This window comes from Aeromonas sp. 130281 (genome assembly GCF_056642115.1).
The window spans coordinates 1-230,686 of record NZ_JBWVQS010000001.1 but is presented as its reverse complement, the minus strand read 5'-3'; the positions used below and the strand labels follow the sequence as shown (position 1 = coordinate 230,686).

Below are 230,686 nucleotides of genomic sequence, written 5' to 3'. Positions count from 1 at the left end.
TACTCCGCGAGGGGTTCTATCATGCCGCTCTTGAACTTGTCGAGCGCCTCTTTCTCGTTGGCTGCGTCGATATAATCCCCCACCACCTCGAAGCCCTGCTCCAGCAGCTGTGACTTTTCAGGCAAGAATGAGGGGGACGACATCAGCAAGAAGGTGACGCTGGCGGGATCCTGTCCCTGACGGAAGAACTGGTATTTGCTCATAGGGCCTCTGGGAGTGAACTGTGCCCCCGCATTATCCATGGGGGCCTTGGCGCCGAACAGGCCCCATTTGCGGCACCCAAAGGGGCCTCCATTCAGGTCGGCTTCAGTCAGCCTCTTGGCGGTTTCTCCTTGCCAAACAGCCTGGGAGCATGGAGCAACATGGTTCTGAAGAGGCCTATGGTGCCGGGGCCACCATAGGGGCGGCTGGGATCGGCCATGTTGAGCTGATGGGATTCGGCCGCCGCGCGGGCATCTGGGGCCAGTATGGGTTCGCCTATGACCTCGAACCCCTGTGCCAGCAGGGTGGCCTTGTCTGCCAGGAAGCTGGCCGACGCCATGTCGAGCAAGGTGAAGGCGGCGGGCGCCTCCGGGGTGGAGAAAACCTGAAATTTGTTCATCGCGCCTGGGGAGATGAGGGTGGTGCGCCATTATCGCCGCCAGCCCTGGGATGAGCGACTCCCTGTTCAGGGGGACCGCCAGCCTGGGTATCCCAGATCCTGTCAGGGGTACAGCGTCCTTGACGCGCCCTGACAGTGGCAACTCCCGCGAAGAGGGCGCCAGCGCACGAAAAACGGGCCCCAGAGGGCCCGTTTTGTCGAGATGAGTTCAACGATTACTTGGTGTGGCGCTCATAAAGCCGCTGTACCACATCCTTCAAACCCAAGCCTTCGTTTTGCAGCAAGACGGTCAGGTGATAGAGCTGGGTCAACATGGATTCGTTGTTCACTTGGTGTGGCGCTCATAAAGCCGCTGCACCACATCCTTCAAACCCAAGCCTTCGTTTTGCAGCAGCACCGTCAGGTGATAGAGCAGATCGGCGGATTCGTTGATGAGCTCCTCCCTGTCTTTCGCCATGGCGGCCAGGGCCACTTCCACCCCCTCTTCACCCACCTTCTGGGCGATGCGCTTGGTGCCCTTGCCATAGAGGCTGGCGGTGTAGCTGGTGGCGGGGTCTGCCCCCTTGCGTGATGCCAGGATCTGCTCGAGCTCGGCGAGAAAACCGAGCGGCGGCAGCGGGTGGCCGTCGAAGCAGGAGGGATTGCCCAGATGGCAGGTCGGGCCCACCGGGTCGGCGGCGATCAGCAGGGAGTCCTGATCGCAGTCGGTGGTGATGGCGACCAGTTTGAGCACATGACCCGAGCTCTCGCCCTTGGTCCAGAGGCGCTGCTTGCTGCGGCTGAAGAAGGTGACCTGGCCGGTGGCTTCAGTCTTTTCCAGCGCCTCGCGGGTCATGAAGCCCTGCATCAGCACTTCGCCGCTTAGCGAATGCTGGACGATGGCGGGGATCATGCCGTCACACTTGTCCCAGTCCAGGCGCTCGGCCAGGGGCAATGCATTGTCTACTGCTTGATTATTCACGGATGGCGACTCCTTCGTTTTTCAGCCAGCGTTTCAATTCAGGAATGGGGATAAGGCCCTTGTGGAACACGGACGCCGCCAGGGCGCCGTCCACGTCGGCCAGGGTGAAGGCATCGCGAAAGTGTTCCATGGCACCGGCGCCGCCGGAGGCAATCAGCGGCACCTTGCAGACGGCCCGCACCAGTTTGAGCTGCTCGAGATCATAGCCCTGGCGCATGCCGTCCTGGTTCATCACGTTCAGCACGATTTCGCCGGCGCCGCGCTTTTGCACCTCCTTGACCCACTCCAGGGTGGTCCAGCTGGTGGTGCGGGTGCGGCTCTCGTCGCCGGTGAACTGTTTGACCTGATACTGGCCGCTTGGGGCATCGAAGTAGGAGTCGATGCCCACCACCACGCACTGCACGCCGAAACGCTCCGCCAGCCGGGTGATCAGGGTGGGATCGGCCAGGGCCGGGGAGTTGATGGATACCTTGTCGGCTCCGAACTCCAGGATCTGGCGGGCATCCTCGACGCTCTTGATGCCGCCGGCGACGCAGAAGGGGATGTCGATGACCTCGGCCACCCGGCTCACCCAGCTCTTGTCCACCACCCGGGCGTCGCTCGAGGCGGTGATGTCATAGAACACCAGCTCGTCGGCACCCTCGGCGGCGTAGCGGCGGGCGAGATCGACGATGCCGCCCATCACCTCGTGGTTGCGAAACTGCACGCCCTTGACCACAACGCCATCTTTGACGTCGAGGCAGGGGATAATACGCTTTGACAACATGCTCATTGCTCCATGTAAAGCACAGTTAAAAAATCATCGTTCTGCCGGTGACGCAGGATCAGGCGGCGGACGGAAAAGCGGTTGGCATGCTTTCACTGCTGGATCCTGAGCGGGAAACGGCGCCCTCATCGGGCGGCGCAGCCCCGGGGGAGCCAACACTATATGCATGACTTTATTCAGTGATTCAACCCTTTGTCTCCCTTCGGCTGGCCCGGGGACGGCGAAGCGCCATCGGGGAGAGGGGGCATGACCTCAGTGGGGGGCTCATCTGCTTGCGCGCATTGGTGCAAGGTGAGCAGGGCGCCGTCAAAGTCAAAGCTCTTCAACTGCCTGGCCAGGGTCTCGCTGCGGGGCCCGAGCATGAGCCGCAGGGGGGCGGCATACTGCTCGAACAGCGGGATCACGGCGGTGTCGCTTTGCAGCAGCAAGGCCTCCATCTGCTGGCGCAGATCCCGTTGCCACTGGCTGCCAAGGGGGATGAGCTGCGGCGCCTGGGCGGACACCTCTTCCCCCAGCCGGTCGTGCAAGGCCGCCAGCTCCCCGGCAATGACCGTCATCAGGGCGGTCGGCTCGGGGCCATCCCCCGCGAGCGTCTGCTCCAGCAGCAGGCATTGGCGCGCGAGTTCCACCATGCCAAGGGTGCTCGCGACCCCGCGCAGGGTGTGAACCAGCCGGGTGGCGCTCGTGCTATCCCCCGTTTGCAGATGGTGGTGGAGCAGGACCATGTCCTGGCCATGCTCGTTGGCGAAGTGGCGCAGCAAGGCAAGGTATTTGTCCTGCTTGCCCTGCAGTGCCGCCAACCCCTGCTGCAGATCCAGCCCGGGGACGCCCTGCAGGCGGGCGAGGGGGCCTGCCTGGGGGTCGCGGGACAGATCCTGCTCACCGGGCTCCACCACGGGCTCCACCATTCCCTTGTTCGGCAGCCAGCGCTGCAGCGCCTCAAACAGCTTGGCGGGGGTGACGGGCTTGGCGATGAAGTCGTTCATGCCGGCGGATTCACAGGCCTTCCTGTCCTCCTCGAAGGCGCTCGCCGTCAGGGCGAGGATGGGAAGCCGCGCCAGGCCGGGCAGGGCGCGGATGGCGCGGGTGGCGTCGTAGCCATCCATCACCGGCATCTGTATGTCCATCAGGATGAGATCGTAGGTATGCTGGCGGACAAGGGCCAGCGCCTCCTGGCCATTGACGGCGGTCTCGATGACGAGGCCGCTGTTGCAAAGCAGCTCCAGCACCACCTCCCGGTTGATGGCATTGTCCTCCACCAGCAGCACCCGGGCAGTGTGGGGGAAGAGGGTCTGCGCCAGGCTCTGCTCTGGCGGGAGCGGGTGCGGCGCCTCCCCCTGACCCGCCGAGAGGGCGGCGGTGAACCAGAAGCAGCTCCCCTGGCCGAGGGTGCTGTTGACGCCGGCCTCCCCCCCCATCAGGGTGGCGAGCCGGCTGGTGATCGCAAGCCCGAGGCCAGTGCCGCCGTATTTGCGGGTGGTGGAGACGTCGGCCTGCTCGAAGGCCTGGAACAGCTTCTCGCACTGCTCCGGGCTGATGCCGATACCGGTGTCTTCCACCTCGAAGCGCAGCAGGTAGCCGTCGGCAAGCGGACGGGCCATCCGTACCCGCAGGGTGACCGCACCTTGCTCGGTAAACTTGATGGCGTTGGCGGCGTAGTTGAGCAGCGCCTGGCGCAGGCGGGTGATGTCGCCATGGACCCAGGTGGGCGAGTCTCCCATGTCGACCATGAGGGAGAGGCCCTTGGCGCGGGCCTGCTCGCTCATCAGGGCGCTGACATTGTCCAGCATGGCGGTGAGGGAGAAGTCGCTCTGCTCCAGCGCCATCTTGCCCGCATCTATCTTGGAGAGATCCAGGATGTCATTGATGATGGTGAGCAGGTGCTGGGCGGCATTGTCGATCTTCTCCAGCCGCTCGTGCTGGGTGCTGTCCGGGGTGTCGCGCTTGAGCAGATAGGTGAGCCCCAGGATGGCGTTCATGGGAGTGCGGATCTCGTGGCTCATGTTGGCCAGGAAGGCGCTCTTGGCGCGGTTGGCACTCTCGGCGCGCTGGTGGGCCTGGGCCAGTTGCAGAGTGCGTTCATCGACCATCTCCTCCAGGTGGTAACGGTACTGATCCAGCTCCTCGCCGAGCTGTTTCTTCTCGGTGATGTCGGCCTGTACCGCCACATAGTGGGTCACCAGCCCGTTCTCCTGGCGAATGGGGGAGATGGCCGCCAGCACCTGATAGTGTGAGCCGTCCTTGCGCCGGTTGACGAACTCGCCGTGCCAGCGCTGGCCACGCTTGATGGCATCCCACAGGGCGACATAGGTGGCTCTGGGGGTGAGGCCGGAGCGCAGCAGGGAGGGGGTCTGGCCGATGACCTCCTCCTGCTGGTAGCCGCTGATGGTCAGGAAGGCCGCGTTGACATATTCGATGCGGGCACGAGTGTCCGTGATGAAGACGCCATCCGGGCTCTGCTCCAGTGCCAGGGAGAGCTGCCTCAGCTGTTGCTCGGCCTGCTTGCGCTCCGTGATGTCAAGATGGATGCCGAGCAGACGCAGGGGGCGCTGCCAGGCATCCCGATAGACGCTGCCCTTGCTCACCAGCCAGCATAGGTCGCCGTTTGGCAGCAGGATCCTGAACTCGATTTCGAAGGGCTTGTCGCTGACCGAGAGCTCGGCCAGCAGGGCGTCGATACGGGGTTTGTCGTCCGGGTGCAGGCAGGCCTGCCAGGCGTTAAAGGTGGTAAGTTGCCCGGCGTCGCGGCCATAGAGGCGGGCGCATTCCGGGGAGAAGAAGAGGTGATCATTGACCATGTCCCACTCCCAGATCCCGACGTGGGCGCCCTCCTGGGCCATCAGCAGCCGTTGCTCGCTCTCGCGCAGGGCACTGCTGATGGACTCGGCCCGGACCCGGGCACTGATGGCATCGTCCATCAGGTTCAGTGCCGCCAGGCGGGCGCGGCGCTGGGTATCGAGCGCCGCCTGCTGATTGTGCAGCAACTGCTGCTCGGCCAGCTTGCGCTCCGTGATGTCCTGCACAGTGCCATAGAGCTCGACCACATGGCCGTCCCCGTCCCGCAAGGCAGCCCCACGGGCGATGACCCAGACCGGGTGCCCCTGCTCGTTGATGACGCCGGCATCACATTCGTAGGGTTGCCCATCGTGCAGGCAGCGCTCGACGGCCTGGGCCATGGTGTGCCACCCCTCCTGGGTGAAGTACTTTTTCACCTCGGGATAGACGGCAGGGGGGAGGGCGGGATCACGGCCATAAATGCGGTAGATCTCCGGTGACCAGAAGTGGTTGCCGTCGCTGACACGCCAGCGCCAGTTGCCGATCTTGGCCAGCCGCTGGGATTCCCGCAGGATCCCCTCGTTGCGGCGCAGGGCCTCCTCCGTCTCCTTGTTCTGCTGATTGTCCTCGATGATGGAGATGAAGTAGTCGGGCTCCCCCTCGCTATCCCTGACCAGGGCCACCGTCAGTGTCGTCCAGATGGCCTCGCCCCCCTTGTGCAGATAGCGCTTCTCCAGGGTGTAGTGGGGCAGCTCGCCCGCCAGCATCCGATCGACGTAGTGCTGATCGATGAAGAGATCGTCCGGGTGGGTGATCTGCTGGAAGCTCATGCCCATGAGCTCATCGGCGCGGTAGCCCAGCATGTCGCATAGCCGCCGGTTGACCCGCAGCCAACCGCCATCGGGGGCGACCAGGGCGATGCCGACCGCCGCCTGCTCGAAGGTGGCCTGGAAGCGGTTCTCGCTCTGTTGCAGGCGGGACTGGGTGTTCATCAGCTCCTGCCAGCGCTGGATCTCCCGGGCGCGGGAGCTGTGGATGGCGGCGCTGAGGAGGCTGACGAGCACGCCGTTGGCAACCAAGAGCCCCCACTGCACCAGATCCTGGCCGGCCGCCACGGTCAGCTCATGGATCGGGGGCAGCAGGAAGTAGGTGGTGACCAGGGCACTGATCAGGGTGCAGAGCAGGCCTGGCAGCAAGCCTCCCAGCAGGGCGCAGAGGATGATGGGCAGCATGAAGAGCACCAGCAACGGCCGCTCGCCAAAGGCGATGGGCAGCTGGACCCGGATCTGCAACATCAGGACGGGCAGCAGCAGGGCCAGCAGGCAGACGCCCCAGCGCTGGGTGGCTGGGCGGACATGCCACAGTTGCGGTCGGTGCATCATGGGTGATCCTCCGGCGGCATGGGGGCCTGGGGGTAGGGCGGCGGCAGCCCGAGCTGGTGTGAGAGCGCATTGATCTGGTGCTTGAGGGTCAGCATGGCGAGCTCCCTGTCCACCATCACCTTGTTGAAACGCTCCAGCTCCTCGTTTTGCTGGCGCAGCTCCATGGCCTGGCGGGTCAGGGCCTGCTCGACCTGCTCCCGCTCGGTGACATCGAGCAAGAGCCCGAGCACGGCGGGCTGGCCGCGATAGTCGACGCGCCGCCCGTACAGCTCCACTTCCAGAGGCTGGTTGTCGTGGTGCAAGGCGCTGAAGCGGGCATGGATGTCGCTACCCTCCTGCTCGCATTGCTGCACCAGCTCGGCCACCCGGTCGCTGTCCTTCGGGCTTGCCAGGGCGTGCAGGGGGCCGACGCCGAGCAGGACGCCGGGGGAGTCGTAGCCAAACAGGTGGGCAAAACAGGGGTTGATGTAGCAGAGCCTGCCCTGCTGGATGATGTAGATGCCGGCGAGGGATTGCTCCACCAGGGCGCGAAACAGTCCCTCCCGTTCTCGCAAATCAGCCTCGGTACGCTTGAAGTCCGTGATGTCGCGGGAGATGCCGAAGATGCCGATCACCTCCCCCTCGTTGTCCTGCAGCGGCCCCTTGGTGGCGAGGAACACCCGATCGCCACCTGGCAGGGTCAGGTACTCCTCCTCGGTTTGCACCCGGTTGTTCTCGATCACCCGGCGGCCTGCCTCCATCAGCATCCGGGCCTGATCGGGGGGGAAGATGGCCAGGTCATCCTGACCCAGCATCTCGGCGGCGGGTCTGCCCACGAACTGGCTGGCGGCGCGGTTGAACAGTATGTATTTGCCCTCCCTGTCCTTGGCGAAGATGGCATCTTCCGAGCTGTCGGCGATGGCGGAGAGCAGTTGTAACGCCTGCAGCCGCTGCGCCTGGGAGTGGCGCACCTGCTCTGCCATCAGCAGTCGGGTGTGCTGGCGCAGCAAGATGATGCCGGCATTGGTGACGAAGAGCACCAGCAGGGCGATGAGGCCAATCCAGATGCTCTCCTTGAAGCTGGCCTGGTTGAGCTCGGCCTTGTCTATCTTGGTCAGCAGGTACCAATCCGTGTCCGCAACCGGATAGACGACGCCAAAGGCCGCGATGTCGCGATAATCCATGCCGGACAGCACCCTTGACCTTCGCTGCCCGCCGTCCAGTCGCAGATACTGGGCCGCCAGCAGGGTGTCGTGATGAAGTGGAAGGTGCAGGCGCAGGGCCGAGTCGGGGCGATAGCGCGGGTCGTTCAGATACTGCACCTGATCTGCACGCTGGCGAAACAGCGTGGCTTCCCCGCTGCTGTCGGGAGTGGGCCAGGGTTTGAGGATCTGGTTTATCCAGTGACTGCCGCTTATCTGCAGCACCATGACCGGGGCCGGCCCCGCCGCCTTGGTCAGGGGGGCCAGGAAGTCGAGCCTGGGTTGGCCTCGCTCATCCAGATAGGGGCCGACCCTGAGCACCTTGCCCGGCTCCACCCGGGTCAGGGCATCGCGCAGGGTGGCATTCATGGTGCCGGCCCCCGGGGTCTGCCACAGGGCCTGGCCGGCGGGGTCGAAGAGGGCCGCGCCATCGAATCCCCGCCCCGAGATGAATTCGACCAGTCGCGTCAGTTGCTGCGCCTGCTCATCGGAGGGTCTCTGAGGCTCGGCGGGAGAGAGCGCCCCGTCGCGGGAGTTGCCGACGATCTGGCGCAGATCCTGCTCCCGGTTGCCCAGCCACTCGGTGATGCGCCTGCTCTTGAGATCGGCGATGGTCTCGAGGCGTGCCACCTCCTTGTCCCGGGTCAGGCCGATGTTCTGGGCGATGGCCATGGCGGTCAGGGCCAGAATGATACCGTTGAGCAGCAGGATGGGGAGCCACTGACGCCCGGTGAGGCGGGGGCTGGCGGTGGTCTGATTGATGCGACGGCGCAGCATGGCATAGAGCATGAGCGCGGTAATGAGGATAAACAGCCACCCCTTGATGGTGCTGGCCAGGGCGAACTGGGCCGGGGTGTGGAAGAGCCACTCCACCGCCTTGTCCGAGAGCAGGATCCACAGGCTCGCCACCGCGGCATAGGTGAGCACCACGTTGAGCACGTGGGCCCGGGTCAGGGGAGGCTGTTCAGCCATGGATTGCCTCGGCGACATCCTGGTAACGCTCGGCGATGAGGACGAACTGCTCGAAATGGCTGTCGAAGGCTGCCACCACGTCCGGGTCAAAGTGTTGACCGCTGCCGGAGAGGATCAGGGCACGGGCCTCGTCATAGGACATGGCCGGTTTGTAGACCCGGGCGCTGATGAGGGCGTCAAACACATCCGCCAGCGCCATCAACCTGGCCGAGAGGGGAATGGCGTCGCCGCACAGGCCGTCCGGGTAGCCGCTGCCGTCCCACTTCTCGTGGTGCCAGTGGGCTATCTCCTTGGCCAGGGTGAGGAAGGCCAATGGCTGCTCCATATCTCGCTCGGCCTCTTCGATGGCGTCGCTGCCGAGCTTGGCGTGGGTGCGCATGATCTGCCACTCCTCCGGGGTCAGCTTGCCCGGTTTGAGCAGGATATGATCGGGAATGCCAACCTTGCCGATGTCGTGCAGGGGGGCGGAGCGGCTCAGCAGATCGATGTAACCCGGCGACAGGGTCCCGGCAAAGCGGGGGTGACCGGCAAGGGCACTCGCCAGCAACCGCACGTAGCCCTGGGTGCGCAGGATATGATTGCCGGTCTCGGGATCGCGGATCTCTGCCAGATGGGCCAGCGCCCGGATGGAGACCTGCTGGATCAGATCGTTTTCGGCCATCCGGCGAGCGACCTCGGCCTCCAGGGCCGCATTCTGATCGTGCAGACCATCCCGGGCCTGCTTGGCTTCCAGCTGGGTGCGTACCCGCGCCTGGACGATGACGGGCTTGATGGGCTTGGTGATGTAGTCGGCGGCCCCGAGGGAGAGGCCCTGCTCTTCGCTCTGGGGATCGGCGAGGGCGGTGAGCAGTACCACTGGGATGCGGTGGGTGTCGGGGTTGGTGCGAAGCTGCTTGAGTACCTCGTAGCCGTCCATGCCGGGCATCATCACATCCAGCAGAATGAGATCGGGTTTCGTCTTGCCACTGGCGATGCGCAGGCACTTCTCCCCGCTCTGGGCGGCGAGCACCCGGTAGCTGGGTGAGAGCAGCTCGGTCAGCACCATCAGGTTCTCGGGAGAGTCATCGACGATGAGGATGGTGGCACAGTGAGATGTGAACATAAGCCTTCCGTGACATTATCTCGATGAGTCCGAGTATAGAGCCAATTGCTGCCAGATTATAAGGGCTTACCGCTATGCCCTCAGAAGATAGAGGTGCCTGTTCCGGCGCTGATGGCCGGACAGGCACCTTGGGGAGCAGCGGGTGATCCCGTGGTCACTCACTCCAGCAGGCGATGGCCTGCTGCACGTCGAACTTGCCCTCCAGCAGTGCGCGGCCGAGGATGACCCCCTTGACGCCGGTGTCCTTGAGCGCCTCTATGTCCGCCAGGCCGCCGATGCCGCCGGAGGCCTGAAACGCCACGCTGGGGTAGCGGGCACAGAGATCCCGGTAGAGTTCGACGTTGCTGCCCGAGAGCGTCCCGTCCCGGCTGATGTCGGTGCAGAGCACGTGCTTGAGCCCGGCGGAGAGGAAGCGCTCGATCAGCGCCTCCAGGCTCACACCGCTGTTCTCCTGCCAGCCTGCCACCGCGATCTGGCGATTCCCCTCTGCATCGATATTGACATCCAGCGCCAGCACGATGCGCTCGGGGCCATATTTCTCCATCCAGCTAGCCACCAGATCCGGGGACTTGACGGCAGTGGAGCCGACCACCACCCGGTTGGCACCGGCGGCCAGCAGATCCGCCACATCCTGCTCGCTGCGCACGCCGCCGCCCACCTGCACCGGCGCCCTGGTGGCCGCCAGCAGGGTGGTGATGAGGGCGAGCTGGCGCGCTTTTGCATCCTTGGCGCCGTCCAGATCCACCAGGTGCAGTTGCTCTGCTCCCTGGGCGACATAGTCGTCGAAGCGGGCCTGGGGGCTGCTGCTGTATGCGGTCTTCTGGCCGTAGTCCCCCTGATAGAGTCGGACTACCTGACCATTGATGAGGTCGATTGCGGGAATGATCATCCTTGTTACAGCTCCAGAAAGTTTTGCAGTAAACGGGCACCGGCTGCGCCGGATCGCTCCGGGTGGAATTGGGCGCCGAAGAAGTTGTCGCGCCCCACGATGGCGGTGAAGGGCTGGCCATAGTCGCAGGTTGCCAGCGTCGCGTCGGTCACCTCAAGGGCGTAGGAGTGGACGAAATAGAAGTAGCTGCCGCTTTGGATCCCCTTGAGCAGGGGATGGGTCTCATCGTGCTCTATCTGGTTCCAGCCCATGTGGGGCAGGCGCAGATCGCCCACCTCCATCAGCCGGATCCTGCCAGGCACTATGCCGAGGCAGTCGATGAGCCGCCCTTCGCCGCCATCGGTGCTCATGTTCTCCTCGGAGGCCTGTGCCAGCATCTGCATGCCGAGGCAAAAGCCCAGCAGGGGCTGCCTGGCGGCGCGAATAAGCGGCACCAGGTTGCGCTCGTTGAGATTCTTCATGGCGGCCACGGCAGTACCCACCCCGGGCAGGATCAGCTTGTCTGCCCCCTCGATATCGGCCGCCTTGCTGGAAACCAGCGGCTGCACGCCGAGACGCTCGAACGCCATGCGCACCGAGGCGAGGTTCGCACAGCCCGTGTCGATGATGACCAGCTTCTGCTTGCTCACATCCATCACAGCACCCCCTTGCTGGAGGGGAGGTCACTCCCTTCCACCCGGATGGCCTGGCGCAGGGCGCGGCCAAAGCCCTTGAACAGCGCTTCCACCTGGTGGTGGGTGTTGCCGCTGCCGACCTTCATCTGCAATGTGATGGCCATGGCGTCCGAGAGGGAGCGGAAGAAGTGGGGCACCATCTCGGTGGCCATCTCGCCCACGCTGTCGCGGCCAAAGCCGCTCGGGCAGTCGAACACGAAGTAGGGGCGGCCGCTCAAATCCAGCGCCGTGGCCACGTCCAGCTCGGTCAGGGAGGGAGCCTGGGCACTGTCGTTCGTGCCTTCAACCAGGCGAGGGCGACCGTCGATCACCGCCTGCACCTCGTCCATCGCCAGCACGAAGCCGAAGCGGCCGATGCCGCGCTTGTTGCCAAGGGCCTGGCGCAGAGCCTGACCGAGAGCCAGCCCGACGTCTTCCACCGTGTGGTGATCGTCGATGTGCAGATCGCCGCTGACCTTCAGCTTGAGGCGAAAGCCCGCGTGGGTGGCTATCTGATCCAGCATGTGATCGAAGAAGCCGATGCCGGTGGCAATCTGGTTGCCGCCGCTCTTGTCCAGGTCCACCGCCACCTGGATGCGGGTCTCCTTGGTGTAGCGCTCCACCTCGGCCACGCGCCCCTTGGAGAGCAGCTGATCACGGATGGCGAGCCAGTCGTGATCCTGCGGGTGGTAGCGAATGCCGCGAATGCCCATGTTCTCGGCGAGTTGCAGGTCGGTCTGGCGGTCGCCAATGACGAAGGAGTTGGCAAAGTCGATGCGACCGGACGCGAGGTACTCCTTCACCAGGCCGAGGTGGGGCTTGCGGCAGCTGCAGCCGTCGGTGGGGAAGTGGGGGCAGATCAGCACCTGCTCCCAGTTCACTCCTTGGGATTCAAAGAGGTGCATCATCAGATCGTGAGGGGGCTGGAAGTTCTCCAGCGGCAGGCTGGCGGTCCCCAGCCCATCCTGGTTGGTCACCATCACCAGCACGTAACCGGCGGCCTGCAGCTCGCGCAGCACCGGGATCACCATGGGCTCGAAGCGCAGCTTGGCGAGGCTGTCCACCTGCTTGTCGGTCACCGGCTCCTCTATCAGAGTGCCGTCACGGTCGATAAACAAAAAAGGGGTCTTCATCTGGCTACTTCCTTATACGCTGGCGGCAGACGGGTTGCTGGCTGAGGGGGTGCTGTTCGATAGATCGCGCAGCACGGTGAGGACGGCGTCCATCTCCCCCTGATAGCCGATGGTGATGCGGATGCTGTTGTCCAGGCCCGGCTTGCTGGAAAAATCACGCAAGATGATGCCGGCGGCCTTCATGGCGGCAAAGACGGCGGCACCATCGGTGAAGCGCACCAGCACGAAGTTGCCCTTGTCCTCGAACACCTCTTTCACGCAGGCAAGCCGCAGCAGCTCGGCCTTGATGAGGGCCTTCTGCTTGTTGAGCTCCTGCACCCGCTCCTGCATCAGCGCCAGCCCCATGGGGGAGAGGGCCTGGGCCGCAATCTGGGCGATGGGCTCGGGGATGGGGTAGGGAGCTATCACCTTGGCCAGCATGGCGATGAGCTCCGGGTCCCCTAAGGTGAAGCCGCAGCGGATCCCCGCCAGGGCAAAGGCCTTGGAGAGGGTGCGGGTCACCACCAGATTGGGGTACTGGGCCAGCAGATCCACCACTGAACTTTCCGGGCAGAACTCGATATAGGCTTCGTCGACCACCACGATGGCGCGCTCCCGGGCCTTCTCCAGCAGGGCGATGAGCCCCTTGCGGCCCACCAGATCCCCGGTGGGGTTGTTGGGGGAGCAGAGGAACACCAGTTTCACGTCGGAGAGACGATCCGCGATGGCGGGCCAGTCCGGCTGACGGCTGGCGGTGAGCGGCTGCTCGACGATGCCGACGCCGCAGGTCTCGGCGCTGATGGCGTACATGCCGTAGGTGGGGGGACAGATGAGGATCTGATCCTCCCCCGCCTCGCAGAAGGTGCGGATCAGCAGCTCGATGGCCTCGTCGGCGCCGCGGCTCACCAACACCTGATCTGGATTGACCCCGGCGTAGGCGGCGTAGCCGCTCACCACCTCGGCCGGCTGGCACTCGGGGTAGCGGTTGAGACGGTTGCCCTCGATGGTGAAGGGGTAGGCCAGGGGCGCCTCGTTGGCGTTGAGCCAGACGTGACCCTGACCGCCGATGCGACGGGCGGATTGATAGGGGGTGAGGGCCCGCACCACGCGGCGAGCCAGATTGGCGATGCTCATGACAAATCCTTCTGCTGCTGGTCTGAAAGTGCGTTCAATCCGAGGGTGACGGCATTATTGATGAGGGCATGGCGCCCTCTCGGTGCGGTGATCGTCATGTCCGCTCCTCTTGCAGTGCATTCAATCTCAGCGTCACGGCATTCTTGTGGGCATCTAGCCCTTCCGCATCGGCGATACGCTGGACTATGGGGCCAAGGCCCCGGATCCCCTCGATGCTCAGCTCCTGCACAGTGTAGCGACGCTGGTAATCCGCGAGCCCGAGGCTCGAGCAGGTGCGGGCATAGCCGTAGGTGGGCAGGGTGTGGTTGGTGCCGCTGGCGTAATCCCCGACCGACTCCGGGGTCCATGCCCCAAGGAAGATAGATCCGGCGTTCTCGAGTTTATCCAGCAGATCGCGGGGGGCGCGGGTCTGCACGATGAGGTGCTCCGGCGCGTAGGCGTTGGAGATGGCGCAGGCCTCGTCCAGATTGTCGCAGAGGATCACCAGACTGCTGCCGAGTGCCTGGGCGGCGATATCCCGGCGGCTGAGCTTGGCCAGCTGGCTTTTTATTTCACCTGCGATGGCATCGGCCAAGAGCGGTGAGGTGGTCACCAGCACCACCTGGCTGTCGGGGCCGTGCTCGGCCTGGGAGAGCAGATCCGCGGCCACGAAGGCGGGGCTCGCGCTCTCGTCGGCAATCACCAGCACCTCGGAGGGGCCGGCGGGCATGTCGATGGCGGCGCCGCGCCAGTCGCGAGAGACCTGGCCCTTGGCTTCGGTCACATAGGCGTTGCCCGGGCCGAAGATCTTGTCCACCTTGGGAATGCTCTGGGTGCCGTAGGCCATGGCGGCGATGGCCTGGGCGCCGCCGATGGCGAACACCTTCTCGACGCCACAGGCGCGGGCGGCAAACAGTATCTCGTCGCTGGCCGGCGACGGGGTGCAGAGCACCACCTCACGGCAACCGGCGATGGCGGCTGGAATGGCCAGCATCATCACGGTGGAGGGGAGCGGCGCGCTGCCCCCCGGCACATAGAGGCCGACCCGGCTGATGGGCTGGGTGCGCAGTTCGCACACCACCCCGGGTTGGGTCTCTACTCGTACCACGGGCTGCACCTGGGCGGCGTGGAAGGTGCGAATGTTGGCAATCGCCGCCTCGATGGCGTTTTTGATGCCGTCATCCAGCCGCGCGCAGGCAGCCTCGATTTCGTCCTCGCTGACGCGCAGCTGCTCACGGGGGGCGCGCTCGAAGCGCAGGCCGAGTTCCCGCAGGGCGTCGTCGCCCCGGCTGCGCACCGCGCCGATGATCTCCTTGACCACGGCACCTATGTCCACCTCGTCATTGAGGGCGGGCCGGGTCAGCACGTCGGCCTGCTGGGCGGGGGAGAGGGTCTTCCAGATCAGGGTCTGCATGATGTCCCTTCCTTATTCCATCATTTTTTCGATGGGCAGCACCAGAATGGAGCTGGCGCCGAGGGCCTTGAGCTGCTCCATGGTCTCCCAGAACAGGGTCTCGCTGGAGACGACGTGCAGGGCCACCTGGTTGGTGTCACCGGCCAGCTGCATGATGGTGGGGCGCTCGGCGCCGGGCAGCAGATCGGTGATGGCATCGAGCTTGTCTTTCGGAGCGTGCAGCATGATGTACTTGCTCTCGCGAGCCTGCTGCATCCCCTGGATGCGGGGCAACAGCTTGTCGATGAGCTTCTGCTTGGCCTCATTCAAGGGGTTGGGAGCCTGCACCAGCACCGCCTTGGAGCGGTAGATCACCTCCACCTCTTTGAGGCCGTTGGCCTCCAGGGTCGCGCCGGTGGAGACCAGGTCGCAGATGGCGTCGGCCAGACCTGCGCGCGGCGCCACTTCCACCGAGCCGCCCAGCATCACGCTCTTGAAGCCGAGACCCTTCTCGTCGAAGAAGCGCTTGAGCAGCCCGGGGTAGGAGGTGGCGATGCGCTTGCCCGCCAGACTTTGCGGCCCTGTGTAGGTGACGTCTTCCGGCACCGCCAGGGAGAGGCGGCAGCCACCGAAGTCGAGCTGCTTGAGGGTTTTCACCTCGAAGGGCAGACCCTGTGAGGCGCGAATAAGCTGCACCTCTTCCAGCACGTTTTCGCCTATGATGCCAAGGTCGACCACCCCTTCCATCACCAGCCCCGGGATATCGTCATCGCGCACCCGCAGTATGTCGATGGGCATGTTCTCAACGTGGGCGATGAGGCGCTGTTCCCGTAAGTTAATTTTGAGGCCGCAGCTCTTGAACAGAGCCTGGGAGTCCTGGCTCAGGCGACCGGACTTTTGCATGGCGATGCGCAGACGTTGTGTTTCCATTGCTCGATTTCCTTCTAGTCAAAAACGAAAAAACCCTCGGAAGTGTGTGCTTCCGAGGGTTCATGAATCTTGCGGTCCTTTTGGAAGTCACCAGTTAAGTGTCTTCCAGCAGTCAACCTCCTGAAAGACTAGTCGGGATGATGATGGTGATGATGAGTCTTCAGGGTGGTGAACTTCATGTAATCAATCCTTTACAAATAAGATGTCGTAGTTGACGCCTGATTTAAACTACCTGCCTTGACAGAAAATGCAACCTGAAATTGTGATTTGCCCGATTAAAGTGGAGAAAACGGTTTTCTGGTCGATAACTAATCAAGATAGCCTGAGGAGTGATCACCATGCCCAGCCAGGACCTGTTATTCCCCATCTTGCCGCGCGCGCCGTCGACCCCGAGCCCCGACGACATCAAGCGGGAGGTGACCCAGATCAGCCAGAAGCATCAGCTGCGCAAGATTGGCACTGACAACGGCGGCGGCGCCCAGCAGCACCAGCAGGGGTATCCTCCGGCCAGGCGTGATCAACCAAAGGCGCAGGAAGATGATCACAAGCCGGATCCGGACCATCAGATCGATCTCTTCGTCTGAACGCATTATCAGTCCCGCTTTCGCCGCGCTTTTGGCATAATGGCCGCTTTTGCGCGGGACGCTCCTTTGACCATCCAGACCCTGTTCAAGCCAGATGGCCCTCTGGCCAGCCACATTGACGGCTTCAAGGCCCGTGCGCCGCAACTGGAGATGGCCGAAGCGGTGGCGCGCGCCATCAAGAGCGGCGGCCGCCTGCTGGTGGAGGCGGGCACTGGCACCGGCAAGACTTACGCCTACCTGGTGCCGGCGCTGGAATCCGGCAAGCGGGTGGTGATAAGCACTGGCTCCAAGAATCTGCAGGAGCAGCTCTTCTACCGGGATCTCCCCACCATCACGGGGGCGCTCTCCTACACCCCGCCGGTGGCCCTGCTCAAGGGGCGCAGCAACTACCTGTGCATCGAGCGGATGAACCGCCTCCTGAGCGAATCCCACCTGCAAAAGCCCGAGATCCTCAGCGATCTGGTCAAGGTGAAGTCCTGGTCCACCGCCACCGACAACGGCGATGTGGGAGACATTCCGGGGCTGCAGGAGAACGCCGAGATCCTCGCCCACGTCACCAGCACCAATGACAACTGCCTCGGTCGCGACTGCCCCTATTACGACGACTGCCATCTGGTGGTGGCCCGGCGCCGGGCCATGGACGCCCAGGTGGTGGTGATCAATCATCACCTCTTCTTCGCCGATATGGCGGTGAAAGACACCGGATTTGGCGAGCTGGTGCCCGAAGCGCAAGTCTATGTGTTCGATGAGGCGCATCAGCTGCCGGAGATCGCCACCAACTATTTCGGCAAGTCGGTGGGCAGCCGCACCATCCTGGATCTGGCGCAGGACATCCAGCTCGCCTATCGCGCCGAGGCCCACGACATGGGACAGCTTGGCAAGGCGGCGGACAGGCTCTCCATCGCGAGCCAGGACTTGCGCCTCGCCTTCGGGATAGACGGGGGGCGCGGCAATACCCGAGATCTCCTGCGCCAGCCGCTCTGGGGCCAGGCCCTGGCCCGTCTCAACGACGCCATCGGGCTCTGCTACGAGGTGCTGAAACTCGCGCTCGGGCGCGGCGAGCAGCTGGATCACGCCTTCGAGCGAGTCTGCGAGTTGCGCACCCGCCTCGGTGAGGTGCTGGCGGTCAACCAGACAGGTTTCTCCTACTGGTATGACTGCTCCCGGCTGCACTTCTCCCTCAATCTCACCCCGCTGTCGGTGGCCGAGCGTTTCGGTGCCGAGGTGCAAAAGCCCGAGGTGGCCTGGATCTTTACCTCCGCCACCCTGACGGTGGACAACCGTTTCGATCACTTCAAGGTGGAGCTGGGGCTGGCGGGCAGCGCCGAGCTTATCCTCGACAGCCCGTTCGACTACGCCGAGCAGGCACGGCTCTGTGTGCCGCGCTATCTGCCGGAGCCCAACGCCTTCGGGCGCGGCGAGCAGCTGGCCACTCTGATGATCCCCCTCATCAACAAGACGCCGGGAGGCTGCTTCTTCCTCTGCACCAGCCATCAGGTGATGCGCCAGGTGGCCGAGGTGCTGCGCCGGGAGATCGGCCGCACCGTGCTGTTGCAGGGGGAGGACAACAAGCAGCGGCTGCTCAAGACCTTCGTGGAGAACGGGCGCGCCGTGCTGGTGGCCACCAGCAGTTTCTGGGAGGGGATAGACGTGCGAGGGGCGGCATTGTCCTGTGTTATCATCGACAAGCTGCCGTTTGCGAGCCCGGACGACCCGCTGCTCAAGGCGCGGGTGGATGACTGCAAGCTCAAGGGGGGCGATCCCTTCGCCGAGCTGCAACTGCCCAAGGCGGTGATTGCCCTGAAACAGGGGGTGGGGCGGCTCATTCGTGATCGCAGTGATCACGGCGTGCTGGTCATCTGTGATCCGCGCATGGTCAACAAGCCCTATGGCGCCACCTTCATCAAGAGTCTACCCGCCATCCCTCGTACCCGGGAGCTCGGGTCCCTGGGGCGTTTCTTTGACCGGGGCGACTGAGTCTGCCGGTTAATTCCCAGGGCGGGGGAGCTGGCGAGCCTGGGACGCTGTGTCGAGCGGGATGCTCGGGCCTGGGCCGCGTACCCGGCGCGCTCTGCATTGGACCTCAAATGCTGGCGGGTGGCTAGCGATTGACGGATTTGCCATGTTAAGAAAACGGGTGAGCACTGCTCGCTTGCACGTTATGTAATTGACTGATTTTATAGAGATTGTAACCCATGACCGAGTTGAAGATCCTGGCCGTTGATACCGCCACCGAAGCCTGCTCCGCCGCCCTGCTGGTGGGCGACAAGCTGTTCTCCCGTTGGGAAGAGGCGCCGCGGGATCACACCCAAAAAATCCTGCCCATGGTTCAGGCTGTGTTAGACGAGGCCGGGCTATCGTTGGCTGAGCTCGACGCCATCGCCTTCGGGTGCGGGCCTGGCTCTTTTACCGGCGTGCGCATCGGGATCAGCGTGGCCCAGGGGCTCGCCTTTGGCGCCGGCGTGCCGCTCATCGGCATCTCGACCCTGGCTGCCATGGCCCAGGGGGCTTATCGTCTGGAGGGGGCAACGCGGGTGCTGACCGCCATCGATGCGCGGATGAACGAGGTCTATTTTGGCCACTACGAGCTGCTTGATGGCCGCATGCAGCTGGTGGGGGAGGAAGTGGTGAGCGATCCCGCCGCGCTGATTGACGCGCGCGGCAAGCTGGCGGGCAGCCTGAGCTGCGTCGGGACCGGCTTTGAAACCTATGGCGAGACGCTCAATGCGTTGGCCGACGAGCTGGCGGTGAGCCAGGTGCGTTTCCCGGCAGCGGTCGACATGCTGCCCCTGGCACGCAGTGCCTGGCTGGCGGGGGAGGCGGTGGCTGTGGAGCAAGCAACCCCTGTCTATCTGCGCGACAAGGTGACCTGGAAGAAACTGCCGGGTCGCGAGTGACATCCAACGGCGAGCCGCGACTCGACGCCAGTGTGTGAAGGTGGGCGTCGCGGACAAGGAGAGGCAAATGATGAAACGTGTGATCATGCTGGGCCTGACGGGGCTGCTGCTCGGCGGCTGCAGCACTGTGCCCAAGGAGCTGGCCTATGAGCCGGAAAGCCAGCTGGTGGCCTATCAACCTGCCCTGCAGGGGATGGAGGGCAAGCCTGCGCGCTGGAGCGGCGTCATCTCGGCGGTGCACAACGAGCAGGATCAGAGCGTCATCGAGGTGGTCTACCTGCCGCTCAAAGCCAACGGCGTACCGACCCAGACGGAGCAGAGCCCGGGGCGTTTTCTGGCCGTCATGAAGGGGTTTGTGGATCCGACGCTCTATGCCAAGGGGCGCAGCCTGACGGTGCTCGGCACCCTGGACAAGCCGGTGGACAGCCAGATAGGCAATCACAAGTATCGCTTCTCCGTGCTCAAGGTCACCGCCAGCAAGCTGTGGCCGCCGGTGAAGGAGGTGGAGATCCGCTACATGGACCCCTACTTCTACGACCCCTTCTATGATCCCTTCTGGCCAAGACGCCACTACTCCCGCTGGTGATCATGGAAGAGCGCTTCCTCACTCTGGCCGATGGACGGCGCATCGCCCTGCTGGATAACGGCCGGCAGGGCAAGCCCCTGATCATTGCCCTGCACGGCTGGCTCGACAACGGCGCCAGCTTCCTGCCCCTTGCCCCCCATCTCGCTGAGTGCCACCTCGTCTGCGTCGATCTGCCGGGTCACGGCCATTCGGATCACAAACCGACCCCCTATGTCTTCGTCGACTGGCTCGACGATCTGCACCAGATTGTCCAGGCTGCGGGCTGGCAGCGTTTCACCCTGCTCGGCCATTCGCTGGGGGCCCTGATCGCCAGCGCCTATGCCGGGGTCTTCCCCGAGCAGATAGTGCGGCTCATCCTGCTGGAGGGGCTGGGACCGCTCAGCCAACCCGATGAGGAGGTGCCTGCCCAGTTGCGGCGGGCCATCCTCAATCGCAGCCGCACTCGCGAGCGAGCGTCCGGTGGTTTTGTCTCCCTCGACGAGGCGGTGGCGGCCCGCTGCAAGGTGGCTGACATCTCCCCGGCGGCGGCGCGCCTTATCTGCGAGCGCCAGCTGGAGGCGCGGGAAGGGCGCTGGCATTGGCGCAGCGATCCCCGTCTGCGGGATCTCTCGCCCATGCGCATGAGCGAGGGTCAGGCCCAGGCGCTGATCCGGGCCATCGCCTGCCCTGTGCTCTTCATCCGGGGCGAGCAGGGGTTCCAGAGTCTGCTGGCGCAGTGGCAACTGCGGGGGCCGGCCTTTGGCCAGATTGAAATGGTACAGGTGGCGGGAAATCATCACTTCCATATGGAAAATTCGGCAAAAACCGCCGTTTATATCGAAAACTTCTGTCAGATCCGGTAGGATCGCCGGCTTTGAATCATGTCAGGTTTGCTTTCTCCCTCACACTTCTCGTTGTTAATTTGCTGTTAATCGATGTTGCCTTATGTAACTATGTGCGGCATTAGAGCTGTAGCTTAAAACAACTGATTGAAATGGATGTGACAGGGACGGAGGCAACACAGTGAGCGCACAGGTGCTAGTTATGCAGGAGAAGTTCGTGGAAAGAGTCTGGCTGAAGCGTTATCCAGAAGGGGTGCCCGCCGAGATCAATCCAGACCAATACGGCTCCCTGGTCGAGATGTTTGAAGAGTCGGTCGCCCAGTTTGCCGACCAGCCCGCCTTCGTCAACATGGGGCAGACCATTACCTACCGCCGGCTGGAAGAGCAGTCCCGTGCCTTTGCCGCCTACCTGCAAAACGAGCTCAAGCTCGGCAAGGGCGACAGGGTGGCGGTGATGATGCCGAACCTGCTGCAATACCCCATCGCCGTGTTCGGCATACTGCGGGCCGGCATGACGGTGGTCAACGTCAACCCCCTCTATACCCCGCGCGAGCTGGAGCATCAGCTGAAAGACTCCGGCGCCAAGGCCATCGTCATCGTCTCCAACTTCGCCCATACCCTGGAGAAGGTGGTCTACGACACCCCGGTCAAGCACGTGATCCTGACCCGCATGGGGGACAACCTCGGCCTGGCCAAGGGCACCCTGGTCAACTTCGTGGTCAAGTACGTCAAGAAGCTGGTGCCCAAATACAACCTCCCGCACGCCAGCACCATGCGCCAGGCCCTGGCCAAGGGGCGCTACCTGCAGTACATCAAGCCGGAGATCAGCAACCAGGACATCGCCTTCCTGCAATACACAGGCGGCACCACGGGCCTCTCCAAGGGGGCCATGCTGACTCACCGCAACATGATTGCGAACGTGGAGCAGTGCCTCGGTGTCTATGGTCCCGTGCTGGAGCGGGGCAAGGAGTTCGTGGTCACGGCGCTGCCGCTCTACCACGTCTTCGCCCTGACGGTGAACTGCCTGCTGTTCATGCGCCTGGGTGGCTACAACCTGCTCATCAGCAATCCCCGCGACATCCCGGGCTTTGTCAAAGAGATCAAGAAGTACCCCTTCACCTGCATCACAGGGGTCAACACCCTGTTCAACGCCCTGGTCAACAACGGCGAGTTCCAGGGCATGGACTTCTCCCGCCTCAAGCTCACCATAGGGGGCGGCATGGCGGTGCAGCGGGCAGTGGCCGAGCAGTGGAAGACGCTGACCCGGACCCCGCTGCTGGAAGGCTATGGCCTGACCGAGTGTTCACCCCTGGTGAGCGTCTGCCCCTACGATCTGGTGGATTACAACGGCTCCATCGGTCTGCCGGTCTGCTCCACCGAGATCCGGCTGGTGGATGACAAGGGGTTGGTTATCACCGAGCTGGGCGCCCCCGGCGAGATGCAGGTGCGTGGCCCCCAGGTGATGACGGGCTACTGGCAGCGTCCCGAGGCGACCGCCGAGGTGATGCAGGATGGCTGGCTCTGCACCGGCGACATCGCCGTGTGCGACCAGCAGGGCTTCTTCAAGATCGTCGATCGCAAGAAGGACATGATCCTGGTCTCCGGCTTCAACGTCTATCCGAACGAGATTGAAGACGTGGTGGCGCTCCATCCCAAGGTGCTGGAAGTGGCTGCCGTCGGCGTGCCTAACCCGGTTTCCGGCGAGCTGGTGAAAATCTTCGTGGTCAAGAAAGATGCAAAGCTGACAGAGGACGAGATAATTGCCCACTGCCGTAAACATCTGACTGCCTATAAGGTGCCGAAACTGGTAGAATTTCGCGACGAACTTCCCAAGACCAATGTGGGCAAGATCCTGCGGCGCGTGCTGCGCGACGAGGAGATTGCCAAGCAGTAACCGGCATGCACTGCTCTGCAGTCAAGCGCTGTCGTTATGCAAAACCGTGGGTCATGCCACGGTTTTTTCTTTCTGGGTCCCGACCAACGTGCAGGCAAAGATGCAATATCAACTCATTTCACAGCAAGCCGAACTGGAGCAGTATCTCGCTTCCCTGGCCGACGTTCCCCTGGCCATAGATACCGAATTCGTTCGCACCCGTACCTACTATCCCCAGCTCGGTCTGTTCCAGATCTATGACGGCGAACGCCTCGCCCTGCTGGATCCCCTGACCCTGGATCTCTCCGGCCTGTGGCAGCGACTCGGCCGGGCAGGGCAGATCGCCATACTGCACGCCTCCGGTGAAGATCTGGAGCTCATCCAGCATCAGGCGGGCCACCTGCCCAACCAGATGCACGACACCCAGCTCGCGACGGCATTTCTGGGGTACGGCGTCTCGGTGGGCTTCGGCGCCCTGGTCAACGAGTTCCTCGGGGTGACCCTGGAAAAGGATCAGGCCCGCACCGACTGGCTGGCCCGTCCCCTGACCGCGCGCCAGCTCGAGTACGCGGCGGCGGATGTCTTCTACCTGATGCCCCTCTACGAGAAGGTGATGGCCAGGCTGCATGAAAGCGGCAAGTTTGCCTGGTTCGAGCAGGAGTGCCAGAACCACTCCGCCCGCAAGACCCAGGGCAGCGATCCCCGTCAGGCCTACCTCGAGATCATCAACGCCTGGCAACTGGGTCGGCGCGAACTGGCCATCTTGCGTGAGCTCGCCGCCTGGCGTCAGCAAGAGGCGGTGCGCCGGGATCTGGCCCTGAACTTCGTGGTCAAGGAGCTGCACCTGTTCAAGGTGGCGGAGCGCCGACCCACTTCATTGCGGGATCTCAACGAGCTGGGGCTGGCCCCCATCGAGATCAAGATCCACGGCAAGCGGATGCTGGATATAGTGGCAGCCGCCCAGCAGAGCGCTCCTGACAGCTGGCCAGAGCCCATTCGCCGGCTGGTGGACTTTCCCCAGTACAAGGCCGAGCTCAAGCGCATCAAGGCCATGGTGGAAGAGAAGGCCAAGGCCAGCAACATCCCGCCGGAGCTGGTGGCCAGCAAGAAGATCATCCACCAGTACTTCACCTGGAGCTGGCGGATGAGCGCCGAGGAGCGGGCACGCGCCGACAAGCCCATGCTGCTGCAAGGCTGGCGTCATGAGCTGGTGGGGCATCTGCTGGCCCAGTAACCTGGGCATCCCGACGTCGTGAGTCGGAAGGCCATATCCGGCATGGAGAGGTGAAAAGGGGAGTCAATGACTTCCCTTTTTTGCGTCTGTTGCAGTTCGGCCACCCGGGCGGACAGGCATGAGCACCCCTGGCGCCGGGTTTGTCCCGGGGATCGGGCGGGCAAGGGAAACGGGGAGGGGAGTCACAGATAAAATGGCGGGCACAAAGGGTGCCCCCATCAGAGTTCGTGGGCGTGGAATCCCTTGCGATAGCGGGCTTCGCAGCGCGGGCAGCGTTGCAGGCTGGGATCCTGATCCAGCTGGTCGATGGCGAGCGGCTCCTCGCAATCGGAGCAGAGGCCATAGAGACCCAGCTCCATCTGGCAGAGCGCCGCGTCGAGGCGTTTCAGCCGTGCCACGCTCGACTCCACCTTGGGCAAGTCGAGGCGACTGGTCAGATCCACCAGTTGATCCCGCTCGCAGCTTCCCACTTTTTGGGCCCAGTCGTCACGACGACAGGCCTTGAGCTGAGCAATCAGCGCTTCTCTCGTTTGCGCCCAATCGGTCAGCAGGCGCTCACGCCATTCGGCCAACCGGGCTTGCGTCACTTCACACACAACAGCCCCCAAAGACGAGTGATAAAACTCGGTCAGTATAGGGAAATCCGCGGTTTATCAAGATGACATGAGTCAAGTTAACCGTGCTTTGACGGGTTTTTCCGTCAGGTGTCGCGGCTTTCCGGTGATCACGTAGAGCACTCCCACCACCAGGCAGACGACGCCCACCAGGGTGCTCATGGTCGGCATGATCCCGCGCAGCATGAAGGCGTAGAGCAGCCCCGCCAGGGTCTCGAACACGATGAGCGGTCCCACCAGCACGGTCGGCAGGCGCTGGCTCGCCTCGTTCCAGCACAGGGTGCCGAGCCAGGAGCAAAAGAGCCCTACCGCCCCCATCAGCAGCACGAAGCGCAGGGGCGTCGGCCCGAAGGGCAGGGGAAAGTCCGGTGCGCTCAGGGCGAGATGGCCGAGACTGCCGAGGTAGGCAATGAGCGCCACCGGCAGGGTTACCAGTCCCTGGGCGGTGGCCCAGACGATCGGGCTGCGGCCCGGGTGCTCGCGTAGCCAGCGGGCGTTGCGCAAGGGATACCAGGTCCAGCACAGCACGGCGGCCGCCGCCAGGGCGAGCCCGAACAGCTGCTCGGTGCGCGCCTCTGCCTGCCAGGTCAACTCGGCGTGGTTGACCAGATAGAGGCCGGCTCCCATCAGCAGCAGGGCCGGGTAGAGGCGGGCGCGGGAGAGGCGGCCGTCCCGTGCGCCATAGAGGCAGTTGGCGGCCAGGGCCGTCACCACTGGCAGGGTGCCGATGATCATGGCCGCCAGCGGCGAGCCGATGCGCAAGATGGCCCCCGACAGGCAAAAGTAGTAGATGAGGTTCCCCACCAGGGTGAGGGCGAGTGCCTCGCGCCAATCGCTGGCCGAGAGGGCCGCCAGGCGTTTGCGGGCCTGCCAGGCGAACGGCAGCACGATGAGGCCGAAGGCGAGGTAGCGGCCGCTGGCGAGCAGGGCGGGGGGATAGCCGTCCACCAGCAGGGGGGCGACGAAGATGAGCCCCCACATCAGGCCGGCCAGCAGGGCAAACAAGACTCCGAGCAACATTTTCTATTTCCGGTGGAGAAGAAGGAGGCCAGCCTAGCAGGCGGGGAAGGGCGGCGTATTGAACCAGATTGCGCTTTAGCGGCCGGCCTGCACCTGTTTCTGGTAGCGCACCGGGGTGGTGCCATAGCGGCGCAGGAAGGCGCGGTTGAGGTGTGACTGATCGGCCAGACCACAGGCGGCGGCGACCTCGGCGGCGGGTAGGCCGGCGGCCAGCCACCCCTTGGCGCGCTGCAGGCGGATGGCCATCAGCATCTGCTGGGGGGTGACGTGAAAGCGGGCCTTGAAGCTGCGCTGGAAGTGGTAGGGGCTGAGGTTCACCGCCCCGGCCAGCTCGGTCAGGGTGATGGGGCGGGCGAAGTACGCCTGCATATAGTCGATGGCGCGGCCCAGAGGATGGGTTGCTTCACGCGGGGCCGCCAGGGCCCGGGCGTGGGGGCGCAGGGTGTCGCACACGCTCAGCAGCAGGCCGTCGGCGGCGAGCTCGCTGTCACAGTGCCAGAGGGCGTCCAGGGTCGCTTGCAGGACGGGGGCGGCGTGCGGGTCGCTTCGCACTGCCTCGGCGAAATACCAGCCGCGCTCGCCGCTGATGGCCTCGAGCCGATCGGCGGGCAGGTAGAGCATGCGATAGCGCCACCCCTGCTCGCAGGCAGCCTCGCCCGTGTGCAGCTCATCGGGGTTCATCAACACCAGGCTGCCGGGGCCCGCCAGGAGCTGGCTGCCACGATAGCGAAAACGCTCGGCGCCACACTCGATGACACCGAGGCCAAACCCCTCGTGGCTATGGGGATCGAAGGTGTGGTGCTGGATGTGGGCGCGGTAGAGCTCGGTCGCAGGCTGGCCAGGCAGGGCGCGAAAATCGGCCCTGTCGTGCTGATGGGTAAATGTGACCGGTACTCCCTGCATCCTGACCTCCTGTCATTGAGCCTTCATCATAGGGCGCCGCGGGGCGGCGGCCAAGACTAGGCCCGTGCGGCGCACTCGCGCTCGAGGGCTGTCCGGATCTCGTCTGCGGTCTTGATGGTGCGGATGCGGCGAAACAGCTCATCGGCCTGGGGGTATTCCCGCACTATGTAGGAGAACCACTGCTTGATGCGGCTGGGGTAGTAGTCGGCCTTGTCGCTCGCCAGATCCTGCTCGGTATAGGCCACCATCAGCTGCAGCACCTCGGCCCAGCTCATGTGGGCACAGCCGGTTTTCATCACGTTGGCCAGGTTGGGCAGGGAGATGGCGCCGCGGCCCACCATGAGGGCGTCGCAGCCGGAGACCCCGGCGCAGGCGAGGGCATCCTTGTGATCCCAGATCTCGCCATTGGCGGTCACCGGAATGGGCAGGGCGCGGCGGATGAGATCCACGTATTCCCAGTGCGCCGGCGCCTTGTAGCCTTCCCGCTTGGTGCGGGCATGAACGGCCAGTTCATTGGCACCCCCCTGATAGACCGCCTGGGCGTTGTCCATGTAGAGCGCCTTGTCGTCGTACCCCAGGCGGATCTTGGCGCTCACCGGCAGGTGGGCAGGGACGGCTTCGCGCACCGCCTTGACGATGCGATAGACGGTCTCTGGCTCCTTGAGCAGCACGGCCCCCCCCTTGCTCTTGTTGACCGTGGGGGCGGGGCAGCCGAAGTTGAGATCGACCCCGGGGGAGCCCAGCTCGATGGCGCGCACCGCATTCTCTGCCAGCCATTCGGGGTGCTGGCCCAGCAGCTGCACCCGCACCGGGGTGCCGGCACGGGTCTTGCCATCCTGCTTGAGTTCGGGGCAGAGGCGATGGAACACCTTGGCGGGCAGCAGCTGATCGACGACCCGGATGAACTCGCTGACACAGAGGTCGTAATCGTTGACGGAGGTGAGTACCTCCCGCATCAGGTGATCCAGCACCCCCTGCATGGGGGCCAAAATAACGCGCATAGCTGCTTCCGAAGACAAGGGGAGAAAAAAGAGCGCAGATTGTAGTGGCAATGGCTGGCGTTGTCAGCCGTCTGCCCACTCGATGAGCCTAATCGACTGCCGCTGCATGGGCCGGACTGTCAGCTTCCGGGCCAACTCTGTTAGGCTAAAGGCAGAGATGCATTCAGAGGAGTACCCATGAAACGCTGGTGTCTGATGGCCCTGGGCTGGCTCGCCTTCGCCACCGGGATAGTCGGGATAGTCCTGCCCCTGCTGCCGACCACCCCCTTCATGTTGCTGGCGGCGGCCCTCTTTGCCCGCTCGTCGCCCCGTTTTCACCGCTGGCTGCTGGCGCACCCCTGGTTCGGGCCCCCCATCCATGACTGGCAGTTGTATCGCGGCATTCGGCGCCATGCCAGACGCCGTGCCATCGTCTTCATCCTGCTCTCCTTCTCGGTGTCGCTGCTGGTGGTGCCGCTGCCCTGGGTGAGGCTGCTGCTGGTTGTCATAATGGTGATCCTGCTCACCTGGTTAATGCGTCTGCCGGTGCTGGAGCCGGTTGCAATGGAGAAGTGAAATCCCTAAGCTATTGCGGCAATAATGCTATGGAGTCGGCCTGTCATTTTTTGCATGACGGGCCTTTTTATTGCCCGCTGGCGGGCAGTGCAAGAGACGCCACGCCTGGGCTCAAAAATAAGCGGTCAAATAATGAATCCGGATACCCTGAAGTTTATCGAAGCGAGCATCAAGACCATTCCCGACTATCCGAAGCCGGGCATCCTGTTTCGCGACATCACCAGCCTGATCGAGAATGCCGAGGCCTTCAAGGCCACCATCGATCTGCTGGCCGAGCATTATCGTGATCAAGGGATCACCAAGATAGTCGGCACCGAGGCCCGCGGTTTCATCTTCGGCGCCCCTGTGGCCTTCGCCATGGGACTGGGCTTCGTGCCGGTTCGCAAGCCGGGCAAGCTGCCCCGCGCCATCATCGAAGAGTCCTATGCCCTCGAGTACGGCACCGACACCCTGCAACTGCACACCGACGCTATAGTGCCCGGTGACAAGGTGCTGGTGGTGGACGATCTGCTGGCCACCGGCGGCACCGTCGATGCCACCGTCAAGCTCATTCGCCGCGCCGGCGGTGAAGTCGCCGATGCGGCCTTCATCATCTCCCTGCCGTCCCTCGGCGGTGATGCCCGCCTGACCGCCGCTGGCGTCAAGGTGGTCTCGCTGGTCGAGCTCGCGGGCGAGTAAGGCCCCTGGCAGGCGGGCCTCGTCAACCCGCCAATGCCCCGAACCGGTGCCTGAACGGGCACCGGTTTGAAAATCAAGCGATCCCTCCCAAGGCGGCCGATAGCCCATACAGCCCGCCCTCCATTTGTGTTAGCATCCTGCCTCAATGCCTCGTTTTCCAGCATCGAGATCTATGAGCTATCAGGTTCTGGCGCGTAAATGGCGCCCCCATACGTTTGAACAAGTGGTTGGCCAGCAACATGTGCTGACCGCCTTGACCAATGCCCTGGATCAGGGACGGCTGCATCATGCCTACCTGCTGAGCGGCACCCGCGGGGTCGGCAAGACCACCATCGCCCGCATCCTGGCCAAGAGCCTCAACTGCGAGCAGGGGATCAGCAGCCACCCGTGCGGCGTATGCGACACCTGCCGCGAGATCGATCAGGGCAACTTCGTCGATCTGCTGGAGATCGATGCGGCGTCCCGCACCAAGGTGGAAGACACCCGGGAGCTGCTCGACAACGTGCAGTACCGCCCGGCCCGCGGCCGCTTCAAGGTGTACCTCATCGATGAGGTGCACATGCTGTCGCGTCACAGCTTCAATGCGCTGCTCAAAACCCTGGAAGAGCCGCCTCCCTATGTGAAGTTCCTGCTGGCCACCACGGATCCGCAGAAGCTGCCCATCACCATCTTGTCCCGCTGCCTGCAGTTCCACTTGAAGAGCCTGGATCAGACCCAGATCGCCAGGCAGCTCGAATGGGTGCTGGATCAGGAAGGTCAGCCGTTCGAGCCCCGCGCCCTGCTGGCCCTGGCCAAGGCCGCCGACGGCAGCATGCGCGATGCCCTTAGCCTCACCGATCAGGCGCTGGCCCACGGCAACGGCAGCGTGCGGCTGGAGAGCGTGCTGACCATGCTGGGCACCCTCGACCATCACCACCTGCATCAGTTGCTGGAGGCTGTGCTGCGTCAGGACGCCCCGGCCACCATGGCCAAGATCACCGAAATCGCCACCCTGGGACCGGACTTCGATCAGCTCCACGCCGAGCTGGAAGCCTTGCTCCATCGCGTCGCCATGGCCCAGTTGCTGCCGGCCAGCGTGCAGGAGCAGGGGGCGGATGCCGATGCCTTGCTGCAGCTGGCGGGAGCCATGAGCCCGGAAGAGGTGCAGCTCTGCTACCAGATAGTGCTGGGGGGACGCAAGGATTTGCCCTGGGCGCCCGATGGCCGCACCGCGCTGGAGATGACCTGCCTGCGGATGCTGGCGTTCTCGCCGCGCCGCGAGGCGGTGCACCCCGCCAATCTGAGTGCCTTGCCCGTGTCCATGGGCGCACTGCCCGAGGCGGGGAGGGAGGCCGTATCGGCCCTGCCGGGAAAGCCGTCAGGGGCTGAGCCAGCCCCGCATCAGGCCGCAACGGCGGCCAGCATTGCCGCGCCCGCAGCCCTGGCGCCGACAGCGCCGCTCTTGGCGGTTCAGGCAGACGAACCGGCTGCCGACGACGATGAGGCGAGCGAAGCCCTCTTCGCCGAGCAGCAAGAGCTGCTGCAAGCCGCCCAGCGGATGGGGTTCGAGGCGCAGCCGATGCAGCCTGAGCCCGAGATCGGTGGCGCCCCCCGGACTCAGGAAGCGCAGCCCCCTGAACCCGAGCAGCCGGTTGCCTCCCATGAGGCTGCCCGGTCGACAGCAGCTCCTGCCATAGCCTCTGAACCCGAGGCGGCCCCCTCGGCGGCCCCCTCGGCGGCCTCCAGCATGCAGAGCCTGCTGGGCAAGCGCAATCTGCTGCGCAGCCGGCTGCGGGGGGATGCCGGGGCGGCGACCGTCTCTGCCTCTCCCAGGGCGACGCCGAGCAAACCGGCTGCGCCCCTGGCCACGGCCGCCGTGCAACCTGTGGCGCCAGCACCCTCTGCGCCTGCCAGGCAGGCCGCCGCGGCGCCCGCCTATGCCGGGCCCATGACGGGCTATGAGGATCTGTCGCCCCTCGAGGCCTATGACGACAGCAGCAGCGATTACGAGGAATATCTGAGTCAGGGCTTTGGCGACGGGCCGGCCAGTGCCCCCGTAGCGCAGAGGGCCAATCCCGCCTCGGATGACCTGCCCCCCTGGGATCTGGACGGCGCACCCACCAGGGCTGCCGCTGCTGCCGTCGCCGCTGTACCGGCAACGCCGGTTGCGACGCCTCTTTCTGTGCCCGAAAATGCTGTGCCCGAAAACGCGCAGCCCACGACCGCCCAGGTGATGGAGACCATCGACTGGGATGAACTGGAGAGTGACGCCCAGCCGGCGGAGGGGGAGGAGATCGCTCGCCTGATCCCCTCTTCCCTGCTGGTCAATTGCGGCGACGCTTGGGCCGAACTCATCGCCCGCACCGGGGTCGGTGGCCGGTTGCGTCAGCTCGCCATCAACTCTGTGATGACCCGGCAAGGGGAGCTGGTGTCCCTGGTGCTCAAGCCGGAGCAGCGCCATTTGGTCAGCGACAGAGCCCTGGCCGATCTGGCCGGGATCATAGGCCCGGAGTTCGGACAGGCGGTGCGTGTCGAGGTAACCCTGGGCACGGATCCGGCGCGGGAGACGCCGCTCGAGATCGAGCATCGCCTCTATCTGGGGGTGCGTGAGCAGGTGAGCCGGGATCTGGCGGACGATCCCAACGTGCAGTTCCTGCAGCAGCGCTTCGGCGCCGTGCTCCATCCCGAGAGCATCGAGCCCCTGAGCCGCTGAGCGCTATGAGTTAAATCCCATGCCGGGACCCGAGTCCCGGTTGAAAAATCTTTTGGCTGCCCCCATATCCGGGGTAGAACAAGCCCACAGCCCGGCGCTGGATGCCGGATTTCAAGACGAGAGACGACCTATGTTTGGTAAAGGTGGAATGGGTAACCTGATGAAACAGGCCCAACAGATGCAAGAGCGCATGCAGAAGATGCAAGAGCAGCTGGCTCAGATGGAAGTCGTCGGCGAAGCCGGCGCTGGCATGGTCAAGGTCACCATGGCCGGCAGCCACAGCGTGCGCCGTATCGAGATAGATCCCAGCCTGATGGAAGATGACAAGGAGATGCTGGAAGATCTGGTCGCCGCCGCCGTCAACGACGCCGTGCGCCGGGTGGAAGAGCAGAACAAGAGCAAGATGGGCGAGCTGACCGGTGGCATGCAACTGCCCCCGGGCTTCAAGATGCCCTTCTAAGGGCTGAACGCCTTTCACATCTGGATGCCATGTCCATGGCGATGACGCAGCTGACAGGGTGCCTGCCCTGTCAGCTGCGTTTTGTTTTTTCCGTCTCCCGGTTTCCCGGGGAGTATTACTTGCTGCTCTGGACTGTGGTGTAGCTGTTGATCAGATTGCGATAGTCGGGGATGTGGTTGGCGAACAGGGTGCCCAGGCCCTCCACGTCATTGCGCCAGTCGCGGTGCAGTTCACAGGCGGCCCCAAACCAGGTCATCAGCTGCGCCCCGGCGGATGACATCCGATCCCAGGCCGAGTGGCGGGTTACCTCATTGAAGGTCCCCGAGGCATCTGTGATGACAAACACCTCGTACCCTTCCTCGAGGGCGGAGAGGGCCGGGAAGGCCACGCACACCTCGGTGACGATGCCGGCGATGATCAGCTGCTTCTTGCCGGTGGCCTTGACCGCCTTGACGAACTCCTCGTTATCCCAGGCGTTGATCTGCCCGGGGCGGGCAATATAGGGGGCATCCGGGAAGCTCTCCTTGAGCTCCGTCATCAGTGGGCCGTTGGGCCCGTTTTCGAAACTGGTGGTCAGTATGGTCGGCAGCTCGAAATACTTGGCCAGCGCGGCCAGCGCCAGGACGTTGTTGCGAAACTTGTCCGGTTCGATGTCCCGTACCAGGGAAGAGAGGCCGGCCTGGTGATCCACCAGCAGCACGGCAGCCTTGCTCTTGTCGAGTTTGACGTAGGGCTTGTTCATGACTTTTCTCCAGATTGATGGCTAAGCGTTAACGTTGGGAATCCAGCACTTCGTTGTGTTGCACCACGGCTTGTGCCTTGCCGTAGCTCTCGATCAGCAATTGATAAGCGGGGAAGATCTTCGTATAGATGGCGGCCCACTCCATCGCATCTGCCCGGTTCCAGCTGCCTTGCAGCTCGGAAGCCACCGCCGCAGTGTCCATGGGGACCACGCCCGCCTGAACCACTCGAGCCAGGGTGATCTCCTGGGCCATCTTGGAGTAGGTGCCCGAGGCATCGACGACCGCAAACACCTGATAGCCCGCGTTGACGGCGCTGATGGCAGGGAAGGCCATGCAGACGCTGGTGATGGTGCCAGCGATGATCAGCTGCTGCTTGCCGGTGGCCTTCACCGCCGCGACGAAATCGGGATTGTCCCAGGCGTTGATCTCGCCCTTGCGCGCCACATACTGTGCGTGCGGCGCATTTTCGTGGATCTCCGGTATCAGCGGGCCATTCGGCCCTTGCGGGACAGATGCCGTGGTGATCACCGGAATATTGGCCAGTGTCGCCATCCTGGCGAGGGCGGCCGCGCGCTGGCGCAGTTCCGGCATCGGCATGTCCCCCACTGTCTGGAACAAGCCGCTCTGATGGTCGATAAGCAGCATGGCAACGTCATCTGGGTTGAGGACGGGTCTGGCGCCGCCGAAATTGGCTGGATTGCTCATGATAGTCTCCATTTGTTGGGGCTGAGGTTCAGCGTCCGATCTGGCCAAAACGGCCACTGTTGTAGTCATTGATGGCCTGCACAATCTCTTCCTGGGTGTTCATCACGAAGGGACCGTGGCCGACGATGGGTTCATCGAGGGGGGCGCCATTGAGCAGCAGCAGCGTGGTCTCCTCCTCGACCTCGATCACCAGTTTGCTGCCACGGCGCTCCATGACGGCCAGCTCGGCGGTGCGGACCGCGTGGCGGTTGCCGAGGCGAATGGCGCCTTTGAGCACAAAGAGGGCCGTGGTGTGCCCTGGTGGCAGTTCCAGCGTCACCTGATGATGGGCCTTCAGGCGCATGTCCCAGACGTTCATCGGGGTGAAGGTGCGGGCGGGGCCGCGGGTATCGCCGAGCTGCCCGGCAATGATGCGAGCCTCTCCTGCGCCCTCTGGCAGTGCCACGCGAGGGATCTCGTTGGCGGTGATGCCCTGGTAGCCAGGAGCCGCCATCTTCTCTTTGGCGGGCAAGTTCACCCACAGCTGCACCATTTCGAAGGCGCCGCCCGTTTGGGCAAAGGCCGGGCTGTGGTACTCCTCGTGGATAAGGCCGGATGCGGCCGTCATCCATTGCACGTCACCCGGGCCTATGGTGCCGCCGCCCCCCGAGGAGTCCCTGTGGGAGACGCCCCCTTCATAGACGATGGTCACCGTCTCGAACCCGCGATGAGGGTGCTGGCCGACGCCAAGCTGATGGGAGGTGGCCGGGAAATTGGCCGGGCCTGCGTAGTCCATCAGCAGGAAGGGGGACATTTCCTCCGCGATATCCTGGTAGGAGAAGATGCTTCTCACGGGGAAGCCATCTCCGACCCAGTGCCTCTCGTTGCTGCGCTTGATAAATGCCAGTTCTTTCATCTCAATGCCTCCGTTGAATCAATGGACACAGTGTAGAAAGTCGCCATTTACCGGACTAGATGGTTAAATAAGAAAACACTTTCTAATGAGTTGGAAAATGGACTTCAATCAGGTCGTCGTATTCGTCAAGGTGGTGCAAGCCGGCAGCTTCAGCGCGGCGTCGCGTCTGCTGGGGTTGCCGACCTCCACCGTCAGTCATCGGGTGGCCATGCTGGAGAAGCGTCTGGGCGTCACCCTATTGCAGCGAACCACCCGTCGGTTGCACCTGACCGATGCCGGGCAGATCTATTTCGACCACGCCTCGGCCGGCTTGGTGCATGTGCTTGATGCCGAGGCGGCGGTGACCGAAGCGCGGGAGGAGCCCTGCGGGCTGCTGCGGATCACGGCTCCCGTGGACATCGGCAACCAGATCCTGTCGTCCATCCTGGGTCAGATGCGCAGCAAGTGGCCAAAGGTCGACGTGGAGCTGGTGTTGATGAACAGCTACGTGGATCTGGTCGCGGAGGGCGTCGATGTGGCCATTCGTACCGGCCCTCTCAAGGACTCGACGCTGATCGCCAAGCAGGTGGGCATTGCGTGCTGGGCCCTGTTTGCGAGCCCCGATTACCTCGCCAGCGCCGGGATGCCAGATGCACCGCAGGCGCTGCGGCATCATGCCTGCCTGCAGTTCACGCCACTGGGCAAGGAGGCCTGGGTACTCCACGACGGGGTCGCCAACAGTGTGACCGTCTCTCTGGCCCGGCAGACACTGATCAACGATGTCGGCCTGATCATGACTATGGTGCAGGCCGGCGGTGGGGTGGCACTGTTACCCTCCTACCTGTGTCGCCAGGCCTGCGAGGAGGGGAGGCTGGTGCCTGTCCTGCCCGAATGGCATGGCAAGGCGGATCCCATCCATCTCGTCTATCCCAGGCAGCGCTTCATGCCCCCCAGATTGCGCGCCTTCGTGGATCTTGCCACGCTGACCCTGCGACAATGGCTCGAATGACAGGTCGCCGATGTGGTGACGGCTGCCAGCCCGCACAAAGAAACAAAGCGCCTGATGGCGCTTTGTTTCTTGATATGACGTCAACCTAGCTGAGCCAGCCTGCCGCCATGGCCAGTCGGCCGCACAGGACCGCCAGCAGGATGCCAAGCAGGGTGCGCAGCAGCCAAATCACCACCAGCTGCCCCAGGCTCACCGGGATCTTGGTGGCCAGGATGCAGGGGATGGAGGCGGAGAAGAAGAGCACTGAACTCACCGAGACCACGGCGGTCACATAGCGCACCAGCAGATCCGCATCCTTGAGCAGAATGGCGGGCAGGAACATCTCAGCGAGCCCCGCCGAGAGAGCTCTTGCTGTCTCCAGCGGCTCCCCCAGATCCAGCAGCCAGGTGAGGGGCCACAGCAGCCAGCCCAGCAGATCGAACAGCGGCGTGTGTTGGGCCAGCAGCAGCCCCAGCAGGCCGACGGACAAGATGGTGGGCACCACGGCGGCGGCCATGTAGAGGCCATCTTTGAGGTTGTCCTGCAACTGCCGCAGCACGGGATCCGCCTGGCTGGACTGGGTGAGCCCGGAGGCGAGCGCCGCTTGCCAGCGGCTCATGCCTGCCGGCAGCGGCTCGTCGGTTTCGCCCTGGTGCGCCATGGTGCTGATGGGGGGGACCCGGGCCAGGATGGCGGTGATGACGAAGGTGATCACCAGGGTGGACCAGAAGTAGAAGTTCCAGTGCCCCATCAGGTTGAGGGTCTTGGCCACAATGATCATGAAGGCGGCGGAGACGGTGGAGAAGCCGGTGGCGATGATGACGGCTTCCCGTACCGTGTACTTGCCCGCGAGGAAGACCCGGTTGGTGATGAGCAGGCCCACCGAGTAGCTGCCGACGAAGGAGGCGACCGCATCGATGGCGGAGTGGCCCGGCGTGCGCCAGAGAGGGCGCATCACCGGCTGCATCAGCACGCCGATGAGCTCCAGCAGGCCGAAGCCGAGCAGGAAGGTGAGGGCCATGGCGCCTATGGGCACGATGAGCCCCACCGACATGGCCAGCTTGTCAAAGAGGAAGGGCAGGCGATCCGGCGTCATCAGCCAGGCGGGGCCCCAGCCTGCCACATACATGATGGCCAGCCCCAGCCCGAGCAGCTTGAACAGGCTCAGCACCCTGTCGATGGGGCGGGCGCGCCAGCGACCATCCAGCAGCGGGCTGATGGCGCCATAGGCGATCAGCAGCAGGATGAGCCCCAGGGCGAGCGGGCGTTGCGCCATCAGGAAGCCCGCCAGGTGATCCACCAGTATGGTGCTGCGCCCCGCGAGCTCGAAGGGCACGAAAAAGATGGCGATGCCGAGCACACTGGTCAGCAGCAGTTTGATACCAGCCCCTGAGCGGGCAGGGGCGGCAAGTGCGTGTTCAGGTTCCATTTCCTCTCCTTGTGATCCACATGGTTCAACTCCCTTGATGACTACAATTGTATATACAATATCGGTGAGAGCCCAAAATGGAAACAATAAATACACCAAAAAGCAACATTTGATGAGGATGGAATCCGTATGAGGCTTTTCTATGGGAGAGGGCGATGGCGGCACCCTGGGCAGCTCTCTGGCCGTGACAGAGCGGCCGCGTAGGGAGAGTCATGGCAAGAGAGGCGAGGTGGCAGGAAGGGCAGAGCGGGTAAATAAAGCTTTTCCATAACGACCAAAAAAGCGGAAAACCTGAGCCCGGATTTAAACATTTTCACGGCCCTCATCGAGGGAGGCTTTCTTATAACTATTTATGAAATGGTCATAAAGCCTTTGTTCATTTGACTACTTTTCGAGTATCCCATTGCGGAGTAAGATGCCACTTCAATAAAAATAAGAATTAGGAGTTCGGGTGTGAAGGCATTAGAGAAAGAAAGGATATCGCCCTATATCAGCCAGTTATACGAGTGCGGTATTAATGATTCTGACATTAAGTTGGTGGTGGACCAATTTCGCGCCGACCTGTCCGGCAGTTCATCCCTGTTTTTATTGCGGGATGATGACAAGAGCGACGGAATAAAGCTCTTCTCCAGCGGTCTGACCGAGGCCCAGCAGCAATTTTATGTGCAACACCATCGCCAGGATGTGTGGTTCAATCATTATCTGGACAAGGGCTGCCAGGGGATCGTCAGTGCCAATACCATCTCCAGCTCGGTGGGGCTGCTGGCCAGCTTCGGTGCCCAGTTTGCGGCGGGCGGCGTCTGCCGGGTGAAGGGGCGGGGTCTCAGTACCCTGTGCAGTTACCGCGGCGCCACCCAGGATGACTTCAGCAGCCGGGATCTTACCTCGTTGACAGAGATCTATTCTGGTCTGGCCGCCTGGAGCCAGCATTATTGGAACCTGCTGGCCCTGGAAACCCAGAACTATCAGCTGCAGCAACTGGTGAAAAACCATAATAAACCCAGCGCCATCATAGATGACAAGGGGCATATTCATTATTCCAATGTGGCGTTCAACCGCATCGCCGATGAAAACGTCGAGCTGCGGGCGGTCAATGGTATTTTCTCTTTGCAAAATAAGGAGCAGCAACGCCAGCTCAAGGAGACCTTGAATGGTTTTGCCTATTTGCTGCCGGGCGCCAGCGCCTATATGTCCATTCCCCGCCAGTCCAACCTCAGGCCCCTGCTGATCCAGTGCACCCTGATGAGCGGCCTCAGCCGCTTCGAGCGTTACGTGGAAGTGGTATTGCGCGATCCCGAGCACTCCTTCAACCCGGACATAGAGGCGCTGGCCAGCCTCTATCCCCTCACCATTGGCGAGAAGGAGCTGCTGGTGCTGATGAGCAAGGGCTACAGCAGCAACGACATCGCCGAACTGCGCGGCGTCAAGGTGGAAACCGTGCGTTCCACCCTCAAGGGGGTGTTCAAGAAGACCGATTGCCACAGCCAGAACGAGCTGCTGCTGTTGCTGCAATCCATCTCCTGATAGGCACCAGCTATGCTTGGAGTGAGCCGGACATAGTGCCCGGCTCGTGCCTCCCGTCGGGAGGCCTGTCGGGGGAAGCGTCATGGAATCACTCAAGGCAAGGGATTATATGCAGACCAAGCCCATCACGTTCAGCGCGGACATGATGGTGCAAAATGCGGTCACCAAGTTTCTCAACAGTCATCAGCTCGGCGGCCCCGTGGTGGACAGCCTGGGGCACCTGATTGGCTGGGTGTCCGAGCAGGATTGCATTGCCGTCATGTTGAAAGAGGCCTATCACTGCGAACAGGTGGCCCAGGTCAAGGATGTGATGCGCAAGGAGGTGCTGGCCGTGGGGCCGGACACCAGCATCCTGGATCTGGCGGAGATGATGATGGGCCAGAAGCCGAAGATCTATCCCGTGGTGGAGGAGGGTCGCCTGCTCGGGGTGATCAGCCGCCACAACGTGATGCAGGCCATTCACGCCCAGCTTGGTACCTGCTTCGTGCATCAGGCCAGGGTCTGATCCGGTTTCGCCGGATCATCGGGAGCAGGCCGGGTGCCTGCTCTTTTTATTGCCCGCCGCGGCTTTGAACCTGGCAGGTGCCGCTTTAAGGCTTGCACCGCCCCCGCTCGCTCTTTAGGATCGCTCCCAGCTAATCGATATGGCCCCTCTGGGCACTTATTTAAGGAATTCCTACCTTGTCTCTCTCTATCGAGGCGCTGCGCCGCCGTCTCTCTGCCTGCATGAACCTCGACGCCCGCCGCCTCTCCAGCCGTCTGCACGGGGTCAAGAAGCTGCCGGAAGGCAAACAAGCCGCCGTGCTGGAGACCATAGCCGCGGATCTGGATGTTGCCGAGGGGCGTTACCAGTCCCGTCTGGCGGGCGTGCCCAGGGTCACCTATCCGGACAACCTGCCGGTCAGCCAGAAGCAGGCGGAGATCGCCAAGGCCATCAGTGAACATCAGGTGGTGATCATCGCGGGCGAAACCGGCTCGGGCAAGACCACCCAGATCCCCAAGATTTGCCTCTCGCTCGGGCGCGGGGTCAAGGGTTATATAGGCCACACCCAGCCGCGGCGTCTCGCGGCCCGCACGGTCGCCGCCCGTATTGCGGAAGAGATGGAGTCCGAACTTGGCCACTACGTGGGCTACAAGGTGCGCTTTACCGATCAGGTGAGCGAGCAGACCCACATCAAGCTGATGACAGACGGTATCCTGCTGGCGGAGATCCAGCACGACCGCATGCTCACCCAGTACGACACCATCATCATCGACGAGGCCCACGAACGCAGCCTCAACATCGACTTCATCCTGGGCTACTTGAAGCAGTTGCTGCCAAAGCGCCCGGATCTCAAGGTGATCATCACCTCGGCCACTATCGATCCCCAGCGCTTCTCTCGTCATTTCAACCAGGCGCCCATCATCGAAGTCTCAGGGCGCACCTACCCGGTGGAGGTGCGCTATCGCCCGCTGTTTGCTGATAAAAAAAGCGGCGACAAGAGCGAGGGGTTGGAGGAGCGCGACGAGCTGCAGGGGATCTTCGATGCGGTGGAGGAGCTGGCCCAGGAGGGGCTGGGGGACATCCTCATCTTCATGAACGGCGAGCGGGAAATTCGCGATACCGCTGATGCCCTGCGCAAGCTCAATCTGCGGGACACCGAGGTGTTGCCGCTCTACGCCCGCCTCTCCAACGCCGAGCAGAACAAGGTGTTCCAGCAACACGCCGGGCGGCGTATCGTGCTGGCCACCAACGTGGCGGAGACCTCGCTGACGGTGCCGGGCATTCGCTACGTCATCGATCCGGGTACTGCCCGCATCAGCCGCTACTCCTGGCGCACCAAGGTGCAGCGCCTGCCTATCGAGCCGGTCTCCCAGGCCAGCGCCAACCAGCGTAAGGGTCGTTGCGGCCGGGTAGCGGACGGTATCTGTATCCGCCTCTACTCCGAGGAGGATTTCAACAGCCGTCCAGCCTTCACCGACCCCGAGATCCTTCGCACCAACCTGGCCTCCGTCATCCTGCAGATGCTGGCGCTCGGCCTTGGCAACATGGAGGCCTTCCCCTTCGTCGAGCCGCCGGAGTCGCGTCATATCAAGGATGGTCTGACCCTCTTGAAAGAGCTGGAGGCAGTCAAGGAGCTGCCCGGCACCCGGGAGCAGGAACCCAGGTTGCAGCTGACCGAGACCGGTCGTCAGCTGTCGCGCATTCCGCTCGATCCGCGGCTCGCCAAGATGGTGATCACGGCGGCGCAAACCGGCTGTCTGAGCGAGGTGATGGTGATCACCTCGGGCCTCAGCATCCAGGATCCCCGCGAGCGGCCCATGGAGAAGAAGCAGGCCGCCGACGAGCAGCACAGGCGCTTCGAGGACAAGGATTCCGACTTCCTCGCCTTCGTCAATCTGTGGAACTACCTGAAAGAGCAGCAGGATCTGCTGGGCAGCAACCCGTTCCGCCGCATGTGCCAGAAGGAGTTTCTCTCCTACCTGCGGGTACGCGAGTGGCAGGACATTCACTTCCAGTTGCGCCAGACGGTGAAAGAGCTTGGTTTTAAAGCCAACCATGAACCGGCGGATTTCAAGACGGTGCACTGCACCCTGCTGACCGGCCTTTTGAGCCATATCGGCAACAAGGATCTGGAGAAGCCCGAGTTCCTCGGCGCCCGCAACGGGCGCTTCCACCTGTTCCCGGCCTCGGGTCTGTTCAAGAAGCCGCCCAAGTGGGTGATGGCCGCAGAATTGGTGGAGACCTCCCGACTCTACGCCCGCATCAACGCCAAGATTGAACCCGAGTGGGTGGAGCCGCTGGCGGCGCACCTCATCAAGCTGCACCACAGCGATCCCCACTGGTCGAAGAAAAACGGCGCCGTCATGGCCAAGGAGAAGGTGACCCTCTACGGCCTGACCCTGGTTGCCGAGCGCACCATCAACTTCAGCCGCATCGATCCGGCCCAGTGCCGCGAGCTCTTCATTCGCCGCGCTCTGGTGGAGGGGGATTTCGAGACCCGCCATCGCTTCTTTGGCGAGAACCGCAAGCTCCTGGCCGAGGTGGAGGCGCTGGAGCACAAGTCGCGCCGTCGCGACATCCTGGTGGATGATGAGGACTTGTTCCGCTTCTACGACGCCCGCCTGCCGGAAGAGGTGATCTCCGCTCGCCACTTTGACAAGTGGTGGAAGGAGGCGCAAAAGCAGGATCCCGAGCGGCTCAACTTCGAGAAAGAGATGCTGATGAAGGGGGATGCCGCCCACATCAGCGATCTCGACTACCCCAACTTCTGGCAACAGGGGCGCCTCAAGCTCAAGCTGACCTACCAGTTCGAGCCGGGGGAGGCGGCGGACGGTGTGACGCTGCATATTCCGCTGCCGCTCTTGAATCAGGTAGAGGTGAAGGGGTTCGAGTGGCTGATCCCGGGGCTGCGTCATGAGTTGCTGGTCGCCCTCATCAAGTCGATGCCAAAGCCGATGCGCAAGAACTTCGTGCCGGCGCCGAACTACGCCGATGCGCTGCTCGCCACCCTCAATCCCGAGCAGGGGCCGCTGCTGGACGAGATGGAGCGTCAACTTCGCCGCATGACAGGTGTCACAGTGCCCCGGGAAGCCTGGGACTGGGCATCGGTGCCCGATCACCTGAAACTCACCTTCCGGGTGGTGGACGACAAGCACAAGCCCATCGCCGAGGGCAAGGATCTGGAGGCGCTGAAAGAGTCGCTGCGCGGCAAGGTGCAGGAGACCCTCTCTCAGGTGGCGGATGATGATATCGAACAGTCGGGTCTGACCCTCTGGAGCTTTGGCGAGTTGCCGAAGGAGTACAGCCAGAAGCGCAGCGGCTTCGAGGTGAAGGCCTACCCGACTCTGGTGGATCAGAAAGATTCGGTCGCCATCCAGCTGGTGGAGAGCCCGGTGGCCCAGCAGCAGCTGATGTGGGCGGGTCAGCGCCGGCTGGTGCTGCTCAACGTGCCGTCCCCCATCAAGTATCTGCAGGAGAAGTTGCCGAACAAGGCCAAGCTCGGACTCTATTTCAACCCGTTTGGCAAGGTGGCGGAGTTGATTGACGACTGCATCGCCTGTGGTTGTGACAAGCTCATCGAGCAGCACGGCGGGCTGGCCTGGGATGAGGCCGGTTTCGAGGCGCTCAAGGAGTACGTCCGCGCCGAGCTCAACGATGCGGTGGTGGAGGTGGCCAAGCAAGTGGAAGCCATACTGACCCTCTCCCATGAGATCAAGAAGCGGCTCAAGGGCAAGATGCAGCTCGACACCGCCTTTGCCATGTCCGACATCCAGCAGCAGCTCGGCAACCTTATCCACAAGGGGTTCGTGACCGAGACTGGCTGGCAGCGGCTGCCTGACTTGCTGCGCTACCTGCGCGCCATCGAGCGGCGTCTGGAGAAGCTGGCCATCGATCCCAACCGGGACAGGGTCCATATGCTCAAGGTGCAGAGTGTCGAGAGCGACTACAAGGCGCTGCTCGCCAAGATCCCGAAATCCCAGCCGATCCCCCCCGAGGTGGCCAATATCCGCTGGATGATAGAGGAGCTGCGAGTCTCCTTCTTCGCCCAGCAACTGGGGACACCGTACCCCATCTCGGATAAACGGGTGCAGAGCGCCATAGCCCAGTGCTAAGCTGCTATCTATCTGTTTTATTAGATAGAATGAAAACAGACCGGGTTTGAAGGGAAGGGAGGCCGTCATATGCTGGGGATCTGGTTGGGGGTTGCGCTGGTCAACATCAGCGGCTATCAGCCCATTGCGGAGCAAACCTGGGTGCAGCTCAACCCGGAGTACTACCCGGTGCACAGGGCCGTGCCTCCCATCTTCGTGGCCTGGCGGGGCAACCAGTTCCCGCCGCTCGAACAAAAGAAGAAGAACGGCCACTGGCAGATCCTGTTTCCCGCCCGTCTGGTGCCCCCCTTCGATCTGTTCGAAGGGGAGGCCCAGCTCTCCAAGGCCTATCTGGCCAGGCTCAAGCGCATCGATGAGATGGCCTATGGCATGGCTCCCCATTCGGCCGTGCAGCCCGTCGCCAGTGGCTCTCTCGCCCCTGAGGATCAGGGAGGGGCGGCCTTTATCGCCGAGTTCTCCTTGCCGGGTTCGAATGCGGGGAGGGGGCGGATGCCCCAGAGCGAGCCGCTGCTGGCCAACCTGATGGGGCGGGCTGCGCCCATCCCCCTGGGGGCTTCCGCTCAGAGCGGTGCCGTGCAGCTCGCCACCCTCGGCCAGGGAGCCGAGGGAACCACGTTGACCCTGTCCGCGACCGCGGCGGGAGGGGCATCGCGAGTCTGTCACCAGGTGGCGGCGGGGGAGACGCTCTGGCGCATCGCCAGCCAGCTTCAGGCACAGGTGGGCAGCGGGACTGATACCTACAGCTATCTGCTGGCGCTGGTGGAGGAGAATCGCCCCGGGATGGGCAAGGGAATCAGGGTACAGACGGGCCAGCGCCTCTACTGCCCCAAGGCCGAGACCCTGGCCCAGTTTGACGCCATGAGCCCGGCCCAGCGCCAGCAGCAGTTTGCTCGTCTGGAGCAGGGGCGCTGAGGCGCGTTCGGATAAGATCCGATGCCGCTGTGGGGAGGCGCGAATGGCGAGTCGTGCGTCCCTTGTATCCACCCCGGGCCCATGCTAGTATTCGCGCTCGTTTTGCGAGGTGCTGACCGGTCGCAGTCAACACCATATATTCATCTTAAAAGAGATAACCACTATGTCTTTCGTATTCCAAGCTGAAGTCCGTTCTGACCTGGGGAAAGGTGCGAGCCGCCGCCTGCGTCATGCTGACCAAGTTCCTGCCATCGTTTACGGTGCAGGCAAAGAAGCTGTGTCCGTTACCCTGGACCACAAAAAGCTGATCCTGGCCCAAGAGAAGCCGGAGTTCTACTCCTCCGAGCTGACCCTGGTCATCAACGGTGAAGAAGTCAAAGTGAACGTGAAGGCTATCCAGCGTCACCCGGTTCGCTACAAGCTGGTTCACCTGGATTTCGTTCGCGTCTAATCGACAACGAACTTTCCTGTAAAGAGGCCACCCAATCGGGTGGCCTCTTTGTTTTTACAGCATTTTTACCCACAAAAATAAAATACTCAAACAGCACTATTGGTCTTTACTTGAAGGCATGATTGACAGCAGGACACCCGTTGTGGTGCTCTGATGTCCACAAGGTACTCGGGCAAGTCCACTTTTTTGGGGTGATGTTGACCGTTATGAAGGGAATCGTACGGGCATATTTCCTGCTGTTTTCACCTATCCTGCTGTTGGTCCTGGCGGGGGGCTATCTGCTGGGCAATGCACTGATCGAGCGCGAGCTCTACCGTGTTCGCAGCGATGAGAGCACCTTCCTGGCGCTCGCCAGTGGCCGCCTTGACGACGAGCTGGCGGTGCCGCTGCGCCATGTGCGCAGCATCTCGGAAGAACCCATCCTGCTCGAGGCGGCGGGCCGCAATGACAGTGACACCATGGCCGTCCAGTTCACCATCCTGATGCACCGCAATCCCGACTATGCCCAGGTGCGTTGGCTGGCCCCGGATGGCATGGAGCGGGTACGCATCGATCGTCAGGGCCAGCGCCTGCAGCGTGTGGCGGACGACCAGCTGCAGAACAAGGGGGAGCGTTACTATTTTCGTGACGCTATGGCGCTGCCCTGGGAGCGAGTCTACGTCTCCCCGCTCGATCTCAACGTTGAACACGGGGTGATAGATCGCCCCTTCAACCCCATGATCCGCATTGCCAAGCGCCTGCGCCTGGGGGGACGAGATCTTGGCTTGCTGCTTATCAACGTGCAGGCCGCCCGCATGCTCAAGGAGTTTGCCAACAGCAGCGGCAAGGCGGCGGATCACACCATGCTGTTCAACCAGGACGGTTATTGGCTGCGCAGCCCGGACCCGTCCCAGGAGTGGGGCTTCATGCTCGAGCGCCCGGATCTCACCCTGAAGCACGCTTCCCCCAAGGCCTGGCAGGCGTTCTGGGACACATCGAGCGGCCAGATGGAGTCTGCCGACGGACTGTGGAGCTGGTCCACCCTGTACCCGGCGCAGAATCACGATCAGCTGATCTGGAAAGCCGCTTCCCTGGTGCCGCGCAGCGAGCTGCTGGCCATTCGCACTCACATCTGGGGGATCATCTCGGCCACCTGCGCCATGCTGCTGCTGCTGTTCGGTGCCGGGGTGGCCGCCCTGGTGCGCAGCCAGCATCGGGAGCAGCTGGCGCAGCAGGAGGCGGCCAGGCTGGCGCAGGTCAAAGGGGATTTCATCGCCAACATGAGCCACGAGATCCGTACCCCCATGAACGCCATCATGGGGCTGACCTACCTACTCGAGCAGGGGAGGCTCGACGATGGCCAGCATGCCCTGGTGCGCAAGATCCACCAGGCCGGGCAGGCGCTGCTCGGGATCATCAACGACATCCTCGATTTTTCCAAGATTGAGTCGGGCCGGCTCGAGCTTGAGCGGGTGCCATTCAGCCTGGAAGAGGTGCTCGATCACGTGGCGGCCATCATGTCCACCTGCGTTGGCGACAAGCACCTCGAACTGGTGGTGAGCAGTGCCCCCGAGCAGGTTTCCCATCTGATTGGGGACGCCCTGCGCCTCGAGCAGGTGCTGCTCAACCTGACCGGCAATGCCATCAAGTTTACCGAGCGCGGGGAGGTGGAGGTCAAGGTCGAGCTGGAAGCCGAGCAAGACGGCATGGCCACCTTGCTGTTTCGGGTGCGCGACACCGGGATCGGTATTCCGCCCGAGCAGCAGGCGAACATCTTCAATGCCTTCTCCCAGGCAGACTCCTCCACCAGCCGCCGTTTCGGGGGCACCGGGCTTGGCCTGACCATCAGTCGCCGTCTGGTGAACCTGATGGGGGGGGAGATCGGCGTCACCAGCGAACTGGGCAAGGGGAGCGAGTTCTGGTTCCGCGTCCGGCTGGAGCAGGTGGAGCGGCCCGAGGCCTTGAACGAGCGTCTGCAGCACATCTCGCTGCTCATCGCCGACGACAATCAGGTGACCCGCGACGCCCTGTCGATGACGGTGGGCTCTCTCGGTTGGCAGTCACGGGTGGTGGAGTCCGGTGAGCAGGCGCTGCACCACCTGTTGCACCAGGGTGAGCGCTTCGACGTGATCCTGCTCGACTGGATCATGCCGGGCATGGACGGGCTCGAGACCTGCCTGGCCATTCGCCGTGCCTTCGAACGGCAGGAGCGTTCACCCATCATCATCATGGCGACCGCCTATTCCCAGGATGAGCTGATGCACAGCCCCGGCTCGGAGCAGGTGGATCTGGTGCTGCACAAGCCGGTCACCGGCTCCAGCCTCTACAACGCGGTGGCACGCCTCATCCACGAGAAGCGCGAGCACGTGGAGCCGCTGGAGAGCGGTCAGCGCCGTCTGCGCCTGCCGGGTGTACAGGTACTGCTGGTCGATGACAGCGACATCAACCTGGAGGTGGCGACCCGCCTGCTGCAACGGGAGGGGGCCGAGGTGATCACCGCCATCGACGGGGAGCGGGCCCTGGCTTGTCTCGCCGATCCGGCGCGGCGCATCGATCTGGTGCTCATGGACGTGCAGATGCCGGTGATGGATGGCTACGAGGCGACCCGTCGCCTGCGCCAGCTGCCGGGGCGGGAGGAGACTCCCGTGCTGGCTCTCACCGCCGGAGTGTTCAAGGATCAGCGCGAGGCGGCGCTGGCCAGTGGCATGAACGATTTCATCGCCAAGCCGCTCGATGTGGAGCAGCTCATCGCGACCCTGTTGCGCTATCTCCCGGACATCGTGCTGCCGCTCGCCGTGAGCGACGAGCCACTCGCCCGGGAGCCGGTGGCCGGAATTGATATCGATACCGGACTTCGCAACTGGGGCGAAGCCTCGGTCTATCTCAAGTACCTGCGCCGTTTTCGCGATGACTACATGACGGTCGGCACCGTGTTGCCGGACTACATCGCCCAGCACGAGACCGATGCGGCCGCGAGCCTGACACACAAGATAAAGGGGGTGGCGGGCAGCCTGTCGCTCACCGATGTGGCGCGCATCAGCGCCGAGTTGAACGAGGCCATCGAGCAGGGGGGCGACACCAGTCAGCTCATGGCTCCCTTCCTCGAGGCGCTGGAGCGGGCACAACTCTCCATCGACACCTATGCCGGGCGCGAGCCGGGCGCCGTCAGCTCCCCGTTGGCCCAGGGGGAGGCGCGGGAGGTGTGCTTGCACGCCCTGCATCAGGCCCTGGTGAGCGAGGATCTGGATCTGATTGAGCCGGCGCTGAGCCAGGCCAGGAGTTACCTGCCTGGCGAGCTGGTGAGCGAGATAAGTGCGGCCCTGGAGCTGTTCGATATCCCGTTCGCCACCCGCAAGCTGGAGGATTATCTGGAGGATCGGGAGGAGCCTGCACCATGAATCGACCGAGAGTGCTGATCATCGACGACGAGCCGAGCAACCTCGGGCTGCTGCGGCAAATCCTCAAGGAGGAGTACAACCTCTTCTTTGCCAAGGGGGGTGAGGAGGGACTGGCTGCCGTGGGGCGCCACGAGCCAGCCCTGATCCTGCTTGACGTGCGCATGCCCGACATGGATGGCTACGAGGTGTGCCGTCGGCTCAAGGCCGATCCGGCCCACGCCGGCATCCCGGTGCTGTTCATCACGGCGAGCGACAACGCAGACAGCGAGAGCCAGGGGTTCGAGGCGGGCGGGGTGGATTACATCTACAAGCCGGTCTGCCCGAGCACGGTACGCGCCCGGGTGCGCAACCACCTCTCCCTGGTGCGTCTCGATCAGCTCGAGCGCAGCTATCGCACCGCCATCGTGATGTTGAGCGAGGCGGGTCACTACAACGACACCGACACCGGGGTACATATCTGGCGCATGGCCGCCTATGCCCGAGCCCTGGCCGACGCGCTTGGCTGGAGCCCGGAGCAGTCGGATCTGCTGGAGCTGGCGGCCCCCATGCACGACATGGGCAAGATTGGTATTCCCGATCACATCCTCAAGAAGCCCGGTCCCCTCAGCGAGGAGGAGTGGGTCATCATGCGCAGTCACCCGCGCATCGGTTACGAGATCCTGAAGCGCTCCGACGCGCCCATCTTTCGTATGGCGGCGGACATTGCCCTGCATCACCACGAGAAATGGGACGGCTCGGGGTACCCCGCTGGCGAGAGCGGCGAGGAGATCCCCGAGGCATCGCGGATCGTGGCCATTGCCGATGTGTTTGACGCCCTGAGCGTGCGTCGCCCTTACAAGGAGCCCTGGCCACTGGACAGGGTGCTGGCCACCATGCGCGATGGCGCCGGCCAGCACTTCGATCCCCGGCTGCTCGCCTGTTTTCTCGAGATCATGCCGGAGATCTTGCGCCTCAAGAGCCAGTGGGACACCCGCGAGGAGCGGGGGGATTACCAGATAGGCTGTGTCAGGTAGGGATTGCTGACCCGCTCGCGGCCCAGGGTGGAGCTGGGGCCGTGACCGGGCACGAAGACGATGTCATCCCCAAGGGGCAGCAGGGTCTCGGTGATCGACCTAATCAGGGTTGCGTGATCGCCACGGGGAAAGTCGGTGCGGCCTATGCTGCCGGCAAAGAGCACGTCTCCCACCCAGGCGAGTCGCTCGGCCTGGCTGAGCAGCACTATGTGCCCAGGTGTGTGGCCCGGGCAGAAATAGACCTCCAGCTCGCACCGCCCCACCTGCACCTTGTCGCCTTGCTCAAGCCAGCCATCCGGTGTAAAGGCCGGAGCATGGGCAAAGCCGAACATCTGGCTCTGCTGGGGCAGCATGTCGAGCCAGAAGGCATCCTCCCTGTGGGGCCCCGTGATGGCCACGCCGGTTTTCTCGCGAAGCTCGGCGGCCGCCCCCACGTGATCCAGATGCCCGTGGGTCAGCAGTATATGGGTCAGGGTCAGCCCCCGCCTGGCGATGGCCGCCAGCAGCTTCTGTGCCTCGCCACCGGGGTCAATCAGCGCCGCCTGATGGGTCTCGTCACACCAGATGAGGGAACAGTTCTGGGCGAAAGGGGTGACCGGGATCACCTCGAACTTCAACATGTGGGACTCTCCTGATGGGTCTGACGGGCGTGCTGCTCGGCGAAGTAGGCGAGGCAGGCCTGCTTGTCACCGCGAAACTGGATCCGCTCGCGCTTGTTGTTCAGCTGATAAAGGTACATGGGGTCATAGTATCGGGTCAGCAGCAGGCGGATCCAGGCGAGGTGCAGCGCCGTATCTCCCGTGCTGGCCTGCTCCTTGAGGGCGGCCTGCATCAAGCCATCCAGCTCCCGGTGATCCTTGTCCCCGAGGCGGCGTTTGAGCCGGGCAAGGGCATCGGTCAGGTAGCCGGCAAACAGCGGCCAGCCCGCCTCGCCGCCGTGCATCTCCAGATAGCGTTGCCAGAGATCCTGCACGTAATCCACCCGGATCTGCTCGGCGCGCTCCTCCTGGGGCACCTCTACCACCACCAGCGGGGCCTGGCACATGGCCTCATAGAGGTTGAGAGGCAGGGCGCAGCGACCGATGAGGCGGCTCTCGTCTTCCACCACGAAGGCATGTTCGCCCCTGTGCCGGCGCTTGAGCAGCTCTATGGCCAGCCGGTTCTCGAAGTTGATGTTGCTGGGCTGGCCCCCCGGCAACTGACCAAAGGAGGATCCCCTGTGGTGGGCGTGTCCTTCCAGATCCACCGACTGGGCAATGTCGGCCAGCATGTGGGTCTTGCCTGAGCCTGTCATGCCTGTCAGCACGTGCCAGTGGCACTGGGCGCTGGCGCTCTCCTGGGTATCGATGAGAAAGCGGCGCAGCTCCTTGTAGCCGCCGGCCACCCGCGGGCGGGTGACCCCGGCCTCATGCAGCCACTGCTGCACCGTCTGGGAGCGCAGGCCGCCGCGAAAACAGTAGAGCAGGGCATCGGGCTGCTGGCGCAACTGCGCCAGCCAGCCTTCGATACGGGCGGCGCGCACGGCGCCCCCCACCAGCTTGTGGCCGAGTTCGATGGCCGCCGCCTGACCCTGCTGCTTGTAACAGGTGCCCACCTGGGCGCGTTCGTCATCCGTCATCAGCGGCAGACTGACGGCGTTGGGGAAGGCCCCTTCCTGGAATTCGACGGGGGCGCGCAGATCGATGAGGTGCACATCATCCAGGAAGATGCGCGCCAGGTTCGTTTCGAGCGGCAGCTCACTCATCGCGCAGCCCCCTGAGAGATCAGAACCGTCCGGGCAACAAATCGCAGGGCACTCATTGGATGACCTCGATAAAGCGCGCGCCATCGCGTGCCTGCAAGCGGCCAATGGGGGAGAGGCTTAGCCCGGCCTGCTCGGCAATGGCGAGGAATTCGGCCTCGGTTTCCTGACCGACGGCCACCAGCAGGCCGCCGCTGGTCTGGGGATCGCACAGTATGTTGCGGGTGCGATCATCCATGGCATCGAGCTTGTGACCATAGGAGTCGTGGTTGCGCAGGGTGCCGCCCGGCACGCAGCCCTCATTCAGGTAGTGATCCACTTCGTCCAGCAGAGGCAGCGCCTTGAAGTCGAGGCGGGCGCACACCCCTGAGCCTTCGCACATCTCCAGCAGGTGGCCGGCCAACCCGAAGCCGGTGACGTCCGTCATGGCGTGCACGCCGGGCAGGGCCGCAAACTGCTGGCCAATCTTGTTGAGGGTGCACATGGCCTCGGGGGCCAGCTGCTCGTGCTCGGGTTTGAGCTTGCCCTTCTTCTGGGCCGTGGTGAGGATGCCGATGCCCAGGGGCTTGGTGAGATAGAGCACGTCACCCACCTGGGCGGTGTCGTTCTGCTTGATGGCATCCAGCGGCACTATGCCGGTCACCGCGAGGCCGAAGATGGGCTCGGGGGCATCGATACTGTGACCACCGGCCAGGGAAATGCCCGCCTCGTGACACACCTGACGACCGCCGTCGATCACCTGCTGGGCCACTTCAGGCGCCAGCGTGTTGATGGGCCAGCCGAGGATGGCGATGGCGACGATGGGCTTGCCGCCCATGGCATAGATGTCGCTGATGGCGTTGGTGGCGGCGATGCGACCGAAGGTGAAGGGATCGTCGACGATGGGCATGAAGAAGTCGGTGGTGGAGACGATGCCCTGACCGTTGCCTATGTCCACCACGGCGGCGTCATCCTTGCTGCTGTTGCCGACGATCAGGGTCGGATCGTCAAAGCCCGGGATCTGGCTCTTCAAAATGGTGTCGAGCACCTTGGGGGAGATTTTGCAGCCACAGCCAGCGCCGTGGCTGTACTGGGTCAGACGAATGGAAGACATGCTTACCCCTTGTTTGTGCAAACAGTGCAGAGGCTCTGTTGAGCCGTCAAATGCGCGCTCAAGCGCGTGAAATTCGGGTGGCCCTGGTTGCCTTGGGAGGCTGCGATGTCACGCAAGGCTGCCGGACAGGACGGGGAAGGAGGGGCGACATGGTGCGCCAGCGCAGCCCCGCCAAGGGCCACAGGACAGGGCATTATGCCACAAATGCCCTCTCTGGTTCGAACTGGAATTCACACAAAACGCAGGGGATTGGTGGGCAAAAAAGAGAGGGATCGGCCTTATGCCACGAGCTGGCGGCAAGGCATCTCCCCCTGTGTTGCCCCGAGGGCGAGCCATGCTCCCCCATCGGGGCAACGTGTGCGCAAGTGCCTTACCCGGCTTGCTCCATCGCCGGCTGGCGAGCCTTGCCGAGCCGGCGCAGGCGCCGCTGCAGTGGCCGCTCCAGCAGGGTGTAGCTCAAGGCCGAGAGGCCGATCAGCACGGCGAGCATCAGCAGGGTGGCCAACACCCCCAGCAGCGGGCTGGTCTGGGCATACCACCACTCGGTGAGCTCCGGCGCCAGATAGTGGATGAGCTCGCAGCCGGTGAGCAGCACCAGCGCATGGAGCAGGTAGATGGAGTAGGAGAGATCCCCCAGCCAGTTGGTGATGCGGTTATCAAGCAGGCGCAGCAACGGGCTCTGGCGCTCCCCCTGGGCGGCGGCAATCCAGATCAGCAGCACGTAAGCGCCTATCAGCAACAGGGTCAGCAGCGGCGTCATGGTGAACTGCATCAAGACGAAGGGGAGGATAAAGGCGAGCAGCAGCGGCAGATCCCGCTGCATCATGGGCAAGGATTGCGTGGCCCTGACCCTTGGCAGCAACCAGAGCCCGAGCACGAATTCACTCACTCCCCGTCCCACTGCCAACCCGCCGCTGGTGACATCCAGGGTGCCACGACTGTGCACGATAAAGGCCAGTACCGTTAGCGCCAGCAGGGGGGTCAGGTTGCTCCAGCGGCTGCGGGTGACGGCGAGGGGAATGAGCAGCGGGAACAGCAGATAGCTTATCCACTCCACGCTCAGGGACCAGGCGGCGAAGTTCCAGGTCAGCCCCTGATCCGTCACCACCTGCAGCAGCAAGAATGAGCTTGGCAGCGCTTCCGCCGGGGTGAAGGGGGAGCCGAAGGGAGGCATGCCCTCCCACTCCCACATCTTGAACAGGGGGCCGGCATAGAAGCCCACCCCATGCCGGGCCTTGTAAAGCTCCCAGCCCACCAGCAGCAACAGGGTCACCAGATAGAGGGGATAGACCCGGGTCAGCCGCAGCCAGAGGAAGCGGCCATAGCCCAGGGTGCGGGGCGAGCGTGTGAAAGCCTCCCCGTAGACGTGGGCCAGCACCAGTCCGCTCAAAATAAAGAAGAGATCGACCCAGAGGTAGCCGTTCTCGATGAGTTGGGTGTGGCCTGCGATGGACTCCATCCACTGAGGAAAGAGCAACAGGCGGGCATGGAACAGCACCACCATCAGGGCTGCTATGCCCCGCAGCGGCGTCAACAGCGGCAATGATTGATTCATGACGGGATCCTTGTGATGTTCAGCTTGGCCTGACATCGATTTTTTGTTGTGGTGCCGCCCCTCAACCCTGATGGGTCGGCTGCCTCGGCTTGGCTGCCGCAGGCGGGATCACCCTACCCAAAAGAGTGCCATACGGGTGTGATTGTCGTCATGAATGTGCGTTTATCACGCAAAAATAGCCTGCTCTCTGGGGGAAGGTCAGGAGCAGACACAGGGATCTAGACTAGGAAGGTCGTCCACATGAATGCAAGGAGCACGCCCGATGAAACTCTATGCCCATCCCTTTTCGTCCTACAGCCAGAAGGTGCTGATCGCCCTCTACGAGAATGATGTCCCCTTCGATTACCTCAACCTGGAGGCGGCGACGGTGAAGGAGGAACTCGCCAGCCTCTGGCCCCTCAAGCGCTTTCCCGTGCTGGTGGATCAGGGGCGCACCCTGATAGAAAGCAGCACCATCATCGAATATCTCCAATGCGCGCATCCCGGCCCCCGTTGTCTGGTGCCCGCGGGGGAGGAGGGGATCGAGGTTCACATGCTCGATCGCCTGTTCGACAACTATGTGATGACGCCGATGCAGAAGGTGGTGCTGGACAGGATGCGCCCGGCGGGGGATCACGATGGTTACGGCGTCGCCCAGGCCAGGGAGCTGCTGGACAAGATCTACCCCTGGCTGGACCAGCGTCTCGCCGGACGCACCTGGGCGGCAGGGGAGGCGTTCACCCTGGCCGATTGTGCCGCCGCCCCTTCGCTCTTCTATGCCGACTGGGCCCATGAGATCCCGCACTCACTCACCAGGCTGCGTGCCTACCGTGCCCGTCTGCTGGGTCACCACTCCATAGCCCGGGTGGTGGATGAGGCGAGGCCCTACCGTCACTACTTCCCCCTGGGGGCGCCGGCTCGTGACTGAGGCGGGCGCGTGATCCCGGCAGAAGGCAGCGAACCCAGCACTGAAACCGGACGGGGAATGGTCGTGAGGGGGAAGAGTGTTTTATGCATGGAAATGAGTTTTGATGCGTTTTTGCCTGATATTTCCCCGAGGATTTTCCAAGTGTCGTGATTTTATTTTCATATTTTTGCATAAAATCAGTGGCCATCTTCACCGCTGGTGAGTGCCATCTGCCGGTGAGCGTGAAGCTTGGCTAAGGCGAGGGGGCGGGAGGAGTGGCGCCAGTTGAGGAGAGCACAGACGGAGTGAGCCTCGTTATCTCTTGGGCGCACAAAACAGAGAAGGCCCGCTATCGTAGCGGGCCTTCTCTAGGGTATGGCTTGCCTCAAGCCCTGGTCTGGCACTGTGCCAGCGCGGGTTGGCGCGGCTTAGCGGGCACGCACCACCAACCCCTTGAGGTAGAAGCCTTCCGGATAGGCGGTACCTATGGGGTGATCGGAGGCCTGGGACAAGAGCTCCAGGATCTGGGCATCGCGACCGGCATCGAGCGCCGCATCGGCCACTATCTTCTGGAACAGGCTCTGCTCCATCAGGCCGGAGCAGGAGTAGGTCAGCAGTACGCCACCCGGCGCCAGCAGCTGGAACGCCAGCATGTTGATGTCCTTGTAGCCGCGGCAGGCACCCAGCAGCTGGGCCTTGCTCTCGGCAAACTTGGGCGGATCCAGCACGATCACATCGAACTTCTCGCCCTTCTCACGGTATTCCCGCAGCAGCTTGAACACGTCGTGGCGCACGAACTGGGTGGTGCTGGTATCCAGGCCGTTCAGCTCGGCGTTCTGGCGGGCGATGTCCAGGGCGTTCTGGGAGAGATCCACGTTGACCACTTCCCTGGCGCCGCCCTTGAGGGCATAGACGCCAAAACCACCGGTGTAGCAGAAGCAGTTGAGTACCCGCTTGCCTTCGGTGTATTTGGCGGCCGCCTGGCGGTTGTCACGCTGATCCAGATAGAAACCGGTCTTGTGACCGTTGCGGATGTCCACCAGGATCTTGACGCCGCCGTTCTCCTCGATCACCACAGGCTCGGTCGGGGTCTCGCCATGGATGACGCCGGTGCGCTCTTTCAGCCCTTCCTTCTTGCGCACCGCCACGTCGGAGCGCTCATAGATGCTGCACTCCGGGTAGAGGGTACGCAGGGCCTGGGTGATGAGGTCCCGTTGGAACTCGGCACCGGCAGAGAGGATCTGGCACACCAGGAAGTTGGCGTAACGGTCTATGGTCAGGCCAGGCAGGCCGTCGGATTCGGCGGCGCAGAGGCGATAGCCGGTGAGGCCCTGACGCTTGATCAGCGGATCCCGGGACTCTTGCGCATATTTGAGGCGGCGGATGAAGAAGTCGAGATCGACGGTTTCGTCCTTGTCGAAGGTCCAGACCCGGGCACGGATCTGGGAGCTGCCTGACCAGGCGCCCCGGGCGAGCCACTTGCCATCGTTTGAGTAGATCTCGACGGTATCGCCATCGATGGGGTTGCCCTGCACCTTGTCGATCCCCTTGGAGAAGATCCAGGGGTGACGGCGCAGCAGGGATTTTTCGCGGCCTTTGACGAGATAGATGGAAGCGCTCATGGGTAGTTGCCGATGCTAAAAAGAGAAGGGGGCATATAGTAGGGGCTGTTGCGGTTGGTGCGCAAGCCGCGTCGCAGCGATAAATGCATAGGCGCAGCTGTTGTGGCGCCGGACGCCATGTACCGAAACGCCTTGTATTGCCCCGAGGGGGCCAGGAAAGGGAATGAAAAAAGGCCATCTGCGAGATGGCCTTTCTGTGACACTGGGCTGGCGTCAGATCCGCAGGCCTGTCATGGCCTGGCCGAGTTCGGTGGCGGTGGCCTTGAGTCCAGTGGTGCCGGCGACCGAGGCGCTGGCGGACTCTTCCACCCGGCTGGCCTCGTGGCGCACCTGATCCAGGTTGCGGGTGATCTCTTCTGCTACCGAGCTCTGCTCTTCGCTGGAGGTGGCGATCTGGGTGCTCATCTCCAGCACGGCGTCGCTGTGGCTGCTCAGCTTGTCGATGTCCTGCCCCACTTCTGTGATGAGCTGCTGGCTGCTGGCGGCGCGTCCGACCGTCTTCTCCATGATGTCGTTGAGCGCCCCTGTGCCAGCCTGCAGCTCTTCAATCATCTGCTGGATCTCCACCGTGGCCTGCTGGGTACGGCTGGCGAGGGTACGCACTTCGTCTGCCACCACGGCAAAGCCGCGGCCCTGTTCGCCGGCCCGGGCGGCCTCGATGGCGGCGTTGAGCGCCAGCAGGTTGGTCTGCTGGGAGATGGCATTGATGACGTTGACCACCTCGTTGATGCGGTTGGCATTGTGGGTCAGCCGCTCGACGGCGCCTGAGGCGTTGCCTATCTCGTCAGCCAGGGTACGGATGGCAGCTATGGTGCGAGCCACCCGCTGGGCGCCGTTGGCCGCCTCTTCGCTCGACTGACGAGTTTGTAGCAGGGTGTCGTTGGCATTGCGGGCCACTTCGCGAATTGCCGCCGACATCTGCTCCATGGCGGCGGCCAGGGAGTCCATGTGCTGGCGCTGGGCGCGGGCCAGGGTCTCTCCGTCGCTGGCGTGCTCGCGGAACTCGTCGGCGGCCAGGGTGAGCGCCTCGGCGGACTCCTCCACCAGTTGCACTATCTTGTGCTGGCGATCGGTGAAGCGGTCTATGCTGCCCGCCAGGATGGAGAACTCGTCCCGCACCGGGAAGAAGTTGAGGCGGAAGGTGAGATCCCCGTTCGCCACCGTCTGCAGCGCCTTGTTGGTGGAGTAGAGGGCCCCGGAGACGAAGGTCATCAGATAGTGGGTGATGAGGGCGAGCAGGGCGGCCAGCACGGCTATGATGGTGAGGGTCGTCCCCTGTCCATCCCACATGGAAAAGTTGCCGGCATCCAGGGTGCCGCTGACAAAACCGGCCTGACCGGCCTGGGCACTATATTGAAATCGATCGCCCTGCTGGGTCAGACCGGCACTGCCGGAGGGCGCCAGGGTGAGCTCGGCCGGCAGGGTGAGGGTGGGCTGCTGGGTGATCAGCTGGGCCGTGGTCTCGACCCGTTGCTTGAGTTGATCCAGCCGGATCTGCATCTGCTGATCATGGCCGTCGGCCAGCAGGTACCAGGTGAGAAAGGCGATGAACAACAAGGGGCACCAGAAGGTGATGAGAAATTTTTCGCTGATCGTGAGGTGAATGAGATAACGGTCAACCCACCGGAATTTAACTTCTTTCATAATGGTATTGCGTCCTGCAAGGGAGAGAGAGTGGTCGTGCTCATTATCGCCTTGGGGGAAAATTTCTTAAGGGGAAGGTGTGATAAATGGGAGAGCAATCGTTTGTCGTGCGAGTGTGGGGCCAGGTACAGGGGGTGGGGTTTCGTTACTTCACCCGGGAGCGGGCACTGCAGCTGGGGCTCAGGGGGCATGCCTACAACCTGGAGGATGGCTCTGTGGAGATCCTCATCGCCGGCCCTGAGCAGAAGGTGCAGATGATGCTGGGCTGGTTGGAGCACGGGCCCCGAACGGCCACTGTGACCAAGATGGAGTGCACCCGGGCATTGCCCCCCACGGGCTCCGGTTTTCATACCAACTGAGCAGGCAGGAGGCCGGCAGATGATGGATCAGGGCAAGGGGCTAGAGCAGGCACGCCGTCTCATGGATCAATACTGGGCCGCCACCCTGGCCCTGCGCCAGCGGGCGGGGCAGGAGGAGGTCCATGCCTACCGGATTGCGACCCGTCGCCTGCTGGCCCTGCTCGCCCTCTGGCGCCCCCTGATCCATGAGCCCGGGCTGGAGCGGCGACTGATGCGCGCGGCGGGCAGACTCTCCGCCCTGCGGGATGCCCAAGTCTATGCGGCGCACTTTGGTGGCAAGCCCCTCCCTGAGGCCATTCCCCGGGTGCCCATGCTGACGGTGCGACTGGCGCGCTGGCTGGATCGGCTGCTGCAAGTTCCTGCCGACTTCAATCCCCTGCCGCTTTTTCAGATGCATCTCGCGCTCGGTCTGGCGGATTGTCTGGCCGAGCCCGGGCTGGAGATACCCTCGGCCGGCAACAGGCTGCGGCTGCGCCACTGGCACAGGTTGCGGCTGGTCCTGAAACAGACCCGTTATGGGGTGGAGCTGCTGGTGGGACAGGGGGAGGGCGATCCGGCCTGGCTCTCCATGCTGATCGAGTGGCAGGACAGGCTGGGTCAGCTGCAGGATGCCCGGCAATGGCGCAGGCGGCTGCGTCGCCAGAAGGGTCGGAGCAAGCAAGTGCGCGCCCTGCGGGAGGCGATACGCTGCCAGTTGCGCCAGCTGGACTGTCGGCAGGCAGAGCTGATTGGGCTGCGGATGGCGTTGCTGCGCCAAGATTAGCGGGAAGAAAGGGGGATAAAAAAAGAGAGGCGCCGGGCCTCTCTTTTCAATGGGATGTCGGCTGCGCTTACTTGACGCGCATGCCTGGCTGGGCGCCTTCCTGGGGCTCCAGGATCCAGAGATCCTTGCCACCCGGGCCTGCGGCCAGCACCATGCCCTCGGACATGCCAAAACGCATCTTGCGCGGGGCCAGGTTGGCCACCATCACGGTCAGCTTGCCTTCCAGATCTTCCGGGTTGTAGGCGGACTTGATGCCGGCAAACACCTGACGGGTCTCACCGCCGATGTCGAGCTGAAGTTTCAGCAGCTTCTCGGCTTCCGGTACCGCTTCGGCCTTCTTGATCAGCGCGACGCGCAGGTCAATCTTGGCAAAATCCTCGTAGCTGATGGTGTCGCTGATGGGGTCATCTGCCAGCGGACCGGTCGCTTTTGGCGCCTGCTCCTTGGCGAGATCTTCCTTGGAGGCTTCCACCATGGCTTCCACCTTGGCAGGCTCGATACGGGAGAACAGCGCCTTGAACGGGGCCAGCTGGTGGTTGGTCAGCGGCTTGGCCACCCCTTCCCAGCTGAGGGTCTCGCCCAGGAAGGCTTCGGCGCGCTCGGCCAGGTGCGGCATGACGGGTTTGAGGTAGGCCATCAGCACCCGGAACAGGTTGATGCCGACGGAGCAGACGTCCTGCAGCTGGGCGTCCGCCCCTTCCTGCTTGGCGATGACCCAGGGGGCCTTGTCGTCCACGTAGCGGTTGGCCTTGTCGGCCAGCGCCATGATCTCGCGGATGGCGCGGCTGAACTCGCGGGCCTCGTAGGCATCGGCGATGGAGGCGCTGGCGCTCGCGAACTCGCTATAGAGCTCGGGCTCGCTGCACACATCGGCCAGCTTGCCGTCAAAACGCTTGGCGATAAAGCCGGCGTTGCGGGAGGCCAAGTTGACCAGCTTGTTGACCACGTCGGCATTGACCCGGGAGACGAAGTCTTCGAGGTTCAAGTCAAGATCGTCGATGCGGCTGTTGAGCTTGGCGGCGTAGTAGTAACGCAGGCACTCCGGATCCAGGTGCTTGAGGTAGGTGGAGGCCTTGATGAAGGTGCCCTTGGACTTGGACATCTTGGCACCGTTGACGGTCACATAGCCGTGCACGTTGACCTTGGTCGGCTTGCGGAAACCCGCCCCCTCCAGCATGGCCGGCCAGAACAGGCAGTGGAAATAGGCGATGTCCTTGCCGATGAAGTGATAGAGCTCGGCGTCGGAGTCCGCCTTCCAGTAGCTGTCGAAGTCGATGTCGCCGCGCTTGTCGCACAGGTTCTTGAATGACGCCATATAGCCGATGGGGGCATCCAGCCAGACGTAGAAGTACTTGCCCGGGGCGCCCGGGATCTCGAAGCCGAAGTAGGGGGCGTCGCGGGTGATGTCCCACTGCTGCAGGCCGGATTCGAACCACTCCTGCATCTTGTTGGCCATCTCTTCCTGGATGGCGCCTGAGCCGCGCACCCAGTCGGCGAGCCAGGCTTCGAACTGGGGCAGATCGAAGAAGTAGTGCTCGGAGTCCTTCATCACAGGGGTCGCACCGGAGACGGCGGATTTCGGTTCGATAAGCTCGGTCGGGCTGTAGGTGGCGCCGCACGCGTCGCAGTTGTCACCGTATTGCTCCGGGGACTTGCACTTGGGGCAGGTACCCTTGACGAAGCGGTCCGGCAGGAACATGGACTTTTCCGGATCGAACAGCTGGGAGATGGTGCGGATCTTGATCTTGCCGGACTCCTTGAGGCGGCCATAGATAAGCCCGGCCAGCTCGCGGTTCTCGTCGCTGTGGGTCGAGTGATAGTTGTCGAAGCTGATGTTGAAGCCGGCAAAATCCCCTTGATGCTCCTGGGATACGGCGGCGATCATCTCCTCGGGAGTGATCCCCATCTGCTGCGCCTTGAGCATGATGGGGGTGCCGTGCGCGTCATCGGCACAGACGAAATGCACCTGATGGCCACGCATTCGCTGATAACGAACCCAGATATCGGCCTGGATGTGTTCCAGCATGTGGCCAAGATGGATGGAGCCGTTGGCATAGGGGAGGGCGCAGGTTACCAGCATTCTACGAGGATCAGTTGCCATAATACGTTCTTGATGTGCCTGTTGGGATGATACAGTGCCGAGCATGTTACCCGAATTGGGGGCGGCCTGCCTAGGGTTGTGGCCCCCGGGGCCTTGGCTGACGGGATCAGCAAGGCGTCGGCAAGCCACTGATTTGTGTGCGGTAACCGTTCACCTCAGGATAACGACAACATAATGGGGAGTTAATGGTGATTGATTCAGTAAAACAGATCCTTGCCGAATTTAAGCCGGCTGGATGGGGCCAGGATCTGGTGGCGGCCGGTTTTGTGCGTGCCGTCGAGCAGCATGGGCAGAGCCTGACCATCAAGCTGGTGCTGCCCTTTGCCGGCCAGACCCTGTTTGAACAGATGAAAGAAGCATTCGATGCGCAGATCAGGGCCGCCACGGGGGCCGCCATCGTCGACTGGCAGTGCGACATCGAAGTGGCGAGCATGCCCCGCGCCCAGCAACTGGCGGCGGTACAGGGCATTCGCAACATCCTGGTGGTGGCCTCCGGCAAGGGGGGGGTGGGCAAGTCCACCACCGCCGTCAACCTGGCGCTGGCGCTGCAAAAGGAGGGGGCGCGGGTCGCCATTCTGGACGCGGACATCTATGGCCCCTCCATTCCGACCATGATGGGGACCCTCAAGGAGCGCCCCCACAGCCTGGATGGCAAGTTGATGGAGCCCGTCATGGCCTGCGGTCTCAAGACCAACAGCATCGGTTACCTGGTGGCGGAGCAGGATGCCACCATCTGGCGCGGCCCCATGGCGAGCAAGGCGCTGGCGCAGATCCTCCACGAGACCCGCTGGGGCGAGGTGGATTACCTGGTGGTGGACATGCCCCCGGGCACGGGGGACATCCAGCTCACCCTGGCCCAGCAGGTACCCACCACGGCGGCGGTGATCATCACCACACCGCAGGATGTGGCGCTGGCGGATGCCCGCAAGGGGATCGCCATGTTCAACAAGGTCAATGTACCCGTGCTCGGCATCGTCGAGAACATGAGTTATCACGTCTGCAGTGCCTGCGGTCATCACGAGGCGCTGTTCGGTACCGGCGGCGGCCAGAAGATGGCAGAACAGTATCAAGTGGCGCTGCTTGGCCAGTTGCCGCTGCACATCGACATCCGCCAGGACATGGACGATGGCAGCCCCACAGTGTTCGGAACACCGGAAGGCGGGTTGGCTGAGGCCTATCTGAAACTGGCTCGTCGGGTGGGGGCCGAGCTCTATTTCAGCGGTAAACCGATTGCGACCCCGCTCTACACGGTGGCGCTGGACGAATAATCGGCTGTCGGCCGGTTGCAACAGATTTAGGGTGGGCATGGCCCACCCTTTTTTATATAATGGATCGGTTTAAACAATCCCCAGTGCTCTTCTCTTTAGGTATTTTCAATGTCTGATACTCAACATTCGTGTGTGATCATCGGTATTGCTGGTGCATCCGCATCCGGCAAGAGTCTTATCGCTCAAACCATCTACGAAGAGCTGGTGGCCGAGCTGGGCGCAGGTCAGATTGGTGTGATCACCGAGGATTGCTACTACCGTGATCAGACCCACCTGACCATGGAAGAGCGGGTCAAGACCAACTATGACCACCCCAATGCCCTGGATCACGATCTGCTGGTGCAGCATCTGACCCAGCTGGTGCAAGGGGATGCCGTCAATATTCCCCAGTACTCCTATACCGAGCACACGCGCATGAGCGAAGTCACCACCTTCGCACCGCGCCGGGTCATCATCCTGGAAGGCATATTGCTGCTGACCGACAGTCGTCTGCGTGAGCTGATGGATGCCTCCATCTTCATGGATACCCCGCTCGACATCTGCCTGCTGCGCCGTCTGGTGCGTGACGTGCAAGAGCGCGGCCGTACCATGGACTCCGTCCTCAAGCAGTATCAGAAGACGGTCCGCCCCATGTTCATGCAGTTCATCGACCCGTCCAAGCAGTATGCGGACGTGATCGTGCCCCGTGGCGGCAAGAACCGCATTGCCATCGACATGCTCAAGGCGCGTATCCGCCACATGTTGATTGGTTGATATGAAACAAGCCGGGTGATGCCCGGCTTTTTTAAATGAAACTTTTGTCAGGAGAGTCGCCGAATGCGTCTTTGTGATACCGATATCGAACGCCATCTGGATGAAGGCAAGATCGTCATTGAGCCGAGGCCCGGTGTTGAGCGGATCAGTGGCGTCAGCGTCGATGTGCTGCTCGGCAACGAGTTTCGGGTGTTTCGCGATCATACCGCGCCTTATATCGACCTCGGCGGTACCAGTGCCGAGATGGCCGATGCCATCGAGCGGGTGATGAGCGAGGAGATCCACATTCCGGACGGGGAAGCCTTCTATCTGCACCCGGGTCAGCTGGCGCTGGCGGTGACCTACGAGTCCGTGACCCTGCCTGCGGACATCGTCGGCTGGCTGGACGGACGCTCCTCCCTGGCACGGCTTGGCCTCATGGTCCACGTGACCGCGCACCGCATCGATCCGGGCTGGTCCGGTCGCATCGTGCTGGAGTTCTACAACGGCGGCAAGCTGCCGCTGGCGCTGCGCCCCAAGATGAAGATAGGGGCGCTGAACTTCGAGATGCTCTCCGGCGCCGCGGCCCGTCCCTACAACAAGCGGGAAAACGCCAAGTACAAGAGCCAGCAAGGCGCGGTGGCCAGCCGCATCAACCAGGACTGATGTCCGCCTTCATGCTGCTTATATAGAGGGTGCTTCGGCACCCTTTTGCCTTTTCTGCAAAGGGGAGGGGCGTGCGGTTACGGCGGCCAACGACTTGGGAACCTGATGGCAAAACGCGTGTAAAATCGCCAGTTTGGCGATGCGCTGAGGGATGCCTGGTGTTGATTGACACCTACCCATGAGGTCTGAACGGGCTTTAATTAATCCACGACAAGCCCGATCCCTGCTGGGCCTAAGTCATTTTCTGTCGGAATGCCCTTTTTTTTTCTTACTGAAATATTTCAACAACGGGTATGGCGCACCGAGCCTTCTGGCATAATCCGCCGCAACTCATAAACAGGTTCGTTTTTATGTTTGAAATGTTTAGTGGTTTGGGTTTGTGGTGGTCAATCGGTTTGGTATTGGCCGTTTTTTTTGTGCTGGCCTATGAGTTCATCAATGGCTTTCACGATACCGCCAACGCGGTAGCAACGGTTATCTATACCAAGGCCATGCCCGCGCACACCGCGGTAGTGGCTTCCGGCCTGTTCAACTTTGCCGGGGTCATGATGGGGGGATTGGGGGTGGCCTATGCCATCGTCCATCTGCTGCCCATCGATCTGCTGCTCGGGATGGATTCGACCCAGGGTCTGATCATGGTGTTCTCCCTGCTGTTCTCGGCCATCGTCTGGAACCTGGGAACCTGGTACTTCGGCATCCCGGCGTCCAGCTCTCACACCTTGATCGGCTCCATTCTGGGGGTAGGCGGTGCCTATGCCCTGATCAGTGATCAGCCTCTGAAAGAGGGCATCAACGTCGGCAAAGCGATCGACATCATGCTCTCCCTCATCATCTCTCCCACCGTGGGCTTCATCATTGCCGCCTTGCTACTGTTCGCCATGAAGCGAGTCTGGCTTGGCAGCAAGATCCACAAAACCCCGGAAGAGCGACTGCTGGTGGATGGCAAGAAGCATCCGCCGTTCTGGGCCCGCCTGACCCTGGTGGCGTCCGCCATGGGGGTGAGCTTCGTGCACGGCTCCAACGATGGCCAGAAGGGCATAGGTCTGGTGATGCTGGTGCTGATCTGCATGGCGCCCGCCTACTTCGCACTGGACATGAGCAGCCGCTCCTACGATCTGGACCGCACCCAGGATGCCAACCAGCGCATCATGGAGATCTACCAGCGCAACCAGGAGCAGGTCTCCACTGTCGTGAACTTCAGCGTGCCTGCCCATGCCCAGGAAGAGTTGATGACTCACTGCGAGGCCGGTGAGGCCCTCGAGGCCATGGCCACCCTGGACAACCGTCTGGGCCAGGTGCGTACCTACGAGGAGATGAGTCTGACCGATCGCCGCGAGGTGCGCCGTCTGCTGCTCTGTATCGACGACACTGCCCGCAAGGTCTCCAAGCTGCCGCTGCCGGCCAAGGAGCTGACCGATCTCGCCAAATGGCGCAAGGACCTGACCGCCACGGCCGAATATGCGCCGACCTGGGTCATCGTCTCCATCGCCCTGGCGCTGGGTTGCGGCACCATGGTGGGCTGGCGTCGTATCGTCTACACAGTGGGCGAGAAGATAGGCTCTTCCGGCATGACCTACAGCCAGGGCATTGCCGCCCAGATCACGGCTGCTGCCTCCATCGGGGTGGCCAGCTTGACCGGCATGCCGGTATCCACCACCCATATCCTCTCTTCTGCGGTAGCGGGGACCATGGTGGCGAACAAGTCGGGCCTGCAGAGCCAGACCATCAAGACCATCTTGCTGGCCTGGGTGCTGACCCTGCCGCTTACCATGCTGCTCTCCGGCGGGCTGTTCCTGATCAGCAACAACCTGTTTGGTGGCTGATAGCCAACACACTGCATCAATGATAAAGGGCCTGCGGGCCCTTTTTTCATGGCTGGGATCCGGCCGCTGCTAGCCGTCATGCTCGGCAACCGGCAAACCAAGCATTATATGCCATCAAACAAGAGTGCTGTTCTACTGGTAGTTCCCTGCCAACTTTCCTCTTCCTCATTTACCCCCCCCCCTTGTCAGCAGGGAGGGTAGACCGCAGCCCATCTCGCCTGTCAGGGGCTAAGCCATCGTCTCACCTCTCATCAGGGCTTCGGCTCTCGTCTTTCATTCCTTGAATCCAGCGGTTCATGACGCTCGCCGTCGGTATGAGCGACCATGGTTCCTGGCTTGTGGTGGGATGCCTTGCTTGGCCCGTGACAGGCTGGGCTTTGACGACCCTTGTCACTAAGCAAGAGGTCCGCATGGGGGCAAAGGCGACGCTTCCTGGCATGGCCCCAGGGGGCTTGGTTGCCCCAAGATCAAGAGGCGAGGGCAAGGCTGGCAGAGGCTTCTGCCTCGGTCTGCCGTTTGTGGTGTCTGCAAGGAGGAAGTTGAGGAGGGGGGAGAGAATTGAGGGGCCGACCCTAGTGGCAAAAAAAAAGAGCCACACAAGGTGTGGCTCTTTTATCAGACCAGACAGGCTAGGGGATCAGGGACGACCCGCCGGGCTGGTTGCTACATTGACGGCGGCTGTGCTGCCACCGTGGCGGCCTGAGCTCGCGACTTCGCTACGCTCCAGCGGAGTCTGCTCAACCGGCTCACGGGGGGCCGGGGCAGGCACGGCTGCCGGCGTTGCCATGGGGGCAGAAGCCTTGCGGGCACGAGCCAGTACGCCAGCGCCTTTGGCAACCGGTTTGGTGGCCGGGGCGACGACAGGCTCGGGCTGTGCAACCACAGGGGCAACAGGCTCGGCAGCAGGAACGACTTCCTCGGCTTGCGGGGCAGGAGCAGGCTCCACCACAACGGGGGCGGCTTCTACCACAGCCTGGTCAGCGATGCTGGCCTCGACCACAACCGGAGTCTCCTCGGCAACCACTTCGGCCACCGGTTCGGCAGCGACAGGCGCTGCTTCGATTGCAACAGGGGCTGGCTCGATGGCGGCAGGAGCCGCTTCGACTGCAACGGGAGCCTCAACCACGTCGGCAACCACAGGGGCGGCGACCTCGGCGGCCACAGCCGCTTGAGCCTGCTCATGGGCCTCTTCGGCCACGGCTTCGGCGACCACGTGCTCGGTCAGGGCGGCAGAGGCTTGCAGCGCGGCGGCAACGGCCTCGGCACTCGGGATGGTGATGACAGGCACGGCGGGCTCTTCCACCTTCAGCTGAGCAGCATCCGCCTGGGCGGCTGTCGTCAGTTGCACTTCGGCCTGAGGTTCATCATCACGCTGGCCACGGGCATCTTCATTGATGCGCTTGCGACGCTGGCCTTCGATCCGCTGGCTGCGCGGAGTGCGGCGAGAGCGGCGCTGACCTTCGGTCTGCTCCTCTTGCTCACCGACCACGGCCGCAGTCTCGACCAGATCAGGAGCCTGCTCGTCTACCGGCAGGGCAGGAGTGTCGGTGGCGGCGACATCGACCCGAACCTGCTTGCGCAGTTGGCGACGTTCGCGGCGCTCGGCCACTTTCTGCTCTTTTTCCTGACGCGGCTCGGCGCTGACGGCGGCGGTCTCGACGGTTTCTACCGCTTCAACCACGACCTCGGCACGGGGCTCGCGCGGAGCACGGGGTTCGCGAGCCGGGCGCGGAGCGCGGGGTTCACGTTCCTGACGGGGCTCACGGGGTTCGCGATCCGTACGCGGCTCGTTGCGAGCTTCGCGGGGCTCACGTTCCATGCGCTGTTCGCTGCGCACTTCACCACGGGCTTCACGCTCCTGACGAGGCTCGCGCTCTTTACGCGGACGACGGTTGCGGCTCTCGCCACCCTCGCGGTTGGCGGCGCCTTCACGCTTCTCGCCAGCGTCGGCCGGGTTGCGGTTGCCGCGGTTGTCATCGCGACGGCCACGCTGGCCACGGCTGCGGGTTTCGTCACGTTGATGACGGTGACCCTCATCCTTGCGCGCTTCCCGTTGTGCGGCCGGTTTCTCGGCAGCAGCTTTCACGTCCGCCGGGGCTGCGTCTGAGCCGAACAGACCGGAGATGGCCTTGAACAGCTTGCCAAACAGACCCGCTTCGGCGGCGACCGGTGCCGGTGCTGCGACGGGGGCCGGGGCGGCAACAGGGGCGGCCGGTTGAGGCGCCTGGACGAAGCCTTGCAGCAGCGGTTGCTCGCGCTCGATGACCTGAGCCTGCTTGGGCTGGTAGACCGGCTTGGCAATCTCGGTTTTCAGCTCGTAGCTGGCCGCTTCCGGGATCTCGTTCTGACGGATGCGGGTCACTTCGTAGTGCGGGGTTTCCAGATGCTGGTTCGGAATGATGTAGACACGGACATCATTGCGCTGTTCCAGACTGGCGATGGAGGCACGCTTCTCGTTGAGCAGATAGGCGGCAACATCGACCGGCACTTGAGCATGAACCTGCTCTGTGTTGTCCTTCATGGCCTCTTCTTCGATGAGACGCAGGATGGACAGGGCGAGGGATTCGTTGTCACGGATGACCCCTTGACCCTGGCAACGGGGGCAGATGTGGCTGCTGGACTCGTTGAGGGAGGGGCGCAGACGCTGGCGAGACATCTCCAGCAGACCGAAACGGGAGATCCGGCCCAACTGGATGCGTGCCCTGTCCTGGTGGACAGCTTCACGCAGACGGTTTTCCACTTCGCGCTGATGGCGAACCGGCGTCATGTCGATGAAGTCGATGACAATCAGGCCCCCCAGGTCGCGCAGACGCAATTGACGGGCAATTTCGTCGGCCGCTTCCAGGTTGGTCTGCAGCGCCGTCTCTTCGATATCGCCGCCCTTGGTGGCGCGGGAGGAGTTGATATCGATGGAGGTCAGCGCTTCGGTCGGATCGATGACGATGCTGCCGCCGGAGGGCAGACGCACTTCACGCTGGAAGGCAGACTCGATTTGGCTCTCGATCTGGAAGTGGTTGAACAGGGCGACATCACCCTTGTACAGCTTCACGCGATTGAGGAAATCGGGGCGAACCAGCTCGATGTGCGACTTGGCACGCTCGAAGATGACCGGATTGTCGATCAGGATCTCGCCCACATCGCGACGCAGATAGTCACGAATGGCGCGCACGATGACGTTGCTCTCCTGGTGGATGAGCACGGGCGCGGAGCGATTCTGTGAGGCCTTGTGGATGGAGTCCCAGTGGTTGAGCAGGACGTTCAGATCCCATTCCAGCTCTTCCGGGGATTTGCCCACACCGGCGGTACGCACGATGAGGCCCATGCCGTCCGGCACGGTCAGTCCGCTCAGGGCTTCTTTCAACTCGGTCCGCTCGTCACCCTCGATACGACGGGAAATGCCGCCAGCACGGGGGTTGTTCGGCATCAGCACCAGGTAACTGCCGGCCAGACTGATGAAGGTGGTGAGGGCTGCACCCTTGGTGCCACGCTCTTCCTTGTCAATCTGGACGATCACTTCCTGGCCTTCGCGGACCACTTCTTTGATGTTGGGACGACCCTGATAGGAGTAACCGGAGGGGAAGTAATTGCGGGCGATTTCCTTTAACGGCAGGAAACCGTGGCGCTCGGCGCCATAGTCAACAAAAGCAGCTTCAAGACTGGGTTCTACGCGGGTGATCTTACCCTTGTAAATGTTCGCTTTTTTCTGCTCGTGTCCCGGACTTTCAATATCCAAATCGTAGAGCTGTTGTCCGTCAACCAGCGCTACGCGCAACTCCTCTTCCTGAGTCGCGTTGATTAGCATTCTTTTCATTGAGTTCTCATTATTTTGTCATTTTGATTCCTCCACAGGATCCTGCCGGTGCCGGCCTCGGGTCTTCAGCATGCTTGGGCAACCTCCCGGTTGGGACATGCATGAGGCGCAAACTAAGGGCACTCTGGTTCAGCCTTCTCGAGAAGGCACGAATTAAGGATACCGGTGTGGAGACAATTAAATCGGTTCTGTTTGCGTTCTCCATGCGTTGTACCTCGCACCCGGGAACCGTCATGTTCTTGTATACACGGTGTTTCGGGATTGGGTGGCATACTTTTTGGCCACTTAGTACAAGGCTTGAACACAATGACAAAACCTTGTTTATTATCCCATTTAAACCACTTTTATAGCAAGACGCCATTTTTTAACAAAGCATGCAGCCAAGGGCTGCCGGCGGTGTTAAAATCCGCGCCATGACACAGATACATCAACAAGTGCAGCTGCTCACCATCGAAGCTGAGCATGAAGGGCAGCGCATCGACAATTTTCTCAAGACTCAGTTAAAGGGCGTCCCCAAGAGCCTGATCTATCGCATCCTTCGCAAAGGAGAGGTGCGCGTCAACAAGAAACGCATCAAACCGGAATACAAGCTCTGCGTCGGCGACGAGGTGCGGGTCCCCCCCGTGCGCGTGGCTGAGAAGAACGAATTGCCCTCTGCCAACCTCGGCAGCATCCAGCGTCTGGAGAGCCAGATCCTGTTTGAAGACGAGGCCATGATAGTGCTGAACAAGCCATCCGGCATGGCGGTGCACGGCGGCAGTGGCTTGAGCTTTGGCGTCATCGAGGGGCTGCGTGCCCTGCGCCCGGAAGCCCGCTTCCTGGAGCTGGTGCACCGGCTCGACCGCGACACCTCCGGCGTGCTGCTGGTCGCCAAGAAGCGCAGTGCCCTGCGCAGCCTGCACGAGCAGCTGCGGGTCAAGACCATGCGCAAGCAATACCTGGCGCTGGTGCGCGGTCAGTGGCAGTCCCACGTCAAGGTGGTCAATGCGCCGCTGCGCAAGAACGATCTGCAATCCGGCGAGCGGGTGGTGCGGGTCAGCAGTGACGGCAAGCCTTCCGAGACCCGTTTCCGGATTGCCCGTCAATTTGCCGAGGCCACCCTGGTGGAATGCAGCCCGATCACCGGTCGCACCCACCAGATCCGGGTTCATACCCAGCACGCCGGTCACCCCATCGCCTGTGATGACAAATACGGTGAGGCGGCCTTCGATGAGAAGATGCGGACCTTGGGGCTCAAGCGCCTCTTCTTGCACGCCTGGAAGCTGAGCTTCACCCATCCGGCGGATGATCGCGAGATGCAGGTGGAAGCGCCGCTCGCCCCCGAGCTCGATGCCTTCCTGAACAAGCTGGCACGCTGATGCAGCACATCCGACTCGCCATTTTCGATTGGGACGGTACCCTGATGGATTCGGTGGGGCGGATCGTCGCCTGCGTGCAAGCTGCTGCCCGCGACTGCGGCGAGGGAGTGCCCGAGGCGCCGTCAATCCATCAGATCATCGGGCTCAGCCTGGAGGTCGGCATTCCCCGCCTGTTCAATCTGGCAGAGGGGAGTGAGCGGGCCCATGCCCTGATCGCCCGGTATCGTCACCACTATCTGCATGACAAGACACCCAGTCCGCTGTTTGCCGGTGCTCGCGAGCTGCTTCATGGCTGGCAGGCACAGGGCATTGGCCTCGCGGTTGCCACGGGCAAGTCCCGCAGGGGGCTCGACAGGGTGCTGGACGAAACGGGTTTGCGTCCTCTCTTTGCCGCCAGTCGCGGTGCGGATGAAGCCAACTCCAAACCCGATCCCCTGATGCTGGTTCAGATCCTGGCGGAACTGGGCTGTGAGCCGGCGCAGGCGGTGATGATAGGGGACTCCATCCATGACATGGCGATGGCCGAGGCCCTGCAGATGCCCCGCATCGGCGTGACCTGGGGCGTACATGACAGAGAACGCTTGCTCCGGCACGATCCTCTTGCCGTGGTCGATACCATGGACGAGCTGAGGCAACTGCTGGGCTAGCACGCACCGGGTTGATGAACACTAAGACAACAATGGGAGCCTTGGCTCCCATTGTTGTTTCTGCTTCCTGCTCAGGGTAGATTGAGGCCGTGGCGCGCCAGCAGCTCGATCAGGCCGATCAGGGGCAGGCCGATCAGGGCGTTGGGATCCCGCCCTTCCAGCCCCTTGAACAACATGATCCCCATGCCCTCACACTTGAAGCTGCCGGCGCAATCGAGGGGCAGCTCCGCCGCCACATAACGGCGCAGGGCCGCCTCGTCCAGGGAGCGAAAATGCACGGTGAAGGGCTCTACTAGCTGCTCGGCCCGGCCGTTTGCGGCATCGAGTATGCACAGGCCGGTATGAAAGGTGATGCTCTTGCCCTGGACCATCATCAGCTGCGCCACCGCATTATCCACAGTGCCCGGCTTGCCGAGGATGCGACCGTCACAGACGCACACCTGATCCGAGCCTATGATCAGCCCCTGATCATGTTGGCGGGCAATGGCGCTCGCCTTGGCATGGGCCAGGCGGCTGACCAGTGCGTCGGCCGACTCTCCGGGCAGCGGGGCTTCATCGACCTCGGGGGAGGCACATTGGAACGGCAGGCCGAGTTTTTCCAGCAGCGCCTTGCGATAACGGGAAGTGGAGGCGAGGATCAGAGTGGTCTGCATGTGTTGATGATATCCATTTATAAATCAATTGGTTGATTCTAACTGTGGCAGAAGGCCCACGCAAACCACCCCGAGCGCCCGTGTGCCGGCCTGGGTTTATCACGAAAAAACCGACGACATGCTGGCGACTCGAGCGCGGCGTAACATAGGTTGATGGGGCAGGAGTACGACATGACAAGATACGGTGTGCTGGCCCTGATGCTGCTCTCCCTCGCGAGCTGGGGACAGGAGTGGCAGCCAGAGAAGGGGGAGGGCGGCGTACAGCTCTGGACCCAGGCACGCCCTCCGTCCCCCTTTCTGGCCTTGCGCCTTGAGATGCGGGTCAAGGCGGATCCCATGGCGTTGCTGGCCGTGCTGCGAGACACGGCGCGCCATCGGGAATGGTTGCCATCCAGCCGCGAGGTGCGGCTGCTGGCGAAATCCGGCCCCGATGATGACCTGGTTTACACCCGCCTGGCGTCCCCTTGGCCGGTGCAGGACAGGGAGCTCATCACACGCTCCCACCTTAGCCGGCGGGCTGGCTGCGCGCTGGTGCTCGAGGTGTGGGCGGAGCCGGACGCCCTGGCACCTCGCCCGGGTCTGTATCGGATCCGGGAGAGTGCCGGTCGCTGGGAGGCGCTGCCACAACGCGATGGCAGCACCCTGATCAGGCTCGAAAGCCATACCAACCCGGGCCGCCATTTGCCGGGCTGGCTGGTCAATCCGATGGCCATCAAGGCGGCGCTGGGCAGCTTTCAGGCCATACGCCGCCTGATGGAGGCCCAACCCAGAGCCGCGCCTCGGCAACAGTTGTTCGGTGGCGGAGGCTGCCCTGCCACGCCCTGAATCCGGTCATGGAGGTCAAGCCCGGTGCCGGGCGAGCGAGGCACGGGATGGGGGAGGGGCGTGCAACGGCATAAAGGGCGCACTGACCCCGCGTTCCTGACCAAGGGGGATGACGGCACAGGATCCTGTGCGGGATCCCGCGGTTTATGGCATAATCGGCCACCGATGAACACAAGTTCCTGCATGCAGGGCCTTGTGCAGGTAAAATCATCGGCGGTAAGGACTTTTTCCTTTGACTATCCCTTGTTGGACCTATAATATTCGCGCCCTATGCAAAAGGTGAAGTTGCCCGTTAAGGTTGATCCAGTCCGTAATGCCTTGAAGCTACTCGATTATGTCGGGATAGTGGAAAAGTCGCAGATGCCCAGACTGGAAGCATCAACCGAAGGCTTGCGAAGTGATGTGGACGTCACTCTGCAGTTTGGCAAAGATGTCCAGAAGTTGACCGTTATGAAAGGCACTGCCCATGCCAAGGTTGACCTGGTTTGCCAGCGTTGTGGAGAGGCTTTCGAGCACCTTTGTGAAGCTAGTTTTATTTACACTCCGCTGTTCGAGAGAACAAACGAGGAAGAGCTGCCGGAAGCTTATGAGCCCATTGAGTTGGACGAAAACGGCGAGATAGATCTTCATCAAATCCTGGAGGATGAACTCATCCTCTCGTTGCCTCAGGTGGCCATGCATCCCATGGATGTCTGCCCCAGAGGAAACATGGAGATGACCTGGGGTGATATCGAACCTGCTGATGAGCGGCCGAATCCCTTTGCAGTTCTTGAAGAGCTCAAACGTAAGTGAATTTTAGGAGTTAGCCTACCATGGCCGTACAACAGAACCGTAAAACCCGCGCCAAGCGTGGCATGCGTCGTTCCCACGATGCGCTGACCACTGCAGCCCTGACTGTTGATCAGACCAGTGGCGAAATTCATCGTCGTCACCACGTGACTGCCGATGGTTTCTACCGCGGTAAAAAGGTAATCGCTTAAGGATTGCCTTTGTCTACGCAAACTGTCGCGCTAGACATAATGGGGGGAGATATTGGCCCCTCTGAAACAGTGCCTGCCGCCGTGCAGGCACTGTCTCTTCTGCCTCAACTAAATCTTGTTCTGGTCGGTGACCAACACCTGATCGCCCCTCTGTTGCAGCAACATGGCTTGCTGACTCATCCCCGCGTTCGTCTCGTACATGCCTCCCAGGTCGTCGGCATGGGCGAAAAGCCGATCGTGGCGCTGCGTACCCTGAAAGACTCCTCCATGCGGGTTGTGCTCAATCTGGTGAAAGCCGGTGAGGCCGATGCCTGCGTCAGTGCCGGCAATACCGGTGCCCTGATGGCCATGGCCAAATGCGTGCTCAAATCCCTGCCCGGGGTCGACAGACCCGCCCTCATCAAGGCGCTGCCGACATTGAGCGGAAAGCGCACAGTGATGCTGGATCTGGGGGCAAACGTGAGCTGCGATGCCGACACCTTGCTGCAATTTGCGGTGATGGGCTCCGTCGTGGCCGAGCAGGTCGAGGGGATAGCGTCCCCCCGGGTGGCGCTGCTCAACGTGGGGGAGGAGGAGATCAAGGGCAATGACCTGGTACGCCACAGTGCCGAGTTGTTGCGCCAGTGCGCCGCGCTCAATTTTGTCGGTTTCATCGAGGGGGACAGGATCTTCAGCGGTGACAGCGACGTCATCGTCTGTGACGGTTTCGTCGGCAACGTGGCGCTCAAGACCGCCGAGGGCGTGGTGCGGATGATGGCCGAACTGGCCGGATATCCTCGCAAAAAACGCAGTTTTCTTGGTCGACTCGCCGGATTTATGTTCAAACGGCGTTTTTCTTACCTGAACCCCGACCAGTATAATGGCGCGAGTCTGTTAGGATTGCGCGGCATTGTGGTAAAAAGCCATGGGCGGGCCGAGCGCCGCGCTCTGTGTCATGCGATTCTGCTGGCCGCACAAGAAGCCAAACACCAACTTCCATTGCAAATTGCAGATCGCCTTGAATCTGTCTTTTCCGACAGGGATTTATAAAACTCTATGCATAGCAAAATTCTGGGTACTGGCAGTTATCTGCCGAGTTCGGTTCGTACCAACGCCGATCTTGAGCAGATGGTTGAAACCAGTGACGAGTGGATCGTGGAACGTACCGGGATCCGTGAACGCCGCATCGCCGGGAGCGACGAGAGTGTCGCGACCCTGTCTCATCAGGCGGCCTTGCGGGCGCTGGATGCCGCGGGTCTGACTGCCGCCGATCTGGACATGATAGTGCTGGCGACCACCAGCGCCGAGAACGCCTTCCCGGCCGCGGCCTGCGAACTGCAGGGGCTGCTCGAGGTTCCGGGGATCCCGGCCTTTGACGTGGCGGCGGCCTGCGCCGGTTTCACCTATGCGCTCTCCATTGCCGATCAGTTCGTCAAGTCCGGCGCCGCTCGCCACGTCCTGGTGGTCGGTGCCGACGTGCTCTCCCGCATGTGCGATCCGGAAGACAGGGGCACCATCATACTGTTCGGTGATGGGGCAGGGGCCGTGGTGATAGGGGCGAGCGAGACGCCCGGTATCCTCTCCACCCACCTGCATGCCGACGGCCGTTATGGCGAACTGCTCAAGTTGCCGCAGCCTCGTCGTGGCATGCCGGGGGCCGAGCTCGAAGCCTACATGTACATGAAGGGCAACGATGTCTTCAAGGTCGCGGTGACGCGCCTGAGCGAGATCGTGACCGAGACCCTGGCTGCCGCCAACATAGCGCCGAGCGAGCTGGACTGGCTGGTCCCGCATCAAGCCAATTTCCGCATCATCAACGCCACCGCCAAGAAACTTGGCATGGGGCTCGACAAGGTGATCCTGACCCTGGATCGCCACGGCAACACCTCCGCCGCCTCCGTGCCCATCGCCTTCGATGAAGGGGTACGTGACGGCCGTATCAAACCGGGCCAGCTAGTATTGCTGGAAGCCTTCGGCGGCGGTTTCGCCTGGGGTTCGGCGCTGGTTCGCCTCTGATACCAAGCGGCGCCGCGAGTCTCGGGCGCCCGCTTACCGATTTCGTCTTACCTTAAAGGAATCAATGATGACCCGATTTGCCATTGCCTTCCCGGGACAAGGCTCCCAGAGCGTCGGCATGCTGGCGGAGCTCGCCGAGCAACACGCCGTGATTAAAGAGACCTTCGCCGAGGCGAGCCAGGTGCTGGGTTATGACCTGTTTGCCCTGGTATTGAACGGTCCTGCCGAGGATCTGAACAAGACCTGGCGCACCCAGCCGGCACTGCTGACCGCCTCCGTCGCCCTGTGGCGCCTGTGGCAACAGCAGGGTGGGGCAACCCCCGCCGTCATGGCCGGTCACAGCCTGGGCGAGTATTCCGCCCTGGTGTGCAGCGACGCCCTGGCCTTTGCCGATGCGGTCAAGCTGGTCGAACTGCGTGGCCTCGCCATGCAGGAAGCCGTGCCGGAAGGCACAGGCGCCATGGCCGCCATCATAGGGCTGGACAACGACTCCATCGCCGCCAACTGCGAGGAAGCGGCGAAAGGCCAGGTGGTCTCTCCGGTCAACTTCAACTCCCCGGGCCAGGTGGTCATCGCCGGTCACAAGGAAGCGGTCGAGCGTGCCAACGTGCTGATGAAAGAGTCAGGCGCCAAGCGTGCCCTGCCGCTGCCGGTCTCGGTGCCGTCCCACTGCGCCCTGATGAAACCCGCAGCCGAAAAGCTGGCCGCCGCGCTGGATGGGATCGAGATCAAGGTTCCAACCATCGCAGTCATCAATAATGTCGACGTCTCCTGTGAACAGGATCCGGCCGCTATCAAGCAAGCCCTGGTGCGCCAGCTGTTCAGCCCGGTCCGTTGGACCGAGACGGTAGAGCGGATGGCAAACGACGGCGTCACCCTCGAGATCGAGATGGGACCGGGCAAGGTGTTGACCGGGCTGGCCAAGCGCATCGACCCGCGCGTGGAAGGCATTCACGCCAACGATGCCGCCTCTTTCGAGCAGGCCCTGGCCCAAGTCAAATAAACAGGAGCAAGACATGAGTTTTACCGATAAAGTTGTGCTGGTCACCGGCGCCAGCCGTGGCATTGGTCGTGCGATTGCCGAGACTTTTGCGGCCCGTGGCGCGAAAGTGGTGGGAACCGCGACCAGCGAGAGCGGTGCCGAGGCCATCAGCGCCTATCTGGGTGAGCAGGGCTGCGGCATGGCACTGAACGTGACCAGCCAGGAATCCATCGAAACCGTCTTTGCCGCCATCAAGGAACGTTTTGGCGACATCGACATCCTGATCAACAACGCCGGTATCACCCGCGATAACCTGTTGATGCGGATGAAGGATGACGAGTGGAACGAGATCATCGACACCAATCTCACCTCCCTGTACCGTCTGAGCAAGCCGGTGTTGCGTGCCATGATGAAGAAGCGCCATGGTCGCATCATCAGCATCGGTTCCGTGGTCGGTACCATGGGCAACGCCGGTCAGGTCAACTATGCTGCCGCCAAGGCGGGCCTGGTGGGCTTTACCAAGTCATTGGCCCGTGAAGTGGCTTCCCGTGGCATCACGGTGAATGCGGTGGCCCCCGGTTTCATCGAAACCGACATGACCAAGGCGCTCAATGAAGAACAGCGTGCCGGCATCATGAATCAGGTGCCTGCCGCCCGTTTGGGTGATCCGAAAGAAATTGCTGCCGCTGTGGTATTCTTGGCGTCTGACGACGCTGCCTATATCACCGGCGAAACCCTGCATGTTAATGGCGGGATGTACATGGTGTAATCAATTTGTCGTGAGATCTGTTCAAATTTGCGATAGTACGCCGAAGTTTGGCGAATTTCGTGGTTTGACCAGCGGCAAGTCACTTGCAAACTCACGTCAATTGAATACACTACCCCAACCAGACGCAATAGCGTATTTTTAAAGGAAAATTCAGGTCATGAGCAACATCGAAGAACGCGTAAAGAAAATCATCATCGAACAACTGGGTGTTAAAGAGGAAGACGTCAAGAACGCTGCCTCCTTCGTCGACGACCTGGGCGCTGACTCTTTGGATACCGTTGAACTGGTAATGGCGCTGGAAGAAGAATTCGATACCGAAATTCCTGATGAAGAAGCCGAGAAGATCACCACTGTTCAAGCGGCTATCGACTACATCACCGCTAATCAGGAATAAGTTCCTGTTCTGAAAGAAGCGGCCTAAGGGCCGCTTCTTTTATGTTTACTCCCTTTCAAAATACCTCTCGGAGACTAGCTCAGTGTCAAAACGCAGAGTCGTGGTAACCGGCCTGGGGATGCTTTCCCCTGTGGGCAATACTGCCGAATCAAGCTGGCAAGCCCTGCTCAACGGGCAGAGCGGCATTTCTCTCATCGATCACTTTGATGCCAGCGAGTTTGCGACCCGTTTCGCAGGCCTGGTCAAAGAGTTCGATCCCGAACAATACGGCATCAACCGCAAAGAAGCCCGCAAGATGGATCTCTTCATCCAGTACGGCGTGGCGGCGGGGGTGCAGGCACTGGATGATTCCGGCCTCGTCATCAACGAAGAGAATGCGGAGCGGGTCGGCGTGGCCATCGGTTCCGGCATCGGCGGTCTGGGTCTCATCGAGCAGAACCACAGCAGCCTCGTCAACGGCGGCCCGCGCAAGCTGAGCCCCTTCTTCGTGCCATCCACCATCATCAATATGGTGTCCGGTCATCTCTCCATCATGAAGGGGCTGCAGGGCCCGAACATCGCCGTGACCACGGCGTGCACCACGGGCACCCACGCCATCGGCATGGCCGGCCGGATGATCGCCTACGGTGATGCGGACGTGATGGTCGCCGGTGGCACCGAGAAAGCCTCCACCCCCATGGGGATGGGCGGCTTTGCGGCGGCCAAGGCGCTCTCTACCCGTAACGACGAACCGCAGAAGGCGAGCCGTCCCTGGGACAAGGATCGCGACGGTTTCGTGCTGGGTGATGGCGCCGGGGTACTGGTGCTGGAAGAGTACGAACACGCCAAGGCGCGCGGTGCCAAGATCTACGCCGAGCTGGTTGGCTTTGGCATGAGCGGCGACGCCTACCACATGACGGCCCCTCCCTCCGATGGCAACGGTGGCGCTCGCGCCATGAAGAATGCCATCAAGGATGCCGGCATAGCGCCGGAGGCGATCGGTTACATCAATGCCCACGGCACCTCCACCCCGCTGGGGGATGTGGCCGAGTTGCGTGGCATGAAAGAGGTGTTTGGCGAACATGCCAGCGCCCTGATGATCAGCTCCACCAAGTCCATGACCGGCCACCTGCTGGGGGCGGCGGGGGCCATCGAGGCGATCATCACTGTGTTGGCCCTGCGCGATCAGGTGGCACCACCCACCATCAACCTGGACAACCCGGATGAGGAGTGCGATCTGGATCTGGTGCCCCATGTGGCCAAACCCGGCCAGTTTGAATATGCCCTCTCCAATTCGTTTGGTTTCGGCGGCACCAATGGCTCCCTGATCTTCAAACGCGTATAATTCGCTTTGGGCGAAATGATAAGGCCCGATACGACTGTATCGGGCCTTTTTTATCGGAGGGATCCCCTTGCTGATTAATGGAATACCGACAGAAGCAGTGTCCGCTAGGGACAGAGGGCTGGCATACGGGGACGGCCATTTCACCACCATGCTGGTGAAGCAGGGTGCAGTGGTCTGGTGGCCGGCACACCTGGCCAGGTTGCAGCATGCCTGCGCCAGGCTCGGGTTTGCGGAGCTTCCCTGGGAGACCCTGGCCACCGAGGTGGCGCAATTGGCAGCAGGGCAGACGCAGGCTGTCGCCAAGATAGTGCTGACCCGTGGCAGCGGGGGACGGGGCTATGATGGCGCGGGATGCAATACGCCCACCCGCATCGTCTCCCTGTCACCATACCCGGACCACTACCTTGGCTGGCAGCAAAACGGCATCGCCGCCCTGGTCTGTCAGCAGCAGCTCGGCGATGTTCCCATGCTGGCAGGGCTCAAGACCCTGGGCCGTCTGGAACAAGTTCTGCTCAAAAGCGAACTTGCCGTGCGGGGCGGGGTCGAAGGTATAGTATTGAACAGCCGTGGATTTCTGGTAGAAGGAGTCAGCGCGAATCTGTTTTGGCGTCGTGGCAAGACGGTGTTCACACCGGATCTCACCCGCGCAGGGATAGATGGCATCATGCGCAAGCGCGTGATCATGATGCTTAAACAGATGGGCATTGAACTGCGTGTCGTGGAGGCTCCGCTGGAGTCACTGTGGCAGGCCGAAGAAGTCTGGTTGACCAATACCCTGATGGGCATAGTGCCGGTCACCAGCATTGGGGATGTGCATTATCCCAGCCCGGTATTGATCCGCCGTTTACAGGAGCGTTTGGTCATTGAAGTTTAATCGGCTCTACACCCTGCTCGCGGGGGCAGCCCTGACCGTTGCCGTCGCCGGGGGTTATGTGTATTACAAATGGCAAGAGGTGGAGACGCTCACCAACAAGGGGCCGACGCGCCTCTTTACCGTCGAAAAAGGCGCCCATGCGGCGCGCCTGATTGCCGAACTGGGGGAGGGGGAAACCAGCCCCTGGGCTGTGCGGCTCTGGCTGCGTGGCCACCCCGAACTGGTCGCCATCAAGTCTGGTACCTATGAGATCAAGGAAGGGGCCCCGCTCAAGGAGACACTCTCCCTGTTCGCCTCCGGCAAGGAGTTTCATTTCAGCCTGACCTTTGTCGAGGGGTCCCGTTTCGAGGACTGGTTGAAGCAGCTCTCGAGCGCCCCTTACCTGGAGCGGCTGACCGTGGAGCAGAGCGAGACCGAGCTGGCGCAGGAGCTTGGCATCGACAACGGCAAGCTGGAGGGCTGGTTCCTGCCGGAAACCTACGCCTACACCACCCATGCCAGCGACATCTCCATCCTGCGCCGTGCCTATCAGGACATGAAAGCCTTCCTGCAGGAGTGCTGGGAGAAGCGGCAGGCCAATCTGCCCTACAAGACGCCCTATGAGGCGCTCATCATGGCCTCCATCATCGAGAAGGAGACGGGCCAACCGGACGAGCGGGCGCAGATCGCTTCCGTGTTCGTCAATCGGCTGCGCCTTGGCATGAAGCTGCAGACCGATCCCACCGTCATCTACGGGGTGAAGGATCGCTACGATGGCAATATTCGCCGCAGCGATCTCACCGATGTGAACCCCTACAACACCTATGTGATCGATGGCTTGCCGCCAACCCCCATCGCCATGCCGGGCAAGGCCTCCATCGAGGCGGCGCTCAACCCCAAGTCGACCGACTATCTCTATTTCGTCGCCAAGGGGGGCGGGGCCCACTATTTCTCCAAGACTCTCGATGAACACAATCGGGCGGTTCGCGAATACATATTGAAGAAACCCTAATGTCTAAATTTATCGTGATTGAAGGATTGGAAGGGGCAGGGAAGAGCTCCGCGGTGCGCTATGTGACCGACTACCTGCATGCCCACGGCATCGACAGGATTGAGTGCACCCGTGAACCGGGTGGCACCCCCCTGGCGGAGCGGATGCGCGCCATCGTCAAGGAGGTGCACGATGAGCGCCTCACCATAGAAGCCGAATTGCTGCTGATGTATGCCTCCCGGGTGCAACTGGTGGAGACCCGGATCAAGCCGGCACTGGCCGAGGGCATCTGGGTGGTCGGTGATCGCCACGATCTCTCCTCCCAGGCCTATCAGGGCGGTGGTCGCGGCATCGATGCCCAGCTCATCGGCGCCATCAAGCAGGCGGTGCTCGGCGACTTCAAGCCGGATCTGACCCTCTACCTCGATATCGATCCCGCCCTCGGTCTGCAACGTGCCCGCCATCGCGGCGAGCTCGACAGGATAGAGCTGGAGCAACTCAGCTTCTTTGAGCGCACCCGTGCCCGCTACCTGGAACTCGCGGCAAGGGATGACAGCATACTGGTGATCGACGCTAGCCAGACGCCGGATCGGGTCAAGGCCGCCATCGAAGCTGCACTGGACAGCACCCTATGTATCCCTGGCTGATCCCGGACTGGCAGGCCCTGAGCCAGACCGCCCAGGCCGGTCGCCTGGGCCACGCCTGGCTGCTGCTCGGGGATCCCGGCCTTGGCAAGGAGCAGCTTGCGGAACGATTGGCGCGCCTGCACCTCTGCCAGCAGCCGGATCGCGGTGAACCCTGCGGCCAGTGCCACGCCTGCCAGTTGTTCGACAAGGGCCATCATCCGGATCTCGGCACCATAAGCGCCGACAGCAAGAGCATAGGGGTCGAGGCGATTCGCGAGATCTGCGGCCGCCTACAGAGCACCTCTCAGCTGGGGCGCGGCAAAGTGGTGATCATTCCGGACGCGGAGCGGATGACGGAGTCCGCCGCCAACGCCCTGCTGAAAACCCTGGAAGAGCCGGCCGGCGACAGTCTGCTGTTGCTGATCGCATCTCAGGTTTCTCGCCTGCTGCCCACCATCCTCAGCCGTTGTCACAAGCATGTCTGTCAGCTGCCGACGGAGGGGGAGACCCTGCGCTGGCTGAGTGAACAGGGCCATCAGGCCACTCAGGCCCAGGTGAGGATCTGTCAGGGGGCGCCGCTTCGGGTACTCAGTTACCTCGAAGAGCAGCAGGATGGGGCCAGACGGACGCTGCTCGAGAGCTTCGTCTCCCTGTCGCAGACGCCGACCCGGGCGGCGAGTGTCTGCTCCCAGCTGGCGGAGGAGAGCCAGATCAGGTTGCACTGGTTGCAACTCTTCCTGTGCGATGCCCTCAAGACCCAGGCGGGCTGTGGCCATCACCAGCTGGCGATGCCGGATCTGGCCGCCCTCAGCGAGCAGCTGGCCGAGCGTCACTCCAGCGAAAGATTGCTGGAGGCGGAGCAGCAGCTCGTCGCCCTGAAAGCCGCCTGCCAGCCGGGTCAACTCTCCAATCCCACCATTCATCTGATGAACTGGCTCAATCGCTGGTTATGACAAGATACAAGGTTGTCTATGTTACTCGTTGATTCCCATTGCCATCTCGACCGTCTCAGCTACGGCAGCAAGCAGACTGACATGGCCGATGTCTTGGCCAAGGCCGCGAAACTGGATGTGGGATATTTTCTCTGCGTCAGCGTGACCCAGGCGCAGTTCCCGTCCATGCTGGCGGCGATCGCCCCTTATCCCCAGGTGTTTGCCTCCTGTGGCGTCCACCCGCTCAATCAGGATCCCGGTGTGGATGCCACCTTGCTGCTGGCCCAGGCAGCGGATGAGAGAGTGGTGACCATAGGCGAAACCGGGCTCGACTACTTCTATTCGCCGGAAAACAAGGAGGTGCAGCAAGCCTCCTTCCGGGAACATATCCGGGTAGCCCGGGCATTGAACAAGCCCCTCATCATCCACACCCGGGATGCCCAGCAAGACACCTTGCAGATCATGCGCGAAGAGGGGGCCGAACAGGTGGGGGGCGTGCTGCACTGTTTCACCGAATCTCTCGAGATGGCCCAGGCCGCCATGGAGATGGGCTTTTACATCTCCATCTCGGGGATAGCCACCTTCAAGAATGCCTCGGCACTGCAGGCCGTGGTCAAGGCATTGCCACTGGAGCGATTGCTGATAGAGACGGACTCTCCTTATCTTGCCCCCGTTCCTCACCGGGGGAGGGAGAACGAGCCCGCCTTCGTACGAGACGTCGCGCAATTTATTGCCGATCTGCGGCAGATATCGCTGGCCGAATTGGCAGAGGCCACCAGCCACAATTTCTTTGAGCTATTCAAGCTGGCGAAAAAATAATCCCAAGGAGCCCCGACAGACGGGGCTCTTTATTTAAAATCATCAGCCTGATTACCCCCGACAACATAAATCACCCACCTCGTTATCTCTCACTCGATATCCGATACGGTTCCATCTTCTGGATAACGTCTTCTCCGAATATAGAGCGAGCCTGCTTATTATCTCCGGGAGGCTGGAGGCATTGAATCAATACCCTATAAGTATCGATAATATTCATTATCGATACTTGATGGATCTGAAAGATCCTGTAAGATCCTCCTAAACTCCATATCGAATCATAGACTTACGTGGCCTACCCAACCATTTCACCACCGGCTCATCAGTCACTGCAGACGGTATTCGATCCTGCGCTCAATAGCCGGGCGCGGCGTTTCCTGCGCAGCGCAAAAGCGGATTCCACCCTCAATGCCTATCAGGCAGACACCCGTATCTTCGTATTCTGGTGCCAGTTGCATGGGCTGGATCCGCTGCAAACCAGCCATCACGACATCATGAACTTTTTGGCGGATCAGGCTGACGGCATATTGGCTGACTGGGTATGGCTGGATAAAGAGGAGGGGAAGGGGGAGCTGCGCAACGGGGAGCCTCGAAAACCGGCCACCCTGGTGCGGCGGCTCGCCGGCATCCGCTATGCCTTCAAGCAGAAGGGCATTCATCCCATGCCGACCGAACACGCGGAAATAAAGGAGATGATGCGAGGCATAGTACGCCTCGGGGATAACCGTAAACGCAAGACGGGAGCCCTGACCCTGCAACCCCTGACCCGGGTGCTCGACGAGATAGACACCTCCACCCTGGCGGGGCTACGGGATTACACCTTGCTGCTCTTGATGTTCAGCGGCGCGCTGCGCCGTTCGGAGGCGGCTCGTATCGAAGTGGGCGATCTCGACTTCGTGGGTCAGGGGATCCGTCTTCGACTTAAACCCAGCAAGCATCAGCTGCATGAAACCGAAATCGCGCTCATTCCCGGCAAGCACTATTGCCCGGTAACCGCCCTCGGCCGCTGGTTGAAAGCGAGCCGCATAAGCCAGGGCCCGCTGTTTCGCCGAATGAATCGCTGGGGTCAACTCATGCAGGAGCCGCTCGGTCCACAAGGTATCAACCTGATGATCAAGCGGCGAACCGGCCAGGTCATCGACGATCTCTATGTCAGTGGCCACAGCCTGCGCCGAGGCTTCATCACCTCGGCGGTGACCGCGGGCAAGCCGATGAACAAGATCATCGAGGTGACACGGCACAAGGACATGCGTACCCTGCAGGAGTATTTCGACGATGCGCACAAGTTCTCCGATCATGCCCTCGCAGGCTTGTTGTAAGATAACCGCGCCACGGTACAGATTACGTTAAATGAAGCCTCAAACTAAGCCCGGCTGGAATACGCCAGTTATAACGGTTTGAACAACATGGAACGTAATCTGACTAAAAACTTCATTTTTCGATGGTTTGAGTGCGGTTTTAACAAGGAAGAGACAGCGAAACTTTGTTTTGTATCTGTGACAGAAGTCACATTATGGGATGAGGGGAAACAGATACCCGAGGTGTGCAAAAGGGTAATGAGAATGGCGGCAGGCAGGGAGCTACCGTCTATTTTCGAGCGATACTGGGAGGGGTGGCGTATGTCAGGCTATCACCTAATCACCCCCGCAGGCTCACAGATGACCCGTCAAAGACTGGAGCTCATTGACATAATGGGCGCAGATCACTTCAAGCGGTGGCAATCACCACGGAAGAAATACAGGTATTACAGATAACACGGTGAAGCGCTTAAGCGTTTGACTACCTCTGAACGATGATAGCCTCAAGAGCCGGTTTAGTAGGAGGAGGGGGTCCCGCCTCTGGTCTAGATGGGCATGTTTCGGCGCCTGGCTACGTCATTTTCTCTTAACGTAATCGGGCGCCTTGTAGGGGCTACCGCCCCTGTTCTCTGGCGGGATGACTCAGTGCCAAGCCAGATTGGCAGCTTTGAGCGAGGAACAGGCTCTCGAAATTCTTCCCATCCCAGGCCCTCTTATACGTTGTAAAGGAATGATCCTGAGGTACTTTAAGCACCTAACCGCTGATAAATAAGAGCAGTGCTTTATTAAAATTCGACACTTCCGCTTCAAAACCATCTTCCAAGATAGTAAAAATGTCCTCTCGGGTCAGATGATGTTGTCCAATATTTTCCTGCAGTTTTTTCCAGTAGACTTTAGATTTGGCATTTTCTGGCGCGACATCCGGGAGATTATATGTCGCATTTTCTTCTTTGTACTTCCTGAATATTTCATCTTCGATATCATCGTAAGGACTGAATATGACGTCAGTGCGGTGGCCATATTTATCTTTCGAATCACCGTCCAGAATCGCTATGGCGTCTTTGGATGAACAAATAAAACCGGTGGCTTTGTTACGCTTCATCATGTCAATCACATTGCCACAGCCACCAATATAGATGACCTTAACCCTATTCTTTATTTGCATAGTGGACAGTTTAAGGTTTATATAACTCTCAAGCGTCACATCTTCGGTAAATATGTACTTGTCATATCCTTGGAATCCGAACATTTCCATTTGGATGAAGCTGTAAGAAACCTGATTATGACTGACTGTACCATTTTCATTTTTTAGATAGATAATTGGTGTGCCATATTCATAGATTGTTCTCATGATGGCGAGAGAGTGCGTAGTAAAGAGTATTTTAATTTCTCTTTCCATACAGATATTCCTGATAGCACTCATCAGTGAAACCTGCGCTGATGAATCAAGGGATACGTCTATCTCATCTATGATAATAAGCCGACTTGGGGAGGTTATCATTTTGAAAATGCTGATAACAAAAAACTCTCCCGAACTGAAATAGTCTTCTCGTATATATCGGTTGTTGTCAAGCGGCAGGAAATAGTAGTTCACTCCTTTTATTTTCACGAGCTTTAGATTATTAAATTTGTTTTCATCTCTGTAAACTGAATTGAGAAAACCTATAAGTTCGTGTGCATCTTCATAATCTCCTTTTAAGTACATCTCTCTAAGGGTCATATCTATGTTGCCCAAGGAGGGAAAATCTGAAAAACGCTTACCGTAAGGGATAGGTAGTTCGACGTTCAGGAAACCTTCATCTCGGAGGATATTTTTCGTATCGAGATCGCCATCATTGAACCTGAAAGCATAGACGTCTTCATTAATTTTAACGTCGACCTGCGTCTCTTCGCTGATGCTAAATACTGACGACGTTTTACTGACGATGGCAGTGTCCTTGAGCAGAGCAAGGGCTTTAATTATGGACGTTTTGCCCACGCCATTCTTGCTTGTCATACAGATAAGTGGATCGCGTGAAAAGTCAAACGACACGCTTATTTCGGCCAGATGCTGCAACGCCCTGATATCTACACTGACGATCATTTCAGCAGCTCCTTACCTCTGATGAGCTTACTGATGATGGCATTACCGTATTTTTTACGTAGATGGAAAAGGTAGTCCCTATCAATGTTGTTAATCTGACTCAACACACCTGCGATTGATAGAATTGACGTCATCTCATCCATCCCGGTATAATCCATCAGTTTTTTTCTGTCAGTTTTGAGCAGATGCAGCTTCACTTCAATGTCCGTTTTTGTCGTTTTGCTGACTGTCATTTTCCCGTCATTAAGTATGCTTATCCCAAGAATCTTTCTCTCATATTTTTTAGTGATTATTTTTGTTTTTTTATAATTGATAGATAATTTCAGGAATGCATCTGATGACAATATGGCCGTGAGGTCACTTGTGATAACATCCTTATCAATTTCATCTTTTGATGAGATGATTAAATCATCAGAGTAACGACTATAGATATACCCTTTTTTGTCGCAGTAAGCCTCGATGATATTGTCATAATCATAAAAACAGAAATTACTTATTGACGGTGAGCATGAGAACCCAACGGGCAATCGTTTATCAACAGTGCACAGATAAACAATTCTATCTATATTATCAAGAACTTCTTTAGCATCCACTGCGCGTATATTTGAATGGTATTTTGAAAGCATGTGAAACATGGCTTCAGCACTGATTGAGGGAAAGAATCTTGATATATCCGTTTTAAAAATAAATTCACTATTGCAGTGTGGCCGAACGGCATCAGTAATGTTTACATCTTTCTGGTAAGAGAAAACTATATCTTTTCTCACTGGCATTTCGCTGAACACAAACCGGGAAAGAAAAGTATGAATAGTTTTAAGCCTATCTGAACACTGGTACAGTTCAATATTGTTTTTACTCAGAGGAATAAGAGTGGCTTCGTCTTCCGTCCTAAGGGTGTGGAAATCAGCGAAGTCTTTTTTGTTATTGAAGTAGGAATTAAAAACTCTCTCCAGACTGTTATCCTTCATTCATCCTTTACCTATGCTTGATCTGATGCGGCCATCAGAAATAGTTGACTGGGACTGGACTGAAGCGCCTTTTCGTACTCTGAAAATTATTAAGGCCCCCGAAAATTTCTTAACGGGAGCCTTAATAATTTACGAGACTATACTGCCTATAGAGGCTTCCTGATTGACCGGAGATACTCCAAGGTCAGAAGCATGTACTCATTATGACCACTTCCTCCTCCTTTATCAAGCCCCCGATACCCCGAGGCTGGCCTCCCCATCGATAGACAGTCCCCGATAGATGTAATGTCCTCTTCTCGCACATTGCAGAGAGTCCCGCTCGGAAGCCTTAAGACAGTGGGAATTGCTACAAAGCCTTCTCCACGACGCCGGATGCAGAGGCGGTGATACTATCGCGCTTGGTATCCGGCACGGTGTTGCGCTCACGGATGAGCATGGTGACCTTGCCCTTGGTGATGACCAGCCCGTAGGTCTTCATGACTACAGTCCAGCCAAGCTGCGTCAGGTCAGACGAACGCCACATGCCGACAGAGTTGTCCTTGTCATCCCACACCTCAATCCAGGCATCGAGCAGTTGACCATTGACGACAGTCTGTGAGGTGAGCACCGGCTTGAAGCCATCTATCGACTGGATGAAAAGATCATCCATTTTCGGAGGTGGATGAGGGGGCGTCGACGGTGGTGCAACTTGACCTGGTGATGTCGGGGCAGATGCAACCTGATGTTGCTCCGGCTCCTTAACCGTCTGTTCAACCCCCGTCTTCTCAGTGAAGTTGAACAGCAAATCCAGGCAGTACCAGAGACCACCGATGAACAGCAGAAGTGACAGCGGCATCCCGAATTTGAACTTGGCCGACTTGAATATGTTGGTCCGGTCATCCTTATAGGATCCCATCTCATTATCTTCAGACGTGGTGCTGGCATAACTGCCGAAATACTGGGGGTCATAGACCTTGAAGCCCCCGGTGAGCTTCTCAAACTCGATACGGGTGCGCTGACCACTGCCACGCAATGCCCCTTTGTAGGCTGTCCAGGAATAGCGCTTGTCCTGGCCCACGGCGTCCAGCTTCATGAAGACAAACTTCTTGTCTATCCGGTTACGCCACATGCTGTGAACGTCATTGAGGTTCTGCCCCATCAGCACCACATCAAGGCCGCGATGACGGTGTTCGGTGACGAACTGGATGATGGGGTCGGGTAATCGGGCCCGTCCAGTCGGCCAGAAGTTCTGGGCCTCATCGATGATGACGAGGCTCTTGTCACGCACATGCTCATGGATGTTGAACACCTGTTCGCGGGTGATTTGCTTCAAGCGTTCCTGACAATCTTCAAGCGTTATCTCACACAGCTCGGCTATCTTCTCGAAATTCAAGCCCTCAATATAGGCATCAACCGTGCGACCATCCTTGAGCCTCGGGATAATGTGAGACACCAACGCTTCATAGCTTTTACCGCTACCGGGCAAACCCTCATGGAATATCAGCATGTTACGTTCCTATTTAACATATAAATGCCGTCACGCAATTACCATTGGAACAGGGTTGCGACCTTGCGAACCATCCGAAAGGCGAACCCGAGGGAAACGAACATCATCGCCTCAGATATGCCTGACATATTCAGCAAGTAGATCACATCACCCGGAATGATATTGAACAGGTCTTGCAGCGAATATTGAAGAATATCCGGCATCGGTATCTGGGCGATAACAAACCGGATACCTTCCAATATCTTCTCGACAGTGGTCAGCAGAATGTCCTCAAACCACTGGAACACCGCTTTGAACAATCCAACAACCCAGAGGATGACACTCTCGATAATATCCCTGAGCCAATCCCTGAACGATTTGAGCAATTCCATACCCAACTCCTTAATCCAAGAAGGCGATTCTAAAGCCTGCAGCCATACCAAGCAGCTTCACGCAGAGCGCAATAATAACGAAAAGCTTCCTGAACTCCTCGCTACAGAACACATCGAACAGCAGGGTATTACCCCCCATGCCGCCAATCTCGGGCAAATTGATACTGAACGTAGGGCATGAGCCTGCCCCCATATTGATCTCAAAGAACTGGCCCATGCTGGTGAACAAGGGCAACTGATTCATGGCTGCAACGTGATGTTGCATGACAGTGCCATAATTACGTGTCGACCAGTCATTAGGGTTCGGATTGACGTCGTTAGGATCAACCGTGATTTCGGTATCACCTGGAGGAAGGGTAGGGTCTGGCTCTTCCTCACCTTCCTCATTACCCGCCTCGATAGCGTCCTTGATGGCATCGAGCTTGCCGCCAAGCTGGGCATTGCCGTTGTTGATGGCATCCAGTTTGGTGCCCATCTGAGCGTTGCCTTCCTTGATAGCATTGGCCGTCTGTACCTGCCCCAAGCTGGCACCTGCATTGCCCTGTGAGGCAGAGAGCTGAGCCTCTTTGATGGATGCCTGTATGTCCTTGCCGGTATTCTGGATGACCTTGCCCAGGGCGGCGTTCTGCTCTGAGGTGGCCTTAATTTCGGCGTTACTGGCCTCGGCTATCTTGTCGACCACGGCATTAAGGTCTGCCGTGCCAGTCGCACCAGATACGGTGTTTGAGATAGCACCACTGGCTGCGTTCTGGAGCTGGTCTTGAGCCCCGTTGGTGGCATCGGACGAATCAGGGGGCGCCACATCACCGGACTGGTCGACGTTGTCGACTTCACCATTGGTCTGAACTGGACAGTTCTCGCCAGTGAACTTCACATCACCGGTGTAGATGTTCGGCGTTGCCCCCAGGCTAACTGACACACCCTGAGGCTGTATGGAGCACTGCCCATAACACTGTATCTGGACTGAGCCGAAATTTGATTGAAAATAAGAGACATTATCGAGGGTATTACCGGCTATTCCATTGCAAATAGGTCGACAGAACTCCTTTCCGGTAATAACATTCGTTTCTTTTATTGAGCCTGTGAGACATTGAAGAGGAAGTGTCTGGCACATAGGAACGCCATTAACAACAACTGGGCCAACAACGTATTTAGGATTGCCCGCGGGAGGGCATACTTTAGAAAGTTGAGCCGCAGTAAAATACATCCTCATTGTGTGCAGCTGCCATGGCGCACCGTTGTAATTAATCTGCCATTGATAAACTTTATAAGAGCCTTGAGTAAAAGAACCAGCCGCTGCGCCAACGCTTATAGGTGGCCCGCCCATAGCAGATGCACATTGCGTATAATTTGCGTTTGTAAGATAACGTGTATAGCCGTTATTAACATACATTCCACATTCACTTGAAACTGTATTTGGTCCAGGGTCACCAGCCGTAGCAGGTATAGACTCGACAGCATGAACGTAATTACCAGCAACCAGCGTCAGCACACCTAGGAATATGGCTCCCAGCACAATATAAATGCACCACTTAATTAGCCTGAACGGATTCAGGCAGTATATTGCAGTTCTGAGGGTTTTCTTGATTAACCAGCGCACACTAATGGCGCGAATTACTTCCTGATATGTACGCATACGCCAGCACCAACCCTGTGATAAACATTACGGGAGCCCAAACCATGGCGTCCTCTCCAATAAAAAAGGGACGGCGTGAGCCGCCCCTTTGGGGTGCAACATGATGTTACCGTCCGCTGACGACAGACACCGCCTTACGCCAGCCCCAGATCACCGCACCCAGCCCGGCCTTGCCCAGACCCGCAGCACCCACGAACACGGTGATGGCGGCGATGGTGGCCAGGAACGCGGTCTGAACGCCGGTCAGGTCGATACCGTCAGCAGCATGAGCAGCGCCAGCAGACAGCAGCATGGCGGCAATGATGGTCAGTTTTTTCATGTGACTTTCCTTATCTCATTCCAATGATTGAGCGGACACGGGCCCACGCCCATGAGGAGTAGTAGACCGTTATCACGCCCGTGAAAGCGGCACCCAGCAGGGCCGCCAAAGTGCCATAGCCCACGGTTGCAGGGTCGAGCCAAGCGACCATGGAGGCTATGTCTTGTTGCTCGACCAGATACGCGCCTTGGCACTGGTCGAGTGCCACATCAACGGCTTGCAGGAAGCCCTCGGCGGTAACTTGGACGCAGCGCATTGGTTACGCCTTCTTGGCGTTGTTGGGCAGAGCGAACAGACGGAAGCCGTTGAACTGCTTGTGCTGGCCCTGAGCACCGGCATAGGCGCTATCGACGTATTCGAGCTGAAGGGTGATGCGGCTACCGACCAGCGCCTTGAGTTCGACGTGCATGTTGCCCTTGACCTGCTCTTCGCTCAGGCCAACCTCGATGACGGAGGTGGGCTTGGTGGTCATGAACTTGAAGGTGCCGACCTGAACGTCGGTGCCGTTGCGGTTACGGGTACTCAGCACGATGTCGTCGGCATCCATGATGTTTCCAACAATTTCCATTTTCGCTTCTCCGGTTATTGGGTTTTGGTAAAGACAGGACAGTTAATGACACGGGTCCAAGCCGACACCGTCCGGCTCGCACCCCGGGGGGGACCCCGCGAGGCGGTCGGTGTCGGGATACAGCAGCCAGACACGGGACTGGTGGTCACAAATCGCCACCTGCCGCATCGCTTCATAGGCCTCGTATTCCATGAACTGGTAGACCTTCTCGTCGTGCAGGGTGTCGAACTGCTCAGCGATACCCTCCATGGTTTTCTTGCAGGCGGCCTCCCACTTCTCCTTGGAGGTGATAAGCCAGTCCTTGGCGCGGGTGAGCAGGAAGACATCGCAGTACATCAGGCCCATGGCACGCAGGGCGGCCTTGTCGCCGTACTGGGTCTTGCTCTTGCGCGGGGTGTGCATCAGCACCCCATCCTCGTCGCAGAGCATCATCATGGCCTCGGGAATGCCGTACTGGACTTTCACGGTCTGGTCGGCACGGCGCACCTGAACGCCACCCATGGCGCAGCAGAAGGCGGCCCAATCTCCGGCGTCGGCGGCTTTGCGGACGTTTTCGAGCGCAAAGTGCTGCTCGGGGGTCAGGTCATTGAACATCGGATTTTCCTGGTCGAGTTCGGTGCGCAGACGGCGGAACTCGCGCCACGCAGTGACTGAAGGGCCGCCGATTTGCTGGAACTGGCGGATGCGGTTATCGGATTTCCACGCATCGACCCGGGCGGCGGTGTCGATGGCCTTGGCACGCTTGCCGGCCTCATGGTCTTTGCCCACGGCGTAGCCGTCGATGTTCTTGGCGACGTACTTGGAGCAGTAGCCGCAGGCCGAGCCCTTGCGCGGGTCGATGAACACCACCTTGAAGCGGTGTTGCTTTGCGCCTGGCTCGTTACCGGCGTCGGCGAGCATCTGCTCACGGCAGATTTTCAGATAGTCCTTGGTGTCCTTGAGGGACATGAACAGCACGGCGTGCCAGTGGGGTGTGCCGTCGTGATGGGGCTCAGCGAACCGGAAGCCGTAGGGCTTGATGGCGGCCTCGTCGGCGCGCTTGCGGATGTTGTTCCAGGCATTGATAAGCCAGCCTTGGGCGGCCCTAACGCTGGGACGACCGGCGTCAAGCCAGTTCTGGTTACTGGTGCCGTTGCGGTGAACGGAGTGGAAGCGGCTTGGACACGTAAAGGTCAGGAAGATTGCAACATGACGTTGCTCTTTAGCGCACTCTTCGAAGCCACGGAGGCGGGTCATCAGCTCGGCGCGGCGGTTGGTGCGGTTACTGGTGCTGGCGTCGACGGCCTCTTTCATGCCTACCGCGTCGAATACATCGTCCGCATTGTGCGCCACAAGCGCAGACAGGGTTTCATCATTGCGAGCGAGCCGGTAAGCACGCCGAGCGACAGAGAGATCAGTTGTATATGCCGCCAGTCTTGCGCTGATAAGGGCATGTTCCCGAGCGGCGTCGTATAAACGGCGAGCTGACAGACCACGAAGGCGACGACGAACCCATGCCATATCGGCCCAGCGATTAAGGGTTGGATAGGGGTCATCTTCCTGTTCCTGGGTGACTGTAGCCACAGGGTGAAGCCCGTACTCATGAGCCAGTGCCACAACCAGGCGGAGAGCAACAGCATGAGATCTTGTAGCAACCAGACGACCGGTATGCTCAGCGAATCGTCTGGCAAAGGTGTCAACAGCGTCATCATCGGCAGAATAACGAAACTCGCCGAGCTCACCATGAACAGACAGAGACTGATCGAGGCGCCGTGCTGCCTCGTTAGCAGCTTGTACGCCCAGTAACGCATTACGCGATTGATAGACATGAGTGAACCATCCTACACAGGCAGGGTGACGGAGCACGACGCGCTCGCGGAGCTTGGCATCCTCGGCGCTGCCGATGGGCAGGGCGGCGAACTTGTCGGCTTGGGCTTCGGGGCTGAACGGGGCAGGGGAGGTACGAACCACCTCAGCCGGGGTCGGCGCCTGGGCTTTCCACCACGGGGTTGCAACATCAAGTTGCACGTTGTTTTCTTGCGCCCACTGTTCGCGCAGCATGGCCATGTAGGCCGGGGAGCTGCGCAACTGCATGTAGTAATCGTCTAAGGACGCGTTGCCCCGTAAATCGTCAGCAGGGCAGCCAGCAAGACGTAAAGACCTGCTTGAGCAGAGTCGGTCGGTGTCAGCATGACGTACCATGCTGGAGGGTCGAGAGGCGGAAGGGTGAGCATCGCGCAGCTCCTTGCGGCCAGAGTAGGAGGTGAAGAGGGTCATTTGCGCATCCTCAGTAACGATTCAGGGTCGCAGGACGCCAGAAGGAGGAGGAGGATGAAGCAGATAGCAATCTGGACTGCGAGAACTGACCAGGACGGGTGCATGACTTAAGCCCCCACTGTGACAGATGGCAGCTCGTCATCCCATTCAGGGTCAAGCTGGATGTCACCGTCTAAGATGCAGAAGTCAGAACAAGCCTCGCAGCCTTCGCCGCCGCACTGCTGGCAGACGTGGTAAATCGGGGTTTGCTGCTGTAGGGTCTGGCGTTCCATGTGACTTAGCCTCGTAGCTCGCTTAATAGCTAGTGTTGTAGCTATTAAACGTGTTAGGTGCAAACGGCAGAAATAGTGCAAAATCAGAGGTAAGGAACAAGCAAGCTAGCTAACTGGAGGAAATTTAATGGACTCAAAAACGCTAATGGCGGCATATATGAGAGCGAAAAACTACACGAAATACAGTGAAGTTTGCCAAGACCTCGGTTTTAGCAGCGCTCACATTGCCGACATAAACCACGGAAGAAAGCAATTCACTGATGAAACAGCGATTTTCCTTGCCGAAGGGGCAGGTCTGGACCCGCTGGAAGTGATGATTTCACTGCAAGCCGTCAGAGCCAAGACACCAGTGGCAAAAGCCGCGTGGTACGACGCCCTAAAAAAGTATTGCGCCAGCACAGGGACCGCGCTGGCAGTGGGGATGATGACGATGGGGGGCCTGAATCTGGAACCGATTCTAACCGCGTCTAAGCATTTTTTATGTTAAATAACATCTGATTGATTTGATGATATATTTCTCACACCCCGACGCTGTGCCGGTGAAGGGCCACCATGAAGGGAAAAGAGCCAGGCACAGCAGGCGGCTCTCACCCCTGGCAGGGGAGTGTCATTCCGGCGCCCTCCAGAGTGAGAGATAACAAACCCCACTCTCTTATTTAGCAAGGTCATATGACATATGAGCCAGGAAATGAAGATGAATGTGGCGCAAGACAATGCCGAGCGGCAACGCCAACACGTGAAACGCAAGCAGGAGACCCACAGCAGGCTGCAATGCTGGATCAGCAATCGCCACGCCGAGCGGTTGCAGGAGCTCGGTCAGCACCTGGAAGACAATCAGGCTTCCCTCATCGAGCAGGCGATCGATCTGCTGTACCAGCACGAGCTGGTGCCCCAGGGGCGACCGGAGAAAGCACTCGCGGAGATCAGCGAATAAAAAAAGCCAGGTACGAATTCCTTGTACCTGGCATAGGGGAATTGGCTCCTTGCAGAGCCGTGCGCTAATTGATAGGCGGATTGCCTTAAGCTTAGACAAGGCGCGAGGCATTTCAAGAAGTGACTAAAAGTTCAACCAGAGTGTGGGTTTTCCAGACTCGAACAGGTGTCAGTCCTTGAAATGGCCGCCGGCATCTCACTCGTTGAACAGGTTGTTGTCCCGCACCAGCTCACGGGGCAGGGCATTCTTGATGCGGCTCCCGACCCATTTTCCCATACCAAGCGGGTAACCCTGATAGCGGACGATCACTTCCCCCGTTCCCGGGGCCAGCTCGGGCCAGACATCCCGCCCCATCATGAATTCCCGCCCGTTGGCGGCATCCAGCTCGACACATCCCCGGGTAGCCAGGCTGCCATAGGCCAGCGCCCATTCGTGGGTGAGGCGATAACCCTTCTTGAAAGTTTCCGCCAGCTTGATGCCGATGCGATCGAAGCGCAGCTTGCCCTGCACCTGCTCGAAGGCGTGGGGGAAGAGCCAGATCTCGTCATTGCGGCCAAACAGCTGACCCCGCGCAGCGACCCCAAAGCTCGCCTCTATCTCCCGCAACATGGGCTCGGCCTCTTTCGCCGGCAGAGGGGAGAAGGGGAACTTGCCGAGCTTGCCCGGCTTGAACATGGTGTTGGGCACTGAGTGATGCTTGCTGATCCTGGCGACGAAGAAGCCCTCGCTGTCGAAGATCTGGGGCCAGACATGCAAGTAACCCTCTGGGGTGCAGGCCTGCCCGGCACCGGGGAAGAGAGAGGCCAGGGAGTCGACGCTCAGGGCGTCGCCGAACTTCTCTTGCAGCGATTGACAGACCGCCTGGTTCTCCTGAAGGCTCAGGGTGCAGGTGGAATAGACCAGCACGCCACCGGGTTTGAGGGCGTGGAAGGCACTCTCCAGCAGCCCTTGCTGCACAGCGGCGATCTCCTCGATGCTCTCGAGACTCCAGTTGCGTAGGGCATCTTCATCCTTGCGCACCGTGCCTTCCCCCGAGCAGGGGGCATCGAGCAGGATGGCATCGAAGGTTTCCGGCAACCACTGGCCAAACACCTTGGCATCGAAATGGGTCATGCCCACGTTGGTCACGCCACAGCGCTGGATATTGGCGCTCAGCACCTTGAGCCGGCTGCTGGAAAACTCGTTGGCAACCAGCATGCCCTGGTTGTCCATCAGGGCCGCTACCTGGGTAGTCTTTGAGCCGGGCGCCGCCGCCGCATCCAGCAGCATGCCATCGTGCTTTATCCGCTCGCTGGCAAAGAGCGCCGTCACCGGCAGCATGGAGCTCGCCTCCTGGATGTAGAAGAGGCCGCACAGGTGCTCGGCGGTGTTGCCAAGGGGCACGCTCTCGTCGGCCCGGGTCAGCCAGAAGCCGGTCTCGCACCAGGGCACGGGATCCAGCTGCCAGCCCAGTGGCGCCATGCGTGTCACGAAGTCGGGCACGGATATCTTGAGGGTGTTGACCCGGATGCTGCGCCGCAGCGGCCGCCGACAGCTCGCCACAAACGCATCCATGGAGAGATGGGCCGGCATGATGTCCGCGATATGACGCAGGAAGTGTTCGGGAAGGTAGGTATTGTCGTGCACAGTGCCGTCTCGCTGACCCAAAAGAGGGGCAACATAGTACCACAGGGGTCGGAATATTCTGAATGGGCGATGGGCAAAACGAACAAGCCCGGCACTGGGCCGGGCTTGGGTCAAAGGGTCAGGACAACATCAGGGCTGGATGCGGGGGCTCCACTCCAGCCACTCCTTCTCCGCCTTGCCATAGAGCGGGTAGCTGTGGCCCGCCTTGACGGTCGGCCCCATCTCCCGCTCCGGGGTGTTGAAGGCGATGCCGCCGGCCAGCAGGCTCTGTACGGTTTCCACCTCTATGGTGCCGCCGGTCAGGCCGATGTCGGCCTTGACCCCGGACACGTTCCAGAAGCGGCTGTTGGCGCGCACCAGGTGGGCGTATTCCTGAGCGACGTTCACCTCGATCAGTACCTCGCTGCCATCCCGTGCCAGCGCCACTTCGCTGACGCTGCCCACCACCATCTTGCGAAACAGCAGGGGGCTGCCGACGCTGATGCCGCTCACGGAGGGGCTCTTGAGGGTCAGGGCCAAGCCGATGGGGGCGCTCTGACTCAGGGGGAAGCGCTCCTTGCCCGCGCCCTGGCCCGGGCTTGCCTCCACGAAAGCGCCCTTGATCAGGGTGTCCAGGTGGGAGACGCCCCCCAGCCCGAGCTTGGCCTGTACCAGGGTGTAGCGCGCGCCGCTCTGCAGGAAGCGGGCGGCATACTGCCCATCCAGCTCGGCCCTGAAGCTCACCTGACCCAGGGCGGGATCCAGTTCAATCTGCTCCACCTTGCCGATGTCCACCCCGCGGTAACGGATGGGGCTGCCCACCCCGAGCCCGGGGTTGCTGTCGGCGGTCAGGGTCAGGGTGCGCACCTGGGTGCTGGCCTGCTCCTTGCTGTCAAACAGCTGATGGCTGCTGCGGCCAGTGCCGAGCCGGTCAAATTCGATGGCCCCCCGCAGCAGGGTGGCGAGGTTGCCCATCTTGACCTGCACCCCGTCGAGCCGGATCTTGCCGTCGATGGCCGCCTTCTTCCAGAACTGGGGCTGCTGCCTGAGCAGGGGGGCGTAGACGGCGTCTATCTCCAGGGTGATGGCCACCCCGCGCTCCTCGGCTTTCAACGCCTTGACCTTGCCCGCTTCCAGCCCCAGATAGAGGACGGGGGAGCCTACGCCTATCCCGTCCGCTTGCTCGGCACGCAGTGTCCAGCGCTCGGGTCTTGCATCACGACTGCCGAGCAGGGCCAGCTCCTGACTGGGATAGAGGCGATCGATACGCTCCCCCACGGTGGCCTGGACAAGCTTGATCCCGCCCGCCAGCCAGGCGCTCGCCGGGCTGGTCTCCACCTTGAGGCCGCTCAGATCGGCCTGGACCTGCAAGGGGGCGGCGCGATAGAAACGGGCCCGCTTCAGCAGGTGCTGATAACGCTCGTTCACCACCAGGCTGACGCTGGCATTGCCGCCGGCATCCAGGCTCAACGCCCCCAGCTCACCTATCTGCAACCCCTTGAACCAGAGCGGGGCCCCCTCGTTCAGACCGGCGAGATCGTCCGCCTGCAGGGTCAGCTTGATGCCATTGCGCGGCTCCTGGCTCGCCAGCGTCATGGTGCCGACCTTTTCCCCTGCCACATAGTCGAGACGGATGGCCGGTCCGGCCAGCAGGCGATCCGCGTGCTTGACCCCGGTGGGGGAGAGGGAGACAGTCTCCCAGACCAGGCGGCTCTTGCCGGTCATTCGAAATGCCTGTTCGGGGTTGATCAGCGCAGTGACGACCCGGCCCTGCTCGGTCAGGCGAATGGGGTCTATCCTGCCAATCTCTATCCCTTCATAGAGGATGGGCATGCCTTCCTTGACTGGCAGGGAGCCCGCCTGGATGGTGATGCGCTCCCCTCTGGCCGCCTCGGCCAGCCCCTTGTAGAGGGTGAAGTTGAGCCCCTTCTGCGCGACGGGCGACGCCTTGGGGGAGTCGAACGCTATGCCGCCGCTCAGTATGGAGGTGAGGCTGCCAGCCTCCACGCTGACACCGGCCAGGCTGAAGGAGCCCTTGATGCCGCTGATGTTCCAGAAGCGGGTATCCACCTTGACCAGGTGCTCGAAGCGCGGCTCTATCACCAGATCCAGGATCACATTCTGGTTGTCTTCGCCCAGGCGGGTATTGATGACGCTGCCGACCTCGAGCCCGCGGAAGTAGATCTTGGCCCCGATGCCGACCGATCCCAGGGAGTCGGCGGTCAGGTGCAGGGTGCGCCCCTGGGCCTGATAGCCGGGGGGAGGGCCGTCCAGGGCATCGAACTCGTCCTCCAGCGGGTTGTTGTCCCGACCGGGTTGCAGGTTGATGTAGTTGCCGGAGACCAGGGTATCGAGACCGGAGATCTCGGTCAGCGACGCCTTGGGGCTCACCAGCCAGAAGTCGGAGCCCTTGCGGATGAGCGGGCGGGCGCGGCTGTCGACCTTGGCGAGCACGGCTATCTTGCGACCGTCCTGTGCCAGCTCCAGGTCCTGGACCACCCCTATGGCCACCCCCTGATAACGCAGCTGGGTCTTGCCCGGCAGGATGCCATTGCCCTGGGCAAAGTTGATGCGAATGAGTTGACCGCTGCTCGTCCACTGCTGGTAGATGAAACCACCCGCCAGCAAGAGGGCGATGAAGGGCAACAACCAGACTGGGGATAACCAGCGATGTTTCTCAATGACGGGTTCAGCCCCGATCATACCGACTCCTTAAATTGGCTGTGATGCACAGCACATCCGATACAGAAAAAATGCATTAACGGGCCGCCTTGTCCCACAGTAGACGGGTGTCGAGCATCCGGGCCGACATCATGGTGAGGATCACCACGCCGGCGAAGGCGGTTGCCCCGGGCCCGGCCCGCACGTTGAGCAAGACTCCGCGATCCACCAGGGCCACCATCAGCGAGATCACGAACAGGTCCAGCATGGACCAGCGACCGATGAAATCGATGATGCGATACATGATGAGCTGACGCTTGCGCCGCACCGGCTTGCTGCGCTGCAACTGCCAGCAGATCCAGCCCAGCCCCAGTATCTTGCCGATGGGGACTATGATGCTCGCGGTCAGCACTATGGTGGCTATCCCTGACATCTTGCTGCGATAGAGCGCCATGATACCGCTGAAAATGGTATCGGACTGCAGTAATCCCTTGTTGTAGAAATGGGTGATGGGCAGCAGGTTGGCGGGCAGCAGCATGAAGGCGGCGAGCGCCAGCAGGCCCCATGACCAGGCCAATGAGCGGGGGATCCGCATCTGCAACGGGCTGTGGCAGCGGGGGCAGCGCATGGCGCTCTGGTAACGCACCAGCAGTCCGCAGGTGTGGCAGCGGCAGAGCCCGAGTTCACGGGCGCTGGTCGGTATCATGATCCGGCTCCTGCGAGGCGTTTTGCAGCGGTATCCGCTCCCAGTAGGGGGCGGGGTCGAAGAGGATGAGCAACGTCATGTTGAGCAGCATCAATATGCCCAGGCTGAGCAGACCGCCCCCCAGGCGCACGTCGGCGATGTCGATGAGCTTGAACAGGGCGACCAGCAGGCTGACGATGTAGACCTCCAGCATGGCCCAGTGCCGGAACACCTCCACGGCCTTGAGCGTCGGGGCCAGCAGGTGCCAGCGCTTGGCAAGGCCGGAGGCGAGCGCAAAGATGCCGAGCAGCAGCCCCACCGGCGCCAGCACGGCGCACCAGAGCACCAGGCTCGCCACCCAGAGCTCGCCCTCCTCAAACAGCATCAGAATGCCTTTGAGCAGGTTGGCATCGGAGTTGACCCCCGCCAGACGCAGGTAGAGCAGGGGTTCGAAGAGGGCGGAGGGGAGCAGCAGGAAGCCGGTGATGGTGAGGGCCATCAACTGGGAAGGACGAAAAGCATAGCGCCCATAGAGATGCTGGTGACAGCGCGGACAATGGGCGTGACGACGCAGGGGCAGCAGCTTGCGTTCGATCAGCAAGTCACACGCCGGGCAGACGATCACGGAGTGGGGATCCGACATACGATTCAACCTGTTGAAGGAATTGATAAAATTTACCCTAAAACGCCTTCGCTGTCTTGCCGCAGCTCAGCCTCTGGCCAAGAAAAGATGGCTCGGCCTGCCAACTCCCAGGGCCATGGAGAGAAACACGGGACCTGGTTGCCACATAAGAGACGCCCGATAAAGCGATGGGCGCGGTGGCGGATCCTGAGTGTTATTTGCAACACTGTATATTCGTACATATACTTGCAATCACTATCATGAGGAGGACGCCACTATGGCCGTTGAGATCAAGTATGTTGTCGTGCGTGGGGGAGTAGAGAAGATGACCTTTGCCAGCAAGAAAGAGGCGGATGCCTATGACAAGCTGCTGGATACCGCCGATGAACTGATGACGCTGCTGGCCGGGGCACCTGTCCAGCTGGCGCCCGAGCAGCAGGAGAGTCTGGCCTTTTACCTGGCCGAGCAGCGGGATCTGCTGCAGAACGTGTTGCGCGGCGGCAAGGGGCAGGGGATCAGCCCCAGGGAAGACAAGGTGGACGCCGAGAAGCCCAAGGGAAAATCCCTCAAGAGCGTGGCCTGACAAGGGAAGGGCGGGGCAGGGCGTCCAGCCCTGGGCTCCGCACCACAATATTCATGCAGAGCCGATTTTCAGTCACTCTTGTCGCTATTTACCCCGATAAATTTCCAACAAGAGTGCATATTCATTGAATAAACACCGTGTTCTATCCTGACCTCTGTCCGACAGGGGAAGCCTTGACGACTCATCCCCGGACCATCTGGCATCTCCTGATGCCGATAACCCCATTTATCGGCATCAGGATTGCGCGACATCAGGCCAGCCTCACTCAACAAGACTCACAAGCACCATCATGACTCATCCGTCACTGCCGCCCGCCATGCCGCTGTTCGACAATCTGCTCCATCTGGAGGCGGGCAATCCTCAGGTCAACCAGTATCTGGCCACCCTCAGCCTGGGCAATGTCCCCGATGCCGGCCTCGTCTATGAGCTGGCCGTCGACTGGCTGCTGGAGCAACGCCACAGCGAGAACAACTACAAGACCTACCGCAGCGAGCTGACCACCTTCCTGCATTGGTGTTTCTGCGAGGTGGCCATCAGCCCCAAGGATCTCACCAGGCGCATCATGATGCGCTATCTCGACTACTGCCAGGCTCCGCCACAAGGGCTTATCGCATACCGAAACGTGGCCCAGTTCGTGCTCGACAAGGAGTGGGGAGAGCGGTTGCCCAACCCCTTGTGGCGACCGTTTCTCGGCAAGCGGGAGCTGGGCCGCGAGTTGCCATACCGCCTGAGCGAACAGGCGATGAAGACCAAGCTCGCCATACTGTCGGCCTTCTTCCAGTTCCTGATCCAGGAGGAGTACATGGATCGCAATCCGGCGCTCCTGCTGCAGCGGGTCAAGCGACCGGACAACCAGGATGCCGGTGAAGAGGCCCAGTCCTTTACCGAATTGCAGTGGTCCTATGTGATGCAGGCCGCCGAGCGGCTGGCAACCGAATGCCCGGCCCAGCATGAGCGCAGCCGGTTTCTCATCTGCCTGATGTACGCCTGTTATCTGCGTATCTCCGAGGTGGCGGCCAGACCGGGCTTCAGCCCCGTCATGAGCCAGTTTCGCCGCGACAGCAAGACCGGGGTCTGGGGATATGACATTCCACGCAGCAAAGGCGGCAAACGCCGTACAGTGGCCGTCTCCCAGGCGTTGCTGGATGCATTAGCACGCTATCGCACCTTTCTTGGACTCTCGTCGCTGCCAACCCCGGGCGAACAGACGCCGCTCTTCGTGCGCCACAAGGCGGCGGCCCATGGCCGGGAGCAAGGCGAGCTCAACGCCAATCTGGGGATCCGCCAATTGCGGGATCTGGTGATGGCGGTCTTCGAGCAGGCCGCCAACCTGGCCGAGCAGGATAGTTTTGATCAGGACGCCGCCGAGATGCGCACCCTGACGCCGCACTCCATCCGCCATACCGGCATCACCCACGACATCAACCTGCATGGTCGGCCGCTGTCACACGTACAGGCCGACGCGGGACACGACAGCATAGACACCACATCCAAATACCTGCACACCGGCAACAGCGAACGCCACGAGAGTGCCAACCATAAGCCGCTGGATCGCCTGCATGAATGAGTGCCCGTGTGCAGACTGTGCAAAGTGTGGCCCAGTGCATCAGTCAAGCGTGAGGTGGCGGGAAAACATGCCCGCCAGCCGTCCCAGACAAAACCGCGCATAATGTCGCGTTTGGTTAAATGCCCATCTGAAACCTGCCGATAAGCCAGCCCACGCAATTTTGCTGGTTTATCAGGTATTTACTTGGATGGAACGAGAGTTGACCAAAAACTTCATTTTTCGTTGGTTTGAATGCGGTTTATCGGAAGAGGAGACGGCAAATCTATGTTTCGTTTCTGTGAGGCAGGTCACATATTGGGATAAGGGTAAAGAGATCCCACCTGTCTATAAACGGCTTATGCGTATGGCATCAGGGCGGGAGCTGCCCACGATTTTTAAGGCCTGGGAAGGCTGGCGTATGAAGAATGACTGCCTGATCGCACCTAATGGTGTGATGTTCGATAGAAGGAGGATCGAGGCGCTGGCCATCATCCAGGCGGAAATGTCAGAGAAGCAGAGAGAAGCCTTCCGCTGGCGGAAGAAGCTCGGCATCAAGTAGACAGGGGAGGGGGCGCAAGCCCCCTTTTCGTTGTGGACGTTTTGGGAGCCATGCGGGTAGAATTCCCCCCGTATTACTACACGGGGGGATCACATGGACATTCTTTATAAATACTCAAGTTTATTAAGCATTGATTTTTTTAATATGCCAACGGTAAAAATATCTATCCCATTACATCTAAATGATCCGTATGAAAGCAGCCCAAGTGAAAATATAAAAAAAGCAATAGAATATTCAAATGAAAAAATAAGCATTGAGGGTCTCGAAAGTTCAATTGAGAATATGATAACAAGTAATGGCATTATTTCACTTTCTGAAACACAGCGTAATTCATTAATGTGGGCTCATTATGGAAATCATCACAAAGGGATATGCATAGGTTTCAGTGATACGTTTTTAAAGGACACCGCACCACCTATTTCTGAAAAAGAAAAGATATTTGAGCACTACTGTGTAGACATTTTAAAACCACGCAAGGTTAATTATGACAATTACAGATTTGATTTTAGCAAAAAAGTAACAAGAGGCAACGCCGTTAGAGAGTGTTTTTTAAGGCATTTTTTTACTAAAAGTGATGAATGGATTTATGAAAAAGAACATAGATGTATTCTATCATACCTACAAGCTACTCATGTCTTAGCAACTGATATGAATAGCACCAAAACAGTGGAGCTCGATGATGAACCATACACTTTTGTATTGGACTCATATTTAGCCACCTATGAGAGAGATAAAAAAATAACCCTTACCGATAAAAAAAATATCTACAAGATAAATGAAGGGGGGTTAGGTTTAATCGAACTGTCAAATTTATCTGAATTTTCAGGGGTGTCATTTTTAAAAGAAATTGATCCGGAATCAATAAAAGAGATTTATTTTGGATGTCGAGCTGACAAGAAAAAAATAGAAGAAATATATCACCTATTGAAATCAAAAGATCATCCATTACAGCATGTTAAACTTTATTCATTCAAAATCAGCAGAAAACGGTTTGAGATGTATCCCGAGGAAATATCAAGCGATAGTTTCAAATAAGAGTGGTTACGTTTTTGTTCAAAACACTTAACCGCCTGTTTAGCAGGGAAGGGGGGGCACAGCCTAACAGAAGCACCCCAAAGAAGTTTCGGCGAGCCTACCACCTTCCCGGCAATAAGCCTCAGTGAGTCGCCTTATAGGGGCTAACGCCCCTGGGGTTCAGTTACCAGACTTGAGACGAGCGGCAGTAGCGCGAGCACGGCGTTTTTCCCGGCAGTGGTGCCGCCACTTCACCTCCAGCTCGATAAGGTGGCCCCCAAAAAGCCAGAGCAGGGGAGGCAGCGAGAACAGCGCTACCAGGGCAAAGCAGGCCCAACGAGCCTCGGCGGAATAGTTAGGATTGCTCCCCAGGGTTACCAGGATGGCAATATCAATGCAGACAGCGACAATGCCAATCACAGCAACCCCCCATTAGATCCACAGTTGTATTTATGTCCGGTCATCACTCGGAGCCTCGCCATTCTTGGCGCCAGCAAAGAGCGCCCCGTTGACCCGCTTACGCAGCGCATCCCCGTCCGGGTCACAATACACATCCACGGGCTTGCCTTGGTACTGGATCACCGCATGGCACGCTGTCATGGCCTTTACGTCCACGAAATACTGAGGCCACTCCTCGGCATAGATGGCTTGTTCGTCGTCGCCCTTGCGCAGCGCGAAACAGTATTCGACGTTGTAGACGTCTCGATCACTCTTGGTCAGCACATGGCAGTTGATGATCATCCGGTATCCGGCGAACGGGCCTACAGCAAAGACGCCATCAGCAGACGCAGCAGGAGCGCCACTAGGACGTACATCAGCAGCGGGCGAAGCACCCACCGCCCCAGGAGCCGAAGCAGCGGTAGGAGAGGGCGCAGGGGCCTTAGCAGGAGCATCAATATACTCAGGCTTGATGAAGCCAAAGAATACACAGAGTCCCCACACCGCCAGAAGAAATAGAATTTTAGGATCTCGCAGCATCGAGCTACCCGCGATTGTATCTGAGACCTTACCGGTTGTAGTCGAGTCATAAAGCTTGAAAACATATTTGGGCACCTTATTAAATGGCTTTGCTTGCAGCACATCAGAAAGGGATGTGCCGGAATTATCGGAGAGGTGAAGCACGGTCTTATAACGGCCACCAATGCCCAATATCGCCATATTGGTATGACGAATGGCCGTTTCAGCCGCTGCCCGAATTACCTGATGCACCTTTTTGATGTTCGGGGTCGTTAATACAAAGTCCCAGTTATGGTGACGGTGCATATCAAATGCCACGTCGATGGTTTCCGGTCGGCCATCTTCTTTCGCCTTATCCGGCCCACCTGGATAATCGAGGCGGTCTAAATCACTCTGGCGCCACGCTGGCGGAAATACCCGTTGCACCTCATCGACCAGGAAGAACGCCCCCTTGGGCGCCCAGTGGTAGAACCGTGCCAGATGATCGCGTCCCTCCTGGGATTCCGTCTCAACATAGAGCACCTCAAAGCCGTCTGGCACATCCTTGCCGAGCACCTCACGGCAGCGCTCAACCGAGAAGCCGCGCACGTTGGTGATGATGTAGCGACCCGCCTTGATGGCCGGGATCACATCGGTATGAATGGCCCCGCTGGATTTATAGGAACCAGGAGCGCCATGATGGATTTTAATCGACATACATCACCACCCGAACATATTCAGCAAGAAGCGGGTTACAAACGCTTGGGTAATAACGGACAAGCCTTTATCAAAATGCAGATAGAGCAAAATATCTCTCACCGAAGCAGGCAGATTATTGAACGCCTGGGAGATTAAATCGCTGAATTGCAGATTAATCAGGATTTCCCTGGCAACGTCCCAGGAAAACATCAACATGAATAACTTGAACTCAACCCACTGAATCGCCAGCTTAACCGAAATCCAAGCAGTTACCTGGACAGCAAGATTATAAAAGTCGCTGAACAGGCCGCCGAACATATCACCTAACCACTCCATAACCTTACCTCCTGGCAACTATCATTAATGCAATGAAGTAGAAAATAAACATCATAATGGCCGCTAACGTCTCCCAATAGCCGTCCGCATCAGGACAAACCTGATACGACTTGCCAAATAATGAGAACATATCAAAACACTTTGGAGCCGATGCCGAACCATAAAACTCATACTTGAACATTTCAGACATTTGCTCTTTTATGCTCAAATAAACATTTTTCAGTGACTCTTTACTATCATCATATTTTTTGGTTATCTGACTCAGGTCAAACTCACAGCTAATATCATTAACGCAGAGCTTGGAATCATAATTAGACTTGGCAACATGCAATGGATTACCCGCCGCCCCAGGCATTTGAGAGTAATCAATATTGAAATCACCAGACCCACCTTGCCCACCACCAGGGTTTCCCCAACCTGAATTTAGTGCCTGTTGCGTCATGCCCCTTATAGCCGCAAGGCTACCTTGCATATCTCCTAACTGGGATGAATTTGTGCTATTCATCGTCCTAAGTGTGCCATCTATAGACCCCAACTTGCTGGACGTATTACGCAAGTTGGAATCCATCGAACTAGTATTTCCACTGATAGAACCTAATGTAGACATAGCCGATTGCTGCATTGCTTTCAGCGAAGCAACATCACCTTTAATTGCAGACAAGTCAACCGTAGAAACGGCACCACTTGTACCAGAACCAGCCAAATGACTACAATTATAATCAAGGGGTCTAGTTATGCAGAGGGTTAATTCCTGCATCCAATCCTCAGACCGATTAAGCGTAGAAAGCATCTGATTGTTAATTAAGCCCACTTGCTCAGAGCCGATAATTTGAGTGTTTAGCGCATCAGTAACCTTTCTCAGGTCTTTACTAAAATCTTTAAATGTGGCGAGCGAAGCCTCACCCTGTTCATAAAATTTAATGGCAGACCAACGAATATCCTCATCAATTTGCTTTAGAGCCGCAGTCGTAGCCTCTTGATCATGACCGCCGACACCAATAGGGCTCACCTGATTTTTAAACGGGTAATAATATGGAGCACCACCATTACCACCTGTTCCACCATCACCACCTGTCCCACCGTCGCCACCAGTGCCGCCATCACCCCCCGTACCACCAAGAGCGCATTCGCTCCCCGTCGTCTCAATAGGACCCTTGGTGCCTTCATTAGGGAACTCGACGCAAACACCAATACACGACACCTCACAGCCGCCCAGGGTGGATGACTCCCATTTCACGCAGTAAGGCAGCGTCGTGCTTATCGGCACATTGGACAGCTTGAGCCCAGCCGGACAGCTCGCAAACGCTCCCAGCGGCAGCAGGAACAGCAAATATAGGACTCTCACACGACCCCCAATAAAAAAGGCGACCGAAGCCGCCTTATGTCATATCGAAAACGATGATCTGTAGCCTTCGACAAAGAACAGAAACCACAGTGTCCCGATGAGCAGGGACATGGCTTAGGCTTTACGCATCAGGCCAATCAGGATGCCGACACCGACGACCGTAGCCACGACCATCATGACCTTGGGCGCGGTGATCGTGACGTCAGACTGGGCCGAATCCAGGGCTGCACCCGCAGCGGCAGCGATGCCACCCGTTTCAGCATGGGCACCAGCGGCAACCAGGGAACCCACCAGAGCGATGGAGCCATTACGGAGATAGTTACGCATATTTTTATCCTCTCTTTGCACCTACGATGATTCGGGCAATTGCGCCCAGTTTTAAACCCAAAGCCCAGATAACAATCCCTGAACTAAAGGCAATTCCAATATCTGTTACGTCCAACTGAAACCAGTTGGATATATCCGTTAATTTGGTGTGCTCCTGGACAGTCAAGAGCACATATTTACAGGCATCCCCCTCAGCAAGACGGGCATATCCCTCAGAGGTAATATCTAGACAAAGCATTATCGCGCCCTCGTCGTCGCTCGCTGCGCGCTCTCGCTCCTCCTCCTCGTTGCGCGGTAGTTACAGCGGCTTTTTAGTGGGCTGGAAACCAACAACAACGTTACGGGTCGGATTCTGGGGATCGGCTTCCAGGACAAGATCCACGGCCACCAATTTCGGACAGTCGGCCAGCTCTTTAATAGTGGTAGCGTCATTGCGCAGGGCCAATTGGCGTACCTCATAACCCCAGGAGGTGATATTGCACTCCGGCTTGTTGACGTTATTTGCCAGTGCGAGATATTCCACCTGGGCGAAGTCATAAGGCACCGGAGCACCAGATTTGCGGGAAACACCATAGCCATGAGTCACGCGAGTGACCAGAACACCGGAAAGAATAGACATAGTTATTACCTCGTTGAAGAACCTTAGTTAGGTCGAAAATAATGGCAGCTCGTCCAGGTCAGGAGGGAGCGGCATTCTTAATCGCGCTGGAATATCTGTTTCTTCCAGGTGCGCAGTTAATTGGTTAACAATCTTGTCAGGGGATAGCCCCTCAATATTGGCTAACCAATTAACAAGGCGGCCTGCCATCCTGGACATATTAAATACGGCGTTGTCCCTGGACGTTTTGAACTTGTTTTTAAAGGTGGTCAGTCTGACGGGTGTTATTTCCGATTGCTGAACAGCCGCCAACCATGTGGCGAACTGTGGATACATCCCCGCAAAATAGGGGTCTGGGTTTACCAGGACGTCCAGCGGAATAATCCTGTCCTTGTTGTGTAATTCGCCTTCGGCGCGTACCCAGTTCGGATACTCTGCCGACTGCATCTGTTTTCCCTTTTCGTATACCCGGGCACACTTACCGTTAATGCGGCTGCCCACGTAGAAGGAGCAGCCCTTGGTCGGCACCATCCCGAAACGCTTGGCGATGCCTTTGGCCAGCTCGGTGATCACGAACTCGCCCGATTCAATCTTCATCCAGGACGGCGCGCGGCCCCGCTGGGGATGGAACTCGCCGGCTTCGGCGCCGGCAATGGCCCCCTGGTAGGTGATGTGCTCGCCAGCGTAATCGTCCAGGGCGAGATCCACCCGAGTGATGCGCACCCCAGGAACGTGAGAGATAACATCATGCAAAGCCTGGAAGTCCAGGGCCGCACAACCCACGCCGGAAAAACTCACCATGCAACCATGGTTAGCCGCACCCCAGCCAATCAGGCCGCAGGGGAGGCCATCACACAGTAAGTCAGCCGAATTGGCATAGCCATGCAGACCGGAGCGGCGAGGGCGCATGGTGAAGCGCGGCTCGGGGATAGGGACACCGATGCGGGTATTCAGCTCTTCGAGCCACAGCTCAATCTCATTGCAGCAGAGGGCATCCAGGAACTGGACGCCGTAGCAGTCGATCAAGTCGTTGTACGCTTCCCAATACTTGGCACCCTGGACAACCTCAAACTCGGAGAACTCCAGCAGGGCAGAGCAGACGGCCTTGAGCTCCTGGCGCATGTCGGCGCGGGACTTGTACCCAGAGTGCAGGGCCTGCTCCATCATTTCGGTCATGGACGGCGTGAGCACAGGGGAGGGGGCTTTCACGGCCAGGGGCTTGGGCGAGGCTTTCTCGCACAAGCGCTCGGTCACCTTGTCAAAGCGGGCGAGGGGAGCGAAGCCAACCGGACGCTTCCACAGGTAGCGCAAGCCTTCCACCGCAGGGGCAGCAAAGGCCGCCTGGATAGCCTTGTTGGCGGTGTCGAATCGCGGGATGGCCTTGAGCAGTGCGCCTTGCTTGGCCAAGTCGGTCATTCGGCGCAGTTCGTCCGGAGCCCAGGTAAAGGACAGGTAATCGATCAGGGTTTTGGCGCCGATAACCCTATTTATCGGCATTACGGAGCTATGACCAGTCATCGAAGAACACTCCCTGGTCATAGAAGTCGCGCCATGTGTCCTCGGTGACCTCTACTAGGTCAAACACGGTGTCGGGGTACGTCATCGACAGGTAGACCCGCAGCTCATGCAGGTCGCGGAACATCTCGACCTGACCCGCGATGCAGGCGGAGTAATCGCCAGTCGGCTCTGCCTGCCAATAGACCTTGCGCTCGATGAGCGCGGGCAGATCTTGGTTTTGTGGGCTAGAGTGGGTCATGGGTCACGCAATCAAATGGTTGGTTGACTCATTCAACCATGTGGCGAGTTGAATGGAAACAAGCTGTTTTTCGCCAAAGTCGGTATGATGGGACGATTGTCTAACCACTCAGGAGACAAAAACATGGACTCTAAAACGCTGCTTCTGGCCTACATGAGGGCCAAAAAGTACAGCCAATTCCAGGAAGTTGCCGCTGACCTGGGATTTACCACCTCGTATATCTCAGCTGTGAACAAAGGAAAGTCGCAACTCACTGATGTCACTGCAAAAAAGATGGCTGAAGAAGCTGGCTTGGACGTCAGCGAAGTGCTGTTAAGCATGGCGGCGGTCAGGGCGACCGATCCCGAGCTAAAACAGGCTTGGTACGACATCCTGGCGAAGTACTCGAAAGGTGCAGGCACGGCTGTAGCCCTTGCGGCGGCTGTGTTTCTGTCTCCACTGAACGGGCCTGACCTAACCGCGCATAATGTATATTATGTTAAATGAAGTATGCTTGTTTCCTGTTACCGCCAATTGAACTGTGTATAATGGAAACAATTGATCCTATCCCCGACCGGATGTCTTAAGTGGCTGAATTAACATCAGAACAATTAAAACCCGCTTTCACGATTGAGCAGTTCCCCACACTCAGCGAGCTCGAACCCATCCCTTTTGCCGCCCTGCAACCCAGAGCCATTTCCGGCATCAAGCGACTGGCCAGTTTTGATGGTGACTGCCCGGTCATGCTGCTCAACGGCTTCCCGGGGGCGGATTATGAGAGTGTCTGCCAGACCTTGATCGCCTCTTCCAATGGCAAGGATGGCGACCTGTTCGATCTCTGCTACACCGAGAACCTCAACAACCCGTTCAAGCCTATCTGGCTACGCCTGCAACCCGGTACCGGGTTTGAATTCTGCGAGATGGTTGGCGAGCTGCTCAAGCTGATGAGCCATCATCTGGATGCCGAGCGCCTGGTCACCCGCATCATCCGCAAGCAGGAAAATGACCCCAAGATCGTGGACTTTCTCTCCGATCTGGCGGCACACGTGGCCCAGGGGCTCGAATTCCAGCACCCGGTGCTCATCAACCTGCTGATCCATCACGAAGAGCAGCAAGCGCCCGTCATCTATGGCCGGGATTTGAACTGGGACACTCTGTTTGGCTCCATCAACTACCAGACCGAGCAAGGCTCCGTCTATGCCAACCAGCACTTGCTGGAGCCGGGCCTGCTGCGGGAAGCCAACGGCGGCTACCTCATCTTGCAACTCGACGAGCTGCTCGATCAGCCCCATCTCTGGTTCAAGCTCAAGAACGCCATGCAAAAAGGCGAGCTGGACTGGAATGCCTATCAGGAAGGCAAGACCCTGACCCCCTTCTTCACCCCAGAGGCCACGCCTATCCGGTTCAAACTGATCCTGGTGGGTGACCGGCTGGATGTGGCCGAGTTCCAGATGCTGGACAGGGACATGTCCGAGCGTATCTTCCTGCGCGCCGATCTGGTGTCCGAGGTGAACATCGAAGAGGACTTGCCCGAGTTTCTACAATATCTGGCCTGGCTGCGGCTGCGCTGGAACCTGCTGGACTTCACTCCGGGTGCCCTCCTCGCCCTGTGCCGCCATGCCAGTCGTCTCTGTGACCATCAGGAGTGGCTCTCCCTCTCGGAGGTGCAGCTCAGCGCCATCATGCGCATGGCTGACAGCCTGGCCCGGGAGCTGGAGGCGGAGAAGGTGACCGACGAGCACATACTGCTCGCCCTGGAGGAGCAGGATTACCGCCTCAACTACCTGGTGGAGCAATCCGATCAGGGGGTCATCGATGGCCAGATCCTGCTGCAGACCGACGGTGAAGAGGTGGGCCAGATCAACGGCCTCTCCGTCATCCAGGTGGCAGGTCATCCCTATGACTTCGGTGAACCGGTGCGACTGACCGCCACTGTGCATCTGGGGGATGGCGACGTGGCCGACATCGAGCGCAAGGCTGAACTCGCCGGCCACATTCACGCCAAGGCGATGATGATCATCCACGGCTATCTCTCCAACAAGTTCGGCGCAGAGAACCCCTCGCCGCTCTCGGCAAACCTGGTATTCGAGCAGTCCTATCACGAGATTGACGGCGACAGCGCTTCTCTGACCGGTCTGTGCGCCCTGCTCTCTGCCCTCGCCCGCCAACCCATCTCCCAGCGTTTCGCGGTGACCGGCGCGGTCGATCAGTTCGGCAACGTGCAGGCTGTGGGTGGCGTCAACGAGAAGATCGAAGGCTTCTTCCGGGTGTGCAAGATCCACGGCATCACCGGCAAGCAAGGCATCATACTGCCAGGTACCAACGCCCAGCAGCTCAACCTCTCCGATGAGGTGATTGCCGCCGTCGAAGCGGGCCAGTTCCATATCCACCCGGTGGATCATGTGGAAGAGGCCATCGAATTGCTGACCGGCTGTGTGGCCGGCGAGCCTGACATGCCGGACACCCTGTTTGGCCGGATCCAGGACAGACTGGATGAACTCAATGGCACTGCACCCAAGAGTGGCGTGCTGCGCAACCTGCTGGGCCGTCTATTCGGCCTCTAAATAAAGTGATCGGAGTTGTTTAGCGAACAACTGTAAGCTAAATTGGCCCGGCTTTGACCCATATGAAGGATAAACAGCGTGACCCTAGATAACGACACCACTAATACCCACCTCTCCCTGTGTGAACAAGGTAAAGAGTCGTTTACCCGTGAAGAGCTGCTTGCCTGCAGCCGTGGCGAATTATTTGGTGAGGGTAACAGCCAACTGCCCGCCCCCAACATGCTGATGATGGATCGCATCGTCAAGATCAATGACAACGGTGGTGAACACGGCAAAGGCGAAATCCTGGCCGAACTCGATATCACCCCGGATCTCTGGTTCTTCGACTGCCATTTCCCTGGCGACCCCGTCATGCCGGGCTGTCTGGGGCTCGATGCCATGTGGCAGCTGGTCGGTTTCTTCCTGGGCTGGAAAGGCGGTCCGGGCAAGGGACGCGCTCTGGGTGTTGGCGAGGTGAAATTCACCGGCCAGATCCTGCCGACCGCCAAGAAAGTGACCTACAAGATCACCTTCAAGCGCGTCATCAACCGCAAGCTGGTGATGGGTATTGCCGACGGCGTGGTCGAGGTGGATGGTCGTCCCATCTACAGCGCGACCGACCTGAAAGTGGGCCTGTTCAAAGACACCACCGCATTCTGATCTGCTCTGACCCAGTCAGAGAGTGACAACGTAAAGGGGCCGCCATGGCCCCTTTCCTTTTGTAATGAGTGATGAAGTCTCGGTTACTTCATGAAGAGGCCTGAGCCTCGCCCCTCCATGGCGTCGCGCCAACCACCAAGCCAGTGCCCTCTGGCATCCAGGCATTGATACGGACACGCTTCTTTCTGTTTGCCGACTACGCCAGCCTGATAACCACGAGCGCGTGCTCTCTCCAGACGGTCCCGTTTCTGTCTCTTCATCATCTACGACCCTCTTCGTGGAACAAAAAAAGCGACCAAGTTTTCACCGGTCGCTTTCATCTTTACCCCAGGGGGGAAGCAGGGTCAAACAAAAAATTCCATGCTATTCAGACGTTGTGACACAAGATACTGAACTGCATTAATTTTTGATGACACATTTTTTATCGCTGGTAACGGCGCAGCCAGGCGAAGGGCAAGGCCAGCAGAGTCAACCAGAACAGGCTGCCACCACCGCCATCTTCACCATCCTGACCGGTCTGGTTGTTGACCGGCGCATTGCTGACCACGTAGTTGGCCGGCGTGTTGCCCTGATAGTCCGCCACGGCCGGCGTCAGCTTGACGGCGACCACGGTCGCGTTGGTGCGCAGGTTCAGATCGCTCTCGCTGTTGTAGCGATAGGCGGTGGCGGCTATGGTGCCATCACTGCTGATGCCGCTGGCATAGGCGATGTGGTAATACTTGCCATTCTGGGCACACTGCTTGGCGCCGGCATCATCCAGACCACAGATCAGGTCGTTGAGGTACCAGTTGTTGCTCGGGGACGCCGCATTGAGCAGGAAGGCTTCCTGCATGCGGTTGGTGCCGTTGGCCACAGGCTGGGTCTGATGGCGGGAGTCACGCCAGCCGACCACCATGTTGTGATCGTTGATGGCAGCGCCCTCTGAGCCGGAGCCGGAGAGCGGCTTGTCCTGCAGGGGGATGCTGGCTGCCGTGCCCGGGTTGTTCAGATTGAACAGGAACATCTCGGTCGGCCGGTTCTGACCCTTGTTGATGCTGTAACGCTGGTTACCGATCACATAGCCATTCTCGTTGACAGACACGGCCCAGCTATTTTGCAGCACACTGTCATCCTTGCCCGGCTCGCCATCGGGCAGCGGGATGATCTTGGTGGCTCCCACAGTGCCGGCATCGAGGTCCAGGGTCCAGTAGCTGGCCAGGTTGCGGCCGTCGAGATCCCCCGACCCTACCTCACCGGTGGAGCTGTAGCCCACGCCGTACAGGGTGCCATTGAATGTCGCCGCACCGAATGCAGAGGCGGTCTGCAGCACTTCGTCGCGCTGACGACCATAGTCGGGGGCCTGTATCAGCTTGTTGAAGCCACCCGAGCCATTGAGCAGCCAGAAGCTGGCCTGGGTATCGAGCCCTGGGCAGTAGCGGAAGTCGCCATACTCATCGTCATTGCCGGCGAAACACCAGTTATAGAAGTCACCGCCCACGTTGTGGCGGTACTTGCCGCTGGCGGCAGTCCCGGTCACCAGGTACTGGCCGTTGTCCAGCTTCTTGATGCTGGTCGGAACGCTCAGGCTGTGGGTGCCGGCGGCATCTTTCAGCTCGACCGGGTTGCCGTCATTGACGATGGCAAAGGCGGTGCGCAGCTTGCCATCCATCTTGTAACCCGCGCGATCGGTCGGGGCATCCCCGAGGGCCGTCACCAGGCCATCGGTCTGAGTGGTGGCGACATAGCCGATGCCGCTGCGCTGATCGACACCATCGAGGAAATCGCGGCGCCACTGGTAGGCAAAGCCCGGATTCTCGTCCCAGAAAGAGTCACAGACGGAGCTTGAAAGGAAGCAACCCTGCTCGAAACGGAAGCGATCGACCAGGAAGTCGGCAGAGCGCACGGTCGAGAAGTACTCGGCCATGTTGTTCTTGGTGTTGATCCCGATGAGTCCGCTGCCATCGGTACTGATCCCGCTGGCATATCCTTTGACTTCGTCATCGACAATGGTGAAGAAGGAGCTTTGTGCCGCCTGCGCGTTGAGGCTGGCGCCGACCAGGATGGCCAGCATGGATAATTGCTTTTTCATCTACTTCCTTAGTCTTGATGTTTCAACGCTTCCAACTCCTCCCAACGGGAGAAGGCGTGTTCCAATGCGGACTCTGCCGCATGCAATGCATCCAGTTTGGACTGGGTCTGCTCCGCCGGCAGGGAGAAGAAGCCGGGATGGTTGATCTCCGCCTGCAGGGCATCGAGTTCCGTTTCCAGCTGTTCCAGCCGGGCTGGCAGATTATCCAGCTCCAGTTGCAACTTGTAAGAGAGTTTGCGTGTTTTTTTCGCCGGCTCAGCCGCCAACGCGACAGGCTCTGCCACCTTGGCCGCAGCCGCCTTGGTCGCCTGTTGCTGACTCTGCTGGGCCCGGGTGGTCATCATGTCGGCATAGCCGCCCACGTAGTCGCTGATCCGCCCGTCCCCTTCAAACAGCCAGCAGCCGGTCACCGTATTGTCGATGAAGCGGCGATCGTGGCTGACCAGCAGCAGGGTACCGGGGTAATCGGTCAGCAGCTCTTCCAAAAGTTCCAGCGTTTCGACATCCAGGTCGTTGGTTGGTTCATCCAAAATCAACAAGTTACTGGGTTTGAGGAACAGCTTGGCCAACAGTAGACGGTTTTTCTCGCCCCCTGACAAGGCCTTGACCGGGGTCCGCGCCCGTTTGGGCTCAAACAGGAAGTCCTGCAGGTAGCCCAGGATGTGGCGGGAGCGGCCACGCACCATCACTTCCTGCTTGCCCTCCCCCACGTTGTCCACCACGGTCTGCTCGGGATCGAGCTGCTCGCGGTACTGATCGAAATAGGCCACTTCCAGGTTGGTGCCGCCCTTGACCCGCCCGCGGCTCGGCTCGAGCTGACCCAGCAGGAGCTTGATGAGGGTGGATTTGCCGCAGCCGTTGGGGCCGACCAGGGCAATCTTGTCGCCCCGCAGCACCTGCAAATCCAGCCCCTGGAACAGGGTGCGATCGCCAAAGTCCAGGCCGAGCCCTTCGGTCTCGAACACCAGCTTGCCGGAGCGGTTGACGTCGTCCAGCTGCAGCTTGGCCTTGCCCTGCAGCTCGCGGCGCTGGGAACGCTCCATGCGCATCGCCTCGAGGGCGCGCACCCGGCCTTCGTTACGGGTACGACGAGCCTTGATCCCCTGACGCACCCACACCTCTTCCTGGGCCAGCTTGCGGTCGAACTCGGCGTTTTTCAGCTCCTCGACCCGCAGCCACTCCTCCTTCCCTTGCAGGTACTGATCGTAATTGCCGGGCCAGGAAGTAATGGCGCCCCGATCGAGATCGATGATCCGGGTCGCCAGCTTGTGGATGAACTCCCGATCGTGGGAGATGAAGACGATGGCGCCGCGAAAATCCTTGAGGAACTCTTCCAGCCAGTTGATGGCGTCGATGTCCAGGTGGTTGGTCGGCTCGTCCAGCAGCAGCAGATCGGGGTCGCAGGCGAGCGCACGGGCCAGGGCCACCTTGCGCAGCCAGCCACCGGACAAACTGTCGAGGGTCACGTCGGGATCCAGCCCCAGCAGGGTCAGCACCTGGTTGATGCGGGTCTCGAGCTGCCAGCCGTTCTGATAATCGAGCTGCTCCTGCAATTCGCTCATCTTGCGGATGTTGGCGTCGGAGGGATCGTGCCCCAGCTCCAGGGAGATGTGGTGGTACTGCTTGAGCAGTTCCCCCACCCCGGCCAGCCCTTCGGCGGCATAGTCGAACACGGTCAGCTCGCTCGAAGCAGGCGGATCCTGCTCGAGACGGGTCACCTTCAAGTCCTGCTGCAACACCAGACGGCCGTCATCCAGAGACAATTCGCCCGCGATGACCTTCATCAGGGTGGACTTGCCCGCCCCGTTGCGTCCCACCAGACAGAGGCGCTCGCCGCGCTCTATGGTCAGCTCGGCATTGTCGAGCAGCGGGAAATCACTGAACGACAGACAAGCGCCGTGCAATGTCAAAAGTGCCATGTTTGTTCCTTGTTACTTATGAAAAAACGGGCGGCAGACTCTGCCCCCGTTTCATCGTCAAATCAGTCTCACCCCTGACGGGCAAGCCAGCCCTTGAGCTGTGCCAGGGTGAAGGGCCAGCCCAGTTCGCGGCCGGCGTCGTCCCGCAGCACCGGGATGCGCACCCGGTAGGCCGCAAGCCACTGTTCGTCCTCCAGGATGTCACACTGGCGAGTACTGGCGGCAAGGCCGGCCTCCTCCACCAGCGCCCAGGCCTGTTCGCACAGGTGGCAGCCGTCGGTGTGAAACAGGGTCAGCATCAGGCCTGCGTCTCGGCGTGGGTGATGATCCAGCAGTTGTGGATATGCTGGTTGCGCTCGAAATCCTTGGGCCGGGTCTTGCCGGTGATGTTCTGGGCCTTGAGGCCAGCGGCCTCGAGACCGGCCAGATCCATCTTGAAGTGACGCTTGTTGTTGGAGAACACCAGGGTGCCGTCCGCCGCCAGCAGGCGCTTGAGGTGCTGCATCAGCAGCAGGTGATCCCGCTGCACGTCGAAGCTCTCGTCCATCCGCTTGGAGTTGGAGAAGGTGGGCGGATCGATGAAGATGAGATCGTACTGCTCATCCGCTTCCGACAACCACTTCAGGCAGTCCGCCTGGACGAACTTGTGCTGACGGCCCACCAGCGAGTTGAGCCGCATGTTGTCCTGCGCCCAGTTGAGGTAGGTGTGGGACATGTCCACCGTGGTGGTTTCGCTCGCCCCGCCAAGGCCCGCGTGCACGGTGGCACTGCCGGTGTAGGCGAACAGGTTCAGGAAGCGCTTGCCGCGGGCCATCTGGCCCAGCATGCGACGGGTCTGACGGTGATCGAGGAAGAGGCCGGTATCCAGATAGTCGTAGAGGTTGACCCACAGACGGGCGCCGTACTCCTGCACCTCCATCCGGTGCTGCTCTTCGGAGAGCTTCTGGTACTGCTGCTTGCCTTCCTGACGCTCACGCACCTTGAGGATCACCTTCTCGCCGTCCATGCCGGTCACCTTGATGGCGGCCTGCACCATGTCGAGCAGACGCTGACGGGTCTTCTGGGCGGGGATGTCCTTGGGCGCGGCGTACTCCTGCACCACCAGGTAATCCCGATAGCGGTCGATGGCGGCGTTGTATTCCGGCAGGTCGGCGTCATAGAGGCGATAGCAGTCGATCCCCTCCTTGCTGGCCCACTTCTCGAGGGTCTTCAGATTCTTGCGCAGGCGGTTTGCAAAGTCCTGGGCGACCTCTTTCTGGGAGGCCACGGAGTCGAGGGCAATCTGGTAGTTGCGCAGCTGGCACTCCAGTGCCCCGTTGAACAGGCGATACTGCTTGTCGGCCCGCAGACGCAGGCAGCTCAGGAGCTCAGGGGAGGCAGACAGTATGGTGACCTTCCAGCCCTGGAAGCTGCGGCGCAGGGCATCGCCCAGGGCCTGGTGCACTTCCAGCAGGGCCGGGAACTCCCCCAGACGCTCGCCATAGGGCGGGTTGGAGATCAGCATGCCGATCTCGCGGGCCTCCCCTTCCACTGCAGGCATCGGCAGCGGGTTCTCGAGCGCGGTCACGTCGGCCTGCTTGAAGGTGATGAGGTGGGCCACCCCGGCCGCCTTGGCGTTGTCGCGGGCCTTCATCAGCACGCGAGGGTCGGCATCGCAACCAAACAGCTTGGCTTCGCAGCGTTGCATGCCGCGCTTGGCACGCACCTGGGCTTCCATCATCAGGCTCTGCCACAGTTCGCCATCGTGTTGCAGCCAGCGATCGAAACCGAAGCGCTCGCGGCGCAGGGCCGGCGCCATGTCGGCGGCGATAAAGGCCGCTTCGATGAGCAGGGTGCCTGAGCCGCACATGGGGTCCATCATGGGCTCGCCGGTCCAGCCGCTGCGGGCAATCATGGCGCAGGCCAGGTTCTCTTTGAGCGGCGCCTCGCCTGTGCCCTGACGGTAGAAGCGCTGGTGCAGCGCCGGGCCGGACAGGTCCAGGGTGATGTTGGCCTTGCCCTTGCCCAGGTGCGCCATGATGCGGATGTCCGGCGACTTCTTGTCGACGTCCGGGCGCACATGGCCGCGCTTGGTGAAGCGGTCAACGATGGCATCCTTGATCTTGAGCGCGCCGTACTGGGTATTGCGAATGGCCGGGTTGGTACCGGTGAAGTCCACGGCTATGGTGGCGGTGCCGGGGAAGTGCTCTTCCCAGGGAATGGTGTGGGCGCCGAGATAGAGATCCAGATCGTCGTTCATCTGGAATTCGGAGAGCACCAGCACAATGCGGGAGGCAAAACGGCTCCACAGGCAGGCCTTGTAGCCGATGGCCAGTTCGCCTTTGAAGTGGACGCCGGCCACGGTCTCACGGACCTGCTCCGCGCCCAGGGTGGTCAGCTCAACGGCCAGCAGGTTTTCCAGCCCCTTGGGGCAGGTTGCAAAAAATTCTTTCATCACGCTCACGGGGATGCCATAAAAATAGTGCCGCATTATACCTTATCGGCCCGCACTCGGCATCCGAACCTTGGGGTTCGCGCGAATATAAAGGGGGCTGGCCGGCGCAATTCCTCCCGTCCTTGCTCTTGTCGCCGGCACAGAGGGTGCGTGCAAGAGGATGCAACTCAATATCCAGCGCAGAAGGGAGCACGCCAAACGGCGACGAAGTGACCCAGGGAAGCTGCCGCAACGGCATGGGAGAGACGAGCAATAAATAACCGGTTTCGGTTATTTTAAGGGCGTATGAATATCAACCAAAAATAACGTGCAGAGGCAGTATCAGCTGACCTGTCGATATTGTGCCTGGGCACGGGTCCTGGTCTGCATCCGGTTATTCATCACCTTGATCACCGCGAACCTTGGCAGGATCTTGCTGGCGGTCAGCACCAGTTCCTCGGTCAGGTTCAGGCAGACACTCGCCTGATCGCCGGCCTCGATGACCATGAACTCTCCCCTGCCATGGGGAGTCTCCATCCACACCAGGGAGCCCATATCAGGCAAGCAATGAGTTTGCTGTTCATGAAAGAACCAGCTTTGTGGCATCAGGGGTTTATAAAAGCGGCTGACGGCGATGGCATTGAGTACCAGCTGAACCTGATGGGGAACACTCCAATCGAGTTCGGCGGCCTTGTCCATCAGCTGATAATAGAGGGCGGCATCGTCGACACAAAAAGGCTGGGTCGTGAAGGAGCTGGGGACGAGTTGTCGCCCCTTATATTCGGTGGCGAATATCATGCGATCGGATAAATCCAGCATCAGACGGTCATCCTGAGCATCATAATGCCACTGCCAATTGTCATTGGGTTGGATACACATGGAGTTGCCCTTACTTAAGCCGTTCCTCGACTTTATTCCATGTCGAGAATTTGAGCAACTTTAAATAAGGGCAACCGGTTATCTTTTAAATATGGGTGACGATCTCTTTGACCAGACTCGGGCCCTTATAAATAAAGCCACTGTAAATCTGGACCAGACTGGCACCCGCCGCTAATTTCTCCCGGGCGGCCATGGCGCTGTCAATACCACCCACCCCTATGATAGGCAGAGCCCCATTGAGAGCCTTGGCCAGCAGGCGGATCACCTCTGTGCTCTTGTGCTGGAGTGGACGACCGCTGAGGCCCCCTGCTTCACCGGCATGGGGCATGTCATAAATCATGTCGCGCTCCAGGGTGGTATTGGTGGCGATGACCCCATCGATCCTGTTTTTGATCAAGGAGGCGGCAACCTGATTAATTTCATCCAGGCTGAGGTCGGGGGCAATTTTAACGGCAAGGGGAACGTACTTCTTATATTGCGCGGCCAGCTCCTGCTGGCGAACCTTGAGGGCAGCCAGCAATTCATCGAGCGCCTCGCCATATTGCAGCGAACGCAGCCCCGGGGTGTTGGGGGAAGAGATATTGACGGCAATATAACCGGCATGATCATAAACCTTGTCCATGCAGATCAGATAATCGTCCTTGCCCTGCTCGATGGGGGTGTCCTTGTTCTTGCCGATATTGATGCCGATCACCCCCTGATATTTGGCCTCTTTCACCTTGGCCACCAGATGATCGACACCCTTGTTGTTGAATCCCATGCGGTTGATGATCCCTTCCGCCGGAATTACCCGGAACAACCGCGGCTTGTCATTTCCGCTCTGGGGCTTGGGGGTCACAGTGCCTACTTCAATAAAGCCGAACCCCATGGCACCAAATGCGTCGATACACTCCCCGTCTTTATCGAGGCCGGCCGCCAGTCCCACCGGATTGGCAAAATTAAGCCCCATGACAGTGACGGGGCGTTGGGGGAGTGAATGACGGAAGAAACAATCGAGCGGTGTACCGAGAAGGCGGGGCAAATACTTGATGGAGAGATCGTGTGCCTGTTCGGGATTGAGTTTGAACAGAAAATGCCTGGCGAGGGGGTACAGCATGTTTGCTCCTTAAAAAAGCCCCGGCAACTGGCCGGGGCTTTTGGGGTTATGCCGAGGTTCGGCAATTCAACTGGAGCAGGTTCAACTCTCGCAAGGCCACCGAGAACTTGGCGAACTCGTGGGTGCTGGTGGTCTTGAAGTCGGCCAACATATGGGTCCAACGGGACAAGAGTTGCTCATGCTCCGAAATCCAGTCGGCCAGTATGGTAGCGCATTCTCCCTGCTCTTTGCACCCTTCCAGTACCACGGAAGTGAGGCTGCGTTGCTGCCAGTCCAGATCCTCGCGGAAGGAGGCCCGGGCCATCGCCTGCCAGTGGTTGCCCACCGGTTGATGGTTGATCTGCTCGAGGAACCAGTGCAGATCCAGCTTGGCACCGAGGCGGTAGTAGACATTGGCGGCGCGCAGTATGTCGGTCTTGTGCTCCGCGGCAATCTGCGCCAGATCCAGGCTGGAGAACAGGCTGCTCATGTGGGCCACCCGACGGGCGATGGCTTCCGGTACCTGTTTGGCCACCAGGGCGGCGACGGCCTGGCGATGCTCGGCCACTTCGCTCTCGTCCATCACCTCGTAGAGGTGCTCCCCCAGGGTCTCGAAGGCCGGGCGGAAGAAGGCGATGTTCTCGCCGATGCTCCAGCTGCGGTTGCGGGCACGCAGGAACCAGCGAGTGGCCCGGCGCACGATGCGGCGGCTGTAGAACATCAGCTCGAGCTGGGTGTTGGCATCCACCAGGTTGTCACAGCCTTCGATGTCGCGCCACAGGGTACCCAGACCGAACACCTCCCGGGCCATGGCGAAGCAGCAAGCCACTTCGGCCACCGAGGCACCGGTCTCGTCCTTCATCCGGCTGGCGAAGTTGAGCCCCATGTCGTTGACCAGCATGTTGGCCACCCGGGTCGCGATGATTTCGCCCCGCAGCGGGTGCTGAGCCAGCTCGGCACCGAACTGCTGCTGCAACTGGGCCGGGAAGCTGGTGACCAGCATGTTGGCGAGGAAGGGCTCCTCGGTCACTTCCGGGCAGTTGAGCTGCTCTTTCAGTACCATCTTGCCGTAGGCCACCAGCACCGCCAGCTCGGGACGGGTCAGCCCCTGCCCTGCCGCCATCCGCTCGGAGAGCTCCTCGTCGGAGGGCAGGAACTCCAGCGCACGGTCCAGCTTGCCTTCGCGCTCCAGCCCCTGGATGAAGCGTTGCTGCTCTTTCAACTGCTCGGCACCACGGAAGGCGGTGACCGAGATGGACTGGGACTGGCGATAGGCGTTGGTGATGACGATCTGGGCCACGTCGTCCGTCATCTCGTACAGCATCTGGTTGCGCTGCTTGAGGGTCATGTCTCCTGCGGCCACCAGCTGGTTCAGCAGTATCTTGATGTTGACCTCGTTGTCGGAGCAATCCACCCCGCCCACGTTGTCGGTGAAGTCAGTGTTGATGTGACCACCCTGGCTGGCGTACTCCACCCGGCCAAGCTGGGTGAAGCCGAGGTTGCCGCCCTCGCCCACGATGCGGGCACGCAGATCACGGCCATTGACCCGCAGCACATCGTTGCTGCGATCCCCCACGTCGGCGTCGCTCTCGCGGGCGCTCTTCACATAGGTGCCGATGCCGCCGTTCCAGAGCAGGTCCACGTTGAGGCAGAGCAGCGCCTTGATCAGCTCGTTCGGGGCCATGCTGGCCTTGTCGGTGCCGAGCAGGGTCTGAATTTGCGGGCTCAGCTTGATGGACTTGGCGGAACGCAGGAAGATGCCGCCCCCTGCCGAGATGAGCTCCCGGTTGTAGTCATCCCAGCTCGAACCCGGCAGCTCGAACAGGCGCTTACGCTCGACGAAGCTCCTGGCCGCATCGGGAGTCGGGTCGATGAAGATGTGCATGTGGTTGAAGGCGCCCACCAGCTGGGTGTGCTCGGAGAGCAGCATGCCGTTGCCGAACACGTCGCCGGCCATGTCACCTATCCCCACGCAGGTGAAGTCGGTGGTCTGGCAGTTGACGCCGATCTCGCGGAAGTGACGCTTGACCGATTCCCAGGCGCCGCGAGCCGTGATGCCCATCTTCTTGTGGTCATAACCGACCGAGCCGCCGGAGGCGAAGGCATCGCCCAGCCAGTGGCCATACTCCTGGCTTATCTCGTTGGCGATATCGGAGAAGGTGGCGGTGCCCTTGTCGGCGGCCACGACCAGGTAGTAGTCATCCTCGTCGTGACGCACCACGGATTTGGGCGGGATCACCTCCCCCTTGATGATGTTGTCGGTGACATCGAGCAGGCCGCGAATGAAGAGGCGATAGCAGGCCTTGCCCTCTTCCTGGATGACGGCACGGGGCGCCCCCGCCGGCATCTGCTTGCAATAGAAGCCGCCTTTGGCGCCGACCGGCACTATGACGGTGTTCTTCACCTGCTGCGCCTTGACCAGACCCAGCACCTCGGTACGGAAGTCCTCCTTGCGATCGGACCAGCGCAAGCCGCCACGGGCCACCTTGCCCCAGCGCAGATGCACCCCTTCCACCCGCGGCGAGTAGACGAAGATCTCGAATTTCGGCAGCGGCAGCGGCATGTCGGTGATGCTGGAGGGGGCCAGCTTGAAGGAGATGTAGGGCTTGGCCTGACCCTCCTGATCCGGCTGGTAGTAGTTGGTGCGCAGGGTGGCGTCGATCATCTCCATGTAGCGGCGAATGATGCGATCGTCGTCCAGGTTGGCCACCTGATCCAGCTTGGCGGCGAGCTGCTCGTGCAGCTTGGCCTGCACCTTGGCATCCTGCTTGATGGCGGGATTGAGGCGCTGCTCGAACAGGGTGAACAGCAGCTCTGCGATGTCGGGGTAACGGGTCAGCGTCTCCTCGATATAGGACTGGCTGAAGGAGACGCCGGTCTGGCGCATGTATTTGGCATAGGCGCGCAGCACAGAGACCTGACGACCGGTGAGGCCGGCCCCCAGCACCAGACGGTTGAAGCCGTCATCTTCCAGGGTCTTGTTCCAGATGGCGGCGAAGGCCTGCTGGAAGCGCTGCTGGCTCTGGGCCAGATCGAATGGCTGATCGCCGCGCAGCAGCATGGAAAAGTCGAGGATCCAGAAGATCTCGCCGCTCGGGGTCCGTACCTGATAGGGCGTCTCGCCGATGACGCGCAGCCCCATGTTTTCCAGCATGGGCAAGACGTCTGAGAGGTGGATGGGCTCGGTGCGGTGGAACAGCTTGAGGCGCACCCGGCGATCGTTCTCTTCTTCCTGGGCGCGGTAGAACAGCATGCCGAGCGGCTCGGCTTCACTCAGGCCATCGAGGGCCATGATGTCGGCCACGGCAGAGCCCGGCAGTACGTCTTCCTTGTAGGCGCGGGGGAAGGCGGTGCTGAAACGGCGGCGCAGCTCGTTGCCACGGGCCTCTCCATAATGGGAGAGCAGCACGGAATCCAGGCGGTCATCCCAGCTGCGGGCCGCTTCAATCAGGTTGTTCTGTACTTCGTTCACATCCACATCCACGTTGTTGTTGTTGACCCGCACTATGTAGTGGGTCCGTGCCAGCACGCCTTCGGTGAAGTAGACGTTGAACTCCACCTCTTCGCTGCTGCCAAAATACTTCTGCAAGATCTGCTGGGTCTTGATCCGCAGCGCCGTGTTGTAGCGCTCCTTGGTGACATAGACCATGCAGGAGAAGAAGCGACCGTAGACATCCCGGCGCACGAACAGGCGCAGCATGTCGCGCTCCTGCATCTCCAGCACCCCAAGACCTGTGGCCAGCAGCTCCTCTTCCCGGGCCTGGATCAACTCGTCGCGGGGATAGGTCTCCAGCACGTTGAGCAGCGCCTTGTAGGCGTGAGAACCCTTCTCGTGACCGGAGGCGGCCATGATGCGCTCGAGGCGATGGCTGATGAGGGGGATCTGGGTGGCGCTGGTGTTGTAGATAGAGGAGGCGTAGAGGCCGATGAAGCGATCTTCCCCCACCACCTTGCCGTGTTCGTCGAAGCGCTTGATGCCGATGTAGTCCACATAGGCCGGGCGGTGTACCCGGGACTTGCTGTTGGACTTGGTGAGGATCAGCAAATCGGAGCTCAGGGCGGCGTGACGGGCGCTGGCGGGCATGTTGCCAAGGCGTTGCCCCTCGTCCTTGATGGAGTTCTTCATCAGCCCCAGGCTGGAGTCCGGCAGCGGCAGGATCTCGTGATCCCCCTCCACCGCCTTGACGTCATAACGGCGATAGCCCATCAAAGTGAAGTTGTGGGCGGCGACCCATTTCAGGAAGGCGACACAGGAGTCGACGTCTGCCTGACTGACCGGGTTCTTGCGCTTGGGCAGTTCCTCGATGATCTCGTTGAGGCGACCCAGCATGGGCTGCCAGTCCCCCACCGCCAGGGCCACTTCCCTCGCCACCGAGTTGAGCTCGGCGGTCAGGGCATCCATCTGTTCCTCATCCGTCAGATGATCGATCTCGATGAGGAAGGCGGTCTCGACCGAGGTCTGGGAGGCCGTGTTGTCGAGATCCAGGATGGCGCCTATCTTGCCATCGCCACCACGAATGAGGTGCAGCGGCTGGTGCAGCATCATGTGGGCCGTGATACCCCGGCGCTTGAGCGCCATGCGGATGGAGTCCACTAGGAAGGGAGAGTCCTGCAGGATGATCTCGACGATGGTATGGGGAGACTGCCATCCGTGGCGGGTCAGCTCGGGGTTGTAGACCCGGATATAGGGCTCTGTGCTGGTGCGCTGGTTGAGCGCATTCCACAGGCTGAGCGCAGCCCCGTAGAGATCGCTGTCATTGCGATCGTGCAGGTCGGTGCTCGCCATGTTGCCGTAGAACTTGGCGACGAAGCACTCGACCAGGGAGGCACTGTTCTTGGGCAATTTCTGATGGATCAGGCTGAGAACGTTTTCGAGCAGAACTGAGGTAGGGGCGTCTTTCAATGCCATTGCTAGTTTCCTTATCGGACGACATCACAGACACGGCGACATCCACCCAGGATGCGCGCCGGTACAGAGTTGCTGCGAAGTGTAATGACTTGGATCGCGGAAGGCGAGCAAAGGTGATAACGGGATGTTAAAAACAAGGGGCAGATCACGGCTTGGGTTGTGATAAATTTTGCCAAGTCGCTAAAATTTAGAAAATCGCACTGGTTGTAAGGCAATTTACCGGATAGATAGTGACTTAAAGCAGATATTTACCCGGAATATTGTTCATGTTTTGTTAATTTATGCGTTTTGGGCTGACGGGGCGCTCATCCTCCTGCATTTGGCGCCGCAAGCAGGCGTATTCCCCTCTACAGGAGGCTCACACCAGGGGATCGACTACGGAAAGCTACCCTTTCGAGACAGAGGCCACCGGGATGAGCCGAGAAGGGCCCGCTCTCTTCGACTCGCCTCAGGCGAGCCTCTCCAGGCGAACAAAGCGGTGATCTTCCTGGGTGACCAGCCGAAAGTGACCGTGCACCCCGTTGACGCTGACGAAGGAGCGGATCTTTTCCAGGCCCAGCTCTATGGTCAACCCCTGCTCGGTGCGCACCACCAGGCGTCTGGCCTGGCCCTGGTACATCAGCATGATCTCGTCGCGGCTGAGGGCCAGCCGAAAGGTGTACTGCCTCATTCCCCCTCCTCTTGATGAAAAACGGGCAGGAGAGCCTGGCTCCCCTGCCCGTGACCGGCACCCTTACTGCGCCAGTGCCTTGCTTACCTTCTCGAACAGATCCCGCGCCAGCCCCTCGAGGTTGGCCAGACGGGTCAGCTCGGCCCGGACGAGCGCCTTGCGCCCCTCATCCAGTCGCTTGAACTGAATGAGCGGGGTGATGAGGCGGGACGCCACCTGGGGATTGACCTCGTTGAGCGTGATCAAGAGATCGGTCAGGAAGCGATAGCCGCTGCCATCCACCGCGTGGAACTGCATCTGGTTGTTCATGGCGAAGCTGCCGATGAGCGCCCGCAGCCGGTTCGGGTTGCGGATGCTGAAGGTGGGGTGGCTCATCGCCTGTTTCACCTCATCCAGCACGTCGGCGGCAGGCTTGCAGCCCACCAGGCGCAGCCAGTTGTCCAGCACCAGGCCGTCATGGGCCCACTTGCCCTCAAAATCGGCCAGCAGCGCGGCGCGGCACGGCAGCAGATAGCCGTTGGCCACCTGCAGCGCCGCCAGGGTGTCGGTCATGTTGTCGGCGGTGGCATACTGCTCGCGCACCAGTGCATCGGCCTGCTCCGCATCCAGCGCCGCCAGATAGCCGAGCACCACCCCCTTGAGGGCGCGCTTGGCGGTGTCGGCATGGATCACCCTGTACCCCGTCAGCCGCAGGCTCTCATAGGTAGCCGCCAGACGCGCGCCGAAGGCCTCGGCGAGCTGGCCATGGATGGCATCCCGCACCCGATGGATGGCATCGATATCGGCCACCTCGAACAGCTCGGCCAGGGTCGCCTCACCGGGCAGCGCCAGGATCTCCGCCTTGAGGGCCGAGTCCAGCTCGGCCTCGTCCAGAATGGCGACGAAGGCCGCCAGCAGGGTTTGGGAGAGTTCAACTCCCTGCCCTTGCTGCACCCGTGCCACCCCGTCGATGACCGCCTTGTTGATCAGCATCTGGGCCGCATCCCAGCGGGCAAACTCGTTGCGGGCATGTCGCATCAGGAAGGCCAGCGCCTCGTCGCTGTAGTCATAGTGCAGCTTGACCGGGGCGGAGAAGTCCCGCAGCAGGGAGGGCACCGGCTTGGCCTGTACCCGATCGAACAGGAAGGTCTGCTCTTCTTCCAGCACGTCGAGCACGTTGCCGATGGCCTTGCCCTGGTACTGCAGCGCAATGACGGCACCCTGCTCGTCATAGAGTTCGATGTCGAGGGGGATGTGCAGCGGCAATTTTTGCGGCTGATCCTGGGTCGGCGGCGTGTGCTGGCGCACGTGCAGGCGATAGACGCCACTGGCGGCATCGTAGTCGTCGGTCACGGTCAGCTCGGGGGTGCCGGACTGGCTGTACCAGCGGCGGAAACGGCCGAGATCGACCCCGGAGGCATCCTCCATCGCCTGCACGAAATCATCGCAAGTGGCAGCCGAGCCGTCGTGGCGCTCGAAGTAGAGGCGCATGCCGGCCTGGAACTTATCCTCACCCAGCAGGGTGTGCAGCATGCGGATCACTTCAGAGCCCTTCTCGTAGACGGTCAGGGTGTAGAAGTTGTTCATCTCTATCACCACATCCGGGCGAATGGGATGAGCCATGGGGCCGGCATCTTCGGCAAACTGCGGACCGCGCACGGTGCGCACGTTGTTGATGCGGTTGACCCCACGTGAGCCCAGATCCGAGGAGAACTCCTGATCCCGGAACACCGTCAGCCCCTCTTTGAGGCTGAGCTGGAACCAGTCGCGGCAGGTGACCCGGTTGCCGGTCCAGTTGTGGAAGTATTCGTGGGCGATGACCCGCTCTATGCCGTGGTAGTCGCCGTCGGTGGCGGTGGCCGGGTTGGCCAGCACGAACTTGGAGTTGAAGATGTTGAGCCCCTTGTTCTCCATGGCGCCCATGTTGAAGAAGTCCACCGCGACGATCATGTAGATGTCGAGGTCATACTCGAGGCCGAAACGCTGCTCGTCCCAGCGCATGGCGTTGATGAGGCTCTCCATGGCGAAACCGGCTCTGTCCAGGTTGCCCTTGTCGACGAAGATCTCCAGGGCCACCTTGCGGCCGCTTTGGGTGGTGTAGCTACCCCGCTCCACGTCGAAGTCGCCGGCCACCAGGGCAAAGAGGTAGCTCGGCTTGGGGAAGGGATCCTGCCACTGCACGAAGTGGCGACCGCCGTCCAGCTCGCCGCTCGCAACCTTGTTGCCGTTGGAGAGCAGATAGGGGTATTTGGCCTTGTCTGCGGTGATCCGGGTGCTGTAACGGGCCAGGATGTCGGGCCTGTCCAGGTAATAGGTGATGCGGCGAAAGCCCTCCGCCTCACACTGGGTGCAGTAGGCATCGCCGGACTTGTAGAGCCCCTCCAGCGCCGTGTTGGCGGCGGGATCCAGATCCGTGACTATGGTCAGCACGCACTCGGCGGGCAGGTTGAACAGGGTCAGGCAGCTCTCCCCCTGCTCGAACCGGGTGAAGGGGACGCCGTCCACGCTGACGCTGTGCAAGACCAATCCTTCCCCGTCCAGCACCAGGGGCTCGTTGTGCTCGCCGCTGCGGCGCAGCCGGGAGATGGCGGTCACCCGGGTCAGGGGTTCCTGCAGCTGAAAATCGAGATCGATGCTGTCGATCCAGTAGAGGGGCGCCCGGTAATCCTGGCGATACTTGGCCGTCATGGCCTGGGAGTGATCGGTCATTATTGTCTGCTTCCACGCATTGTTATCAACGTGTCAGAGGCTGTCACAACGATCCCGCAGGGTCAAATAGTTTGCATTCAGCCAAAAGAGAGGGCGACCTGAGTCGCCCTTGCATTCATGTGGATGTCACCCTGGACATTCAGCCCTTGCTGAGTCTCGCCAGATCCGCCGTGATGTTCGCGGCTTCGATCTGATACTCGTCGGGGGCCTCGAAATCGGCAGGCAGTTCATCCAGGCTCTTCACCGTCGGCTTGCCAAGGCGGGTCAGTCGCTCGTTGGCTCGCGCCAGCGCCTTCTCGTCCTGCTTGGCCTGATCCGCCAGTCGCTCGGCTTCGTTCAGGGAGACCGACTTCTTGTCCTTGTCCTCCTGATACTCCTTGATGTCCTGCATCACGTAGGCAAATTCAGGATCCTTGGCGATCCGCGCCTCGTGAGCCGACTTCAACCTGGGCAGCAGACTGGAGAAGTCCCCCAGCTTGTCGTAACTGGCCGAAGCTATCTTGTCCCAAGGCAGGGCGTTGAACTCCCGGCTCTCCCCGGTCTCGTCCGGCGAGACGGCGGTCGGGAAGTCGATGTCCGGCGCCACCCCCTTGTTCTGGGTACTGCCGCCATCGATCCGGTAGAACTTGGCGATGGTGTACTGCACGTGACCCAGCGGCTGCTCGTAGAAGTCGTAGACCTTGGCGAGGCTGCGATGCTGCTGCACCGTCCCCTTGCCGAACGAGTTCTCGCCGAGGATCAGGGCGCGGCCGTAATCCTGCATGGCGGCGGCGAAGATCTCGGAGGCCGAGGCGCTGTAGCGGTCGATCATCACCGACATGGGGCCGCCGTAGTAGACGTTGCCGTCATCGTCACCGTTGACGGTGATACGACCCATGTGATCACGAATTTGCACCACGGGACCACTGGCGAAGAACAGACCGCTCAGGGCGGAGGCTTCCGTCAGGGCGCCGCCGCCGTTGCCGCGCAGGTCGACGATGAGACCATCGATCTTCTGCTTGTTGAGGCTGGAGAGCTCCTTGATGACGTCGTCATGGAGATTGACGTAGAAGCTCGGGATCTCGAGTACCCCTATCTTCTTGCCTTCGGCGTTGATCACCTTGGACTTGGCGGCCCTGTCTTCCAGGCGCACCTTGTCGCGGGTCAGCTCCACCAGCTCGGTCTTGGCGGTCGCGCCCTTGCCGCGCTGGATCTCCAGCTTCACCTTGCTGCCCTTGGGTCCCTTGATGAGTTCGACCACGTCATCGAGACGCCAGCCGATCACATCGACAATCTTGCCATCGTCCTGCCCTACCCCGGTGATCTTGTCATCGGGCTTGAGGTGGTTGGACTTGGCCGCCGGGCCGCCGGGCACCAGGGAGCGGATGACGGTGAAGTCATCTTCCGCCTGCAGCACGGCACCTATGCCCTCCAGCGAGAGGTTCATCTCGGTGTTGAAGCGATCGGCGCTGCGCGGCGAGAGGTAGCTGGTGTGGGGCTCGATGGCACGGGCGAAGGAGTTCATGAAGAGCTGGAACACATCCTCGCTCTCGGTCTGGGACATCCGCTTGATGGCGTTGTTGTAACGCTTGCCAAGCAGCTCCTTGATCTCGGGCCACTCCTTGCCGCTGAGCTTGAGGCTCAGGGCATCGAACTTGACCCGTTGACGCCACAGCTCGTTGAGCTCGGCCTCGTCTTTGGGCCAGGGAGCCCCTTCCCGATCGAAGATGTAATTGTCAGGCTGGGTGAAATCCAGGGGAGTGTCGAGCAGTTTGAGGGCGTATTCGAACCGCTCGTAACGCCGCTGCTGACTCAGGTTGAACATCTCGTAGGCCGGAGCCAGGCGCCCTCTCTCGAGGTCGGTGTCAAAACCGGTACGGTACTTTTCAAAACGGCTGATGTCAGAGGCCAGAAACAGGTTGCGGCTGTAGTCCAGATTCTCCAGATATTTGTCAAATATCACGGAGGAAAAGGCATCGTCCAACTTGAACTGTTTGTAGTGAGAGCGGGTAAACAGATTGGCAATTCGCTTGCTGGCCGTAGCATGTTGGCTCTCCTGAGCCAACACAGGCAAATCACTTTCCTTGAGCACCGGCTCGATGGCCTGTGCGAGCCCGGCGAGCGCCAGGCTACAGGCAACGAGGGAAAAACGAATCACGCCATGCTTCAACATTCGTCTCCTTAGAGAACCAGATGCTCGAACTTGACCCGCAACATCATGCCGGTCTGCAATTGAACCTGTACGTCATCCTTGGTCACTTCCTTGATGGTCGCAGGCACGGGAGACTTGCCCAGCACGACGCGCACGCCTTGATCCACTTTCAGGGTGGCGGCATCCACTTTGACCAGGGGAGCATCAGCTACAGGCGCGGCCTTGGGAGCGGACCTGGGCTTGTCGGAGCGAGGAGCATCGGCCTTGCGCGGCGCGTTTCGGCGCGGCTGCTTGGGCTTGTCTTCCTTCTCCTTGGTGTTGGTGCGGCGGCTGGCAAAGACACGCTCTTTGCTCTCCTTGAGGGCCTGTTTGGCATGTTCGATGTGCTCTTCGGTCAGCAGCTCACCGGGGTTGCCATCCAGATCGACACGGGCCTGGCCAGCCTTGAGGCCATGCAGGTAACGCCAGCTGGAGGTGTATTGACGCAGAGCAGAGCGCAGCATGGTCTTGGAGACTCTCTCGTCATCAGCAAGACGCGCGGCCAGATCCTGGAAGATGCCAATCTTGAGTGGCTTGGCCTCTCCTTCAGCGATGAAGCAGGCCGGGAATTTCTCGACCAGGTAGGCAACGATCTCTTTACTGTTCTTCAGCTTTTCAGTGTTTTCCATGTATAACCTTGGCTTTCATATAGACGCACGGGCATGCCCGAACACAACAAAGGCCCTATTATAGAGAGCTTGGGACCTTTTGCGAACCATCTAGCAATGACTTAGAGCATGCTTTCCAAAATTTGCACCGTTTCTTCGAGGCCAATCCGGTCCTCCTGGTCGAAACGGTTAAAAATCGGACTATCCACGTCCAGCACCCCGATGATCTCACCACCGCGACGCAGCGGAATCACGATTTCCGAATTGCTGGCGCCGTCGCAGGCGATGTGACCCGTGAACTGGTGTACGTCGTCCACCAGCTGGGTCTTACCCTCGGCCACCGCCGTGCCACAGACGCCGCGGCCCACCGGAATGCGCACGCAGGCCGGCTTACCCTGGAAGGGGCCGAGCACCAGGGTCTCCCCTTGCAACAGGTAAAAACCGACCCAGTTGATGTCGGCCAGCTCCTGATTGAGCAGGGCAGACAGGTTCGCCAGGTTGGCAATCAGGTCGGGTTCACCCTCCAGCAGCGCCTGGGCCTGCTGGTTGAGGGTGCGATAAAATGCTTGTTTTTCAATCATGATTAAATGAACTTCACTCCTTGATAATGAATGCAAGGTACCGACCTGCCTGAAAAATTCAAATCAAATTTCACTTCTCCCCCCTCCTGGGCCGCAAACGGCAGCCTGCTGTCAGGGGGAAACCCCCAGCGCCAGTTGCTGGCGCTGGCCATTGCTCCACTCGATATTGAGCAGCCACTCCATGGCATCTGTGGTGCAACTTCCTACCTGAGCGGTCCCCTGCCAGCCCCCCTCCTTCGCCTCGAGCTGCACCGGGATGACCCCCATGAACATGGTCCTGCCCTCCAGCCAGGCCTTGATGGGGGTGATGGCGGGGGAGCCCCCCTGAAGGCGCAACACAAAGTCATGTTCAGGACGGATCGGCAAGCCATCTATGCTGGCCGTCAGGGGCTTGTCACCGACCAGAAGGGCACAACTGCTGTGGGACAGATCACAAATCTGATCATTTGTTCCCGTCGTCTCCCCGCCCGGCGGAGCCGAAAACCAGGTCCGATAGGCCATCAGGGAGAGCAAAATGGCCAGCACCATGGTCAAGTGCACGATTTTGCGTGAAGTGAGTCTCTCTTTCATGAAAAAACAGCCCTGTAAGGTACTTTAAAAATGCGATTTTCGTGATCTCGCGCAAGGTAAAAAACCAGGGAGCGCGGGACCCGCTGGAGCCAAATATATCACTGTTTGTACTGTTATTTTACCGGTCAGTTCAGTATCATTCTCAATGAATTTTCATTTAACCACCTTTTGCTTTTCCTTTTATTAACAGATGTTAACGGGAGGATTTGGCAAATCAGGGGTGAAAATGGCCCCGATTACCGGGCGAAAAACAAACAACAGCATCGGAAGCGGAATACAACGATGAGCCATACAACAAACCACCCTGAGTACAACTACACCGTTGTGCGCCAGTTCACCGTCATGACGATTGTCTGGGGAATTGTCGGTATGTCGGTTGGTGTACTGATCGCAGCCCAGTTGATCTGGCCTGCCCTCAACTTTGATACCCCCTGGCTGACCTACAGCCGCCTGCGTCCCCTGCACACCAACGCGGTCATCTTCGCGTTTGGCTGCAGCGCGCTGATGGCCACCTCCTTCTACGTGGTACAGCGTACCTGTCAGGTCAGGCTGTTTGGCGGCCCGCTCGCCTCCTTCGTGTTCTGGGGCTGGCAGGCGATCATCCTCGCCGCCGCCATCACACTGCCACTGGGATACACCACTTCCAAGGAGTATGCCGAGCTGGAGTGGCCCATCGACATCGCCATCGCCGTGGTCTGGGTGAGCTATGCCATCGTCTTCTTCGGCACCCTGGTCAAGCGCACCACCTCCCACATCTATGTGGCGAACTGGTTCTTCGGGGCCTTCATCATCACGGTGGCGGTGCTGCACATCGTCAACAACATGGAAGTGCCGCTCTCGGGCATGAAGTCCTACTCCATGTACTCAGGTGCCATGGATGCCATGGTGCAGTGGTGGTATGGCCACAACGCGGTCGGCTTCCTGCTCACCGCCGGCTTCCTCGGCATGATGTACTACTTCGTGCCCAAGCAGGCGGGACGTCCGGTCTACTCCTACCGCCTCTCCATAGTGCACTTCTGGGCGCTGATCTCCCTTTATATCTGGGCCGGTCCGCACCATCTGCACTACACCGCCCTGCCCGACTGGGCCCAGTCCCTGGGCATGGTGATGTCCCTCATCCTGTTCGTCCCCTCCTGGGGCGGCATGATCAACGGCATCATGACCCTGTCCGGTGCCTGGCACAAGCTGCGCTATGACCCCATACTGCGCTTCCTGATCGTCTCCCTGTCGTTCTACGGCATGTCCACCTTCGAAGGGCCCATGATGGCCATCAAGACGGTCAACGCCCTCTCCCACTACACCGACTGGACCATAGGTCACGTCCACTCCGGTGCCCTGGGCTGGGTTGCCATGGTATCCATCGGCGCCGTGTATCACCTGATCCCGAACCTGTTCGATCAGGGCCGCATGTACAGCATCCGCCTGATCAACGTTCACTTCTGGCTGGCGACCGTGGGCACTGTGCTCTACATCGTCTCCATGTGGATTTCCGGGGTGATGCAAGGTCTGATGTGGCGTGCGGTCAACGATGACGGCACCCTGACCTACAGCTTCGTGGAGGCGCTGCAAGCTTCCTATCCCTTCTACTTCGTGCGCTTCCTGGGTGGCTGCTTCTTCGTCACCGGCATGCTGCTGATGGCTTACAACGCCTATCGCACCGTCACTGCGCCCAAGGGTTCCCTGGAACCCGTCGCACAGCCAGCCTGATCTGAAGGGGTTTAAAGCATGAGCAACAACAACCGTCACGAAATATTTGAAAAGAGCGTCCCCATGCTGGTGATAGGCATCATCTTTGCCATCAGCCTGGGGGGCCTGGTCGAGATCACGCCGCTGTTCTTCCAGAAGCAGACCAACGAGCCGGTGGAGGGCCTCAAGGCCTACACCGCCCTGCAGATGGAAGGACGCGACATCTACATCCGCGAAGGCTGCACCGTCTGCCACAGCCAGATGATCCGCCCGTTCCGCGCCGAGACCGAGCGTTACGGCCACTACTCGGTCGCCGGTGAGAGCGTGTGGGAGCACCCCTTCCTGTGGGGCTCCAAGCGCACAGGTCCGGATCTGGCCCGGGTCGGCGGCCGCTACTCCGACGACTGGCATCGCGCCCACCTCATCAACCCGCGCGACGTGGTGCCGGAATCCAACATGCCCGCCTTCCCCTGGCTCGAGACCAACGTCCTGACCGGTGAACTGACCGGCAAGAAGCTGGCGCTGTTCCGGGATCACTTCGGGGTGCCCTATACCGATGCCGACATCGAGGGTGCGGCCGAGGCAGTCAAGGGCAAGACCGAGCTGGATGCGCTGGTGGCCTATCTGCAATCACTGGGTCATGCCCTGAAATAAGGAGTCGGGATATGGATTACGGCACATTTCGCGGCCTGTACACCCTGCTGCTGATGATCATCATGATCGGCATCATCGTCTGGGCATACAGCAAGCGCCGCAAGGCCTCCTTCGATGAGGCTGCCAACCTGGTCTTTGCCGATGACGAGCAACCCAGTGCTGATAACAAGAACGCAGGAGCGAAGCAATAATGAGCACTTTGTTTAGCATTTTTGTGACCGTCATAAGTCTGGGCACCATACTCGGCTGCTTCCTGCTGCTGATGTGGTGCATGAGGGACAAGATGGGGACCGAAGAGGGCAAGCCCATGGGGCACACCTTCGACGGCATAGAGGAGATCAACAACCCCCTGCCGAAGTGGTGGTCCTATATGTTCCTCTTCTTCATCGTCACCGGTCTCATCTACCTGCTCGCCTTCCCGGGTCTGGGCAACTTCAAGGGGTTGCTGGGCTGGCAGAGCTCCAACCAGGACGTTCGCTCCCTGGCAGAATCCAAGGCGGCGGCAGCCTCTGCCAAGGATGAAGGGCGCGCGGTGGAGTACGATCGGGAACTGGCCAAGGCCGACGAGATCTATGGCGCCAAGTTCCGCGAGCTGACCTACCAGGCCGATGGCAAGAGCTACAAGGAGATCACCGAGATCGCCAAGGACCCGGAAGCCCTGAAAGTGGGTCAGCGTCTGTTCCTGCAGAACTGCTCCCAGTGCCACGGCTCCGATGCCCGCGGTGGTCGCGGTTTCCCGAACCTGACCGACAGCGAATGGCAATGGGGCGGCGCGCCCGACCAGATCAAGACCACCATCATGGGCGGTCGCCAGGGGATAATGGCCGCCTGGGGCGAGATCCTGGGTCAGGACGGGGTCAAGGAAGTGGCCTCCTATGTGCTGAGCCTCTCCGGCCGCAAGGTGGATCTGGTGGAAGCCAAGAAGGGTGAGGCGCGTTTCGCCATGTGCGCCGCCTGTCACGGCCCGGATGCCAAGGGCGGCATCGCCTTCGGCGCGCCGGATCTCACCAACAACACCTGGTTGTATGGCGGCTCCCGCCAGGTGGTCGAGCAGACCATCACCCACGGGCGTCACGGCGTGATGCCGGCCTGGAAGGATATCCTGGGAGAAGACAAGGTCCACCTGCTGGCGTCCTATGTCTACAGTTTGTCCCACCAGGCGCAGTAAAATAAGCAGTAACATGTGATAAGCACGTGATTACTCAGCAAAAAGCCTCGACTCTTCGAGGCTTTTTGTTATCTTGTGTTGGCTAGAATCCCTCCATTTCGTTAACCATTTGTTTCGGTAGCACCATGACTCAACCCTGGTATCGCCAATTCTGGCCCTGGTTCATCATCGCCCTCCCCTGCGCCGCCGTGGTAGGCAGCATCGCCACCGCCATCATCGCCAGCAAGGATGGGGTCAACCTGGTGGCGGAAGACTATTACAAGCAGGGCAAGGAGATTAATCAGGATCTCAGCAAGTTCGATCGCGCCGAGGCCCTCGGCATCCGCGTAGAGCTCTCGGTCAGCGACAAGGAGCTGACCCTGAAGCCGCTGTCGGGGGAGATCCCCGCCGGTCAGGCGCTGCACCTCTCCCTGTTCCACCCGACCCTGGCCGGTCTGGACAGTGATCATCTGCTCACGGCCGATGGCAAGGGAGTCTATCGCCTGATGCTGGACAAGCCCCTCAGCGGCAAGTGGCACATCCGGGTCGATGCCTTCAACCACGAGTGGCGCCTGCAAGAGACGGCCCAGCTGCCGACCAAGGCCCCGGTGGAACTCGATCCCAGGGGACGCTGAGCCCGGGATGAGCGGCAGCGTTCATCCAGGCATGACGGCGTCCTCCCTTATCTCGCCCGCACGGGCAGCTTCCAAGAGGGTTAATGACCATGACCGGCTGTTTTCACTGTGGTGAACCGGTTCCCACTGGCAGTGACTTTACCCTGGAGATCAAGGGGATAGTGCAACCCATGTGCTGCCCTGGTTGCCAGGCCGTGGCACAGACCATTCTCGAATGCGGCCTTGCCAGTTACTACGAACACCGCACCGCCCCCGGCATCAAGGGGGAGCTGGTTCCCAGCGAGCTGGCGGCCCTCACCCACTACGATCTGGCCGAAGTGCAGCAGGAGTTCGTCACCGAAACCGGTACCCTGCGGGAGATCCAGCTCAGCGTGGAAGGGCTGACCTGCGCCGCCTGCGCTTGGCTTATCGAGCGCCACCTGATGGGGCTCGCGGGTCTTCACTATGTCAACGTCAACACCACCACCCACCGCGCCCGCATCAAGTGGGATCCGGACAGGCTCTCGTTAAGCGACATCCTCAAGGGATTCGCCAAGATTGGCTATCGCGCCTATCCGTTCCAGACCCACAGCCAGGAGGCCCTCTACGCCCGCGAGGTGCGCAACTACATGTTCCGCATGGCGCTGGCCGGCCTCGGCTCCATGCAGGTGATGATGTGCGCCGTGGCGCTCTACATGGACCTCTTCATCAGCGTGGAAGAGGAGTTCATGATCTACTTCAAGTGGATAAGCCTGCTGCTCTCCACCCCCATCATGATCTACTCGGCCCAGCCATTTTACGCAGGGGCCTGGCGCAGCCTGAAACAGGGCCACCTCTCCATGGATGTCTCTGTGTCGCTGGCCCTCATCGGTGCCTTCGTCGCCTCCATCTGGGCCACCGTCTTCAACACGGGTGAGGTCTATTACGACTCCATCACCATGTTCGTCTTCTTCCTGCTGCTGGGGCGCCTGCTCGAGTTGAGGGCGAGGCGCAAGGCATCCGAGTCCAGCTCCAACCTGGCGCGCCTGGTGCCCATCATGGCCACCCGCATCGATGCAGATGGCGAACACGAGGTGGCCGCCAAGACGCTGCGGATGGGGGACAGGGTCCGGGTGCTGGCCGGGGCAACCCTGCCGGCAGACGGCATCATCACCCTGGGGCAGGCCAGCCTCAACGAAGCCATGCTGACCGGCGAGCAACTGCCCCTGCTCAAGCAGGCGGGGGATCCCGTCTTCGCCGGCACCATCAGCACGGATGCACCGCTGGAGATCCGGGTCAGCCACCCCATCGAAGAGTCGCGCCTCGCCCAGATCATGCGGCTGCAGGACAGCGCGCTGGACGACAAACCCGCCATCGCCCAGCTGGCGGATGTGCTCTCCCGCCATTTCATCCTGGTGCTGCTGCTCATTGCGGCCGCGGTCTGGACCTTCTGGCACTTCCATGCCCCGGAGCGGGCCTTCTGGGTCACCCTGTCGGTGCTGGTGGCCACCTGCCCCTGCGCCCTGTCGCTGGCGACCCCGACGGCGCTCACCTCGGCCACCGCCCACCTGACCCGCAGCGGCATACTGCTGCGCCGCGGCCACGTACTGGACGTGCTGACCCGGGCCAACCGCATCGTGATGGACAAGACCGGGACCCTGACCACGGGCAACATCAGCCTGGTGGGCGTCCAGCCCCTGGCGGAGCTTGGCGAAGACGAGTGCCTGGACATCGCCCGCGCCCTGGAAGCCTACTCCGAACACCCCATAGCCCGCGCGTTTCGCAGCAAGGGGGCAGACGATGCCGTGCTGCTGGCAGCCAGCGAGGTGACCCCCGTCATCGGCCACGGCATCCAGGGCAGGATAGCGGGCAAGCATTACCGCATCGGCAGTGCCCGCTGGCTCGGGCTGGCTGATGAGCAGGAGGCGACCCAGGGGCTGGCCATCTATCTGGCCGACGAGACCGGACCCCTGGCCCGCTTCACCCTGGCCGATACGCTGCGTGCGGATGCCGGTGCCCTGATCCAGGCCTTCAAGGCAGCCGGGCTGCAGACCACCATCCTCACCGGCGACAGCTCCCCTCAGGCCGACGCCGTGGCCCGTGAGCTCGGGGTCGATGAGCTGGTGAAAGGGGTTACCCCCGATGGCAAGCTGGCCTACCTCAAGGCCCGGGAAGCGGCGGGAGAGATCAGCATCATGGTGGGAGATGGCATCAACGACGCTCCTGTACTGGCCGGTGCCCATGCCTCCTTCGCCATGGCGGGCGGCACGGATCTGGCGAAAAACAGCGCCGACGCCATACTGCTGGCGGACGATCTCTCCCGCCTGCTGGCCGCCCGCGCCCTGGCGCTGCGCACCCGCAGGATCATCCAGGAGAACTTCGCCTGGTCCATCGGATACAACCTGCTGGTGCTGCCGCTTGCGGCCAGCGGCTGGCTGCCCCCCTATCTGGCGGCGGCGGGCATGTCGCTGAGCTCCCTCATAGTCGTCACCAACTCCATGCGCCTCAATCGATGAGCCCGCGCTGGAAAATGCCGAAAATGTGGCCAGCCTCCGATGCAGGCCACATTTCTCGCCGATAGCGGCTGGCCCCCTGCCCGAACAGGGTTACCATGGGGGTCGATTGCCACGGATGAATGCCAAGGTAGCTCCCATGAACATCATTTTTGTCCTGATCCCCATCGCCATCCTGTTCGTCATCATCGCGGGGGCCGTCTTCTTCTGGGCCATTCGCTCGGAGCAGTTCGAGGATCTCGACCGCCAGGGCTCCAACATACTGTTTGACGAGGAGCAACCCGCCACCAAGGGCAAGGATCAGCCGAGCGATGACCAGCAGCCTTGATCTGATGGGGGCCCTGCTGGTGGGACTGGCGGGCTCAGGCCACTGCATCGCCATGTGCGGCGGCGTCTCCGCCGCCCTCTCCATGGCCATCCCCGCCGAGAAGCAGCACTTCTGGGGGCGCCTTGGCTATCTGCTCAACTACAACCTGGGGCGGATCCTGAGCTATGTGCTGGCTGGCGCCCTGGTGGGCGGGCTGCTGGCCACCACCAGCGAGCTCGGGGCCGGCAAGCACGCCATCGCCGGCTTGCGCCTCGTTGCGGCCCTGCTGATGATAGCCCTGGGCCTCTATCTGGCGGGCTGGTGGCGGGGAGTGCTGGTGCTGGAACGCATGGGCGCAAAATTCTGGCCTCTTATCAAGCCGCTGGCTGGCAAGTTCATCCCCTTCACGTCGGCCTGGCAGGCCCTCCCCTTTGGCATGGTGTGGGGCTGGCTGCCCTGCGGTCTGATCTACTCCATGCTCACCTGGAGCGCGGCGGCAGGCTCCGCCGGGGGCGGTGCACTCATCATGCTGAGCTTTGGTCTGGGGACCCTGCCGACACTATTCGCCCTGGGGGGGCTGGCAGACAGATTGCGCTACTGGCTGACCCTGCGCAGCCTGCGCCTCGGCGGTGCCTTGCTGCTCATTGCCTATGGCCTGCATACCCTCTGGATCGGGCTGGCATCCTTTTGAAACCCTATCCAAAACGGATGAGTTGGTGGTAAACTTGTTTGATATAAATCAATTATTCATATGAGCCTATGATCCCGGACAAGAAACCTGGCAGACGTATTCAGAGCGGTGGCTGTGCAATTCATTGCCAGGATTGCAGCATCAGTCAGCTCTGCATCCCCTTCACCCTGAACGACAGTGAGCTCGATCAGTTGGACAGCATCATCGAGCGCAAAAAGCCGATCCAGAAGGGCGAGGAATTGTTCAAGGCCGGCGATGAACTGAAATCGCTCTACGCCATCCGCTCCGGGACCATCAAGTCATACACCATCACCGAACAGGGTGACGAGCAGATCACCGCCTTCCACCTCGCAGGGGATCTGGTCGGTTTCGATGCCATCCACAAGCAGGCACACCCCTCCTTCGCCCAGGCGCTGGAAACTGCCATGGTGTGCGAGATCCCGTTCGATGTGCTCGACGATCTCTCCGGCAAGATGCCCAAGCTCCGCCAGCAGATCATGCGCCTGATGAGCAACGAGATCATGGGCGATCAGGAGATGATACTGCTGCTCTCCAAGAAGAACGCGGAAGAGCGCCTCGCCGCCTTCCTGCACAACCTCTCGGTACGTTTCTCCGAGCGCGGCTTCTCCGCCAAGGAGTTCCGTCTCTCCATGACACGGGGTGACATAGGCAACTATCTCGGCCTCACCGTCGAGACCATCAGCCGCCTGCTCGGTCGTTTCCAGAAGTCCGGCCTCATCAGCGTCAAGGGCAAATACATTACAGTGCTGGATCACGTGGCCCTCGGCGTCATGGCCGGCGCCACTCGCCCAGCCTGCGGCTGATCACCCCTTTCCCCTCTGTTGCCGGATCGGTTCACCCTGAAATTTGATCCGGCACACCTTCCCGTCTCCCCCCTTGGGCTAAGCTGTAATGGCTAAAGAGTTGCCATCATTGGCGTTTTTGCCAAGGAGGAGAACATGGTCAAGTACCGAAACATTCTGGTGGTGATCAACCCGGAAGAGGAGCGCCAGATCGCGCTCGAACGCGCGGTCAAGGTCGCCGAGCTGGACGAGGGCGCCCAGCTGACCCTGCTCCTGACGATTTACGACTTCTCGTACGAGATGACCGCCATGCTGTCGGTGGATGAGCGGGAAGAGATGCGCCACGGCGTCATTGCCCAGCGCCGGGAGTGGCTGGACGAGACACTGCAACCCTATCGCGCCAGGGGGCTGGAGTGCGAGATCAAGGTGCTGTGGCACAATCGCCCCTTCGAGTGCGTCATCCAGGAAGTGCTGGAGCATCGCCACGATCTGGTGGTCAAGGCGACCCACAAGCACTCCTTCCTGCAAACCTTCATCTTCACCCCCACCGACTGGCACCTGCTGCGCAAGTGCCCCTGCCCCGTCCTGCTGGTCAAGGAGGGTCACTGGCAGCGGGGCGGCAACATCATTGCCGCCATCAACTGCTCGAGTGACGATATGGAGCAGAAAGTCCTCAATGAGCGCATCACCCGCGAAGGGGTCGCCATCGCCGACTTGCTCGGCTCCAACCTCTATCTGGTCAACACCTATCCCGGCACGCCGGTGAATGTGGCCATCGAGCTGCCGGAGTTCGATCCCAACGCCTACAACGACGCCATCCGCAAGCATCACGAGGATCTGCTGCGAGAGCATGCCGATCAGTTCGGCATCAACCACATGTGGACCAAGGTGGCGGAAGGATTGCCGGAGGAGGTGCTGCCGGACATGGCGGACGAACTCAAGTCGACCCTGATGATCATGGGGTGTGTCGGTCGCACCGGTCTCTCCGCCGCCCTGCTCGGCAACACGGCAGAGCATGTGGTGGATCGGCTCAACTGCGACATCCTGATCCTCAAACCCGATGACTACAGCTGCCCGGTAGATGACAGACGTCATCCTGCATAAGCGTTTCTTGCCCTCCCCCGGGACATGGCTATAATAAGCCGCTTATTTTTGTCCCGGGTTTGAGGCCATGCTAGAAGAGCTTAACGCCAAAGAGAAATACAGTTTCAACAAGCTGCAGAAACGCCTGCGGCGCAACGTGGGTCAGGCCATCGCCGACTTCAACATGATTGAAGAGGGTGACAAGATCATGGTGTGCCTGTCTGGCGGCAAGGACAGCTTCGCCATGCTCGACATCCTGATGAGCCTGAAGGCCAGCGCCCCCATCCATTTCGATCTCGTGGCCGTCAACCTGGATCAGAAGCAACCCGGCTTCCCCGAGCACGTGCTGCCGGAATACCTGGCCGCCCTCGGCGTCGACTTCAAGATCGTCGAGGAAGACACCTACTCCATCGTCAAGGACAAGGTGCCGGAAGGCAAGACCACCTGTGCGCTCTGCTCCCGCCTGCGCCGTGGCATTCTCTACCGTACCGCCCAGGAGCTGGGCTGCACCAAGATTGCCCTCGGCCACCACAGGGATGACATCCTCGAGACCCTGTTCCTCAACATGTTCTACGGCGGCAAGCTCAAGTCCATGCCCCCCAAGCTGGTGAGCGACGATGGCAAGAACGTGGTGATCCGTCCCCTGGCCTACTGCAAGGAGAAGGATCTGGTGCGCTATGCGGAGGTCAAGGCCTTCCCCATCATCCCGTGCAACCTGTGCGGCTCGCAGGAGAACCTGCAGCGCAAGGCCATCAAGCAGATGATGCAGGACTGGGATCGCCGCTTCCCCGGCCGGATAGAGACCATGTTCACCGCCATTCAGGACGTGATCCCGAGCCACCTGCTCGATCACAAGCTGTTTGACTTCAAGAGCATCAACCGCGACTCCGGCATCATAGATGGCGGCGACAAGGCATTCGATCCCCCCGAGCTGCCGACCGCGCCCCTGCTCAACATCGACGAGATGGACGTGCTGGATGTGATAGAGGTGCGCTGAGCACCCTGCCAGCCACCACGAAAAAGGAGCGCCATGCGCTCCTTTTCTTTACCTGTCCGGCACCCGGCGTCTTCAGCCCTTGTGCAACCAGGGGGTCAGTCGCAGTATCTCCCCCTCGAGCTGCAACCTGCCCGCCGCGAAGTCGGCAAGTTGCTCGTTGCGAAGCAGCAGCTGGCTATCCTGCCAGGAGAGAGGCTGCTGATGGGCACCGTCGATGAGGTAGGCGGTGCCGCTCGGCTGCACCAGGGTCACCCGCACCCCCGCCATCTCCGGCAGGAAGTGTTTGCCGACCATGCCGGCCAGCTTGTCCAGCAGCGACTGCATCTCCTGCTGGCGTGTCACCACCTCGCTCACCCTGAACCCCTGGCCATCCGACACAGGGGGCGCATCGGCCATCACCTGCACCGACATGTCGCAGGCGGCGTGTGGTTCGGTCAGCTCCACCACCACGGTCGCCTTGTCGAGATTGAGATCGTCGTCATAGGGCAGGCGCAGCTCGCTGTCTATGGTCACCTCGGCGGCAACCTCCCTGTCCAGGGTCGAAACCCGGGCCGAGGCGAGCCCGCAGCGCTGACCACTTTGCGGATCGGTCAGATAAAATCCCAACCTGGCATCACCAAACTCGCCCTTGGCAAAGGTCTTCATCTGGCTGTAGAAGGTGCTGTACTGCAGATCCAGCGAGGGCGCAGCCACGCACAGCGCCGGCACTATCAGCAGACTTGCTCCCATGCCATGTCGAACCAGCTTCATATGCCATCCTTTTGCATCACGCGTTGAAATGATCGGGCCCTTGCCCGGTGGCGGCATTGTCCGCCACTTCGGTCACCTCCACGGCGACCCCACACAGATCCCGATAGAGGATCCCCTTGAGATTGAAATAGAGGGGGGCCACCCAGATAAGGCCTATGCCCATGGGGATGATGGCCAGGAAAAACAGCGCCAGCATGACGCCATGGAGCAGCACTATGCTGGGCCAGCCGCGGGCGAACAACTTGAGGGAGACCAGGATGGCCTGGGCCGGCGACAGGCCGCGCTCCAGCACCAGGGGCACGGTGAACAGCAGCCCCATGCCCACCAGGCCAGAGGGAATGAAGGCCAGCATCACCGGCAGGCCGAGCAGCTCGAACAGGGGGCCGAACAGGCTGGTGATGAGGCTGCCGAGCAGGCTCAGGGAGCCCAGACGCAGGAAGTGGCGGAAGAAGTCGAACACCTGGTTCGGTCGGGCCCGCACCCCCACCGACTGCTGCAACCCCAGCATGTCGAGGGAAGAGGTCATGGGAGACATGATGACGGTGATGAGCAGGCTCAATATCAGGGCCATGTCCATGTCACCCCCTTCCTGGCTGACATAGGGGGCCAGCAGGGTGTTGCTCAGCAGGATCCAGATTGCCATGACCCCGGCGATGGCCAGCGTCAGAGCGAAACCGGTGCGGCGGGTCTGTTGCCAGGCCTCTTTCAACACCCCTTGCAGGTCCAGACGGTATCCCTGGCTGAGGGACTGTTCGAGGGTTCCACCGATCCGCATTCTATTACTCAATTGTCTATCCAACATTCAAAAGCGACTGTTCCGAGGTGGCACATTATAGCGGTTTGACCGGGCATGCGTAGTCGTTTTTCCTGTTATCTTCCGTTCAGAAAGCCATTGATTTCACTGACAGCCGCCCTGTCGTGCGGCCCTCTGCCAGCCCCTCCGTTACCTGGCTTGGCCCTGGCCCGCCATGGGCGTAGGATGGATGGCCAAGACTCGACAGACTCGCTCTCTCGCGCACTTCATCCCGGATCACCCACACAAGGAAAGCTGCAATGTCCGAACTGACGCTCTATCTCGCCCCCGGTACCTGTGCCATGGCGGTGCGCATCGCCCTGGTGGAAGCCGGTGCCCCGCACCAGATCAAGCGCCTCGATCTCGCCGCCGGGGAGCAACGCACCCCCGCCTACCTTGCCATCAACCCCAAAGGCCGGGTGCCAGCCCTGGTGACGGAGCGCGGCGTGCTGACCGAAACCCCGGCCCTGCTGCTCTACGTGGCCCAGCGTTTCCCCGATACCGGGCTCGCCCCCCTGGACGACCCCTTCCTGCTGGCCAGGATGCAGGAGGTGCACAGCTTCCTCGCCTCGACGGTGCACGTCTCCCATGCCCATGGCCGCCGCGGCAGCCGCTGGGCCGATGACGAACACGCCATCGCCGCCATGAAGGCCAGGATGCCCCAGAACATGCGCGAGGGGTTTGCCGAGATAGAGCACCACTATCTGGCCGGTCCCTGGGTACTGGGGGAGCGTTTCAGCCTGGCCGACATCTACCTGTTCGTGGTGGCCAGCTGGCTCGAGAGCGACGGGGTCGCCATCGACGAGTTTCCCAAGGTGGCGGCTCACACCAGGCGCATGCTGGCGCGCCCCGCCGTGCAGCAAGCCCTCCTCCTCTGACCCCTTCCTCCCGTGGTACGGGTGCTCTTCTGGCACCCGTTTTTCCCTCCGACGGCCGGATCACTGAGATCGTTTTCACATTTTCGCCATCTGTTCCTAGACCCGTTAACGGTTAGCGCCTATCTTTCGCCCCAACGACGCAACCGGTTGCGTAACCGGTTGCCCAGATAAATATCCACATGCGGTCCCCATGCCGCCGAGGTGTTGTATGAAACGAGGCAAGCTGCTCAATGCTCCCCTGAGTGCCCTGGTGGCACAGATGGGCCACACCGACGAGATCACCGTCTGCGATGCGGGCCTGCCCATTCCGGCAGGGCCTGAGCGCATCGATCTGGCGCTGATGGCGGGCACCCCCAGCCTTGCAACCGTGCTGACCGCCCTGCTCACCGATCTGGTGGTGGAGAAGGTGATCATGGCGAGCGAAATAAAACTGATCAGCCCAGATGCCCATCAGGCGCTGGTGGATCAGCTGGAGGCGCACGCCGCCGCCCAGGGCAAACCCATCGCCATCGAGTACTGCCTGCACGAGGCGTTCAAGACCCGCTCCCGTCAGAGCAAGGCTGTGGTACGCAGCGGCGAGGTGACTCCCTACGCCAACCTGATCCTCTGCGCCGGTGTGGCGTTTTAAGCCTCTTCAAGGAAGCTGCAAATGAGCACAACCTCTCCCCTCTCACCCCTTGCTGGGCTCACCGGGAGCGTCAATACGCTCCCCTCGCCCATTCTGGAGCTCACCGGGATCGTCAAGACCTTCCCCGGGGTACGCGCCCTCGACGAAGCGGGACTGCGGGTCTATCCGGGCCAGGTGATGGCCCTGCTCGGTGAAAACGGCGCCGGCAAATCCACCCTGATGAAGGTGCTGACCGGCATCTATCAGGCCGATGCGGGCAGCGTCAGCTATCGCGGCCAGCCGGTCCACTTCAAGGGACCGCGCGACTCCCAGGATCAGGGGATCAGCATCATCCACCAGGAGCTGAACCTGCTGCCGGAGCTCTCCATTGCCGCCAACATCTTCCTCGGCCGCGAGCCGCGTACCCGCTTTGGCAACATAGACCACAAGCAGCTGCGCGAGCGGGCCAGCACCCTCTTGGCCCGTCTCGGGGTCAAACACGGACCGGACACCCGGCTCGGGGATCTCTCCATCGGCGAGCAGCAGATGGTGGAGATCGCCAAGGCGCTGTCGTTCGATGCCAGCGTCATCATCATGGACGAGCCCACCGATGCCCTGACCGACACCGAGACCGAGCAGCTGTTCGTGGTCATCCGCGAGCTACGCGAGCAGGGCTGCGGCATCGTCTATATCTCCCACCGCCTCAAGGAGATCTTCCAGATCTGCGACAAGGTCACAGTGCTGCGGGACGGCAAGTGGATCGGCGAGCAGGCGGTGAGCGAGCTGGACGAGGACAGGATCATCGAGATGATGGTGGGTCGGCGGCTGGAGGAGCAATACCCGCGTCTCGCGCGCGAGCTCGGCCCGGTCAGCCTGCAGGTAAAAGATCTGGCCGGCCCCGGCGTGCGCGGGGTGAGCTTCTCCCTGCGTCAGGGGGAGATCCTCGGCTTCAGCGGCCTGATGGGCTCAGGTCGCACCGAGCTGATGAAGCTTATCTATGGCGCCAGCCCCATCAGCAGCGGCGCTGTCGAGGTCGATGGCAAGGTGCTGGTGCCGCGCACCCCGGCCGACGGTCTGGCCGCCGGTATCGCCTATATCTCGGAGGATCGCAAGGGGGATGGCCTGGTGCTGGAGCTCTCGGTGCGTGAAAACATGAGCCTCTGCGCCCTCGGCGAATTCATCACTCACGGCAAGATAGATGGCAAGGCCGAGCGCCAGGCGGTGAGCGACTATGTTCGCCTGTTCAACATCAAGACCCCGAGTCAGGATCAGCTGATAAAACTCCTCTCCGGCGGCAACCAGCAGAAGGTGGCCATCGCCAAGGGGCTGCTGACAAGGCCCAAGGTACTGATCCTGGACGAGCCGACCCGCGGCGTCGACGTGGGGGCGAAGAAGGAAATTTATCAGCTCATCAACCAGTTCAAGAAGGAGGGGATGAGCATCATCCTGGTCTCCTCCGAGATGCCGGAAGTGCTCGGCATGAGTGATCGCATCCTGGTGATGCACGAAGGGCGCATCAGCGCAGAGTTCAACACCCGCGATGCCAATCAGGAGAAGCTGATGGCAGCGGCAGTCGGCAAACAGTGGCAAGCAGAGCAAGAGGCAGCACAATGACAACCCAAACCCTTCCCCGCCGTGGCGTCATGAGCAAGGCCTGGTGGATCGAGAACAAATCCCTGGTGGCGCTGCTGGTGCTGATCGGCGTGGTCTCCTTCCTGAGTCCCAACTTCTTCACCGCCGACAACCTGCTCAACATACTGCGTCAGACCTCGGTCAACGCCATCATGGCGGTCGGCATGACGTTGGTCATCCTCACCGCCGGTATCGATCTGTCGGTCGGCTCTGTGCTGGCCCTGTGCGGCGCCCTGGCCGCGACTATGGTCGCCATGGAGCTGCCGATCTGGTTGGTGGTGCCCCTCACCCTGGGGGCCGGCGCCCTGCTCGGCGGCGTCAGCGGCCTCATCATCGCCAAAGGCAAGGTACAGGCATTTATCGCCACCCTGGTGACCATGACGGCCCTGCGCGGCGTCACCATGGTCTACACCGAGGGGCGTCCCATCTCCACCGGCTTCAGCGATGGCGCCGATCACTTCGCCTGGCTCGGTACCGGTTACCTGTTCGGTCTGCCGGTGCCCATCTGGCTGATGGCCATCGTCTTCCTGCTGGCCTGGTACCTGCTCAACCACACTCGCCTCGGCCGTTACATCTATGCCCTGGGTGGCAACGAGTCGGCCACCCGTCTCTCCGGCATCAACGTGGCCCGGGTCAAGCTCGCCGTCTATGGCCTTTGCGGCATGCTGTCGGCCCTGGCCGGCCTCATCGTCACCTCCCGCCTCTCCTCGGCCCAGCCGACTGCCGGCATGGGGTACGAGCTGGATGCCATCGCCGCGGTGGTGCTGGGGGGCACCAGTCTGATGGGGGGCAAGGGCCGCATCATGGGGACCCTCATCGGGGCCCTCATCATCGGCTTCCTCAACAACGCCCTCAACCTGCTCGACGTCTCCTCCTATTACCAGATGATCGCCAAGGCCAGCGTGATTTTGCTCGCCGTGATGATCGATAACAAAAGCAAGTAAGCACACACAAGGAATGAAATGATGAAAAAGCTCAATACCCTGCTCGCTGCCGCCATCATGTCCGTGCTGGGCACCGCCCAGGCCGCCGATCAGACCCTGGCCATGGTGGTCTCCACCCTCAACAACCCCTTCTTCGTCACCATGAAGGAGGGGGCCGAAGCCAAGGCCAAGGAGCTTGGCTACGAGCTGGTGGTACTGGACTCCCAGAATGACCCGGCCAAGGAGCTCTCCAACGTGGAAGATCTCACCGTGCGCAAGGTCAACGCCATTCTGATCAACCCCACCGACTCCGAAGCCGTGGGCAACGCCATCCGCCTGGCCAACAAGGCCAATATCCCTGTGCTGACCCTGGACCGCGGCGCCGCCCAGGGTGAGGTCAAGGCCCACATCGCCTCCGACAACGTGGCCGGTGGCAAGCTGGCCGGTGACTTCATCACCGAGAAGCTGGGGGCCGGCACCAAGGTGATCCAGCTCGAAGGGATAGCCGGCACCTCCGCCGCTCGTGACCGTGGCGAGGGCTTCGCCCTGGCGGTCGCCGCCAACAAGCTGCAGGTGCTGGCTTCCCAGCCCGCCGACTTCGACCGCACCAAGGGTCTGAACGTCATGGAGAACCTGCTGGCGGCCCACCCGACCGTGCAGGCGGTGTTCGCCCAGAACGACGAGATGGCGCTGGGTGCCATCCGCGCCGTGCAGGCGGCCGGCAAAGAGGTGATGATCGTCGGCTTCGACGGCACCGACGATGGCAAGGCGGCAGTGGCCAAGGGTAAACTGGCCGCCACCGTGGCCCAGCAGCCGGCGCTGATCGGTGCCATCGGCGTGGAAACCGCCGACAAGGTGCTCAAGGGCCAGCCGGTGGAGCAATCCATCCCGGTGCCGCTGCAAATCGTCAGCAAGTAAGCATCACGGGGGGAGGCTTGCCTCCCCCTTTGTCTCCGGTGCAGAGCCTCCCGGCTTGGGCTCACTCAAGCCAAGATGTTCTCAATCAAGGGTGATCGATATGAATCGTCTCGTAGTTCTCGGCAGCGTCAATGCGGATCACGTGCTGCGCGTCCCCCACTTTCCCCGTCCCGGTGAAACCCTGACCGGTCACAGTTACCAGGTCGTTCCCGGTGGCAAGGGGGCCAACCAGGCGGTGGCCGCCGCCCGCCTCGGCGCTGCCGTCTCCTTTATCGCCCGCATCGGCGACGACGCCATCGGCCGCCAGATGAAGGCGGGCTTCGCCGCCGACGGCATAGAGGTGAGTGCGGTGGAGCAGGACGAGCGCCTCCCCACCGGCATCGCCATCATCTATGTGAGCGACGAGGGGGAGAACAGCATAGGCCTCTCCACCGAGGCCAACGGCGCCCTCGACACAGCCATGGTCAGACGCCATGAGGCCCTGATCGCGGGCGCCCATACCCTGCTGCTGCAGCTGGAAGTGCCGCTCGAGAGCGTGTTTGAAGCCGCCAGACTGGCTAGATCCCACGGCACCCGGGTGGTGCTCAACCCGGCGCCCGCCCAGCCGCTCTCGGCCGACCTGCTGGCGCTGGTGGATCTCATCACCCCCAACCAGACCGAGGCCGAGCTGCTGACCGGTATCAAGGTGACGGACGAGGTCAGCGCGGCCCAGGCGGCTGCCCGTTTCCACCAGATGGGGATAGCGGACGTGATGATCACTCTGGGGTCCCAGGGGGTCTATTGCAGCAACGCCCGGCAGCAGGCACTCATTCCGGGCTTTCGGGTCGAGGCGGTGGACACCACGGCCGCAGGCGATACCTTCAACGGCGCCCTGCTGGCGGCCGAGCTGGCCGGTGCCAGCTTCCAGGACGCGGTGCGCTTCGCCCACGGGGCGGCCGCCCTCTCGGTGACCCGCTTCGGGGCCCAGAGCTCGATCCCGGGCAAGCAGGAAGTCGACACCTTCCTCCAGTCCCAAGCGGTGCAGGGACACTGATGGCCAACATCAAGGAGGTGGCGGCGCGGGCTGGAGTCTCCACCACCACAGTCTCCCACGTCATCAACGAGACCCGCTTCGTGGCCGAGGAGACCCGGGAGCGGGTCTTCGCCGCCATGCGCGATCTCAACTATGCCCCCAGCCTGGTGGCCCGCAGTCTCAAGGTGAAGGAGACCAACAGCATCGGCATGCTGGTCACCACCTCCAGCAACCCCTTCTTCGCCGAGGTGGTGCGCGGGGTGGAGCGCTACTGCTTCGAGCAGGGCTACAACCTGATGCTGGGCAACACAGAGGGACAGGCCGAGACCGCCCTCTCCTACCTCAAGATGATGCTCAGAAAACGAGTGGATGGCCTGCTCATCATGTGCAGCGAGGGGCAGCAGGAGGTGTTCAACCAGCTCGACTGGCTCAAGAGCCTGCCTGTGGTGGTGATGGACTGGGGCATGGAGAACAAGGAGGTGGATCTCATCGCCGACAACTCCCATCGCGGCGGCTATCTGGCGACCCGCCACCTGCTGGCCCTGGGTCACACCGAGATCGGCTGCATCACAGGCCCCCACAGCCGGGCCCCGGCCAATCAGCGCCTGGCGGGTTTCGAGCAGGCGATGGGAGAAGCGGGGCTCACCGTCAATCCGCACTGGATCCAGGAGGGGGACTTCGACTGCGCCAGCGGCGCCGCCGCCATGACCCGCCTGCTGGCATTGCCCAGGCGCCCCAGCGCCCTCTTCGTGTGCAACGACATGATGGCCATGGGGGTGATCAGCGCCGCCCACCAGGCGGGACTTGTCATTCCGCGGGATCTCTCCCTGGTCGGCTATGACAACGTGGCACTGGCCGAGTTTATGTGCCCGCCGCTGACCACCGTCAATCAGCCCAAGGAGGAGCTGGGTCGCCTCGCCGTCACCCGGTTGCTGGCGCGGATCAACGGCGAGCAGATAGATAATCGCATGATCACCGTGGACCCAGACCTGGTGATCAGACACTCCTGCGCCCCCTTGCCGCCCTCCACTGCCACCCATCAGTCCTGATAGGCGCAATGACAAGGGCGGCCTCGGCCGCCCTTGTCATGCTCTATCCGCCACCAGCGGCTCAGCGGGGCTCCCGCTGTCTCCTCATATCCCCTTCCTGCGCCTCTGCCGGACGTCCCAGGCGCAGCAGCCCCAACTGGTGCGCCAGGGGCTGCAGCAGGGCATCGTGATCCGAGGGGTCGGGCAACCAGTAGCGCACCGGCCAGCCCGCGCGCAAGAGTGCGGGGGCGCGACTACCCAGCTCACGCAGGGCCAGCACGCAACCGCGCTGGCTCAGCTTCTCCAGCAGCAGGGTATCTTCCGTCAGGGTCGGCAACGCCAGGATGAGCGTCCGCTCTCCCAGGGGGGGCAGATAGGCCAGCACATGGGCCAGCTGGGACTGCTGATGGAGCACCAGGAGCAGCGGCAGCCGCTGCTCGGCGTCCGTCAGCAGCCGAGCCACCACGGGGCCCAGGATACCGCGCTCCTGCATCCAGTCCATGTCGCACCCCTGCTGCCCCACCCGCCAGCGCAGCGTGATGCCCAGCACCTGTTGCCCCCGCTCGTCCTCCAGGGTCTCCGAGATGGTCTCAAGCGGCGAGGGCGCCGCCCCCGCCAGCCACTCCCGCAGCTGATGCAGCTGGCGCTGGCCCATGCTCAGGGAGGCCTTCATCGCCGGCTGGTACCAGATCAGGGTCGCATTGTCCCGCTTGGCCTGATTCAGCGCCAATATGGCCTGCTCCAGCAGCTGATCCCCATCCTCCCCCTCCCCGGCCCTGGCCACCCCGAAGCGACAGGCCAGATCGAAGCTGCTCTCCCGGGTCACGAACTCGAACTGCAGCAGGTCCACCATGGCCTCCATGCGGGAGGTGATCGCCTCCTGCCCGGCGGCCAGCACCACGGCAAATTCATCCCCTCCCAGCCGGTAGGCTCGACCTGGATAGGCTTGTCGCAACCTGGCGGCAACCGCCTGCAGCAGGCGATCACCGACCTGATAGCCGAGCAGATCATTGACCTGCTTGAACCGCTTCAGATCGAGCACCACCAGGGCCTGGACATGGTTGCGCTGCAGGGACGGCCTGAGCTGGCCCTGCAAGGCGCGGCGATTGCCGAGCCGGGTCATGGGGTCGAGCAGGGAGAGGCGGCGATTCTGCAGATTGGTGCGGATCAGGGCGAAGACCAGCACGCCCCCCATCACCAGCAGGATCAGTTGCCAGATCTGGATCCAGAACAGGCTCTGGCGCAACTGATTGAGGGAGGCTTCCCGCTCCTGCCCCGAGAGGATCTGATCCCCTATCTGCTCCACCTGGCGGGTCAGCTCGGCAATCCGGATCAGCGACCGATCGAGGGCTTCCCCCTGTTGCAGCGCACCGGCCTGCATCTGGGGCTCGAGCGCCTTGATCTCGTCAAACAGCCCGGCCAACACAGTCCCCAGCCCATGACGGGCGCGTGCATCTGCAGTCTCGCTGCTGATCAGGAACACATCCAGCCGGTTCCACAGCAGATCGTAATCCAGGCTCAGGGTCTCCATCTCGAGAGCACCCGCCCGATAGAGGCGCAAATCGTAGAGAAAACGCTGGGATTCCTGCATCACCTGGCTGATGTTCCAGTGGATGTTGCGGTAGAAGATATCGACCAGCTGCTCGTGGCGGCTTTGCAGCAGCAGGCCCCAGACGGAGGAGAACAGAAACAGCAGAGAGATGGCTGCGAGCAACAGATTGTGGCGCTGTCGGCGGGTCACTTGACGACCTCGATGCGGATCGTCTGCCAGACCATGTTGTTATGGATGGCGGAGACATCCATCTCGGGATGGGCCGAGAGCGGGATCAGCAGCCAGAGCGGCCCCTTGTTGCGGCGGGTGAGCGGCTTGTCATCCTGATAGCGCACCAGGGTCAGCGGCACCTTGGCAAACAGGGAGAGATCGACCCGTTGCCGATAGCCATTGAGCGCCACCAGATCGAGCACCCTGGCCTCGGCGACCCCTTGCGCCGCCAGCATCGCCTTCAGGTCCGGGCCACGATAGCGGTGAACGCCGACCGTCCAGGGGGTCGCCGTCTCGAACTCGGTCTGCGGCAAGGCGGCCAGCGCCGCCTCATCCAGGCGGACCTCCCGCTTGTCTGGCAGGATCAGGTGCAACAGGGGTGAAGAAGAGGTTGCCTGAGTGCCGAACGCCGTCAGCACCAGCAGAAGAAAAGCGGTTCCATGCTTGAAAATATTCATATCCCTTGCGCCAGCTGCATCCTTTATTTTACGGGTCAGTTTGGCGGCTTCATTGAGCCAATGCAACTATGTCATTTCTCAATAGCTATGGCCCACGCATCTCCATCCAGTTATGACCGTCGATCTGTTTGGGCTGGTGTACGCCGCAGCGTTGCAGCAATTCATCCACGAAGGCCGGCACCAGCAGGGAGGCCGGGCCATATCGCTTCTCGTCAAACTGGCTGCCTACCTCGCTTGGCTCCAGGTTGAGCTCGACGGTGTGGGCACCGTTGAGGCCCGCCTCATGGACAAAGCCTGCCGCAGGATAGACGGCCCCCGAGGTGCCGATGGAGATGAAGAGGTCGCATTGCGCCAGCGCCGAGTAGATGCGATCCAGCCCGAGGGGCATCTCGCCAAACCAGACCACATGAGGCCGCAACGGCTGGGGCAGCTGGCAGCAGGAGCAGAGCTCCTCCTGGTGGAGCTCCCCACGCCACTCGATCACCTGCCCGGACACCGGACAGCGGGCCTTGAGCAGCTCGCCGTGCATATGGATGAGGTGCTTGCTGCCCGCGCTCTCGTGCAGGTTGTCGATGTTCTGGGTGATCAGGGTCACGCGCCCCGGCAGCAGGCGCTCGAGGCGCGCCAGGGCATAGTGGGCAGGATTGGGGTGGATCTCGGCGCGTTGCAACTGATGGCGCCGCGCGTTGTAAAAACGCTGAACCAGTTCGGGATCCCGGGCGTAGCCCTCGGGGGTGGCCACGTCTTCCACCCTGTGCTCCTCCCACAGGCCGTCGCAGGCCCTGAAGGTCTTGATACCGGATTCAGCCGAGATGCCGGCGCCGGTGAGGATCACGATATGTTTGGCTGACTGCACCATGGTTGATTTCCTCCAACGGATCACAGGCTGACCTTAGCACAACCGGCTGGCCCGGCACATTCGCCCTTGGTCTTAGGAATGCCGGGGCACCAGGGTGTCGAGAACGCTCAAGTCCAGCCGCACAAACACCATCTCCCGCCCCGTCACCAGGGTCAGCGGCAACCCCAGCCCCTTCAGCAGGGCCAGCATGGGCCTGTTCTGGCCGAGCACCTCGGCGGTCCACTCGCGGATCCCCTCCCCGTGCGCCAGCAATGCCAGCGCCAGCAGGATGCGGCGACCGGCCCCCCTATGCTGAAAATGATCCGCGACTATGCAGGAGAACTCCGCCCTGTCGGGATGCAGGCGCCGCCGGATGGACTGGGCCATGGCCAGTGGTGCGCCCTGCTCGTCGGTGAGCAGCAGCCCTATCTGGGGCGCTCTGGGGTAGTCGAGGAAGAAGGCGAGCTGATCGGCGGTGGCAGGCTGCTTGGCGCGCATGAAGCGCAGGTAGACACTCTGCTCGCTCAGCGCCTCGTAGGCCGCCTTCAGCCGCTCGGGATCGGATCCTGCCAGCTCCTGCAGCCGGCAGGGAATGCCGCCCACCTCCATCATCAGGGGCAGAGATGCCCGCGAGCCGGGGTGTACCCAGCCCGCCAGCGCCCGGTGCAGGCGCGCCTCATCAGGGGGCCAGCAGAGGTAGCGCGGCACGGGCTACCAGCGCCCCGCCATGCCGAGATCCTGCCACTGGGCGGCATCCTGCAGGTTGAAGGGGTCGTCGAGATAGAGGGCCATGCCGAGCTCGCGAGCACGCCCGATGAAGCGGGCCAGCAGGGCGTCGGCGGCCATCGCCTCCAGCTCCGGCAGCAGATGCTGCCCCAGCAGCAGGCTCTGGATTGGCAGCCGCTCCAGCTGATCGAAAGGCAGGTGCTGGGCATTGTCGAGCAGCAGGGCTAGCCTGGCCCCGGCAAGACTCGCCTGCAGCACCAGGGCGAAGCGATCCGCCTGGTTCAGCAAGTTATCCCGCCGATGGATGACCAGGGTCAGCTCGTTCGCCTGCCTGCCATGCTGCTCCAGCCATGCCTTGAGGGGATCCCAGTGAGGAGGCAGGCTGCTCACGGCCAGCCAGATTGGCAGGGGGCTGGAGGCCGCATCCGCCTGCAGGCCAAGCTGACCCCGCGCCTCTCCCTGCCAGTTGCGAATGGTGCGCTTCAGGCCACCCAGCCTGCGCTGGCGCTGCGGCCCCAGGTAGAGCGCCTTGAGCAGCCGCAGCAGATCGTCGCTCTGCAGCGGCTTGGCCAGGGCGGCCAGCACGTTGAAGCCGGCGTCGTGCAGCAGTCGCCTGGCGCCGTCGATCAGGGTCTGATCGTGGGCGGAGAGCAGTATGATGGGCAGGCCGCTGTGACGGTACTGGGGATGGCTCATCAGGAGACTGATGGCATCCTGCTCCGCCAGGCTGAGATCGCAGACCAGCAGCCCCACCGCCCCCTCTTCCAGCGCCTTGAGGCAACCTTCGCCGTCCTGCACCCAGTGACAGGGCAGCCCCAGCGCCTGGATCTCCTGCTGGATGCAGGCCCCCTGGAAGGGGTGATCCTCGAGCAGCAGGATCTGGAGCCGGGCGAGCCAGTCCCGCCACCCCTGCTCCCGCGCCTGCAACCCCTCAAGCCAGGGATCCGACAGGCGGTAGATCCCCACCCCCGGGGTCTGCAGCCGCGGCAGATAGTCGGCCCCCTCGTGGGAGGCGGGATCGAACAGGGCGATGGCCCCGGCGGCGAACAACCCCTCCCACTGCCAGCTCGCGTCCGGCCGGGTACGGTGCAGACTGGCATAGACCGGCAAGCCCGCCTCCTTTGCCGCCTGATGGGAGACGGCGTCCAGGGCATAGACGCTGACGGGGTGAAATACCGGCTCCTGGCTGACATCTGACTCCAGCAAGGCCAACAACTCTTCATCTGTGATGATCATCTCATGCTCTCTCGCCCAGTTGCCGGCAGACCTCTTCCACGGCCTGCTGCAATTCTTCCACCAAGGGGTGCCCGGGGGCTCGCTGCCAGCGCTCGATCACCTGTACCAGGGCGGCGGCCCCCACCATTTTGGCGGCCCCCTTCATCTTGTGTAAAGCCGTATTGAGGGCGCCTTCATCCCCTGCCGTGACGCACCCCTCAATCTCGGCCAGATCCTGACGAGCCGACTCCAGATAGAGGTTGATGAGCGCCGGGTTGAGCAGTGTCGTCATGGGGGTGATCTTGACCGAGCTCTCCACCAGGGGCGCACTGCTGCGACCGGAGACGGTGCGCAGCAAGATGGCCAGCTCCTTCAGCAGGACGGGTTTGTCCAGATGGCCCTGGCAGCCGCAATCCGCCAGGCGCTGGGCCGCCTGCTCGCTGAGATCGGCGGTGATCACGTAGACCGGCAGCTGCTGCCAGCGCGCCGAGGCCCGCAACTGCTTGCAGAGCTCGGCACCGTCCATCACCGGCATCTGCAGATCGGTCAGCACCAGATCGACAGATTCCCGCGCCAGGATCTCGAGGGCCAGACGGCCATTGGCGGCGCTCAGCACCCGGGCGCCCAGCTGACTCAGCTGCATGCTGATCAGCACCCGGTTCACCTCGTGATCTTCCACCAGGAGGACCCGCATGCCGGCGCCCGGCAGATCCGCGACCTCCCCGCTCCCCTGAACCAGCCTGGGTTGCAGCAGACTCACCACGGCGCCCGGGATCCAGGGCTCCCCCTGCCAGGACCAGGCACGCAGTCCCTGTTCATCCTGGGTGGCGGCGAGGGCGGGCGCCGTCGCCTCCTCGGTCACGCCAAACTCGGCGAGCCAGGCCCGCACGTACACCAGCTCCTCGGGGGGAAGCTGCAAGGACATCTGTTTGAACCTTGGCCGCCAGGGCGCCTTCTCCTGCGGCCCTTCGAGGGGCCATGCGCAGATGAAGCGGCTGCCGCCGGTGGCCACCGGCTCGACCCGGATCTCCCCTCCCATCTGCTCCATCAGCTGGCGACAGATGGCCAGCCCCAAGCCGGTACCCTGGGCCCTGAGCTGGCCCAGCTCCTCCCCTTGCTCGAAGGGCTGGAACAGCCGGGGCAGCAGCTCGGCACTGATGCCGGGGCCCTGATCGTCCACCCCGCACCAGACCCAGTCCCCGTGCCGGCGGGCCCAGAGCACCACCTCCCCCCGCTCGCTGAACTTGATGGCGTTGGAGAGCAGGTTGTGCAACACCTGCTGCACCCTGTGGGGATCGAGCGCCATCAGGGCGGGCAGCGCTGGATCCAGGTTGAGGCGCAGCTGCAGGTGTTTGGAGCGCGCCTTGGACCAGTGCACCGCCGCCACATGCTCGCACAGCTCCACCAGATCGGTCGGCTGCAGGGAGAGCCGCAGCTGGCGGCTCTCGTTGCGGCTGAAGTCGAGCACGTCGTTGAGCAGCCCGAGCAGCTCGTTGCCCGCCTGCCTGACGTGCGCCAGCACCGAGGCCTGCTCCGCGGAGAGCTCGGTCTGATCCAGCCACTCCAGCAAGCCCAGGATGGCGTTCATGGGAGTGCGGATCTCGTGGCTCACGGCGGCGAGGAAACGCCCCTTGGCGAGCACGGCCTGCTGGGCCTGCTCGTGGGAGAGCTGCAGGGAGTGCTCCTGCTCCACCCGGTTGGTCACATCCTGCACCACTCCGAAGACGCGCCACCCCTCCCCCTGACGGCGCCCCCTGCCGGAGAACTGCAGCCAGCGCGTGCCCTTGGTCGGATGCTGGTAGCGCAGCAGGTGGGAGAAGGGGCGCCCGGCCTGCAACATGGCCAGCATGGGGGCGCGCATCTCCCGCCTGTCCTGGTGGGAGATGCGGGTCAGGGTCTCGTTGGGATTGAGGCGGATCTGCTGGCTGGCCAGCCCCAGCAGCTCATGGCTGCCGCGACTGACGAACTCCACCCGGGTGATGGCGCCCCCTTGCAGGGTGAACTGCAGCACCACCCCGGGCACCGTATTGGTGAGGGCCCGCAGGCGGCGCTCCGCCTGGCGCAGCAAGCGGGTGCGCTCGCGCAAGGCGCTGATGTCGGACAGGGCGATGAGATCCCCGGCCGGGGCCTGGGGACCCAGGCGCAGCGGGATCTGGGCATAGGAGTAGACCTGATCCCGCAGGGCTATCTCCCCCTCAGCCCCCTGCAACTGCGGGGACGGCAGGACGAGATCGGTGGCGTAGCGCGCCTCCATCCGCTTGGCCCGCTTGTTGCGCTTGATCACCTCCCCCTTGTCATTGCGCAAGAACACCGGCACGGGCAGCGCCTGGAACAGGGACTCCCTGAACTTGCTCTCCAGCGCCAGCGCCTGCTCCGCCTTCTGGCGTTCGCGCGCCTCCTGGGCCAGCTGCTGGCGGGAGCGCCAGACTGACCAGATCACCCCAGCGCTAATAAGGAGAGCCAGCAGGACAGAGCCAAGCCAGAAGCCGTAACTGACCCCCTCTTGCTGGTTCAGGACCAGGCGCCGCCAACGCTGGACCAGCTCGCTCACCTGGCGATCGTTGATCGTCGTCAGGCTCTGCTCCAGCACCCCGGCAAGCCTTGGCTGATCCCGCCTGATGGCAAAGCCGAGGCCAAACACCTCAGGCAGCTCCGTGATGCTCAGCTCGCTCAGCTGGTTGTTGCGCAGCGGATATTGCAGCTGATAGAGCTCGGCCAGCATGGCATCGGCCTCACCGCTCTGCACCGCCGCCAGCCCTTGCAGCAGGTTGTCGGTCACCCCCCAGTCCTGTTGTCCGAACCGGGCCAGCAGGCTGGTGTCGTACAGCATGCGGGGCACGACTACCCTGCCCTTGACCGCGGCAAGGGCTTGATAAGCCCCCCGCTTGCGGCTGACCAAGGCATAGCGACTGGTTGCCACCGCACGGGTGAACTCGAACTCCTCGTGCAGTGCCGGCGACTCCAGCAGACCGGCCATCATGGCGGCCTCCCCGCTGCGCAGCCTGGCGAGCGCCTCCTCCTTGCTGGCAACGGGGATCAGCTCGAAATTCAGCCCCGTCTGGCGGCTCACTTCCCGCAGCACATCGCCGCTCCAGCCGATGAGCTCACCCTGCTGATTGACGCCGCTGTAGGGCATGAAGTCGGGATCCGCCACCAACTTGATGGTGCGCGCGCTGCCGACCAGCCAGGCCTGCTCCTTGTCGGTGAAGTGCAAGGGGTTGATGTCCTGCTCGCTCTGGGGCAGATAGCGCCCCAGATCCCGGTAGAGGCTGCCCGGCGGCAGGAAGCGGATCGCCGTGTCTATCAGCTCCTGCAACTGCGGCTTGTCGTCCATCATCAGCCGGTAGCTGATCACCAGATCGTCGCTGCGCAGCCGCCGCAGGCGCAGCCCCTCGTTCGGGAACTCTCGCATCAGGTAACGCAGTTGCAGATAGTCACCGAGGTAGGCGCTGCCCCTGCCCGCCACCAGGGCCCCGTACCAGTTCTCCGCATCGGTCAGGAGCCGCTGGGACGAGTGGGGATAGAGCCGCTGCAGAGTCTCCTCTGCCTGCCAGATGGGCGAGACCAGAAAGGTCGCCTGCTCGAGCTCCCCCCGATAGAGGATGGCGGACTCCGCCTCCAGCATGGCCCGGCTCAAGGCCATGCCGGGCAGGGTCTCCCGGGTTGGGCCCACATGGGGGATGAGATCGCACTGCCCGCGCTGCAAGCCCTGCAGGGTCGCCGCCCAGTTGGGCAGTTTTTCAAAGCGCAGCGGCACCGGCAGTTGCCGGGCCAGGCGTTTCATCTGATCGATGAGCAGGCCCCCCTGCGCTTCCAGATAGGGAGGACGCTGCAGGGCCGGATAGCAGAAGGTCAGCCCGGTGAGCGTATCGGCATAGGCCTGGGTCTCGGCTGACAGGGGGAGCGTGGCGGCACGCAGCGGCAAGGCCAGCAGCGCACCAAACAGGAAGAGGGTCTTTATCATCGAAACGCAAAAGCCAGGCATTTGCCTGGCTTTTCTTTACTCATTGGGTTCAACATTTTCTACCCTGGCCTTGAGCTTCTGGCCAGGCCGGAAGGTCACCACACGACGGGCGCTGATGGGAATATCCTCGCCCGTCTTGGGGTTACGTCCGGGACGCTGGTTCTTCTCACGAAGATCAAAGTTACCGAAGCCTGAAATCTTGACTTGTTCACCGCGCTCGAGCGCCTGTCTGATTTCCTCAAAGAAGGCTTCCACCATGTCTTTGGCTTCACGCTTGCTCATCCCGAGCTGGGTGAACAGGTGCTCTGCAATGTCGGCTTTGGTAAGCGCCATAGATCAATCCCTCAAGGATGCATTCAACTCTTCACCAAGGGCCCGCACGACATTGTCTACGGTCTCGGCAATCTCTTTCTCCTCCAGGGTGCGCTGGGTGTCTTGCAACACTAGACTGATGGCCAGGCTCTTCTTGTCCTCTGCCATACCAGCACCCTGGTATACGTCGAACAAGTTTATTCCAACTAACTGATTTCCGCCAACTTTTTTAATTACTGCCAGGACGTCACCGGCCAGAACCGCAACGTCGACCACCACGGCGATGTCACGGCGGTTGGCCGGGAAGCGGGAAACTTCGGCCGCAACCGGCACCTTGGCAGGGGTCAGCTTGTCCAGTTCCAGCTCGAACATCACGGCACGGCTCTTGAGACCCAGCTTCTTCTCGAGGCTCGGGTGGATCACCCCGATGTGGCCGATGACGGCGCCATTGCGCAGGATGGCGGCGCTCTGGCCCGGGTGCAGGGCGCTGTGCTCGGTACGCTCGAAGCTGAAGGTGGCCCCTTCGGCGGTGAGATCCAGCACGGCTTCCAGATCCCCTTTCAGATCAAAGAAGTCGCTGCCACGGCTCTTGACGTCCCAGTGCTCGTCGCTCTGGTTGCCGGTGATGATGCCGGCCAGCATGGGCTCCTGACGGATGCCGTTCTCGGCGCTCGCGTCCTTGATGAAACGTAGGCCCTGCTCGAACAGACGCACACGGCCCTGCTGACGGTTCTGGTTGTAGACCACAGCCTGCACCAGACCCGGGAACAGGGAGACACGCATGGCGGACATCTCGACCGAGATGGGGTTTGGCAGAACTATGGCATCGCTCTGGGGGAACAGGATCTGCTGGGCCTTGGGATCCACGAAGCTGTAGGTGATCGCCTCCTGGAAACCTCTGTCGACCAGCAGGTCACGCACCCGCTTCAGGGTCACCTGGCCTTCGGCCTGCTCCACCATCGCCAGGGAGGCGGCGGGTTTCAGGTTCGGGATGTTGTTGTAGCCGTAGATGCGGGCCACTTCCTCGATGAGGTCCTCCTCGATGGCGATATCGAAACGCCAGGAGGGGGCCAGCGCGGTCCAGCCGTCGGCGTCCACGGTCACCTGCATGCCGAGGCGGGTCAGGATCTCGAGCACCTGGGCGTCGGCCACGCTGATGCCGATCACCTTGTCGAGTTTGGCACGACGCAAGCGGATGGGGGCAGCCTTGGGCAGATGGGCATCGGATTTGACCTCGATGACGGGGCCTGCTTCACCGCCGCACTCTCCGCCACAAATGTCCAGCAGCAAACGGGTGGCTCTGTCCATCACCTTGGCTTGCAGCTCGGGATCGACCCCGCGCTCGAAGCGGTGGGAAGAGTCGGTGTGCAGGCCGTAGGCACGTGCACGGCCAGTGATGGAGAGCGGCGCGAAGAAGGCGCACTCCAGCAGGATGTCGGTGGTGGTCTCGGACACACCGGTGCGATCGCCGCCGAAGATACCGGCCATGCAGGCAGGGCCTTTGGCATCGGCAATCACCAGGGTGTTGTCTTTGAGCTTCACCTCGGTACCGTCGAGCAGGGTCATCGGCTCATCGCTACGGGCGCGGCGCACCACCAGCTCCCCTTCCAGCTTGGCCAGATCGAAGGCGTGCATCGGCTGACCGTATTCCAGCAGCAGGAAGTTGGTGATGTCGACGATGGCGTCGATGGAGCGGATGCCGCCACGGCGCAGCTTCTCCTGCATCCAAAGCGGGCTCTGAGCGCGCAGGTTCAGCCCCTTGATGACGCGACCCAGATAACGGGGGCAATCGGCGGGCGCCTCGACCCGGATCGGGAAGCTGGCGTCAATGGTGGCGGCGGCAGGCGTCCAGCTCGGCTCGACCACGTCGACGCTGTTGAGCACGCCGATCTCGCGGGCCAGACCCGCGATACCGAGGCAATCGGCACGGTTCGGGGTCAGATCCACGTCGATGGCGACGTCATTGAGGTTGAGGTAGTCGCGAATGTCGGTGCCGATGGGGGCATCGGCCGGCAGCTCTATGATGCCATCGGCTTCGACGTCGATCCCCAGCTCGCTGAAGGAGCAGAGCATGCCGTGGGACGGCTGGCCGCGCAGCTTGGCTTTCTTGATGGTGAAATCACCCGGCAGGGTCGCCCCCACCTTGGCCACACACACTTTCAAGCCCTGACGGCAGTTCGGCGCGCCGCAGACGATGTCCAGCAGCTCGGCCTCGCCCACGTTGACCTTGGTCACCCGCAGCTTGTCGGCGTCCGGGTGCTGGGCGCACTCGACCACTTCACCCACGACCACATTGTTGAACTGGCCGGCTACCGCTTCCACGGCGTCCACTTCCAGACCGGCCATAGTGATCTGCTCGGCCAGTGCGTTGTCACTCAACTCGGTGCGGACCCACTCCATCACCCAGGATTTACTGAATTTCATGTTCTCTCGCCCTTACTTGAACTGCTTGAGGAAGCGCAGATCGTTTTCGAAGAAGGCACGCAGGTCGTTGACCCCGTAACGCAGCATGGTCAGGCGCTCAACGCCCATGCCGAAGGCAAAGCCGGAGTATTTTTCCGGATCGATGCCGACCGAACGCAGCACGTTCGGGTGCACCATGCCGCAGCCCAGCACTTCCAGCCACTTGCCGTTCTTGCCCATCACGTCCACTTCGGCGCTTGGCTCGGTGAACGGGAAGTAGGAGGGGCGGAAGCGAATGGTGAGATCTTCCTCGAAGTAGTTGCGCAGGAAGTCGTGCAGTATCCCCTTGAGCTCGGTGAAGCTGGCATGCTCGTCCACCAGCAGGCCTTCGACCTGGTGGAACATGGGGGTGTGGGTCATGTCGTAGTCGTTACGATAGACGCGACCCGGCGCTATGATGCGAATAGGCGGCTGCTGATGTTCCATGGTGCGGATCTGCACGCCCGAGGTGTGGGTACGCAGCATCAGATCGGGATTGAAGTAGAAGGTATCGTGATCGGTACGCGCCGGGTGGTGAGCCGGAATGTTCAGCGCATCGAAGTTGTGGAAGCCATCTTCAATCTCGGGACCGCGCTCGACCTTGAAACCCATCTCGCCAAACAGGCGCTCGATGCGTTCAATGGTGCGGGTCACCGGGTGCAGGCCACCGTTCTCGATACGACGACCCGGCAGGCTGATGTCGATGGTCTCGGCCGCCAGCTTCTGGTTCAGCACGGCAACTTCGAGGGCTTCACGACGCGCGTTCAAGGCATCCTGAACCAGCTGCTTGGCCTGGTTGATCACCGCGCCTGCGGCGGGACGCTCCTCAGGCGAAAGGGCGCCCAGGCCCTTCATCTGCTCGGTAAAAAAGCCCTTTTTACCCAGATATTTGACCCGGATTTCGTCGAGGGCGGCGATGTCGCTTACGCCCTCAATTTCGGCCTTGGCCTGGCCGACTACTTCTTCAAGCTGTTGCATGTCTTCCTCGTCACCACTCCCGAAACAGGAGCCTTTAGGCTAAATAAGGTCAAGAGGGGAATAATACAAAAAAAGCCCCTTCGCTGACCATAGTTATGGCGGGCTTTTCTCCCTATAAATCATTTTGTTATATCAAGCGAGTCTCAAGCCCTCCCCCGCTCGCTTCAATTTTTGATGATCGAGCTTTGTTTGTTGGCATATCAGACATTTTCGCGTCGGCCACCAGGGCGGATGGCGCTGTACGGCACAACACACTGAAAGCAAAAAACGGGCAACAAAAAAGGAGGCCTGAGCCTCCTTTTATCTTTCATAACAGAACCGGATTAAACCAGAGCTGCTTTGGCCTTTTCAACCAGGGCGGTGAAAGCCAGCTTGTCGTGAACGGCGATATCGGACAGGATCTTGCGATCGATCTCGATGGAAGCCTTCTTCAGACCGTCGATCAGACGGCTGTAGGACAGACCGTTCTGACGGGCTGCAGCGTTGATACGCGCAATCCACAGCTGACGGAACTGACGCTTCTTCTGGCGACGGTCACGGTAGGCATACTGACCAGCTTTGGTTACCGCTTGTACCGCTACGCGGTAGACACGGGAACGGGCGCCGTAGTAACCCTTGGCGGCTTTCATTACTTTCTTGTGACGAGCGCGAGCAGTCACACCACGTTTAACTCTTGGCATTTTTCACATCCCCCTTATGCGTACGGCAGACAAGCGACAACACGTTTGTGGTCGGCAGCAGAAACCATGAACTTCGGCCCCAGCTTACGCTTACGCTTACTGCTCTTCTTGGTCAGGATGTGACGCAGGTGGTTGTGCTTGCACTTGAAGCGACCTGAGCCAGTCTTCTTGAAGCGCTTTGCAGCACCCCGGTTGGTTTTCATCTTCGGCATTTCATACTCCGCATTGTGAGTGACAACAAAATCGCAAGGCGAACCAACTCATGGGGCGAGCCCCATGAGTCAATTTCTTGTGGGCCTTAAGATTTCTTCTTAGGTGCGAGGACCATCACAGCTTGACGGCCTTCGACTTTCGGGAACGACTCGACTACGGCCAACTCTTCCAGATCGTTCTTGACTCGCTCCAGAACCTTGATACCAAGATCCTGGTGGGCCATTTCACGACCACGGAAGCGCAGGGTGACCTTCGCCTTGTCCCCGTCTTCCAGAAAGCGAACCAGGTTGCGTAGTTTTACCTGATAGTCGCCTTCGTCAGTGCCAGGACGGAATTTGATTTCCTTCACCTGGACGACTTTCTGCTTTTTCTTCTGTTCTTTGGTGGTCTTGCTCTTTTCGTAGAGGAATTTGCCGTAATCCATGATTCGGCAAACGGGCGGCTCAGCGTTAGGACTGATCTCGACCAGATCCACTCCGGCTTCAAGGGCCAAGTTCAGGGCATCCTGGATGGTGGTGATACCAATGGCCTCACCGTCCAAACCAGTCAGACGAACTTCTTTCAGACGGATCTCTTCATTGATCCGGTGAGCGCGGGCTTGCGGTTGCTTGCCCAGTTTTTTTCCGCCTTTTATAGCTTATTCCTCCACTTTCTTTTGTCCGCGGGTCTGAACTTCCTGGGTTAACAGAGCTATCAGCTCTTCAACAGGATAAGAACCCAGGTCAGCCCCTTTACGAGTCCGTACTGCAATCTTGCCGGCTTCTACTTCTTTATCGCCGCAGACCAGCATGAAAGGCACTCGCTTCAAAGTATGCTCGCGGATTTTAAAGCCAATCTTCTCATTTCTCAAGTCCGCTTTTGCGCGAAGGCCCGCATCATTCAATGCCTTGGCAACTTTCACCGCATAATCGGCCTGATTATCCGTGATATTCATGACCACGGCCTGAGTCGGTGCCAGCCAGGTCGGGAACAGTCCGGCGTACTCTTCGGTCAGGATACCGATGAAACGCTCGAGGGACCCGAGAATGGCCCGGTGGATCATCACGGGGACGTGACGTTCGTTGTCTTCGCCCACATAAGTGGCGCCAAGACGACCCGGCAAGGCAAAATCGAGCTGCACGGTACCACACTGCCACGCACGATCAAGGCAATCGTGCAGGGTGAATTCGATCTTGGGACCGTAGAAAGCACCCTCCCCCGGCTGCAGATCGTACTTCAGGCCATTGAGCACCAGGGCTTCCGCCAGGGCGGCTTCCGCGCGATCCCAGGCTTCATCGGAACCGATGCGCTGCTCGGGACGGGTGGAGAGCTTGACCACGATGTTTTCGAAGCCAAAGGTGCCGTAGACGTCATAGACCATGCGAATGCAGGCCGAGACCTCTTCCATGATCTGATCTTCGGTACAGAAGATGTGAGCGTCATCCTGGGTGAAGCCACGCACCCGCATCAGACCGTGCAGGGAGCCTGAAGGCTCGTTGCGGTGGCAGGAGCCGAACTCGGCCATGCGCAGGGGCAGGTCCCGGTAGGACTTCAGACCCTGGTTGAAGATCTGCACGTGACCCGGGCAGTTCATCGGCTTGATGGCGTACTCGCGGTTCTCGGACTGGGTGGTGAACATGGCCTGGGCGTATTTCTCCCAGTGGCCGGAGCGCTCCCACAGCACGCGATCCATCATGAAGGGGCCTTTCACCTCCTGATAGTCGTACTCCTTGAGCTTGCCGCGGATGAAGGTTTCCAGCTCACGGAAGATGGTCCAGCCATCGTTATGCCAGAACACCATGCCGGGAGCCTCTTCCTGCATGTGGTACAGGTCGAGCTGCTTGCCTATCTTGCGGTGGTCGCGCTTGGCGGCCTCCTCGAGACGCTGCAGGTAGGCCTTGAGCTGCTTCTTGTCGGCCCAGGCGGTGCCGTAGATGCGCTGCAGCATCTTGTTGTTGGAGTCGCCACGCCAGTAAGCGCCTGACATCTTCTGCAACTTGAAGTGGTGGCAGTGACGCATGTTGGGCACGTGGGGGCCGCGACACATGTCGACGTACTCTTCGTGATGATAGAGACCGGGCTGATCATCGCGGGCGATGTTCTGATCCAGGATTTCGACCTTGTAGGTCTCGCCGCGGGCCTCGAACACGTCGCGCGCCTCCTGCCAGGAGACCTTCTTCTTGACGACGTCGTAATCCTTGGCGGCCAGCGCCAGCATGCGCTCTTCCAGGGCAGCCAGATCTTCATCGGTCAGGGTGCGGTCGAGATCGACGTCGTAGTAGAAACCGTTGTCGATGACAGGACCTATGGCCATCTTGGTCTGGGGCCAGAGTTGCTTGATGGCATGACCCAGCAGGTGGGCGCAGGAGTGGCGTAGAATGTCCAGACCGTCTTCGTCTTTGGCGGTGATGATGGCCAGGGAGGCATCGGCTTCGATCAGCTCGCACGCATCCACCAGTTCACCGTTCACCCGGCCGGCAATGCACGCCTTGGCGAGACCGGGACCTATGTCGGCGGCGACGTCCATGACGGAAACGGCGTGGGGAAATTGACGTTGGCTGCCGTCAGGCAGAGTAATGATTGGCATTAGGTGTTTCCTTATACAGTGGTGCCCCCTACCAAAGGGCACATGCAGATTGGAGAAAACCTTTCATTTCAAGCAGTTCACCCCTGAGTTTCACCGTTCACAATACGGTTGCTACACAGCAGTGGTACACACCCTCTTGGGTGCGCAAGGCCATCAATTGACAGGTACAGCGGAGGATTGTATCAGACGTCACGACCCAGACAAGTTGCCTTGCCGATTTTGTATACCATGAAGGGGAAAGCGAGGTGCGCCGTCATCAGTTGATTTGCCTGGCGTCACAGAGGCAATCGGGACGACGCATATGCGATACGGGTCCCCCCGCGCCCTCTCTGTGCTAGGTTTCCAGTGAGGCGTCTGCCTAAATGAGGAGAGCATGATGTACACCTATGACATTTCGTTTCCGGAGCATGCGGAGAAGATTGTCCACCCGGATCACCTGTTGACGACACACTGCCCCGTTCATCTCGGGGAGCTGGTGATCCTGAGCGATGGCAGCAAGCGCGAGGTATGCAGCATAGTGCACAGCGCCGATCGCAGCACCCTCTACGTCACCGACGTGACACCGGGCAAGATCACCGCCAGCCGCTGAGGGGCTAACCCTCCCCCAGCAGTGACTGGCCGTTGAAATCGAAGGCGCTGCGACCCTCCTCGGCCAGCGCCAGCTCCTGCAATACCGTCAACGCCAGCTTGTTGCCTTTTTGCGAGGCCTGATAGAGCCACTGCTTGGCCTCGGCCATGTCGACCCGACCGTTGGCCCCCATCAGATGCAGCACCCCCACCTTGAGCATGGCGGGCACGTCCCCGTTGCGGGCCGCCCGCTCCATCCAGTGAAAGGCGATACGCAGATCCCGTGGCACCCCTACCCCGCGCAGATAGAGCTCCGCCAGCCGGTACTGGCCAAACGCATCCCCCGCCTCGGCGGACTGGCGATAGAGGCGGATGGCCTGCGCCAGATCCTGCTCGCTTCCCTGCCCCAGCTCATGGCTCCACCCCATCAGGGCCTGCGCCCTGGGTTGGCCCTGCTCGGCCAGCGGTTGCCAGATACCGGTCGCCTGCTCGAAGTGGCCCACCCGCCAGGCGCGGTTGGCCGCGGCCAGCTCCTGCTCGGTGGAGAGCGGGATCAGACGCCAGGCGACCAGGGCAATGACGCCGATAAACAGCCAGCGGTAAGTGGTGGGACTCATGATGATTTCCGTGATCCAGTTCGCATTTTGTCTATGTAAACGAAATGTAGCGACAGATCAAGCAGGAGATCCCGTTCTTTGGCCGAGTGAAATAAGGGAAGAGTGGCCGGACTTGATGTTTGGCACTATCCCGAGCAGAATGACTGTATGTATAAACAGTATATAGTGTGATGAGATGGCAGGACGAGGCAGCACCCACAATATCGAGCACCGTTTCAGCGGCCCGCAGATCGATGCCGTCGACGATGGCTGGCAGGCCGTGGAATGGGAGGCGGCATTTCGTGCGTCCCAGCCCCGAACCGAGGTGCGGGAGATCCAGGCCAAGAGCATCATCAGCCACAACCTCTCGCCGGACGTCCCCTTCGGCCGCTCCATCAATCCCTATCAGGGGTGCGAGCATGGCTGCATCTACTGCTATGCCAGACCCAGCCACGCCTACCTGGAGCTCTCCCCCGGCCTGGATTTCGAGACCCGGCTGTTTGCCAAGCTCAATGCCGCCGCTCTGCTGCGCCGGGAGTTTGCCAAGCCAGGCTATCAGCCGCAGACCATAGTGCTCGGGGCCAATACCGATCCCTACCAGCCCATAGAGCACCACTATCGCCTCACTCGCGAGCTGCTGGAGGTGATGCTGGCCCATCGCCATCCGGTGGGGATCATCACCAAGAGCGCCATGATATTGCGCGATCTCGATCTGCTGACCGAGCTGGCCCGGGAGGGGCTCTGCCAGGTGATGGTGTCGGTCACCACCCTGAACGAGACACTGAGGCGACAGCTGGAGCCCCGCGCCAGCACGGGAGCGGGTCGGCTCAAGGTCATCGGGAAGCTGGCACAGGCCGGGGTACCTGTGGGAGTGCTGGCGGCCCCCATGATCCCGCGGCTCAACGAGCCCGAGCTGGAGCAGATCATCAAGGGCGCCGTGGAGGCAGGCGCCGGCTGCGCCGACTATATCCTGCTGAGACTGCCCCACGAGCTGACCACCCTGTTTTGCGACTGGCTGGAAGAGCACTACCCCGGCCAGAAGGAGGCCATCCTGAACCAGTTGCGGGCAAGCAGAGGGGGGGCGCTCAACAGCCCCGCCTTCGGGACTCGTATGCGCGGAGAGGGGCAATTCGCCGACTTGCTCGCCCAGCGCTTTCGGCTCATCAGCAAGCGGCTGCAACTGGGCAAGCGCCATATCGCGCTCAACACCTCTGCCTTCATTCGCCCCAACGAGCAGCTGCGCCTGTTCTGATGACTGCGGCTATCGCGGCTCAGCCCCTGGGCCTCGGCGGATGGGGGGGCATCGGCTTGCCCTGCGCGATCAGCTCCGCCGGCAGGCGCGAGGGCTCATAAGCCACCTCCTCCTGCTCGTCATGTGACAATGCCCTGGCATCCTCTCCCCACATCCGGCTCCACCAGATCTCCCACATGATCCAACTGGTCATACCCTGCTCCTTCTGGATGATATTGCCAACGCCGGGCTCGGGCATGATCGTGCCCTTGTCCCACCTGAACAGCCGCAGTCTGTCCCGCCGGGATGACAGCCAGATGACGCAAGGATGAAGGATTGAATGAGCAAGAGAGCCCGGAGCGGGAAAATCCGGCGCCAGCACAGGAGATGAACGCAGGCAGTTTCGGATGACCGAGCGCCGCAGGAGGGAGTGAAGGCAGAAGAAATAAAAAGAGCGACCCGGGGGCCGCTCTTTTTTATCGAGGCAGGTAACGATTATTCGTCGTCAGCCGCACCCGCTTCGCTGGAGCCTGCATCGTCGGCAGCACCGGCGTCTGGCGCAGTTTCTGCACCTTCCGCCTGCTCGCCGTCGATGGCCATGCCCTCGGCGACCAGAGCGTCGTTCTCTTCCTCGTCGCTCTCGGCAATGCGCTGCAGGCCGACCACGGTCTCGTCTTCACCGGTACGGATCAGACGGACACCGCCGGTGTTACGGCCGATGACGCTCACCTCGGCAACACGGGTACGCACCAGGGTGCCGCCGTTGGTGATCAGCATGATCTGGTCGGTATCCTCGACCTGGATCGCATCGATCACCTTGCCGTTGCGCTCGTCCACCTTGATGGAGCGAACGCCCTGGGTACCACGGCTCTTGGTCGGGTACTCGTCCAGTGCGGTGCGCTTGCCGTAACCGTTCTCGGTGGCGGTGAGGATGGCACCTTCACCGCGCGGCACGATGAGGGAAACCACCTTGTCACCGGCGCCCAGCTTGATGCCGCGCACACCGGCGGCGGTACGACCCATGGGACGCACGCCCTTGAAGGTACCCTTGTTCTCGGTGCCTTCAGTGCCTTCGCCGTTATCGCTGCCATCCTCGTCGTTGCCGGCGTCGTCGTCGGTCTCGACGTCATCGCTGGCATCCGCATCGGCTGCATCGGCGCGGCCGCTACCTTCATTGAAGCGAACCACCTTGCCCGCATCGGAGAAGAGCATGATCTCGTTGCTGCCGTCGGTGATGTCCACCCCGATCAACTCATCACCCTCCTTGAGGTTGATGGCGCGAATACCGGAGGAGAGCGGACGGCTGAAGTCGGACAGGCTGGTCTTCTTCACGGTACCGTTGGCGGTGGCGAAGAAGACATACTTCTCGGCATCATACTCCTTCACCGGCAGGATGGCGGTGATGCGCTCACCCTCGTCCAGCGGCAGCAGGTTGATGATGGGACGACCACGGGCGCCACGGGACGCTTCCGGCAGCTGATAGACCTTGAGCCAGTAGACCTTGCCACGGGTGGAGAAGCACAGAATGGTGTCGTGGGTGTTGGCCACCAGCAGACGCTCCACAAAGTCCTCTTCCTTGATCCGGGTGGCCGACTTGCCACGACCACCGCGGCGCTGGGCCTCGTAGTCGGAGAGCGGCTGATACTTCACATAGCCCTGGTGAGACAGGGTGACGACCACGTCTTCCGGGGTGATCAGATCTTCGATGTTGATCTCGGCACTGGACATGCTGATCTCGGTGCGACGCTCGTCGCCATACTGCTCGCGCACGGCCAGCAGTTCATCGCGGATCACTTCCATCAGGCGTTCCGGGCTTGCCAGGATGAACAGCAGCTCGGCGATGAGATCCAGCAGAGATTGGTACTCTTCCAGGATCTTCTCGTGCTCGAGGCCGGTCAGCTTGTGCAGACGCAGGTCAAGGATCGCCTGGGCCTGGATCTCGGTCAGGAAGTACTGCCCTTCACGGATGCCGAACTCCGGCTCCAGCCACTCCGGCCGTGCCGCGTCGTCGCCCGCTTTCTCCAGCATGGCGGCCACGTTGCCGAGTTCCCAGCCCTTGGCAACCAGGCCCGCTTTCGCATCCGCCGGGGTCGCACTGTGGCGAATGAGCTCGATGATGGGGTCGATGTTGGCCAGCGCCACCGCCAGACCTTCCAGGATGTGCGCCCGATCCCGCGCCTTGCGCAGCTCGAACACGGTCCGGCGGGTCACCACCTCGCGGCGGTGCAGCAGGAAGGCATCCAGGATCTCTTTGAGGTTCATCACCTTGGGCTGGTTGTTATCGAGCGCCACCATGTTGATGCCGAACGTGGTCTGCATCTGGGTGTGCTTGTAGAGATTGTTCAACACAATCTCGCCGGACTCGCCGCGCTTGATCTCGATAACGATGCGCATGCCGTCTTTATCAGACTCATCGCGCAGGGCACTGATGCCCTCGACCTTCTTCTCTTTGACCAGCTCGGCGATCTTCTCGATCAGCCGCGCCTTGTTCACCTGATAGGGGATCTCGTGAACGATGATGGTCTCGCGACCGCTCTTCTCGTCCACTTCCACCTCAGCCTTGGCCCGCACATAGACGGAGCCGCGACCGGTCCGGTAGGCCTGCACTATGCCGGAGCGCCCGTTGATGATGCCGCCGGTGGGGAAATCCGGGCCGGTGACATAGGTCATCAGCTCGTCAATGGTGAGGGCGCCATTCTCGATCAACGCCAGACAGCCGTTGACTATCTCGGTGAGGTTATGAGGAGGAATGTTGGTCGCCATGCCCACCGCGATACCGGAGGAACCGTTGATCAACAGGGTGGGTACCTTGGTGGGCATGACAGCCGGGATCATCTCGGTGCCGTCGTAGTTCGGCACCCAGTCCACGGTCTCTTTGTCCAGATCGGCCAGCAACTCGTGGGAGATGCGCGCCATCCGCACTTCGGTGTAACGCATGGCCGCAGCGTTGTCGCCATCGACCGAGCCGAAGTTGCCCTGTCCATCGACCAGCATGTAACGCATGGAGAAATCCTGCGCCATCCGGACAATGGTGTCATACACAGCAATATCGCCGTGCGGGTGATATTTACCGATTACGTCACCGACCACACGGGCCGATTTTTTATAGGGCTTGTTCCAGTCGTTCCCCAACTCGTTCATAGCAAACAGAACGCGGCGGTGAACCGGTTTCAAGCCATCACGCACATCCGGCAGAGCTCGTCCTACGATCACGCTCATGGCGTAATCCAGATAGGAACTCTTGAGCTCTTCTTCGATGTTGACCGGCGTGATCTCTCTGGCCAGATCGCTCATAGAAAGCCTTAATCCCTAATTAGTTGTTCTTTGGCTTAAACAGCGCGACATGGTAACACACTGAGCCAAATACCTTAAGCCACAAATCCGGGTAACACGTCGGGCTGGTGTGCCCAAGTCCGTCCGTTATAATGCCCGCCAGGACAATAGATTGCGCGCGCCCTGCCCGCTGCGCGCCCTGCCACAGGATCATCAAAAAATGAATAGTGATGCCAATGTCGATCTGACAGAAATCGCCAAATTTGAAGCCATCGCCTCCCGCTGGTGGGACATGGAGGGCGAGTTCAAGCCCCTGCACCAGATCAACCCGGTGCGCCTTGACTGGATCACCGACAAGAGCGGCGGCCTGTTTGGCAAGCGCGTGCTCGACATCGGCTGCGGCGGCGGCATCCTCTCCGAGAGCATGGCCCGCCGGGGTGCTCGCGTGACCGGCATCGACATGGGCAAGGAGCCCCTCGGGGTCGCCCGCCTGCACGCCCTGGAGCAGGGTGTGGAGCTCGAATACCGCCAGATCACCGCCGAAGCTCATGCCGCCGAGGCCCCGGGTCAGTATGATGTGGTCACCTGCATGGAGATGCTGGAGCATGTGCCGGATCCCGCCTCCGTGCTGCGGGCCATCGCCACCCTGGTGCGACCGGGGGGCAAGGTGTATGTCTCCACCATCAACCGCAACCCGAAAGCCTACCTGATGATGATCCTGGGGGCCGAGTACCTGCTGAAGATGGTGCCCAAGGGCACCCATGATCACAAGAAGTTCATCACTCCCGCCGAGTTGTGCCGCATGGGTGAAGCCGCGGGCCTCTTGGTGCGGGACATGAGCGGGGTGCACTACGCGCCGCTCTCCAACAGCTTCAAGCTCGGCAGGAACGTCGACGTCAACTACATGGTGGCCTTCGTGCGCCCGGAGTCAGTCTGATGAGCACCGACAAGGCGCCCCTGCGCTGCGTGCTGTTCGATCTGGACGGCACCCTGCTCGACACGGCCCCGGATCTCGGCGCCGCCGTCAACCATGTGCTGGTGAGCGAAGGCTTTGCCCCGCTGCCCGAGGCCATCATCCGCCAGACCACCTCCCACGGGGCCCTCGGGCTGCTCAAGGCGGGCCTGGGGGAGGATCTGCTGGAAGAGCTGGGGGCCACGCGCCTTCGCAACGCCCTGCTCGCCCATTACGCCGCCAACCTCTGCGTCGGTACCCGTCCCTATGAAGGGATGCTGGATCTCATCGAATGGCTCGATAAGAAGAAGCTGCCCTGGGGCATAGTCACCAACAAGCCGGGCTTTCTCACCGAGCCGCTGCTGGCCGCCCTGCCCGAGCTTGCCAGCTGCGGCGTCACCGTCAGTGCCGACACCCTGCCGGTACGCAAGCCAGACCCCGCCCCCATGTTCTTTGCCTGCGAGCGGCTCGGGGTCGAGGCGAGCCACTGCCTTTATGTAGGGGATCACGTGCGCGACATCGAGGCGGGGCGCAACGCCGGCATGCTTACCGCGGTGGCGGGCTGGGGCTATCTGAGCGATGACGAGGATACCGCCGACTGGGGCGCCGACCTGCACTTTGATACGGTACAGGCCCTGCACCACTGGCTGCGTTACGAGCTGACCTGAGCCAAACCAGCATTGCACTGCATAAACGGTATAAGTGGACCATCGGGGTGCGGATCTGCAGTTCGATGCCGTACGAGGCAGGCCCTGCACCACTGGCTGCGCTACGAGCTGACCTGAGTCAGCCCTGTTCCGCATGACGTTATAGATGGATCATCCGGGCAGCTTTAACGCCAAAGGGTTCCCAGATGAGCACGACGTTCACTCACCGGGCCGCACATTGGCAATGACAAGGGGCGCAGATGTGCCCCTTGTTTTGAGAGGATGACAAGTGCGCGCCTGCGGGGACAGGACAGCTTTTGACCCTGGCTGCACAAGGGATAACCAGGCTGAATTTGCTAGTAAAAACACCCCCTTTTCGCAAGCAAAAAAAGTTATTTAAATTTTCCATCTTCGATCATCGGACTTGCATTTGCCGGATCGGACGGATGAAAACCCACTCACTGTGAGCAGTCACTAACTCGAACCCGAACACCCACAATTTATCCACAGCTAATGCGTTATCCACAGATTGCAATGCTGTGCCGACCTCACTATCTTGTAGTTCGAATTTAAAATAACACTATATCTTGTGATTCATGGCGCACTTCGCCCCCAGGCCACCCTCAAGAAGGGAACCCTGGATGCTGGGCGCCATGGTTTTTCGGGAATCAACTAAAGGTCATCAGCCAATGAACTTGTTTGTGACGAAGCGTAACGGCCACAAAGAACCCATCGATCTGGATAAAATTCACCGCGTGCTCGACTGGGCCGCCGAGAAGCTCGACAACGTGTCGGTCTCCCAGGTGGAGCTCAAGTCCCACATCCAGTTCTATGACGGTATCCGTACCGCCGACATCCACGAAACCGTCATCAAGGCCGCTGCTGACCTGATCTCCGAACAGAGCCCGGATTACCAGTACATGGCCGCCCGCCTGGCCATCTTCCACCTGCGCAAGAAGGCCTACGGCCAGTTCGAGCCGCCCCACCTCTACCAGCACGTCGCCCGTCTGGTGGACATGGGCAAGTACGACAAGCACCTGCTGACCGACTATACCCAGGCCGAATTCGAGGAGCTCAACGCCCACCTCGACCACTGGCGTGACATGGACTTCTCCTACGCGGCGGTCAAGCAGCTGGAAGGCAAGTACCTGGTGCAGAACCGCGTCACCGGCGAAATTTACGAGAGCCCGCAGTTCCTCTACATCCTGGTGGCGGCCTGCCTCTTCTCCAAGTATCCGAAAGATACCCGTCTGGACTACATCAAGCGTTTCTACGATGCGGTCTCGACCTTCAAGATCTCCCTGCCGACCCCGATCATGAGCGGCGTGCGCACCCCGACCCGTCAGTTCAGCTCCTGCGTGCTGATCGAGTGCGATGACAGCCTGGATTCCATCAATGCCACCGCCAGCGCCATCGTCCGTTATGTCTCCCAGCGCGCCGGCATCGGCATCAACGCCGGACGCATCCGTGGTCTGGGCAGCCCCATCCGTGGCGGCGAAGCCTTCCACACCGGCTGCATCCCCTTCTACAAGTACTTCCAGACTGCCGTGAAGTGCTGCTCCCAGGGCGGTGTGCGCGGCGGTGCGGCCACCCTCTTCTACCCCCTGTGGCACACCGAGGTGGAGAGCCTGCTGGTACTGAAGAACAACCGCGGCGTGGAAGAGAACCGGGTCCGTCACATGGACTACGGGGTGCAGATCAACAAGCTGATGTACCAGCGTCTCATCAAGGGCGGCGACATCACATTGTTCTCCCCGTCCGATGCACCTGGCCTGTACGACGCCTTCTTCGCGGATCAGGACAAGTTCGAGCAGCTCTACGTCAAGTACGAGCAGGATCCGTCCATTCGCAAGAAGACCCTCAAGGCGGTGGATCTCTTCTCCCTGATGATGCAGGAGCGCGCCGGCACCGGTCGCATCTACATCCAGAACGTGGATCACTGCAACACCCACAGCCCGTTCGATCCGGCCGTGGCCCCGGTGCGCCAGTCCAACCTCTGCCTCGAGATTGCGCTGCCCACCAAGCCGCTCAACAACGTGGATGACGAAGAGGGCGAGATCGCCCTGTGCACCCTGTCTGCCTTCAACCTGGGTGCCATCGAGAAGCTGGAAGACCTGGAAGAGATGGCGGATCTGGCCGTGCGCGCCCTGGATGCCCTGCTCGACTATCAGGACTACCCCCTCAAGGCCGCGATGAAGGGCAGCATGAACCGCCGCACCTTGGGGATAGGCGTCATCAACTACGCCTACTACCTGGCCAAGAACGGTGCCCGCTACTCCGATGGTTCCGGTCTGGCCCTGACTCACCGCACCTTCGAGGCGATCCAGTACTACCTGTTGAAGGCGTCCGTGCAGCTGGCCCGCGAGTTCGGCCCCTGCCCGGCCTTCAACGAGACCACCTACGCCCAGGGGATCCTGCCCATAGATACCTATAAAAAGGATCTGGATGTGCTGTGCAACGAGCCGCTGCACCTGGACTGGGAAAGCCTGCGTGAAGAGATCAAGACAGTGGGACTGCGCAACTCCACCCTGACCGCCCTGATGCCAAGCGAGACCTCCAGCCAGATCTCCAACGCCACCAACGGCATAGAGCCGCCCCGTGGTCTGGTGTCGGTCAAGGCTTCCAAGGACGGCATCCTCAAGCAGGTGGTGCCCGAGTACCATCGCCTGAAGGATCAGTACGAACTGCTGTGGAAGCAGCCGAGCGTCGATGGCTACCTGCAGCTGGTCGGCATCATGCAGAAGTTTGTGGATCAGGCGATCTCCGCCAACACCAACTACGACCCGGCCCGTTTCGAAGGCAACAAGGTCCCGATGAAGCAGCTGCTCAAGGACTTGCTGACCGCCTACAAATACGGCCTCAAGACCCTCTACTATCACAACACCCGTGATGGTGCGGACGACGCCCAGACCGATCTGCAAGACGACGGTTGCGCCGGCGGGGCTTGTAAAATATAAGTCGCAGCACGATCTGATGAACCGGGCGGGAGCATGAAGCTCCCGCCCTCCTGTTTCCCCTCATTCAAGACATTCAAATCACCATGGCTTATTCAACTTTCTGCCAGACCCAGAACGACCAGCTCAAGGAGCCGATGTTCTTCGGCCAGTCGGTCAACGTGGCCCGTTATGATCAGCAAAAGCACGACATCTTCGAGCGGCTGATCGAGAAGCAACTCTCCTTCTTCTGGCGTCCGGAAGAGGTGGACGTGTCCCACGATCGCATCGACTACCAGGCCCTGCCGCCCCACGAGCAGCACATCTTCATCTCCAACCTGAAGTACCAGACCCTGCTGGACTCCATCCAGGGTCGCAGCCCGAACGTGGCGCTGCTGCCCCTGGTCTCCATCCCGGAGCTGGAGACCTGGATCGAGACCTGGGCCTTCTCCGAGACCATCCACTCTCGCTCCTACACCCACATCATTCGCAACATCGTCAACAACCCGGGACAGGTGTTCGACGACATCGTCACCAACGAGCAGATCCTGAAGCGCGCCGGCTCCATCAGCCACTTCTACGACGATCTGATCGAGGCAACCGCGCTCTATCACCTGCACGGTGAAGGGAGCCACAAGGTGGGCGGCCGCGAGGTGACCATCACCTTGCGCGAGCTGAAAAAGAAACTCTACCTTTGCCTGATGAGCGTCAACGCCCTGGAGGCGATCCGTTTCTATGTGAGCTTCGCCTGCTCCTTTGCCTTCGCCGAGCGCGAGCTGATGGAGGGCAACGCCAAGATCATCAAGATGATCGCCCGCGACGAGGCCCTTCACCTCACGGGGACCCAGCATATGCTGAACCTGATGCGCACCGGTCAGGACGACCCCGAAATGGCCGAGATTGCCGCCGAGTGCGAGCAGGCCTGCTTCGAGATCTTCAAGGAAGCGGCCGAGCAGGAGAAAGAGTGGGCCGAGTACCTGTTCCAGGATGGCTCCATGATCGGTCTGAACAAGGACATCCTCTGCCAGTACGTGGAGTACATCACCAACCTGCGGATGGCGGCGGTCGGCCTGCAGCCAGCCTTCATTGGCGCCAAGCAAAACCCCATCCCCTGGATCAACACCTGGTTGTCCTCCGACAACGTGCAGGTGGCCCCCCAGGAAGTGGAGGTGAGCTCCTACCTGGTCGGCCAGATCGACAGCGAAGTGCACGCAGACGATCTCGGTGATTTCGAGCTGTGAGTCAGCTGCCCGAACCGCTGGCCAGTCGCACTCGCAGCGAAGTGCACCCAGACGTTCTGGGGTACGCCGCGCCGTGAGTGACGCCACCACCACGCTGACCCCCGCCCCCTGCTCTGCCCCCGCGCAGAGCGAGGCGGGCTCGCCACGGGTGCATACCCGGGATGACGTGCTGCACGCCCATCCCGGCGAGAGCCTGCTGGAGACCCTGGAGCGCCACGGTCACAGGGTGGAGTTCCAGTGCCGCAGCGGCTATTGCGGCGCCTGCCGCACCCCCTTGCTGGCAGGCACAGTGCACTACCCCAGCGTGCCGCTGGCGTTTGTCTCCCCAGGTGAGTGCCTGCCCTGCTGCTGCAAGCCGGTGGGGGCCATCCGGCTGGATATCCAGAAGGGCTGACGCCCAAGCTGGCAACTCGCGCAAAACAAAAAGCCGCCGGAGCAATCCGGCGGCTTTTTGTTGCGTCATCTGCAGAGGGCGCCCCGTGCAGGCGCCCGAGCCATCAAAGGGTCACAGCCAGGGGGCAGCGGTCGGCCCGTGATGCAGGCCCAGCTTCCAGACCCGGCCGAAGTGCTTGTAGTGACCGGCGGCCACCCCGGCCTTCTCCCCCATGCCGTGATAGAGATCGAGGTGACCCTTCTTCACGGCGCCGCCCACATCCAGCGCGATCAGCAGGCGCAGCTGGTGTTTGCCGGTCCAGTTGCCGGCCTTGTCGAGCAAGGGCACTTCCGCGAGGATCGGGGTCCCCATGGGCAGCAGGGTCTTGTCGGCGGCCACTGCCGCCATGGGCAGCAGCGGAATGCCGGCGGCGCCCACCACGTCATTGGTGGGGCGACGCTCGAAGAAGACGTAGGAGGGGTTCTGCTCCACCAGCTCCTTGACGTTCGCCTCCGGCTGGCGGCTCGCCCACTCCTTGATGGCCTTCATGGACATCTGCTCCTTGGGCACCTCGCCGCGGTCGATCAGCACCCGGCCGATACTCACGTAGCCGTGGCCGTTCTTGCCGCCGTAGCCCAGGTATTGCAGCCTGTCGTCATCCCCGTAGTGGACAAAGCCCGAGCCCTGCACGTCCATCAGGAAGTTGTCGATGAGGGACTTGCTGTAGCCAAGCTCCAGCCCACGGTTGGCCAGGGCCCCCTGATGGATCTCGGCCCGGCTCGGGCAACGACCGCCACATCTGGGCATGGCATAGATGGGGTACTTGTACTTGGCATCCGGGCGATGACGCACCTCCAGCACCGGCGAGTAGTAGCCGGTGAAGAGCACGTTGCCCATGCGATCGGCGCCGCCGAGCTGGGCCAGGCTGATGCCGTACTGAGTGATATGGGCAGGATCACCGCCATTGGCCACCCAGCGGGAGAGCTGGCGATAGAGCTCGCCGTAGCGACGGGTCATCTTGCCGGAGCGCTCCAGCACCAGCCGGCTCTGGGGGCCGAACTTGCTGTAGTCGGCGCGCTGATGGCTGTTGACCCGCTCCACCCGCACCAGATCCCCGGGCAGGGCACCATCCAGATACTGCTTGCCCAGATTCTCCGGCACCTCGCAGTTCAGAAAACATCCGGATTCCGCCTTCTTCTGGGGCACCTTGGCGGGTTCAGGGTTGCCCGCACAACCGGCCAGTCCCACCACGGCGGCGGCCAGCCAGTACGCATGTTTATTCATATGTCCTCATATAACACCGAGCATCATGTTCGGCGGGGAAGATGCCAAATTTGCCGGGGGAAAGCAAACGCCATCCGCCCCCGGACGCCCTATTTCTCCAAAGGGGATCTTCTGGGTTATAACAAGGTGACAAGATGTGAGAGGTCGTGGATGGAACAGCTCGAAATCTTCCCCCTGACAAGCCCCTGTGTCGGGGTCTGTGAAGTGAACAACAAGGGATATTGCAAGGGGTGCCTGCGCAGCCGGGAGGAGCGCTTCAACTGGCTCGTTATGACCCCGACCCAGCAGCAGGAGGTGATGCGCCTGTGCCGCAATCGCAAGGCGCGGGTCGAGGCCGCCCGTCGCAAGGCCAGAGAGGGTGAGCCCGTCGAGCCGCCATCGCAACCTGGCTGGGATTTCTGACCCCTTCCCTGCCCTCTTTCTGCCCACCAAAACAGAGGCGGCCCGCAGGCCGCCTTGTCATTCATCGGATGGATACCCGTCAGGCCGTTGCCAGCCTGGCCTGCTCCTCGCCGCGCTTGAGCATGGCGTAGGAGACGCCGGTCAGGAGCGACCCCGCCGCAATCGCCAGGATATACATCATCACGTGGCTGATGGCGTTCGGGATGAAGAGCACGAACAGACCGCCGTGAGGCGCCACCAGTTCGCAGCCGAACAGCATGGAGAGCGCACCGGTCAGGGCACCGCCCACCATGCAGGCCGGGATGACCCGCATCGGATCCTTGGCCGCGAAGGGAATGGCCCCCTCGGAGATGAAGCACAGACCCAGCACGAAGGAGGCCTTGCCCGCTTCCTGCTCCGCCTTGATGAACTTCTTGCTGGCCAGGAAGGTGGCTATCCCCATCCCCAGGGCCGGCACCATGCCGGCGGCCATCACCGCAGCCATGGGGGCATAGGTCTTGGAGGCGAGCAGGCCGACCCCGAAGGCGTAGGCCGCCTTGTTGACCGGGCCACCCATGTCGAAGCACATCATGGCGCCGATGATGACACCCAGCAGCACGGCGTTGGCGGAGCCCATGTTGTTGAGGAACTCTGTCATGGCATTCATGATGCCGGCCACCGGGCCGCCCACCACGTAGATCATCACGAGACCGGTGAACAGGCTGGCCACCAGCGGAATGATGAGGATGGGCTTGAGCGCTTCCAGGGTCACCGGCAGGCGCACCTTGTCGCTCAGGTACTTGGCGCTGTAACCGGCCAGGAAACCGGCGACTATGCCGCCGAGGAAACCGGCGCCCAGCGAACTTGCCAGCATGCCGCCAATCATGCCGGGGGCGAGACCCGGACGGTCGGCGATGGAGTAGGCGATGTAACCGGCCAGCACCGGGATCATCAGGGCGAAGGCGGAGCCGCCGCCGATCTTCATCAGGGCCGCCGCGAGCGTCCCCTCTTCCTTGAACGCCTCGATGCCGAAGATGAAGGAGAGCGCGATGATGAGGCCACCGGCCACCACCATGGGCAGCATGAAGGAGACACCGGTCAGCAGGTGCTTGTAGGGGCCGGCCTTCTCCTCTTTCTTGGCCGCGGCGGCGCCGCTGTGGCGATAGGTCTTAGCCTCTGTCCACGCCTTGTCGAGCTCGGCGCGGGTCTTCTTCAGGGCAGCCCCCGTGCTGGTGCGATAGACGGGCTTGCCGTCGAAGCGGGCCATGTCCACCTCGATGTCGGTGGCGAGGAACACCAGATCGGCGGCGGCGATCTCATCGGCGGTCAGGGCGTTCTGGGCACCGACCGACCCCTGGGTTTCGACGCGGATCTGATGGCCCAGCTGCTTGGCCATGGTCTCCAGCGCTTCCGCCGACATGAAGGTGTGGGCCACGCCGGTCGGGCAGGCGGTGACAGCAACTATGCGCTTGGCACCGCTGGCCGCCTTGGCGGCCACATTGGCAACGGCGGGCGCGGCCTGGTGGCGATAGAGGCTGGCACCGCTCGCGGCGGCCTCCAGCAGGGCGGCCGGATCCTGCAGCGCCAGATCCATGCTGCCCTGATAGAGGCGCTTGCCGTCATAGGCGGCGAGATCCACCGGGGCACTGGCGACCACCAGCACCAGGTCGGCGGCGGCAATCTGCTCTTTCGAGGGAACCTGACGGGGCTGCACGCTGGAGCCGACGTCGAGAATAAGCTCCCAGCCCGCCAGTTTGGCCTGCTGTTCTATCCGTTTTGCAGCGAGAAAGCTGGTGGCAATGCCCGCCGGGCAAGCCGTAACCAGAATTGCTTTCATTGGGCATCTCCTGAGTGTGTCATCGAAAGGGGATTGGATTGAGCCGGTGCCAGCGCATCCAGACGCTGTACGCGCACCTGCTCGAGTAAGGGGTTGAGCACCTTGATATCGTCAAAGCCGACCGCCACCTGGCTCACCGCCAGGGCAGAGACGGCGGTAGCCAGGCGCAGGGTCTGCTCCGGCGCCCAGCCAAGGCTGAGACCATGGGCCAGCCCCGCCACCAGAGAGTCGCCGGCACCCACTGTGCTGACCACCTGCATGCGCGGCGGAATGGCCTGCCAGACGGCATCGGGCGCAAACCAGATGAGGCCATCGGCGCCATTGGAGATCACCACATGGGGGATCCCGCTGGCCTGCAGGGCACGGGCACACTCGGCCTGATCGGCGAGGGTCTTGATGGGGCGACCTGCCCATTGTTCAAGCTCCTCCAGATTAGGCTTGACCAGGGTCGGCGCCGCCTTGATGCCCTCGCTCAGGGCCGCGCCGCTGCAATCGAAGATCACCTGCTTGCCCTTGGCCTTGAGCAGGCGAATAAGCCGGGCGCAGTAATCGGGGGCAACCCCCTTGGGCAGGCTGCCCGCCAGCACGAACCAGTCGGCGTGCGGCGCCAGCCGCGCTATTTCGGCCTCCAGCGCGGCTACTTCCGACTGACACACGTCAAGCCCAGGCAGATTGAGATCCGTGACCCGGCCCGATTGCTCGGAGATCTTCACGTTGATGCGGGTGCTGCCCGCCACGCGCACGAAATGGTCTTCCAGATCGCGCGTCTCGAACAGGGAGACGAAGCTCTGCTGGTTGCCCTCGCCGAGCCAGCCGGTCAGGCCCACGTCGCGACCGAGATCTTTCAAGACCATGGCGACGTTGATCCCCTTGCCCGCGGCGCGCAAGTTGGCTTCGCTCACCAGGTTCACCTCGCCGAGGCTCATGGCGCCCAGGCGGGCGGTGAGATCCAGCGCGGGATTGAGGGTGATGGTAACGATGTCCATCAGTGCGCCCCCTCGCCCAGACCGGCGGCAATGGCCTCGCCTATCCCCTTGAGGGCCGCCTCGGCATCGGTCCCTTCGGCACGAAACGCCAGGCGGTGACCACACTTGACGCCAAGACCGATGACCTTCATCAGGCTCTTGGCGGAGACGGCTTCACCGCTGCCATCCAGGTTCGCCACGCGAATGTCGGATGCATACTCCTTGGCTACCTTGACCAGCATGGCGCCCGGACGGGCGTGCAGGCCATGGGGGTTGATGATGGTGAAGGTGTCGGAAAGCCCGCTCGCCGGCCCCGATTGAAACATGGCCAGACCGTCGCTCCCTGCGAGCGTCCCGAGCTGACCGGCGGCAGCCAACTTGGCCAGGTTGTCGAGCTGCGCCAGATGGCTGCTATCTGCGGCACACAGCAGCAGCAAGGCGTTTACCGGTAATTCACCCGCTGTCAGCGCACTGCTCGGGGTCGCCAGCACCCAGCCGGTCTGGGCCGCTTGCGCACGGGCCAGCCAGACCCCATCCCCCAGATAGGCGGGCTCGCTTGCCAGCAGGGAGGTCACCATGGCGGCCTCCCCCCAGCCGGCAGATTTGGCGCGGGCGGCAGCCCCCAGCAGCAGCTGGTCGCGATCGTCGGCCGGGAAGTCGGCCAGGGTCAGGAATTGCACCTCTTTCGCCGCACTCGCACCGGTGAGGATATTGATGATGGTCTCTTCATCCGTGGCCTCTCTCAATTGCGCGGCAGCCTGCTCGTCACCCAGCACGTGGGTGAGCTGGCGCAAGATGCCCAGATGCTCATCGGACTTGGCGGCGATGCCGATGGCGACGTAGGCAGTCTGCCCCTCATCCCACTCGATACCCTGGGGGAACTGGGCCACCATGACGCCGGTGCTTTTCACCAGATGACGGGTGTCCGTGGTGCCGTGGGGAATGGCGATGCCGCTGCCAAGGTAGGTAGCGTGCTGGGCTTCCCGCGCCAGCATGCCGTCCACATAACCGGCCTCCACCAGACCCGCTTCGGTCAGTTTGCCTGCCAGCAGGGCGATGGCGTCCGCCTTGGTCGCCACCGATTGTCCCAGCAGGATTTGCTGTCGCGCCAACTTCAACATAGAGATTCTCCATCAGGTCCGGCTTCGCCTCGCGGCACACCGGCTCAACTCAACTTGGATTTCGGGTAATTTGCCTGCTGACAATAGACGGGAATCTCCCCCAGGTAGGCCGTCTCGGCATTTCCTGGTCGAACATTCATCGTTTACTGACAAGCTGAATGGTTTCACTTACACTCAGACTGAATCGTTTCAGCCAATTGTTCAAGATCCCACTGAGAGTGCTTTTCAATGATATGATCCCGCGCACACTTTTCGGTGCCCCCACCTGAAATCGTCGCGGGCCTTGCAACTCAAACAGAGCCAATATGATGAAACTGGATGAAATCGCCGCCCTGGCTGGTGTCTCGCGTACCACCGCCAGCTATGTGATCAACGGCAAGGCGGATCAATATCGCATCAGCCAGGCCACCCGTGACAAGGTGATGGCCGTGGTCCATGCCCACAACTATCAGCCGGACAGCCGCGCCGCCTCCCTGCGCGGCGGCCAGACCAGGACCCTGGGCTTCATCCTGCCGGACCTTGAGAACGCCAGCTACGCCAAGCTCGCCAAGCGCCTCGAGCAAGGCGCGCGCGCCCAGGGCTATCAGCTGCTGATCGTCTGCTCGGAAGACGAGCCGGATACCGAGAAGGAGCTGGCCCGGATGCTGGTCAGCCGCCATGTGGATGCGCTGCTGGTGGCGAGCTGCCTGCCGCCGGCGGATCCTTTCTATCGGGAGCAGCAGGCCCATGGCGTGCAGATCCTGGCCATAGACCGGGCCCTGGCCGCCGACCACTTCATCACGGTGGCCAGTGAAAACCAGAAGGCGAGCTGCGATCTCACCGCCTCCCTGCTCACCCCCGCCCTTCGCCATGTGGCCCTGATCACCGCCCTGCCAGGCCTCACGATAAGCCAGGAGCGCCGCGCCGGTTTCGAGCAGGCGCTGAGCAGCCACGCCAGCGCCGCCCTGCTGACACCCCATGTCTGCGAGGGGGCCCACTTCTCCCGCGCCGAGGGCTATCGCCTGATCAAGGAGCTGCACCAGCGGCTCGGCCAGTTGCCCGAGGCACTGGTCGCCACCTCCTACATATTGATGGAGGGGGTGCTCGACTATCTGCTGGAGCTGGAGGCAGACATGAGCCGGATTGCCATGGCCACCTTCGGGGACGATCGGCTGCTGGACTTCCTCCCCTTTGGCATCAACTCCCTGCCCCAGCAGCACGACGCCCTGGCCGCCCAGGCCCTTGCCCTCGCCTTCGAGGCCATCAACGGCCACTACCGCGCTGGCCTGCACTGTGTGAGCCGCACCCTCAAGCGTCGCCGCTGACGCCCCCTCACGTGCCGGCGCTCTCCTGCCACGCCGGCGCGCTTTTCCACCAGTCAACACCGCCTGCTGTCATCTTTTATTTCCACCTAATGCCACCTTGCAGTACAAAATCCGCCTTTACAGGCTTGTTTCCACTTTTTTGATCCGTTAACGTGGCAACCATCTTTTACAACCCACGGATTTTTCGTAACGATGCGTCCACTCCGATATTGCTAGCCTCCGGTCCCGCCCCCGGAGGCACCTGGCCGACACCGCCACTGGCTCGCTTTTTTTACTACGCAGTTTCTCTATCTGGATGGACACCATGAATACCAAAACCCTGGGTTGCACCCTGCTCATCGCTGGCACCACCATAGGCGCCGGCATGCTGGCCCTGCCGCTGGCCTCCTCGTCCCTGGGCGGCCCCGCCACCCTGGCGCTGATGGTCGGGCTCTGGGCCCTGATGGCCTTCACCGCCATGCTGCAGGTGGAGGCCAGCCTCAATACCGGCAAGTGGTACCTGCACCAGCTGGCGGATCACCTGCTCGGCCCCTGGGGCAAGCGCATCGCCTCCTTCTGCATCCTGATGCTGTTCTACTCCCTGGCCTCCGCCTACATCAGCGGCGGCAGCAGCCTGCTGGCCCAGGCGCTGGCGGATGCGGGCACCGCCGTCAGCCAGGAGCAGGCGGCCTGGGCCTTCACCCTGCTGTTCGGCGGCATGGTGTGCGTCGGCACCAAACAGGTGGATTACCTCAACCGCCTGATGTTCACCGTGAAACTGGTGATCATGGTAGGGGTGCTGGCGCTGCTGCTGCCCCGCGCCGAGGGGCAACATCTGCTCTCCATGCCGCTCGGTCAGGGCTTGCTGCTGGCGGGCCTGCCGGTCATCTTCACCTCGTTCGGTTTCCACGGCTCCATCCCGAGCGTCATGCTCTACCTCGGCGACTGCCCCAAGCAGCTGCGCCGGGTCTTCGTGTGGGGCTCTGCCCTACCGCTCATCCTCTACGTGCTGTGGCAGGTGGCGATCCTGGGCCTGCTCGGCCAGCAGAGCCTGATCCAGACCGGCGGGGCGCTCGACAACCTGCTGGCCAGCGTCGGCAACCTGGTGAACTGGCCCGCTTTCAATCAGGCGATGCACCTGTTCGCCGATCTGGCGCTCGCCACCTCCTTCCTCGGAGTAACGCTCGGGCTGTTTGACTTCATGGCCAAGGTGACCCGCCGCAAGGACAACTGGCAGGGCCGCAGCCAGACCGGCATGATCACCTTCGTGCCCCCCCTGCTGTTTGCCCTCTACTTCCCGCAAGGTTTCATCATGGCGCTCGGCTACGCCGCCATCGCCCTGGCGGTGCTGGCGGTGCTGCTGCCGGTGGCCCTGGTGTGGCAGAGCCGCAAGCAGGCCGAGGCGCACCATTACCGTGTCCCGGGCGGCGTGGTTGCGCTCGGTCTCGCCGGTGCCATGGGGGTACTGATCGTCGGCGTCCAGGTGAGCGTCAGCCTCGGCATGCTGCCCGCGCTCTGATCCTTACCGGCATTGGATGCCCCAGATTGAAAAGCCCCGCCAGCATAAGTTGGCGGGGCTTTTTATTCTTCGGGCCCAGGCGCCGTCGGCAGCTGGTTGCGCCCTGGTTCGCCTATTCGCCACATCTTGCTGCTACCCTCAGAGGCAAGCCATTGAGGCGCCAAGCAATATCCAGGCAGACACATCCACTCGAGAGCCAGATACCATGACCATATTGTCCATCTACGCGGCCCTGCTCGCCCTGCTCTTTGTCTTGCTGAGCATACGCACCATTCGCACCCGCCACAGCCTGGGGGTGGCACTGGGGCACGGGGATGACCCCGCCATGCTGCGGGCCATGCGGGTGCACGCCAACTTTGCCGAGTATGTTCCTCTGGCCCTGCTGCTCATCTATTTTGTCGAAACCTCCAGCCAGACCCCCTGGCTTGTCCATCTGCTGGGGGCCAGCTTGCTGTGCGGCCGCCTCTGCCATGCCTTTGGCATGAGCCGCACGCCGGAAAACTTCCGCTACAGGGTAACGGGAATGGGGCTGACCTTCGGCGTGATCCTGATAAGCGCGGCCCATATCCTGATCTCGGCGCTGCTCCCCTGACGTTTTGCCGACCGGTTCACCGCTGATCCACCAAAACCCTATCTACCGGAAATAGAAAAGCCCCGCCAGATTGGCGGGGCTTTTGTCAACCGAACAGCCGGGGAGCCTGGCTCCCGAGCCGCTTACTGGTTGTGGCTGGCGCGGCGCGGACGACGGGCCTGGGCCGGTTTGGCGGCACCATCGGCGGGACGCTGGCCACCTTGCGGCTTGGGCTTGCCACCGTTGCCGGTGCGGGCACCGCCTGCGTTGCCACCATTGGCGGAGCGACCTGCACCCTGACGCTGGCCCTGACCCTGCGGGCGCGGCGCACGGCGCTGCTCGCTCGGATCGCGGGGCTCTTTGCGCAGCGGCGCGCCGATCCCACGGGCGATGTTGTCGAGGGTCTCGCGGGAGGCTTCAAAACCGGCCACCTGCTCGCAAGGAATGTTCTGCTTGGTCAGACGCTCGATGGCCTTGATGAGCTTGCCTTCATCGGCAGCCACCAGGGAGATCGCATGACCAGCGGCGCCGGCACGCCCAGTACGGCCGATGCGGTGCACATAGTCTTCCGCCACGTTGGGCAGCTCGAAGTTGACCACCTGCGGCAGCTTGTCGATGTCCAGACCACGGGCGGCGATGTCGGTCGCCACCAGCACCTTGACGCTGCCTTCCTTGAAACCGGCCAGGGCACGGGTACGGGCACCCTGGCTCTTGTTGCCGTGGATGGCGGCGGCGCTGACGCCGTTCTTGTCGAGGGTCTCGGCAACGCGGTTGGCCATGTGCTTGGTACGGGTGAACACCAGTACCTGCTGCCAGTCGTTGCTGGTGACCAGGTGGCTCAAGAGCGCGATCTTGTTGGCCTTGTCGCAGGGGTGCACCAGCTGCTCGATACGTTCGGCGGTGCTGTTGCGCGGGGCGACTTCGATCACCGCCGGGTTGTCCAGCAGACCGGTGGCCAGCTCGCGGATCTCTTCGGCGAAGGTGGCGGAGAAGAGCAGGTTCTGACGCTTCTTCGGCAACAGGGCCAGGATGCGACGGATGTCACGGATGAAGCCCATGTCGAGCATGCGATCCGCTTCGTCCAGTACCAGGATCTCCACTTCGTCGAACTTGACGGCGTTCTGATTGTAGAGATCCATCAGGCGACCCGGGCAGGCCACCAGCACGTCCAGACCACGGCGGGTTGCCATCATCTGCGGGTTGATGCTGACGCCGCCGAAGACGACGTGGCTGCGGATCGGCAGGTGCTTGCCGTAGTTGCGCACGCTCTCGCCCACCTGGGCGGCCAGCTCGCGGGTCGGGGTCAGCACCAGGGCACGAATGCGATTCGGGGAGACCTTGCGCTTGCTCTCGGTGAGGCGCTGCAGCATCGGCAGGGTAAAGCCTGCGGTCTTGCCGGTCCCGGTCTGGGCGGCGGCCATCAGGTCACGGCCAGCCAGGACGGCCGGGATCGCTTGTTGCTGGATGGGAGACGGGGTGTCGTAGCCTTGCTCGGCAACGGCACGCAACAAGGGTTCGGCCAGACCGAGGGAAGTAAAACTCATAGTTACCTGCTAGGGATAGGGGCGCCGGGGATCTGTGGTGGGGCTCCTCTGCTGAGCCGATGCCATCTCACAGGATCTGGGCCTATAGAGAAAACAACGATTTCCCCGGGGAGCAGAGCAAAGGGGAAAGAATAGAGGCGCAGTCTAACGGAGTTGGCGCACTTACACGAGGAAAATGTGATGCGCCTCCCAGCACGGCTGGAAATACCGACGTTGGCGGGGCAGAATGGCGATGATGATGCTCGCCAGGGTCCGTCCCTGCCCCTCCTGGGGCGCGAATTCATACCCTCACGACACGGAACAGGGAGGTTCTGCTTGATCAGGAGACATATTCAGGTCGCCATGCGCTCTGCCTTGAGCCTGGGCCTGCTGCTCACACTGAGCCTGCCTCTGGGCGCCAGGGAGACACTGTCGGTGGCCTGGAGCCACTGGCCCCCCTTCAGCCAGATCGATGCCGACGGCGAGCTCGGCGGGCTGGACGTGACCCTGACCCGCCAGATCCTCCGCGGCGCCGATCTTGAGCCCGCGTTTCGCAATCTCCCCTGGGCCCGGGCCCTGCACCTTATGGCGCGCCAGCAGCTGGATGTCGCCATGGGGGCCCTGAAGACCCCGGAGCGGGCACGTTTCGCCCGCTTCTCGGCCCCCTACAGACGCGCCAGCTTCGTGCTGCTCAGCCACAAGGCGGCCCCCGGGAACCCAGATCGCTGGCAGGGGATAACGCACCTTGCGGACTTGTGCCAGCAGAAGGGGCTGCGCCTTGGCAAGCTGAGGGGTACCCGCCCCCTGCCCCTGAGCGACGCCTGCCCCTCCCTTCGGCAGGCGAGCGAATACAACTCGGACGACAGGCTGATCGCCCTCCTGCTGGCGCGGCGCCTCGACGGGGTCATCATAGAGTGGCAATACGCCCGGCATCGGCTGGCCCAGCTGGGGGCAGAGGAGTTCACCCTGTGTCAGGTGCTGCTGCACCAGCAGCCGGTAAGCCTGATGTTTGCCAGCCAGGCGGTGAGCGACGCAGAGCTCGCCCGCATCGATGCCGCCATCGCCGCCCTCCCCCCGCCAGATGCAACCTTTGCCCCGCCGGTGTGCCGCCTCGATGGCAGCCAGCCCCGGGAGAAAGGCGCTCAGGGCTGAGACCCCCGCACAAACGAGAAAGGCGACCCTGGGGTCGCCTTTTTTGCAGAGCATGATGATCAGCCGACAGCGCGGCTTGCCGATCAGCGCAGCTGCGGGGTCTGGGTATGCACGCCCTGGTTCTGGGCACGGTGGCGCAGCAGGTGATCCATCAGCACCAGGGCCAGCATGGCCTCGGCGATGGGCACGGCACGGATGCCGACACAAGGATCGTGCCGACCCTTGGTGATCATCTCGGTGGCCTCGCCGCTGGTGTTGATGGTCTTGCCCGGCACAGTGATGCTGGAGGTGGGCTTGAGCGCCATGCTCACCACTATGTCCTGGCCGGAGGAGATGCCCCCCAGGATGCCGCCCGCATGGTTGCTGGCAAAGCCGGCCGGGGTCATCTCGTCGCGATGCTCCGAGCCTTTTTGCTCCACCACGGCGAAACCGTCACCTATCTCGACCCCCTTCACCGCATTGATACCCATCATGGCGTGGGCGATGTCGGCGTCGAGGCGGTCGAATACCGGCTCCCCCAGGCCCACCGGCACGTTGCGCGCAATGACAGCCACCTTGGCGCCTATGCTATTGCCCTCTTTCTTGAGGGCCCGCATGTACTCGTCGAGAGCCTCCAGCTTGCCCGAATCGGGGAAGAAGAAGGGGTTCTGCTCGATCTGGCTCTGGTCGAAGGCCTCGGCCTTGATCGGGCCGAGCTGGGAGAGGAAGCCCACTATCTCGATGCCGTGCATCTGCTTGAGATATTTCTTGGCGATGGCCCCCGCCGCCACCCGCATGGCGGTCTCGCGGGCGGAGGAGCGACCGCCGCCCCGGTAGTCACGCTGGCCGTACTTCTGGTGATAGGTGTAGTCGGCGTGGCCCGGGCGGAACAGGTCCTTGATCTCTGAGTAGTCCTTGGAGCGCTGATCGGTGTTCTCGATGAGCAGTCCGATGGAGGTGCCCGTGGTGCGCCCCTCGAACACCCCGGCCAGGATCTTCACTTCGTCCGCCTCGCGGCGCTGGGTGGTGTAGCGGGAGGTGCCTGGCTTGCGCCTGTCCAGATCGATTTGCAGATCCGCTTCGCTTATCTCCAGCCCCGGGGGGCAGCCGTCGACCACGGCGCCGAGCGCCAGGCCGTGGCTCTCGCCAAAGGTGGTGACCCGAAAGAGTTGGCCAAAACTGTTCCCTGCCATGGGTGCTCCTTGCTGCTTAGCTCTTGTAAATCGCGAAATGGGCCTGGTACTGCTCGAGCTCGGCCTTGGTCATCACGAAGACGCCGTGACCGCCGTTCTCGAACTCGACCCAGGTGAAGGGCACGTCGGGGAACTGGGCTTCCAGATGGATCATGCTGTTGCCCACCTCGACCACCAGCACGCCGTCATCCTTGAGGAAGTCCGCGGCATTGGCCAGGATGCGCTTGGTGAGCTTGAGGCCGTCGGAACCCGATGCCAGGGCCAGCTCCGGCTCGTGACGGAACTCTTCCGGCAGATCCGACATGTCCTCGGAGTCCACATAGGGCGGGTTGGAGACGATGAGATCGTACTTGTCGCCGGCGGGCAAGTCGCGCATCAGATCGGAGCGGATCGGGATGACCTGCTGCTCCAGACCGTGGTCGTTGATGTTGCGCTCGGCCACATTGAGGGCATCGACGCTGATATCGATGGCATCCACTTCCGCATGGGGGAACTCGTGGGCCATGATGATGGCGATGCAACCGGAGCCGGTGCACAAGTCCATGATCCGGGTCGGCTCCTCTTTCAGGAAAGGGGCGAAACGGTTGGCCACCATCTCGGCGATGGGGGAGCGCGGAATGAGCACCCGCTCGTCCACGTAGAACTCCCAACCCGCGTACCAGGCCTTGTTGGTCAGGTAGGCGGCAGGCACCCGCTCCTGCACCCGACGGATGATGAGCTCGGCGATGCGGTGGCGCTCGCTGGTGGTCAGGCGGGAGTGGCGCATGCCGGGATCCACGTCCGGCGGCAGATGTAACGCGGGCAGCACCAGTTGCACGGCCTCATCCCAGGCGTTGTCGGTACCATGTCCGTAGAAGATCCCGGCGTCGTTGAAACGACTCATGGCCCAGCGCAACATGTCCTGGATGGTGTGCATTTCGGCAACCACCTCGTCGATAAATATCTTGTCCAAATCCACCTCCAAGTCGAGTAATATCCGGCCCGAGAATTCTATACAGCGAGCAAGACGAGTACCTGATGAAAAAAACGCCCTCACCCACAGACGAGGAAAGCCTGCTGTTTCGTGATGCTGTCAAAGGTACCCGGAAAATTAAGCAAGATACCATAAGGGCCTCCTCAAGCCCGGTCAAGCAGAAACGCGAACTGCGTGAAAGCCGCGAAAAGCTTGGGGTTGACCACTTTTTCAGCGACGAGTACCAGCCTCATCTGGACGAAGAGGGCCCGACCCGTTTTGTGCGTGAAGACGTGTCAAAATTCGAGCTGAAAAAGCTCAAGCGCGGCCTCTATCCGCCGGAGATTTATCTGGATCTTCATGGCATGAGTCAGCTCCAGGCCAAGCAGGAGCTGGCCGCCCTGCTCACCCTGTGCCAAAAAGAGAACATTCACGTCGCCTCCGTGATGCACGGCATCGGCAAGCATGTGCTCAAGCAGCGCATTCCAAGCTGGCTGGCCCAGCACCCCAATGTGCGCGCCTTCCATCAGGCCCCGCGGGAATGGGGGGGCGAGAGCGCCATCCTGGTGCTGCTGGATATCGAGGAGTAACCCGGCGCCGGGCAATAGAGAAGGTTGAACGAAAAGCGCGCCTCAGGGCGCGCTTTCCATATAGCGTTTGAAGTTGTCGAGTATGCTCTGCCAGCCGGCACGCTGCTGCTCGCCGCTGTGTTCGGATTCGGCGTCGAACTCCTCGTGCACCCAGGTGCCTCCCTGATCCTCCACGAAGCTCACCCTGACGGCCCGGCCGTCGTCCATGACGTAACCCAGGGAGGTTGGCGGCACCACCTCGGTGAAGGTGCCCTCGAAATCGAACCCCATGCTGCCATCCCGGGCGGCCATACGGTGACAGAAAAGCCCGCCGACCCGCAGATCCACCCGGCTGCCGGGGCAGTGCCATTCGGGGGAGGCGGCATTCCATGCCATGATGCTGGCGGGGGTGTTCCACCCCTCCCATACCAGAGCGACTGGCCGCTCGACCCGGACGCTGACGCTTATCTTCATCTATCTTCTCCTCTTGCCTCGATTCCCGACGCCCATGTGAAGCAGGGGTGTCGCCCCTTGACGGTTGTGTCCCGTGAAGCCCGGCCACAGATGGTCGCCCCCCTCGTCTGCGCAGGGCAAGGCGCGGGTTAATCCTGCCCGGCCGGACGGTGAAATCGGATCGGTGACTGGGCCTGGGGAATATTGAGCACCAGTCTGCCACCGTTATGCAGTTGCCACTCGAAGAAGTCGGCAAACCCCTTGGTGGTGACGGCCCGGATCACCTTGGCCACCACCCCGTGTGCCACCAGCAAGACCCGCTCGCCCTGCGCCTGATCGGCGAGTGCGATCAACCCTGACGACACCCGTGCTATCACCGCATCCAGCGACTCAACGTCGGGCGGCCCTCGGCCCAGCGCCGGGTGATGTTGCGCATCCATAGCTCGGGGTAACGGCTCCTCGCCTCTGCCTGGGTCAGCCCCTCGCCCCCCCCCCACATGACGCTCACGAAAGGCGGGGACTATCCGGGCAGGCAACGCCAGTGCCCCGGAGATCAAGTCCGCACTCTGCCTCGCCCGCAACAGGGGAGAAGTCAACAAGCGCTGAAACGGCGCCCCCTTGGAAAGCACCTGCGCCAGCGCGTCGACCTGCGCCCACCCCGTTTCGTTGAGCCCCATATCCAGCGCCCCCAGATAGCGCCCCTCGGCATTGGCCCGGGTTTCACCATGGCGGATGACCACCAGTTCCATCTTCTATCCTTGCTTCTTCGGCAGTGGTCGAAAGCCCTGACACACGAAAGCGACCAGGGCCGATACGGGCGGATCAACCCTGCGCCAGATAGTGGGCCACCAGGGCATTGGCATGGCCGTGGCCCATGCCGTGCTCGGCCTTGAGCCAGGCCACCAGCGCCATGTGTTTGCGCTCCTCCCGCCCCGCCAGCAGGGCCAGCCAGTGGGCAATCGGCTGCCCATAGGTTTTCTCGATGGAGGGGAAATAGGAGGCAGGCCCCCTCACCTTCTGTTGTTCATCCATGATTGGCTCTCCAGAGTTGCGGCGACAGGTTCAGGGCTTGGGGGCGAACTGCTCGAACACCTGCTGCCCGGTCAGGGTCGGGGTATCGTTCTTGAGCGCATAAAAATCAGGCTTCTCGTCGATGAAGATCTGCCCGGTGAGCTCGAACCCCTGCTCCTGAAACAGGCCGGCAGAGAGGATGTACTCGTCCGTCGGCAACAGATGGTAGAAAAGGTGGGTGCCGCAGGTGGGGCAGAAGCCGCGCTCCGCCCACTCGGACGAGCGGTAGGCCACAGGGGTGAGCCCCTTGAAACTGACCCCCTTGCCACCATGCACCGCGAACATGGGCCCGCCGGACCAGCGCCGGCACATGGTGCAGTGACACAGGTTGACCTCCTTGTGATCGCCGCTCGAGACGGTGATACCGCCGCACAGACAGGTTCCTTGCATATCCAGCTCCTCTCTTCAAGGTGCGAGCCGGCAGTATGCCGGCCGCATTTAGCATCAAATGAGTAGCCGCTCCCCCCGGGTTTCGCCACTGCCGAGGGGGCATCTCCCCTCACCTGGCAGGCGGACCCATCGAGGGATGCCCTCATCGGCATCAGGTTCAGCTCTGCTCCTGCAGGGCGATGCGATTGCCTTCGGGATCCCTGAGCTCGGCCACCCGGATCCGCTCGCTCACCCGGGTAACGGGATAGAGACACGTCCCTCCCGCTGTCAGCGCCCGGGCCATGGCCAGCTCTATGTCCGCGACCTTCAGATAGACCCGGGTGCCGTCCAGGCTCGGCACATAGCTCTCTCCCTTTGCCAGGGCGCCGGAACAGCCGGGCGCCTGCTCATCGAGGGGAAACAGCGCCATCTCGTTGCCATCTATGTGCGCCCGCTCGAGAGCTATCTCGAAGAGCGCCTCATAGAAGCGGATGGCCCTCTCCAGATCCTGTACCGGGATTTCAAAGTGGATGGCGATATTCATGTGTCACTCCTCTGTGCCGGATAAGCACCCGAACACTCTCGACTTGTTCCATGTGCCAGCGGGCCCGTCATAGGCCCCTTGCGCCGGATCCCCATGAAAGAGGGGAAGAGGGGCCCCCCCTTCCCCATCATGACCGATGACGCGCCCTCGCCGGGCTCAGGTCACCGGCGCCCAGGGGTCTCCCTTACCCGGCTCGTTGCCCTGGGTCCACCACTTGGCCTGATACACCACGCCCTTGTGGCTCACCTTGTTGCCTGCTGTGTAGACCTTGCCAGCCTCCCAGGCGGGCACCCCGCCCACCGGCGGCGTGGTCGGATCGACGGGCGCAGGATCGAGCTTGGCCACCACCCGTACCTTGGGCCAGTTGGCGTGGGAGCCGTAGACGTTGGTCACGCACTTCTCGTAATCCCCCGGCACCAGGGCCGAATAGGCGGTCTGGAATCCCACCAGCTCGCACTCGAACGAGTAGCCACCTGGCCTGTCGGCATAATATTTCCAGTTGCCGTCCCAGTTGGTGTAGAGCACGTCGGTGGCGCCGTTCAGGTTGAGGCTGCCATAGGGAGTCTGCTGCCAGCAGGTGTTCTTCTCGTCCGGGAGCAGCGGGATCCCGTAACGGGCGGCCAGTCCTTCCCAGTAACGGATGCGGTTGACCGGCTGCCCCTTGTTCTTGTTCTGCTCGCCACACTCTATGCCACCGTTGATGACGTTGATGGTGGTGCCAAAGCCATAGCCGATGCCCGCCGCGACCTCACGCTGGGAGGGCACCCAGGTTCTGTCGATGACGTGCAACATGGCGGGTTTGGGGGCTTGCGGTGTCAGGAAGAACCAGATGGCGGAGGCGAGGTTGAGCCAGGAGTCGGCCACCAGACCGGGGTTGTTCAGCAGCACGGTGGCGTTGCCGTCAAACATCGCCTCGGAGAAGGCACCGTAGTTGAAGTGATAGGAGAGCTGTTTCGCGCCACGGCCAAAGTAGCCCTGCCCCGTGCTGCAGGGCCATTTCCTGTTCTGCCAGTCATTCTGGCCACAGCCGGTGGTATAGCCGAGTTGCCCCTCGGCCCAGCCCATCTCGCGCACATGCACCAGCGCCTGCTGCCACTCCTCGAGCCCCAGCGGGTTGTCGGAGACATTCTCCCTGGCGATGTGGCCGCCCGTCTCCTGGGCGAAGTGGGCGAAGGCGGTGACGATGGATTTTTTGCAGATGGCGTCCGCATTGCGCCCGTCCGTGTAGTCGCCGCAGAAGGCGGGGAACTTGCCGACCGCCCGCAGGAAGCGCTCATAGGTATATTCGGGGGCCGCCATCTGGGTCAGAAAGTCCCAGTCCGATTCGGTAAAGACCCGCTCGACCCGTTTGACGTTGTCCGGGTTATCGGCTCGCCTCGGCACAATCGCATCCACCAGAATGTTGGGTCGGGTGGCCAGTGCCTTTGACCAGATGCCGTACATGGGGTTGGCCGTCTTGGCCTTTTCAACGGCCGCGATATCGGAGGCGGCAATCACATAGCCACCGCTGTTTTGTGGGTCGGGCTGAATCGTCATGGCCGCAAAAGCTGGCGAGGCGCAGAGCCCCGCAACCAGCCAGGCGGTGCGCTTGAGCATGAACATGGGTAACCATCCTTGTCTTGAAAATGTCAGGGCGAGCATAGGCATCCCGACAACTAAATTCACGACAAGAATTAAGAATTTGGCGAAATTGTGAGCCATGCCACCATGCACTCAGATGAAACCGCGCAACAGCCTCATTTTGACCTCAAGGTACTCGCGTTTTATGCGCCGTGAACGCGCACCGCCCGGATCAGCAGATTGCGAGGGGTCATGGGTTTGTCACAGAACGCCCCCAGCTCGACCTGGTAGCCCTGCTCCTCGAGGAAGAGGGCCCGATCCAGGGCGAGCCAGATCTCCAGCGGACGGCGAAACAGATGGCGCACCAGCTCCATGCGGGCGACGTCCCCAAAGCGCCGCTCCCCCCTGGCGAGGAAGTCGCCATGATCTATCCCCCCAGGCAACACCATCCCCTTGCGCTCGGCGGCCCAGTCACAGAAGGCCTCGAAACTGCCCGCCAGCAGGCTCTTTTGCAGGTTGGGCACCGGCAGGTATTCATCCACCCCGCGCACCTCACGCTGCAGGCAATCGAAGGCGAGACGCCAGATCACCTCCTGCTCGCGCAGGCGGGAGATGCGGGCACCGCCGGTCACCGTCTCCTGCAGCGGCAGCTTCAGGTCGCTCTTGCCAAGGTGCAGGGCGCTGGCCTTGGCGGCCTGCGACAGGGGACGGTAATGGCTGGTGCGGATCAGGTGATAGCAACAGGGGGAGAGGGTCACACCCCGGGCACCGCGCTCGGCCACCAGCTCCAGCAGATGGGTATGCAGCTCACCGCAGGCATGGAGCGCCATGGCGTGATGGTACGGGGCGATGAGCGCCCCCGACTCGGCGGCGAAGGCGTCGGCCTCCACAAACTGCATGCGGGCACCATCGCGCGCCGCGAGCTGCCGTCCCTCCTCGCAGAGCGTGCGCTGCAATTCGAGGCTCAGGATCTCGGCCCCCCTGTGCAGGGAGACCAGGCGCCCCAGGTGGCCCTTGCCGGCGCACCACTCCAGATAGGGGCCCTGATGGGCGGGCAGACAGCCGGTGAAGGCTTCTATCTGCGCCTGCTTGCGCCCCGGCATGTACATCGCCATGGTCCTGGCACAGTGAATGGGTTCGGGGACAAAGGTGTCTAGCTCGCTCAGGGCATGGAGCTCGGCCCCTGCCGGGATCCAGGGGGCAAGCAGGGTGCAAAGCGCCCCCATGTCGGCGTCGAGCCGCGCTATCTCGTCAAGGCCGAGGCCATTGAGGCAGGCGGCAAGCTCGGGGGCCTCATCGGCGAAGGCCAGGCTCAGGTGATGATAGGGCTGGTATTGCCACCAGCGTCTCTCGTTGGTCAGCAAGCAGTCCAGTTGTCGAAAAAGGTGAGCCAGCACGGTGAGCTTGTCCTGCTATCAAAAGGGAGGCTCATTCTAGCGATCTGCCATCAAAAAGCACTCGCCAGCGCGCCTGCCCCCACCCCTTGCTGGTAGCCTGACAAAAAGCAGGGATTTGTGCTATATTCCGCCCCCTCATTAGCGCGACTCGCCCACGCGGGTCGTTTTACCCATATGAACGGAACCAAAACATGACCATCAATGCCATCCTGCAAGCGCGTGCGGACGCCAAGTGTGAGCTGTGTGGAGCAGAACATGCGCTGACTGCCTTCCCGGTGCCACACTCTCCCGCCAGTGACGATGACCACAGCGTGGCGCTGTGCGCCACCTGCCGTGGCCAGCTGGAGCAGCCGGACACCACTGAGGTCAACCACTGGCGCTGCCTGGGTGACAGCATGTGGAGCCAGGTACCGGCGGTGCAGGTGATGGCATGGCGCCAGCTTAAAAACCTGTCCGCCCGGGGCGAGATCTGGGCCCAGGACATGCTGGACATGATGTACATGGAAGAAGAGACCAAGGCCTGGGCCGAAGCGGGCAGCGCCAGCGACGATGACGACAGCGTGCCCACCGTCGACTCCAACGGCGCCGTGCTGCAGGAGGGGGATTCCGTCACCCTGATCAAGGATCTGGACGTCAAGGGCGGCGGCTTCACCGCCAAGCGTGGCACCCTGGTCAAGGGCATTCGCCTCACCAGCAACCCGCTGCACATCGAAGGCAAGGTCAACGGCGTGCAGATCGTGCTGGTCGCGGCCTACCTGAAGAAGGCCTGATCCCTTCGCCTGTGCTCGGATGATGCAAGAAGCGCCCCCAGGGGCGCTTTTCTGTTGCCGGGTCACCGCCTATGTTGGCGCGGCCGAAGTGGCGCCACCGGGAAACTGGACTATCCTGCAAACCAGCCCCGATGAGCGAGCCACCCCTTCGCCGGATCTGTGTCAGGGGAGCATCCGCTCCCGACACCCTGATGCACTGGCCCGAATGGAATTCATGTGGCACTCTGGGCTCTTCAGATGGAGAGATCCTGAACATCATGATCCCATGATGTTCTCTTGACACAAGGAGCACGACCTATGGCCAAAGCCAGCAAGAAAGATATCAAGAAGAAAATCGCCGCCCGCCAGGAGAAGATTGCCAAGCACGAAGGCAAGATCAAGAAGCTGAAGAAAGCCCTGAAATAAGGGTCGGCAGCCTGGATAAACCGTCCTTCGTGGACGGTTTCTTATTTTTCCGGGCAGCACAGCCCCCTGAGTCCCCTTTACCCCAAGCCACCACTTAAGTTAAGCACCTGAAAAACCGCCACATCCTGGTGGCAGCCGTCACTGGACGCGGCCCCGGGGGCGGAGCATGATGAGCTCTTTACCAAGGAGAGATCATGAACCTGGATACATGGATGTTGTTCCTGCTGGCCTATCTGCTGGCGACCCTGACCCCGGGGCCCAATGTGCTGCTGGTGGTAAAGAACGGCCTGCAGCTCGGCTGGCGCCCGGCCCTGCTCACCATAGGCGCGAATCTGTTCTGTCAGGCCATTTTCATCTGTCTGGTCGCCATGGGGGTGGGGGCCCTGCTGCAGACCTTGCCGCCCCTCTTCCTCGCCCTCAAGCTGGCGGGCGGCGGTTACTTGATCTATCTCGGCTACAAGGCGCTGCGGGCAACCGACGCGGGGAGTCAGGAGGCGCAACGGGTTGGCGCCCGCCCCCCGTCCCGGAGCAAGGGCTCCCTGCTGCGGGAAGCCTTCCTGGTGTCGGCCAGCAACCCCAAGACCATCATCTTCCTCTGCGCGCTGCTGCCCCAGTTTCTCGATCACCAGAGCCCGCTGCCCATCCAGTTCTTCACCATGTACCTGACCATCTGCGTCATCGTCACCCTGGTGCACCTCTGCTATGTGGCCCTGGCCAGACGCGCCGGCAGCTACTTCAAGCCGGCGCGCGGCCAGCGTCTGTTTAGCCGCATCACTGGGGGGATCTTTATCTCTCTGGGCGGCGCCATCTTGCTCAGCGGTCGACCCTGAGCGCCCCATAGGCCCCTGATCAGCGGATGATCAGGGGCCTATCTTGCCCTCCAAGGGGCTCTTTCTCTTCACTCCCCAGCCAAGGCGGCGGCCGGTCAGGCCGTCACTCTCGCATCACGCCATCACATCAGCCGTGCCCCGCCGGACACCCGCACAGAGCTGCCGAGTTCGGCCGGGATCTCGGCGTGCAGCCGCGACGGCATGCCCATGTCTTCCCCCTGCACTATGTCGATGGCACCGCCGTGGGGCCAGTGCAGGTCGCGCAAGTAGCCGGCGAAGGCGGCGGTCGCGGCGCCTGTGGCCGGATCCTCATAGACGCCGCCGTAGGCAAAGGCATTGCGGGTGTGGAACAGCCGATCCCCTTGCACATGGACCAGCAGAATGGTCACCAGCCCCTCCCGGCGCATCAGCAGGCGACCCTGCGCCAGCGAATAGTGCATGGCCGAGAGCGCAGCGCGATCCTTGAGCGCCAGCACCAGATGATCGGCGCCGCCGTGGATGAGCGCTGGGGGAATGCGGGGATCCAGGCTGGCAGCGTCATAGCCAAACAGCACCAGGGCTTCGCGCATCAGATCCGCCTGCGCCGGTTTGCTGCGGGTCGACGGGGATTGCAGCGCCGCCTGCCATTGCCCCTGCTCATCCTGCCAGCCCGAGACCCGGATCTTGGTCTGACTGAGGCACAAGGCATGGTCCCCTGCCCCGAAGCGGCGCGCCAGCGCCACCCCGAGGGCGATGGTGGCATGGCCGCAAAACGGCACCTCCGCCTCGGGAGAGAAGTAGCGCACCCGCCATTGGGGCGCCTCTGCGCCTTGCTCCTCGCTGTACAGCGGGGCGGCGAAGGCCGTCTCCGAAAATCCGACCTCTGCGGCGATCCGCTGCATCTCCTCCGCCGTCGGCAGTTGGGCCCCGATCCAGACACCGGCGGGATTGCCCCCCCGGGGTCCATCGGAAAAGGCGGCGATCCGCACCAGCTCAGTGACCAGCTCCGTCATGACAACTCCTTGGCTTCTTGCTTCATGAAAAGTGGGGTTCATAGGCTCATCCTGGCGGCCCCTTCCGGGGGCGCGCATCAGGGGTTCAGCTTACCCATAAAATTAACGGCCGCACAGGTGCCGCTTGAGAGCCGCGGATCCGGGCACTGGCGACTAGAGTTGGGAAACGTGTCTGTATATGCGCCTGCAGTGGAGTGCCATATGTATTCATACACCCTCATTTTCAGGGAAGAGGTCGACAAGCTGACGGCCCCCGAGCACGAAATCCTGTTGCAAAGCCCGGCCCAGGCCGGGGATTTCGTCATCCTCTCCGACGGCAGCCGCCACCAGGTGATGTTCGTCACCCATCGCGCCCACTACAGCAGCCTCTACCTCGACAAGGGAATAAGAGTGCCCCAAAGCTGAGCTGGCGGGCTCAGGAGTAAGGTGGATGGCACCGATTTGGCTGGCTCCCCTGTGCGAGTCCAGCGCCAGGTGCTAACGTGAAACAGGCCTGCCACCTCGCACCCAGGATGTGCGCAAACCCAGGCCGTTGCCCATGGCCGCCGAGGCTGAACTGAATCGGCAAGACTCACATTTTGAGGGATGAATTATGTCCAGGAATGCTGCTCTGATCGTGACCCTGACCCTGCTTGGCATGGCCCCGGCGCACGCCATCAACGCAAAATATGCCCAGCAGTTGGAACGCTCCGGCTGTACCCAGGTGACCGAGGCCCAGGGCTGCGATATTCACAAGACCAAGGCCGAGAACGCGGCCGCCGGGTTCGGTGATGCTCCGGCGGCCACCAGCGCCAGCCCCTACGCCGGCAACTGGGTCGCCACCTTCCCCGAGACAGGCGCCACCGTCGCCACCATCCGCATCGATGACAAGGATCAGGTGTGGGTCAACGACAAGAAGGTCAGCGCCAGGAAATCCGACGGGGCCCTGGTGTTCAAGGAGGGCATGGTCATCTACACCATCCAGGGGGATCGTCGCATCAAGGGGGAGGATGGCTGGGTCGACAACGACGCGGGCACCAAGGGACCGATCGCGGCCAAATAACCCCGTTACCATCACAACAAGGGGAGCCTAGGCTCCCCTTGTTGTTTCTGTCTGCTTGCAAACGGGACCCTCTCTACCCCTACCCCTTTTTCGGATAGTCGAGCACAGCCGTCACCGGCGTTTGCGACGCGGCGGCCGACCAGGAGGGGGCGTCGAAGGTGAAGCGGGCGACGGCGCAGGTCGGCATCCGGGTGATCCTGCCGGAAAAGCGGTGGGCAAGGTCGGTGAACCCGGGATCGTGACCAAAGAGCATGACGCACCTGAACGCGTCACCAAGCTCAGCCATCACCTCAAGCAGGGTCCCGACATCGCCGCCATAGAGCCGCTCTTCCGTGACTATCTCCTCTGGCCGGTAGCCGAGCACCTCGGCGATGATGTTCGCCGTCGACAGGGCCCGGCAGGCGGGGCTCGACAGGATAAGGTCGGGCCTCACCCCCTCCCTCGCCAGGCGCCCGCCCATCAGGGGAGCGTCGCGCAGGCCCCGCTTGGCGAGCGGCCGCGCCCTGTCAGGCAGCCCCTGCTCTTCCCAGCTCGACTTGCCGTGGCGCACCAGGATCAGGGTTCTTCTCATGACGCTCTCCTTCTTGATAACGGCCACAGGCCCCCCCCTCAGACCGTTCCCCGTTTGCCGGCATGAACGGGCAGCAGCACCATGACCACCATGGTCAGCAGCACGCCCCCGACACCCCAACCCACCTGCTCCCAGTGTACTGTCTCCCCGGTCAGCATGCCGGTGAGCAACACCATCACAGGGATGAGGTAGGTGTAGGCCGACACCTGCTCCGGTTGCAGCGCCACGCTCCCCTGCTGGAACAACAAGAAGCTGAGCGCCGTGGCAAAGAGGGCCAGATAGCCAAGCCCCAAGCCCACCGGCAGGGAGACCCGGATCCAGTCGGTCGCAAGCAGTCCGGGCAGCGCCACCGGGGTGAGCAGCAGGGTGGCGCAGATAAGGGTCCAGCCGGTCAGGTGGAGGAAGGACTCCCCCCGGTAGTAGCGCTTGATCAGGATGGGGTTGAGGGCCATGGCCACGCAGCCGAGCAGGTAGATGCGATTGCCGGGAGTGAGGCTGAGGTTCGCCACCAATCCCAGATCGCCGCGAAAGATGATGAGGGCCGCGGCCACCATGCCCCCCATCAGGGCCAGCCCCATTCCCCAGCCGATGGCGCGGCGGAAGATCAGCATGCCGGCCAGGGCGCTGATCAGCGGCACCGTGGTGTAGAGTGCGCTGGCATCGAGGGCGCTGGTCTCCTGCAGCGCCACGAACATGGCGACGAAGTAGCAGAGGGCCGGCAGGGAGATCAGGGTATAGCGCCCCAGATCCCGCAGGGAAGGCGGCGTGAAACGCCCCTGATACCCCAGCACCCCGACGAAGATAAGGGAGGCCAGCAGGTAACGCACCCAGGTGACCACCAAAGGATCCAGCACCGCCGTCAGGGCGCTGCCGATGGGAAACGAGAGGCTGATGAGCAGGGTGAACAGCAGCACCTTGCCGTGGGCCTTTGCAACATGGGGAAGTGAAGACATGCAATGCACCTGTACCAAGGGGCGCCCGCAGGCGCCGCCGGAAGAGATCAATAACCGTGGTCGGTAGCAGGGGACATCTTGCCCTCGCCAAGCGTCACCAGCAACTGGTCGAGCAGGCTGGAGGCGCCGAAGCGAAAACGCCCGGCAACCAGCCACTCATCGCCAAAGTGCCCGGCCGCCATGGCGAGATACTCCCCCGCCTCCCGGGCGCTTTTCACCCCGCCCGCCGCCTTGAAACCCACCCGGTCCTGAGCGCCGCACTCGGCGATGGCCGCCAGCATGACCCGGCACGCCTCCGGGGTGGCATTGACCGCCACCTTGCCGGTAGAAGTCTTGATGAAATCGGCCCCCTCCTCGATGGCGAGCAGGGAGGCGGCGCGAATAAGCGCAGGGGTCTTCAGCTCGCCGGATTCGATGATCACCTTGAGCAGCCGGGTCCCGCACAACCCCTTGCAGCCACGCACCAGCGCCCGGGCGGGCGCCTCGTCCCCGGCCTTGAGCGCACGCCAGGGGATCACCAGATCGATCTCGTCTGCGCCATCCATGAGGGCTGAGCGGGTCTCGGCCAGCACGACATCTAGCCCATCGTCCCCATGGGGAAAGTTGACCACGGTGGCGACCTTGACGTCAGGGGTGCCCTGAGCCGCCAGGGTGAGCCTGGCCAGCCCCACGAAGCGCGGGTAGATGCACACAGCCGCGGTGTTGCCGACGGGGGTCCGGGCCTGATGGCAGAGGGCGATGATGCGCGCGTCGTGATCATCGTCGTTGAGGCTGGTGAGGTCCATCAGCGAGATGGCACGGATGGCGGCCTCGGTGGTGGCACAGGCAGGTTGAAAGGCAGTCACTGGGGTCATGGAAGGCTCCTGTCGGGATAAGAGAGGGGCGCCGCAGCGCCCCGGAACAAGGGTGAGAGACTCAGGTCAGGGAGAAGAAGACACCGGCGATGGCGGCGCTCATCAGGTTGGAGCAGGTGGCCGCCAGCACGGTACGCAGGCCGTAGCGGGCGATAAAGTCGGTGCGCGACGGGCACAGGGTGCCGAGGCCGCCGATCAGGATCCCCATGGAGGCCAGGTTGGCAAAGCCGCACAGGGCGAAGCTGATGATCACCTTGGACTTCTCCTCCAGCACCTGCAGGCCGGCGGCGGTGACCGTGCTCGCGTCTTTCAGGTAGGGAGCCAGATCGCTGTAGGCCACGAACTCGTTCACCACCAGCTTCTTGCCGATCATGGCGCCGGCAATACCGATATCCGCCAGCGGCACGCCGAGCAGGAAGGCGAGCGGCGAGAAGATCCAGCCCAGAATGAGTTCGAGGGAGAGCGGCATGCCCACCATCTCCCCCACCCCGCCCAGCAGGGTGTTGACCAGGGTCACCAGCCCGATCATGGCGATCAGCATGGCGCCGATGGCCGCCGCCAGCTTGAGGCCGCTGCTGGCCCCCTCGCCTGCCGCCGCCAGCACGTTCTCCGGCTTCTTGCCATCAAACTGGATGCTGTGGTCGAACACATAGTCCGGCTGGCTGGTCTCGGGGATGATCAGCTTGGCAAACAGGATCCCGCCGGGCGCCGCCATGAAGGAGGCGGCCAGCAGGTACTGCATGTCCACTCCCATCATGGCGTAGCCCGCCAGCACGGTGCCGGAGACCGAGGCCATGCCGCCGCACATGACGGCGAAGAACTCGGAGTCGCTCATCCTGGGCATGTAGGGCTTGACCACCAGGGGCGCCTCGCTCTGACCGACGAAGACGTTGGCCACTGCCGACATGGATTCGGTCTGGGAGGTGACAAGCAGCCGCGCCATGGCGCCGCCGATGAAGCGGATCACCAGTTGCATTACGCCGAGGTAGTAGAGCACGGCGATGAGCGCCGAGAAGAAGACCACCAGCGGCAGCACGTTGAGGGCAAACACGAAGCCGATGCCCTCCACCGAGAAGTTGACCAGGTTGCCAAACAGGAAGTGGATGCCCGCCTTGCCGCTCGCCAGCACCGCGTCGACCCCGTGAGCCATCCCCTCCAGCGCCCGGCGCCCCAGCGGCACATAGAGTACCAGGGCACCGATGGCGACCTGCAAGGCCAGCGCCAGCCCCACGGTGCGCAGGCGAATGGCCCTGCGGTTGGTCGAGGCGAGCACGGCGATGAGGATCAGCGCCGCCATACCGAGAAATCCTGCTGCAAACATAACTGACCTCCTGGTCGTTCCCTGCTTACTGGAAGTGGTGCTGGATAAAGGCGTTGATGAGGCGGATGAAGTCCGCTTCCGCCAGCTTGGCGCACTTGAGGGTCTGCTCGTGGGAGAGCTGCACTTCCCCAAGCCCCTCCGCCATGTTGGTGATGGCGCAGATTGCCAGCACCGGCAGCGCGCAGTGGGCGGCGCTGACTACCTCGGGCACCACCGACATTCCCACCACGTCGCCACCGATGATCTGCATCATGCGGATCTCGGCGGCGGTCTCGAAACAGGGGCCGCTGTAGGAGACGAACACCCCCTGATTGACGGCAATCCCCTCCCGCTCGGCCAGCGCCAGCGCCTCGCTGCGCAACCCCTTGTCATAGGCATTGGCCAGGCTGAAGAAGCGCGGGCCATAGGCCTCGTCATTGGCCCCCGTCATGGGGGTGCCCGGCATGGTGTTGATGTGATCGTTGAAGATGACCAGGGAGCCGACCCCGATCCGCTCCGGACGCAGCGATCCTGCCGCATTGGTCACCAGCAGCAGCTCGCAGCCCAGTCGCTTGAAGGTACGTACCGGGGTGGTCATCACCTTCATGGTCTCGTGTTCGTAGTAGTGGCCGCGCCCCTTCATGCAGACAACGTCCACCCCGTGCAGCTTGCCGAGCACCAACTCGCCGCTGTGGCCCGCCACAGTGCTGACCGGGAAGCCGTCCAGCTCCTCGTAGGGAATGGTGACCTTCTCCTCCAGCGCATCGGCCAGCACACCGAGGCCGGAGCCCAGGATCATGGCGGCGCGGGGGGCAAACCCCGGCTTGCGGGCGAGAATGGTGGCGACGGCGTTGAGTACGGGATCTTGTTGCATGAGTTGCACCTCTTGAGGCTGTGAATGAGACATGACGCTCACTCTAGGAGAGGTATTGGACGACAAAAATCGCTAAAATCGGCCTGATTATCCTGATATAAAGCACAATGGCCGGTGTGATGGGGCGCTGGCGCGCCTGAAATGGCCCAAAAACCGCCACCTCATGCCATTTCTCCGTCAAACGGAGCGCCGGAGGGAGAAAAGCGGTGGGACCCTGTGTGATGTGGATCGCGCTTTCAGGAGGGACCCGCCTCGCTGCCCCGCCATACCCGTGCCCGATCTTTGACGGCGATCTCACCCCTCAAGCCTGGAGAGACCATGTTCCCGGACAGCCAATGGCGCGATCGCGTCACCCTCAAGATGCTGCGCTACTTCCATGAAGTGGCGAGCTTGGGCCACTTCAGCCGGGCCGCCCTGCGGCTCAATGTCTCCAAATCGCCGCTGAGCGCTCACATCAAGGAGCTGGAATCCCTGCTGGGAGTGACCCTGTTTGATCGCCACACCCGTCAGGTGAACCTGACCCCCACAGGGCGTCTGCTGCAGGCCGAATGCGAGCGGCTGTTCGATGTGCTGGAGAGCGGCCTCAACCGGGTGGTGCAGGCGGGGCGCATGGAGCGCAACCAGATCCGCATCGGGCTGGTCAGCTCCATCTTCTGGGCCGGCTTTGGCGAGGTGATCCGCCAGTGCCACCAACGCCACCCCGAGTGCGAGATCACCTTCACCGAGCTCTCTCCCGAGCGCCAGAAGCAGGCGCTGGCCAGCAAGGAGATAGACATCGGCCTCGCCCGCTTCGCCGACACCCTCAACATCCACCCGCTGCAGGCCGAGACCGTCTATCGGGAGTCCATGGTGCTGGTGGTGTCGGACGAACACCCCCTGCGGGATCGCAAGCGGGTCTCCCTGCCCGAACTCGCCGCAGAGCCCTTCGTGCTGATGAACCGCGCCAACTCCGCCTCCACGGATCTCATCATCAACGCCTGCCTGGTGGAGGGCTTTTACCCCCGACTGCGCCAGGAGGTGGTGGAGCCCAATACCCTGATGGCGGTGGTGGCCACCAGCCAGCAGGTGGCCCTGGTGCCCGCGAGCTACGGCCGCCAGAAGTGGCCCCATGTGCGCTTCATCCGCCTCGAGCAGGGGATCCCCGCCGATCTCTGCGTGCTCTATGCCCCGCCCCTGGCCGGGCAGCCCGCGACCACTGCCATCCGCCACTTCATCGACACCATGAGCGAGCAGATGAACCTGCCGGAGCGAGGCTGAAGGCAAACAGCCCGATGAGGGGATCATCGGGCTGCGCGGCAAGGGTCAGGGGCTCACTTCCTCCATGAAAACGAGCCTAAGGGGCTCGGCCAGCAGCTCGTCCGCCTGGCGGGCGAAGGCCTGAAAATAGTCGCTCGCGCAGTGGGCATCCAGGGCGGCCTGGCTCACGAAGGCTTCGCGCATGTAGAAGGTGCCGGGTTCGTCCTTCAGCTCGAACAGCACGTAATCGAGGTTGCCAGGCTCCTGGCGGGTGGGCGCTATCAGCGCGAGCAACCCCTGGCGCAGGCGCTCCCTCATGCCGGCGCGGGCCTTGAGCACGGCGATCGACACTATCTTGTCCGACTCTCTCTTCATCATCCCAGTTTCTCCACTGTCACATCATCAAGAGACCGGGAGGTGCCTGCCCCTCTCATGGCAATGATCCCATGGCAGCCGCCTCCCCCAACATGGTGCCCAGTGTAGGCATGGCGGTCAGGCCGATATAGATGGTCAGGATGGACAGAGTGTTCAACCGGGTGAACAAAGAGGCGGCGGCAGGGACAGATGCGCGGCCAGAGGCAAGCGCCTGGCTCGCCGTCAGGGCCTGAACCAGCTCTCAACGCTGAAGTAATAGCTGGTGAAGGTGTGCCCAGAGAGTGTCGTCTTCTTCACCCTGGTGGCGCGCCTGGCGAGGGATCTGTATGGGGGGCGGGTGCCCAGCAGATGAAAGACCACCTCCTGATGGCCCATGGTGCGCGCCCAGCCCATCATCTCGTGGAAGATGGCGAGCCCCCTGCCCCAACCCGCCCTGGCGATCACGATGGCAATCTCGACCCCCTCCTCATCGGGCTGGAGGCCGCACCACCCCACCAGGGCGCCATCGATGAGGACGGCACGCACGCGGCAGCCGGGCAGCGCGTCTATCGCCAGCTTCTCATCCATCCAGGCACGCACCCCGGCGGCATCGAAGGTGGGGTGGTCAATCAGGTGTTTTCGCAGCGTCTCGTCGTTGACCAGGGGCAGAAAATCCTCTGCGCGCACATCAACAAAGTGGAGGAATTTCATAGGCTTATCATGCTTTCCCAAAGAGTGAGGGGTCCCTAATAGGGGGACCCGTCCTTGTGTCTGGCAACCCAGGTTCCATCGGCGCCCTGCACCAGGGCCAGATCGTCGTCAGGATATTGGACTGTGTCCCCCGCCAGCCTGTCCCCCACCTCGAGATAGACGGCGTCCACCTCACCGTGGTTGAGCAACTGATGGGCCAGGCCGTTGCCGCCCTTGAAGCCGATGCACTCCCCCGGCGACATCAGATACTCCTCCTCCCCATAGCGCAGCCTGGGGGTGCCCGAGAGCACATAGACGAACTCATCCTGCAGACCGTGATGGTGTTTGAGCGCCGAGATGGCCCCCGGCGCCAGGGTCGTCAGGTTGACCCCAAGATTGGCGAGGCCGAAGTGGTCCCCCAGTCTGCGCCGGGTGCGGTGCTTGACCAGGGAGGCAAAGGGCTCCGGATAGAGGGACTTGGCCTTGTTCTCCGGGATCTGTGTGGCCTGAATGGGCGTGCGGTTCGTCATCTCAACAACCTCCATATTGGCGCCCTGGCAAGGGCAGCAAGAGATAATCACACAGATACGGCTGAAGGCGGGAGGCTGTCAACGCCGAGATGCAAAGAGCGGGCTCCCGCAATGTCCCGCTGCGCAATGGTCCGCCTGCAACCCCCTACAGCACCTCGACCTTGACCTTGATAAGGCCGGATCGGGTGTTGCCTATGGTGCTGAATGCAGCCCTTGAGAGATCGATCACTCGCCCCCTCGGGAAGTTGCCCCTGTCATTGACCCGCACCACCACGCTCTTGCCGTTGGCAAGGTTGGTCACCCTCACCATGGCGCCGAAGGGCAGCGTCATGTGGGCGGCGGTGTTGGCGCTCTTCTGGTAGGGCTCGCCGCTGGCGGTTTTCTTGTTGTGATAGCGATCGGCATAGTAGGAGGCCAGCCCCGTCTGGGTATAACCCCGCCAGTTGCCCGCACTACCTGCATCAGGCTGGCTGCTGCAGGCCGCAAGCAGCAGGCACAGGGAGGCCAGCAGCCCTTTTTGTACCTTGCCTCTCATATCTTCCATCGCCACTCTCATCATCACTTTCAGCACCAATCTGGATCCCGCAAACAGGGGGCCTACTCTCTCATATTTCCCATGGAAAACGGGAGGCCCAAGCCTCCCGTTTGTGTGTTCACCCGTCAGTCTGTGTCAGGGATCAGGCGATGAGCTTGTCATCGGCGAAACCAAAGCCCCGCAGCCCCACCACATGCACGTGCTCGTGCTTGCCCTGCACCTTGCGGATGAGCTTGTAGGTGGTGCCCTTCTCGGGGCTGATGTTCTCGGGCGCCGCGATGAGCAGCTGCATGTCCTGCCGCTCGCACAGCTCGAACAGGGTGGCGATGGACTTGCCATCCAGGCGCGCCGCTTCGTCCAGGAACAACAGGCGGCAGGGGGCGATGTCCTTGCCGCGCAGGCGGCGGGACTCCTCCTCCCAGCTGATGAGCACCATCAAGAGGATGGCCTGACCGGTGCCGATCGCCTCGCCGGTGGAAAGGGCCCCGCTCTCGGCACGCAGCCAGCCGTCGGCACCGCGCTGCACCTCGATTTCGAGCTCCAGGTAGTTGCGATAGTCCAGCAGCACGTCCCCCATCACCTGATAGTTGCGCTCCCCCTGCTCTATCTGCGGGTTCAGGCGCTGGAACAGCTTGGCCATGGCCTCGGAGAAGCTGAGCTCCTTGTCGGCGAACAGATCGTTGTGCATGGCACTCTGATCGGCCAGCGCGGTCAGCAGACGAGTGTGTGCCTCGCGGATATTGACGTTGAGGCGCACCCCGCGCACCAGGCCGAAGGCGATGTTCTGCAAGCCCTGGTTCAGTACCCGGATGCGGTTCTGCTCCCGGCGGATGATGTTGGTGATCTTGGCCGCCACCTCGTGGGAGGAGAGCGACAGGTGATTTTCCCGCTGCTTGAGCTCGTCCGCCAGACGGGCCAGCTCGATCTCCATCTCCTCGATGGCCTCCACCGGATCGTCCGAGCGGATGATGTCGTTGCGGATGCGATCTTTCAGGTAACGGTAAACCTGCACGTAGAAGGCAACCTTCTGCTCTGTGCTGCGGTTGCCCTCCGACAGTCGCAGCGCATCGCGCAGGGCCTCATCGTGAGCCACCGCCACCCGCAGGGCGCCGAGGGCCTTGTCCGACATGGAGCGCAGCTCGTCGCTGTCGAGGTACGCCAGCTCGCGCTTATTTAAACGCTTCTCGACGTCGGTCTCCCGCGCCAGCCGCACCACCCGCGACCAGCTGGCCTTGTGGCCCACCAGGGATTTGCGGGCGCTGTAGTAATCCTTGCCTTCGAGCTTGAGACGACCGCCCAAGGATTCAATCTCGCGCTTGGTCACCTGCAACTGGGCCTCGGCGCTGGTGCGACGGGAGCGGGTGCGGATGAGCAGCTCTTCGATCTCCTTCTTGTGGGCGCGGGATTTCTCCTCCATGTCGTCCGACAGGGTGAGCCCCATGGCCCCCAGCTCCTGCTCGAACTCCGCCAGGGTCTGGCCCTTGGCCGAGGCGCTGGAATCGAGCGCCGTGCGCAGTTGCAGCGCCTCGGTGTGACGCAGGGCTATCTGCTTGTGCTGCTCGCCGGCGGTGCGGGCGGCAAGCTCCGCCGCCTTGAGCTTCTCTTTGAGGCGCTCGCTCATCTCGGAGGCCTTACCGAGCAGGTCTTGCGCGTCCTGATAGGCAAAGTGCGGCAGCCGAGCCACCAGTTGATCCAGCGCGTAGGCGCGGCGCTTCTGCTCCGCCAGCAGCTCGCTCGCCTCGTCGAAGGCTGCCTGCAGGGCAGAGAGATCCTGGGGATCCTGGCGCAGCACCTGCACCAGGGTCTCGAGCTTCTCCAGCCCCTTGCCGTGTTGGGCCACAAAGGCTTCGGCGGTTTTAAGTGCCTCCACATCGGCGCGGGCCGCCTCGAGGCGGGCCGCCAGCTCAGTCTCGGCAAAGAGGTGGGCAAAGGGCAGCATCCCCTGCACCAGCTGGATATGGCGAGTCAGCTGGGCGGCGGCCGCCTTGGCCTCGGCCAGCTGTTTGTCGCACTCGGCCATGGTTTCTTGCAGCTTGCGCTGATCGTGCTGCTTGGCCTGCACTTCGGCTTCCGGGTCCGGGCGGAAGGCGATATCCAGATGCTGGCCGATAAAGTCGCGAAAATGCCCGTAGAGGCGGTGGTACTTCTGCTGCTCGAAGGCGGCCTTGGCGTAGCCCTCGATCAGATTTTCCCGCTCAAGGTCGAGCTGCTCGATGCGTTTTTCCCGGGCGGCGCGGCCAAACAGCGGCAGCTCGGGGTAGCGGGAGAAGCGCACCTGACGTTTGCTGGTGCGCACCAGCACGGCGTCACCCAGCTCGTCCGCCTCCACCAGATCCTCGTCAAAGGAGTCGGGGTTGCCCTGGATGAGGTAGATATCCTCGGGGCAATCTTCCAGCTTTTTCAACCGCTCGATGGCCCCTTCCAGATCCAGCACCACCAGGGCGCTGCGGGCCGGGCCGTAGAGGGCGGAGTAGTAAGGGGCATCGTCGATGGAGATGTCGTCATAGACATCGGAGAGCAGCACGCCCCCCACCTGCTCGGCGACGCGGGCCAGGCGCGGATCCGCCTCCCCGGCTCCCAGCTGGAGGTTGCGAATTTGCCGCTCCAGGGCCTGCTTCTGCCCCTGGATGCGGTTGCTCTCCTGCTCGAACTCCCGCTCCTTGTCGAGCACGCTCTGCATGCCGGCCGAAAGCGCTTCGGCAGTGTCCAAGGCCAAGCCACTCTGCTCGCGCAGCTGTTCGAGCTTCTCGAACGACTTGAGCCAGCGCGGGGCCAGCTTGGTGAGATCGCTGATATCGCGGCCCAGCTGGGCGCCCTGATGCTCGAGGCTGGCGCGGCGCTGGTTCGCCTCCGCCTGCTGATCGGCGAGCTCCTCCTGACGGGTGCGTTGGGCTTCGAGGAAGATCTCCAGCTCGTCCTGGCTGGCAATAAGCTGGCCAGAGGCCTGCTGCAGCTCGTCGCGCAACTTGAACAGCGCCTGCTGGCTGTCGCTCTCTTTCTCGAGGCGGGCCAGCGCGGCGCGCAGCCCCTGCCCCTGGGCAATGCGGGCTTTGTCTTCGATATGACGCTTGAGCAGCGCCTGCGCCGTGGGCCAGGCCGCCTCGCGAGCGGTCTCGGGGGCAATGCTCAGCAGCAGCGTCAGCGCGGCCTGATGCTCGGCCACCGCCGCCTTGGCCAGCGCCAGTTGCTGCTCGGCCCCCAGCACCCGGCTGGTGAGGCTCTGCTCGGCGGCGCGGAACTGGTGCAGGGTGTCGCTCGCCTGCTCGGCGCTCAATCCCGGCAGCTCGCACTGCGCGCGGGCCGTCTCCAGCGCCTGCACCGCCTGGCGGTACTGGATGGCGCGGGTCTGCTGAATGTCCAGCGCCTGCTGATAGTCGGCGAGCTGGGTCTTGAGGCTGTCCACCTCTGCCTGGGCCAGCTCCTTGCGCTCCTCCACTTCCAGCAACTGGACGTGGATCTCCTCCACCACCGCCTGCTGCTGCTCGAGCTTGTCGTTGAGCTCCCGCAGATCGGCGCGATACAGCTCTATCTTCTTTTGCAGCGCCACTGCGGCCATCACCTTGGCCAGGTGCTCGGCGGCGGACTCCAGCTCGTCGGTCAGGAGCTTCTCGCGGTTGGTGAGCTGATCCACCTCGTCCGCCAGATAGATGGCGCGCTGCTTCTCTTCCGCCAGCAGACGGCGTTTGCCGGCGAGCTCGGCACGGGCTTTGAGGGCCAGCTCGGAGAGACGGCTCTTCTCGGCGGCGCCCCGCACATACTCGGCCGCCACGTAGTGGGTGGTCTCGGTGATCAGGTTCTTGAACAGATCCCGCTGGCCCTGGGTCTCCTTGATGGCTTCCAGGGTGCGGCGGTTCTCGTAAATGGCCGCCTCCATGTCCTGGAACGCCTTGCGCACCCCGGAGTTCTCCGGCAGCAGGTATTCCCGCAAGGAGCGGCTGATGGACGAGGAGATACCGCCATACAGCGAGGCTTCGATCAGGCGATAGAACTTGCCGCGATCCTTTTGATCACGCAATTTTTTGGGCGTGATGCCGAACTCGAACATGAAGTTGTGATAATCGGTCACCGTATTGAACTTGGCGACCTTGATGGCCCCCAGCTCGGCGGCGGCCCCCTTCAGATCGGCGAAGGCACGCACCCGCCCCTTGCCGTCATGGAGTTTTTCCAGCAGCAGATCCGTGGGTTGCAGGTTTTCTGGCACGTCCACCAGGGCGAAGGGGGTGATGTTGACCTTGTTGTCCCGGTTCGCCACCTGCTCCAGGTGCACGCCGACCCAGATCCGCTGCTCGCGGCTGTTCATCACTTCCAGCAGCGAATAGCAGTGACCGCGCTGCAGCTTGCCGTAGAGCCCCTTGTCACGGGACGCGCTGGATGAGCCCGCCTCAGTGGTGTTGCGGAAGTGGAGCAGGGACTGATCCGGGATCAGCGCCGCGATAAAGGCCGCCATGGTGGTGGACTTGCCCGCGCCGTTGCCGCCGGACAGGGTGGTGACCAGCTGGTCGAGATCGAAGGTGCGGGCGAAGAAGCCGTTCCAGTTGACCATGGTCAGGGATTTGAATTTGCCTCTCACGCCGCACTCTCCATCAAACCAGCCGACGCCATCGGTGCCAGAACATTAACGTTGCAGATCATCTTCCACCTCCAGCTCCAGCTGCTCTTCGTCCAGATCCTCTTCAATATCCTCGAACAGCGAGTCGCTGCTCGGCATCTCGTCGTCGTGGAAGATGGCCTCCCCCTCCTGGATCATCCGCAGCTGCACGGCGCGGGGATCCTCGTCGGAACGCACGTCGGCGGCGAAGCGGAACACGGATTCGTTGACCCGGAATTTGTCGCTGTTGCCAAGGGCGGTGATCATCCCGAGGCGCTTGAGACGGCGCATGGAGGTGCGGATCTTCTCGAGCAGCTTCTTCTTGTCCAGATCCGTGCCGCCGGAGCGGCTGTTGACCATGCGCAGCAACTGCTTCTCGTCCGCCAGACTCAGCACCTCCTCCTGCAACTCGCCCATGGTGAAGACCCCTTCAGAGGCGAGGCGGTCCGGGCTCAAATAGAGGTAGCAGAGCACCTTGCCCACCAGCATATCGAGCTCAGATAAAACGGTTGTTCCGATGTCGGCGCTCGGGCGCGGGCGCAGGTAGAAGAAGCCCTCAGGCGCCTTGATGAGCTCGACCTGATAGCGGCCGTAGAAGATCTCGAGCTCGCCATGGAACTCCACCAGGGCCGAATGCTGTTCGAAATCGTCGGCACTGATGTGGCGCCCCGAGCGCAGGGCGGTGTCGATGCGCGGAAACAAGGGGTTGGCGATGGCCTCTGCGAGCCGCAGGGGCAAGGGAAACTCAGAATTGATCAATGACATAGGCCTGAACCTTGGATCCAGCTTGGTTAATGGGTTTCCATGCGGGTTGGCGGTGCAGCTCGCGCTCACCGCTGGCATGGCCGAGGCGCACGGCCTGGTCTATCAGCAGACGCGCCACGTCGAAGTGGGCGTGGGCCGGGAAATCGAGCAGGTATTCTCGCAGCACGTCGGCGAGATCCAGCTGCTGCCCCTGCTCGGGATAGCGGGCCAGATAACGCTCGATGCGCTCCGCCAGCGCCTGGTTGATGTCCACCATCTCCATGAACTCCATCTCGAGGGGCACCTCGCCGGTCACCTCCTCGTCGTGGATGGCGATGGTTTCGTCCCGCAGCTCCAGGAGGCGCGCCTCCTCGGCGACTCTGAGCAAGAAGTTGTGCTGCTCGAAGTTGCGGATGGATTCCCGCAGCCGCTGGCTGAAGGCGCGGTTCTTGTCCATGTCGATGGCGTTGCGGATGAACTTGTGGACGTGCCTGTCATAGCGGGACCAGAGCTCGATGCACTGCTGGCCCCAGGAGGTGATGACATCCAGACGCCCCTGCAGGGCATGGGTCAGCTCCTCGACGTGGAGGAGATCGTCGCGCCCCTGGGCCGCTTCCTGAATGTTGAGCAGCCCCGCCTGCAGGCGGTGGCCAGCGGCGTCCAGGGTATCCTGCAGCTCGCGCAGGGTCTGGCCCGTCTCGCGCAGCAGCTTCTCGCAGCTGTGGATGGCGTCGATCCAGTTCTGGGTCAGCAGGGCCGCTATCTCGTTCTTGACCTGATTCTGCTGCTCGTCCATGGCGCGCTGGGTGAGATCGATGCGCCCCAGCGTCTCCTCCAGGGAGAAGGTGAGCCGCGGCAGCACTTCTGCGTCCCACTGCTCCCGGGTATTGGTCTCGAGCGCCGCCTCGCGGGCGGTGTCGAGCTCGGCCGCCAGGTGTTCGAGCAGGATGGAGAGCTTGATGGAGTCGACCTGGCGCTGATCCATAAAGAAGTCGACGATGCTCATGCCTAGGCGCGACAGGCGATAGAGGCTCTCCCCCGCCACCATGTCGGTGGTGAAGCGCGACAGCAACTGCTGGCGAATGAGATCGTTGATGGCGTTGTTGGCACGACCCGAGAGGGTCTCGTCCATCTGGCCGAAGGCGCTGCTCACATAGCCGAAGGCGTCGTGCAGCGCGGCCTCCGAGAGATCAGACTCGTCCTCGGACAGCGTCTTGATCGCAATCAGAAAGGCCAGCCTGTCGGTGGGCAGATTCAAGGAGAGGCCCTCCTGTCTGACCCATCCCACCGTCTCTGGCAGGGTACGGGATGTACTCATCATGACGTTATCATCTCGTTGTTATAAACGGGGGTACCAGACCCTCGTGGTGATTCGGACCCGGGGATGGGCAACCCCGGCGGCGGTATCCCGACCGCATAAACCCTGGCATCCCGGCCATTCAGGCCCCCATGACAGCCCTCAGCCGACCGGCTTCTGGGCCATCACATGGATGTAGCGCCCAAGGGAGACAAAGGGTTCCTGACGACAGTAGTGCTGCTCCATGGCCAGCAGATCGTCGAATTTCTCGACCTGCTCCTGCTTGTGGCGCATGTAGTCGTGAATGACCCGCACCCCTGTCTTGCCGATGATCTTGAGGCCCCCCCGGCCTATCCAGTCATAGACCTGTTCCGGCAACTGGGGGTTGGTGGGCGTGAGCGCAGTCTGACGCTTCTTGTTCAGCCCCTGGCGCACGTAGTCGAAATTGCCCACCACCAGGCTCTGGAACAAGAGGCCATGACGATTGTAAAAAAGCAGCGACAGTATGCCCCCTGCATTGACGAAAGGGAACAGACCGAGCAGGGTCTGGCGGGGCTCGGCGAGCCACTCCAGCACCGCATGACAGAGCACCAGGTCAAAGGTGCCGGTCACATGGGCCTTGAGATCCTGAATGGGGCAATGGATGAGACGAATTCTGTCTTCCAGCCCCTTCTGGGCAATCTGCTCCCGGGCGAGATCCAGCATCTCTGCCGAGAGATCGCACAGCTCCACCTGGTGGCCCATGGCCGCCAGCTTCTGGGCGAAATAGCCAAAACCGCCGCCGGCATCCAGGATGCGCAGGGGCCGGTTGCCAAGGCGCGCCAGGCAGGCTTCGATGTCGCTCCACACCACGGCGGTGCGAATGCGCCCCTTGGTGGAGTCATAAATGTTGCGAGCGAACTTGTCGGCGCGCCCGTCAAAACTCTGATCTTGCTTCAAGACACACTCATCTTCGGCCGCAGGATTGGGCCAGACCAAAAAGAGAGGTATTCTGTCACATCCGGAATTTGCTGAAAACTCAAGGACGGGGAGTTTGGTTCTCTATATGGGGTTGGAGTAGGTCGATGGCTCGCAAACTGTCACGCTGGCGGCGCGGTTTGATGATATTCGACCAGATGAACCACCCGTCTGAACCGCTATCCACATCAAGGTGGCCGCCAGCACCCAGTCATTGAGCGAGTACCCGGCCAGCGTCATGCCGGACACCACCACCGGCGGCGCGCTCTTTGCCACCCCCGCGGCAGCCGCAGCCGTTTTCCCCATGCATCGCCCCTCCAGAAACGACAAAGCCCGCACGAAGCGGGCCAGAAACGAAAAAGGCCAAGGTCGGTGAGACTCTGACCATGATGGGTAGATGCTAACGCTGGGGAGAATAATATTCAACTAGCAGTTGTGTATTAGGCAATGCTAATCACCTGCAAACACTTGTGATCTATCGCTCCAGATAATACTTCATTATTTAATTGCTTTGTGAATATAAGCATCATAGCAATACATACTACCCTCTATCAGGTCATCGGGTTTAGGTTGTGGCAATATATTAATAGTCACAATAGATTTTGGTGCCCAGATTTTGAATGCTTTCTGTTGCTCACAAGAATAAAGTAACTTCCTGTCAACATCCCAAAATTGAACACTAAGCAAGTCAAGCCCGCCATCACTTAGCAAGTGTTCGTCGATATCTAATGTAATTACCTGCCCACTTTTATAATCACCTTTGTATATAACCATCCCAGTCTTGGATGATGTCAGAACAAGTGTTCCACTATTTCTAATCTCCGAAGGAAGAATGACCTCAAAACCTGCCTTGGTGAGCTGTTTCCCTGAGGCGGAATACATCACATCATCTTGACCATTTAAACCTTCAGATATCATTTTTACATCTATAGGGAAAACGCTCATTGCCCCAGCCATGCTATCTCCTTTATCGCTTGCAACGGCACTAAAAATCGAAAAAACTAATACAGCGATTGTATATTTAAAAACCATATTATTAACTTACCTTAGGCTTAAACTCAATAAGGCCATGTGGAAGCCCTTTAGGTGTATGAAATGAGTATGGCAATCCTATCCCGCCTTTCTTTCGCCACAATGAATATCCATTTGTCCCCTCATCTTTTGCGGATCTATTATAAAAAGCATCTGCCAATCCAGGATGGGGCAACGCCTCATGCTCTGCCGAAAGTTTATGAACAACGTTACTACCAAGGCTCGTGCGCAACTCTTTAAGACGACTAGAAATTGCATTGGAATCTGGTTTGTTTCTGATGATGTGCCCATAAAACGTGCGGGTCATAAATGCATAAACTGAGATATTAAAGTGATCAGCCATTTTCTGTGCAAGACTATTTTCCGGCCCAGCATCCCCAGCATTATCAAAAGACTCAAACATGCTTGACACACCTGTTCTACATGCATATGAGCATATACTTCCATCCACAGAGAACACCTTGTTCGGGATGCTTTTAATATTGGCCTTATTTAAGGCCACCTTTACGCCACCTTTATAATTAACACTCAACTCACCAGGTATTCCATGGCAAAAGAAGAATAAATCTTTAATCTTATATTCATCACGCTCAGCTTTTAATAGTTCAAGTAGAGCAGAGGTTGAAGTTATTGCCTTAGGTATAAAATCGTAGTTATTACACCAAAGTTCAATTACTCCCAATTCCAGTTTGGTATAACCATCTGGTACATAAGCGACTATAGTTCGATCTACTTTCGACAATCCACATCTAATTTCGGTGACAGTTGCAGCTATAAACATCATCTTCAACCAAAATGAGTTATAACTATGCTCAGAACCGATGACAATTATATTCTCTTTTTTTTGTACTTTAAGCTTGACCTCTGCTCGTTCTTTCTTCTCCGTTGGGCTCAGATTGGATTCCCCAATTTTCTTCCACTTGGCACTCTCACCCACGTTACGACTCCTTCACTTCGATCGAAACAGTTTCCTCTTCAAAGGCCGATACTATGTGAGTACGTCCCTGAGGATCTGTCTTCCCGTACTCGGCTTTGCCATCTGCCCGAACAATCCGATATTCCACCTCTGCAAGAGGCTCCCCCGTCACTTCGTCTCTGAGCACAAATGCTTCATCAAACAAGCCAGCGAGCTCCAGCGGTGGAGCTGCAGGAGGTGCAATATCTCCAACAATGACCGTACTCGAACCGATGATTACCCCGCCACAATCAACTGCGCCGCCGGTGATGGCCAAAGGCTTGCCATTCACAAGCACCGTTGATGAACCAGAAGCGATTTTGCGAGGGTGCGGGGGATGGTTTGGCTTGTCATGTGGAGCCAACGGGTCTCCGACCCTGGCGGCGGGAATGCCATCAATGAAAACGTCGGGAGAACCGGCAATGATGGGCGTGGGATGAAATCCATCGTGGTCGGTTCCTATATTTCCGACCTTGGCTGCGTGCTTAGACATAATACGACTCAACTGATGCGACTACATGGTGGCATGCTGAGCTGTTCAAAGCATACCGAGGTTACCCATAAACAAAAAAAACCAGGATCATCATGATTTCTGGCCATTCTGGGCATAAGCCGCAGGGATTCAACTGTCAATTTATCTAGTTGTTTTTTGATAGTGGTTGTGCAGATGGCAGACATTTCCGGAGAGCTGGCGGTGCTCGAGTCCAAGGGAAGGAGCTTGTGATCAACCTGGCGCAGGATCTGATAAAATGCCCTCAACGCCTGATGCCAGCTGTCGCATGTTAATTAAGGTAATGATGGGAGAACACATGTTTGAGTTGAACTTCTTTGTCATCAAGAAATGGCTGGGCCAGTTGCTGATGCCGCTGCCCTTCTCCCTCTCCTTATTGCTGCTGGCGTTGCTGCTGCTCTGGTTCACCCGCTTTCAGAAGAGCGGCAAGCTGCTGGCGACCCTCTCCCTGGTGATCATCGCCCTGATGGGGATGAGGCCCGTCAGCTATGAGCTGGCCCGCAGCCTGGAGCAGACCTATCCGCCCTTCGAGGTAAACCAGCACCCGGATATAGAGGCCATCGTGGTGCTCGGCAACGGTCACGTGAGCGATCCGGCGGTGCCCGAGCGCGCCTGGCAGAACAACATAGCCCTCGCCAGAACCCTGGAGGGGGTGCGCCTCGCCCAGGCCTATCCAGAGGCAGAGCTGGTCTTCTCCGGTTATGTGTCGGGCGACCCCCTCTCCAACGCCGAGGTCAACGCCCGCATGGCGACCAGCCTCGGCATCCTCCGCTCCCGAATGACGTTGTTTGAAAACAACAAAGACACCCATGACGAGGCGGTCAGCATCAGTGCCCACCTCAAGGGCAAGCGGGTGGCGCTGGTGAGCTCGGCCACCCACCTGCCCAGAGCCATGGCCCTCTATCGCGGTCAGGGACTCGATGCGGTGCCGGCCCCCACCGACTACACCGCCAAGCAGAGCCAGGAGCCGCAGCCCCTCTACAGCTACCTGCCCAAGGGGCGTTATCTGATGTATTCCGAGGCTGCCATTCACGAGTGGATTGGGGTATGGTGGGCCCGTTTGCGGGGGCAGGTTAACGAATGAGCGATCGGTTCTTGCATTCCTGATTTGGATCAGGAAAGCGAAAAAAAATTACGTCATTTGCCGCCGGGTCAGCTATCTTGGGCTCGGTTCAATTCATATAATGTTGCGCAATCAAATGCCTAGGAGATTGAGAAGATGAGACAGCACCTGGTAATGGGTAACTGGAAACTGAACGGCACCAAAGCTTCTGTCGAAGCTCTGATCAAAGGACTGACCCCGGCTGCTGCCGCTCATCCTTCCGTGCAAGTCGCCGTCTGCCCACCGGTTATCTTTTTGGGTCTGGTTGAACAGCTGACCGCTGGCAGCAAGATCGCTTACGGTGCCCAGAACGCCGACGTTCACGAGTCCGGCGCCTTCACCGGCGAGAACGCCCCCTCCATGCTCAAAGCCTTCGGTTGCACCTACTCCCTGGTCGGCCACAGCGAGCGTCGCACCCTGCACGCAGAGACCGACGACGTGGTGGCTGCCAAGTACGAAGCCATCCAGAAGGGCGGCCTGATCCCGGTACTGTGCATCGGTGAGACCCTGGAGCAGTTCGAAGCCGGCGTGACCAAAAACGTGGTCGAGACCCAGCTCAAAGCCGTCATCGACCGTTGCGGCATCGCCTCCTTCGCCAACGCCGTCGTGGCTTACGAGCCGGTATGGGCCATCGGCACCGGCAAGACTGCCACCCCGGAAATCGCGCAATCCGTTCACGCTCACATCCGTCAGTACCTGGCCGGTTTTGACGCCGCCGTGGCTGCCAAGGTACAGATCCTGTACGGTGGTTCCGTCACTGGCGCGACCGCTGCCGACCTGTTCGGCCAGCCGGACATCGACGGTGGCCTGGTGGGTGGTGCGTCCCTGAAAGTGGACGACTTCTCCCAGATCATCGCTGGCGCCGCCCAGTAAGTGACGCAAGAGAGGGGCCTGGCCCCTCTCTTGATATCGCTTTCCTATGGGTCCCCTTCTTCCATAGGAAAGCCGATATAGTAAAAACGGCTGGCCCCATTTTCAGATATTGATATTCGACAACTCAGATCCAGAGGCACTCATGACCAAACAAATCAAACGTATTGGTGTTTTGACCAGTGGTGGTGACGCACCGGGTATGAACGCAGCCATTCGCGCCGTGGTGCGCGCCGGTCTGCATCATGGCCTGGAAGTCTACGGCATCTATGATGGCTACCTCGGTCTGCATCAGGACAGGATCGTCAAGCTCGAGCGCCACAGCGTCTCCGACGTGGTCAACCGCGGTGGCACCTTCCTGGGCTCTGCCCGTTTCCCCGCGTTCAAGGACCCGAAAGTGCGCGCCGAAGCGATCGAGAACCTTAAAAAACACGGCATCGACGCCCTGGTGGTGATCGGCGGTGACGGCTCCTACATGGGTGCCAAGAAGCTGACCGAAGAGGGTTTCCCCTGCATCGGCCTGCCGGGCACCATAGACAACGACATCGCCGGTACCGACTTCACCATCGGCTTTGACACCGCCCTGAACGTGGTCGTCGACGCCATCGACCGCCTGCGCGACACCTGCAGCTCCCACCACCGCATCTCTGTGGTCGAGATCATGGGCCGCCACTGTGGCGATCTGGCCATGTCCGCCGCCGTTGCCGGTGGCGCCGAGTACGTGATCGTGCCGGAAGTGGCGTTTGACAAGGAGAAGCTGCTGCAACAGATCAAGGAAGGCGAAGCCAAAGGCAAGAAGCACGCCATCATCACCATCTGCGAGCACGTCACCGACGTCAACGCCCTGGCCAAAGACATCGAAGCCATGACAGGCCGCGAAACCCGCGCCACCATACTGGGTCACATCCAGCGTGGCGGCTCGCCGACCGCCCGCGATCGCATCATGTCCAGCCGCATGGGTGCCTTTGCCGTCGAGCAGCTGCTCGCCGGTCAGGGTGGCCGCTGCGTCGGTATCCAGGGCAACGAGATGGTGCACCACGACATCATCGACTGCATCGAGAACCTCAAGCGCCCGTTCGATCAGGAGCTGTACGATCTCTCCACCACCCTGTTCTAAGCCACTCAGCTTTTTACCGGTTGTTGATGACAAAAACCCTCCGATGGAGGGTTTTTTTATGCCTGCCGGTTGTCATCAGCCCCTGCTGACAGGCACAGGCCACCGCCTTCCAGCCCCATCCGTGTGCCAGCCTGCCGAACCGCCCCCTGTTGCGCTGCTGCCGGATAAGTTGGCGATACAGGCGCTCCCTTTCGTTTCGCCGCGCTCTACTGAGGTTTCCCCCTCTCCCGTAGACTCTTGCCCCTCCCCTTGCCCGCGCTCTCGCTTATCCCCCGTCATAAAGCTAACTCGGCCTGAACTTGCACCCCACACCCTCACCACAGGGCCTCTCAAGGCGCCTCGCGCCCTGCGTCCTCTGACAATGGGCGCCCCATGCCTGGGTTCCCTGTCTCTGCGTGCCTGCCTCTGCGCTGTGATGCAAGCTCACCCCTACTGCCATGACGCCCCCCAAAATACGCGGCTCGGCGGTCGGGGCTGGGGGTCTTCTCCCAGCCGAATGCCTGCAGTTTTACCCTGTTTTCCCCTGTGAATTGAAATTCTGCCTGAAGGTGATGACGATAAAGCACCGTCCCGACAGGGTTTACCCCATGGCGGGCAGATAAAAATGATGGGATGAAGGAAATGGCACTACCAGCCAGCCAACCCATCATTGGCGACACTTTCAGGCGCACCACACGGCCATTTTTCGCCACAAAAGTTGATAATCACCAAAACAGCCTCGTACAAACCCCATCAAAAAACGCAAAAGAAGAACCATAAGTGACTGTATATAAACAATATAGTGATAAATATCATGAGCTAGAAATCCACCACCCCCTGAATGGGTGATAAAACGGCCACAAAATTACAAAAACACAGCACTACGACACCACCGACATGATTTTGCCACATAATTACATTTTTCATTGTTATCCCCTGTCATTGTGGTATCTTGGTCTCATCATCAGTCAGCCAAGGGAGACAAAATAATGAAAGAGTTCGTTGTTACCGCCGTTTTTACCGTGTTTTTCACTCTGGTTGCCGTCTCTCTGCCCTCGCTGGCACAGCTCTAAGGCGGTTAATCGGTCAGGCAGCTGCTTGACCTGCATCTTGATAGCGCCACCAGGCCGCAAAAACACCCGCAAAGGTGGGTTTTTGATGGCTTGCTCAGGAACAGGGCGCCAGTCAGAAGTTATTGACCATCTGTGAGCATTTAACGACCTGAACGTCATGATCGCCGTTCTTGCAAGGGGAGCCTCAGTGCTCCCCTTGCCGCATCTGTCTCTGCGGGATTTACTCTTGCCCCCCTGCCCGTCACAATGTCCGCTGGATTTGCCATGCAGGAATCACCATGACTCAGGATGCTCTGCGCCACTGGCGCCGTGACCTTCACCGTCTCCCCGAAGCCGCCTGGTGTGAATTTCGCACCAGCGCCCTCATCGCCCACCACCTATCCGAACTCGGTTTTTCCGTCATGCTGGGGGACAAGCTGCTGGCCAGCAACCTCATCATGGGACGGGAGATAGACGTCGCAGCCCAGAAGGAGCGAGCCCTGCGTCAGGGGGCCCACCCCGACTGGCTGGCCCGCATCGACGAGATCACCGGTGTGATGGGGGTCTGGGACAGCGGCCGCCCCGGCCCCACCCTGGGCTTTCGCTTCGACATAGACGCGGTAGAGGTGGAGGAGAGCCGGGAGCCGGCGCACCAGCCCTGCCAGGAGGGGTGGCACTCCGCCAACCCGGGCTGGATGCACGCCTGTGCCCACGACGGCCACACCGCCATCGGGCTGGTGCTGGCCGAGCGGATCAGCGCCCTGGCCGAGCGGCTCAACGGCCGCATCAAGCTCTTCTTCCAGCCTGCCGAAGAGGGGTGTCGCGGCGGCAAGGCGCTGGCAGCGGGCGGTCAGCTCGATGACGTAGATGCCCTGCTGGCGCTGCACATCGGCATTCATGCCAACAGCGGCGAGCTTGTGATCAACCCCACCGAGTTTCTATGCTCCACCAAGTTCGATGTGGAATTTATGGGGCGCGCCGCCCACGCGGGGCTCGAGCCCAACGCCGGCAGCAACGCCCTGGCGGCGGCCTGCATGGCCACCACCGCCATGCTCGGCATCGCCCGCCACCGGGACGGCATGACCCGCATCAACATAGGCCAGCTCAATGGGGGCAGCGGTCGCAACGTGATCCCGGGTCACGCCCGCCTGATGGGAGAGACCCGGGGCGCGACCCCGGCCCTCAACGACTACATGTTCGGCCAGGTGCAGCAGATAGTGGAAGGGGCCGCCATGATGCAGGGGGCCAGCTACCTCATTCGCAAGCAGGGGGAAGCCATCGGCATAGAGAACAGCCCGGCCCTGCTCGAGGAGATAGTGCCCCTGGCCGAGGCGCTCAAGCTGGAGACCATCCACACCCGCCGTTTCGGCGCCAGCGAGGACGCCGGTTTCCTCATCGAGCGGGTGCAGCAGCACGGCGGTGAGGCCGCCTACCTCATTCTGGGGGCCAATCTGGCGGCGCCTCACCACCATCCGGAGTTCGACTTCGACGAGGCCGTGCTGGCCCCCGGCGTCGCCCTGCTCGAGGCCTGGCTGCTCAGCCGCCTCGGCACCTGAGAACGCCAGCGATGAAAAAAGGCAGCCCGAGGGCTGCCTTTCTTGTCTTTGCGAAGTCGCCTGGCGCCGGGCTCAGCGTCCCAGCACTATGTCAGAGAGGTGGGCGAAGTGATGGATCTCGTGGGTCGCCTCGCAGGGCCCCTGCTGGCGGGCGGGGTTGTACCAGCAGGTCGCCAGCCCCTGGGCGGCGGCACCGGCGATGTCGGTCTTGGGGTTGTCCCCCACCATCAGCACCCGCGCCGGGCTCGGCTGCCCCATCAGATCCAGGGCGTGCTGGAAGATGGCGGCAGCCGGCTTGGTCACCTGCACCTCGTCGGAGATAACGAGGGGCTCAAACCACTCGTTCCAGCCCAGCTTGTCGAGACGACCGCGCTGGGGCAGGCTGAAACCATTGGTGATGATCCCCATCCTGACCCGGCTCTTCAGGGTCAGCAGGGTCTGCTCCACCCCCTCCAGCGGCACGCTCAGGGCGATGATCTGCTGCAGGAAGGTGTCATTCATCGCCATGGGTGCCACGTTCACCTGCTCGGCAAACATCGAAAAACGGGTCTGCTGCAGTTGGGTGGCGTCTATCTCACCTGAGTTGTATTGCTGCCACAGCCTGTGGTTCAGCTCGTGATAGGCCGCCATCCTGGGGGGCGTTGGCGTCACGCCATAGATCTGCAGGGTGCGTTCCAGTGCCTGGGCGACCGGGAAATCGAGCAGGGTCTCGTCCAGATCGAACAGCACCCAGTCATAGCTTGCTTGTTTCACGCTTGTCCTTATTGGTTGTACTTGGCCATTCATGTGGCGGGCTCGGCCATGCCGAGCTGGCTGGCGAGCAGCGTCAGCGACAGCCTGACGCCAAACCCGGTCACTTCGCTGCCGACCACGCCGTTGCCCCCCTTGTTGCGAAAACCGCTCAGGTCGAGGTGCAACCAGGGGGTCTGCCCGGGCACGAAGCGGCTGAGGAAGCGGGCGGCGTCGATGTGATCCGGCGAGCTACCCGGGGCGCACTGTAACAGATCGGCCCACTCGCTATCGAGGTTGTCGTCGAAATCCTCGTCCAGCGGGAAGGGCCAGATCCGTTCACCGCTCTGCTGTCCCAGGCGTATCAGCTCGGGAAGCCAGTCGGGGCGATTGGTGAAGGCGCCGCTGTAGCGGCTGCCGAGCGCCCGCTTGCAGGCACCGGTCAGGGTTGCGTAGTCGATCAGCAGATCGGGCTCCCCTTGGGCCGCGAGCGCCAGGGCATCCGCCAGCACCATGCGCCCCTCGGCGTCGGTGTCCACCACCTCTATGGTGGTGCCATTGAGGGCGGTCACCACCTCCCCCGGTCGGTAGGCTTTGGGGCCTATGTGGTTCTCGGCGATGGCGAGCCAGCAGTGCACCTCAACGGGCAACCTGGCCCGGCTGATGGCATGCAGGGTTCCGAGCGCCACCGCGCTGCCCCCCATGTCCAGGTGCATGCCATACATGCTGCCACCCACTTTCAGGTTATAGCCCCCGGAGTCGTGGCAGATCCCCTTGCCCACCAGCGCGATGCGGCGCACCGGATTGGCCGGGCAATAGCTGAGCCTGACGATGGCAGCCTGGTTGTCCTCCGAGCCCCTGGCCACCGCCAGGAAGGCGCCGGCACCAAGCTTGGCGAGGGCTGCCTCGTCGAACTCCTGACATTGCCAGCCCTCCTGTTGCGCCAGCTGCCGCGCGAAGGCACGGTAACTGCCGGCATTGAGCTCTGAGGCGGGCAGCACGGCCAGGTGACGGGCCAGCCCGTTGCCCTGCGCCTCGGCCTCGATGCGGGCCAGATCCAGGACGCAGGGGGGAGACAGGGTCAGGCTCTGATAGCCGATGGGCGCCTCGTCGGCGCACTTCTGGGTGGGCAGCGGCACATCGGCCGCCAGCAGGGCGGCGAGCACCAGCTCGGCCAGCAGCGCCCGGGGCGCCTCATCGAAGCCCTCCAGGTGCAGCACCAGTTGCGCCACCTTGAGACCCGCAAGGGGGGCTGTCCAGGTGCGGGCCTGCTTGTAGAGCCGGTGATCCAGAACGGGCGCCGAGTCCATGAAGATCACCAGCTGCAGGCCCTGACCATCCGCCAGCCGGTAAGGGGCCGGCAGACCCAGGGCTATCTGGGACGCCACCCCGGCGAAGGCCGGTTGCGCCAGCAGGGCGTCGCGCCCGGTCTCTGCGACCAGCAGCAGTTTGACGGGAATGTCGCTCGCCATCACCTCGTTCAGGGTGGTGGTCTGCATGGTTATCTTGGGAGGAAGGTAGTTGAAAGGGTGCATCACAGGGAGAGGCCTCATCCATGAACAGAAGCCAGAATGATACCGAACAAATGGGACTATGGATCGCCACCACATAAATTAATGTGCTGGATCAGGGTGATACACGGGAGGATCGGGAGTGATACAGGGAGGAGAAAAGAGAATAAGTTGGTTGCGGGGGCCGGATTTGAACCGACGACCTTCGGGTTATGAGCCCGACGAGCTACCGAGCTGCTCCACCCCGCGTCCGAATTGTGTGTCCGTTGCCGGACCTTGCC

Annotated in this window: 207 protein-coding genes, 1 tRNA gene, 1 pseudogene and 1 other annotated feature (1 of these 210 cut by a window edge); of the genes and pseudogenes, 93 read left to right on the top strand and 116 right to left on the bottom strand. The window is 61.3% G+C overall.

The features are described 5' to 3' along the window. The 13 genes from AC1IN8_RS01045 to hisG form a co-directional block, all read right to left on the bottom strand. Positions 1–203, bottom strand: partial view of a hypothetical protein gene (locus tag AC1IN8_RS01045; protein WP_454009286.1) — the 5' portion only. It extends 97 nt beyond the left edge of the window; only the first 203 of its 300 coding nucleotides appear in the window; the start codon lies at positions 201–203; the stop codon falls past the left edge of the window. Positions 204–310: 107 nt separating this feature from the next. Next, entirely contained in the window at positions 311–601 is a 291-nt protein-coding gene (locus AC1IN8_RS01040) for a hypothetical protein (protein WP_342058413.1), read from the bottom strand. 325 nt (positions 602–926) lie between these two features. Further along, positions 927–1,562, bottom strand: coding sequence for a bifunctional phosphoribosyl-AMP cyclohydrolase/phosphoribosyl-ATP diphosphatase HisIE (gene hisIE, locus AC1IN8_RS01035; RefSeq protein WP_319913461.1), 636 nt, complete (start codon positions 1,560–1,562; stop codon positions 927–929). Beyond that, positions 1,555–2,328, bottom strand: coding sequence for an imidazole glycerol phosphate synthase subunit HisF (hisF, locus tag AC1IN8_RS01030; RefSeq protein ID WP_319917560.1), 774 nt, complete (start codon positions 2,326–2,328; stop codon positions 1,555–1,557). The genes hisIE and hisF overlap by 8 nt, the downstream gene beginning before the upstream one ends. A gap of 176 nt (positions 2,329–2,504) precedes the next feature. Further along, positions 2,505–6,485 carry a PAS domain S-box protein gene (locus AC1IN8_RS01025; protein WP_479757741.1) on the bottom strand — a complete coding sequence of 1,327 codons (3,981 nt, stop codon included), beginning with the start codon at positions 6,483–6,485 and terminating at the stop codon, positions 2,505–2,507. Beyond that, a complete protein-coding gene (locus tag AC1IN8_RS01020; protein ID WP_479757740.1) occupies positions 6,482–8,638 on the bottom strand; it encodes a PAS domain-containing protein in 2,157 nt (718 codons plus the stop codon). The genes AC1IN8_RS01025 and AC1IN8_RS01020 overlap by 4 nt, the downstream gene beginning before the upstream one ends. Next, positions 8,631–9,740: a response regulator gene (locus AC1IN8_RS01015; RefSeq protein WP_139434593.1), complete on the bottom strand. Its 1,110-nt coding sequence runs from the start codon at positions 9,738–9,740 to the stop codon at positions 8,631–8,633. Before AC1IN8_RS01015 ends, AC1IN8_RS01020 begins: the two co-directional genes overlap by 8 nt. A 154-nt stretch (positions 9,741–9,894) precedes the next feature. Further along, on the bottom strand, positions 9,895–10,629 hold the full coding sequence (hisA, locus tag AC1IN8_RS01010; protein WP_479757739.1) for a 1-(5-phosphoribosyl)-5-[(5-phosphoribosylamino)methylideneamino]imidazole-4-carboxamide isomerase: 735 nt from the start codon (positions 10,627–10,629) through the stop codon (positions 9,895–9,897). A gap of 5 nt (positions 10,630–10,634) precedes the next feature. Then, positions 10,635–11,264 (bottom strand): imidazole glycerol phosphate synthase subunit HisH, encoded by a 630-nt coding sequence (hisH, locus tag AC1IN8_RS01005; protein WP_479757738.1) that lies wholly within the window; start codon positions 11,262–11,264, stop codon positions 10,635–10,637. Beyond that, entirely contained in the window at positions 11,264–12,415 is a 1,152-nt protein-coding gene (hisB, locus tag AC1IN8_RS01000) for a bifunctional histidinol-phosphatase/imidazoleglycerol-phosphate dehydratase HisB (RefSeq protein WP_479757737.1), read from the bottom strand. Before hisB ends, hisH begins: the two co-directional genes overlap by 1 nt. 12 nt (positions 12,416–12,427) lie before the next feature. Beyond that, positions 12,428–13,528 (bottom strand): histidinol-phosphate transaminase, encoded by a 1,101-nt coding sequence (hisC, locus tag AC1IN8_RS00995; protein WP_319917566.1) that lies wholly within the window; start codon positions 13,526–13,528, stop codon positions 12,428–12,430. A gap of 94 nt (positions 13,529–13,622) precedes the next feature. Beyond that, entirely contained in the window at positions 13,623–14,921 is a 1,299-nt protein-coding gene (gene hisD, locus AC1IN8_RS00990; protein ID WP_479757736.1) for a histidinol dehydrogenase, read from the bottom strand. Positions 14,922–14,933: 12 nt separating this feature from the next. Further along, a complete protein-coding gene (gene hisG, locus AC1IN8_RS00985) occupies positions 14,934–15,830 on the bottom strand; it encodes an ATP phosphoribosyltransferase (protein WP_202045578.1) in 897 nt (298 codons plus the stop codon). A gap of 24 nt (positions 15,831–15,854) precedes the next feature. Then, positions 15,855–15,983, bottom strand: a sequence feature (His leader region). Positions 15,984–16,168: 185 nt separating this feature from the next. Here hisG and AC1IN8_RS00980 point away from each other — a divergent pair. The 7 genes from AC1IN8_RS00980 (at position 16,169) to rnd (ending at position 23,825) form a co-directional block, all read left to right on the top strand. Beyond that, positions 16,169–16,414, top strand: coding sequence for a hypothetical protein (locus AC1IN8_RS00980; RefSeq protein WP_404838452.1), 246 nt, complete (start codon positions 16,169–16,171; stop codon positions 16,412–16,414). A 66-nt stretch (positions 16,415–16,480) separates the two neighbouring features. Then, a complete protein-coding gene (yoaA, locus tag AC1IN8_RS00975; RefSeq protein ID WP_479757735.1) occupies positions 16,481–18,391 on the top strand; it encodes a DNA repair helicase YoaA in 1,911 nt (636 codons plus the stop codon). A 218-nt stretch (positions 18,392–18,609) separates the two neighbouring features. Further along, positions 18,610–19,311: a tRNA (adenosine(37)-N6)-threonylcarbamoyltransferase complex dimerization subunit type 1 TsaB gene (tsaB, locus tag AC1IN8_RS00970; RefSeq protein WP_479757734.1), complete on the top strand. Its 702-nt coding sequence runs from the start codon at positions 18,610–18,612 to the stop codon at positions 19,309–19,311. 67 nt (positions 19,312–19,378) lie between these two features. Then, positions 19,379–19,897 carry a Slp family lipoprotein gene (locus AC1IN8_RS00965; protein WP_202045584.1) on the top strand — a complete coding sequence of 173 codons (519 nt, stop codon included), beginning with the start codon at positions 19,379–19,381 and terminating at the stop codon, positions 19,895–19,897. Between the two features lie 2 nt (positions 19,898–19,899). Then, entirely contained in the window at positions 19,900–20,739 is an 840-nt protein-coding gene (locus AC1IN8_RS00960) for an alpha/beta fold hydrolase (protein ID WP_202045586.1), read from the top strand. A 196-nt stretch (positions 20,740–20,935) separates the two neighbouring features. Next, positions 20,936–22,612, top strand: coding sequence for a long-chain-fatty-acid--CoA ligase FadD (gene fadD / locus AC1IN8_RS00955; RefSeq protein ID WP_139434664.1), 1,677 nt, complete (start codon positions 20,936–20,938; stop codon positions 22,610–22,612). A gap of 100 nt (positions 22,613–22,712) precedes the next feature. After that, positions 22,713–23,825 carry a ribonuclease D gene (gene rnd / locus AC1IN8_RS00950; RefSeq protein ID WP_479757733.1) on the top strand — a complete coding sequence of 371 codons (1,113 nt, stop codon included), beginning with the start codon at positions 22,713–22,715 and terminating at the stop codon, positions 23,823–23,825. Between the two features lie 218 nt (positions 23,826–24,043). On the opposite strand, the gene AC1IN8_RS00945 is transcribed toward rnd, so the two are convergent. From AC1IN8_RS00945 to dusC, 4 genes are all read right to left on the bottom strand, one after another. Next, positions 24,044–24,412 carry a TraR/DksA family transcriptional regulator gene (locus AC1IN8_RS00945; protein ID WP_139434662.1) on the bottom strand — a complete coding sequence of 123 codons (369 nt, stop codon included), beginning with the start codon at positions 24,410–24,412 and terminating at the stop codon, positions 24,044–24,046. Positions 24,413–24,493: 81 nt separating this feature from the next. Next, positions 24,494–25,459, bottom strand: a complete 966-nt coding sequence (locus AC1IN8_RS00940; RefSeq protein ID WP_479757732.1) for a DMT family transporter — start codon at positions 25,457–25,459, stop codon at positions 24,494–24,496. A 75-nt stretch (positions 25,460–25,534) separates the two neighbouring features. After that, positions 25,535–26,362 carry an AraC family transcriptional regulator gene (locus AC1IN8_RS00935; RefSeq protein ID WP_479757731.1) on the bottom strand — a complete coding sequence of 276 codons (828 nt, stop codon included), beginning with the start codon at positions 26,360–26,362 and terminating at the stop codon, positions 25,535–25,537. A gap of 56 nt (positions 26,363–26,418) precedes the next feature. Further along, the gene (gene dusC / locus AC1IN8_RS00930) at positions 26,419–27,363 is read right to left on the bottom strand and encodes a tRNA dihydrouridine(16) synthase DusC (protein ID WP_139434567.1); all 945 of its coding nucleotides are present in this window, start codon (positions 27,361–27,363) and stop codon (positions 26,419–26,421) included. Positions 27,364–27,540: 177 nt separating this feature from the next. Here dusC and AC1IN8_RS00925 point away from each other — a divergent pair, with 177 nt between their 5' ends. The 4 genes from AC1IN8_RS00925 to AC1IN8_RS00910 all read left to right on the top strand — a co-directional run bounded on the left by AC1IN8_RS00925 (position 27,541) and on the right by AC1IN8_RS00910 (position 31,748). Next, positions 27,541–27,918 carry a YbaN family protein gene (locus AC1IN8_RS00925; RefSeq protein ID WP_042650169.1) on the top strand — a complete coding sequence of 126 codons (378 nt, stop codon included), beginning with the start codon at positions 27,541–27,543 and terminating at the stop codon, positions 27,916–27,918. 132 nt (positions 27,919–28,050) lie between these two features. Further along, positions 28,051–28,596 carry an adenine phosphoribosyltransferase gene (apt, locus tag AC1IN8_RS00920; RefSeq protein WP_042650168.1) on the top strand — a complete coding sequence of 182 codons (546 nt, stop codon included), beginning with the start codon at positions 28,051–28,053 and terminating at the stop codon, positions 28,594–28,596. A 172-nt stretch (positions 28,597–28,768) separates the two neighbouring features. After that, positions 28,769–31,288: a DNA polymerase III subunit gamma/tau gene (gene dnaX / locus AC1IN8_RS00915; RefSeq protein ID WP_479757730.1), complete on the top strand. Its 2,520-nt coding sequence runs from the start codon at positions 28,769–28,771 to the stop codon at positions 31,286–31,288. A gap of 130 nt (positions 31,289–31,418) precedes the next feature. Continuing rightward, positions 31,419–31,748, top strand: a complete 330-nt coding sequence (locus AC1IN8_RS00910; protein WP_011706069.1) for a YbaB/EbfC family nucleoid-associated protein — start codon at positions 31,419–31,421, stop codon at positions 31,746–31,748. Between the two features lie 115 nt (positions 31,749–31,863). Here the strand turns inward: AC1IN8_RS00910 and ycaC are convergent, their stop codons facing one another. From ycaC to AC1IN8_RS00895, 3 genes are read right to left on the bottom strand one after another with little or no spacing between them, the layout of a single operon-like run. After that, positions 31,864–32,490, bottom strand: a complete 627-nt coding sequence (gene ycaC, locus AC1IN8_RS00905) for an isochorismate family cysteine hydrolase YcaC (protein ID WP_202045688.1) — start codon at positions 32,488–32,490, stop codon at positions 31,864–31,866. A gap of 28 nt (positions 32,491–32,518) precedes the next feature. Then, complete coding sequence (locus AC1IN8_RS00900) at positions 32,519–33,196, bottom strand: hydrolase (RefSeq protein WP_202045689.1); 678 nt, start codon at positions 33,194–33,196, stop codon at positions 32,519–32,521. Between the two features lie 28 nt (positions 33,197–33,224). Beyond that, positions 33,225–34,091 (bottom strand): pirin family protein, encoded by an 867-nt coding sequence (locus AC1IN8_RS00895; protein ID WP_342058737.1) that lies wholly within the window; start codon positions 34,089–34,091, stop codon positions 33,225–33,227. A gap of 97 nt (positions 34,092–34,188) precedes the next feature. On the opposite strand from AC1IN8_RS00895, the gene AC1IN8_RS00890 reads away from it, so the two are divergent. Continuing rightward, positions 34,189–35,079, top strand: coding sequence for a LysR family transcriptional regulator (locus AC1IN8_RS00890; protein WP_479757729.1), 891 nt, complete (start codon positions 34,189–34,191; stop codon positions 35,077–35,079). 85 nt (positions 35,080–35,164) lie between these two features. Here the strand turns inward: AC1IN8_RS00890 and AC1IN8_RS00885 are convergent, their stop codons facing one another. Then, positions 35,165–36,487, bottom strand: coding sequence for a YjiH family protein (locus tag AC1IN8_RS00885; RefSeq protein WP_479757728.1), 1,323 nt, complete (start codon positions 36,485–36,487; stop codon positions 35,165–35,167). 453 nt (positions 36,488–36,940) lie between these two features. On the opposite strand from AC1IN8_RS00885, the gene AC1IN8_RS00880 reads away from it, so the two are divergent. The 7 genes from AC1IN8_RS00880 to AC1IN8_RS00850 all read left to right on the top strand — a co-directional run bounded on the left by AC1IN8_RS00880 (position 36,941) and on the right by AC1IN8_RS00850 (position 48,360). Then, positions 36,941–38,011, top strand: coding sequence for a helix-turn-helix transcriptional regulator (locus tag AC1IN8_RS00880; protein ID WP_139434553.1), 1,071 nt, complete (start codon positions 36,941–36,943; stop codon positions 38,009–38,011). 82 nt (positions 38,012–38,093) lie between these two features. After that, on the top strand, positions 38,094–38,516 hold the full coding sequence (locus tag AC1IN8_RS00875) for a CBS domain-containing protein (protein WP_106886806.1): 423 nt from the start codon (positions 38,094–38,096) through the stop codon (positions 38,514–38,516). Between the two features lie 176 nt (positions 38,517–38,692). After that, entirely contained in the window at positions 38,693–42,607 is a 3,915-nt protein-coding gene (gene hrpA / locus AC1IN8_RS00870; RefSeq protein ID WP_479757727.1) for an ATP-dependent RNA helicase HrpA, read from the top strand. Positions 42,608–42,676: 69 nt separating this feature from the next. Next, complete coding sequence (locus tag AC1IN8_RS00865) at positions 42,677–43,519, top strand: hypothetical protein (protein WP_479757726.1); 843 nt, start codon at positions 42,677–42,679, stop codon at positions 43,517–43,519. Positions 43,520–43,682: 163 nt separating this feature from the next. Continuing rightward, complete coding sequence (rplY, locus tag AC1IN8_RS00860) at positions 43,683–43,970, top strand: 50S ribosomal protein L25 (RefSeq protein WP_041205748.1); 288 nt, start codon at positions 43,683–43,685, stop codon at positions 43,968–43,970. Between the two features lie 206 nt (positions 43,971–44,176). Further along, positions 44,177–47,347 (top strand): hybrid sensor histidine kinase/response regulator, encoded by a 3,171-nt coding sequence (locus AC1IN8_RS00855; protein ID WP_479757725.1) that lies wholly within the window; start codon positions 44,177–44,179, stop codon positions 47,345–47,347. Continuing rightward, positions 47,344–48,360 (top strand): response regulator, encoded by a 1,017-nt coding sequence (locus AC1IN8_RS00850; RefSeq protein ID WP_479757724.1) that lies wholly within the window; start codon positions 47,344–47,346, stop codon positions 48,358–48,360. Before AC1IN8_RS00855 ends, AC1IN8_RS00850 begins: the two co-directional genes overlap by 4 nt. On the opposite strand, the gene AC1IN8_RS00845 is transcribed toward AC1IN8_RS00850, so the two are convergent. From AC1IN8_RS00845 to AC1IN8_RS00830, 4 genes are all read right to left on the bottom strand, one after another. Continuing rightward, positions 48,336–48,980, bottom strand: coding sequence for an MBL fold metallo-hydrolase (locus tag AC1IN8_RS00845; RefSeq protein ID WP_479757723.1), 645 nt, complete (start codon positions 48,978–48,980; stop codon positions 48,336–48,338). The two genes, AC1IN8_RS00850 and AC1IN8_RS00845, sit on opposite strands and share 25 nt — an antisense overlap. Continuing rightward, positions 48,974–50,104, bottom strand: a complete 1,131-nt coding sequence (gene mnmH / locus AC1IN8_RS00840; protein ID WP_479757722.1) for a tRNA 2-selenouridine(34) synthase MnmH — start codon at positions 50,102–50,104, stop codon at positions 48,974–48,976. Before mnmH ends, AC1IN8_RS00845 begins: the two co-directional genes overlap by 7 nt. A gap of 52 nt (positions 50,105–50,156) precedes the next feature. Next, positions 50,157–51,194: a selenide, water dikinase SelD gene (gene selD / locus AC1IN8_RS00835; protein WP_265435267.1), complete on the bottom strand. Its 1,038-nt coding sequence runs from the start codon at positions 51,192–51,194 to the stop codon at positions 50,157–50,159. 370 nt (positions 51,195–51,564) lie between these two features. Then, positions 51,565–52,749, bottom strand: a complete 1,185-nt coding sequence (locus AC1IN8_RS00830; RefSeq protein ID WP_479757721.1) for an acyltransferase family protein — start codon at positions 52,747–52,749, stop codon at positions 51,565–51,567. 262 nt (positions 52,750–53,011) lie between these two features. On the opposite strand from AC1IN8_RS00830, the gene AC1IN8_RS00825 reads away from it, so the two are divergent. Beyond that, a complete protein-coding gene (locus AC1IN8_RS00825) occupies positions 53,012–53,656 on the top strand; it encodes a glutathione S-transferase family protein (protein WP_479757720.1) in 645 nt (214 codons plus the stop codon). 407 nt (positions 53,657–54,063) lie between these two features. Here AC1IN8_RS00825 and AC1IN8_RS00820 read toward each other — a convergent pair whose 3' ends face one another. Together AC1IN8_RS00820 and AC1IN8_RS00815 are read right to left on the bottom strand one after the other, a co-directional pair. Next, positions 54,064–55,257: a class I SAM-dependent methyltransferase gene (locus tag AC1IN8_RS00820; protein WP_043131905.1), complete on the bottom strand. Its 1,194-nt coding sequence runs from the start codon at positions 55,255–55,257 to the stop codon at positions 54,064–54,066. A gap of 213 nt (positions 55,258–55,470) precedes the next feature. Beyond that, on the bottom strand, positions 55,471–56,901 hold the full coding sequence (locus tag AC1IN8_RS00815) for a methyl-accepting chemotaxis protein (protein WP_479757719.1): 1,431 nt from the start codon (positions 56,899–56,901) through the stop codon (positions 55,471–55,473). An 86-nt stretch (positions 56,902–56,987) separates the two neighbouring features. Here AC1IN8_RS00815 and AC1IN8_RS00810 point away from each other — a divergent pair, with 86 nt between their 5' ends. Together AC1IN8_RS00810 and AC1IN8_RS00805 are read left to right on the top strand one after the other, a co-directional pair. Beyond that, positions 56,988–57,260: an acylphosphatase gene (locus tag AC1IN8_RS00810; RefSeq protein WP_025326966.1), complete on the top strand. Its 273-nt coding sequence runs from the start codon at positions 56,988–56,990 to the stop codon at positions 57,258–57,260. A gap of 19 nt (positions 57,261–57,279) precedes the next feature. Beyond that, positions 57,280–58,023, top strand: a complete 744-nt coding sequence (locus AC1IN8_RS00805; RefSeq protein WP_479757718.1) for a CHAD domain-containing protein — start codon at positions 57,280–57,282, stop codon at positions 58,021–58,023. 67 nt (positions 58,024–58,090) lie between these two features. On the opposite strand, the gene metG is transcribed toward AC1IN8_RS00805, so the two are convergent. After that, complete coding sequence (gene metG / locus AC1IN8_RS00800) at positions 58,091–60,124, bottom strand: methionine--tRNA ligase (protein WP_479757717.1); 2,034 nt, start codon at positions 60,122–60,124, stop codon at positions 58,091–58,093. Positions 60,125–60,309: 185 nt separating this feature from the next. Between metG and apbC the strand changes: the two genes are divergently transcribed. The 4 genes from apbC to AC1IN8_RS00780 all read left to right on the top strand — a co-directional run bounded on the left by apbC (position 60,310) and on the right by AC1IN8_RS00780 (position 64,613). Beyond that, positions 60,310–61,392 carry an iron-sulfur cluster carrier protein ApbC gene (gene apbC, locus AC1IN8_RS00795; RefSeq protein ID WP_479757716.1) on the top strand — a complete coding sequence of 361 codons (1,083 nt, stop codon included), beginning with the start codon at positions 60,310–60,312 and terminating at the stop codon, positions 61,390–61,392. A gap of 108 nt (positions 61,393–61,500) precedes the next feature. After that, positions 61,501–62,145, top strand: coding sequence for a uridine kinase (gene udk, locus AC1IN8_RS00790; protein ID WP_139434523.1), 645 nt, complete (start codon positions 61,501–61,503; stop codon positions 62,143–62,145). Positions 62,146–62,208: 63 nt separating this feature from the next. Beyond that, positions 62,209–62,790, top strand: a complete 582-nt coding sequence (dcd, locus tag AC1IN8_RS00785) for a dCTP deaminase (RefSeq protein ID WP_139434521.1) — start codon at positions 62,209–62,211, stop codon at positions 62,788–62,790. A gap of 350 nt (positions 62,791–63,140) precedes the next feature. Beyond that, complete coding sequence (locus tag AC1IN8_RS00780) at positions 63,141–64,613, top strand: inorganic phosphate transporter (RefSeq protein ID WP_139434519.1); 1,473 nt, start codon at positions 63,141–63,143, stop codon at positions 64,611–64,613. Positions 64,614–65,250: 637 nt separating this feature from the next. Here the strand turns inward: AC1IN8_RS00780 and rne are convergent. Next, positions 65,251–68,424, bottom strand: a complete 3,174-nt coding sequence (gene rne / locus AC1IN8_RS00775; RefSeq protein WP_479757715.1) for a ribonuclease E — start codon at positions 68,422–68,424, stop codon at positions 65,251–65,253. 413 nt (positions 68,425–68,837) lie between these two features. Here rne and rluC point away from each other — a divergent pair, with 413 nt between their 5' ends. Continuing rightward, positions 68,838–69,782: a 23S rRNA pseudouridine(955/2504/2580) synthase RluC gene (rluC, locus tag AC1IN8_RS00770; protein ID WP_429107804.1), complete on the top strand. Its 945-nt coding sequence runs from the start codon at positions 68,838–68,840 to the stop codon at positions 69,780–69,782. Continuing rightward, a complete protein-coding gene (locus AC1IN8_RS00765; RefSeq protein WP_479757714.1) occupies positions 69,782–70,429 on the top strand; it encodes an HAD-IA family hydrolase in 648 nt (215 codons plus the stop codon). Before rluC ends, AC1IN8_RS00765 begins: the two co-directional genes overlap by 1 nt. 71 nt (positions 70,430–70,500) lie before the next feature. Here AC1IN8_RS00765 and AC1IN8_RS00760 read toward each other — a convergent pair whose 3' ends face one another. Continuing rightward, positions 70,501–71,082 carry a Maf family protein gene (locus tag AC1IN8_RS00760; RefSeq protein WP_479757713.1) on the bottom strand — a complete coding sequence of 194 codons (582 nt, stop codon included), beginning with the start codon at positions 71,080–71,082 and terminating at the stop codon, positions 70,501–70,503. Positions 71,083–71,253: 171 nt separating this feature from the next. On the opposite strand from AC1IN8_RS00760, the gene AC1IN8_RS00755 reads away from it, so the two are divergent. The 16 genes from AC1IN8_RS00755 to AC1IN8_RS00680 all read left to right on the top strand — a co-directional run bounded on the left by AC1IN8_RS00755 (position 71,254) and on the right by AC1IN8_RS00680 (position 84,323). Continuing rightward, entirely contained in the window at positions 71,254–71,907 is a 654-nt protein-coding gene (locus AC1IN8_RS00755) for an START domain-containing protein (RefSeq protein ID WP_479757712.1), read from the top strand. 270 nt (positions 71,908–72,177) lie between these two features. After that, positions 72,178–72,699 carry a 23S rRNA accumulation protein YceD gene (gene yceD / locus AC1IN8_RS00750; protein ID WP_025326977.1) on the top strand — a complete coding sequence of 174 codons (522 nt, stop codon included), beginning with the start codon at positions 72,178–72,180 and terminating at the stop codon, positions 72,697–72,699. 20 nt (positions 72,700–72,719) lie between these two features. Further along, on the top strand, positions 72,720–72,887 hold the full coding sequence (gene rpmF, locus AC1IN8_RS00745; RefSeq protein ID WP_005300935.1) for a 50S ribosomal protein L32: 168 nt from the start codon (positions 72,720–72,722) through the stop codon (positions 72,885–72,887). Positions 72,888–72,896: 9 nt separating this feature from the next. Further along, complete coding sequence (gene plsX, locus AC1IN8_RS00740; RefSeq protein WP_041205769.1) at positions 72,897–73,916, top strand: phosphate acyltransferase PlsX; 1,020 nt, start codon at positions 72,897–72,899, stop codon at positions 73,914–73,916. Between the two features lie 6 nt (positions 73,917–73,922). Continuing rightward, the gene (locus tag AC1IN8_RS00735) at positions 73,923–74,882 is read left to right on the top strand and encodes a beta-ketoacyl-ACP synthase III (RefSeq protein ID WP_139434511.1); all 960 of its coding nucleotides are present in this window, start codon (positions 73,923–73,925) and stop codon (positions 74,880–74,882) included. A 67-nt stretch (positions 74,883–74,949) separates the two neighbouring features. Beyond that, positions 74,950–75,885 (top strand): ACP S-malonyltransferase, encoded by a 936-nt coding sequence (gene fabD / locus AC1IN8_RS00730; protein ID WP_479757711.1) that lies wholly within the window; start codon positions 74,950–74,952, stop codon positions 75,883–75,885. A 13-nt stretch (positions 75,886–75,898) separates the two neighbouring features. Next, positions 75,899–76,633, top strand: coding sequence for a 3-oxoacyl-ACP reductase FabG (gene fabG / locus AC1IN8_RS00725; RefSeq protein ID WP_025326981.1), 735 nt, complete (start codon positions 75,899–75,901; stop codon positions 76,631–76,633). A 157-nt stretch (positions 76,634–76,790) separates the two neighbouring features. After that, the gene (acpP, locus tag AC1IN8_RS00720) at positions 76,791–77,027 is read left to right on the top strand and encodes an acyl carrier protein (RefSeq protein WP_005300909.1); all 237 of its coding nucleotides are present in this window, start codon (positions 76,791–76,793) and stop codon (positions 77,025–77,027) included. Positions 77,028–77,109: 82 nt separating this feature from the next. After that, positions 77,110–78,351: a beta-ketoacyl-ACP synthase II gene (gene fabF, locus AC1IN8_RS00715; protein WP_025326982.1), complete on the top strand. Its 1,242-nt coding sequence runs from the start codon at positions 77,110–77,112 to the stop codon at positions 78,349–78,351. A gap of 67 nt (positions 78,352–78,418) precedes the next feature. Then, the gene (gene pabC / locus AC1IN8_RS00710) at positions 78,419–79,225 is read left to right on the top strand and encodes an aminodeoxychorismate lyase (protein WP_479757710.1); all 807 of its coding nucleotides are present in this window, start codon (positions 78,419–78,421) and stop codon (positions 79,223–79,225) included. Next, on the top strand, positions 79,215–80,216 hold the full coding sequence (gene mltG, locus AC1IN8_RS00705) for an endolytic transglycosylase MltG (protein ID WP_162519126.1): 1,002 nt from the start codon (positions 79,215–79,217) through the stop codon (positions 80,214–80,216). The genes pabC and mltG overlap by 11 nt, the downstream gene beginning before the upstream one ends. Beyond that, the gene (gene tmk, locus AC1IN8_RS00700; RefSeq protein WP_139434501.1) at positions 80,216–80,842 is read left to right on the top strand and encodes a dTMP kinase; all 627 of its coding nucleotides are present in this window, start codon (positions 80,216–80,218) and stop codon (positions 80,840–80,842) included. The genes mltG and tmk overlap by 1 nt, the downstream gene beginning before the upstream one ends. Next, the gene (gene holB / locus AC1IN8_RS00695) at positions 80,827–81,774 is read left to right on the top strand and encodes a DNA polymerase III subunit delta' (protein ID WP_479757709.1); all 948 of its coding nucleotides are present in this window, start codon (positions 80,827–80,829) and stop codon (positions 81,772–81,774) included. Before tmk ends, holB begins: the two co-directional genes overlap by 16 nt. A gap of 18 nt (positions 81,775–81,792) precedes the next feature. Continuing rightward, on the top strand, positions 81,793–82,572 hold the full coding sequence (locus AC1IN8_RS00690; protein ID WP_479757708.1) for a TatD family hydrolase: 780 nt from the start codon (positions 81,793–81,795) through the stop codon (positions 82,570–82,572). A gap of 287 nt (positions 82,573–82,859) precedes the next feature. Next, complete coding sequence (locus AC1IN8_RS00685) at positions 82,860–83,888, top strand: tyrosine-type recombinase/integrase (RefSeq protein WP_479757707.1); 1,029 nt, start codon at positions 82,860–82,862, stop codon at positions 83,886–83,888. Between the two features lie 87 nt (positions 83,889–83,975). Next, positions 83,976–84,323: a DUF3653 domain-containing protein gene (locus tag AC1IN8_RS00680; protein ID WP_479757706.1), complete on the top strand. Its 348-nt coding sequence runs from the start codon at positions 83,976–83,978 to the stop codon at positions 84,321–84,323. A 298-nt stretch (positions 84,324–84,621) separates the two neighbouring features. On the opposite strand, the gene AC1IN8_RS00675 is transcribed toward AC1IN8_RS00680, so the two are convergent. The 8 genes from AC1IN8_RS00675 to AC1IN8_RS00640 all read right to left on the bottom strand — a co-directional run bounded on the left by AC1IN8_RS00675 (position 84,622) and on the right by AC1IN8_RS00640 (position 93,554). Beyond that, entirely contained in the window at positions 84,622–85,950 is a 1,329-nt protein-coding gene (locus AC1IN8_RS00675; RefSeq protein WP_479757705.1) for an AAA family ATPase, read from the bottom strand. After that, a complete protein-coding gene (locus AC1IN8_RS00670; protein ID WP_479757704.1) occupies positions 85,947–86,918 on the bottom strand; it encodes a reverse transcriptase domain-containing protein in 972 nt (323 codons plus the stop codon). Before AC1IN8_RS00670 ends, AC1IN8_RS00675 begins: the two co-directional genes overlap by 4 nt. A 346-nt stretch (positions 86,919–87,264) precedes the next feature. Then, complete coding sequence (locus AC1IN8_RS00665; RefSeq protein ID WP_479757703.1) at positions 87,265–88,404, bottom strand: zonular occludens toxin family protein; 1,140 nt, start codon at positions 88,402–88,404, stop codon at positions 87,265–87,267. Positions 88,405–88,442: 38 nt separating this feature from the next. After that, the gene (locus AC1IN8_RS00660) at positions 88,443–88,775 is read right to left on the bottom strand and encodes a DUF2523 family protein (protein WP_479757702.1); all 333 of its coding nucleotides are present in this window, start codon (positions 88,773–88,775) and stop codon (positions 88,443–88,445) included. Positions 88,776–88,785: 10 nt separating this feature from the next. After that, entirely contained in the window at positions 88,786–90,411 is a 1,626-nt protein-coding gene (locus AC1IN8_RS00655; protein WP_479757701.1) for a hypothetical protein, read from the bottom strand. A 106-nt stretch (positions 90,412–90,517) separates the two neighbouring features. Next, the gene (locus tag AC1IN8_RS00650) at positions 90,518–90,730 is read right to left on the bottom strand and encodes a hypothetical protein (RefSeq protein ID WP_479757700.1); all 213 of its coding nucleotides are present in this window, start codon (positions 90,728–90,730) and stop codon (positions 90,518–90,520) included. A 259-nt stretch (positions 90,731–90,989) separates the two neighbouring features. Then, positions 90,990–91,298, bottom strand: a complete 309-nt coding sequence (locus tag AC1IN8_RS00645; protein ID WP_479757699.1) for a hypothetical protein — start codon at positions 91,296–91,298, stop codon at positions 90,990–90,992. 42 nt (positions 91,299–91,340) lie between these two features. Continuing rightward, positions 91,341–93,554 carry a replication endonuclease gene (locus tag AC1IN8_RS00640; protein ID WP_479757698.1) on the bottom strand — a complete coding sequence of 738 codons (2,214 nt, stop codon included), beginning with the start codon at positions 93,552–93,554 and terminating at the stop codon, positions 91,341–91,343. Between the two features lie 399 nt (positions 93,555–93,953). On the opposite strand from AC1IN8_RS00640, the gene AC1IN8_RS00635 reads away from it, so the two are divergent. Then, complete coding sequence (locus tag AC1IN8_RS00635; RefSeq protein ID WP_479757697.1) at positions 93,954–94,313, top strand: DUF3693 domain-containing protein; 360 nt, start codon at positions 93,954–93,956, stop codon at positions 94,311–94,313. A gap of 189 nt (positions 94,314–94,502) precedes the next feature. Then, positions 94,503–94,760 carry a RepB family protein gene (locus tag AC1IN8_RS00630; RefSeq protein ID WP_202045724.1) on the top strand — a complete coding sequence of 86 codons (258 nt, stop codon included), beginning with the start codon at positions 94,503–94,505 and terminating at the stop codon, positions 94,758–94,760. Positions 94,761–94,955: 195 nt separating this feature from the next. Here AC1IN8_RS00630 and rsmF read toward each other — a convergent pair whose 3' ends face one another. From rsmF to AC1IN8_RS00610, 4 genes are all read right to left on the bottom strand, one after another. Further along, positions 94,956–96,386 carry a 16S rRNA (cytosine(1407)-C(5))-methyltransferase RsmF gene (rsmF, locus tag AC1IN8_RS00625; protein ID WP_479757696.1) on the bottom strand — a complete coding sequence of 477 codons (1,431 nt, stop codon included), beginning with the start codon at positions 96,384–96,386 and terminating at the stop codon, positions 94,956–94,958. Positions 96,387–96,515: 129 nt separating this feature from the next. Beyond that, positions 96,516–99,068: a PqiB family protein gene (locus AC1IN8_RS00620; RefSeq protein ID WP_479757695.1), complete on the bottom strand. Its 2,553-nt coding sequence runs from the start codon at positions 99,066–99,068 to the stop codon at positions 96,516–96,518. A 55-nt stretch (positions 99,069–99,123) separates the two neighbouring features. After that, the gene (locus tag AC1IN8_RS00615; RefSeq protein WP_202045727.1) at positions 99,124–99,732 is read right to left on the bottom strand and encodes a paraquat-inducible protein A; all 609 of its coding nucleotides are present in this window, start codon (positions 99,730–99,732) and stop codon (positions 99,124–99,126) included. After that, on the bottom strand, positions 99,710–100,354 hold the full coding sequence (locus tag AC1IN8_RS00610) for a paraquat-inducible protein A (protein ID WP_479757694.1): 645 nt from the start codon (positions 100,352–100,354) through the stop codon (positions 99,710–99,712). Before AC1IN8_RS00610 ends, AC1IN8_RS00615 begins: the two co-directional genes overlap by 23 nt. A gap of 256 nt (positions 100,355–100,610) precedes the next feature. On the opposite strand from AC1IN8_RS00610, the gene AC1IN8_RS00605 reads away from it, so the two are divergent. The 4 genes from AC1IN8_RS00605 to AC1IN8_RS00590 all read left to right on the top strand — a co-directional run bounded on the left by AC1IN8_RS00605 (position 100,611) and on the right by AC1IN8_RS00590 (position 104,056). After that, positions 100,611–100,916, top strand: coding sequence for a YebG family protein (locus AC1IN8_RS00605; protein ID WP_139434480.1), 306 nt, complete (start codon positions 100,611–100,613; stop codon positions 100,914–100,916). 289 nt (positions 100,917–101,205) lie between these two features. Then, on the top strand, positions 101,206–102,483 hold the full coding sequence (locus AC1IN8_RS00600; RefSeq protein WP_479757693.1) for a tyrosine-type recombinase/integrase: 1,278 nt from the start codon (positions 101,206–101,208) through the stop codon (positions 102,481–102,483). Between the two features lie 187 nt (positions 102,484–102,670). Further along, the gene (locus tag AC1IN8_RS00595; protein WP_479757692.1) at positions 102,671–103,021 is read left to right on the top strand and encodes a DUF3653 domain-containing protein; all 351 of its coding nucleotides are present in this window, start codon (positions 102,671–102,673) and stop codon (positions 103,019–103,021) included. A 93-nt stretch (positions 103,022–103,114) separates the two neighbouring features. Continuing rightward, on the top strand, positions 103,115–104,056 hold the full coding sequence (locus AC1IN8_RS00590; protein ID WP_479757691.1) for a DUF2971 domain-containing protein: 942 nt from the start codon (positions 103,115–103,117) through the stop codon (positions 104,054–104,056). Positions 104,057–104,485: 429 nt separating this feature from the next. Here the strand turns inward: AC1IN8_RS00590 and AC1IN8_RS00585 are convergent, their stop codons facing one another. The 7 genes from AC1IN8_RS00585 to AC1IN8_RS00555 all read right to left on the bottom strand — a co-directional run bounded on the left by AC1IN8_RS00585 (position 104,486) and on the right by AC1IN8_RS00555 (position 110,032). After that, entirely contained in the window at positions 104,486–105,688 is a 1,203-nt protein-coding gene (locus tag AC1IN8_RS00585) for a zonular occludens toxin family protein (protein WP_479757690.1), read from the bottom strand. A gap of 3 nt (positions 105,689–105,691) precedes the next feature. Further along, positions 105,692–106,006: a DUF2523 domain-containing protein gene (locus AC1IN8_RS00580; RefSeq protein WP_259241884.1), complete on the bottom strand. Its 315-nt coding sequence runs from the start codon at positions 106,004–106,006 to the stop codon at positions 105,692–105,694. A 4-nt stretch (positions 106,007–106,010) separates the two neighbouring features. Further along, positions 106,011–107,336: a hypothetical protein gene (locus tag AC1IN8_RS00575; protein ID WP_479757689.1), complete on the bottom strand. Its 1,326-nt coding sequence runs from the start codon at positions 107,334–107,336 to the stop codon at positions 106,011–106,013. A gap of 129 nt (positions 107,337–107,465) precedes the next feature. Beyond that, positions 107,466–107,678: a Flexible pilin gene (locus AC1IN8_RS00570; protein ID WP_429161510.1), complete on the bottom strand. Its 213-nt coding sequence runs from the start codon at positions 107,676–107,678 to the stop codon at positions 107,466–107,468. Between the two features lie 298 nt (positions 107,679–107,976). Then, positions 107,977–108,297, bottom strand: a complete 321-nt coding sequence (locus AC1IN8_RS00565) for a hypothetical protein (RefSeq protein ID WP_270824979.1) — start codon at positions 108,295–108,297, stop codon at positions 107,977–107,979. A gap of 27 nt (positions 108,298–108,324) precedes the next feature. Further along, positions 108,325–109,794 carry a replication initiation factor domain-containing protein gene (locus tag AC1IN8_RS00560; RefSeq protein WP_479757688.1) on the bottom strand — a complete coding sequence of 490 codons (1,470 nt, stop codon included), beginning with the start codon at positions 109,792–109,794 and terminating at the stop codon, positions 108,325–108,327. After that, positions 109,781–110,032, bottom strand: a complete 252-nt coding sequence (locus tag AC1IN8_RS00555) for a hypothetical protein (RefSeq protein ID WP_290028176.1) — start codon at positions 110,030–110,032, stop codon at positions 109,781–109,783. Before AC1IN8_RS00555 ends, AC1IN8_RS00560 begins: the two co-directional genes overlap by 14 nt. Positions 110,033–110,080: 48 nt before the next feature. Between AC1IN8_RS00555 and AC1IN8_RS00550 the strand changes: the two genes are divergently transcribed. The 3 genes from AC1IN8_RS00550 (at position 110,081) to fabA (ending at position 113,214) form a co-directional block, all read left to right on the top strand. Then, positions 110,081–110,518 (top strand): helix-turn-helix domain-containing protein, encoded by a 438-nt coding sequence (locus tag AC1IN8_RS00550; RefSeq protein ID WP_479757687.1) that lies wholly within the window; start codon positions 110,081–110,083, stop codon positions 110,516–110,518. 80 nt (positions 110,519–110,598) lie between these two features. Next, positions 110,599–112,575 (top strand): Lon protease family protein, encoded by a 1,977-nt coding sequence (locus AC1IN8_RS00545; protein WP_202045767.1) that lies wholly within the window; start codon positions 110,599–110,601, stop codon positions 112,573–112,575. 78 nt (positions 112,576–112,653) lie between these two features. Continuing rightward, on the top strand, positions 112,654–113,214 hold the full coding sequence (fabA, locus tag AC1IN8_RS00540) for a 3-hydroxyacyl-[acyl-carrier-protein] dehydratase FabA (protein WP_042648253.1): 561 nt from the start codon (positions 112,654–112,656) through the stop codon (positions 113,212–113,214). Positions 113,215–113,297: 83 nt separating this feature from the next. Here the strand turns inward: fabA and rmf are convergent, their stop codons facing one another. From rmf to AC1IN8_RS00470, 14 genes are all read right to left on the bottom strand, one after another. Beyond that, positions 113,298–113,477 carry a ribosome modulation factor gene (gene rmf / locus AC1IN8_RS00535; protein ID WP_005315693.1) on the bottom strand — a complete coding sequence of 60 codons (180 nt, stop codon included), beginning with the start codon at positions 113,475–113,477 and terminating at the stop codon, positions 113,298–113,300. 158 nt (positions 113,478–113,635) lie between these two features. After that, positions 113,636–115,282 (bottom strand): DUF3466 family protein, encoded by a 1,647-nt coding sequence (locus AC1IN8_RS00530; protein WP_479757686.1) that lies wholly within the window; start codon positions 115,280–115,282, stop codon positions 113,636–113,638. An 8-nt stretch (positions 115,283–115,290) separates the two neighbouring features. Then, on the bottom strand, positions 115,291–117,201 hold the full coding sequence (gene uup / locus AC1IN8_RS00525; RefSeq protein WP_479757685.1) for an ATP-binding cassette ATPase Uup: 1,911 nt from the start codon (positions 117,199–117,201) through the stop codon (positions 115,291–115,293). A gap of 68 nt (positions 117,202–117,269) precedes the next feature. Then, positions 117,270–117,500 carry a glutaredoxin family protein gene (locus AC1IN8_RS00520; RefSeq protein ID WP_005329597.1) on the bottom strand — a complete coding sequence of 77 codons (231 nt, stop codon included), beginning with the start codon at positions 117,498–117,500 and terminating at the stop codon, positions 117,270–117,272. After that, positions 117,500–119,671: a bifunctional 23S rRNA (guanine(2069)-N(7))-methyltransferase RlmK/23S rRNA (guanine(2445)-N(2))-methyltransferase RlmL gene (gene rlmKL / locus AC1IN8_RS00515; protein ID WP_479757684.1), complete on the bottom strand. Its 2,172-nt coding sequence runs from the start codon at positions 119,669–119,671 to the stop codon at positions 117,500–117,502. Before rlmKL ends, AC1IN8_RS00520 begins: the two co-directional genes overlap by 1 nt. A 285-nt stretch (positions 119,672–119,956) precedes the next feature. After that, positions 119,957–120,493: a cell division protein ZapC gene (locus tag AC1IN8_RS00510; protein ID WP_342058709.1), complete on the bottom strand. Its 537-nt coding sequence runs from the start codon at positions 120,491–120,493 to the stop codon at positions 119,957–119,959. 85 nt (positions 120,494–120,578) lie between these two features. Beyond that, positions 120,579–121,589 (bottom strand): quinone-dependent dihydroorotate dehydrogenase, encoded by a 1,011-nt coding sequence (gene pyrD / locus AC1IN8_RS00505; RefSeq protein WP_265435241.1) that lies wholly within the window; start codon positions 121,587–121,589, stop codon positions 120,579–120,581. Between the two features lie 46 nt (positions 121,590–121,635). Continuing rightward, the gene (locus tag AC1IN8_RS00500; protein ID WP_479757683.1) at positions 121,636–126,477 is read right to left on the bottom strand and encodes an NAD-glutamate dehydrogenase; all 4,842 of its coding nucleotides are present in this window, start codon (positions 126,475–126,477) and stop codon (positions 121,636–121,638) included. Between the two features lie 448 nt (positions 126,478–126,925). Further along, positions 126,926–127,147 (bottom strand): DUF2835 family protein, encoded by a 222-nt coding sequence (locus AC1IN8_RS00495; RefSeq protein ID WP_139434462.1) that lies wholly within the window; start codon positions 127,145–127,147, stop codon positions 126,926–126,928. Between the two features lie 63 nt (positions 127,148–127,210). Then, positions 127,211–129,835 carry an aminopeptidase N gene (gene pepN, locus AC1IN8_RS00490; protein WP_479757682.1) on the bottom strand — a complete coding sequence of 875 codons (2,625 nt, stop codon included), beginning with the start codon at positions 129,833–129,835 and terminating at the stop codon, positions 127,211–127,213. A 139-nt stretch (positions 129,836–129,974) separates the two neighbouring features. Continuing rightward, complete coding sequence (prc, locus tag AC1IN8_RS00485) at positions 129,975–131,987, bottom strand: carboxy terminal-processing peptidase (RefSeq protein ID WP_139434458.1); 2,013 nt, start codon at positions 131,985–131,987, stop codon at positions 129,975–129,977. Positions 131,988–131,995: 8 nt separating this feature from the next. Continuing rightward, entirely contained in the window at positions 131,996–132,634 is a 639-nt protein-coding gene (gene proQ, locus AC1IN8_RS00480) for an RNA chaperone ProQ (RefSeq protein WP_139434456.1), read from the bottom strand. 101 nt (positions 132,635–132,735) lie between these two features. After that, positions 132,736–133,194, bottom strand: coding sequence for a GAF domain-containing protein (locus AC1IN8_RS00475; RefSeq protein ID WP_005329612.1), 459 nt, complete (start codon positions 133,192–133,194; stop codon positions 132,736–132,738). 111 nt (positions 133,195–133,305) lie between these two features. Further along, positions 133,306–133,764 (bottom strand): hypothetical protein, encoded by a 459-nt coding sequence (locus AC1IN8_RS00470; protein WP_479757681.1) that lies wholly within the window; start codon positions 133,762–133,764, stop codon positions 133,306–133,308. A 282-nt stretch (positions 133,765–134,046) separates the two neighbouring features. Between AC1IN8_RS00470 and ccoN the strand changes: the two genes are divergently transcribed. The 11 genes from ccoN to ttcA all read left to right on the top strand — a co-directional run bounded on the left by ccoN (position 134,047) and on the right by ttcA (position 144,238). Further along, complete coding sequence (gene ccoN / locus AC1IN8_RS00465) at positions 134,047–135,471, top strand: cytochrome-c oxidase, cbb3-type subunit I (protein WP_106886751.1); 1,425 nt, start codon at positions 134,047–134,049, stop codon at positions 135,469–135,471. Between the two features lie 18 nt (positions 135,472–135,489). After that, complete coding sequence (gene ccoO / locus AC1IN8_RS00460; protein WP_106886750.1) at positions 135,490–136,104, top strand: cytochrome-c oxidase, cbb3-type subunit II; 615 nt, start codon at positions 135,490–135,492, stop codon at positions 136,102–136,104. Positions 136,105–136,115: 11 nt separating this feature from the next. After that, on the top strand, positions 136,116–136,295 hold the full coding sequence (locus tag AC1IN8_RS00455) for a cbb3-type cytochrome oxidase subunit 3 (RefSeq protein ID WP_005329633.1): 180 nt from the start codon (positions 136,116–136,118) through the stop codon (positions 136,293–136,295). Beyond that, entirely contained in the window at positions 136,295–137,272 is a 978-nt protein-coding gene (gene ccoP / locus AC1IN8_RS00450; RefSeq protein WP_139434450.1) for a cytochrome-c oxidase, cbb3-type subunit III, read from the top strand. Before AC1IN8_RS00455 ends, ccoP begins: the two co-directional genes overlap by 1 nt. A 125-nt stretch (positions 137,273–137,397) precedes the next feature. Further along, positions 137,398–137,886, top strand: a complete 489-nt coding sequence (locus tag AC1IN8_RS00445) for a FixH family protein (protein ID WP_139434448.1) — start codon at positions 137,398–137,400, stop codon at positions 137,884–137,886. A gap of 89 nt (positions 137,887–137,975) precedes the next feature. Continuing rightward, on the top strand, positions 137,976–140,360 hold the full coding sequence (locus tag AC1IN8_RS00440) for a heavy metal translocating P-type ATPase (RefSeq protein WP_479758449.1): 2,385 nt from the start codon (positions 137,976–137,978) through the stop codon (positions 140,358–140,360). A gap of 136 nt (positions 140,361–140,496) precedes the next feature. Continuing rightward, complete coding sequence (ccoS, locus tag AC1IN8_RS00435; protein WP_139434446.1) at positions 140,497–140,685, top strand: cbb3-type cytochrome oxidase assembly protein CcoS; 189 nt, start codon at positions 140,497–140,499, stop codon at positions 140,683–140,685. Next, on the top strand, positions 140,669–141,355 hold the full coding sequence (locus AC1IN8_RS00430; RefSeq protein ID WP_479757680.1) for a sulfite exporter TauE/SafE family protein: 687 nt from the start codon (positions 140,669–140,671) through the stop codon (positions 141,353–141,355). Before ccoS ends, AC1IN8_RS00430 begins: the two co-directional genes overlap by 17 nt. A 68-nt stretch (positions 141,356–141,423) precedes the next feature. Then, positions 141,424–142,179, top strand: a complete 756-nt coding sequence (locus AC1IN8_RS00425; protein ID WP_025327016.1) for an FNR family transcription factor — start codon at positions 141,424–141,426, stop codon at positions 142,177–142,179. 135 nt (positions 142,180–142,314) lie between these two features. Further along, on the top strand, positions 142,315–143,262 hold the full coding sequence (gene uspE, locus AC1IN8_RS00420; protein ID WP_479757679.1) for a universal stress protein UspE: 948 nt from the start codon (positions 142,315–142,317) through the stop codon (positions 143,260–143,262). Positions 143,263–143,329: 67 nt separating this feature from the next. Then, positions 143,330–144,238 (top strand): tRNA 2-thiocytidine(32) synthetase TtcA, encoded by a 909-nt coding sequence (gene ttcA, locus AC1IN8_RS00415; protein ID WP_025327018.1) that lies wholly within the window; start codon positions 143,330–143,332, stop codon positions 144,236–144,238. Positions 144,239–144,310: 72 nt separating this feature from the next. Here the strand turns inward: ttcA and AC1IN8_RS00410 are convergent, their stop codons facing one another. Further along, on the bottom strand, positions 144,311–144,988 hold the full coding sequence (locus AC1IN8_RS00410) for a DUF2987 domain-containing protein (protein ID WP_479757678.1): 678 nt from the start codon (positions 144,986–144,988) through the stop codon (positions 144,311–144,313). 16 nt (positions 144,989–145,004) lie between these two features. Next, positions 145,005–145,763: a hypothetical protein gene (locus tag AC1IN8_RS00405; RefSeq protein ID WP_479757677.1), complete on the bottom strand. Its 759-nt coding sequence runs from the start codon at positions 145,761–145,763 to the stop codon at positions 145,005–145,007. A gap of 278 nt (positions 145,764–146,041) precedes the next feature. On the opposite strand from AC1IN8_RS00405, the gene AC1IN8_RS00400 reads away from it, so the two are divergent. The 7 genes from AC1IN8_RS00400 to AC1IN8_RS00370 all read left to right on the top strand — a co-directional run bounded on the left by AC1IN8_RS00400 (position 146,042) and on the right by AC1IN8_RS00370 (position 152,800). Continuing rightward, positions 146,042–146,659, top strand: a complete 618-nt coding sequence (locus AC1IN8_RS00400; protein ID WP_479757676.1) for a glutathione S-transferase family protein — start codon at positions 146,042–146,044, stop codon at positions 146,657–146,659. 208 nt (positions 146,660–146,867) lie between these two features. Next, positions 146,868–147,287 (top strand): D-ribose pyranase, encoded by a 420-nt coding sequence (gene rbsD, locus AC1IN8_RS00395; RefSeq protein ID WP_319913526.1) that lies wholly within the window; start codon positions 146,868–146,870, stop codon positions 147,285–147,287. 21 nt (positions 147,288–147,308) lie between these two features. Continuing rightward, positions 147,309–148,880 carry a ribose ABC transporter ATP-binding protein RbsA gene (rbsA, locus tag AC1IN8_RS00390; protein ID WP_479757675.1) on the top strand — a complete coding sequence of 524 codons (1,572 nt, stop codon included), beginning with the start codon at positions 147,309–147,311 and terminating at the stop codon, positions 148,878–148,880. Beyond that, positions 148,877–149,842 (top strand): ribose ABC transporter permease, encoded by a 966-nt coding sequence (gene rbsC / locus AC1IN8_RS00385; protein ID WP_025327024.1) that lies wholly within the window; start codon positions 148,877–148,879, stop codon positions 149,840–149,842. The genes rbsA and rbsC overlap by 4 nt, the downstream gene beginning before the upstream one ends. A gap of 21 nt (positions 149,843–149,863) precedes the next feature. Beyond that, positions 149,864–150,739 (top strand): ribose ABC transporter substrate-binding protein RbsB, encoded by an 876-nt coding sequence (gene rbsB / locus AC1IN8_RS00380; protein WP_041205808.1) that lies wholly within the window; start codon positions 149,864–149,866, stop codon positions 150,737–150,739. 100 nt (positions 150,740–150,839) lie between these two features. Further along, positions 150,840–151,772, top strand: coding sequence for a ribokinase (gene rbsK / locus AC1IN8_RS00375; RefSeq protein WP_479757674.1), 933 nt, complete (start codon positions 150,840–150,842; stop codon positions 151,770–151,772). Then, positions 151,772–152,800, top strand: coding sequence for a substrate-binding domain-containing protein (locus tag AC1IN8_RS00370; RefSeq protein ID WP_479757673.1), 1,029 nt, complete (start codon positions 151,772–151,774; stop codon positions 152,798–152,800). The genes rbsK and AC1IN8_RS00370 overlap by 1 nt, the downstream gene beginning before the upstream one ends. A 61-nt stretch (positions 152,801–152,861) precedes the next feature. On the opposite strand, the gene AC1IN8_RS00365 is transcribed toward AC1IN8_RS00370, so the two are convergent. From AC1IN8_RS00365 to thrS, 13 genes are all read right to left on the bottom strand, one after another. After that, a complete protein-coding gene (locus AC1IN8_RS00365; protein WP_479757672.1) occupies positions 152,862–154,520 on the bottom strand; it encodes a GGDEF domain-containing protein in 1,659 nt (552 codons plus the stop codon). Continuing rightward, positions 154,517–154,999 carry a putative pterin-binding protein gene (locus AC1IN8_RS00360; RefSeq protein ID WP_479757671.1) on the bottom strand — a complete coding sequence of 161 codons (483 nt, stop codon included), beginning with the start codon at positions 154,997–154,999 and terminating at the stop codon, positions 154,517–154,519. Before AC1IN8_RS00360 ends, AC1IN8_RS00365 begins: the two co-directional genes overlap by 4 nt. A gap of 85 nt (positions 155,000–155,084) precedes the next feature. Continuing rightward, positions 155,085–155,858: a Sir2 family NAD+-dependent deacetylase gene (cobB, locus tag AC1IN8_RS00355; protein ID WP_202045789.1), complete on the bottom strand. Its 774-nt coding sequence runs from the start codon at positions 155,856–155,858 to the stop codon at positions 155,085–155,087. A gap of 72 nt (positions 155,859–155,930) precedes the next feature. After that, the gene (locus AC1IN8_RS00350; protein ID WP_139434416.1) at positions 155,931–156,545 is read right to left on the bottom strand and encodes a GNAT family N-acetyltransferase; all 615 of its coding nucleotides are present in this window, start codon (positions 156,543–156,545) and stop codon (positions 155,931–155,933) included. A 3-nt stretch (positions 156,546–156,548) separates the two neighbouring features. Then, positions 156,549–157,799, bottom strand: coding sequence for a response regulator (locus AC1IN8_RS00345; RefSeq protein ID WP_479757670.1), 1,251 nt, complete (start codon positions 157,797–157,799; stop codon positions 156,549–156,551). A 1-nt stretch (position 157,800) separates the two neighbouring features. Then, positions 157,801–161,724: an ATP-binding protein gene (locus AC1IN8_RS00340; protein WP_479758448.1), complete on the bottom strand. Its 3,924-nt coding sequence runs from the start codon at positions 161,722–161,724 to the stop codon at positions 157,801–157,803. Positions 161,725–161,778: 54 nt separating this feature from the next. Further along, entirely contained in the window at positions 161,779–162,075 is a 297-nt protein-coding gene (gene ihfA, locus AC1IN8_RS00335) for an integration host factor subunit alpha (protein WP_005300715.1), read from the bottom strand. A 3-nt stretch (positions 162,076–162,078) separates the two neighbouring features. Then, complete coding sequence (gene pheT, locus AC1IN8_RS00330) at positions 162,079–164,478, bottom strand: phenylalanine--tRNA ligase subunit beta (RefSeq protein WP_479757669.1); 2,400 nt, start codon at positions 164,476–164,478, stop codon at positions 162,079–162,081. A gap of 12 nt (positions 164,479–164,490) precedes the next feature. Then, on the bottom strand, positions 164,491–165,474 hold the full coding sequence (gene pheS, locus AC1IN8_RS00325) for a phenylalanine--tRNA ligase subunit alpha (protein ID WP_139434408.1): 984 nt from the start codon (positions 165,472–165,474) through the stop codon (positions 164,491–164,493). 323 nt (positions 165,475–165,797) lie between these two features. Further along, positions 165,798–166,154 (bottom strand): 50S ribosomal protein L20, encoded by a 357-nt coding sequence (gene rplT / locus AC1IN8_RS00320; protein WP_010674800.1) that lies wholly within the window; start codon positions 166,152–166,154, stop codon positions 165,798–165,800. A gap of 14 nt (positions 166,155–166,168) precedes the next feature. Beyond that, complete coding sequence (gene rpmI / locus AC1IN8_RS00315; RefSeq protein ID WP_005315535.1) at positions 166,169–166,366, bottom strand: 50S ribosomal protein L35; 198 nt, start codon at positions 166,364–166,366, stop codon at positions 166,169–166,171. Positions 166,367–166,452: 86 nt separating this feature from the next. Further along, positions 166,453–166,983 carry a translation initiation factor IF-3 gene (gene infC / locus AC1IN8_RS00310; protein ID WP_205597183.1) on the bottom strand — a complete coding sequence of 177 codons (531 nt, stop codon included), beginning with the start codon at positions 166,981–166,983 and terminating at the stop codon, positions 166,453–166,455. Between the two features lie 21 nt (positions 166,984–167,004). After that, positions 167,005–168,933, bottom strand: a complete 1,929-nt coding sequence (gene thrS / locus AC1IN8_RS00305; protein WP_043131783.1) for a threonine--tRNA ligase — start codon at positions 168,931–168,933, stop codon at positions 167,005–167,007. Positions 168,934–169,306: 373 nt separating this feature from the next. Between thrS and AC1IN8_RS00300 the strand changes: the two genes are divergently transcribed. After that, entirely contained in the window at positions 169,307–169,522 is a 216-nt protein-coding gene (locus AC1IN8_RS00300; RefSeq protein WP_139434406.1) for a hypothetical protein, read from the top strand. 4 nt (positions 169,523–169,526) lie between these two features. Here AC1IN8_RS00300 and AC1IN8_RS00295 read toward each other — a convergent pair whose 3' ends face one another. Beyond that, positions 169,527–170,117: a tetratricopeptide repeat protein gene (locus AC1IN8_RS00295; RefSeq protein WP_202043643.1), complete on the bottom strand. Its 591-nt coding sequence runs from the start codon at positions 170,115–170,117 to the stop codon at positions 169,527–169,529. Positions 170,118–170,292: 175 nt separating this feature from the next. On the opposite strand from AC1IN8_RS00295, the gene AC1IN8_RS00290 reads away from it, so the two are divergent. After that, a complete protein-coding gene (locus tag AC1IN8_RS00290) occupies positions 170,293–171,348 on the top strand; it encodes a PA0069 family radical SAM protein (RefSeq protein ID WP_479757668.1) in 1,056 nt (351 codons plus the stop codon). Between the two features lie 19 nt (positions 171,349–171,367). On the opposite strand, the gene AC1IN8_RS00285 is transcribed toward AC1IN8_RS00290, so the two are convergent. Both AC1IN8_RS00285 and gyrA read right to left on the bottom strand, forming a co-directional pair. Further along, a complete protein-coding gene (locus AC1IN8_RS00285; RefSeq protein WP_162852222.1) occupies positions 171,368–171,541 on the bottom strand; it encodes a hypothetical protein in 174 nt (57 codons plus the stop codon). 281 nt (positions 171,542–171,822) lie between these two features. Next, on the bottom strand, positions 171,823–174,621 hold the full coding sequence (gene gyrA / locus AC1IN8_RS00280; RefSeq protein WP_202043640.1) for a DNA topoisomerase (ATP-hydrolyzing) subunit A: 2,799 nt from the start codon (positions 174,619–174,621) through the stop codon (positions 171,823–171,825). A gap of 199 nt (positions 174,622–174,820) precedes the next feature. Between gyrA and ubiG the strand changes: the two genes are divergently transcribed. The 5 genes from ubiG to yfaE all read left to right on the top strand — a co-directional run bounded on the left by ubiG (position 174,821) and on the right by yfaE (position 180,767). Beyond that, the gene (gene ubiG / locus AC1IN8_RS00275; RefSeq protein ID WP_202045796.1) at positions 174,821–175,537 is read left to right on the top strand and encodes a bifunctional 2-polyprenyl-6-hydroxyphenol methylase/3-demethylubiquinol 3-O-methyltransferase UbiG; all 717 of its coding nucleotides are present in this window, start codon (positions 174,821–174,823) and stop codon (positions 175,535–175,537) included. Beyond that, entirely contained in the window at positions 175,537–176,220 is a 684-nt protein-coding gene (locus AC1IN8_RS00270) for an HAD family hydrolase (protein WP_479757667.1), read from the top strand. The genes ubiG and AC1IN8_RS00270 overlap by 1 nt, the downstream gene beginning before the upstream one ends. Before the next feature lie 668 nt (positions 176,221–176,888). After that, positions 176,889–179,156, top strand: coding sequence for a class 1a ribonucleoside-diphosphate reductase subunit alpha (gene nrdA / locus AC1IN8_RS00265; RefSeq protein ID WP_162519121.1), 2,268 nt, complete (start codon positions 176,889–176,891; stop codon positions 179,154–179,156). A gap of 83 nt (positions 179,157–179,239) precedes the next feature. Then, positions 179,240–180,373, top strand: a complete 1,134-nt coding sequence (gene nrdB / locus AC1IN8_RS00260; protein WP_479757666.1) for a class Ia ribonucleoside-diphosphate reductase subunit beta — start codon at positions 179,240–179,242, stop codon at positions 180,371–180,373. A 73-nt stretch (positions 180,374–180,446) separates the two neighbouring features. Further along, a complete protein-coding gene (gene yfaE / locus AC1IN8_RS00255) occupies positions 180,447–180,767 on the top strand; it encodes a class I ribonucleotide reductase maintenance protein YfaE (RefSeq protein ID WP_479757665.1) in 321 nt (106 codons plus the stop codon). A 111-nt stretch (positions 180,768–180,878) separates the two neighbouring features. Here the strand turns inward: yfaE and mltA are convergent, their stop codons facing one another. Then, positions 180,879–182,030 (bottom strand): murein transglycosylase A, encoded by a 1,152-nt coding sequence (gene mltA / locus AC1IN8_RS00250; RefSeq protein WP_202045800.1) that lies wholly within the window; start codon positions 182,028–182,030, stop codon positions 180,879–180,881. A 150-nt stretch (positions 182,031–182,180) separates the two neighbouring features. On the opposite strand from mltA, the gene AC1IN8_RS00245 reads away from it, so the two are divergent. Continuing rightward, on the top strand, positions 182,181–182,432 hold the full coding sequence (locus AC1IN8_RS00245; protein WP_139434392.1) for a DUF1289 domain-containing protein: 252 nt from the start codon (positions 182,181–182,183) through the stop codon (positions 182,430–182,432). A gap of 79 nt (positions 182,433–182,511) precedes the next feature. On the opposite strand, the gene fruA is transcribed toward AC1IN8_RS00245, so the two are convergent. The 3 genes from fruA to fruB are packed head-to-tail and all read right to left on the bottom strand — an operon-like array spanning position 182,512 to position 186,334. After that, complete coding sequence (gene fruA, locus AC1IN8_RS00240; protein ID WP_479757664.1) at positions 182,512–184,248, bottom strand: PTS fructose transporter subunit IIBC; 1,737 nt, start codon at positions 184,246–184,248, stop codon at positions 182,512–182,514. Further along, positions 184,245–185,234: a 1-phosphofructokinase gene (pfkB, locus tag AC1IN8_RS00235; RefSeq protein ID WP_479757663.1), complete on the bottom strand. Its 990-nt coding sequence runs from the start codon at positions 185,232–185,234 to the stop codon at positions 184,245–184,247. The genes fruA and pfkB overlap by 4 nt, the downstream gene beginning before the upstream one ends. Next, positions 185,234–186,334, bottom strand: coding sequence for a fused PTS fructose transporter subunit IIA/HPr protein (fruB, locus tag AC1IN8_RS00230; RefSeq protein WP_479757662.1), 1,101 nt, complete (start codon positions 186,332–186,334; stop codon positions 185,234–185,236). Before fruB ends, pfkB begins: the two co-directional genes overlap by 1 nt. Before the next feature lie 305 nt (positions 186,335–186,639). On the opposite strand from fruB, the gene cra reads away from it, so the two are divergent. The 3 genes from cra (at position 186,640) to AC1IN8_RS00215 (ending at position 189,728) form a co-directional block, all read left to right on the top strand. Continuing rightward, positions 186,640–187,638, top strand: coding sequence for a catabolite repressor/activator (cra, locus tag AC1IN8_RS00225; RefSeq protein ID WP_479757661.1), 999 nt, complete (start codon positions 186,640–186,642; stop codon positions 187,636–187,638). Between the two features lie 304 nt (positions 187,639–187,942). Next, positions 187,943–189,136 carry an aromatic amino acid transport family protein gene (locus AC1IN8_RS00220; RefSeq protein ID WP_479757660.1) on the top strand — a complete coding sequence of 398 codons (1,194 nt, stop codon included), beginning with the start codon at positions 187,943–187,945 and terminating at the stop codon, positions 189,134–189,136. Positions 189,137–189,341: 205 nt separating this feature from the next. Continuing rightward, positions 189,342–189,728 (top strand): MAPEG family protein, encoded by a 387-nt coding sequence (locus AC1IN8_RS00215; RefSeq protein ID WP_479757659.1) that lies wholly within the window; start codon positions 189,342–189,344, stop codon positions 189,726–189,728. 122 nt (positions 189,729–189,850) lie between these two features. Here the strand turns inward: AC1IN8_RS00215 and AC1IN8_RS00210 are convergent, their stop codons facing one another. After that, entirely contained in the window at positions 189,851–191,251 is a 1,401-nt protein-coding gene (locus AC1IN8_RS00210; protein WP_319918158.1) for a DEAD/DEAH box helicase, read from the bottom strand. A 318-nt stretch (positions 191,252–191,569) separates the two neighbouring features. On the opposite strand from AC1IN8_RS00210, the gene AC1IN8_RS00205 reads away from it, so the two are divergent. Further along, positions 191,570–192,382: a substrate-binding periplasmic protein gene (locus tag AC1IN8_RS00205; protein WP_479758447.1), complete on the top strand. Its 813-nt coding sequence runs from the start codon at positions 191,570–191,572 to the stop codon at positions 192,380–192,382. Positions 192,383–192,465: 83 nt separating this feature from the next. Here AC1IN8_RS00205 and aroC read toward each other — a convergent pair whose 3' ends face one another. Further along, positions 192,466–193,554 (bottom strand): chorismate synthase, encoded by a 1,089-nt coding sequence (aroC, locus tag AC1IN8_RS00200; RefSeq protein ID WP_479757658.1) that lies wholly within the window; start codon positions 193,552–193,554, stop codon positions 192,466–192,468. A gap of 16 nt (positions 193,555–193,570) precedes the next feature. Beyond that, positions 193,571–194,506, bottom strand: coding sequence for a 50S ribosomal protein L3 N(5)-glutamine methyltransferase (gene prmB, locus AC1IN8_RS00195; RefSeq protein WP_139434364.1), 936 nt, complete (start codon positions 194,504–194,506; stop codon positions 193,571–193,573). A 65-nt stretch (positions 194,507–194,571) separates the two neighbouring features. Here prmB and smrB point away from each other — a divergent pair, with 65 nt between their 5' ends. Further along, on the top strand, positions 194,572–195,096 hold the full coding sequence (smrB, locus tag AC1IN8_RS00190; RefSeq protein WP_042650147.1) for an endonuclease SmrB: 525 nt from the start codon (positions 194,572–194,574) through the stop codon (positions 195,094–195,096). Positions 195,097–195,138: 42 nt separating this feature from the next. On the opposite strand, the gene AC1IN8_RS00185 is transcribed toward smrB, so the two are convergent. From AC1IN8_RS00185 to AC1IN8_RS00155, 7 genes and pseudogenes are all read right to left on the bottom strand, one after another. Then, positions 195,139–195,549 carry an SRPBCC family protein gene (locus AC1IN8_RS00185; RefSeq protein ID WP_319913587.1) on the bottom strand — a complete coding sequence of 137 codons (411 nt, stop codon included), beginning with the start codon at positions 195,547–195,549 and terminating at the stop codon, positions 195,139–195,141. A 128-nt stretch (positions 195,550–195,677) separates the two neighbouring features. Then, positions 195,678–196,277 (bottom strand): histidine phosphatase family protein, encoded by a 600-nt coding sequence (locus AC1IN8_RS00180; RefSeq protein WP_479757657.1) that lies wholly within the window; start codon positions 196,275–196,277, stop codon positions 195,678–195,680. Positions 196,278–196,350: 73 nt separating this feature from the next. Beyond that, on the bottom strand, positions 196,351–196,560 hold the full coding sequence (locus AC1IN8_RS00175; protein ID WP_479757656.1) for a DUF4287 domain-containing protein: 210 nt from the start codon (positions 196,558–196,560) through the stop codon (positions 196,351–196,353). A gap of 30 nt (positions 196,561–196,590) precedes the next feature. Next, a complete protein-coding gene (locus AC1IN8_RS00170) occupies positions 196,591–196,989 on the bottom strand; it encodes a GFA family protein (protein WP_247626188.1) in 399 nt (132 codons plus the stop codon). A gap of 157 nt (positions 196,990–197,146) precedes the next feature. After that, positions 197,147–197,512 carry a VOC family protein gene (locus AC1IN8_RS00165; RefSeq protein ID WP_265435205.1) on the bottom strand — a complete coding sequence of 122 codons (366 nt, stop codon included), beginning with the start codon at positions 197,510–197,512 and terminating at the stop codon, positions 197,147–197,149. A 156-nt stretch (positions 197,513–197,668) separates the two neighbouring features. After that, positions 197,669–199,114 carry a chitinase gene (locus tag AC1IN8_RS00160; protein ID WP_479757655.1) on the bottom strand — a complete coding sequence of 482 codons (1,446 nt, stop codon included), beginning with the start codon at positions 199,112–199,114 and terminating at the stop codon, positions 197,669–197,671. Between the two features lie 161 nt (positions 199,115–199,275). Further along, a pseudogene (locus tag AC1IN8_RS00155) lies at positions 199,276–200,504 on the bottom strand (methyltransferase). 156 nt (positions 200,505–200,660) lie between these two features. Between AC1IN8_RS00155 and AC1IN8_RS00150 the strand changes: the two are divergent. Continuing rightward, a complete protein-coding gene (locus AC1IN8_RS00150) occupies positions 200,661–201,239 on the top strand; it encodes a PhnA domain-containing protein (protein ID WP_139434355.1) in 579 nt (192 codons plus the stop codon). A 599-nt stretch (positions 201,240–201,838) separates the two neighbouring features. Next, the gene (locus AC1IN8_RS00145) at positions 201,839–202,474 is read left to right on the top strand and encodes a LysE family translocator (protein WP_479757654.1); all 636 of its coding nucleotides are present in this window, start codon (positions 201,839–201,841) and stop codon (positions 202,472–202,474) included. 122 nt (positions 202,475–202,596) lie between these two features. Here AC1IN8_RS00145 and AC1IN8_RS00140 read toward each other — a convergent pair whose 3' ends face one another. Further along, on the bottom strand, positions 202,597–203,466 hold the full coding sequence (locus AC1IN8_RS00140; RefSeq protein ID WP_479757653.1) for a PhzF family phenazine biosynthesis protein: 870 nt from the start codon (positions 203,464–203,466) through the stop codon (positions 202,597–202,599). Between the two features lie 201 nt (positions 203,467–203,667). On the opposite strand from AC1IN8_RS00140, the gene AC1IN8_RS00135 reads away from it, so the two are divergent. Next, complete coding sequence (locus AC1IN8_RS00135; RefSeq protein WP_106886705.1) at positions 203,668–203,871, top strand: hypothetical protein; 204 nt, start codon at positions 203,668–203,670, stop codon at positions 203,869–203,871. Positions 203,872–204,058: 187 nt separating this feature from the next. After that, entirely contained in the window at positions 204,059–204,508 is a 450-nt protein-coding gene (locus AC1IN8_RS00130; RefSeq protein WP_479757652.1) for a hypothetical protein, read from the top strand. 79 nt (positions 204,509–204,587) lie between these two features. Here AC1IN8_RS00130 and AC1IN8_RS00125 read toward each other — a convergent pair whose 3' ends face one another. The 5 genes from AC1IN8_RS00125 to xapA form a co-directional block, all read right to left on the bottom strand. Next, positions 204,588–205,079, bottom strand: a complete 492-nt coding sequence (locus AC1IN8_RS00125) for a SixA phosphatase family protein (protein ID WP_479757651.1) — start codon at positions 205,077–205,079, stop codon at positions 204,588–204,590. 38 nt (positions 205,080–205,117) lie between these two features. Further along, the gene (locus AC1IN8_RS00120; RefSeq protein ID WP_479757650.1) at positions 205,118–206,032 is read right to left on the bottom strand and encodes a DMT family transporter; all 915 of its coding nucleotides are present in this window, start codon (positions 206,030–206,032) and stop codon (positions 205,118–205,120) included. A 47-nt stretch (positions 206,033–206,079) separates the two neighbouring features. Further along, on the bottom strand, positions 206,080–206,886 hold the full coding sequence (deoC, locus tag AC1IN8_RS00115; RefSeq protein ID WP_479757649.1) for a deoxyribose-phosphate aldolase: 807 nt from the start codon (positions 206,884–206,886) through the stop codon (positions 206,080–206,082). A 61-nt stretch (positions 206,887–206,947) separates the two neighbouring features. After that, positions 206,948–208,207, bottom strand: coding sequence for a NupC/NupG family nucleoside CNT transporter (locus tag AC1IN8_RS00110; protein WP_479757648.1), 1,260 nt, complete (start codon positions 208,205–208,207; stop codon positions 206,948–206,950). 25 nt (positions 208,208–208,232) lie between these two features. Continuing rightward, positions 208,233–209,060, bottom strand: a complete 828-nt coding sequence (gene xapA, locus AC1IN8_RS00105) for a xanthosine phosphorylase (RefSeq protein ID WP_479757647.1) — start codon at positions 209,058–209,060, stop codon at positions 208,233–208,235. Between the two features lie 318 nt (positions 209,061–209,378). On the opposite strand from xapA, the gene AC1IN8_RS00100 reads away from it, so the two are divergent. Further along, positions 209,379–210,317, top strand: coding sequence for a LysR family transcriptional regulator (locus AC1IN8_RS00100; protein WP_479757646.1), 939 nt, complete (start codon positions 209,379–209,381; stop codon positions 210,315–210,317). A gap of 45 nt (positions 210,318–210,362) precedes the next feature. On the opposite strand, the gene AC1IN8_RS00095 is transcribed toward AC1IN8_RS00100, so the two are convergent. From AC1IN8_RS00095 to AC1IN8_RS00045, 11 genes are all read right to left on the bottom strand, one after another. Further along, positions 210,363–210,671: a putative quinol monooxygenase gene (locus AC1IN8_RS00095; protein ID WP_479758446.1), complete on the bottom strand. Its 309-nt coding sequence runs from the start codon at positions 210,669–210,671 to the stop codon at positions 210,363–210,365. Between the two features lie 222 nt (positions 210,672–210,893). Further along, positions 210,894–211,361 (bottom strand): GNAT family N-acetyltransferase, encoded by a 468-nt coding sequence (locus AC1IN8_RS00090; RefSeq protein WP_479757645.1) that lies wholly within the window; start codon positions 211,359–211,361, stop codon positions 210,894–210,896. Between the two features lie 35 nt (positions 211,362–211,396). After that, positions 211,397–211,870 carry a cupin domain-containing protein gene (locus AC1IN8_RS00085; protein WP_479757644.1) on the bottom strand — a complete coding sequence of 158 codons (474 nt, stop codon included), beginning with the start codon at positions 211,868–211,870 and terminating at the stop codon, positions 211,397–211,399. A gap of 145 nt (positions 211,871–212,015) precedes the next feature. Further along, entirely contained in the window at positions 212,016–212,414 is a 399-nt protein-coding gene (locus tag AC1IN8_RS00080) for a septal ring lytic transglycosylase RlpA family protein (protein WP_139434342.1), read from the bottom strand. 133 nt (positions 212,415–212,547) lie between these two features. Continuing rightward, the gene (gene mukB / locus AC1IN8_RS00075) at positions 212,548–216,975 is read right to left on the bottom strand and encodes a chromosome partition protein MukB (protein WP_479757643.1); all 4,428 of its coding nucleotides are present in this window, start codon (positions 216,973–216,975) and stop codon (positions 212,548–212,550) included. A gap of 45 nt (positions 216,976–217,020) precedes the next feature. Continuing rightward, entirely contained in the window at positions 217,021–217,758 is a 738-nt protein-coding gene (gene mukE / locus AC1IN8_RS00070) for a chromosome partition protein MukE (protein ID WP_139434340.1), read from the bottom strand. After that, positions 217,739–219,058, bottom strand: a complete 1,320-nt coding sequence (gene mukF, locus AC1IN8_RS00065; RefSeq protein WP_479757642.1) for a chromosome partition protein MukF — start codon at positions 219,056–219,058, stop codon at positions 217,739–217,741. Before mukF ends, mukE begins: the two co-directional genes overlap by 20 nt. A 138-nt stretch (positions 219,059–219,196) precedes the next feature. Continuing rightward, the gene (gene cmoM, locus AC1IN8_RS00060; RefSeq protein WP_139434338.1) at positions 219,197–219,973 is read right to left on the bottom strand and encodes a tRNA uridine 5-oxyacetic acid(34) methyltransferase CmoM; all 777 of its coding nucleotides are present in this window, start codon (positions 219,971–219,973) and stop codon (positions 219,197–219,199) included. Between the two features lie 516 nt (positions 219,974–220,489). After that, positions 220,490–221,023: a hypothetical protein gene (locus AC1IN8_RS00055; RefSeq protein ID WP_479757641.1), complete on the bottom strand. Its 534-nt coding sequence runs from the start codon at positions 221,021–221,023 to the stop codon at positions 220,490–220,492. 4 nt (positions 221,024–221,027) lie between these two features. Next, entirely contained in the window at positions 221,028–221,960 is a 933-nt protein-coding gene (locus tag AC1IN8_RS00050) for a hypothetical protein (protein WP_479757640.1), read from the bottom strand. Position 221,961: 1 nt separating this feature from the next. Continuing rightward, complete coding sequence (locus AC1IN8_RS00045) at positions 221,962–222,471, bottom strand: type VI secretion system PAAR protein (protein ID WP_479757639.1); 510 nt, start codon at positions 222,469–222,471, stop codon at positions 221,962–221,964. 316 nt (positions 222,472–222,787) lie between these two features. On the opposite strand from AC1IN8_RS00045, the gene elyC reads away from it, so the two are divergent. The 3 genes from elyC to pfkA all read left to right on the top strand — a co-directional run bounded on the left by elyC (position 222,788) and on the right by pfkA (position 225,578). Continuing rightward, a complete protein-coding gene (gene elyC / locus AC1IN8_RS00040; RefSeq protein ID WP_479757638.1) occupies positions 222,788–223,573 on the top strand; it encodes an envelope biogenesis factor ElyC in 786 nt (261 codons plus the stop codon). 135 nt (positions 223,574–223,708) lie between these two features. Then, positions 223,709–224,464 carry a triose-phosphate isomerase gene (gene tpiA / locus AC1IN8_RS00035; RefSeq protein ID WP_139434336.1) on the top strand — a complete coding sequence of 252 codons (756 nt, stop codon included), beginning with the start codon at positions 223,709–223,711 and terminating at the stop codon, positions 224,462–224,464. A 142-nt stretch (positions 224,465–224,606) separates the two neighbouring features. Beyond that, complete coding sequence (gene pfkA, locus AC1IN8_RS00030; protein WP_005326082.1) at positions 224,607–225,578, top strand: 6-phosphofructokinase; 972 nt, start codon at positions 224,607–224,609, stop codon at positions 225,576–225,578. 947 nt (positions 225,579–226,525) lie between these two features. Here pfkA and AC1IN8_RS00025 read toward each other — a convergent pair. Further along, positions 226,526–226,789, bottom strand: a complete 264-nt coding sequence (locus AC1IN8_RS00025) for a hypothetical protein (RefSeq protein ID WP_479757637.1) — start codon at positions 226,787–226,789, stop codon at positions 226,526–226,528. 119 nt (positions 226,790–226,908) lie between these two features. Between AC1IN8_RS00025 and AC1IN8_RS00020 the strand changes: the two genes are divergently transcribed. Continuing rightward, positions 226,909–228,165, top strand: coding sequence for an amidohydrolase (locus tag AC1IN8_RS00020; RefSeq protein WP_429161609.1), 1,257 nt, complete (start codon positions 226,909–226,911; stop codon positions 228,163–228,165). A gap of 72 nt (positions 228,166–228,237) precedes the next feature. Here AC1IN8_RS00020 and yjjG read toward each other — a convergent pair whose 3' ends face one another. From yjjG to AC1IN8_RS00005, 3 genes are all read right to left on the bottom strand, one after another. Then, on the bottom strand, positions 228,238–228,918 hold the full coding sequence (yjjG, locus tag AC1IN8_RS00015) for a pyrimidine 5'-nucleotidase (protein ID WP_479757636.1): 681 nt from the start codon (positions 228,916–228,918) through the stop codon (positions 228,238–228,240). 29 nt (positions 228,919–228,947) lie between these two features. After that, a complete protein-coding gene (locus tag AC1IN8_RS00010) occupies positions 228,948–230,432 on the bottom strand; it encodes a M17 family metallopeptidase (RefSeq protein WP_479757635.1) in 1,485 nt (494 codons plus the stop codon). A gap of 145 nt (positions 230,433–230,577) precedes the next feature. Then, a tRNA-Met gene (locus AC1IN8_RS00005) sits at positions 230,578–230,654 on the bottom strand. Positions 230,655–230,686: the final 32 nt, after the last annotated feature.

Coding starts and splice junctions, on each gene's coding strand:
- AC1IN8_RS01040 (WP_342058413.1), bottom strand. CDS start 601: ATGAACAAATTTCAGGTTTTCTCCACCCCGGAGGCGCCCGCCGCCTTC.
- hisF (WP_319917560.1), bottom strand. CDS start 2,328: ATGTTGTCAAAGCGTATTATCCCCTGCCTCGACGTCAAAGATGGCGTT.
- AC1IN8_RS01025 (WP_479757741.1), bottom strand. CDS start 6,485: ATGATGCACCGACCGCAACTGTGGCATGTCCGCCCAGCCACCCAGCGC.
- AC1IN8_RS01020 (WP_479757740.1), bottom strand. CDS start 8,638: ATGGCTGAACAGCCTCCCCTGACCCGGGCCCACGTGCTCAACGTGGTG.
- AC1IN8_RS01015 (WP_139434593.1), bottom strand. CDS start 9,740: ATGTTCACATCTCACTGTGCCACCATCCTCATCGTCGATGACTCTCCC.
- hisA (WP_479757739.1), bottom strand. CDS start 10,629: ATGATCATTCCCGCAATCGACCTCATCAATGGTCAGGTAGTCCGACTC.
- hisH (WP_479757738.1), bottom strand. CDS start 11,264: ATGGATGTGAGCAAGCAGAAGCTGGTCATCATCGACACGGGCTGTGCG.
- hisB (WP_479757737.1), bottom strand. CDS start 12,415: ATGAAGACCCCTTTTTTGTTTATCGACCGTGACGGCACTCTGATAGAG.
- hisC (WP_319917566.1), bottom strand. CDS start 13,528: ATGAGCATCGCCAATCTGGCTCGCCGCGTGGTGCGGGCCCTCACCCCC.
- hisD (WP_479757736.1), bottom strand. CDS start 14,921: ATGCAGACCCTGATCTGGAAGACCCTCTCCCCCGCCCAGCAGGCCGAC.
- hisG (WP_202045578.1), bottom strand. CDS start 15,830: ATGGAAACACAACGTCTGCGCATCGCCATGCAAAAGTCCGGTCGCCTG.
- AC1IN8_RS00980 (WP_404838452.1), top strand. CDS start 16,169: ATGCCCAGCCAGGACCTGTTATTCCCCATCTTGCCGCGCGCGCCGTCG.
- tsaB (WP_479757734.1), top strand. CDS start 18,610: ATGACCGAGTTGAAGATCCTGGCCGTTGATACCGCCACCGAAGCCTGC.
- AC1IN8_RS00965 (WP_202045584.1), top strand. CDS start 19,379: ATGATGAAACGTGTGATCATGCTGGGCCTGACGGGGCTGCTGCTCGGC.
- AC1IN8_RS00960 (WP_202045586.1), top strand. CDS start 19,900: ATGGAAGAGCGCTTCCTCACTCTGGCCGATGGACGGCGCATCGCCCTG.
- rnd (WP_479757733.1), top strand. CDS start 22,713: ATGCAATATCAACTCATTTCACAGCAAGCCGAACTGGAGCAGTATCTC.
- AC1IN8_RS00940 (WP_479757732.1), bottom strand. CDS start 25,459: ATGTTGCTCGGAGTCTTGTTTGCCCTGCTGGCCGGCCTGATGTGGGGG.
- AC1IN8_RS00935 (WP_479757731.1), bottom strand. CDS start 26,362: ATGCAGGGAGTACCGGTCACATTTACCCATCAGCACGACAGGGCCGAT.
- dusC (WP_139434567.1), bottom strand. CDS start 27,363: ATGCGCGTTATTTTGGCCCCCATGCAGGGGGTGCTGGATCACCTGATG.
- AC1IN8_RS00925 (WP_042650169.1), top strand. CDS start 27,541: ATGAAACGCTGGTGTCTGATGGCCCTGGGCTGGCTCGCCTTCGCCACC.
- apt (WP_042650168.1), top strand. CDS start 28,051: ATGAATCCGGATACCCTGAAGTTTATCGAAGCGAGCATCAAGACCATT.
- dnaX (WP_479757730.1), top strand. CDS start 28,769: ATGAGCTATCAGGTTCTGGCGCGTAAATGGCGCCCCCATACGTTTGAA.
- AC1IN8_RS00910 (WP_011706069.1), top strand. CDS start 31,419: ATGTTTGGTAAAGGTGGAATGGGTAACCTGATGAAACAGGCCCAACAG.
- ycaC (WP_202045688.1), bottom strand. CDS start 32,490: ATGAACAAGCCCTACGTCAAACTCGACAAGAGCAAGGCTGCCGTGCTG.
- AC1IN8_RS00900 (WP_202045689.1), bottom strand. CDS start 33,196: ATGAGCAATCCAGCCAATTTCGGCGGCGCCAGACCCGTCCTCAACCCA.
- AC1IN8_RS00895 (WP_342058737.1), bottom strand. CDS start 34,091: ATGAAAGAACTGGCATTTATCAAGCGCAGCAACGAGAGGCACTGGGTC.
- AC1IN8_RS00890 (WP_479757729.1), top strand. CDS start 34,189: ATGGACTTCAATCAGGTCGTCGTATTCGTCAAGGTGGTGCAAGCCGGC.
- AC1IN8_RS00885 (WP_479757728.1), bottom strand. CDS start 36,487: ATGGAACCTGAACACGCACTTGCCGCCCCTGCCCGCTCAGGGGCTGGT.
- AC1IN8_RS00875 (WP_106886806.1), top strand. CDS start 38,094: ATGGAATCACTCAAGGCAAGGGATTATATGCAGACCAAGCCCATCACG.
- AC1IN8_RS00865 (WP_479757726.1), top strand. CDS start 42,677: ATGCTGGGGATCTGGTTGGGGGTTGCGCTGGTCAACATCAGCGGCTAT.
- rplY (WP_041205748.1), top strand. CDS start 43,683: ATGTCTTTCGTATTCCAAGCTGAAGTCCGTTCTGACCTGGGGAAAGGT.
- AC1IN8_RS00855 (WP_479757725.1), top strand. CDS start 44,177: ATGAAGGGAATCGTACGGGCATATTTCCTGCTGTTTTCACCTATCCTG.
- AC1IN8_RS00850 (WP_479757724.1), top strand. CDS start 47,344: ATGAATCGACCGAGAGTGCTGATCATCGACGACGAGCCGAGCAACCTC.
- AC1IN8_RS00845 (WP_479757723.1), bottom strand. CDS start 48,980: ATGTTGAAGTTCGAGGTGATCCCGGTCACCCCTTTCGCCCAGAACTGT.
- mnmH (WP_479757722.1), bottom strand. CDS start 50,104: ATGAGTGAGCTGCCGCTCGAAACGAACCTGGCGCGCATCTTCCTGGAT.
- selD (WP_265435267.1), bottom strand. CDS start 51,194: ATGTCTTCCATTCGTCTGACCCAGTACAGCCACGGCGCTGGCTGTGGC.
- AC1IN8_RS00830 (WP_479757721.1), bottom strand. CDS start 52,749: ATGAATCAATCATTGCCGCTGTTGACGCCGCTGCGGGGCATAGCAGCC.
- AC1IN8_RS00825 (WP_479757720.1), top strand. CDS start 53,012: ATGAAACTCTATGCCCATCCCTTTTCGTCCTACAGCCAGAAGGTGCTG.
- AC1IN8_RS00820 (WP_043131905.1), bottom strand. CDS start 55,257: ATGAGCGCTTCCATCTATCTCGTCAAAGGCCGCGAAAAATCCCTGCTG.
- AC1IN8_RS00815 (WP_479757719.1), bottom strand. CDS start 56,901: ATGAAAGAAGTTAAATTCCGGTGGGTTGACCGTTATCTCATTCACCTC.
- AC1IN8_RS00810 (WP_025326966.1), top strand. CDS start 56,988: ATGGGAGAGCAATCGTTTGTCGTGCGAGTGTGGGGCCAGGTACAGGGG.
- AC1IN8_RS00805 (WP_479757718.1), top strand. CDS start 57,280: ATGATGGATCAGGGCAAGGGGCTAGAGCAGGCACGCCGTCTCATGGAT.
- metG (WP_479757717.1), bottom strand. CDS start 60,124: ATGGCAACTGATCCTCGTAGAATGCTGGTAACCTGCGCCCTCCCCTAT.
- apbC (WP_479757716.1), top strand. CDS start 60,310: ATGGTGATTGATTCAGTAAAACAGATCCTTGCCGAATTTAAGCCGGCT.
- udk (WP_139434523.1), top strand. CDS start 61,501: ATGTCTGATACTCAACATTCGTGTGTGATCATCGGTATTGCTGGTGCA.
- dcd (WP_139434521.1), top strand. CDS start 62,209: ATGCGTCTTTGTGATACCGATATCGAACGCCATCTGGATGAAGGCAAG.
- AC1IN8_RS00780 (WP_139434519.1), top strand. CDS start 63,141: ATGTTTGAAATGTTTAGTGGTTTGGGTTTGTGGTGGTCAATCGGTTTG.
- rne (WP_479757715.1), bottom strand. CDS start 68,424: ATGAAAAGAATGCTAATCAACGCGACTCAGGAAGAGGAGTTGCGCGTA.
- rluC (WP_429107804.1), top strand. CDS start 68,838: ATGACACAGATACATCAACAAGTGCAGCTGCTCACCATCGAAGCTGAG.
- AC1IN8_RS00765 (WP_479757714.1), top strand. CDS start 69,782: ATGCAGCACATCCGACTCGCCATTTTCGATTGGGACGGTACCCTGATG.
- AC1IN8_RS00760 (WP_479757713.1), bottom strand. CDS start 71,082: ATGCAGACCACTCTGATCCTCGCCTCCACTTCCCGTTATCGCAAGGCG.
- AC1IN8_RS00755 (WP_479757712.1), top strand. CDS start 71,254: ATGACAAGATACGGTGTGCTGGCCCTGATGCTGCTCTCCCTCGCGAGC.
- yceD (WP_025326977.1), top strand. CDS start 72,178: ATGCAAAAGGTGAAGTTGCCCGTTAAGGTTGATCCAGTCCGTAATGCC.
- rpmF (WP_005300935.1), top strand. CDS start 72,720: ATGGCCGTACAACAGAACCGTAAAACCCGCGCCAAGCGTGGCATGCGT.
- AC1IN8_RS00735 (WP_139434511.1), top strand. CDS start 73,923: ATGCATAGCAAAATTCTGGGTACTGGCAGTTATCTGCCGAGTTCGGTT.
- fabD (WP_479757711.1), top strand. CDS start 74,950: ATGACCCGATTTGCCATTGCCTTCCCGGGACAAGGCTCCCAGAGCGTC.
- fabG (WP_025326981.1), top strand. CDS start 75,899: ATGAGTTTTACCGATAAAGTTGTGCTGGTCACCGGCGCCAGCCGTGGC.
- acpP (WP_005300909.1), top strand. CDS start 76,791: ATGAGCAACATCGAAGAACGCGTAAAGAAAATCATCATCGAACAACTG.
- tmk (WP_139434501.1), top strand. CDS start 80,216: ATGTCTAAATTTATCGTGATTGAAGGATTGGAAGGGGCAGGGAAGAGC.
- holB (WP_479757709.1), top strand. CDS start 80,827: ATGTATCCCTGGCTGATCCCGGACTGGCAGGCCCTGAGCCAGACCGCC.
- AC1IN8_RS00690 (WP_479757708.1), top strand. CDS start 81,793: ATGTTACTCGTTGATTCCCATTGCCATCTCGACCGTCTCAGCTACGGC.
- AC1IN8_RS00680 (WP_479757706.1), top strand. CDS start 83,976: ATGGAACGTAATCTGACTAAAAACTTCATTTTTCGATGGTTTGAGTGC.
- AC1IN8_RS00675 (WP_479757705.1), bottom strand. CDS start 85,950: ATGATCGTCAGTGTAGATATCAGGGCGTTGCAGCATCTGGCCGAAATA.
- AC1IN8_RS00670 (WP_479757704.1), bottom strand. CDS start 86,918: ATGAAGGATAACAGTCTGGAGAGAGTTTTTAATTCCTACTTCAATAAC.
- AC1IN8_RS00665 (WP_479757703.1), bottom strand. CDS start 88,404: ATGCTGATATTCCATGAGGGTTTGCCCGGTAGCGGTAAAAGCTATGAA.
- AC1IN8_RS00660 (WP_479757702.1), bottom strand. CDS start 88,775: ATGGAATTGCTCAAATCGTTCAGGGATTGGCTCAGGGATATTATCGAG.
- AC1IN8_RS00655 (WP_479757701.1), bottom strand. CDS start 90,411: ATGCGTACATATCAGGAAGTAATTCGCGCCATTAGTGTGCGCTGGTTA.
- AC1IN8_RS00650 (WP_479757700.1), bottom strand. CDS start 90,730: ATGAAAAAACTGACCATCATTGCCGCCATGCTGCTGTCTGCTGGCGCT.
- AC1IN8_RS00645 (WP_479757699.1), bottom strand. CDS start 91,298: ATGGAAATTGTTGGAAACATCATGGATGCCGACGACATCGTGCTGAGT.
- AC1IN8_RS00640 (WP_479757698.1), bottom strand. CDS start 93,554: ATGACCCTCTTCACCTCCTACTCTGGCCGCAAGGAGCTGCGCGATGCT.
- AC1IN8_RS00635 (WP_479757697.1), top strand. CDS start 93,954: ATGGACTCAAAAACGCTAATGGCGGCATATATGAGAGCGAAAAACTAC.
- AC1IN8_RS00630 (WP_202045724.1), top strand. CDS start 94,503: ATGAGCCAGGAAATGAAGATGAATGTGGCGCAAGACAATGCCGAGCGG.
- AC1IN8_RS00620 (WP_479757695.1), bottom strand. CDS start 99,068: ATGATCGGGGCTGAACCCGTCATTGAGAAACATCGCTGGTTATCCCCA.
- AC1IN8_RS00615 (WP_202045727.1), bottom strand. CDS start 99,732: ATGATACCGACCAGCGCCCGTGAACTCGGGCTCTGCCGCTGCCACACC.
- AC1IN8_RS00610 (WP_479757694.1), bottom strand. CDS start 100,354: ATGTCGGATCCCCACTCCGTGATCGTCTGCCCGGCGTGTGACTTGCTG.
- AC1IN8_RS00605 (WP_139434480.1), top strand. CDS start 100,611: ATGGCCGTTGAGATCAAGTATGTTGTCGTGCGTGGGGGAGTAGAGAAG.
- AC1IN8_RS00600 (WP_479757693.1), top strand. CDS start 101,206: ATGACTCATCCGTCACTGCCGCCCGCCATGCCGCTGTTCGACAATCTG.
- AC1IN8_RS00595 (WP_479757692.1), top strand. CDS start 102,671: ATGGAACGAGAGTTGACCAAAAACTTCATTTTTCGTTGGTTTGAATGC.
- AC1IN8_RS00590 (WP_479757691.1), top strand. CDS start 103,115: ATGGACATTCTTTATAAATACTCAAGTTTATTAAGCATTGATTTTTTT.
- AC1IN8_RS00585 (WP_479757690.1), bottom strand. CDS start 105,688: ATGTCGATTAAAATCCATCATGGCGCTCCTGGTTCCTATAAATCCAGC.
- AC1IN8_RS00580 (WP_259241884.1), bottom strand. CDS start 106,006: ATGGAGTGGTTAGGTGATATGTTCGGCGGCCTGTTCAGCGACTTTTAT.
- AC1IN8_RS00570 (WP_429161510.1), bottom strand. CDS start 107,678: ATGCGTAACTATCTCCGTAATGGCTCCATCGCTCTGGTGGGTTCCCTG.
- AC1IN8_RS00565 (WP_270824979.1), bottom strand. CDS start 108,297: ATGTCTATTCTTTCCGGTGTTCTGGTCACTCGCGTGACTCATGGCTAT.
- AC1IN8_RS00560 (WP_479757688.1), bottom strand. CDS start 109,794: ATGACTGGTCATAGCTCCGTAATGCCGATAAATAGGGTTATCGGCGCC.
- AC1IN8_RS00555 (WP_290028176.1), bottom strand. CDS start 110,032: ATGACCCACTCTAGCCCACAAAACCAAGATCTGCCCGCGCTCATCGAG.
- rmf (WP_005315693.1), bottom strand. CDS start 113,477: ATGATGAAGAGACAGAAACGGGACCGTCTGGAGAGAGCACGCGCTCGT.
- AC1IN8_RS00530 (WP_479757686.1), bottom strand. CDS start 115,282: ATGAAAAAGCAATTATCCATGCTGGCCATCCTGGTCGGCGCCAGCCTC.
- uup (WP_479757685.1), bottom strand. CDS start 117,201: ATGGCACTTTTGACATTGCACGGCGCTTGTCTGTCGTTCAGTGATTTC.
- AC1IN8_RS00520 (WP_005329597.1), bottom strand. CDS start 117,500: ATGCTGACCCTGTTTCACACCGACGGCTGCCACCTGTGCGAACAGGCC.
- rlmKL (WP_479757684.1), bottom strand. CDS start 119,671: ATGCGGCACTATTTTTATGGCATCCCCGTGAGCGTGATGAAAGAATTT.
- AC1IN8_RS00510 (WP_342058709.1), bottom strand. CDS start 120,493: ATGTGTATCCAACCCAATGACAATTGGCAGTGGCATTATGATGCTCAG.
- pyrD (WP_265435241.1), bottom strand. CDS start 121,589: ATGCTGTACCCCCTCGCCAGGCATTTTCTGTTCAAACTCAATCCCGAA.
- AC1IN8_RS00500 (WP_479757683.1), bottom strand. CDS start 126,477: ATGGCATTGAAAGACGCCCCTACCTCAGTTCTGCTCGAAAACGTTCTC.
- AC1IN8_RS00495 (WP_139434462.1), bottom strand. CDS start 127,147: ATGAGGCAGTACACCTTTCGGCTGGCCCTCAGCCGCGACGAGATCATG.
- pepN (WP_479757682.1), bottom strand. CDS start 129,835: ATGACCGATCACTCCCAGGCCATGACGGCCAAGTATCGCCAGGATTAC.
- prc (WP_139434458.1), bottom strand. CDS start 131,987: ATGTTGAAGCATGGCGTGATTCGTTTTTCCCTCGTTGCCTGTAGCCTG.
- proQ (WP_139434456.1), bottom strand. CDS start 132,634: ATGGAAAACACTGAAAAGCTGAAGAACAGTAAAGAGATCGTTGCCTAC.
- AC1IN8_RS00475 (WP_005329612.1), bottom strand. CDS start 133,194: ATGATTGAAAAACAAGCATTTTATCGCACCCTCAACCAGCAGGCCCAG.
- AC1IN8_RS00470 (WP_479757681.1), bottom strand. CDS start 133,764: ATGAAAGAGAGACTCACTTCACGCAAAATCGTGCACTTGACCATGGTG.
- ccoN (WP_106886751.1), top strand. CDS start 134,047: ATGAGCCATACAACAAACCACCCTGAGTACAACTACACCGTTGTGCGC.
- ccoO (WP_106886750.1), top strand. CDS start 135,490: ATGAGCAACAACAACCGTCACGAAATATTTGAAAAGAGCGTCCCCATG.
- AC1IN8_RS00455 (WP_005329633.1), top strand. CDS start 136,116: ATGGATTACGGCACATTTCGCGGCCTGTACACCCTGCTGCTGATGATC.
- ccoP (WP_139434450.1), top strand. CDS start 136,295: ATGAGCACTTTGTTTAGCATTTTTGTGACCGTCATAAGTCTGGGCACC.
- AC1IN8_RS00445 (WP_139434448.1), top strand. CDS start 137,398: ATGACTCAACCCTGGTATCGCCAATTCTGGCCCTGGTTCATCATCGCC.
- AC1IN8_RS00440 (WP_479758449.1), top strand. CDS start 137,976: ATGACCGGCTGTTTTCACTGTGGTGAACCGGTTCCCACTGGCAGTGAC.
- ccoS (WP_139434446.1), top strand. CDS start 140,497: ATGAACATCATTTTTGTCCTGATCCCCATCGCCATCCTGTTCGTCATC.
- AC1IN8_RS00430 (WP_479757680.1), top strand. CDS start 140,669: ATGACCAGCAGCCTTGATCTGATGGGGGCCCTGCTGGTGGGACTGGCG.
- AC1IN8_RS00425 (WP_025327016.1), top strand. CDS start 141,424: ATGATCCCGGACAAGAAACCTGGCAGACGTATTCAGAGCGGTGGCTGT.
- uspE (WP_479757679.1), top strand. CDS start 142,315: ATGGTCAAGTACCGAAACATTCTGGTGGTGATCAACCCGGAAGAGGAG.
- ttcA (WP_025327018.1), top strand. CDS start 143,330: ATGCTAGAAGAGCTTAACGCCAAAGAGAAATACAGTTTCAACAAGCTG.
- AC1IN8_RS00410 (WP_479757678.1), bottom strand. CDS start 144,988: ATGAAGCTGGTTCGACATGGCATGGGAGCAAGTCTGCTGATAGTGCCG.
- AC1IN8_RS00405 (WP_479757677.1), bottom strand. CDS start 145,763: ATGCGGATCGGTGGAACCCTCGAACAGTCCCTCAGCCAGGGATACCGT.
- AC1IN8_RS00400 (WP_479757676.1), top strand. CDS start 146,042: ATGTCCGAACTGACGCTCTATCTCGCCCCCGGTACCTGTGCCATGGCG.
- rbsD (WP_319913526.1), top strand. CDS start 146,868: ATGAAACGAGGCAAGCTGCTCAATGCTCCCCTGAGTGCCCTGGTGGCA.
- rbsA (WP_479757675.1), top strand. CDS start 147,309: ATGAGCACAACCTCTCCCCTCTCACCCCTTGCTGGGCTCACCGGGAGC.
- rbsC (WP_025327024.1), top strand. CDS start 148,877: ATGACAACCCAAACCCTTCCCCGCCGTGGCGTCATGAGCAAGGCCTGG.
- rbsB (WP_041205808.1), top strand. CDS start 149,864: ATGAAAAAGCTCAATACCCTGCTCGCTGCCGCCATCATGTCCGTGCTG.
- rbsK (WP_479757674.1), top strand. CDS start 150,840: ATGAATCGTCTCGTAGTTCTCGGCAGCGTCAATGCGGATCACGTGCTG.
- AC1IN8_RS00370 (WP_479757673.1), top strand. CDS start 151,772: ATGGCCAACATCAAGGAGGTGGCGGCGCGGGCTGGAGTCTCCACCACC.
- AC1IN8_RS00360 (WP_479757671.1), bottom strand. CDS start 154,999: ATGAATATTTTCAAGCATGGAACCGCTTTTCTTCTGCTGGTGCTGACG.
- cobB (WP_202045789.1), bottom strand. CDS start 155,858: ATGGTGCAGTCAGCCAAACATATCGTGATCCTCACCGGCGCCGGCATC.
- AC1IN8_RS00345 (WP_479757670.1), bottom strand. CDS start 157,799: ATGATCATCACAGATGAAGAGTTGTTGGCCTTGCTGGAGTCAGATGTC.
- ihfA (WP_005300715.1), bottom strand. CDS start 162,075: ATGGCGCTTACCAAAGCCGACATTGCAGAGCACCTGTTCACCCAGCTC.
- pheT (WP_479757669.1), bottom strand. CDS start 164,478: ATGAAATTCAGTAAATCCTGGGTGATGGAGTGGGTCCGCACCGAGTTG.
- pheS (WP_139434408.1), bottom strand. CDS start 165,474: ATGCAACAGCTTGAAGAAGTAGTCGGCCAGGCCAAGGCCGAAATTGAG.
- rplT (WP_010674800.1), bottom strand. CDS start 166,154: ATGCCAAGAGTTAAACGTGGTGTGACTGCTCGCGCTCGTCACAAGAAA.
- rpmI (WP_005315535.1), bottom strand. CDS start 166,366: ATGCCGAAGATGAAAACCAACCGGGGTGCTGCAAAGCGCTTCAAGAAG.
- thrS (WP_043131783.1), bottom strand. CDS start 168,933: ATGCCAATCATTACTCTGCCTGACGGCAGCCAACGTCAATTTCCCCAC.
- AC1IN8_RS00300 (WP_139434406.1), top strand. CDS start 169,307: ATGATGTACACCTATGACATTTCGTTTCCGGAGCATGCGGAGAAGATT.
- AC1IN8_RS00295 (WP_202043643.1), bottom strand. CDS start 170,117: ATGAGTCCCACCACTTACCGCTGGCTGTTTATCGGCGTCATTGCCCTG.
- AC1IN8_RS00290 (WP_479757668.1), top strand. CDS start 170,293: ATGGCAGGACGAGGCAGCACCCACAATATCGAGCACCGTTTCAGCGGC.
- AC1IN8_RS00285 (WP_162852222.1), bottom strand. CDS start 171,541: ATGACCAGTTGGATCATGTGGGAGATCTGGTGGAGCCGGATGTGGGGA.
- gyrA (WP_202043640.1), bottom strand. CDS start 174,621: ATGAGCGATCTGGCCAGAGAGATCACGCCGGTCAACATCGAAGAAGAG.
- ubiG (WP_202045796.1), top strand. CDS start 174,821: ATGAATAGTGATGCCAATGTCGATCTGACAGAAATCGCCAAATTTGAA.
- AC1IN8_RS00270 (WP_479757667.1), top strand. CDS start 175,537: ATGAGCACCGACAAGGCGCCCCTGCGCTGCGTGCTGTTCGATCTGGAC.
- nrdA (WP_162519121.1), top strand. CDS start 176,889: ATGAACTTGTTTGTGACGAAGCGTAACGGCCACAAAGAACCCATCGAT.
- nrdB (WP_479757666.1), top strand. CDS start 179,240: ATGGCTTATTCAACTTTCTGCCAGACCCAGAACGACCAGCTCAAGGAG.
- mltA (WP_202045800.1), bottom strand. CDS start 182,030: ATGAATAAACATGCGTACTGGCTGGCCGCCGCCGTGGTGGGACTGGCC.
- AC1IN8_RS00245 (WP_139434392.1), top strand. CDS start 182,181: ATGGAACAGCTCGAAATCTTCCCCCTGACAAGCCCCTGTGTCGGGGTC.
- fruA (WP_479757664.1), bottom strand. CDS start 184,248: ATGAAAGCAATTCTGGTTACGGCTTGCCCGGCGGGCATTGCCACCAGC.
- pfkB (WP_479757663.1), bottom strand. CDS start 185,234: ATGGACATCGTTACCATCACCCTCAATCCCGCGCTGGATCTCACCGCC.
- fruB (WP_479757662.1), bottom strand. CDS start 186,334: ATGTTGAAGTTGGCGCGACAGCAAATCCTGCTGGGACAATCGGTGGCG.
- cra (WP_479757661.1), top strand. CDS start 186,640: ATGATGAAACTGGATGAAATCGCCGCCCTGGCTGGTGTCTCGCGTACC.
- AC1IN8_RS00220 (WP_479757660.1), top strand. CDS start 187,943: ATGAATACCAAAACCCTGGGTTGCACCCTGCTCATCGCTGGCACCACC.
- AC1IN8_RS00215 (WP_479757659.1), top strand. CDS start 189,342: ATGACCATATTGTCCATCTACGCGGCCCTGCTCGCCCTGCTCTTTGTC.
- AC1IN8_RS00210 (WP_319918158.1), bottom strand. CDS start 191,251: ATGAGTTTTACTTCCCTCGGTCTGGCCGAACCCTTGTTGCGTGCCGTT.
- aroC (WP_479757658.1), bottom strand. CDS start 193,554: ATGGCAGGGAACAGTTTTGGCCAACTCTTTCGGGTCACCACCTTTGGC.
- smrB (WP_042650147.1), top strand. CDS start 194,572: ATGAAAAAAACGCCCTCACCCACAGACGAGGAAAGCCTGCTGTTTCGT.
- AC1IN8_RS00185 (WP_319913587.1), bottom strand. CDS start 195,549: ATGAAGATAAGCGTCAGCGTCCGGGTCGAGCGGCCAGTCGCTCTGGTA.
- AC1IN8_RS00180 (WP_479757657.1), bottom strand. CDS start 196,277: ATGGAACTGGTGGTCATCCGCCATGGTGAAACCCGGGCCAATGCCGAG.
- AC1IN8_RS00175 (WP_479757656.1), bottom strand. CDS start 196,560: ATGGATGAACAACAGAAGGTGAGGGGGCCTGCCTCCTATTTCCCCTCC.
- AC1IN8_RS00170 (WP_247626188.1), bottom strand. CDS start 196,989: ATGCAAGGAACCTGTCTGTGCGGCGGTATCACCGTCTCGAGCGGCGAT.
- AC1IN8_RS00165 (WP_265435205.1), bottom strand. CDS start 197,512: ATGAATATCGCCATCCACTTTGAAATCCCGGTACAGGATCTGGAGAGG.
- AC1IN8_RS00160 (WP_479757655.1), bottom strand. CDS start 199,114: ATGTTCATGCTCAAGCGCACCGCCTGGCTGGTTGCGGGGCTCTGCGCC.
- AC1IN8_RS00150 (WP_139434355.1), top strand. CDS start 200,661: ATGACCATCAATGCCATCCTGCAAGCGCGTGCGGACGCCAAGTGTGAG.
- AC1IN8_RS00145 (WP_479757654.1), top strand. CDS start 201,839: ATGAACCTGGATACATGGATGTTGTTCCTGCTGGCCTATCTGCTGGCG.
- AC1IN8_RS00140 (WP_479757653.1), bottom strand. CDS start 203,466: ATGACGGAGCTGGTCACTGAGCTGGTGCGGATCGCCGCCTTTTCCGAT.
- AC1IN8_RS00135 (WP_106886705.1), top strand. CDS start 203,668: ATGTATTCATACACCCTCATTTTCAGGGAAGAGGTCGACAAGCTGACG.
- AC1IN8_RS00130 (WP_479757652.1), top strand. CDS start 204,059: ATGTCCAGGAATGCTGCTCTGATCGTGACCCTGACCCTGCTTGGCATG.
- AC1IN8_RS00125 (WP_479757651.1), bottom strand. CDS start 205,079: ATGAGAAGAACCCTGATCCTGGTGCGCCACGGCAAGTCGAGCTGGGAA.
- AC1IN8_RS00120 (WP_479757650.1), bottom strand. CDS start 206,032: ATGTCTTCACTTCCCCATGTTGCAAAGGCCCACGGCAAGGTGCTGCTG.
- deoC (WP_479757649.1), bottom strand. CDS start 206,886: ATGACCCCAGTGACTGCCTTTCAACCTGCCTGTGCCACCACCGAGGCC.
- AC1IN8_RS00110 (WP_479757648.1), bottom strand. CDS start 208,207: ATGTTTGCAGCAGGATTTCTCGGTATGGCGGCGCTGATCCTCATCGCC.
- xapA (WP_479757647.1), bottom strand. CDS start 209,060: ATGCAACAAGATCCCGTACTCAACGCCGTCGCCACCATTCTCGCCCGC.
- AC1IN8_RS00100 (WP_479757646.1), top strand. CDS start 209,379: ATGTTCCCGGACAGCCAATGGCGCGATCGCGTCACCCTCAAGATGCTG.
- AC1IN8_RS00095 (WP_479758446.1), bottom strand. CDS start 210,671: ATGAAGAGAGAGTCGGACAAGATAGTGTCGATCGCCGTGCTCAAGGCC.
- AC1IN8_RS00090 (WP_479757645.1), bottom strand. CDS start 211,361: ATGAAATTCCTCCACTTTGTTGATGTGCGCGCAGAGGATTTTCTGCCC.
- AC1IN8_RS00085 (WP_479757644.1), bottom strand. CDS start 211,870: ATGACGAACCGCACGCCCATTCAGGCCACACAGATCCCGGAGAACAAG.
- AC1IN8_RS00080 (WP_139434342.1), bottom strand. CDS start 212,414: ATGGAAGATATGAGAGGCAAGGTACAAAAAGGGCTGCTGGCCTCCCTG.
- mukE (WP_139434340.1), bottom strand. CDS start 217,758: ATGTCATTGATCAATTCTGAGTTTCCCTTGCCCCTGCGGCTCGCAGAG.
- mukF (WP_479757642.1), bottom strand. CDS start 219,058: ATGATGAGTACATCCCGTACCCTGCCAGAGACGGTGGGATGGGTCAGA.
- AC1IN8_RS00055 (WP_479757641.1), bottom strand. CDS start 221,023: ATGGTTTTTAAATATACAATCGCTGTATTAGTTTTTTCGATTTTTAGT.
- AC1IN8_RS00045 (WP_479757639.1), bottom strand. CDS start 222,471: ATGTCTAAGCACGCAGCCAAGGTCGGAAATATAGGAACCGACCACGAT.
- elyC (WP_479757638.1), top strand. CDS start 222,788: ATGTTTGAGTTGAACTTCTTTGTCATCAAGAAATGGCTGGGCCAGTTG.
- tpiA (WP_139434336.1), top strand. CDS start 223,709: ATGAGACAGCACCTGGTAATGGGTAACTGGAAACTGAACGGCACCAAA.
- pfkA (WP_005326082.1), top strand. CDS start 224,607: ATGACCAAACAAATCAAACGTATTGGTGTTTTGACCAGTGGTGGTGAC.
- AC1IN8_RS00025 (WP_479757637.1), bottom strand. CDS start 226,789: ATGACGTTCAGGTCGTTAAATGCTCACAGATGGTCAATAACTTCTGAC.
- AC1IN8_RS00020 (WP_429161609.1), top strand. CDS start 226,909: ATGACTCAGGATGCTCTGCGCCACTGGCGCCGTGACCTTCACCGTCTC.